The organism is Methyloglobulus sp., from assembly GCF_964779595.1.
The window spans coordinates 1-162,787 of sequence record NZ_CBAROL010000003.1; the positions used below are offsets into that span (position 1 = coordinate 1).

At 44.9% G+C, this 162,787-nt stretch carries 174 protein-coding genes, 1 tRNA gene and 3 riboswitches; of the genes, 57 read left to right on the top strand and 118 right to left on the bottom strand.

The features are described 5' to 3' along the window. Window positions 1-106: 106 nt before the first annotated feature. The gene (locus AC1YY3_RS01915; protein ID WP_482194278.1) at window positions 107-1,222 is read left to right on the top strand and encodes an IS1595 family transposase; all 1,116 of its coding nucleotides are present in this window, start codon (window positions 107-109) and stop codon (window positions 1,220-1,222) included. Here the strand turns inward: AC1YY3_RS01915 and AC1YY3_RS01920 are convergent. Further along, window positions 1,213-1,722, bottom strand: a complete 510-nt coding sequence (locus tag AC1YY3_RS01920; RefSeq protein WP_482194279.1) for a hypothetical protein — start codon at window positions 1,720-1,722, stop codon at window positions 1,213-1,215. The two genes, AC1YY3_RS01915 and AC1YY3_RS01920, sit on opposite strands and share 10 nt — an antisense overlap. A gap of 79 nt (window positions 1,723-1,801) precedes the next feature. On the opposite strand from AC1YY3_RS01920, the gene AC1YY3_RS01925 reads away from it, so the two are divergent. Continuing rightward, the gene (locus AC1YY3_RS01925; RefSeq protein WP_482194296.1) at window positions 1,802-2,149 is read left to right on the top strand and encodes a DUF3597 domain-containing protein; all 348 of its coding nucleotides are present in this window, start codon (window positions 1,802-1,804) and stop codon (window positions 2,147-2,149) included. Between the two features lie 145 nt (window positions 2,150-2,294). Next, window positions 2,295-2,870 (top strand): YigZ family protein, encoded by a 576-nt coding sequence (locus AC1YY3_RS01930; protein WP_481824846.1) that lies wholly within the window; start codon window positions 2,295-2,297, stop codon window positions 2,868-2,870. A gap of 3 nt (window positions 2,871-2,873) precedes the next feature. On the opposite strand, the gene AC1YY3_RS01935 is transcribed toward AC1YY3_RS01930, so the two are convergent. Continuing rightward, on the bottom strand, window positions 2,874-3,593 hold the full coding sequence (locus tag AC1YY3_RS01935) for a hypothetical protein (protein WP_482194280.1): 720 nt from the start codon (window positions 3,591-3,593) through the stop codon (window positions 2,874-2,876). Next, a complete protein-coding gene (locus tag AC1YY3_RS01940; protein WP_481824844.1) occupies window positions 3,590-4,603 on the bottom strand; it encodes a tryptophan--tRNA ligase in 1,014 nt (337 codons plus the stop codon). Before AC1YY3_RS01940 ends, AC1YY3_RS01935 begins: the two co-directional genes overlap by 4 nt. A 548-nt stretch (window positions 4,604-5,151) precedes the next feature. Here AC1YY3_RS01940 and AC1YY3_RS01945 point away from each other — a divergent pair. Both AC1YY3_RS01945 and AC1YY3_RS01950 read left to right on the top strand, forming a co-directional pair. Beyond that, window positions 5,152-6,135 (top strand): ABC transporter permease, encoded by a 984-nt coding sequence (locus AC1YY3_RS01945; protein ID WP_482194281.1) that lies wholly within the window; start codon window positions 5,152-5,154, stop codon window positions 6,133-6,135. Window positions 6,136-6,137: 2 nt separating this feature from the next. Further along, window positions 6,138-7,406 (top strand): ABC transporter ATP-binding protein, encoded by a 1,269-nt coding sequence (locus tag AC1YY3_RS01950; protein WP_482194282.1) that lies wholly within the window; start codon window positions 6,138-6,140, stop codon window positions 7,404-7,406. Window positions 7,407-7,882: 476 nt separating this feature from the next. Then, window positions 7,883-7,963, bottom strand: a riboswitch (cyclic di-GMP riboswitch). 238 nt (window positions 7,964-8,201) lie between these two features. Here AC1YY3_RS01950 and AC1YY3_RS01955 read toward each other — a convergent pair. After that, window positions 8,202-8,759, bottom strand: coding sequence for a hypothetical protein (locus tag AC1YY3_RS01955; RefSeq protein ID WP_481824840.1), 558 nt, complete (start codon window positions 8,757-8,759; stop codon window positions 8,202-8,204). Beyond that, a riboswitch (cyclic di-GMP riboswitch) is annotated at window positions 8,743-8,822 on the bottom strand. (Overlaps the previous gene by 17 nt.) A 765-nt stretch (window positions 8,823-9,587) precedes the next feature. Between AC1YY3_RS01955 and AC1YY3_RS01960 the strand changes: the two genes are divergently transcribed. The 4 genes from AC1YY3_RS01960 to AC1YY3_RS01975 all read left to right on the top strand — a co-directional run bounded on the left by AC1YY3_RS01960 (window position 9,588) and on the right by AC1YY3_RS01975 (window position 15,235). Further along, a complete protein-coding gene (locus AC1YY3_RS01960) occupies window positions 9,588-12,659 on the top strand; it encodes an efflux RND transporter permease subunit (RefSeq protein ID WP_481824839.1) in 3,072 nt (1,023 codons plus the stop codon). 414 nt (window positions 12,660-13,073) lie between these two features. Continuing rightward, on the top strand, window positions 13,074-13,622 hold the full coding sequence (locus AC1YY3_RS01965; RefSeq protein WP_481824838.1) for a DVUA0089 family protein: 549 nt from the start codon (window positions 13,074-13,076) through the stop codon (window positions 13,620-13,622). A gap of 158 nt (window positions 13,623-13,780) precedes the next feature. Then, the gene (locus AC1YY3_RS01970) at window positions 13,781-14,185 is read left to right on the top strand and encodes a PEP-CTERM sorting domain-containing protein (protein ID WP_481824837.1); all 405 of its coding nucleotides are present in this window, start codon (window positions 13,781-13,783) and stop codon (window positions 14,183-14,185) included. 304 nt (window positions 14,186-14,489) lie between these two features. After that, a riboswitch (cyclic di-GMP riboswitch) is annotated at window positions 14,490-14,575 on the top strand. A 30-nt stretch (window positions 14,576-14,605) separates the two neighbouring features. Beyond that, window positions 14,606-15,235: a VPLPA-CTERM sorting domain-containing protein gene (locus tag AC1YY3_RS01975; RefSeq protein ID WP_481822941.1), complete on the top strand. Its 630-nt coding sequence runs from the start codon at window positions 14,606-14,608 to the stop codon at window positions 15,233-15,235. A gap of 106 nt (window positions 15,236-15,341) precedes the next feature. On the opposite strand, the gene AC1YY3_RS01980 is transcribed toward AC1YY3_RS01975, so the two are convergent. The 9 genes from AC1YY3_RS01980 to AC1YY3_RS02020 all read right to left on the bottom strand — a co-directional run bounded on the left by AC1YY3_RS01980 (window position 15,342) and on the right by AC1YY3_RS02020 (window position 23,542). Continuing rightward, window positions 15,342-15,668 carry a HesB/IscA family protein gene (locus AC1YY3_RS01980; protein WP_481822940.1) on the bottom strand — a complete coding sequence of 109 codons (327 nt, stop codon included), beginning with the start codon at window positions 15,666-15,668 and terminating at the stop codon, window positions 15,342-15,344. A 9-nt stretch (window positions 15,669-15,677) separates the two neighbouring features. Next, entirely contained in the window at window positions 15,678-16,787 is a 1,110-nt protein-coding gene (locus tag AC1YY3_RS01985; protein ID WP_481822939.1) for a cysteine desulfurase family protein, read from the bottom strand. Then, the gene (locus AC1YY3_RS01990) at window positions 16,774-17,292 is read right to left on the bottom strand and encodes an Rrf2 family transcriptional regulator (protein ID WP_482194283.1); all 519 of its coding nucleotides are present in this window, start codon (window positions 17,290-17,292) and stop codon (window positions 16,774-16,776) included. The genes AC1YY3_RS01985 and AC1YY3_RS01990 overlap by 14 nt, the downstream gene beginning before the upstream one ends. A gap of 201 nt (window positions 17,293-17,493) precedes the next feature. After that, window positions 17,494-18,027: an REP-associated tyrosine transposase gene (locus AC1YY3_RS01995; RefSeq protein WP_481822937.1), complete on the bottom strand. Its 534-nt coding sequence runs from the start codon at window positions 18,025-18,027 to the stop codon at window positions 17,494-17,496. 186 nt (window positions 18,028-18,213) lie between these two features. Continuing rightward, window positions 18,214-19,005, bottom strand: coding sequence for a hypothetical protein (locus AC1YY3_RS02000; protein WP_481822936.1), 792 nt, complete (start codon window positions 19,003-19,005; stop codon window positions 18,214-18,216). A gap of 220 nt (window positions 19,006-19,225) precedes the next feature. Then, the gene (locus tag AC1YY3_RS02005) at window positions 19,226-19,849 is read right to left on the bottom strand and encodes a DUF2780 domain-containing protein (RefSeq protein ID WP_481822935.1); all 624 of its coding nucleotides are present in this window, start codon (window positions 19,847-19,849) and stop codon (window positions 19,226-19,228) included. 220 nt (window positions 19,850-20,069) lie between these two features. After that, window positions 20,070-20,342, bottom strand: a complete 273-nt coding sequence (locus AC1YY3_RS02010; protein ID WP_481822934.1) for an oxidative damage protection protein — start codon at window positions 20,340-20,342, stop codon at window positions 20,070-20,072. Then, window positions 20,339-21,388, bottom strand: coding sequence for an A/G-specific adenine glycosylase (gene mutY / locus AC1YY3_RS02015; protein WP_481822933.1), 1,050 nt, complete (start codon window positions 21,386-21,388; stop codon window positions 20,339-20,341). Before mutY ends, AC1YY3_RS02010 begins: the two co-directional genes overlap by 4 nt. Before the next feature lie 18 nt (window positions 21,389-21,406). Further along, entirely contained in the window at window positions 21,407-23,542 is a 2,136-nt protein-coding gene (locus tag AC1YY3_RS02020) for an AsmA family protein (protein WP_481822947.1), read from the bottom strand. A 176-nt stretch (window positions 23,543-23,718) separates the two neighbouring features. Here AC1YY3_RS02020 and AC1YY3_RS02025 point away from each other — a divergent pair, with 176 nt between their 5' ends. Next, complete coding sequence (locus AC1YY3_RS02025; RefSeq protein WP_481822932.1) at window positions 23,719-24,003, top strand: hypothetical protein; 285 nt, start codon at window positions 23,719-23,721, stop codon at window positions 24,001-24,003. 52 nt (window positions 24,004-24,055) lie between these two features. Here AC1YY3_RS02025 and AC1YY3_RS02030 read toward each other — a convergent pair whose 3' ends face one another. After that, complete coding sequence (locus tag AC1YY3_RS02030; RefSeq protein WP_481822931.1) at window positions 24,056-24,661, bottom strand: peroxiredoxin; 606 nt, start codon at window positions 24,659-24,661, stop codon at window positions 24,056-24,058. Between the two features lie 276 nt (window positions 24,662-24,937). On the opposite strand from AC1YY3_RS02030, the gene AC1YY3_RS02035 reads away from it, so the two are divergent. Continuing rightward, window positions 24,938-25,447 (top strand): hypothetical protein, encoded by a 510-nt coding sequence (locus AC1YY3_RS02035; protein ID WP_481822930.1) that lies wholly within the window; start codon window positions 24,938-24,940, stop codon window positions 25,445-25,447. 243 nt (window positions 25,448-25,690) lie between these two features. On the opposite strand, the gene nhaD is transcribed toward AC1YY3_RS02035, so the two are convergent. From nhaD to AC1YY3_RS02085, 10 genes are all read right to left on the bottom strand, one after another. After that, window positions 25,691-27,127, bottom strand: a complete 1,437-nt coding sequence (gene nhaD, locus AC1YY3_RS02040) for a sodium:proton antiporter NhaD (protein ID WP_481822929.1) — start codon at window positions 27,125-27,127, stop codon at window positions 25,691-25,693. Between the two features lie 63 nt (window positions 27,128-27,190). Then, entirely contained in the window at window positions 27,191-27,838 is a 648-nt protein-coding gene (locus AC1YY3_RS02045; RefSeq protein WP_481822946.1) for a DedA family protein, read from the bottom strand. 44 nt (window positions 27,839-27,882) lie between these two features. Further along, entirely contained in the window at window positions 27,883-28,293 is a 411-nt protein-coding gene (locus tag AC1YY3_RS02050) for an ExbD/TolR family protein (protein WP_481822928.1), read from the bottom strand. A gap of 2 nt (window positions 28,294-28,295) precedes the next feature. Beyond that, window positions 28,296-28,964: a MotA/TolQ/ExbB proton channel family protein gene (locus tag AC1YY3_RS02055; RefSeq protein ID WP_481822927.1), complete on the bottom strand. Its 669-nt coding sequence runs from the start codon at window positions 28,962-28,964 to the stop codon at window positions 28,296-28,298. An 89-nt stretch (window positions 28,965-29,053) separates the two neighbouring features. Beyond that, window positions 29,054-29,764 (bottom strand): energy transducer TonB, encoded by a 711-nt coding sequence (locus AC1YY3_RS02060; protein WP_481822926.1) that lies wholly within the window; start codon window positions 29,762-29,764, stop codon window positions 29,054-29,056. A 458-nt stretch (window positions 29,765-30,222) separates the two neighbouring features. Beyond that, the gene (locus tag AC1YY3_RS02065) at window positions 30,223-30,618 is read right to left on the bottom strand and encodes a PIN domain-containing protein (RefSeq protein ID WP_481822945.1); all 396 of its coding nucleotides are present in this window, start codon (window positions 30,616-30,618) and stop codon (window positions 30,223-30,225) included. Beyond that, window positions 30,618-30,866 (bottom strand): AbrB/MazE/SpoVT family DNA-binding domain-containing protein, encoded by a 249-nt coding sequence (locus AC1YY3_RS02070; protein ID WP_481822925.1) that lies wholly within the window; start codon window positions 30,864-30,866, stop codon window positions 30,618-30,620. The genes AC1YY3_RS02065 and AC1YY3_RS02070 overlap by 1 nt, the downstream gene beginning before the upstream one ends. Window positions 30,867-31,059: 193 nt before the next feature. Further along, complete coding sequence (locus AC1YY3_RS02075; protein WP_481822924.1) at window positions 31,060-32,274, bottom strand: sialidase family protein; 1,215 nt, start codon at window positions 32,272-32,274, stop codon at window positions 31,060-31,062. A gap of 238 nt (window positions 32,275-32,512) precedes the next feature. Continuing rightward, window positions 32,513-33,004 (bottom strand): N-acetyltransferase family protein, encoded by a 492-nt coding sequence (locus AC1YY3_RS02080; protein ID WP_481822944.1) that lies wholly within the window; start codon window positions 33,002-33,004, stop codon window positions 32,513-32,515. A 103-nt stretch (window positions 33,005-33,107) separates the two neighbouring features. Beyond that, window positions 33,108-35,390, bottom strand: a complete 2,283-nt coding sequence (locus tag AC1YY3_RS02085) for a TonB-dependent siderophore receptor (RefSeq protein WP_481822923.1) — start codon at window positions 35,388-35,390, stop codon at window positions 33,108-33,110. A 923-nt stretch (window positions 35,391-36,313) separates the two neighbouring features. Here AC1YY3_RS02085 and petA point away from each other — a divergent pair. The 5 genes from petA to AC1YY3_RS02110 all read left to right on the top strand — a co-directional run bounded on the left by petA (window position 36,314) and on the right by AC1YY3_RS02110 (window position 40,202). After that, window positions 36,314-36,913 (top strand): ubiquinol-cytochrome c reductase iron-sulfur subunit, encoded by a 600-nt coding sequence (gene petA, locus AC1YY3_RS02090; RefSeq protein ID WP_481822922.1) that lies wholly within the window; start codon window positions 36,314-36,316, stop codon window positions 36,911-36,913. Beyond that, complete coding sequence (locus AC1YY3_RS02095) at window positions 36,910-38,328, top strand: cytochrome b (RefSeq protein ID WP_481822921.1); 1,419 nt, start codon at window positions 36,910-36,912, stop codon at window positions 38,326-38,328. The genes petA and AC1YY3_RS02095 overlap by 4 nt, the downstream gene beginning before the upstream one ends. Before the next feature lies 1 nt (window position 38,329). Continuing rightward, complete coding sequence (locus AC1YY3_RS02100; protein ID WP_481822920.1) at window positions 38,330-39,052, top strand: cytochrome c1; 723 nt, start codon at window positions 38,330-38,332, stop codon at window positions 39,050-39,052. Between the two features lie 173 nt (window positions 39,053-39,225). Beyond that, window positions 39,226-39,831 carry a glutathione S-transferase N-terminal domain-containing protein gene (locus AC1YY3_RS02105; RefSeq protein ID WP_482194297.1) on the top strand — a complete coding sequence of 202 codons (606 nt, stop codon included), beginning with the start codon at window positions 39,226-39,228 and terminating at the stop codon, window positions 39,829-39,831. Continuing rightward, window positions 39,828-40,202 (top strand): ClpXP protease specificity-enhancing factor, encoded by a 375-nt coding sequence (locus AC1YY3_RS02110; RefSeq protein WP_481822918.1) that lies wholly within the window; start codon window positions 39,828-39,830, stop codon window positions 40,200-40,202. Before AC1YY3_RS02105 ends, AC1YY3_RS02110 begins: the two co-directional genes overlap by 4 nt. 180 nt (window positions 40,203-40,382) lie before the next feature. Here the strand turns inward: AC1YY3_RS02110 and xseA are convergent, their stop codons facing one another. The 3 genes from xseA to AC1YY3_RS02125 all read right to left on the bottom strand — a co-directional run bounded on the left by xseA (window position 40,383) and on the right by AC1YY3_RS02125 (window position 43,055). Further along, complete coding sequence (xseA, locus tag AC1YY3_RS02115) at window positions 40,383-41,735, bottom strand: exodeoxyribonuclease VII large subunit (protein WP_481822943.1); 1,353 nt, start codon at window positions 41,733-41,735, stop codon at window positions 40,383-40,385. Window positions 41,736-41,752: 17 nt separating this feature from the next. Continuing rightward, window positions 41,753-42,262: a flavin reductase family protein gene (locus tag AC1YY3_RS02120; RefSeq protein WP_481822917.1), complete on the bottom strand. Its 510-nt coding sequence runs from the start codon at window positions 42,260-42,262 to the stop codon at window positions 41,753-41,755. 169 nt (window positions 42,263-42,431) lie between these two features. Next, window positions 42,432-43,055 (bottom strand): DUF2238 domain-containing protein, encoded by a 624-nt coding sequence (locus AC1YY3_RS02125; protein ID WP_481822916.1) that lies wholly within the window; start codon window positions 43,053-43,055, stop codon window positions 42,432-42,434. Window positions 43,056-43,311: 256 nt separating this feature from the next. On the opposite strand from AC1YY3_RS02125, the gene AC1YY3_RS02130 reads away from it, so the two are divergent. The 3 genes from AC1YY3_RS02130 to AC1YY3_RS02140 all read left to right on the top strand — a co-directional run bounded on the left by AC1YY3_RS02130 (window position 43,312) and on the right by AC1YY3_RS02140 (window position 45,844). Continuing rightward, window positions 43,312-43,974, top strand: coding sequence for a class I SAM-dependent methyltransferase (locus tag AC1YY3_RS02130; protein ID WP_481822915.1), 663 nt, complete (start codon window positions 43,312-43,314; stop codon window positions 43,972-43,974). A 417-nt stretch (window positions 43,975-44,391) separates the two neighbouring features. Further along, window positions 44,392-44,991, top strand: a complete 600-nt coding sequence (locus AC1YY3_RS02135) for a GNAT family N-acetyltransferase (RefSeq protein WP_481822914.1) — start codon at window positions 44,392-44,394, stop codon at window positions 44,989-44,991. Continuing rightward, a complete protein-coding gene (locus tag AC1YY3_RS02140; RefSeq protein WP_481822913.1) occupies window positions 44,981-45,844 on the top strand; it encodes a carbon-nitrogen hydrolase family protein in 864 nt (287 codons plus the stop codon). The genes AC1YY3_RS02135 and AC1YY3_RS02140 overlap by 11 nt, the downstream gene beginning before the upstream one ends. A 94-nt stretch (window positions 45,845-45,938) precedes the next feature. Here AC1YY3_RS02140 and AC1YY3_RS02145 read toward each other — a convergent pair whose 3' ends face one another. The 6 genes from AC1YY3_RS02145 to AC1YY3_RS02170 all read right to left on the bottom strand — a co-directional run bounded on the left by AC1YY3_RS02145 (window position 45,939) and on the right by AC1YY3_RS02170 (window position 52,295). Next, window positions 45,939-47,957: a bifunctional diguanylate cyclase/phosphodiesterase gene (locus AC1YY3_RS02145; protein WP_482194284.1), complete on the bottom strand. Its 2,019-nt coding sequence runs from the start codon at window positions 47,955-47,957 to the stop codon at window positions 45,939-45,941. Continuing rightward, window positions 47,936-48,793, bottom strand: coding sequence for a hypothetical protein (locus AC1YY3_RS02150; protein ID WP_481822911.1), 858 nt, complete (start codon window positions 48,791-48,793; stop codon window positions 47,936-47,938). The genes AC1YY3_RS02145 and AC1YY3_RS02150 overlap by 22 nt, the downstream gene beginning before the upstream one ends. Before the next feature lie 13 nt (window positions 48,794-48,806). Beyond that, window positions 48,807-49,499 carry a prepilin-type N-terminal cleavage/methylation domain-containing protein gene (locus AC1YY3_RS02155; protein ID WP_481822910.1) on the bottom strand — a complete coding sequence of 231 codons (693 nt, stop codon included), beginning with the start codon at window positions 49,497-49,499 and terminating at the stop codon, window positions 48,807-48,809. A 377-nt stretch (window positions 49,500-49,876) separates the two neighbouring features. Continuing rightward, window positions 49,877-50,860, bottom strand: coding sequence for an RNA polymerase sigma factor RpoS (gene rpoS / locus AC1YY3_RS02160; protein WP_481822909.1), 984 nt, complete (start codon window positions 50,858-50,860; stop codon window positions 49,877-49,879). A 38-nt stretch (window positions 50,861-50,898) separates the two neighbouring features. Next, window positions 50,899-51,786, bottom strand: coding sequence for a M23 family metallopeptidase (locus AC1YY3_RS02165; protein WP_481822908.1), 888 nt, complete (start codon window positions 51,784-51,786; stop codon window positions 50,899-50,901). Window positions 51,787-51,794: 8 nt separating this feature from the next. Further along, a complete protein-coding gene (locus AC1YY3_RS02170) occupies window positions 51,795-52,295 on the bottom strand; it encodes a DnaJ domain-containing protein (RefSeq protein WP_481822907.1) in 501 nt (166 codons plus the stop codon). A 112-nt stretch (window positions 52,296-52,407) separates the two neighbouring features. On the opposite strand from AC1YY3_RS02170, the gene mobB reads away from it, so the two are divergent. Together mobB and moeA are read left to right on the top strand one after the other, a co-directional pair. Next, a complete protein-coding gene (mobB, locus tag AC1YY3_RS02175; protein ID WP_481822906.1) occupies window positions 52,408-52,938 on the top strand; it encodes a molybdopterin-guanine dinucleotide biosynthesis protein B in 531 nt (176 codons plus the stop codon). Then, window positions 52,935-54,179, top strand: a complete 1,245-nt coding sequence (gene moeA, locus AC1YY3_RS02180) for a molybdopterin molybdotransferase MoeA (protein ID WP_481822905.1) — start codon at window positions 52,935-52,937, stop codon at window positions 54,177-54,179. The genes mobB and moeA overlap by 4 nt, the downstream gene beginning before the upstream one ends. Window positions 54,180-54,307: 128 nt before the next feature. Here moeA and AC1YY3_RS02185 read toward each other — a convergent pair whose 3' ends face one another. The 3 genes from AC1YY3_RS02185 to AC1YY3_RS02195 form a co-directional block, all read right to left on the bottom strand. Then, window positions 54,308-56,584 (bottom strand): primosomal protein N', encoded by a 2,277-nt coding sequence (locus AC1YY3_RS02185; RefSeq protein WP_482194285.1) that lies wholly within the window; start codon window positions 56,582-56,584, stop codon window positions 54,308-54,310. Window positions 56,585-56,826: 242 nt separating this feature from the next. Then, window positions 56,827-57,747 carry a class I SAM-dependent methyltransferase gene (locus AC1YY3_RS02190; RefSeq protein ID WP_481822903.1) on the bottom strand — a complete coding sequence of 307 codons (921 nt, stop codon included), beginning with the start codon at window positions 57,745-57,747 and terminating at the stop codon, window positions 56,827-56,829. Window positions 57,748-57,798: 51 nt separating this feature from the next. Continuing rightward, window positions 57,799-58,323 carry a disulfide bond formation protein B gene (locus AC1YY3_RS02195; protein WP_481822902.1) on the bottom strand — a complete coding sequence of 175 codons (525 nt, stop codon included), beginning with the start codon at window positions 58,321-58,323 and terminating at the stop codon, window positions 57,799-57,801. A gap of 424 nt (window positions 58,324-58,747) precedes the next feature. Here AC1YY3_RS02195 and proC point away from each other — a divergent pair, with 424 nt between their 5' ends. The 3 genes from proC (at window position 58,748) to AC1YY3_RS02210 (ending at window position 61,314) form a co-directional block, all read left to right on the top strand. After that, the gene (gene proC, locus AC1YY3_RS02200) at window positions 58,748-59,575 is read left to right on the top strand and encodes a pyrroline-5-carboxylate reductase (RefSeq protein WP_481822901.1); all 828 of its coding nucleotides are present in this window, start codon (window positions 58,748-58,750) and stop codon (window positions 59,573-59,575) included. After that, on the top strand, window positions 59,572-60,147 hold the full coding sequence (locus tag AC1YY3_RS02205; RefSeq protein ID WP_481822900.1) for a YggT family protein: 576 nt from the start codon (window positions 59,572-59,574) through the stop codon (window positions 60,145-60,147). Before proC ends, AC1YY3_RS02205 begins: the two co-directional genes overlap by 4 nt. A 168-nt stretch (window positions 60,148-60,315) precedes the next feature. Further along, the gene (locus tag AC1YY3_RS02210; RefSeq protein WP_482194286.1) at window positions 60,316-61,314 is read left to right on the top strand and encodes a DUF4124 domain-containing protein; all 999 of its coding nucleotides are present in this window, start codon (window positions 60,316-60,318) and stop codon (window positions 61,312-61,314) included. Window positions 61,315-61,336: 22 nt separating this feature from the next. On the opposite strand, the gene argB is transcribed toward AC1YY3_RS02210, so the two are convergent. The 5 genes from argB to coaBC form a co-directional block, all read right to left on the bottom strand. Next, on the bottom strand, window positions 61,337-62,230 hold the full coding sequence (gene argB / locus AC1YY3_RS02215; protein WP_481822898.1) for an acetylglutamate kinase: 894 nt from the start codon (window positions 62,228-62,230) through the stop codon (window positions 61,337-61,339). A gap of 28 nt (window positions 62,231-62,258) precedes the next feature. Continuing rightward, on the bottom strand, window positions 62,259-64,790 hold the full coding sequence (locus AC1YY3_RS02220; protein ID WP_481822897.1) for a phosphomannomutase/phosphoglucomutase: 2,532 nt from the start codon (window positions 64,788-64,790) through the stop codon (window positions 62,259-62,261). 146 nt (window positions 64,791-64,936) lie between these two features. Next, on the bottom strand, window positions 64,937-65,881 hold the full coding sequence (locus tag AC1YY3_RS02225; protein WP_481822896.1) for a hypothetical protein: 945 nt from the start codon (window positions 65,879-65,881) through the stop codon (window positions 64,937-64,939). A gap of 26 nt (window positions 65,882-65,907) precedes the next feature. Then, window positions 65,908-66,363, bottom strand: coding sequence for a dUTP diphosphatase (dut, locus tag AC1YY3_RS02230; protein WP_481822895.1), 456 nt, complete (start codon window positions 66,361-66,363; stop codon window positions 65,908-65,910). Further along, window positions 66,344-67,567 carry a bifunctional phosphopantothenoylcysteine decarboxylase/phosphopantothenate--cysteine ligase CoaBC gene (coaBC, locus tag AC1YY3_RS02235; RefSeq protein ID WP_481822894.1) on the bottom strand — a complete coding sequence of 408 codons (1,224 nt, stop codon included), beginning with the start codon at window positions 67,565-67,567 and terminating at the stop codon, window positions 66,344-66,346. The genes dut and coaBC overlap by 20 nt, the downstream gene beginning before the upstream one ends. A gap of 60 nt (window positions 67,568-67,627) precedes the next feature. Here coaBC and radC point away from each other — a divergent pair, with 60 nt between their 5' ends. Further along, window positions 67,628-68,302, top strand: coding sequence for a RadC family protein (gene radC, locus AC1YY3_RS02240; RefSeq protein WP_481822893.1), 675 nt, complete (start codon window positions 67,628-67,630; stop codon window positions 68,300-68,302). Between the two features lie 14 nt (window positions 68,303-68,316). On the opposite strand, the gene AC1YY3_RS02245 is transcribed toward radC, so the two are convergent. Continuing rightward, window positions 68,317-69,210: a phosphoribosylaminoimidazolesuccinocarboxamide synthase gene (locus AC1YY3_RS02245; RefSeq protein ID WP_481822892.1), complete on the bottom strand. Its 894-nt coding sequence runs from the start codon at window positions 69,208-69,210 to the stop codon at window positions 68,317-68,319. 112 nt (window positions 69,211-69,322) lie between these two features. Here AC1YY3_RS02245 and djlA point away from each other — a divergent pair, with 112 nt between their 5' ends. After that, window positions 69,323-70,168 carry a co-chaperone DjlA gene (gene djlA / locus AC1YY3_RS02250; protein WP_481822891.1) on the top strand — a complete coding sequence of 282 codons (846 nt, stop codon included), beginning with the start codon at window positions 69,323-69,325 and terminating at the stop codon, window positions 70,166-70,168. Between the two features lie 15 nt (window positions 70,169-70,183). Here the strand turns inward: djlA and crp are convergent, their stop codons facing one another. After that, entirely contained in the window at window positions 70,184-70,846 is a 663-nt protein-coding gene (gene crp / locus AC1YY3_RS02255; protein WP_481822890.1) for a cAMP-activated global transcriptional regulator CRP, read from the bottom strand. A 137-nt stretch (window positions 70,847-70,983) separates the two neighbouring features. On the opposite strand from crp, the gene AC1YY3_RS02260 reads away from it, so the two are divergent. Both AC1YY3_RS02260 and speD read left to right on the top strand, forming a co-directional pair. Further along, entirely contained in the window at window positions 70,984-71,400 is a 417-nt protein-coding gene (locus AC1YY3_RS02260; protein ID WP_481822889.1) for an OsmC family protein, read from the top strand. A 4-nt stretch (window positions 71,401-71,404) separates the two neighbouring features. After that, window positions 71,405-72,220: an adenosylmethionine decarboxylase gene (gene speD, locus AC1YY3_RS02265; RefSeq protein WP_481822888.1), complete on the top strand. Its 816-nt coding sequence runs from the start codon at window positions 71,405-71,407 to the stop codon at window positions 72,218-72,220. Window positions 72,221-72,263: 43 nt separating this feature from the next. On the opposite strand, the gene AC1YY3_RS02270 is transcribed toward speD, so the two are convergent. Further along, window positions 72,264-72,719 carry a hypothetical protein gene (locus AC1YY3_RS02270; RefSeq protein ID WP_481822887.1) on the bottom strand — a complete coding sequence of 152 codons (456 nt, stop codon included), beginning with the start codon at window positions 72,717-72,719 and terminating at the stop codon, window positions 72,264-72,266. A 451-nt stretch (window positions 72,720-73,170) separates the two neighbouring features. Between AC1YY3_RS02270 and AC1YY3_RS02275 the strand changes: the two genes are divergently transcribed. The 12 genes from AC1YY3_RS02275 (at window position 73,171) to AC1YY3_RS02330 (ending at window position 82,919) form a co-directional block, all read left to right on the top strand. Next, on the top strand, window positions 73,171-73,413 hold the full coding sequence (locus AC1YY3_RS02275; RefSeq protein WP_481822886.1) for a type II toxin-antitoxin system Phd/YefM family antitoxin: 243 nt from the start codon (window positions 73,171-73,173) through the stop codon (window positions 73,411-73,413). 4 nt (window positions 73,414-73,417) lie between these two features. Continuing rightward, the gene (locus AC1YY3_RS02280; RefSeq protein ID WP_481822885.1) at window positions 73,418-73,684 is read left to right on the top strand and encodes a Txe/YoeB family addiction module toxin; all 267 of its coding nucleotides are present in this window, start codon (window positions 73,418-73,420) and stop codon (window positions 73,682-73,684) included. A gap of 55 nt (window positions 73,685-73,739) precedes the next feature. Continuing rightward, the gene (edd, locus tag AC1YY3_RS02285) at window positions 73,740-75,560 is read left to right on the top strand and encodes a phosphogluconate dehydratase (protein WP_481822884.1); all 1,821 of its coding nucleotides are present in this window, start codon (window positions 73,740-73,742) and stop codon (window positions 75,558-75,560) included. 100 nt (window positions 75,561-75,660) lie between these two features. Then, on the top strand, window positions 75,661-76,311 hold the full coding sequence (locus tag AC1YY3_RS02290) for a bifunctional 4-hydroxy-2-oxoglutarate aldolase/2-dehydro-3-deoxy-phosphogluconate aldolase (protein ID WP_481822883.1): 651 nt from the start codon (window positions 75,661-75,663) through the stop codon (window positions 76,309-76,311). Between the two features lie 54 nt (window positions 76,312-76,365). Beyond that, window positions 76,366-77,658 carry a citrate synthase gene (gene gltA, locus AC1YY3_RS02295; RefSeq protein WP_481822882.1) on the top strand — a complete coding sequence of 431 codons (1,293 nt, stop codon included), beginning with the start codon at window positions 76,366-76,368 and terminating at the stop codon, window positions 77,656-77,658. A gap of 204 nt (window positions 77,659-77,862) precedes the next feature. After that, window positions 77,863-78,252, top strand: a complete 390-nt coding sequence (locus AC1YY3_RS02300; protein WP_481822881.1) for a copper resistance CopC family protein — start codon at window positions 77,863-77,865, stop codon at window positions 78,250-78,252. A 48-nt stretch (window positions 78,253-78,300) separates the two neighbouring features. Beyond that, window positions 78,301-78,951, top strand: coding sequence for a hypothetical protein (locus AC1YY3_RS02305; protein WP_481822880.1), 651 nt, complete (start codon window positions 78,301-78,303; stop codon window positions 78,949-78,951). A gap of 45 nt (window positions 78,952-78,996) precedes the next feature. After that, window positions 78,997-80,094, top strand: coding sequence for a HupE/UreJ family protein (locus AC1YY3_RS02310; protein ID WP_481822879.1), 1,098 nt, complete (start codon window positions 78,997-78,999; stop codon window positions 80,092-80,094). Between the two features lie 58 nt (window positions 80,095-80,152). Next, window positions 80,153-80,380, top strand: coding sequence for a hypothetical protein (locus tag AC1YY3_RS02315; RefSeq protein ID WP_482194287.1), 228 nt, complete (start codon window positions 80,153-80,155; stop codon window positions 80,378-80,380). A gap of 241 nt (window positions 80,381-80,621) precedes the next feature. After that, the gene (locus AC1YY3_RS02320) at window positions 80,622-81,467 is read left to right on the top strand and encodes a restriction endonuclease (protein ID WP_481822877.1); all 846 of its coding nucleotides are present in this window, start codon (window positions 80,622-80,624) and stop codon (window positions 81,465-81,467) included. 336 nt (window positions 81,468-81,803) lie between these two features. Continuing rightward, entirely contained in the window at window positions 81,804-82,061 is a 258-nt protein-coding gene (locus AC1YY3_RS02325; RefSeq protein ID WP_481822876.1) for a hypothetical protein, read from the top strand. A gap of 324 nt (window positions 82,062-82,385) precedes the next feature. Further along, complete coding sequence (locus AC1YY3_RS02330) at window positions 82,386-82,919, top strand: copper resistance protein NlpE (RefSeq protein WP_481822875.1); 534 nt, start codon at window positions 82,386-82,388, stop codon at window positions 82,917-82,919. A gap of 65 nt (window positions 82,920-82,984) precedes the next feature. Here the strand turns inward: AC1YY3_RS02330 and AC1YY3_RS02335 are convergent, their stop codons facing one another. From AC1YY3_RS02335 to AC1YY3_RS02345, 3 genes are all read right to left on the bottom strand, one after another. Continuing rightward, complete coding sequence (locus AC1YY3_RS02335) at window positions 82,985-84,112, bottom strand: sodium ion-translocating decarboxylase subunit beta (RefSeq protein WP_481822874.1); 1,128 nt, start codon at window positions 84,110-84,112, stop codon at window positions 82,985-82,987. A gap of 201 nt (window positions 84,113-84,313) precedes the next feature. Further along, complete coding sequence (gene oadA / locus AC1YY3_RS02340; RefSeq protein ID WP_482194288.1) at window positions 84,314-86,104, bottom strand: sodium-extruding oxaloacetate decarboxylase subunit alpha; 1,791 nt, start codon at window positions 86,102-86,104, stop codon at window positions 84,314-84,316. A 65-nt stretch (window positions 86,105-86,169) separates the two neighbouring features. Further along, window positions 86,170-86,397 carry an OadG family protein gene (locus AC1YY3_RS02345; protein ID WP_481822872.1) on the bottom strand — a complete coding sequence of 76 codons (228 nt, stop codon included), beginning with the start codon at window positions 86,395-86,397 and terminating at the stop codon, window positions 86,170-86,172. Window positions 86,398-86,572: 175 nt separating this feature from the next. On the opposite strand from AC1YY3_RS02345, the gene AC1YY3_RS02350 reads away from it, so the two are divergent. Then, on the top strand, window positions 86,573-87,457 hold the full coding sequence (locus AC1YY3_RS02350) for a carbon-nitrogen hydrolase (RefSeq protein WP_481822871.1): 885 nt from the start codon (window positions 86,573-86,575) through the stop codon (window positions 87,455-87,457). Between the two features lie 36 nt (window positions 87,458-87,493). On the opposite strand, the gene AC1YY3_RS02355 is transcribed toward AC1YY3_RS02350, so the two are convergent. Then, complete coding sequence (locus tag AC1YY3_RS02355) at window positions 87,494-87,808, bottom strand: H-NS histone family protein (RefSeq protein WP_481822870.1); 315 nt, start codon at window positions 87,806-87,808, stop codon at window positions 87,494-87,496. A 110-nt stretch (window positions 87,809-87,918) separates the two neighbouring features. Further along, complete coding sequence (locus AC1YY3_RS02360) at window positions 87,919-88,542, bottom strand: DUF2914 domain-containing protein (protein WP_481822869.1); 624 nt, start codon at window positions 88,540-88,542, stop codon at window positions 87,919-87,921. Between the two features lie 332 nt (window positions 88,543-88,874). On the opposite strand from AC1YY3_RS02360, the gene AC1YY3_RS02365 reads away from it, so the two are divergent. Genes AC1YY3_RS02365 through AC1YY3_RS02375 form a run of 3 tightly spaced genes read left to right on the top strand, consistent with a single transcriptional unit; the run spans window position 88,875 to window position 94,338 of the window. Further along, a complete protein-coding gene (locus AC1YY3_RS02365; RefSeq protein WP_481822868.1) occupies window positions 88,875-91,697 on the top strand; it encodes a 2-oxoglutarate dehydrogenase E1 component in 2,823 nt (940 codons plus the stop codon). Window position 91,698: 1 nt separating this feature from the next. Beyond that, window positions 91,699-92,913, top strand: a complete 1,215-nt coding sequence (gene odhB, locus AC1YY3_RS02370; protein WP_481822867.1) for a 2-oxoglutarate dehydrogenase complex dihydrolipoyllysine-residue succinyltransferase — start codon at window positions 91,699-91,701, stop codon at window positions 92,911-92,913. 3 nt (window positions 92,914-92,916) lie between these two features. Beyond that, the gene (locus tag AC1YY3_RS02375; RefSeq protein ID WP_481822866.1) at window positions 92,917-94,338 is read left to right on the top strand and encodes an FAD-dependent oxidoreductase; all 1,422 of its coding nucleotides are present in this window, start codon (window positions 92,917-92,919) and stop codon (window positions 94,336-94,338) included. A 287-nt stretch (window positions 94,339-94,625) separates the two neighbouring features. Here the strand turns inward: AC1YY3_RS02375 and amoB are convergent, their stop codons facing one another. The 3 genes from amoB to amoC form a co-directional block, all read right to left on the bottom strand. Continuing rightward, window positions 94,626-95,870, bottom strand: coding sequence for a bacterial ammonia monooxygenase, subunit AmoB (gene amoB / locus AC1YY3_RS02380; protein ID WP_481822865.1), 1,245 nt, complete (start codon window positions 95,868-95,870; stop codon window positions 94,626-94,628). A 110-nt stretch (window positions 95,871-95,980) separates the two neighbouring features. After that, a complete protein-coding gene (gene amoA, locus AC1YY3_RS02385) occupies window positions 95,981-96,724 on the bottom strand; it encodes a bacterial ammonia monooxygenase, subunit AmoA (protein WP_482194289.1) in 744 nt (247 codons plus the stop codon). Window positions 96,725-96,842: 118 nt separating this feature from the next. After that, on the bottom strand, window positions 96,843-97,595 hold the full coding sequence (gene amoC / locus AC1YY3_RS02390) for a bacterial ammonia monooxygenase, subunit AmoC (protein WP_481822863.1): 753 nt from the start codon (window positions 97,593-97,595) through the stop codon (window positions 96,843-96,845). A gap of 307 nt (window positions 97,596-97,902) precedes the next feature. Between amoC and AC1YY3_RS02395 the strand changes: the two genes are divergently transcribed. Further along, the gene (locus tag AC1YY3_RS02395; protein ID WP_482194290.1) at window positions 97,903-98,337 is read left to right on the top strand and encodes a hypothetical protein; all 435 of its coding nucleotides are present in this window, start codon (window positions 97,903-97,905) and stop codon (window positions 98,335-98,337) included. Between the two features lie 239 nt (window positions 98,338-98,576). Here the strand turns inward: AC1YY3_RS02395 and lspA are convergent, their stop codons facing one another. Genes lspA through murJ form a run of 4 tightly spaced genes read right to left on the bottom strand, consistent with a single transcriptional unit; the run spans window position 98,577 to window position 104,403 of the window. After that, the gene (gene lspA / locus AC1YY3_RS02400) at window positions 98,577-99,053 is read right to left on the bottom strand and encodes a signal peptidase II (RefSeq protein WP_481822942.1); all 477 of its coding nucleotides are present in this window, start codon (window positions 99,051-99,053) and stop codon (window positions 98,577-98,579) included. Window positions 99,054-99,060: 7 nt separating this feature from the next. Continuing rightward, window positions 99,061-101,892 (bottom strand): isoleucine--tRNA ligase, encoded by a 2,832-nt coding sequence (gene ileS / locus AC1YY3_RS02405; protein ID WP_481822861.1) that lies wholly within the window; start codon window positions 101,890-101,892, stop codon window positions 99,061-99,063. Beyond that, entirely contained in the window at window positions 101,889-102,842 is a 954-nt protein-coding gene (gene ribF, locus AC1YY3_RS02410; protein ID WP_481822860.1) for a bifunctional riboflavin kinase/FAD synthetase, read from the bottom strand. The genes ileS and ribF overlap by 4 nt, the downstream gene beginning before the upstream one ends. Before the next feature lie 16 nt (window positions 102,843-102,858). Then, a complete protein-coding gene (gene murJ / locus AC1YY3_RS02415; protein ID WP_481822859.1) occupies window positions 102,859-104,403 on the bottom strand; it encodes a murein biosynthesis integral membrane protein MurJ in 1,545 nt (514 codons plus the stop codon). 98 nt (window positions 104,404-104,501) lie between these two features. Between murJ and rpsT the strand changes: the two genes are divergently transcribed. Continuing rightward, on the top strand, window positions 104,502-104,765 hold the full coding sequence (gene rpsT, locus AC1YY3_RS02420; protein WP_481822858.1) for a 30S ribosomal protein S20: 264 nt from the start codon (window positions 104,502-104,504) through the stop codon (window positions 104,763-104,765). A gap of 134 nt (window positions 104,766-104,899) precedes the next feature. On the opposite strand, the gene AC1YY3_RS02425 is transcribed toward rpsT, so the two are convergent. The 5 genes from AC1YY3_RS02425 to rplU all read right to left on the bottom strand — a co-directional run bounded on the left by AC1YY3_RS02425 (window position 104,900) and on the right by rplU (window position 108,879). Beyond that, on the bottom strand, window positions 104,900-105,916 hold the full coding sequence (locus tag AC1YY3_RS02425) for an alpha/beta hydrolase (protein ID WP_481822857.1): 1,017 nt from the start codon (window positions 105,914-105,916) through the stop codon (window positions 104,900-104,902). A gap of 125 nt (window positions 105,917-106,041) precedes the next feature. Continuing rightward, on the bottom strand, window positions 106,042-107,163 hold the full coding sequence (proB, locus tag AC1YY3_RS02430) for a glutamate 5-kinase (RefSeq protein ID WP_481822856.1): 1,122 nt from the start codon (window positions 107,161-107,163) through the stop codon (window positions 106,042-106,044). Continuing rightward, the gene (gene cgtA, locus AC1YY3_RS02435; RefSeq protein WP_481822855.1) at window positions 107,150-108,184 is read right to left on the bottom strand and encodes an Obg family GTPase CgtA; all 1,035 of its coding nucleotides are present in this window, start codon (window positions 108,182-108,184) and stop codon (window positions 107,150-107,152) included. Before cgtA ends, proB begins: the two co-directional genes overlap by 14 nt. 110 nt (window positions 108,185-108,294) lie before the next feature. Beyond that, a complete protein-coding gene (rpmA, locus tag AC1YY3_RS02440) occupies window positions 108,295-108,552 on the bottom strand; it encodes a 50S ribosomal protein L27 (protein ID WP_481822854.1) in 258 nt (85 codons plus the stop codon). 15 nt (window positions 108,553-108,567) lie between these two features. Beyond that, the gene (gene rplU, locus AC1YY3_RS02445) at window positions 108,568-108,879 is read right to left on the bottom strand and encodes a 50S ribosomal protein L21 (RefSeq protein WP_349027020.1); all 312 of its coding nucleotides are present in this window, start codon (window positions 108,877-108,879) and stop codon (window positions 108,568-108,570) included. Window positions 108,880-109,128: 249 nt separating this feature from the next. Here rplU and ispB point away from each other — a divergent pair, with 249 nt between their 5' ends. Then, window positions 109,129-110,133 (top strand): octaprenyl diphosphate synthase, encoded by a 1,005-nt coding sequence (ispB, locus tag AC1YY3_RS02450; protein ID WP_481822853.1) that lies wholly within the window; start codon window positions 109,129-109,131, stop codon window positions 110,131-110,133. A gap of 311 nt (window positions 110,134-110,444) precedes the next feature. On the opposite strand, the gene AC1YY3_RS02455 is transcribed toward ispB, so the two are convergent. Both AC1YY3_RS02455 and cysC read right to left on the bottom strand, forming a co-directional pair. Then, window positions 110,445-111,410 (bottom strand): DHH family phosphoesterase, encoded by a 966-nt coding sequence (locus tag AC1YY3_RS02455; RefSeq protein ID WP_481822852.1) that lies wholly within the window; start codon window positions 111,408-111,410, stop codon window positions 110,445-110,447. 7 nt (window positions 111,411-111,417) lie between these two features. After that, on the bottom strand, window positions 111,418-112,038 hold the full coding sequence (gene cysC / locus AC1YY3_RS02460) for an adenylyl-sulfate kinase (protein ID WP_481822851.1): 621 nt from the start codon (window positions 112,036-112,038) through the stop codon (window positions 111,418-111,420). 332 nt (window positions 112,039-112,370) lie between these two features. Here cysC and AC1YY3_RS02465 point away from each other — a divergent pair, with 332 nt between their 5' ends. Continuing rightward, window positions 112,371-114,599 carry an AMP-binding protein gene (locus tag AC1YY3_RS02465; protein WP_481822850.1) on the top strand — a complete coding sequence of 743 codons (2,229 nt, stop codon included), beginning with the start codon at window positions 112,371-112,373 and terminating at the stop codon, window positions 114,597-114,599. Window positions 114,600-115,502: 903 nt separating this feature from the next. Here AC1YY3_RS02465 and kdsB read toward each other — a convergent pair. The 12 genes from kdsB to ubiA form a co-directional block, all read right to left on the bottom strand. Beyond that, entirely contained in the window at window positions 115,503-116,267 is a 765-nt protein-coding gene (kdsB, locus tag AC1YY3_RS02470) for a 3-deoxy-manno-octulosonate cytidylyltransferase (RefSeq protein WP_481822849.1), read from the bottom strand. Continuing rightward, a complete protein-coding gene (locus tag AC1YY3_RS02475) occupies window positions 116,264-116,458 on the bottom strand; it encodes a Trm112 family protein (RefSeq protein WP_481822848.1) in 195 nt (64 codons plus the stop codon). Before AC1YY3_RS02475 ends, kdsB begins: the two co-directional genes overlap by 4 nt. Then, window positions 116,455-117,462, bottom strand: a complete 1,008-nt coding sequence (lpxK, locus tag AC1YY3_RS02480) for a tetraacyldisaccharide 4'-kinase (protein WP_481822847.1) — start codon at window positions 117,460-117,462, stop codon at window positions 116,455-116,457. Before lpxK ends, AC1YY3_RS02475 begins: the two co-directional genes overlap by 4 nt. Beyond that, window positions 117,459-117,911 (bottom strand): ExbD/TolR family protein, encoded by a 453-nt coding sequence (locus tag AC1YY3_RS02485; RefSeq protein WP_481822846.1) that lies wholly within the window; start codon window positions 117,909-117,911, stop codon window positions 117,459-117,461. The genes lpxK and AC1YY3_RS02485 overlap by 4 nt, the downstream gene beginning before the upstream one ends. Further along, window positions 117,911-118,528 (bottom strand): MotA/TolQ/ExbB proton channel family protein, encoded by a 618-nt coding sequence (locus tag AC1YY3_RS02490; protein WP_481822845.1) that lies wholly within the window; start codon window positions 118,526-118,528, stop codon window positions 117,911-117,913. Before AC1YY3_RS02490 ends, AC1YY3_RS02485 begins: the two co-directional genes overlap by 1 nt. 84 nt (window positions 118,529-118,612) lie before the next feature. Further along, complete coding sequence (locus tag AC1YY3_RS02495; protein ID WP_481822844.1) at window positions 118,613-119,764, bottom strand: MFS transporter; 1,152 nt, start codon at window positions 119,762-119,764, stop codon at window positions 118,613-118,615. 123 nt (window positions 119,765-119,887) lie between these two features. After that, window positions 119,888-120,436 (bottom strand): REP-associated tyrosine transposase, encoded by a 549-nt coding sequence (locus tag AC1YY3_RS02500; protein ID WP_481822843.1) that lies wholly within the window; start codon window positions 120,434-120,436, stop codon window positions 119,888-119,890. Window positions 120,437-120,561: 125 nt separating this feature from the next. Beyond that, window positions 120,562-121,650 (bottom strand): chorismate synthase, encoded by a 1,089-nt coding sequence (aroC, locus tag AC1YY3_RS02505; protein WP_481822842.1) that lies wholly within the window; start codon window positions 121,648-121,650, stop codon window positions 120,562-120,564. Window positions 121,651-121,664: 14 nt separating this feature from the next. Continuing rightward, complete coding sequence (prmB, locus tag AC1YY3_RS02510) at window positions 121,665-122,597, bottom strand: 50S ribosomal protein L3 N(5)-glutamine methyltransferase (RefSeq protein ID WP_481822841.1); 933 nt, start codon at window positions 122,595-122,597, stop codon at window positions 121,665-121,667. Window positions 122,598-122,642: 45 nt separating this feature from the next. Continuing rightward, the gene (locus tag AC1YY3_RS02515) at window positions 122,643-122,849 is read right to left on the bottom strand and encodes a hypothetical protein (RefSeq protein ID WP_481822840.1); all 207 of its coding nucleotides are present in this window, start codon (window positions 122,847-122,849) and stop codon (window positions 122,643-122,645) included. Beyond that, complete coding sequence (locus tag AC1YY3_RS02520) at window positions 122,846-123,106, bottom strand: hypothetical protein (RefSeq protein WP_481822839.1); 261 nt, start codon at window positions 123,104-123,106, stop codon at window positions 122,846-122,848. The genes AC1YY3_RS02515 and AC1YY3_RS02520 overlap by 4 nt, the downstream gene beginning before the upstream one ends. Before the next feature lie 137 nt (window positions 123,107-123,243). Further along, window positions 123,244-124,128, bottom strand: a complete 885-nt coding sequence (ubiA, locus tag AC1YY3_RS02525) for a 4-hydroxybenzoate octaprenyltransferase (RefSeq protein ID WP_481822838.1) — start codon at window positions 124,126-124,128, stop codon at window positions 123,244-123,246. An 86-nt stretch (window positions 124,129-124,214) separates the two neighbouring features. Here ubiA and arsC point away from each other — a divergent pair, with 86 nt between their 5' ends. The 4 genes from arsC to hda all read left to right on the top strand — a co-directional run bounded on the left by arsC (window position 124,215) and on the right by hda (window position 126,283). Further along, complete coding sequence (arsC, locus tag AC1YY3_RS02530) at window positions 124,215-124,562, top strand: arsenate reductase (glutaredoxin) (RefSeq protein ID WP_481822837.1); 348 nt, start codon at window positions 124,215-124,217, stop codon at window positions 124,560-124,562. A gap of 78 nt (window positions 124,563-124,640) precedes the next feature. Further along, on the top strand, window positions 124,641-125,234 hold the full coding sequence (gene wrbA, locus AC1YY3_RS02535) for an NAD(P)H:quinone oxidoreductase (RefSeq protein ID WP_481822836.1): 594 nt from the start codon (window positions 124,641-124,643) through the stop codon (window positions 125,232-125,234). Continuing rightward, window positions 125,231-125,584, top strand: a complete 354-nt coding sequence (locus AC1YY3_RS02540; RefSeq protein ID WP_481822835.1) for a DUF2069 domain-containing protein — start codon at window positions 125,231-125,233, stop codon at window positions 125,582-125,584. Before wrbA ends, AC1YY3_RS02540 begins: the two co-directional genes overlap by 4 nt. Next, the gene (gene hda, locus AC1YY3_RS02545; RefSeq protein WP_481822834.1) at window positions 125,585-126,283 is read left to right on the top strand and encodes a DnaA regulatory inactivator Hda; all 699 of its coding nucleotides are present in this window, start codon (window positions 125,585-125,587) and stop codon (window positions 126,281-126,283) included. It abuts the gene before it with no gap. Between the two features lie 5 nt (window positions 126,284-126,288). Here the strand turns inward: hda and AC1YY3_RS02550 are convergent, their stop codons facing one another. Next, window positions 126,289-126,807, bottom strand: a complete 519-nt coding sequence (locus AC1YY3_RS02550; RefSeq protein WP_481822833.1) for a DUF3455 domain-containing protein — start codon at window positions 126,805-126,807, stop codon at window positions 126,289-126,291. Window positions 126,808-126,813: 6 nt separating this feature from the next. Continuing rightward, entirely contained in the window at window positions 126,814-127,509 is a 696-nt protein-coding gene (locus AC1YY3_RS02555; RefSeq protein ID WP_481822832.1) for an SDR family oxidoreductase, read from the bottom strand. A gap of 215 nt (window positions 127,510-127,724) precedes the next feature. On the opposite strand from AC1YY3_RS02555, the gene AC1YY3_RS02560 reads away from it, so the two are divergent. From AC1YY3_RS02560 to fdxA, 4 genes are all read left to right on the top strand, one after another. Next, window positions 127,725-127,958: a CDGSH iron-sulfur domain-containing protein gene (locus tag AC1YY3_RS02560; protein ID WP_481822831.1), complete on the top strand. Its 234-nt coding sequence runs from the start codon at window positions 127,725-127,727 to the stop codon at window positions 127,956-127,958. A 12-nt stretch (window positions 127,959-127,970) separates the two neighbouring features. After that, complete coding sequence (locus tag AC1YY3_RS02565; protein ID WP_481822830.1) at window positions 127,971-128,444, top strand: CYTH domain-containing protein; 474 nt, start codon at window positions 127,971-127,973, stop codon at window positions 128,442-128,444. Between the two features lie 72 nt (window positions 128,445-128,516). Then, window positions 128,517-129,203, top strand: a complete 687-nt coding sequence (locus tag AC1YY3_RS02570) for a tetratricopeptide repeat protein (protein WP_481822829.1) — start codon at window positions 128,517-128,519, stop codon at window positions 129,201-129,203. A 141-nt stretch (window positions 129,204-129,344) separates the two neighbouring features. Then, complete coding sequence (gene fdxA / locus AC1YY3_RS02575) at window positions 129,345-129,668, top strand: ferredoxin FdxA (protein ID WP_481822828.1); 324 nt, start codon at window positions 129,345-129,347, stop codon at window positions 129,666-129,668. Window positions 129,669-129,753: 85 nt separating this feature from the next. Here the strand turns inward: fdxA and rplQ are convergent, their stop codons facing one another. The 41 genes from rplQ to AC1YY3_RS02780 all read right to left on the bottom strand — a co-directional run bounded on the left by rplQ (window position 129,754) and on the right by AC1YY3_RS02780 (window position 159,409). Further along, window positions 129,754-130,122 (bottom strand): 50S ribosomal protein L17, encoded by a 369-nt coding sequence (gene rplQ, locus AC1YY3_RS02580; protein WP_349025158.1) that lies wholly within the window; start codon window positions 130,120-130,122, stop codon window positions 129,754-129,756. 15 nt (window positions 130,123-130,137) lie between these two features. Further along, window positions 130,138-131,151 (bottom strand): DNA-directed RNA polymerase subunit alpha, encoded by a 1,014-nt coding sequence (locus AC1YY3_RS02585; protein ID WP_481822827.1) that lies wholly within the window; start codon window positions 131,149-131,151, stop codon window positions 130,138-130,140. Between the two features lie 21 nt (window positions 131,152-131,172). Then, window positions 131,173-131,793 (bottom strand): 30S ribosomal protein S4, encoded by a 621-nt coding sequence (rpsD, locus tag AC1YY3_RS02590; protein WP_481822826.1) that lies wholly within the window; start codon window positions 131,791-131,793, stop codon window positions 131,173-131,175. Window positions 131,794-131,809: 16 nt separating this feature from the next. Continuing rightward, a complete protein-coding gene (gene rpsK, locus AC1YY3_RS02595) occupies window positions 131,810-132,196 on the bottom strand; it encodes a 30S ribosomal protein S11 (RefSeq protein ID WP_349025155.1) in 387 nt (128 codons plus the stop codon). 22 nt (window positions 132,197-132,218) lie between these two features. Further along, the gene (gene rpsM / locus AC1YY3_RS02600; RefSeq protein ID WP_349025154.1) at window positions 132,219-132,575 is read right to left on the bottom strand and encodes a 30S ribosomal protein S13; all 357 of its coding nucleotides are present in this window, start codon (window positions 132,573-132,575) and stop codon (window positions 132,219-132,221) included. 76 nt (window positions 132,576-132,651) lie between these two features. Further along, window positions 132,652-132,765: a 50S ribosomal protein L36 gene (gene rpmJ / locus AC1YY3_RS02605; RefSeq protein ID WP_349025153.1), complete on the bottom strand. Its 114-nt coding sequence runs from the start codon at window positions 132,763-132,765 to the stop codon at window positions 132,652-132,654. A 30-nt stretch (window positions 132,766-132,795) separates the two neighbouring features. Further along, window positions 132,796-134,121, bottom strand: coding sequence for a preprotein translocase subunit SecY (gene secY, locus AC1YY3_RS02610; RefSeq protein ID WP_481822825.1), 1,326 nt, complete (start codon window positions 134,119-134,121; stop codon window positions 132,796-132,798). Beyond that, the gene (gene rplO / locus AC1YY3_RS02615) at window positions 134,122-134,556 is read right to left on the bottom strand and encodes a 50S ribosomal protein L15 (protein ID WP_481822824.1); all 435 of its coding nucleotides are present in this window, start codon (window positions 134,554-134,556) and stop codon (window positions 134,122-134,124) included. Then, window positions 134,556-134,741 (bottom strand): 50S ribosomal protein L30, encoded by a 186-nt coding sequence (gene rpmD, locus AC1YY3_RS02620; protein WP_481822823.1) that lies wholly within the window; start codon window positions 134,739-134,741, stop codon window positions 134,556-134,558. The genes rplO and rpmD overlap by 1 nt, the downstream gene beginning before the upstream one ends. 4 nt (window positions 134,742-134,745) lie before the next feature. Beyond that, window positions 134,746-135,252, bottom strand: a complete 507-nt coding sequence (gene rpsE / locus AC1YY3_RS02625) for a 30S ribosomal protein S5 (protein WP_349025149.1) — start codon at window positions 135,250-135,252, stop codon at window positions 134,746-134,748. Window positions 135,253-135,261: 9 nt separating this feature from the next. Then, entirely contained in the window at window positions 135,262-135,615 is a 354-nt protein-coding gene (gene rplR / locus AC1YY3_RS02630) for a 50S ribosomal protein L18 (protein WP_481822822.1), read from the bottom strand. Between the two features lie 7 nt (window positions 135,616-135,622). Beyond that, window positions 135,623-136,156, bottom strand: a complete 534-nt coding sequence (rplF, locus tag AC1YY3_RS02635; protein ID WP_481822821.1) for a 50S ribosomal protein L6 — start codon at window positions 136,154-136,156, stop codon at window positions 135,623-135,625. A 12-nt stretch (window positions 136,157-136,168) separates the two neighbouring features. Further along, window positions 136,169-136,564 (bottom strand): 30S ribosomal protein S8, encoded by a 396-nt coding sequence (rpsH, locus tag AC1YY3_RS02640; RefSeq protein ID WP_481822820.1) that lies wholly within the window; start codon window positions 136,562-136,564, stop codon window positions 136,169-136,171. Between the two features lie 30 nt (window positions 136,565-136,594). Further along, entirely contained in the window at window positions 136,595-136,900 is a 306-nt protein-coding gene (rpsN, locus tag AC1YY3_RS02645) for a 30S ribosomal protein S14 (RefSeq protein WP_481822819.1), read from the bottom strand. 9 nt (window positions 136,901-136,909) lie between these two features. Beyond that, complete coding sequence (rplE, locus tag AC1YY3_RS02650) at window positions 136,910-137,449, bottom strand: 50S ribosomal protein L5 (RefSeq protein ID WP_481822818.1); 540 nt, start codon at window positions 137,447-137,449, stop codon at window positions 136,910-136,912. A gap of 13 nt (window positions 137,450-137,462) precedes the next feature. Further along, window positions 137,463-137,780, bottom strand: coding sequence for a 50S ribosomal protein L24 (gene rplX / locus AC1YY3_RS02655; RefSeq protein ID WP_481822817.1), 318 nt, complete (start codon window positions 137,778-137,780; stop codon window positions 137,463-137,465). Window positions 137,781-137,791: 11 nt separating this feature from the next. Beyond that, window positions 137,792-138,160, bottom strand: coding sequence for a 50S ribosomal protein L14 (gene rplN / locus AC1YY3_RS02660; protein WP_481822816.1), 369 nt, complete (start codon window positions 138,158-138,160; stop codon window positions 137,792-137,794). A gap of 36 nt (window positions 138,161-138,196) precedes the next feature. Further along, the gene (gene rpsQ, locus AC1YY3_RS02665) at window positions 138,197-138,460 is read right to left on the bottom strand and encodes a 30S ribosomal protein S17 (protein ID WP_481822815.1); all 264 of its coding nucleotides are present in this window, start codon (window positions 138,458-138,460) and stop codon (window positions 138,197-138,199) included. A gap of 1 nt (window position 138,461) precedes the next feature. Further along, window positions 138,462-138,653 carry a 50S ribosomal protein L29 gene (rpmC, locus tag AC1YY3_RS02670; RefSeq protein WP_481822814.1) on the bottom strand — a complete coding sequence of 64 codons (192 nt, stop codon included), beginning with the start codon at window positions 138,651-138,653 and terminating at the stop codon, window positions 138,462-138,464. Next, window positions 138,653-139,066 (bottom strand): 50S ribosomal protein L16, encoded by a 414-nt coding sequence (gene rplP, locus AC1YY3_RS02675; RefSeq protein ID WP_349025139.1) that lies wholly within the window; start codon window positions 139,064-139,066, stop codon window positions 138,653-138,655. The genes rpmC and rplP overlap by 1 nt, the downstream gene beginning before the upstream one ends. A 16-nt stretch (window positions 139,067-139,082) precedes the next feature. Then, a complete protein-coding gene (gene rpsC, locus AC1YY3_RS02680; protein ID WP_481822813.1) occupies window positions 139,083-139,754 on the bottom strand; it encodes a 30S ribosomal protein S3 in 672 nt (223 codons plus the stop codon). Between the two features lie 9 nt (window positions 139,755-139,763). Beyond that, window positions 139,764-140,099, bottom strand: coding sequence for a 50S ribosomal protein L22 (gene rplV, locus AC1YY3_RS02685; RefSeq protein WP_481822812.1), 336 nt, complete (start codon window positions 140,097-140,099; stop codon window positions 139,764-139,766). Window positions 140,100-140,107: 8 nt separating this feature from the next. Further along, window positions 140,108-140,380, bottom strand: a complete 273-nt coding sequence (gene rpsS, locus AC1YY3_RS02690; protein ID WP_349025136.1) for a 30S ribosomal protein S19 — start codon at window positions 140,378-140,380, stop codon at window positions 140,108-140,110. A gap of 18 nt (window positions 140,381-140,398) precedes the next feature. Next, on the bottom strand, window positions 140,399-141,220 hold the full coding sequence (gene rplB / locus AC1YY3_RS02695; protein WP_481822811.1) for a 50S ribosomal protein L2: 822 nt from the start codon (window positions 141,218-141,220) through the stop codon (window positions 140,399-140,401). A gap of 40 nt (window positions 141,221-141,260) precedes the next feature. Next, window positions 141,261-141,551 (bottom strand): 50S ribosomal protein L23, encoded by a 291-nt coding sequence (gene rplW / locus AC1YY3_RS02700; protein WP_481822810.1) that lies wholly within the window; start codon window positions 141,549-141,551, stop codon window positions 141,261-141,263. Further along, window positions 141,548-142,165 (bottom strand): 50S ribosomal protein L4, encoded by a 618-nt coding sequence (gene rplD / locus AC1YY3_RS02705; protein WP_349025133.1) that lies wholly within the window; start codon window positions 142,163-142,165, stop codon window positions 141,548-141,550. The genes rplW and rplD overlap by 4 nt, the downstream gene beginning before the upstream one ends. A 3-nt stretch (window positions 142,166-142,168) precedes the next feature. Continuing rightward, window positions 142,169-142,819: a 50S ribosomal protein L3 gene (gene rplC, locus AC1YY3_RS02710; RefSeq protein ID WP_481822809.1), complete on the bottom strand. Its 651-nt coding sequence runs from the start codon at window positions 142,817-142,819 to the stop codon at window positions 142,169-142,171. A gap of 18 nt (window positions 142,820-142,837) precedes the next feature. Further along, window positions 142,838-143,149, bottom strand: a complete 312-nt coding sequence (rpsJ, locus tag AC1YY3_RS02715; RefSeq protein WP_349025131.1) for a 30S ribosomal protein S10 — start codon at window positions 143,147-143,149, stop codon at window positions 142,838-142,840. 5 nt (window positions 143,150-143,154) lie between these two features. Next, window positions 143,155-144,345, bottom strand: coding sequence for an elongation factor Tu (tuf, locus tag AC1YY3_RS02720; RefSeq protein ID WP_349025130.1), 1,191 nt, complete (start codon window positions 144,343-144,345; stop codon window positions 143,155-143,157). 28 nt (window positions 144,346-144,373) lie between these two features. Then, a complete protein-coding gene (gene fusA, locus AC1YY3_RS02725) occupies window positions 144,374-146,470 on the bottom strand; it encodes an elongation factor G (protein ID WP_482194292.1) in 2,097 nt (698 codons plus the stop codon). Between the two features lie 29 nt (window positions 146,471-146,499). Next, window positions 146,500-146,970, bottom strand: a complete 471-nt coding sequence (gene rpsG / locus AC1YY3_RS02730; protein ID WP_349027985.1) for a 30S ribosomal protein S7 — start codon at window positions 146,968-146,970, stop codon at window positions 146,500-146,502. Window positions 146,971-146,984: 14 nt separating this feature from the next. Beyond that, complete coding sequence (rpsL, locus tag AC1YY3_RS02735; RefSeq protein ID WP_023494753.1) at window positions 146,985-147,362, bottom strand: 30S ribosomal protein S12; 378 nt, start codon at window positions 147,360-147,362, stop codon at window positions 146,985-146,987. A 175-nt stretch (window positions 147,363-147,537) separates the two neighbouring features. Then, window positions 147,538-151,743 (bottom strand): DNA-directed RNA polymerase subunit beta', encoded by a 4,206-nt coding sequence (gene rpoC / locus AC1YY3_RS02740; RefSeq protein WP_482194293.1) that lies wholly within the window; start codon window positions 151,741-151,743, stop codon window positions 147,538-147,540. Window positions 151,744-151,815: 72 nt separating this feature from the next. Next, window positions 151,816-155,892, bottom strand: coding sequence for a DNA-directed RNA polymerase subunit beta (rpoB, locus tag AC1YY3_RS02745; RefSeq protein ID WP_482194294.1), 4,077 nt, complete (start codon window positions 155,890-155,892; stop codon window positions 151,816-151,818). A 130-nt stretch (window positions 155,893-156,022) separates the two neighbouring features. Beyond that, a complete protein-coding gene (rplL, locus tag AC1YY3_RS02750; RefSeq protein ID WP_481822805.1) occupies window positions 156,023-156,391 on the bottom strand; it encodes a 50S ribosomal protein L7/L12 in 369 nt (122 codons plus the stop codon). 45 nt (window positions 156,392-156,436) lie between these two features. Further along, a complete protein-coding gene (gene rplJ / locus AC1YY3_RS02755; RefSeq protein ID WP_349027981.1) occupies window positions 156,437-156,931 on the bottom strand; it encodes a 50S ribosomal protein L10 in 495 nt (164 codons plus the stop codon). 174 nt (window positions 156,932-157,105) lie between these two features. Beyond that, window positions 157,106-157,801: a 50S ribosomal protein L1 gene (rplA, locus tag AC1YY3_RS02760; protein ID WP_481822804.1), complete on the bottom strand. Its 696-nt coding sequence runs from the start codon at window positions 157,799-157,801 to the stop codon at window positions 157,106-157,108. Further along, window positions 157,801-158,232, bottom strand: coding sequence for a 50S ribosomal protein L11 (gene rplK / locus AC1YY3_RS02765; protein WP_349027979.1), 432 nt, complete (start codon window positions 158,230-158,232; stop codon window positions 157,801-157,803). Before rplK ends, rplA begins: the two co-directional genes overlap by 1 nt. 130 nt (window positions 158,233-158,362) lie before the next feature. After that, a complete protein-coding gene (nusG, locus tag AC1YY3_RS02770) occupies window positions 158,363-158,896 on the bottom strand; it encodes a transcription termination/antitermination protein NusG (protein WP_481822803.1) in 534 nt (177 codons plus the stop codon). Window positions 158,897-158,900: 4 nt separating this feature from the next. Then, window positions 158,901-159,281 carry a preprotein translocase subunit SecE gene (secE, locus tag AC1YY3_RS02775; RefSeq protein WP_481822802.1) on the bottom strand — a complete coding sequence of 127 codons (381 nt, stop codon included), beginning with the start codon at window positions 159,279-159,281 and terminating at the stop codon, window positions 158,901-158,903. Between the two features lie 52 nt (window positions 159,282-159,333). Further along, window positions 159,334-159,409 (bottom strand) — tRNA-Trp (locus AC1YY3_RS02780). Window positions 159,410-159,633: 224 nt separating this feature from the next. On the opposite strand from AC1YY3_RS02780, the gene AC1YY3_RS02785 reads away from it, so the two are divergent. After that, window positions 159,634-162,787, top strand: a 3,154-nt coding sequence (locus AC1YY3_RS02785; protein ID WP_482194295.1) for a restriction endonuclease, incomplete at its 3' end; no start/stop codon positions are given.

Sequence of the window (162,787 nt, forward strand, 5' to 3'; positions counted from 1 at the left end):
CATCTGAACATGCGTATGTTGTTGATTTTAAAAGTATTTATATTAGATTAGGCTGCGGATTTAGGGTAAAATAACTACCCCCTAAAAGCTTTGGTTAACCGTATCCATGCCTGCAAATTATTGGTCAAAACCAGAAGCCATTCCTCTTACTTTGGAAGCTATCGCGTCACTAAGCGAGGAAGAATCCCGCTTACTATTAGCCAAGATTAGATGGGGCAGTGCTGACACGCAGGTCTGCCCTGATTGCGCTGTCGTAGATAAGCACCACAACATCCGGACACGTAGGCAATGGCGCTGCAAGCATTGCTATCACACTTTCTCCGTTACTTCAGGCACACCCTTCGCCGACCATAAGATTAGCTACCGTAAGCTACTCATTGCATTCTTTTGTTTCATCATTAACCATAAGGGCCAGGCCGCACTGGCACTACGTAGAATTATTGGGGGACAGTATCGGACTTCATTTACGCTATTACACAAGATACGTGAGTCGCTTATTCTGAATATGTATACCGCGCAACTTAGTGGTGTCGTAGAAATCGATGGCGGACACTTCTCAGGTAAGAAGCGTAAAGGTCGCACACTCACTAAACCGGAAGTGCTGGCTAAAGATAAGACACAGGTGCCAGCCAAATATAGAGCGCAACATCGCGATAAGATTAAATCGTACGAAAACCCGTACCATCCGAATAGGCGAATCATTATTACACTTAGAGAAGTTTCTTCACAAAAATCAGGTAACTTCAATCCACATACCGGTAAAGAAAAAGGTATAGGTGCCATTAAAACAATAGTGGCGGTATGCCGATCAGAAAACGGAGCGGATATCGAGGCCTTGGTGCATAAGTACGTAGCAAAGAATTCGATGATCAGAAGTGATGAACTACCTGCTTACGGTAATCTAAAGTATCAAGGGTATGGCCATGAGACGGTTAATCACTCTAAGGAGTTTTCAACAGATAAGGGTGTTAATCAGAACCAGGCGGAGTCCTATTTCTCAAGGTTACGTCGCGCTTGTATCGGCGTATTCCATCGCATGACACCTAAACACATGTTAGCGTATGCTGTAGAAATGGGTTGGCGTGAGGATGTGCGTAGGCTAAGCACAAGCGAGCAATTACAGATGTTGCTTAGGTGTGTGTTCAGGTCTGGCGTTTCACCTGACTGGTCTAATTATTGTCGGGGCAATAATCGCAAAGTTGAATTACTGTTTCAGGGTTGATTGTCAGTAGTATGGTGAACCCATTGCCAGAGACCTTGTTTAGAGCCTTCTATGGATGGAAGCCGAATTACAGCACCATGTTTTTTGAATATATTTAGGGGCCCTCGAACCATTTCTCTGGCACGGGTCCGGTCACTAACTGAGATTAATGGATACCCGAACTTTTCAGCCATATATTGAACAAGTTCTCCTGAGGACATGGGCTGGTCTGAATTTTTCAAAACCCTAACTAACTCTCGTCTAACGCTTCCGTGCTCGCCATTCATTGTACGGGGCTTGGCTCTGATGTGCCGTATGTCGTCAAGATCGATGGCAGACAACTCCTCAATCTTAACTCCCAGTTCAGCCAACTGATCGGCAGCTTCGTTAACGGCAGCTATTGCAGCCGTATACTCGTACCTCAGTTCTTCAGCTATCTGTTGAAGTTTGGGTAGGGCGCCACCTAAATACGCATGTTTTTTGATGAGTTTATTTAACTTAATACCGAGTAAAGTAGCCATCTGCACATGACAGCATATATTTAGTTAGTTGTCATGTGCGTCAGAGACATAATAGCGTTCCATTCTATCAAAATTAGGTATCGGTAGCGCAGAAGCTGCTGAAACAGAAGCCCCAGCAGCAACCCAAACCCCAACGGGTTTTGCTCCTGCGGCTGCGGCGATTAGTGAAGTCGATGTCGTCGCCAAGCTGGAGGGCATGGCAGCCTCCCATCCAGAAAAACTCAACTGGAAAACGTCGATAGTCGATATGTTAAAGCTGTTAGGGCTGGATAGCAGCTTGTCCTCCCGTAAAGAACTGGCTGCTGAACTGGGCTGCCCAGCAGACAAAATGGGTGACTCCGCCCAAATGAATATGTGGCTGCACAAAACCGTCCTCCAAAAACTCGCCCAAAACGGCGGTAATATTCCGAAAGAGTTGCTGGACTGATAAAAAATCGCTTGGGTGTCGCCAACCCCTTGCATTCGTTGATAATTGTTATTCTGTTGGGGTGCATTCGTCACCCCAACGAAATGTACTGAGGGTGGGAGATTCTAAAACGGCATCACTACCCATCGCCGGTTAGCAATTATCTATGCAATGCATCAAATCAAAGTATTCCATAGAAGACTCGATAAAAAAATCACGCTTTATCGGCTTGATCGCGCCTTGTTTGAATGAAGCTGAGGTCGGCGATAGTCTCAAGCAATGCCATCTCGACCATCCTAATGCCAGTCATATCGTTTTTGCTTATCGCATCAAAACCGCTAACGGCTTTATCAGTCGTTTTAACGATGCAGGTGAACCCAGCGGAACTGCCGGAAAACCGATTTTCCAACATTTGGAAGGCAAAGAGTTAATCAATGTCTTGCTGGTCGTGATCCGCTACTTTGGCGGCATCAAACTGGGTGCAGGCGGATTAACTCGCGCCTACAGCAATACCGCTAAACGAGTTATCGAAAGTGCTGAGTTACATCGCTTTATCGAATTGGTGGAACGGCGATTGACACTGGATTACAAACAACTACCCGCGTTTGAGCATCAATTGAACAAAATGGACGGCGAAATTATCAATCAAAATTTCGCTGAACAGATTCACCTCACCATTCAGTTGCCGAAAGATAATCTAATTGCTTTATCAGAACAGTTTAGCGGATTGCTTTTGCTATAACCTTCATGTCCTTTCAAAAATATTCTTGTATGACACAAACATAAACGTCGATGTCAGCACATACAAAACCGGTGTCAGCCACGGTGTTATTTCCGTACACAATAGCGCCTCAAATACGAGAAATGCCAGGGTTTTGTAGTACGCTTGCTTTTGTTTTGCGGACTCTTGTCTGCCCACTTCCTTAGCTTGGCTCCAGCTATAATCCTTAAACAACATCAAGGGATAACTGTACCAACTGGCAAAAGTGGCGAGCATCAATAAGGTGAAGATCAGGGAGATATTGGCATAGCCATATAGCCAAATAGCCAGTTCACGACTGTCTCTGCCTCTTAGGTTTTGGGATGTGTACTGCCAATCGAAGAAAAAGTAGCTAATCATTTCTGCTTGACCATTGAGAATATTGGCTAGCGCAGAGAATATAAACCAGCACAGGACAATCATAAGCCCCATGATAATAGCTAAGGGCAAACTTTTCTTAATAGCCCATACAAACCCGACTGAACCGGTGTCCGAATGTTTCATATCGATATATTTTGCTACGCCGACACCCACAAACAGGGAAACGACGGCAGAAAAAATCCCCAACGCATAAGAAACCCTACCGACACATAAAATTATCGCCACAAACAGGATATAAACCACCCAAATCCAAGGGTCACGGCGAATAAACAATAGGCATTTCCTTAACCAATCGCTAAATTTTGTTTTGTTATATATGCTCACAATGTAATCCTGCTAATTCCTACGGCTTTACGTAATTTCTGGATAAAGGGGCTGCTAATTGCTCGTGCTTTTCTCGCGCCTTCCAGTAATTGTTCTTCAATATGGTCGGGTTTTTCCATCAAGGCATCGTATTGTTCCCGTGCTGGCGCAATCTGCTCGTTAACATGCTCAAACAGCACCTGCTTCATTTCACCCCAGCCTATACCTTCTGCATAGCGTTGACGGATTTGTTCGACTTCATCCGTCGTAGCAAAGGACTGATAAATACTAAACAAAGTGCAACCGTCGGTTTGTTTAGGTTCACCTGGTTCCAAGGAATTCGTTTTGATCTTGTTAATCAGTTTCTTCAGCTTCTTCTCAGGCTCGAATAAGGGGATTGTGTTGTTGTAACTTTTGCTCATTTTGCGACCATCAAGCCCTGATAAGGTCGCGCCCTTCTCATCTAGCACGGCTTCGGGTAGCGTGAAATGTTCGCCGTAAATATGATTGAATCTCCCTGCAATATCCCTTGCCATTTCAATATGTTGCACTTGATCTCTGCCGACAGGCACCTTATTGGCGTTAAACATTAATATATCCGCCGCCATCAACACGGGATAGCTGAACAAACCCATCGTAATGCCTTTATCGGGATCGCTCTCGCCGCCTTGTTCGTTATCGGCAACGGCGGCCTTATAAGCATGAGATCGGTTCATCAAGCCCTTGGCAGTCACGCAAGTCAACATCCAAGTCAATTCCAGAATTTCAGGAACGTCTGACTGGCGATAAAAAACCGCATTATTGGTATCTAAACCCAATGCCAACCAAGTTGCCGCAATTTCCAGGCTAGATCGCCGCACTCGCTCCGGTTCTTGGCATTTAATTAAGGCGTGGTAATCAGCCAGAAAATAAAAAGGCTGTGCGTTTTGATCCTTACTGGCTGCGATGGCAGGTCTTATTGCGCCGACATAATTGCCCAAATGCGGGGTTCCAGTGGTGGTAATGCCTGTTAATATGATTGCTTTGTTCATGTGTTTTTCTTTTATTGCTTTATTATTTTTCTACCAGAAAATTTAGACTTTATCAAAACTTTGCCTGTATTTCAGTTTAACAGCTCTTACATTCAACTCAAGTGCAATTCATTTTTTAAACCATCATCAAGAGACCAAGATACCAGATTGAGCCATTAAAGAAAGCCAGTCACCCACAAAATAGGATAGCGAGGATAATCTGCGTGTGCCAACCTTGAAATGATATTGAATTTTTAGAGCTCCTTACATTTAAACCTAAATTAGCCTACAATTTAAACGTTGCGCGTTCAATCGAGTTGGTTTTTTACCTACCCATCCATGTTCTGCGTAAACCACCCATTTAATTGGTATCTAGTTAAAGAAATATTGCCTAATTGTGGGTTTCAGTTTAGCATTCTGGGATGGTCTAACCCTTGGTTTTTGTCGATTGCCTACCCCATAAGCGACTCATAACTTGCCATGACCTAACTCAAGCAGGTTAGTCACTGGGCATTCTAGCTCCATATTTAACGCACTAAATCGATTTACAAAGTAATTAGGATAACGTAGTGAACTTAGAAACACTCCTTGGAATAAATTTTTTTGCTACCGAAAACCTGCCTTTGCTAATCGCATTTTTAAGCATCCTTGTGCTTATCTTATTAGCCAGGATAATGACTAAAAAATCGGCAGGCAAAACTGAACTCGGCGATTATGAAAGCAATTCCACAGCCAAACCCAAGCTTATTATTGAAGCCGGAAGAGCCGACCGCCAATACTGGAAAGACCTCTGGCGATACCGCGAATTATTTTATTTTCTAGCGTGGCGCGATATTCTGGTGCGTTACAAACAAACCGTGATTGGTATCCTCTGGGCACTCATTAGACCGCTATTAACGATGGTCGTATTCACCATAATTTTTGGCAAACTGGCTAAACTGCCCTCCAACGATGTGCCTTATCCCATCCTCGTATTTGCCGCCATGTTGCCCTGGCAGTTTTTTGCCAATGCCTTGTCAGAATGCAGTAACAGCTTGATTAGCAATTCTAATCTGGTCTCTAAGGTCTATTTTCCGCGTTTAATCGTACCTGCCAGTGCCGTAGTTGTCAGTTTTATCGATTTTTTGATTTCTTCTACTATTCTGATCGCATTGATGATCTGGTATAAATTTGTACCCACATGGGGCATGCTGATGCTGCCATTCTTAATCATGCTGGCGTTTGCCGCCGCACTGGGTGGTGGGCTGTGGTTTTCCGCACTTAACATCAAATACCGCGATTTTCGTTTTATTGTTCCCTTTGTCGTGCAATTCGGCTTATATGTATCGCCAGTTGGCTTTAGCAGCGCTATTGTCCCTGAACAATGGCGGTTATTGTATTCGCTAAACCCTATGGTAGGCGTGATAGACGGTTTCCGTTGGGCTATTTTAGGACAAAACACGGCAATGTACTGGCCAGGATTTATGCTCTCTATTGGAATTGTATTGTTACTGCTGATTAGTGGGATTTGGCATTTTCGTAATACAGAACGCACTTTCGCGGATATTATTTAACCATGTCTAACCCTATCATTAAGGTCGAGAACCTCAGCAAAAAATACGTCATTAGTCATCAAACCAGTGGTCGAAACAGACATGGCACATTACGTGATGCTATTACTGATGGCTTTAAGTCAGTCGGCAAACGTTTTACAAAACAATCAAACACTGCTGACCCAGAACACGAAGATTTTTGGGCACTTAACGACGTGTCCTTTGAAATAAATCAAGGCGACCGAGTTGGCATCATAGGGCGTAACGGCGCAGGCAAATCGACCTTACTTAAAATCTTGAGCCGCATAACCGAACCAACCCGTGGCAGAATTACTATTGAAGGTCGTGTAGCCAGCCTGCTGGAAGTTGGCACCGGCTTTCATGCCGAACTTTCCGGTAGAGAAAATATCTTTCTCAACGGCGCAATCCTGGGTATGAGCAAAGTCGAAATCAAACGCAAGTTTGATGAAATTGTTGCTTTTTCAGAAGTGGAAAAATTCCTCTATACCCCCGTAAAACGCTACTCGTCGGGCATGTATGTAAGATTGGCATTTGCTGTAGCTGCACATTTAGAACCTGAGATTTTAATTGTGGATGAAGTGTTGGCAGTTGGTGATGCACAATTCCAAAAAAAATGCCTGGGTAAAATGGAAGATGTAAGCAAGGAAGGGCGTACCATTTTATTTGTCAGCCACAATATGGCGGTGGTGCAGGCATTGTGTGATCGAGGCATATTTCTCACACAAGGCAGTGTATCCAATAATGATTCTATTAGTAATACTGTGAATGCGTATTTAACATCGTTAGAACAAGCTAAAGATGATAATTTACTGCATCGAACTGACCGCCGTGGTGGTGGCAAAGTGCGTGTTTCACGAGTAACTTTACATAGAGCTAAAGAGGGCAGTGGCAATACAGAGAGTCTATTTCAAGTGGGAGACCCCGTAAAAATTAAAATTGATTTTGAAGGCGATTGTCTTGGTCTTGAATGCCGTTTCACTATTTATGAGCAACAAGGACAAGCAATTGCAACATTTAGCAGCGCAGATCGTAGTGAACTGGACAGCCCCTCCAAACAATCAAGCGGTTTTTTTGTTTGTGATTTGGAAGAGCTGCTGTTAATGCCGGGTCGATATAGAATTAATGTGGCGTTATCAGGTAATCATGCGTTACAGGATCATCTTGAAGGAGCGGCTTTTTTTGATGTAGAACAGGGTACTGTGCGAGGGCGTCCCGTGCTTCCCAATTCCTATGGCTACGTCCACTTTCCGCACCGCTGGTCAGAAATATAGAACGAAAACACGGATCTCGTACGCCATTTAGCGCATTCTTGGCTCTTCTTTTCGTTTTAATTTACCTTGTTTAGGAAAAGATAACGATGTTTCAACGACTTAAAGTGATTTTAAAGGACCTGTTTCAATCTGAAGTGCCAAGCTCACTATCGCGGTTGGATCATAAGGAAATTGAATTAATATCCCGTATTCGATCAAATAATTTAACCTATTTGACTGAAAAGAAACTCGCCAGCATTGCTGACACCTGCAAAGCAATTGTTCAAAGCGGTTTACCAGGCACTTTTATCGAAGCTGGATGCGCTCTAGGAGGGTCAGCGATAAATGACATCATCTTGATCAGAAATAATATCCACCCAAGCCAAGGTAGCAGCACTTGCTTGAAACGAAAATGCCGCCATTGCCAAACTTAAAACAACTAATAATTTTTTCATGATATATCTCTCCAAAAATAGATAACAAGTTCTAAAATATTGATTTGCAACTCAGCCATCTTTTATTGGTAAAGACCTGTAGCTTTCCGACCCTACTTCGCAGTAAGTGTAGCCCTGTGGAACGATGAATCGTTGTTCAACTTCACTCTAAGCTCCTTGAAATCCATCTTGTCCTTTTTTGTTCTGGTTAAGTTTTTTAATCTTGGGGATAGCATAAAGGTTTATAACTGTATTTCATATACGTACGATTACCTAGTCACACCAGTTTTTGGATTACAAACCTGTCCCAGAGCTAGTGGGCAAATAGCCACAAAAAAAGGGAGGCAAGCCTCCCTTTCTTAAAAACCGTTAGCGTTTAAGCTTAGGCTTTCTTGCGGCGTGAAAGTCCTGTCAAGCCCATCAAAGCAGAACCGAATAACCAGACTGCAGCAGGGATTGGGGTTTCAACACTTAATGCATAACTGGGTTGACCCAAAGGTGCTGTTCCGAACAAATGTAATGTATATTCACCTGCTCCCAAAACATCACGCCATATCGCTCCATTAACACCAATCGATGCCACAAGAGCATTGGTACTGTCAAGTAATTCCGCAGTCAACCATGATGCTAATCCAGGCAAAGACGAAACACCAACTTGAACTTGGCTAAAAGCAGACAACATAAAAGTCCAATTGTCATCAACTAAACTTCCTGGTAGCACTGGATTCCCAGCAGGATTCCTAGCACCATAAAGACTACCAGGATTTACCTGTATAGCTGTAGCACCTACAGGAGTTGAAACCCAATTCAATGTAGCAGCACTTGCTTGAAACGAGAACGCTGCCATTGCCAAACTTAAAACAACTAATAATTTTTTCATATAAGTCTCTCCAAAAAATAATAACAAGTTATAAAAAATAAAAATTTGCAACTCAGCCATCTTTAATTGTAAAGACCTGTAGCTTTCCGACCCCACCTCGCAGTGAGTGTAGCTATGCGGCATAGAGGGGGATCCACGATGCCACTTCCTTAAAGCTCCCTAAAAATATACTTGTCCTTTTTGTTGCTGGTTAAGTTCTTAACCTTGGGGATAGATTAAAGCTTTGTAAATGTGTTTCATATACGTACGATTACCTAGTCACCCCACTAAAACTCCTTAATGCTGCTTGTCCTTGCTCTTCCTTGGTTAAGTATTTAACTTGGATATAGGTTAAAGGTTTGCAGACCCATTGAATATACGTACGATTACCTAGTTACCCCAGTTTTTTACGGTGATATCCAAAACTAACATCCCGCTATTTTTCTCTAATCTTGAATTCCAAAATCACAGAATCTAACTACTTTTCATCTTTTTTAGTCTTGTACCTACCGCTAAACTCCTTAACTTTGGTTCTAGTTTATTAAATCCGTCTAATAAGAATATCCATATACTTCTCTAGCCCCATCCTAAAATCTAAGAACCCTGTTCCACTCCATTTATCAGGCAAATCCATTGTTTTCCTTAATCTTGCCTGTATCTTGTCAATAACAAGATATCCTTGAATCCTTAACTTATTTACTGCCTTGCATCCGTGCTGCCTTGCGGCTGGTTCTTTAGATTCGGGGCTACTATATCGCCTAGTCATTTGTAAAAATATCCGTATAAACACCTAGTCTCAGTGTGTTGGCTTTTTTCGCAACTCAAACAGCCCTAATACTTTTAGTCCTAGGTAGGTATTACAAGATAAAATATTGCTTTATCTACCTCTATAACCCAGCAAAACCATCCATGCTTGCCAGCCTGATCCGATTTTCCATACGCTATTACGGCGTTGTGATTGCCATTGCCACGTTAATATTGCTGGTTGGCGGTTACCGTTTTGCGACGGCGGGGCTGGATATTTTTCCTGAATTCTCGCCCAAGCAGGTCATTATCCAGACGGAATCGCCAGGGCTTTCTTCCGAGCAAGTTGAGCTGTTAGTGACCCAGCAGGTTGAACTGGCGGTCAGCGGAGTGATTGGACTGCAATCCGTGCGTTCGGAGTCGATTCAGGGTTTGTCGATCATTACCGCTACCTTCCCAGAAAACAGCGACATTTACCGCAATCGGCAGCTTATCAATGAACGGCTGGCGAATTTATCGACACACGTACCAAACGGTATTGCGCCCATCGTCTTGCCCTTATCCTCTTCTTCCTCCACGGTATTGACCTTGGGACTAAGCTCGGAACGCGTTGATCTGATGGCATTACGCAGCCTGGTTGATTGGACGATTGTCCCCCGCCTTCTCGCTGTTCCGGGCATTGCCGATGTCAATGTGTTTGGTGGCGACATCAAGCAACTGCAAATACAGGTCGATCCTGTGCAACTGCAACGCTTTGGCCTTTCCTTGGATGAAATTATCCAAGCGGCTACATTAGCGGCAAACATCCAAGGCAGCGGTTTTATCGAGAACCTTAACCAGCGTTTTACTGTACAGGTGACAGGATTACCGACCACGCCCGAACAATTTTCGAAAGTCATCGTCAAGCGCGATAAAGGTGCCAACATCACGCTAGGTGAAGTGGCGACCATCATCTATGCGCCTAAACCAGCGATTGGTGCGGCACAGATCATGGACAAGCCGGGCATTGTCATCATGGTGATCGCCCAGTATGGGGCCAATACCTTATCGGTTTCCAAATCGCTGGAAAACGTGTTAGAGGAGATTACCCCTACCCTTAGCAAGCAAGCCATCAACTTTTACCCGCATTTATTTCGCCCTGCCGACTATATCGAACGGTCAATAAGCAACCTGTCCAGGCATCTGTTGATCGGTGGCTTGTTTGTGTTGATTATCCTGTACTTGTTCCTATTTAACGTCCGCGCCGCCATTATTTCTGCATTGGCGATCCCTGTTTCCTTATTAGGTGCAGTGATAGTGCTGCTGGAGGCGGGTGTCAACCTCAATATCATGGTATTGGGCGGCTTGGCGATTGCATTGGGTGAAGTCGTCGATGATGCGATTATCGATACCGAAAACATTTTCCGAAGGCTGCGGGAAAATCGCTTATTGCCCCAACCTTTGCCCATAGACGACGTGATTAACGCCGCATCGCTGGAAGTGCGCGGCTCTGTCGTCTATGCCAGCTTTATCGTGGCGTTGGTGTTTGTGCCGTTATTGACCTTGGATGGCGTAGCGGGACGGTTGTTTGCACCGCTCGGTTATTCTTATATATTGGCTATCTTACTGTCTTTGCTGGTTGCGTTGACTTTAACCCCCGCACTTTGCCATGCCCTATTAGGCCGTTATGATCTGGATACGACAGAACCGCCGTTGATAAAAGTCCTCAAAAATTTCTACGGGAAATGGCTGCTAGCGGCAAATAGACATTTCAAGCCGATCTTAATAATAAGCATCGTCACTTGCTTAACAGGCTTATTGGCTTTCTTTACGCTCGACCACAAATTCCTGCCCGAATTGCGCGAAGGCCATTATATCGTCCACACCGCCAGCATTCCTGGCACTTCATTGGCGGAATCCATCCGCATTGGCAGCCAACTTACCCAACAATTCATGGCGATTCCGGGTGTGGAATCGGTATCACAATGGGCGGGACGAGCAGAACGCGGAGCCGATACCTACGGTAGCCATTACAGCGAATACGAAATTCGGCTGAAACCGAATTCAGGGGCAGGACAACAAGCGATATTAGACGGGCTTAGAAGCATCTTGGGCAAATTTCCAGGCATTGGCTTTGAAGCCAATACTTTTTTGATCGAGCGCGTGGATGAAACTATCTCCGGTTACACATCGCCTGTGGTCGTCAATATTTTCGGCAACGATTTGAATACACTTGATGGAAAAGCGCAGGCTGTTGCCGAAATCATCAAAGCTATTCCAGGTGCGAGTAATGTCCAGGTACGTTCGCCGCCAGGCACACCGTTTGTGCAGGTGCATTTGAATATGAATCAACTTACTACTTGGGGAGTAACGCCGGAACAAGTCATGCTTTGTTTGCAAAGCGCGTATGAAACGACCGTGGTGGGCAAGCTGTTTGAGGGGAATAAGGTATTTGATATTGCCGTCACCTTGTTGCCACAACAAAAGACGAATATCTTACCCATCAGTGACTTACCCATCAAAACCCTGGATGGAACTATCATACGATTGGCGCAAGTCGCTGACATCAAGCCTAACACCGGACGTTACAATATCCTGCGCCAGAATTCACAGCGCAAACAAACCATCACCGCCAATATCGTTGATGGCGATATGGACAATTTTATGCAAACACTGAAATCCCGTGTATTCAAGGAAATCGCTTTTACGGCGGATACCTATCCTGAGTTTACCGGCACAGCCGTCGAGCAAGCAAAGGCGCGTACCAAACTCATCCTGCACTCCTTGTTGGCTGGTGCTGGTGTGTTGATACTAATAACTATAGCCATCGGCAATCTTCGGCAGGTATTGCTCACCCTCGCCAACCTGCCTTTTGCGCTTATCGGAGGCATCGCGGCGGTTATCCTGACCGGAGCGCCTTTATCAGTGGGTTCTATTGTGGGTTTTATTACCTTATTCGGCATCACTGTACGTAACAGCATCATGCTATTGTCGCACTGCCAGTATTTGGTCGATCACGAAGGCAAAACCTGGCATCTTGAAACCATCACCTTGGCCGCGCAAGAACGCTTGCCGTCCATTTTAATGACCGCCCTGGTCACCGCCTTAGCCATGTTCCCGATTGCCTTCAGCAGTGACAATCCGGGCTCAGAAATCATGGGGCCAATGGCGGCAATTATCATCGGTGGCTTATTTTCTTCTACCTTGCTGAATTTGTTGCTGTTGCCGTGTATGCTGCTGCACTATGGAAAACGCTGAATTTTCACATTAAGATTTACATCGAACCAAACTTATCTATACCCATCCCAATAAGCACTCATCGTTACCTTCTCCAAAGGGAGAGTAATCCAAAATCCCGTTCGCCCTTCACTCTTACTTTCCAGCTAACAACATAAATTTCTGCCATATAGGTATTCGTACTTAGGTATTCGTACTTAGGTATTCGTACGAATATTTTTTAATTTTCTAACTCCGTAAAATTTACCCATGCTTAATGAAAAAGCTTACGCGGAAATTAAATGCGATCAACATCGCACTTAAAGATCCAGCATCGTAAGCAGACCTCAAAGAGTAAATGACATAGCCGCAATTTAATGCCAAGAAGGCAGTTTTTTGAGGCTGATATTTGGCTTAGGTAGATTTTATGCCTATTCATTCAACTCGGAGTTAAAAATGAAACACCTATTATTTATTGCAATATTGTTAAGTTCTTTTGGGGTTAATGCGGCAAATTTTTCGTTTACTGGCAATTTAGATCATGATGACGATTTTAGAACATTTAGTTTTACTGTTGATTCAACCAGTGATGTAACTATTCGTACATCATCATATGCAGCCGGTGGGTTTGATCCTTTACTTGTGCTTTTCGATAGTACTGGAACTTGGATAAGCATGAACGATGATATCAGTACTGATGATGGACTGTATGACTCGCTGATAACCTGGAATCTTGATGCCGGCAATTACATTGTCGCTTTAGCACAATTTGGTACTGATTTAACCCAAAGCCCAACCCTAAAGGAAATTGTGTGGTCTACCTTTTATGAAGGTTTTGATGATCTCACCAGCTTTTATGCATTAGACATCAACAATGTATCGTCTGCATCTATATTAAACAATAATGTCTCATCCGTCCCCGTCCCAGCCGCCGTATGGTTATTTGGTTCTGCTTTAATGGGGTTACTGGGCATGAGAAAAAAATCTCATACAGCAACTGTTTAGTCCCTTCGGTTACATAGCTTTATCGTACAGATCCAGTCATATTTACCGATATAACTGGATACCTTACTGATAAAGCCTGCAAACCGTTAGATTTAGAACTCAGCCATTACACACTCACATTTGTATCATTTAATGGTATTTATTTTTTGGAGAACGCCATGAAAATACGATTATTTTTAATCACTACACTGCTACTGGCTTGTTTTACCACAGCAACGTTTGCGTCAAACTTTAAGCATCAGGCTTTTGGTCAAAATCATAACTCTGGACACAACCAAAGTTGGAGTCAGCCAGTATCGACTCAGTTTGGACAGCACCATAACCCTGTCGACCATGAGGTTAAATATACTAACTATGATGTCAAAAACCTCAGCGAAATTAAAGATCGCTACGATACCATTCCTAAATTGTGCAAAAAGAAGGATGGTGGTGAGGATGAAGAAAACGACGACGATGAAGAGGAAGAGGAAAACGACGAAGTCAGTAATGTTCCTGTCCCTGCTGCGCTTTGGTTATTTGGCTCCGGTTTGCTCGGATTACTTGGCGTTAAGCGTAAATCTTAATAAGCTGATTTTAATAATGAGCTAATGATCTCTATTACCTTACGGAAACCGGTATACCCCCTCCCCTAACGATATAACTAGGGCGAGGGGCTTCATATAACAACTTTAATGTAATGAATGTTATCTATTAGGGTTGCCAAGAACTGTACAAAAAACCTAGTTTTAAAAAACAGCTTGATATAGGTATTCGTACGTATTTTCTTACATTTTAAATTCATTAAAATAGAGCCATCAATAATTAATAAAGCTTTTAAGAAGACTTTACGCACTAAAACAATGCCGTTGTGCGCCACAATGATTATTGATGTAACAAAGCCACACTTGTTGAAAAACAAGGTCGGAAAACTTCAGGTCTTAGGGATGATTATCGAAGATAGCTGGGTTGCATAGTGTTTTTAACTGATGTTTTAAGGAGTTTTTATGAAAAGGCAATACTATTTCCTCGCAACTATTATACTGGGGCTTTTTTCTTCAGTAAGTTCAGCAGCAACACAAAGTTTTTGGGCAACAACCAGCCAAAGTGATACCGCTTGGGCACCAAAATTTTTAAATGAAGGTGGTTCAAAAACATTTAATATCAATTACAGCAGCTTATACAATTTGGGAAATAATCTGACAATTAATTCTGCTAAATTGTGGCTTTTGGCTGTGGATGATTATTATGGAAATCATTGCTCAGAACAGGGGGGAACAAGCTCTCATTGTAACGATGATACCAATAGACGTACGCAACAAGATCCCCTAGAACAAGCAAAAATCGTTAACATTGAAGGTATACCAGGCATCTACGGCAGCCCAATTGAAATTAATGAGTTCAAATGGTATGACCTAAACATTAACGTAGCAAACTACTTATCAATTGTTGATGGTCAATTTAGTGCTACTGTTAAAGCTGCTTGTGGCGATTTTTGGTACAAAAATGCGAAACTTGTAGTTGATTATGATCTTAAGCCTGTGCCAGTTCCTGCAGCAATCTGGTTATTTGGTTCAGCTTTGATGGGTTTAACAGGTATGAAACGTAAGTCTATTCGGCGTAACGTAGCAGCATAAACTTTTCAAATTATTCAAGCAGAATTACTTTTATTCGTTTGCTAAAACACACCCAGCTTGGTTATTATGACCAAGCTGGGTTTTTTTATGTGAACAGCCTTAACAATTAGTTAACCGTAAAACTCTCACCGCAACCACACTCACCCGTGACATTCGGGTTATTAAACTGAAACGCTTCATTAATGCCTTCCCTGCGATAATCGAGTTGTATGCCGTCAATAAACGGCAGGTCATTTTGTTGCACGATGACCTTCACCCCGAAATCTTCAAAAACTGCGTCATCGTCCGCTACGGCATCAGAATAATCCAAGATATAGGCATAACCGGAACAACCGGATTTTCTGACACCCAGTTTTAAACCCACACCCTTGCCGCGTTTTTCCAACTGTCTTGTAATCTGACGAGCCGCGCTTTCTGTTAATGATACTGCCATAAACCACCTCTAGCCTGGGATTACCAGGGCTTGTAATAAATTAGTAAATTCGATAATTTCCGCTTCCGTATTCGTTTTTCCTAAACTGATACGGATTGCACTTTTAGCAAGTTCTGATGCTACGCCCATTGCTGCCAACACTGGACTTGGCTTACCGCCACCACTGGCACAGGCGGAACCGCTGGATACCGCTATGCCTTTCTGGTCGAGCTTCATGAGCAACATTTCACCATCCATTCCCTCAATTCCAAATTGCACAGTATTCGGCAATCTTTGTGCTTCTTTTGCAAAAATGGAAATGCCAGGAATAGCCGTTAAGCGATCTTCCAATAGATTTCTTAGCTTTAGCAAATGTGCCGCACGTTGGGCAAGTTCTGCACCCGCAAGTTCCGCCGCTTTACCAAAGCCTATTATGGCGGGACTATTTTCCGTCCCTGCCCTAAATCCTTGCTCTTGTCCACCGCCCAAAAACAGTGCTTTTAAGCTAACTTCTTTGTCAAAAATTAATGCGCCACAACCTTTAGGCCCATAAATTTTATGGCTGGATATGGTCATCATGTTCACACCCAACTCATTATAGAGTACCGTAATTTTACCCAAAGCTTGCACGGCATCAGTGTGAACGAGAATGCCCTTATCTCTTAGCTGTTGTGCATAACGGGCAATATCCTGAATAACGCCTGTCTCGTTATTTGCTAGCATAATGGAAACCAGATAAGGATGGTATTGTAGGGTTTCATCAATCGCATCTTGGCTAACAAGCCCATTACGATCAACGCCAATTAACTTCAATTCGTGACCTAACCTAGCCAGATTGTCGGCTGGTTCGCTAATGGAAGTGTGTTCAATAGCAGAAATTGCTAATTTGGCTTGAGGTTTTATAGCTGTCAAAGCAAGATTGTTAGCTTCCGTACCACCACTGGTAAAGATAAGCTGCGTGGGCTGCGCCCCAACTAACGCGGCTATTTGCTCCCTGGCTGAATCAATCGCGCTCCTAACCAGCCTTCCGTGCCGATATAAACTGGAAGGATTACCATAAAACGTCGTCAAGAACGGCAGCATGGCTTCAAGCACCCGATCATCAATTGGGGTGGTGGCATTATGATCAAAATAGATCATTTTCCCGTATCGTCCCTGCCTTGTTCCTTTGTATTTGGATTATTTGTTGGACATTTTGGTGCTGGCGTTTGGCTACTTCCTGTACATGTTGCTTTTCCAGCAATTCTGCGAGACTAATGTCTTTTAAATAATCCCTGATTTGTGTGCTTAAACCTGTCCACAAATCGTGCGTCAAACACGCCTGATCGCCTTGGCAATTGGATTTTCCTCCGCAACGTGTGGCATCAATTTGTTCGTCAACGGCGGCAATTATATCCGCAACGCTAATTTCACTCTCCTTAAGGCATAGCTGATAACCCCCACCCGGCCCACGCACCCCTTGCACCATACCCGCACGGCGTAAACAGGCAAAAAGTTGCTCCAAGTACGATAACGAAATAGTTTGCCGTGCTGCGATTTCATTCAAGGTAACCGCCCTATCCCTGCCATGAAATGCCAAGTCAAGCACGCTGTTACCGCATATCTGCCTCTTGTGGTTAAACGCACACACATCCCCAACAGTCACTCAATAATCCCAGCACTATACTTAAGCCTTTGTAATAGTCAACCCTTATGCTTTTAGCTACGGGGATGAGCAGTGTGTTTACAATCTGAAGTGAGATTTTCTCGCTCCCAAGCCCATCGCTATGCTTGTTCCCAAGCTGGGGCTTGGGAACGAGCATAGAACGGAACTTAGGAATCAGGATTAACCTAACATCGCCGTCCTTCACCATGCCCGCACTATCTCGATCAACCCTTCCTGCCCAGCATAATTCCGTGCGCTTGAATAACGCCAATGCTCCGGCAAATCGACATAGCCGCGTTTTACTGGATTTTGATGGATATAATCCAGCTTTTGCCGCATTACCTCTTCGGATTCAATTAATTGCGGATGATTGCCTTCTTCCCAGACCTGGTAAGTGCTTTCCGTTTTGTGCGTGCGTTTAAACAATGCCAGCAGCTCCAGTATATTCGCAGCCTGGCGCTGCTCCAGAAAAGCGATGATCTGCTTGGCGCTGTAGGCTTTAAACCGCTGCATATCCCGGCTTAAATCCGTCGATGCGGCAATAAGATGCAAGTGGTTTTCCAGGATGACGTAGCCGTAGATCTGGAACTCAGCCTCCCGCTGCAAAAACCGCCAGGAATCCAGCACGATATCCACTACCTCCGTGCGCGTGAACAGCGGTTGCCAACGGTTAACCGTTGCCGTCATGAAATGCGGATAGTCCTTGTTTAAAATGCGGTAACGGCTTCTTGGCATGTGATTATCTTACGCTAGTTTAATGCTCGTTCACAATCTCCAGATTACGCTCGTTCCCAAGCTCCGGCTTGGGAATGCTATTTTTGGAAGCTCTGGCTTCCTTTATTAATGCTTGAAGCTAGAGCTTCCAAGGTGTGTGTTCCCAAGCTGGAGCTTGGGAACAAGCATTCTATATTTAAGCATAAATCAAGCCCGCAAAAAGCCTAACTCAAACACTTGCGGTTGCAGTTTGTCGCTCAAAGTTTTGTATGCCGTTTCAAACGGCTTAAAATCAATGGCTACGTTATCGCCGCTGGCATTACGCGCTTTGAGCGCATTGCGAATTTGATACCAGCCCACATCGGCGCGGTTCAACTTCAATTCATCACGGACGCTACGCACGTCGGTTTCGGCGAAATACGCTTGCCATAACACTCGTCCGGCATCCAAGACCGCCTGTGCTTCTAGGGAAATGCTGGAGTGCGGCGACATGTCGCCGCGTGCAGCGTGCGTAGACGCTGCTTGCGTAGACGTGTCTACGCACTCCACCTGCTTGGCTTGCAACGCCGCCAGGTATTGCACCATAAAGTCAGATTCAAAACGGTCTGGCGCGTTGACTTCCGTCTCGGTATAAGGGATGAAGTGGTTGACGATGTTCCATTTCTTGCCGTTCCATTCAAGGTCGTTGGCGCTGGCTGTTAAGTTGCTGCCATTAAACAACATCCAAATTAAGCAGTCGGTTTTGAATTCATCGGATAATGGCTTAGTAGGCTGTAAAAACTGGTCGCGGTCGTTGAGCCAAGTTTGCCTTATGACGCGGCGAACTGTAAAGACAATCGCAACTTGCCAAAGAGTTTCAGGCGTGACGTAAAAACCACATCCATTGCTATAAACTGAAGACAACAATCCTGTTTGATTCGCATTTTGTACGTCGCCACCTTTGCACAAAAAATAACCAATTGAATTTTCACACCATGCGGTCACTTTTGCTTTAGCCATTTGTGGATGAATTGCATTTTTTAACGTCTAAATGAAGACAAATGCTATGTTTTTAATGACAATAAAGAAATACTGAATGCAGACAACGCAGGAACAGTGCCACCGCCCTGTATTGACTACCTACATCTTTGTAGGCAGTCCCAGTGATTTTTTGGGGATTTTAGATGTTACCTTATGCAAACGCGCTTAACTTAATGGCATCAAACACGATTTATTTCGATCAAGGCATCAAAGCACCCTGCAACAAGCTCATGGTAGTAGAACCACCCTGACCTTGTACGTATTGCAAGATGACGGGGATGAACTGGCTCATCATGCCGGAATCCATGCCCAAGCTCTGAAATGAACTTGCCAATGCGGCCATATTACCCAGACTGCTACCGCCACCTAGAGCACTAGCTGCACTGCCAATAAGGCTACCAGATCCACCCAAGGCAGGTGCTGCTGAGAGTAATTGCGACATCCCTGGTACAGCTTGGCTGACTTGACCGAAACTGGATGGACTCATGCTTTGTTGAGCCATGGAAAAGATAGAACCTGCACCGCCAGTTGCCTGTTGCTGCGTAATTCCTAGCTGCTGAACCAGAATGCCTACCAAACTAGGTGCTTGGGCAGTCGCAGGTGTTGCACCAGCAATACTACCGACCGTGCTTGCAGCAGTTCCAACTGACGGTAATTGTCCTGCTACCGTACCCATAGAGGGTGTTACAACCGCAGGGAGTTGGCTGGACATCGTACTTGCTGGCAAGCTTGCACCGCCTGTTTGTACCGCGTTCTGTGGCATAGAAGCACATCCTGTGAGTGTTGCCAACACAATAGTTGCCATAGTTGCAAATGTTTTCATTAATAGAACTCCTTGAAGTTGATATTGAGTTTGAGTTAGAAAAACTGAATTGCAACGACATTAATCATTGCTCTTTACTATTTATCGAACAGGTAATACTTCTTAGAACCTGTTCAAGATCTACCGCACCATCACAGTCGAGTAAAATACACAGGAAATATTAACCGTGTAAGTCGGGAATGAACGTTAGCACATCAGTTTAGATGTAGCAAACTTTGCCTTAGGCTTTCGGCGGCACATAGCCCTGTGGCATGTCGTCGTTGCCTTCAAACAAAAATTTATTCCTTTCCTCTGCTAAATAAGCCCTAGCATGAGGATCATAACTCGCCAATTTATTTTCATTGATTAACATGGTCTGCCTACTTAGCCAATCTTTCCAGACTTGCTTGGATATTTTCTCAAATATTTCCTGACCTTTCGCGCCAGGAAAAGGTGGCTCGTCCAAACCTTCGGCTTCTTTGCCTAATTTCACGCAGTTAATTAATCGGGTCATTTTTGTTCTCCTTTGAAGTGTTGTTGCAATAGCAGTTTAATAGGTGCAGAAAGCCCTAGTTGCTTGATTTGTTGGTTGTTATACCAGTTAACTCGATCATTTTCCTGGATAAAGTCCATTGTGCTATTCGTTTCGATAACTAATGGGGTGTAATCCAAGTGGTAATGCGAAAAGGTATGTCGTTGCTGATTACCGGATTTTCGATGGTCTATAGCAATGTTATTGAGGTTACACCAATTCTCAGCATCATCCTCACTGGCAAACTCCGGCAAACTCCATAGCCCACCCCAGATACCGGTAGGTGGTCTTTTTTCCAGCATAACCTGTTGATTATTGTGTAATAGCAAAAATATCAATTGCTTGACGGGCAATTTTTTTGTCATTCTTCGCGTTGGTAAATCAGCTACCGTTTCAGTTTTCCATGCTAAACAAGCCGTCGCAAGCGGGCATTCTTCACAAGACGGTTTACTTCGTGTACAGACAGTCGCGCCTAAATCCATCATGGCTTGGGTGTAATCAGCCACTCGCTCATCAGGTGTAAACCTAGCGCTGATTTCCCAAAGCTGCTTAATGACCTGGCTGTTGCCCGTCAAACCTGAGATTGCCTTATATCGCGCTAATACTCGTTTTACATTACCATCAAGGATAGGGTGGCTTTTGTTGAAAGCAATGCTTAAAACAGCTCCGGCTGTCGATAGACCTATGCCCGGCAACGCCATGAGACCATCCAAAGTATCGGGGAACTGACCTTGCTCACCGATAATCCGCGCCGCTTTGTGCAAGTTTCGCGCACGGGCATAATAACCCAAACCCGACCACATCTGTAACACCTCATCAATCGGAGCTTGCGCCAGACTTTCAACATCGGGAAACTTGGCAATGAATGTCCGGAAATACGGGATGACCGTGGCAACTTGAGTTTGTTGGAGCATAATCTCAGAAAGCCAAACCCGATAAGGGCTAATATTTTGTTGCCAAGGTAAATCTTTGCGACCATGTTGGTCAAACCATGCCAACACGTTTTGCTGAAATGTTGCGGGATTCATGACTGGTACTTATTCCTGCTAGAAAATCTTTTTCAGCAGATCACCGACTCCACCAGGACCAAGTTTCTTATCCAGCTTATCCATTAATTTATCAATTTTTACTTTGTTTTTATCCAGAAAGTGTTCGATTTTTGCCTTGTTTTTATCGGTTAATAATGCGGCCACATCCAGTGTGTAGGTCGGCTTGCTAAATGTCCCGCTTATATGAATGCCGATAGGCGTGTCGTGAACTTGTTCAGGCGTGGTGGCGGTGGCTTCCGCTTTAAGCAGTTTGGTCAATATATTGTAATCCACACCCTCGGTATTAAGGTTGACACTGCCTTTACCCGTGCTGCGTAATTTTGCGGTATTGGCAATAAGGTCATGATTTTGCAGCAAGCCTTTGCTGATGGTCGCCGTGCCTTTGATTTCGGAAAAATTGGTTTGGTCGTGCTGTGAATCTACGCGTAACGCGCCACCTTTGACCAGTTGTTTACCGTTTTCAAGCATTTTTTGCAGATTGAAGCCCTTTATAAAACCGTCTTTTAAAAAAAAATTGACCTTACCTGTAAGGTTTGAGCTGATTTCTTTTAGCTGACTGCCTTGTCCGTGCAATTGGGTTGATAAAGTAACAATACCGCCCAACTTCGCTTCCCCTTTGATGGCTTTTAGCAAAGGTTCAAGGTGAATATTGGTTAATTTTTCATCCAACGCTAAAGTCGATTTTTCTGTACGTGCATCAATATTAAGATTCCCTGAATAACTACCCTGATAAAACTGCTTCGCTGTTTGCTCGACTTTAACGATGCCTTTTTTTGAACTGAGGGTTAAGTGCAGGTCTTGTAAGGTCATCTTATTGAATGTCATTTTACCCAACGCCAGCTTACCTTCTGCATCGAGCTTTCTAAGCCAGTCCAGCGGCAAGCTAAAAGTCCCCGCCGCAATAGCCATACCAGGGCTTACTATGGGTTTGCTTGCTTTTTCTAACGGCGCTAAATAACGGTCAACATCAATCGCGTCCACAACAGCATCAAACAAAATCGCAGGGTTGGTAAAATCTTTAATCGTCACAGAACCCGTGCCGTGGCTGTTATCCAAGGTGACATCCAGATTCGTCAATTCAACTTGGTCAGGATTCGCCTGAAAAAGAAAGCTTGCGCCTAGATTGGTCAGGGATTTGGGATCGCTCATGGGGGGAGGAGCAATATCCCATTGTTTCATAACTACGCTAGGATTGAATGGAGCTGCAACGACTGATCCCTGAAAAGTTGGTTTATCTAAGAACTGCTCGCCAGTGATATCGGCGGCAAGCTTAAGATCACCAGATTGCAGTTGCAAACCCGAAAACTTAAGCGTTTGTTGGGTAACATTGACGGCTGCATTGGGTGCGGTAATCGTGACGGCTAATGACTGACCAGACTTTAATTTAACAGCATCTAGCCATTCCAAATGGCTATCGATAAACACAAAATTATCCAGTTTTTCATCAACACGCAAAGCAGTGGTTAATTTTACGTCTCCAGCAAACTTTACCGCCTCACCGGAAACAGCCATCGCCAAATCGATTTTTACTGGCTCGTCAAAGGTAAACTTATCGGCTGTGAATTGGATGTTTTTTAGTTCTAACCGTCCCCCAGTTTGTTGATTATCCCAATTCACCTGGGCGTTATTTATAGCAATGCCACCGACAGTCAGTGCGGCCAGCGCGGATTGGGGTTGGATATTTTGGTTATCGGGCTTAGCTGCGGTTGTAGGAGTATCAGACGATGCTGATGAGTTGAGTGCAACTAAATCAGCCCAATTACTTACACCTTGCTTATCCTTAACCAAATTTAACGTCAAACCTTCTAAAGTGATGGTGTTTACTTCGATTTTCTGCGACAACAGAGGCAACAACTTAACGTTGATGTCGCTTTTAGCAACGGTAATAAATGGCAGCTCTTGAAATCCCAGCTTGTTGCTAATCACCATTTTTTCAGTCTTCAAGCCTACCCAAGGGAATACGGACACCGTAATATCACCCTCAAACTCGACATCACGTCCGACCTTATTTTTAATCAAAGCTGCAATGTCGGTTTTATAGTCATTGGGATCAACAAGAAAAGGTATAAGACAAACAGCGATGGCGAGGACAAGTAGCAATACCGAGAAGCCAGCTAACAAATATTTGGTCATTTTTCTCACAAGTTATTTCCGGTTTTGACTGGTAAAGTTGAGGTAATATAAATAATCTTATGAAGATAAGGAAATAGGATAACAAGCAAGTGAATAAATTCATTAATGGTTGTAAAATTCAGGCTGTCCACAGAACTTTAATAAATTTGTCATATTACTTTTAAAGAGGAGAGAACATGTTACTTTTAGCAAAACTGGCCGCACTCGGCATCGGTATATGGTTTTATATGACGGCAGATAAGGTGGGCGAGCCACCAGCAAAATGGGTGATAATTGGGCTAATCGGCTACTTGATTACTTGGTTTCTGGTGGATTTGACGTTGGTTAAAGCATTAACAGCGGCAGTAGCTAAAAAAAGCACGGCAATAATTGTTGTTACCCAAATACCTGCCTTGTTCGGTCTAGTTGCCGCTTATTTTATTAGAAAGAAATTACTGAGTAATCTCAACACCAACAACTGAATTATCAAAACGCATTGCTTTAAAGCAATGCGTCATTTGATTTTCTGATTGTTTACAGCTTATCTGCGTTTTTATCTAAATATTCAGCAACGCCGGCAGGGCTGGCATTCATGCCGGCATCACCTTTATTCCAGCCCGCTGGGCAGACTTCACCGTGTTCTTCATGGAATTGCAAGGCATCAATCATACGTAGCAACTCATCCATGTTACGGCCTAGCGGCAAGTCATTGACGACTTGATGGCGAACAACGCCGTTTTTGTCGATCAGAAAAGTGCCACGATAAGCAACGCCGGGTGGTACTGCCTCAACGTCATAGCCTTTGCAAATGCTATGGGTCATATCGGCTGCCATTGTGTAGCGGACAGGACCAATACCGCCTTTATTGACTGGAGTATTGCGCCAGGCATTATGGGTAAAATGGGAATCTATAGACACTGCAATCACCTCAACACCACGGCTAGTAAATTCAGCCATGCGGTGATCCAGAGCAATCAGTTCGCTAGGGCAGACAAAAGTAAAGTCCAGCGGATAGAAGAACACAACAGCATATTTGCCGCTGGTCGCTGAAGAAAAACTAAATGAATCAACGATTTCTCCACTTCCCAAAACGGCTGGAACGGTGAAATCAGGGGCTTGTTTACCGACTAGAACGCTCATCAAATATCTCCAGGTTATATAAAAAAACAAAGGGGTAAAACTGTGCCGACCACCTTTCAGCGCATATCGCTAAAGGGATATGTCGGTCATTTTACACCAGATTGGTCATCAATTGTCTTGACATACAAAATTCGCTTGCATTTCTTTACACTTAAGCGATAATTTGTAATCGTAAGCTTACAAATTTAGCGATTGCCTTTCTTTCCCCAAAAAAGAACTCCGGCATAGCAACATAACTTTAATGTTACTTGGTTTATTTATTTTTGAGATTGTAGTATGACAAAAGTTAAGCATGTCACAGAACCCGATGTGTTCGGTTATCAGGTTCGGATCGTTAGGCGCGGCAAAGAAAGTAGCCGTTATTTTTCCCATAAGCTATGGGGGAACAAAGCCAAATCCTTAAAAGCTGCCGTCACTTGGCGTGACCAAATGTTAATTGCACTTAAGGGTAGCAAAACACGTTTTCTCAAACCGCCAAAAAATAAAACCACCACGGGTGTTACCGGGGTTTCTAGGACGATTAAATTCGATCATCGGAAAAACAAAAGCTACCTTTGCTATACCGTGTTTTGGGTAGATAACGGAAAATCCAGAAACAAAACTTTCCAGGTAGGTAACGTAGAAATTGTTACCGCCGACGATGAATTACATGCCTTCCGTACCGCCCGTTTGTTTAGAAGCTGCTACGAACATGCCATAGACAATGACCTTCCCTTCCATGACGAAACCTTTGCTGGCTGGAAAAAAGTACGTATCTACGAAAATGAGAATCTAAAGGCGGTATAAGCTGTTGTAGCTAGAACCTAAAGACCTCCCGTTAGGCAATTGCCGCTTATTTATTTAGTTTGAAGCTGAATTTTGGGTTTCTTTGCGTTCAACGGCAACACCGTCAGATACTTCAGGTTTAAAAAGCTATTGACTGTGTGATGATTTTTTTTGGATTATTGATTGAAATCATTTGCGATCCAACAATACGAGTCCATCGGTTACATGAGGGCTTTGTTTAAGCGACACCAGTATCCATATAAATCAAAAATAACTGGCATTGATCCAAAAATGCACGGCAATGCTGGCAATATAACCCAGCAAGATGACTGGCATCCAGCGCAAGTGGTAGCCGAAGGTATAGCCTTCTTTGATCTGGCCCAACAAGCCGACTCCTGGTGCCGAACCAATCGCCAACAAACTACCCCCAACGCCAAGCGTTAAGGTAAGCAGTAACCACTGGCCATGTTGCAAGTCAGGATGCATATTCAACACCGCAAACATCAGCGTACCGTTATCGATAAATGCCGATGACAAACCGATGATGATATTGGCATTTGTCGGGTGGTTTTGCCCGTATAAAAACTGTGCAATCGCATCAAGGTAGCCGATAAAACTCAAAGCTCCGATAATCATCATCGCGCCATAAAAAAATAACAGCGTATCCCATTCCACATTGCCTATATTCTTATAAATATCAAAGTCTTGTTTTTCATTCTCGACGGGAACGTCCACACCAAAAAATTTGTAGGCATACGCAAATGGGCTTTCTTGATTTTTTACCGTCTGGGTCAGATAAAAACTGAAAAACTGTAACAGCGCCAAGCCCGCCATCATGCCGGCGGCGGGCGGAAGCTCAAGATACACATTAGCCCAAACTGTAATAATAAGCGTCACCGCGAAAAGCAATAAAATCCGTTTACTTCCGCGCCTAAGGTTTATTGCCCGGCTTGATGCGGCTGGGGTATCTTTAGGGACAAAGAAGTGCATGATGATTGCAGGGACTAAAAAATTGACCAGGCAAGGAAGTGCCAAAGCAAAGAACTCTGCGAATTTCAGGATTTTATTCTGCCAGACAAACAATGTTGAGATACCGCCCAAGGGGCTGAATGTTCCCCCAGCATTGACCGCCACAACGATATTGACACAAGCAATGCCGATGAACTGCTGCTTATTTTTGCCAACTGCCGTCGCCACCGCACCCATTAACAAACCCACCGCAAGACCGCTGACCACGGTGGAAAGTACGAACGCCAGAAAACCGGTGATCCAAAACAACTGCCGGTAACTGAATTGCTTGTTCAGCAGCCAAATCCGCAATCCGTCGAAAATACCGCGCTCTTCCATAGCGTTCAGGTAAGTCATTGAGACCAGGATGAACAACAGCAATTCGATATAAGCGAGCAAATTGCTTTCAAAGGCTACCGCAGCCACCTTGGCTTGTCCGTTCAGGGCATAGTAAATACAGATTGCAAACCAGATGATAGCTGCCCCTAAAACCATCGGTTTGGACTTACGTAATTCAATGACTTCTTCCGACATGGCAGCCACGTATGCCAAGACCGTAAACAGGACAGAAAGATAACCGACAATATGATGGGTTAGATCAAAATGGGCAGTTGCACCCGTTCCTGAAACTTCGCCCGCAAATACGGCGCTTGGTAAAAACAATAACGCGATAATTAACAGGATGCAGTTCACAGGATTCCCCAAATTAAGATGAATGATAAAAACGCAATCTGCATTTAGAGTCCATGATTTTGATTATTTGGAATTTGCCCGAATATTACACCAAAACTGATAGGCCAAAGGCAACAGCGAGATCACAACGATACTTAAAATGACGAGTTCAAAATTCCGCTTCACGATGTCGAGATTACCGAATTGATAGCCCAGCGTGATAAGTCCACCCACCCATAAACATGCGCCCGCGATACAAAAAAGCAGGTAACGTGGATAGTGCATATTACCTGCCCCCGCCACAAAAGGGGCAATCGTCCTGATTATCGGTATGAAGCGGGCAATAATGACAGTCTTACCGCCATGTTTATCATAATAAGCTTCTGTGTGGTCGATATATTCACGCTTGAAAAAACCTATTTTTTCCCGTGCTTTGATTTTAGTCCCGAAAAATCTGCCGATAACGTAATTGAGGTTATCACCCATTAAAGCCGCGCTGATTAAAAGCGCAATCAAAAGATACACATCCAACTGTCCGGTGCTTGCTCCCAGTGCGCCAACGGCGAATAGCAGGGAATCGCCCGGCAATAAGGGCATAACCACCAGGCCGGTTTCACAAAAAATAATCAGGAATAGTATGGCGTAAGTTAGCGTACCGTAATGTGCCAGAATAGCGGCGAGATGGGTGTTGAGGTGGATAAAAAAATCAAGGAATTGTGCCAATAAGTCCATAATCGCCAAGTTTTAAACCTTAAATATGATGATAAGAGGATACACTATTCTTCTACCGTCACGAACGCAATTTTAGCGATTCCTGCATGTTGCACGGTAGCCATAAGCTCCGCGATTTTTTTGTAAATCACGGCTTGGTCGGCATATAAATGCACAGCAACTTCCTTGTTTTTGACTAGCTCATTCTTCAAGACAGTTTCCAATGCAGGTAGATTTTCGATAGCTAGTTTATTGAGCGTTATCAACCCTTGTGCGTCGATGGCAAGCTGCAACGGTTGCTCGTTTATATTCGCCGTAGTCTCGGCAGTTTTCGGTAACGTCACGTGTACGGATTGCGTTAGCAATGGCGCAGTTATCAGGAGGATAATGACCAACACCAGCATGACATCAACGAGCGGCGTGACGTTAATCTCGCTCATTGCACTATCGTTTTCAGATTGCGGTTTAAAAGCCATGTTTACTCCTTCTTGCCTTGGGTGTCCGCACTTAAGGCAACGTGTATAAAACTGACCACGAAATTTTCTAATCCGGCGCGATGTACTTTCATTCGGCGCAAGAAAAAATTGTACGCCAGTACGGCTGGCACGGCGACCGCTATGCCGATGGCGGTGGCGACCAGCGCATCGCCAATCGGGCCTGCAACCACATCCAGGCTCGTCGATCCGCTTGCAGTAATCTCGTGCATGGCGTGCATAATGCCCAAGACCGTCCCGAACAAGCCGACAAATGGCGCGGTGCTGCCGATGCTCGCCAGTACCGTCAGACCGCTTTCCATAAAGTGCAGTTCTTCCTGCAATTGCACGGACAAGGCGTGTTCCAGCAAATCACTCGGCGCACCGCGAAACTTAAGGCTCTTGGCTGCGGATTGCCGACTTTCCGACAACCACGCCAAACCTTGCTGGGCAATTCGTGCCAATGGCCCCCGGAATTTGTTTGTGGGCATAGCCTCTGCTTCAGCCAGTGATTCGGTTTCCCAAAATGCGCTGTCAAAACGTCGGTTCAAATAGCTGTTTCTTGAGAACTGCCAAGATTTAAAAACAATGAGTGTCCAGGTCACTACCGAAAAAGCCAGTAATACATATAAAGTCCCGTCTACAACGGCGGCGGGGGAACTATGATAGAGCATTAGGATTTCCTTCTTTGGTTATTCAACATAATAATTACAGCGGTTACGACAGTAACGGCCTGTATTGATTCAAGACGCTTAAACTGCCATTAATTTGCTATCTTAAATCTGGACACTTTTAACCCTTTTTGGGTAACGGCTGTACCGTTAACTATTTTGGGTTTGAATTTACAGTTCTTGGTAGCATCCAAAGCCGCATCGTCAAAAATACCGGGAGGTTGTGCGCCGACAACTTTCGCATTTGCCACGACTCCCGCTACGCTGATGGTCACTTCGATCTTAACCCAGCCTTCAATATGACGGCTCATGGCTCGCATAGGATATTTCGGCTTGGGGCATCCCAATTCGACAATCCCCGAACTGGCTGCTTTGCCGTTGCCACTTTTTGTTGCCTTATTCGGTGATCCTGACACTGGGGTTTCCGATTTTGGGACGGAATTGGAAGGTGACGGTTGCGCTGAAGCCGGTTCATCGGTTACAAGCTGCGGTTTTGGTATCTCTCCCTGTTTATGGATAACCGGCTCTTTCTTCTTGACGGGTGGCTTGACGACCTTCTTTTTCGGGGGAATTTTTTTGGGCGGCGCAGGTGGTGCAGCTTCAGCTTTTGGGCTAGACTCAGAAAGCAACGCCACTTCCATAACTTTTAGCGGCTCCGTCACGTTCTCATTTTCGGTGGGTTGTAACAACAAAACAACCACCCATAAATGCACCAATAGCACCAGAACAGCCAATAAGCCAACGATAGGGCGATGATGTATTTCGCCAGTCAGCGCTTCAAAGAGAGGGGATTTTATTTGCACTATCGTTATCTTAACGTAAGTCCATATTATCGTTAATCATGGAATCTTTATAATGGGCTTAAGCCAAGCAGAACCGCAACCAGGTATTTATTGTGTCGGTTAAACATAGCGAATACCAGTAATCATAATATTTTTGGAGACCACCTTGTTGTGGACTTGTATAAAAATTGTTTGTTGAATCATGATTCAGGGGCTTCCAATTCGCCATTTTACACTAAAGGGAAATTGGGTGAATTTAAGATTTTAGTTAACTATTCAGCGAGAGGTTAGTGGGTTAAACCTGTATTTTTTTGATGCACTTGTCGGCTTCATGCTTGTGAGTCGCGTGTATTTTGGAGTGGCAAACCTAGGTTTGCCACTCCGCTCTATCAATCAAGTTACAGATTTAACCCACTACCCAGTAAGAGAATCAGCCCCTTCTCCCCCTGGAAAGGCTTTTTTAGGCAAACATATTAGCCTTATTCCAGCAACTGAAAATACTTAAACGTAGCTGCTTTTTTATTAAAAGTGAACACCTGTTGGCAATTTAAAACCTTTGCAGAATGTGCAATCAATAAGTCGGCAAGCCCTAGTTTTACATCGTGAGCCGAGCCGATAAAACCCTGGATCGCCGTTTGCCCTTCAAACTTCAACACAGGCATGAGCAAAAGCTGGTTAATGGCCGAGACAATATCTTCATCCGCTATGTCGTAAATGGACTGCAAAACCCATACCGTTTCCAGCACGACCAGTAACGGCACAAACAACGCCTCTTGCTTTTCTTCCGCTTGCTTAAAAAGCCGGTAAACCACAGATGCCTGATGGTCATCGTCCTTTACCAGAAAGCGCACCAATACGTTGGTGTCCAAGGCCATCACTGGAAACTGTCCCGTAGTTTTTGCCTGATGGCGGCATCCATGTCCTCAACGCTAACCGCAACCTTGCCCGGCTTATGCAACACGCCAAAAACGTCATCCACCTTTTTAGTAATCGGCTTAAGTAATACTTCATTTTTATCGGTAATAACAAACTCAATTTTATCACTAGCATGTAATCCCATAAAATCCCTTATGTTTTTAGGAATTGTGACTTGGCCTTTGCTGGTTAATGTCGTTTGTTGCATCCTAACTCCTTACTATTTTGTATAAGCATTACTTTATAGTAAGAATTAATTTAGTCTCAGTCAAGCCCTCATCTATGCCCAGTTCCTCTGCGGACGTGGCAACCCGTAAGATGCGCCAAATGTAGGATGTGCCGAGGCACGAGGCGCATCAATCGAGAACACGAACGATGCGCTTCCCTTCGTTCAGCACATCCTACAACCCTACAACCGCCAGCCTAACTTTCTTTTTGATCGGGTCTGTCCAGGCAATAAAAACTTCGTTACCTATTTTTTCCAGGCCCAGGTAATTACTAGGCCATCGCGCAAAACTACCGCGAAAAACCGTTTTTCGCTCAGTTATATCGCCGCCAGGAGTCACCCGCGCCACCAGCAATTCTTCTTCAGAGCCAGCATTGCTGCGCCACGTCACCATTGCTGAACCATCATCCAGCAATAACGCTTTCCCGAAACCAATGGCATGGTCATCTACGACAATGGGTGATTTGAAGGCGTTGCCGTCAGATGCAAAACTAAGCCGAAGCGTACCTTTGCCGTCTCCGGCGCTGAACCAGGCGACAACAGCCTGCCCGTCGGACAGATCCACGGATGGGCCATTGCTGGGGCAGCCATTGATTACCCAATGATCGTCATGTACCGGAGCCGCATGTGTTACGCCGTCATTGTTCCAGCGCACCGCGCCAATATCACGGACTTCCCCTTTAAGATGATCCCGATAAACTGTCAAAAGCTCATCGTTTGCAACATCGGTATTAACGCTACAGCAGGAACAGATATCATTGTCCAAGGTAATTTCTTTGCCCACTTGCCTAGCTTTATCCAGCACAGCAGCCATTAATTGGTAGCGACTGGTTTTATTGGGGCTGGTTTCATCTTCATCATGGTTGACGTGCCTACTATCTGTCCACACCAGCGCTAAACCCGCATCTGGTAGTGGCGTAAGCGACATTTGGGCATCGTAAATGCGGGCTTGCTCGCCGTAGGGTTTTAAGGGTGCAGTCCACGTTTGCCCACCATCCTTTGAATGTGCCAAATAAATATCGGCGGCATAAGGGTCTTTCTCGTTTTTTACCGACTTCATCCATGCCGCAGTCAACGAGCCATCGCTCATTCCCAGTACGACTGGTGAGGCGGCAAGTTTGCTGTCCGTAATGATTACGGTCTGCGTTGGCAACCAGGCAGCGTTGTCGTAAACGGCAAAGCGCACGGTATTTTTTTGTCCCTTGGTTTCCACCCAGCTTACAATCAACTTATCGTCGGACGTATGAGCCAAATGATGATGTTGATTAATGCCCACCGCCGGAATCGTTAACTCCCGCACCTGAAGTTTTTCTGCAACACGGGCAGTCTGGCAGCCCTGGCAAAGCAGAAGGCTGGCTACCGCCATTATTTTAATTATAAGTAACTTCATATCTCGTCCTCTCTGTGTATATGCATAAACTCTTCACCGAATCAGTCAGCGTTTCATTCTTATTGTAATGTTCCCACAGTTAAGAGAAAAAACGTCATCTCGGCAATCCCTGCCGGAATGACGGCTTAACTTAATGGCAGCAAGTAGCCCGTATGAAGTGCAACGTAATACGGGAAATCGAAGCCACGAAATCCCAGATTCCGTAAGCATCATCCAGGCTACTCACTAATCGCCTACGCTAAATTAGTTTCGACATATAGAATTCATTTGCGAATTTCCCGCCAACAAACATAGAATCCCGTTTGATTCCTTCCCCCTCAAAACCAAATTTTTCGTAAAGCGCAATGGCTCGCTGATTGTGCGCCATTACTGTTAATTCCAATCGATGCATTTTATTATCTTTAGCCCATGATTCGAGATTAGACAGCAATTGCTGGGCTGTGCCTTTTCCCCAATACTCCTTTAACACACCGATGATGATATAACAGCAATGGCGGTTACGGTTTGCAATACCTCCGATACCGACTACAAAGCCGATAAACTTATGTTCATATTCCGCCACAAACATCGCTTTTGAAGGTGAATGTTCAATTTCCTTCAAAAAACTTTCCTGCTGTTCAACTGTTTGATTTCTCTCTTTAGGTTCAAACAACATAAGTTCTGTTTCCTCATCGATTTGCGCGATCAAATCCACCAGACTTTTGGCATCTGTCAATTTTGCTTTCCTCACAAGGAAAGACTGTTTGTTATTTAACAATATTTGTCTCTCATACTTAAATAAGAAAGCCAAAAAATGTTTGGTTGGCAAACATCAGGCAGTCCAACCTACAATGCTAATACTCAACCCGAATAGACCCAATCGCCGTCAGCGGCGCACCGGGGGCAATGCCTAACCGAGAGGTTACATTGGAATCCGGGTCGGTCGATTCGTAGTAGTCCTTATCTAACAGGTTACGGATATTGAACTGGGTGGTGATCTTGGTTGCCCCCACCTTCATTTTATAAGCTGCAAAGGCATCCATACGGACATAACCGGGCAATTGGAAACTGTTGGCAAAATCGCCTTGCCGCGCCCCAGCAGCAACGCCACCCACGCCGAAACTAAAGCCATTTTGTGACTCATAACCATTGACATCATACTTGACCCACAAGCTGCCTGAGTGTTCAGGAACGTTCGGCATCCTGTTTCCGGCGGTATCGCCACCGTGATCTACAAGTACCCTTGCATCAGTGAAGGCATAGCTACCGATCAGGCTCACTTGATCCGTAATCTGCCCAGTTACATCCAATTCAATACCTTGGCTGCGTTGCTTATTGGCGATCTTGTCAAAAAGGAAAGCTGTAGAATTATCAGGTACAAGGATATTATCCTTGGTCAAATGATAATACGCCAATGTTGCAAGCAGCCGATCATCAAATAGCTGGGTTTTTAAGCCCGCTTCAAACTGCTCGCCCCTTTGTGGATCAAAAGTTGATCCGTCATCAGCCGGGGCATTATTGGCATTGAACGAGGTCGTCCAATTACCATAAACCCCTAGCTCTTTAATGGGTTGGTAAAGTATGCCCACCCGTGGGCTAAAGCCCTCATCTTTATTTGATGGCAAGGTGGCTTCAGCAATGTCAAAAGACCCCTTATAAGATGTTCCTGTGTCTGCCCAATCATAACGCCCACCCCCCATTATATGGAGTTTGTCCCAAAGCGTGATGTGGTCTTGAAAATAAGCGCCGTACCATTCGTTATTAGCAAAAAGAAAATCGGACCCAGCACAGGTAGAGCATGGATGAGATAATGTGTCACTAATAAGTGTCGGATTGATCCCATAGCTTGGCGATGGATTAAAAATATTAATATCAAGAGCTGGATTTGGGATTTCGTATTCACCAAAGTAATGATATTTCTGAGTAGACTTAAAATAGTCAAAGCCCACTAGGACTTCATGTTTGGAAAACCCTAACTTGAACTTTCCGGTCAAATCAAGGTTCGTAGCATAGTTTTCACTATCGGTTTCCTGACCAAAAATATTACGTCTGAGAGTTCCATCCGGTAGTAAGGCTGCTTCACTGGGGCCGAAAGTGGGAGCCGGGTTGACGAAACTGGAAAACTCATTGTTAAAGCCTGCAAGAAAACGGTTATGTATCGCCCAATCGTCGTTAAAGCGATGGTTAATTTCTGTGCTGACCATCGTGTGAGAAACATGATCTGTAAGGCTGTTCGGGTCATCAAGCGACCGACTGATGGGTATCGGTGCAGGGCGATTACCCACTGCCGGGATGCCAAGATCCGCCTGAAAATCTTGGTCTGAACCTTCGACACTCAACGTCAGGTCGGTACTGTCGGTTGGCCTCCATGTGACACTGGGATTGACCATAACCCGATCGTTAAAAACAAAATCCCTGAATGAACTATTGTTTTGGTAAGTACCGGTAAAACGGTACGCTAACGATTTATCATCTGTCACAGCCCCCGTGGCATCCCATTGGGTACGGTAATAATCATAAGAGCCAAACTGTTGCTCTAGCGAATAATAAGGGGTGTCGAGCGGTTTCTTGGTGGTGATGTTAACTAAGCCGCCGGGTTCAATACGACCAAACAGGACAGCCGCAGGGCCTTTGAGTACGTCGATGCTTTGCAAATTGCCAGCATCAAATTCAGTTGGGAAGCCATCGGCGTTAGCCAATAATCCATTCCGGTACACCCTGTTATTGCGGAAACCACGAATAATAAAGCCATTGCCATACCCCAATGTTGGTTGCGCCCTTACACCGCTGACGTTTTCCAAGGCATCCTTAACCCGTGTCGTTTTCTGGTCGTCCATCACTGCCCTTGGCACAACTTGCACAGAAACTGGGGTATCGAAAATAGGCGTGTCGGTCTTGGTCGCTGTCGAACTATTCAATGTCGTGTAGGTTTTGTTTTTTTCGTCGGTTTTTCCGGTGATGGTGATTTCCGACAATTCAACCGCGCCAGATGAAGATTGCGCTTGCTGCTTGCCGTCTGCTTTTTCTGCCGTTTGGATTACGTTGCTGTCCTCTGCCTCCAAGGCAGCTGCCTGGGTTACGCCTGCCAGGGCAAGCGTAATCGCCAAACTGAGATGTTTTATTTTTACTGTCTTCACATTGAAACCCCTGTTATGAATTATTGTTATAAATACAAAAAATGGCTGAAATGTGTGTCATAAATTTCAAGCTCAATCGATTACTAAAGCAATAACCATGCCATAACTATTTATAATATTGATTTATAACATTATTATTTTATTTAATGGATTTAAAGTCAGCAAAGGCTGACAAATAGCCAAAAACTGTGTCATATCACCCACTTTTCGTGAAAACTGCGTGATATGACACAGTTTAATTATTATTTATATTAAAAACATGAGGTTATACTTTAATAAACAACCAAAAACCGGCAAAAAAGGGCGTTTTCCCAAATATTGGGTAAAAAGTGTGTGATATGCCACATTTCTAAATTTTACTTGTAAAAATCTGGGCAATTTTGGCGGGTATTATTGATTTAACACCTGCCGGGCAAGGCATGTTACCAATGCTGTAAAGTTAAGAGATAGCGTTCCTTCCCTCTTGGGGATACCTGTTGAGGATGCAGGGTAAGTAAGGCAACGTAGGACGACAAACTGCTCCTGCGTTTGCTGCATTCAGAAAATCCTGTACTTCAGCGGTTGCCGAGAAGTCGGGGATGAAGGGGGATATAAGCCTTTTCCCTGTGTTAATTCTCCTCACCCCAACCCTCTCCAACAGGAGAGCGCGTTTACTTCCTTAACTTGACGGCATTGTGCGCAAACTCTGTAACTTAGTTATTAGAAGTGCTGGCCCCGTTCGAGGCCTGAAACCGTCGGAAGACCACAATACTCAGGCAAGTTCAGCCCGAATGGTTTCAAACTTTATCGAGCCAAATCAATAATGATGCCTGGCAAGTTTCCTCGCGCATTTATTAATTCAACCCAGTACTTCAAATCCACTAGCTTCTAGTGGTATATTGCAACCATGAACAAGCGCAGTAATAATAATCGGGAGTTACACAATGAATACTGAAGGCGTCGATGAGTCTAAACGCCAGTTTTTAACGTCGGCCTTAACCGTCGTTGGCGCTGTCGGCACAGGCTATTTAGCCGTCCCTTTTCTTGCCCAAATGCAACCCAGTGTTAAAGCGATGGCGGCTGGCGCACCGGTGGAGGTTGATCTGAGCAAAATGGAACCTGGGCAATTAATTAGGGTCGCTTGGAGAGGCAAACCGGTTTGGATTCTCAATAGAACCAAAGCCGTACTTGAAACTTTAAAGACATTGGAAGACCAGCTTAGTGATCCTCATTCCCGCGACTCCATTCAGCCAACTACCAGTAAGAACTCCTTACGCGCCATCAAACCTGAGATTTTTGTTGCCGTCGGCTTATGTACGCATTTTGGTTGTTCGCCAACATTTCGTCCAGAAATAGCCCCAAATGATCTCGGCGCGGAATGGAAAGGTGGTTTTTTCTGCCCTTGTCATGGCTCCCGATTTGATTTGGCTGGTCGTGTGTATCGTGGAGTACCCGCTCCAACCAATCTTGAAATACCGCCACATCACTATGTAAAAGACACGCTGCTCGTCATCGGTGAAACTACAGAAGGAAAAGCCGCATGAAAACCAATCGTATCACTGAGTGCAGTAACTGGGTTTTAGCACGCTTTCCGCTATCCAAGCTCTGGAATGAACACATGGCGCATTACTACGCGCCTAAAAACTTTAATTTCTGGTATTTCTTTGGCTCTTTGGCTTTGCTGGTTTTGGTTAATCAGTTTGTGACTGGCATTTTGCTAACCATGAATTATAAACCGGACGCAAAGCTGGCTTTCGATTCGGTCGAGTACATCATGCGCGATGTCAATTGGGGCTGGCTCGTTCGCTATATGCACTCAACGGGTGCATCGGCGTTCTTTATTGTCGTTTACCTGCACATGTTTCGAGGATTGATTTACGGCTCTTACAAACAGCCCAGGGAGTTGATCTGGATTTTCGGTATGCTACTGTTCCTGGCGCTAATGGCCGAAGCGTTCATGGGCTATTTGTTACCTTGGGGGCAGATGTCCTACTGGGGAGCACAAGTTATCATTTCATTATTCAGCGCTATACCGTTCGTTGGTGATGATTTATCACTGTGGATACGTGGCGATTATGTGGTTTCAGACGCAACGTTGAATCGATTTTTCGCTTTCCATGTCATTGCCGTGCCGTTGGTTTTGGTGATGCTGGTTTTTCTTCATATAGTTGCGCTACATGAAGTTGGCTCCAATAATCCGGATGGTATAGAAATCAAAAAGACCAAAGATGCGAATGGGATTCCGCTGGACGGCATTCCTTTCCACCCTTACTACACCGTCAAAGACCTTGTAGGCGTGGGGGTGTTTTTGATTTTCTTCGCAACCATTATTTTTTACCTGCCTGAAGTGGGCGGTTTTTTCCTTGAGTCCGACAATTTTATTCCAGCCGACCCACTAAGAACACCTGAACATATTGCCCCGCTTTGGTATTTCACCCCGTTTTATGCGATTCTTAGGGCGATACCGGATAAATTTGCCGGTGTAATTGCCATGTTTGGCTCCATCGCAGTGCTGTTTATATTGCCTTGGTTAGATCGTAGCCCTATCAAATCGGTACGCTATCGTGGTGGCATCTTTAAAAAAGCGCTATTCGTCCTTGTGGTCAGCTTTGTCGCTTTGGGATATCTGGGAACGCAACCGGTAACTCCGACTGGAACCATTTTTTCACGCATATTTACTTTGGGCTACTTTGGTTTCTTCCTATTGATGCCGATTTATAGCCGTTGGGAAAAAGCTAAACCTTTGCCGACACGGTTAACAGAACAACCCACAATAGAAGATCACATACCGGCTCTAAAGGAAGTGTTTGACGAAATGACTGTGCTAAAACCCGTCACCAATCCAGACGATATGAAGTCTTTTTATGGTTCTACCGTGTTAAGAAGACGGCCTAATCCAAAGGGAATTCTCAGGGTTGTGAGCCGAGTGGCAAAAAAAATAAAAGCGAGCCTCGATTAATATGAAAAATATTTTTATCACGATCTTATTATTGGCATTGTCTTTTGGTGTGCTTGCCGAAGAAAACGCCCATCTCCAACACGCAAAGATCAATCCTACCGACAGTGAATCGTTACAACGTGGTGCTAAACATTTTGTGACGTATTGTCTGGGTTGTCATTCCATAAAGCACATACGCTACCAGCGGATGTCTTTGGACTTCGGTATTGACGATAAAAAAGTGTTGTCCGATATTGCGCCTCAAGGCGCGACTATCTATCAACAGATGAACACCGCGATGAATGCTCATGATTCAGAAAAATGGTTTGGTATTCAACCACCCGATTTATCGCTGGCTGCCCGTTCCCGTAGTGCAGACTGGATCTATAGCTACTTAAAAAGCTTTTACGCTGACCCAAAAAAACCATTAGGAACCAATAACTTAATATTTAAGGATGTCGGTATGCCCAATGTCTTTTGGCAGCTACAAGGCGAACAAAAAGCCACATTCAAAACCGTCGATGGCAAACAAGAAATAGAAAGCCTAGCCGTTAATGTCCCTGGTGCGTTATCAGAACAAGAATTTGATGCGATGGTCAACGATCTCGTGAACTTCCTGGTTTATGTCGGCGAACCCATTAAGCTGGAAAGGGAACGTATGGGTAAGTATGTGCTATTTTTCCTGAGCATGTTCTTACTCCTCGCCTATTTGCTCAAAAAAGAATACTGGAAAGACGTACACTAACTAACGCCTTCTTAAGGAACAAGGATGTTTCTATTGCCAGCATCATAATCACCATATCAACAAGGAAACGGTAGCAAACTTGTCTTCCATGCTATAATGCCGCCATTTTAACCGCCCCGCTCGCTTACAAGAGGTTGTTATTTGTGGCAAATATTTTTTCCCGTAGATCCGTCATGACGCTTTTCTCCACACCCACTTGCCCAATGAGCCATTCTGCCCGTTTCGTCTTGCACGAGAAGGCTATTGTTGCTGAAATTGAATATTACGATCCGAACGATCCGCCAGAAGAATTGCTTGAACTCAATCCCACAGGTGTATCGCCAACCTTAGTTGAACGCGATCTGGTGCTTTACGACTCGCGTATCATCATGGAATATCTGGATGAACGCTTTCCGCACCCACCGCTACATCAAATGGATCCGGTCTCACGCGCCAATGCCAGGATGATAATCAAGCGCATCGACCAAGATTGGTATCCTTTACTGGATGAAATATTAGTGTCTGGCGACAAAAAATCTGGACGTGCAAAAAAGCAGCTTAGGGAAAGTTTAATCGCAGCAGCACCTATTTTTGCCGACAGACCCTTTTTTATGAGTGAAGAATTCTCCCTGATAGACTGCGTTCTTGCACCTTTGCTTTGGCGTTTACCTTCAGTCGGGATTGATGTCATCACACCCAATGATGCTATCACCAACTATACCAAACGCATTTTTGGCAGGTCTGCTTTCAAAAGCAGCCTCAGCGAAGATGAAAAAGAGATGGCCGAACTACCTAAATGACTTCGCTCAAACCGTATTTGATTCGTTCCGTCTACGAATGGATTGTTGATAATGACTTAACACCCCATCTTCTGGTCAATGCGGAAATCAACAAAGGCAACTTGCCGACAAATTACATCGAAGACGGCAAGATTATCCTGAATATGCGTCCTCAAGCCATAGCCGCGCTTTCCCTTGGCAACGAATTCATCGAGTTTAATGCCAAATTTAGCGGCAAACCCATGCAAATTGCCGCATCTGTGAATGCGGTCATGGCTATTTACGCCAAGGAAAACGGCAAGGGCTTAGTTTTCGACCAAGAAAACAACGACAACGAACCGCCACCTGTGCAAACACCACCTAACAAACCGAGTTTGAGGGTAGTTAAGTGAGAGCTTAGGTGTTGGGCTGCCTACAGGGATGTGGGGTTCAGCAAGAGTGGAGCTTATTTATTAACGCAACAGCATTGGTTCGTAATATAGAGTGAAAACCTAAGTGTTCATCAATGATACTGGGCTTTGTACTTCGACAACTTATAATTAGCCTTGCTCACTTGACTGCCTTAGATAATATTATTTTCTCTCATCATCAAACAATTCATTAACTTGACTGGTGAAATGTCCTTTTGCCAGGCGGGTCAATAGCTTATCGCCTATTTTTATTTGCTTAGTCGATCTAATGATTTGCCCAGAAGCCTGCTCCGTAACCAGCGCATAACCACGATTTAAAGTAGCTAACGGACTTACTGCATGTAAGGTTTGACTGGTGTTGAGTAAGTGTTGTTTGCTGTGTTTCAGGCAAGCGTTTGTTGCCGAAACCAAACGTTCGCTAAGATAAGCTTGCTGCTGTTGTTTGCGCCGAATAGCTGATATTGGCGTTTGTTGCCATAACCGAGCGGTTTGAGTTTCGACGATTCTCCGGTTATGTGCCAATCTTAACTGCACCGCTTTTTTTAGATTTAATTCCAGTTCAGCCAAGCGTTGTTGGTTGCGGCTTAGTTTTTGCTGGGGATGTTGTTGTTGCAAGCGTCCGACTAGCCAGTCTACTTTTTGCTGCTGCTGTCTAAGTAGACGCTGTAAGTGTTGTTGTAGCTGTGTTTCTAATTCATTGAATTTATATAACCATTGTTGTTGATCTGGCGTAGCGTGTTCGGCTGCGGCTGATGGTGTTGCGGCACGTAGATCGGCAACAAAATCCGCGATTGTGACATCGGTTTCATGCCCAACACCGGAAATAACCGGAATCTGGCTGGCGTAAATTGCCCTGGCAACTATTTCCTCATTGAACGCCCACAAGTCTTCCAGCGAGCCGCCACCTCTGGCAAGTATCAACACATCGCATTGTTTAAGGCTGTTAGCCGTGGCAATCGCCTTGGCGATTTCAACCTTAGCATTCTCGCCTTGAACGGCAACGGGATAAATGATGACGGGGACGGCGGCAAACCGTCGCCGCAAGACCGTCAAAATATCGCGGATGGCGGCACCCGATGGCGAAGTGATAACACCAATCGCTTTAGGCAGAAGGGGTAAGTCTTTTTTGTTTATCGTCGAAAACAACCCTTCTTCGGACAATTTGAGTTTGAGCGCATCAAATGCCCGTCGTAATACGCCATCACCCGCTTCTTCTAGGTATTCTACGATTAGCTGGTAATCGCCACGGGGTTCGTACAGGCTAACTTGCGCTTTGACGACCACCTGTTTGCCATTTTCTGGTTTGAATGACTGCCTGCGTTGACCACGGAACATCGCGCAACGTACCTGAGCGTTGGCATCCTTTAACGTAAAATAACAATGCCCGGATGAGGGGATGCTGAGGTTGGAGATTTCGCCTTCGACAAAAATCGAGAAAAAATGCTCCCCAAGCAAAGCCCCGGTTTCGCGGTTGAGCTGGCTGACAGTGTAGATTATTTGCGGCACGAGAGGTATGGCTTAAGGATATGGTGTTAATCGTAACTTGTCCTGCTATTTTGCTTATCTGCAAGCTCCCGATAATGGCTACGAAAATACAGTAAAGGCTCACCAGAGCGGCAATTCGCTTCCTGTACCTCGCCGATGACAACCCAATGCGTTCCCGCTCGGACTTTTTCTACAACCTTACATTCCATCGACATAATACTGTCATCTAAGATAGGTACACCAGTGCTGCCGATATGCCAAGCAGCATTGGCAAAGCGTTCTTCCTGGCTACTACCACCGGAAAAATTATTGGAAACATCCTGCTGATTAACATTCAAAATATTCACCGCAAAACGCTGGTTTTGGTCGATATTCTCCCCAGTATCGGCGGATTGGTTAACGCAAACTAAAATTTGTGGTGGCTCGGCGGAAACGCTGGAAAAAGCCGTCACTGTCATGCCGCGCATACCGTATTTTTCTGAGTGCGAAGTGACCACAGCAACGCCGCTCGCCCACAATTGTAAGGCTTTTTTAAAATCTTCCGAACCTACCACCATTCATTGCTCCAGTTTTTGCTGATGCTTGGTATTCCGTTGCCTTAATAGAGAAGCCCCGAAATCCAATATTTTATTTAATTAAGGGCAATATGGTACAACACCCGCGAAATGCAGGTTAATTATTCAACGCAAAAATGCACAGCTTATGTAAGGCGAATTGTTAGGCAGATTATTCTTCCGATTGTAAGCGTTGGATCTGGCGGTCATGGACACGCGAAAACAGCACTAAGGCCGTGGTCGCACCGATGAGCGCAAACAACATATCGGATTGCGTATCCCACGAATCGCCCTGTGTACCCAGGAATTCATCAGCGCCTTGACCTAGGATAAGCGCAGAAACCCACTCGATCAATTCGTAACTGGCGCTGATAGCAAGGATGATGCAAATGATGATAAACCTGAGCATCTTCCTTCCATGTACGTATTCACCACGAATAAGGATTTCACGGGCAACAAGCGCAGGGACAAAACCTTGAAAGAAATGACCAATCTTATCGTAGGGATTACGGCTAAGGTCGAGCCAATCGGCAATCTCAAAACCAAGTGGAACCCGCGCATACGTATACGCCCCTCCAACCATCAGCACACAGGCATGGATGAAGATGAAGCCGTAGACCAAGGTGGTCAGCGGGAAACGACGATAAGTCGCCCACAGGACGGGCAACGCAACGATTATAGGGAATACTTCTAATGCCCATGTTGTGTGGTCATAGGGATCAGCACCGGACAACCCCAACAACGGCACTACGACGAATGAAGATAATAAGAGTGGTTTTGGGCGTTGAATTGACATATTTGAGATGGATTATTTGTTTGCGATTTTATCAAGTTGCTTATGGGAAGGAAATCCTTTTACAGATTTCAAGACAGAACCCGTAAGATTGCGCTAAGTGTAGGGTGTGCCGAGGCACGAGGCGCATCAATCCACTAATGATTTAATCTGTTATATTGGTTTTAAAACATCAACGACAAATTGAGTGCAAAATATCTTGAAGCTTGCCCCGTCCCCCAGAACACGTAGTATTCTTCGAGAAACCTACTATAAATCAGTGCCGTCACTAATCCGCAGCTTTTTTCGGGGCAAGCGTCGTGATGCCGTTTTCCAGCAAGCCATGCAGCAGTTCCTGCAAGACCCTGGTGCTTGTGCATCCCCTGGGAATCCGATTCTCACTGACTTGATCTACGGTTGGGGAAATGAAGCCTGGAGCGCCATGGATGAATACCTTGCCAGTTGCATAGATTATGCGCTTAAGTCAAACGGGCCGATATTGGAATGCGGCTCTGGGTTGTCCACCATCCTGCTAGGAGCCATCGCCAAAAGGCAAGGTCAACGTCATTGGGTACTTGAACATAAACCTGCATGGGCGACAAAAGTGCAACATCATTTAAATAATTACCAGCTAGATTCCGTCGTCTGTACAAAACCTCTCAAGGATTATGGTGATTTTTGTTGGTACGATGTCCCGTTAGATAGGATGCCAGACAATTTTTTCTTGGTCGTGTGTGATGGCCCTCCCAGAAGAACCAAGGGAGGAAGGTATGGGTTGGTCCCAACCATGAGAGAACGATTGAAATCAGGCTGCGTCATCTTATTGGACGACGCTTATAGGGAAGCAGAGCTTAAAATCGCAAAAAGATGGGGGGCAGAACTAGATACGTCATTTGCTATCCAAGGTATTTCAAAGCCTTACATTAAAATGGTCGTGACTTAACAGCTAAAGCCCAGGTCACGCCAACTACTTCCGCGTCTCCTGTCATGCTAATCACATGTAGTCGAGTATAGGCTAATAATTTAGGGGGCATTGATTGGGTAGTGGGTTAAACGTGTATTTTTTAATGAACTTGTCGGCTTCATGCCTGTGAGTCGCGTGTATTTTGGAGTGACAAACCTAGGTTTGTCACTCCGCCCTATATCAAGTTACAGGTTTAACCTACTACCATTGATTGGATTCGGATAAAATAAAGGAAACTCTGAACTTGTGATTCCATTCATGGTTCGACGAACGCAATCAACCAGTTACCGTTCGTCCTGAGCTTGTCGAAGGAAGCTCGCACCACGGGCACTTCCGTTGGTCGTCGAAAGGCTTAATCAGAGCTTCCTGAACCTATTTACCTGATGTGATAAAAACATGACTAAAACCATCCGTGTCGAACGAAAAAGCGGCGAGGCGCTGATTGATTATATTCCCGAATTGGCACGATTAAGAATCGAAGTGTTCCGGGATTTTCCTTATTTGTACGATGGTACGCTGGATTATGAGAAAAAATACCTACAGACTTACATTGACCACCCTGAAAGCGTGATTGTGCTGGCTTTTGACGGCGATAAGATTGTCGGCGCGTCTACCGCCATCCCGATGAAGTATGAAACGGACGAACTGAAAAAGCCGTTTCTTGATAATGGATATGATTTAAGTGAAGTGTTTTATTGCAGTGAATCCGTGCTGAATAAGGCTTACCGTGGTTTGGGTTTAGGTGTCCGGTTCTTCGAGGAACGGGAAGCCCATGCGGAGGAGTTAGGCGGCTTTAAGCATATTACTTTTTGTTGCGTCGAGCGTCCGGTCGATCACCCAAGACGACCTGTAGATTACATTCCATTGGACAAATTCTGGAATAAGCGGGGTTATGTCAAGCATCCTGAACTGAAAACCACTTATCTCTGGAAAGATTTGGATGATGAAGATGAGACCGCAAAACCAATGACATTCTGGCTGAAACATGAAAGTTAAAGTCGCATCAGCCCAATACGACATCAGCTTTCTGGAAAGTTGGCAGGATTACCGGAACAAAACCGAACGTTGGGTTGCTGAGGCGGCACAGCAAGATGCACGGATATTGCTGTTTCCAGAATACGCCAGCATGGAGCTGGCTTCCTTATTCGGCAAAGCGGTTTATTCATCTTTAAGTAAGCAGCTCGCCTCTATGCAGTCAGTGCATGAGGATTATCTTGGCTTGTTCAAGACTTTGGCGCAGCAGCATGGGTGCATTATCCAGTCAGGTAGCTTTCCGGTAGAAATCGAGACTGGCATTTATCATAATCGTGCGTATCTTTTTATGCCGGATGGCAAAGTTGATTACCAGGATAAGCTGATGATGACACGCTTTGAAAACGAGCAATGGTTTATTAAAGGCGGCTCGGAACTAAAATGCTTTGACACCGAGTACGGCAAAATCGCGATTAACATTTGTTATGACAGCGAATTCCCCCTGCTGGCGAGAAAGCAGGTGGAAATGGGTGCAAACCTGATCCTGGTACCCAGTTGCACCGATACCTTGGCTGGGTATCATCGCGTCAAAATCGGTTGTCAAGCCAGGGCGTTGGAAAACCAGTGTTACGTCGTGCAATCTTGCCTGGTCGGCAATGCGCCTTGGTCAGAAGCGGTTGATGTCAATATCGGTGCGGCGGGAATTTATACTCCCGTTGATCGCGGTTTCCCTGATAACGGAGTGCTGGTTGCTGGCGAATTGAATGCGGTGCAATGGGTGTACGGTGAGATCTCGCTAGATTCGTGCGAGGTGGTGCGAGAGCAAGGTCAAGTTTTTAATTACCGAGATTGGTCTTTGCAAAACACCTTGGTTTAATTCAAGGCTGGGTTCAGGTACGAAACTCAGCGTTTTCATATGGGTAGCTGGGTTTATCGAAGAACGCAGGATAATCGGCAAGCTATTGATTCTGCTAATGCTTCGACAGGGACTCCTTGACTGAATCCACTTCCAACAATTTTAAAAAATCCTCAGCGGGTATCGGGCGGCTGAATAAAAATCCCTGGAATAGGTGGCATTGATGCTGTTCCAGAAATTCAAATTGGGCATCGTTTTCAATGCCTTCGGCGACTGTCTCCATGCCCAGGCCATTGGCGAGGGCAAGAATAGACTTAACGATAGCCCGGCTGCTCTCCTCCGATTCAAGATGGCGAACGAACGATTGGTCGATCTTAAGGACATCGAGCGGCAGTTCTTTAAGATAGGATAGGGACGAAAAACCAGTCCCGAAATCGTCCATAGACAGACTAAGCCCAAGGCTTTTAAGGTCGTGCATTCGCTCAATGCAGGTCTTGGGATCTCCGATAGCCACGGATTCTGTTAGTTCCAGCTCAATAAAGTGAGGGTTCACCCCCGTTTTGGAGAGTATTTCCGCAACCTTATCTACCAGTTCAGGACGCTTAAACTCAATGCCCGAAAGGTTGACAGAAACGCGCACAGGCCCCAAGCCTCGGTCGTGGCACGCTTTGACCCACAAGCACGTCTGCTCAAGAACCCATTGCCCAATCTCGACGATCAGGCCAGTTTGCTCCGCCAGAGGGATGAATTTCGCCGGCGATATTATTCCCATTTCGGCATGTTGCCAGCGGACTAATGCCTCCGCCCCAACGATTCGTCGATTCAAATCAACCTTGGGCTGGTAGTAGACCCGAAGCTCTTCCCTGGCAATCGCACCACGCAGTTCCTGTTCCAGTTTGATGTTTTCCAGTGCAGCCGCATTCAGTTCGGGAGAATAAAATCGAAAATTGGCGCGACCTTCGTCCTTGGCGTGGTACATGGCGGCATCCGCATTCTTGAGCAAATCCTGGGCGTTGTCGGCATCACTGGGGAATACGGCGATCCCTAGGCTTGCCGAGAAAGTCATGGGATGGCCTGCAACCACCAAGGTTTGGTTAAGGGAGGCCAGAATTTTTTCGGCGATGCTGCTCACCAGCGACATCGGGTTATGGTGGTTATGGAGATCGGTAATGACGATGACGAATTCGTCCCCGCCAATCCTGACGACCAAGTCGGTTTCCCTGACGCAATTGACAAAAATCCGCGAAACCAGTGTCAGGAGTTCGTCGCCTGCCGTGTGTCCTAAAGAGTCATTGACAGTCTTGAAGCGATCCAAGTCGATAAAAAACACGGCAAGCTGGGTGCCGTCGCGCTTGGCGCGAGCCAACTCCTGTGCCAAGCGATCATTGAGGACTAACCGATTGGGTAGCCCTGTCAGGGAGTCATAGTGCGCTTGCTGGTAAAGTTTCTCTTCCCATGCGGCATTGGAGAGGGCAACGGCGATGCGGTCACCAAAATTTCTCGCCGCACTGCGTGACTCCGGTGGGATAGGGTTGGGTGCTTGATAGCCAAGGCAAATCATCGACGATAATGTTCCGTTCACAACAATCGGAATAATCAAGAACCGCCAACTGTCCATATCCCCGAAGATTTGAAGGTAAGCCGACAACTTCCCATCAGTGCTGGTCTCGATCACATCATTTTGCAATGCAAGCAAGTCCAGGACATCTTGCATGTTCAGTTTAATTGGCCCGGTCTTGATTTCGGTGTCCTGTCCGGTTCGCCGGGTATGGATGTCGCTCACATGGTAAGTCTCGGGGTCAATCTTGGCGATGGAAATCAAGTCGCAAAACAGGATGCTGGGCAGGCGGCTCAAGGCGGTTTCGATTATGTCATCGGCGTTTAACGATGACAGGATATGGCGGTCGATTTCCGCCATAGTGGACAGGATATCGAATTGGCTACGCAGGCGACGGGTCATTTCGTTAAACGAGTCGGCCAACGCTTCAAATTCATCTCGGCTGTCGATGTTCACGCGGCTGCTAAAATCGCCGTCTGCAATCCTGATGGTCGCAGCCTTCAAGCGTTCGAGCGGGGTTAAATACTTTGTTATCAACTTAGTGCTTAAATAGGCTACGATAAGAACAGTAAGCAAGATAACTGGCGGATAAAAGCGCTAAATTGCTGGATGGCTGCGAAAGCCAATGTTTCTGGTTGCGCTAAAATGATGGTCAGGTCGGAAGCGGAAAAATGATCCTTGACAGGGACGGTTCTAAAATTGCCCACATAGATTGTGTCCGCATGTAACCAGGAGAAATGCCCACTGTTGGTTTGCGGGAACTTAACGATGACCTCGGACGGGAACTTGAAACTTGGATCCGAAGCAAACATCAATCGGGCAGATTCATCTATTACCCATAGTTGATTTGGTTCGATATTTTCTACATCCCAGATGAGTTCAGGTTTCAGGCTACCCACCAATAGCCCATTTTCTGGATGGTTTTCGACGAGATTGACGACCATCCATAGCCGCTCATTTCTTGTCCCCTCTTCTATTATCGGCCTTATGAGCGTCTTGCTTGAGCCGATCTCTTGGGCTTCCTGTTGCGTTAGGTTGGGGAAAAACTCGGCCTTTCCAAGCAACGATTTTTTTTCACCATCAATGGTAATGACCGCTACATTGTCGAATTGCCCCAGAAGACTTTGTTGATGATCTAACGTAATCTGGTTTCCGCCTTTGCCCGATTTCTTAATGGTTATCGCCACCAGGCGTAGGGAACTTTCTGCTAGGTTTAGGCGCTCGATAAGCCCCATACCATAGCTTTTACAACTTTTATGTAAGGACTTGACGGTTTGTGCGCGGAGTTGTTCGCCAACCTGCTGGTATGAGAGCAGCCCAAGTACCCCAATGGGAATCAACGCCGCCAGAATGAACGAAACCAAGATACGGCGTGCCACCTTATTGTCGAACAAAGATAGTTTCCGCACCATTGGTTAAGTTTATTCAGAAATCAGAGGCGAGTCCGACAAAAGCACCATCATGGGCTAGGACGATATCATCCACACTTTCCTTATTATCAAGTTGTGACTTTGAAAGGCCATCCTTACCCTTGCTGTACAAGTCGTATAACGTGTTGATTGGGTTTTCTTTATGGTCTCTCCGTTTTTTGTCATCGCCTTTGTCTTCACCTTTGGGTTTATCTTTGCCTTTGAGCTTATCTTCCTCGATAAGGTTAAGATATACATACGCTTTCCCCCAGGGGTCTATGCCGCTGTTCGGCAGGCAGGAAGCAATCTCAGTTATTGTTGGCGGATAACTGAAATTCACCGTGTAAAACCGTTCAATACAGGCTTGAATGGCATAGATTTCGGAAATGGCGGTCGTATTCTTAGCTTTGTCTATATATCCGTTGTAGATAGGCACGGCAATTGCTGTCAACACTGCAATAATTGCTATGGCGAACAGGAGTTCCAATAGCGTAAATCCGTAGCCGCCAGAGTTTTTTCTATGTACTTGCTGAGAGACCTTATTGTTCACCCTCGTAGCGGCTTGTGTCCTGCCTTTCAGGAGCAGGGTTTGTCCACAATCTTGGGGTTTGTATACCCAAAAAACGCACTCACGCACATCAAGAAACCACTTTAATATCAAGCGAGCCTGATTACCACATTGAGAGAAAATAGGGCTAGTCCCAGACATACTGCTTACAAAACGTGTAAAATTCAAAAATAATGAACAGTTCATATTTCATTTAGACAATCCCCTTTACTAATATTGCTGTGTCGATTAAAACCGTTAAACTCTATTCATAGACTTAATGGTCTAAGGAAGATAAATTCAGTCCCAATGGTAGTATAGCGTGTTGTAGCCAAGTATTCTGTGGACTGTATCTCAAAACTTAACGAAATAGGTTAACCAATGGGTCAACACCTTTTGGGACAAATTTTCGGTTCAATATGACAATAGCTGATTAACAAAACACCTTTATTTTCATGGCAATTTACAAACGATTGGCTGATAAGCAAGTAGATATTTTCAGGAGAGCCTTGTCGTACCATGAATGACATCAACTTGTTTTAATTGAAGATTGCCTCAAACGAATAACCATTTACCTCCAGAATTTCTTTTAACCGTTTTAAGCCATCCATTTGGATTTGTCTAACGCGTTCTCTGGTTACGTTCAATTCCTGAGCGACTTCTTCCAGGGTTGAATCTTCATATCCGCACAGACCGTAGCGGCGACAGATGACTTCGCGCTGCTTTTCCGGTAATTGAAATACCCAGGTAGCCACATTTTGCTTCATTCCGTCTTCTTGTAGTTGCTCCGCTGGTGATGCACTTTCCCTATCAGATAAGGAATCAACTAGTGGCTGGTCAAAATCCTTACCACCGGGAATGTCGATAGAGGTCACCCGCTCGTTCAGCTTGAGCATTTTTTCGACTTTGCTGACGGGCTTGTCCAAATGCCGCGCAACATCTTCGGCGCTGGGTTCGTAATCCAGCACTTGTGCCAATTGACGCTGGACTTTGAGGTAAGTGTTCATTTCTTTGACGATATGAATTGGCAGACGTATCGTTCGCGTCTGGTTCATGATGGCTCGTTCTATAGTCTGGCGTATCCACCAGGTCGCGTACGTTGAAAAACGAAAGCCACGCTCTGGGTCAAATTTCTCGACCGCGCGGATCAAGCCCAGGTTGCCTTCTTCAATCAAGTCTAATAGCGGCAATCCTCTGTTGAGATAGCGTCTGGAAATTTTTACGACTAAGCGTAAATTGCTTTCAATCATGATTTTACGGGCTTCGCGGTCACCTTTAAGAACGCGTTTACCGTAAAATTTTTCTTGATCGGCGGTGAGTAATTGTGAGCGGCTCAGTTCGTTTAAATAAACCCGTGTGGCATCAAAGCCGCTGTCACTTCTTGCTTGTAGTAGGGTTGCATCAACAGCAGTCGGCTTATCAATAACAAAATCTTCTACATCAAGATCTTCCTCAATAGGCAGATCATCCTCAAAGAGGATGCAAATATCTTCATCGGTGGGTTCAAATATTTCTTCGTTCATATTAATTCCCAGATTAGTCTGTCTAATCGAAAGCGGTGCTAGTGTTTCGGCATTAATGTTAGTGGGTTGATTGGTATACCATTTTTTCTAATTTCAAAATGTAATGCTGCTTTCTTTAATCCTGTTGAACCAACTTGTCCAATTGTTTGACCTTTTTCTACGCGTTGCCCTTCCTTGACGTAAAGCTTACTGTTATTGGCATAAGCACTTAAATAGGTTTCGTTATGTTTAATAATCACCAAATTTCCGAAACCTGCTAGTCCCTGTCCACAATAAACCGCTTTTCCTGCCTCAGCGGCTTTAACCGCTTGTCCAGCCTTTCCGGTAATATCAATCCCTTTATTATCGGTTTGAGAAAAATTTCTGGAAATTCTACCCTTTATTGGCAATTGAAAGTTTAACTTTAACACCTTTTTATTATCAATTGAAATAATTGATGTTTTTTCTTTATTATTTTTCGATATTAATAGATTTTTGTCAACAGGTGGCGCATTTTTCTTGGTATTTTTTGATAAAGGAATTTTGTCAGCGTTTGAAAGAATGGACTGCTTTTTGGATTGATCGCTTGCTTGTTGGTCGATTTTCGGGGTTTTCTGTTGCTTTGGCGGTAACTTTTTATCAACATCAGAATTTTTGGTACTTAACAGCGGTTGGGTTTTTTGTTTTATGGCTGGCACTGTCGTATGGTTCTGAGCAAGCTTGTGTTGTTGACCATCCAAACCACCTTTTGCTGTTTTTTGCGATTTATCGGTATTATTTAGTGGATTACTGGACACTCTTTTGCGGAGATAATAACCATTATTCGGCTCAATAGCTTGGTTAACGGTTTTTACTGGGGCGTAATTGGGTGGTTGGGAGCAGGCCGTTAGCAACATAAGTACTAACCCTATCGTTAACGTGATAGGTTTTGAAGTTTGAAAAATCATGGCAGGTGTTATTTATTCAGTAAAATTTTCTTTGCCAAATTTATTTTGGCAGCCAGATAATCTGAGCCACCACGATCAGGATGAATTTTTTGCATGAGTTTACGGTGTGCGGCAACAATTTCCTGCTCTGGTGCTCCCGGTTTTAGCCCTAATACTTCATAAGCTTCTTCTTTTGCCATCGTCCCTTTAGGATTGACCCTACCACCTTGCTGACCTGATGATTGCTGCTGCTTGGCTGCGGTAAATTCCAGCCATAAGCGGTGTAAATAAGGCGCATAACGTAGCAGGGTTGGCAACATTCGCACGGCAAAAGCGACGGCGATACCAAGCAATGCAAACACCCCGTTTAAGTGACCGGTTGCACCCAGAAAAATGAACGCACCGCCAATTAAGGAAAATCCCAAAATTCTGACAATACGCGCCACAAACGCTGGCGATGCTTTTTTAAAAGACCGTAAAGCGTAAAATGCAATAATGATCAACAACAAAACCAGGTAAATTCGAATCACACTATTCTCCGGCACTGAGCCGTTTGAGGCTGTTATTTCTTAGCTGCAGCTTAAATAATACCTTAGAATACCGTTACTAACGAAACTTGCACCTTTTTATTTAATGGCTCTGATGACATTAAAAAACGCTACGATTCCCATTTTAGGCTTTGCCGCTTTTAGTGGAACAGGAAAAACCACATTGTTGACGCAGCTCATCCCGATTTTAAAGCAGGAAGGTTTGCGTATTGGCTTAATCAAACACAGCCACCATAATTTTCAAATAGACCAACCCGGTAAGGACAGTTTCCGTTTGCGCGAGGCAGGTGCCTCTCCCGTCATGCTGGTATCTACGCATAGACGGGCAATCATCACGGAATTTCAAGCTGTAACTGAACCCGTGCTGGACGAGCAGTTATTGGCATTCGACCAGTCAGGGCTGGATTTGATCTTGGTTGAAGGTTTCAAGGCAACACAGTTCCCTAAGATCGAACTGCACAGGCCGTCGCTTAACAACCCATTGCTTTACCTTAACGACCCCAGCATTATTGCGGTTGCCAGCGATACTCCGTTAGAAATGCCCTCAACATTGGTGCAACTAGACCTCAACCATCTTGAGATGATTGCAAAATTTATTACTCGACGATTTATGGGACTAACATGATTGATCCGTGCAGCCTTGAACCGTCACCGTTATTAAGCATTGATGACGCACTGGAAAGAATCAAGTCCGCGATACAGCTGGTCATGGCTTCGGAACGGGTGGTGTTAAAAAACTCCCTGGGGCGCGTTTTGGCAGAAGATATTTTTTCACCTATCAATATTCCTTACGACAGGAATTCTGCAATGGATGGTTATGCCTTATCCAGCAAGGATATTGATGCCAACCAACCGTTTACGCTCACTTTGGTGGGTATTTCGTGGGCAGGCAAGCCATTTCAAGGATCGTTGCAAGCAGGGCAATGTGTGCGGATTTTTACGGGGGCTGTGTTGCCGGATGAAACCGATTCCGTGGTTATTCAAGAACAGGTTAGCGCGGATGGGGGAAACATCACATTTCCGGCAACTATTGCGGCATATCAGAACATCAGGGCAGCGGGTGAAGATATTGCTCAAGGTGGCTTACTCTGCCCGGGTCAAAAAAAACTATCGCCTGCCGACATAGGCTTACTGGCTGCCGCCGGAATCTATGATGTTCCTGTGAGGCGCAAACTGAACATTGCCGTCTTTTCTACGGGCGACGAATTGATGGGAATTGGTCAACAGCCCCAAATAGGAAAAATCTACGACAGCAACCGTTATGCGTTGGCTGCACTACTGGCTGACCCTTGCCACAACGCAGTGGATATGGGCGCAATACCCGATGACAGGCAGTTGCTTGAGGATACACTTAAGCAAGCGGCTGAATGCAATGACGTGATTATCACCACGGGCGGTGCTTCAGTCGGGGATGCTGATTATGTCAAAGATATTTTGGAAAATTGCGGCAAGGTCAATTTCTGGAAAATTGCCATCAAGCCCGGCAAGCCGCTGGCTTTCGGTAAAATCGGGTCGTGTTATTTTTTTGGTCTGCCCGGTAATCCGGTTTCGGTGATGGTCACTTATCAACAAATTGTTGCTCCAGCACTTAAACAACTTTCTGGCGCGTTGGCAAACAAGCCGTTACGATTATTGGCAACCTGCACTACAACCCTGAAAAAAGCCCCAGGCCGCCAGGAATTTCAGCGCGGCATCCTCACCCAAAATACTGACGGCAATTTTTTTGTGGCTTCAACCGGACAACAAGGCTCACATATCCTCAGCTCCATGAGCCGGAGCAATTGCTATATTATCCTGTCCGCCGAGTGTAAGGGCGCATCTAGTGGTGAACAAGTGTTGGTTGAGCCGTTTAGTGTGCATATTTAAGGAAGCCATAGGATTCACCGTGAACGGAATCGACAAGACCCCTGCTGAGAGTGTCGCAGGACTCACTACGAGTGGAATTAACACAAGCCGTTCGTCCTTATATCTTGATTCTGGAACTTAAAACACCATCAAAACAAATCCACCGGGTCTACGTCCAAACTCCAGCGGATTTTTTTGACGTGAGTGATGCTGTCGATGTTGGCGATGAGTTCGTTCAAGCATTTTTGCAGGTCGCTGCGTTTGTTGCTTTGGAATAGGAGTTGGTAGCGGAACAGTCCGGCGCGTTTTTCCATGGGCGCGGAAACAGGTCCCAGTATTTGGGTGTGGTCTGTTTTGTAGGTTTTGGCTATTGTGGCGGCGGCTTGCAAGAAAGCCAACGGCAGGTTTGGATTGCCTGCTTGCGCCCTGAGTAGGGCGTGGTAACTAAATGGCGGTAATGCTGCTTCTTTGCGTTCTGCCAAGGCGATTTGGGCAAAATGGCTATAACCTTCTCTGATAAGGGTATTGAGTAGGGTGTGGTCGGGATGGCGGGTTTGCAGGATGACTTTGCCGGGTTTTTCGGCACGTCCGGCACGGCCTGAGACCTGAATTATCATTTGCGCCAGCCGTTCCGTCGCGTGGTAGTCGATACTGAACAGGCCGCTATCGACATCGACAATCGCCACCAAGGTGACATTTGGGAAATGATGGCCTTTGGCGAGCATTTGGGTGCCGAGGATGATGTTGGCTTCACCGTTATTGATTTGGGTAAGGTAGCGTTCCAGTGAGCCTTTGCGTTGGGTGGTGTCGCGGTCGAGTCGAACCAGTGCTTTGTCGGGAAATAAGTCGCGTAGCGCGTCTTCAATTCGTTCTGTTCCCAAGCCCAAAGGGGTCAATTCGCCCGTTTTGCAAGCAGGGCAGGTGGGCAGTAATCGTTGTTCCCTTCCGCAGTGGTGGCAGCGCAGCAAGTTCTCATAGTTGTGGATAACCATATTGGCATCGCAATGGCGGCATCGTGCTACCCAGCCACAACCATGACAAATCAGGGTGGGTGCAAAGCCACGGCGATTCAGAAAGATTAAAACTTGCTCGCCGATTTCAAGAATCTTTCGGATTTCGCTAACTAAGGTCTCAGAAAGTCCGTGATGCAACTTTTTGTTTCGGATGTCCAACAAGTGCAGCGTTGGCTCTACCGCATTACCAGCGCGTTGTGACAGGATAAGGTGCTGGTAGCGCTGTTGATTGGCATTATGTGAGCTTTCCAGCGATGGCGTGGCGGAACCAAGCAGCACCGGAATATTCAGCAATTTGCCGCGCATGATGGCAACATCACGGGCAGAAAACCGGAAGCCTTCTTGTTGCTTGAATGAAGCATCATGCTCTTCATCCAGGATAATCAAGCCCGGTTTTTTCAATGGTGTAAACAAAGCAGAACGTGTACCCAAAAGGATCGCGCTGCTGCCCTGCTGCATGTTAAGCCATGCCGTGTGCCGTTGCTTATCGGTCAGGTTTGAGTGCGATAAGGTCATTGCCACCGAAAATCGTTGCCGGAAGCGTTGTTCTAATTGCGGAGTCAGGTTGATTTCCGGTACTAAAACCAGCACTTGCTGCCCACGTTCCAGCACGGTTTGGATAACCTGCATGTAGACTTCGGTTTTACCGCTGCCGGTGATGCCTTCCAGTAAAAATACCGCAAACTTTCCCAAGCTATTAATGACAGCGGTTATGGCTGCTTGCTGTTCTGTGTTGAGTTGCAGATTGCTTGCGTTGTCGTGGATGGTTTCGTCGGGTGTTTTTATAGCTCGTACATTTCCGGCTGTGTGTTGCGAAATATAGAATTTTTCGGAAAGTGTTTGTGTGAGCAGGCTTTTTGCTAATAGGGCTTTTACCGCAGGTCGCCAGTTTTTGTCCCAGTCGGTAAGTTCGGTTTCGGTCAAGTTGGCTGGGTAATGGCTTTGAAAATATCCCAATACCGCTTGTTGCTTGGCAGATCGCTTGAGTTGCTCACTGGTCGCCGCCTTGCCCAGTTCAGTCAAGGCATAGCATTGTTGTGGTTGTATTCTAGCCACCTTACCTTGGCGCAAGCTGACGGGAAATGCTGCATTGAACACTTCACCCAATGGATGATGGTAATAATCGCTTGCCCAATGCAATAAATGGATGTCTTTTGCAGACAACAAAGGCTTATCATCCAGAATGCGTACGATGGGTTTTAGCTTTTCAAGCGCAATCTCACTATGTTGGCTAACTTCAATCAGGAAAGCGATTTTTTTGCCAGTGCCAAACGGCACTTCAAGCCGCATCCCGGAAGCAAGACTGTGTACATCAACATCGGTAGGCGCGAGATAATCAAACAGTCGGTAGAGCGGAACGGCTATCGCCACTCTTAGAATTAGGCGGGATGTTGCATCCGGCAACTTAGGCATTGTGCTTTAATAGAAAGTTACGTTGTTGAGCTAAGTTATTCTAAGCCTTAAGGTAATTTAAGTTACCCACAAAAACTGTGGATAACTTTGTTGATAAACTCTTTTGATAGCCCCTTAGTAACGGTTTTTATTACAGTTTTGTTACATTGCACAGTTATTGTTCGCAATATATTGCTATTAACTATCAATCGCTTACAAAAAATAAATGCACTTTAACGGTGCGGGTTTATTTTTTTATTAATTTACTTGCTATTGTGGATTACAGCAGGTATCTCGGACAAATCAGCACGATCTATGCTTCCTAATAATTGGCTGGGCAGAAAGCTGGCTAAGGATTTCGGCTGGGGTTTGATGAACTTGATGGTCATCCGGTCACTTTCGCCGATAGCCAGGTATTTATCCCTATCTTTGTCTTTAAGTTTCAACGTGGGCGGTAGTGTCCAGACTCCTTCGGGGTAGTTTTTGGTGTCTTTGGGATTGGCATTGATTTCTGACTTTGCCAGGAACTCAAAACCAGCATTTCTAGCGAGGGCGATAACATAATCTTCGCTCACATACCCCGACAATGCTTTGGGATCTTGCTGCTTAATTGATGCGCCTCTGTGTTCAACAACACCAAGAATGCCGCCCGGTTTTAAGGCTTTAAACATTGCACTGAAAACCGCAGTCGCCTGGTCGTTTTTCATCCAGTTATGGACGTTACGAAAAGTTAATACCCTATCCGCAGAACCATCAGGCGCAATTTGCACTTCTTTAGGTGGCTGTAATACGGTGATTTCAAGCTTATCGTACAATTTGGGTTGTTTATGGACTTTGTCGAGAAAAACGCTCAGGCTTTTTTTAAAGTAAGCTTCTGGATTATCAGGTGAAAAATGCGCGGCATACAACTTGCCTTTGTCCCTAAGATAGGAAGCCAAGATTTCGGTATACCAACCTTCACCGGGCGATATTTCCACCACCGTCATGTCTTCTTTGACATCAAAAAACGCCAGTGTTTGTTCTGGGTGGCGATACTGATCCCTGTGTTTGTGTTCTGCTGATCGGTGTTTGCCGTTGATAGCTTGCTGCAATGCGGTCGGTTTCGGTTTATCGGCTGCTGTTGATAAGAAAGATGTGGATAAGAAGGGAATTGCTACCAGTAACGCCAACAGAGGTTTGTTCATAATTATGTTGTCTCGATTAAGGCTGGATTGTAAAAATAATGGAAAGGAAATTTATTTCTTAATCAACTCTATTTTCTCTTGATAATTCCAGTATTGCAAAATACTTACCGTTGCCAATATTAAAAAAGCAAATAATGTCCACGTGGGCATACTTAAGTCCATGAAAGTCCAATTCACTTTCGCGCAATCGCCCGTTCCGCTTAGTAATAGCTTGAGGGTTTCTGTGAAGGGAAAGTTATTTAACACATAATCTAGCCCTGGACCACATTCGGGCACTTGGTCGGGCGGTAGGTGTTGTATCCATATATGACGTATAGAAACCGCTCCGCCACACAGCGCAAGTACCGCACCCAAAATGGCATAACGCCGTGTGCCGGTTTGCCCTGGATTATGCAAGGCCGCGCATAGAAAGCACAAGCCCGTCAAAAAGATAGCAATGCGTTGAGAAATACATAATGGGCAAGGTTCCAGCTTCATAATTAGCTGGAAATAATAGCCCGCAGCCAGCAACCCCACACATGCCCAAAAACCTAAAAAAAACCAGGATTGCGAATTTAACTTTAACAGCCTTAACATGCCTAACATTCCTTGAAAAACTTAACTTTGATGACTCGCACTGAAAACAATAAGGTCATTTTAATTCTGAGATCTGCTAGCAACCTCATATAACTGGACAGATTGTATAACGTCCCAGAATAGTTTGTCTCTTTACCTGCTTGATTGTTTCCATACATTACGTCAGCCCATCAATCATTGAAGAGTACATACCGTGTGCAAAAAGCCGTATGGCAGTCGTTCAAGCAATGCAGCAGATGAGAAAACCTGCCAAAATTTCTTTGACTGCGCGGGTGTTGCTGCACAATATAAATTGTATCAATCATCGACAGATTGGATTTTTGACGTACTTTAGCACAGTGAGTCGTGAAGAATGTGCTTGAGATTTTCAGGTCTGACCCTATATTGGGTAGAATACACTTACTTTCCCAATAATTGATACAACATGAAAACAACAAAAATAGGTTTTATTGGTGGCGGCAATATGGCAGCAAGTCTAGTAAATGGTCTCGTCGCCAGCGGTCATGAGCCTAAGCAGCTTTGGGTATCGGATATTAATCCAGACACTTTGACTAGCTTATCCGCACATTTGGGCGTTAATGTGACGCACCTCAATCAGGAAGTCATTGCTGCCGTCGATGTCGTGGTGTTAGCGGTTAAGCCGCAAATTTTGGCGCAAGTTGCCAAGGAAATCTGCCCTTGTCTGCACCCCAATCAAATGGTCGTGTCGATTGCTGCGGGGATTACCATCACCAGTTTGACCAAATGGCTGTGCCCTGAAACGCCTATCGTACGCTGTATGCCCAACACTCCCGCTCTGGTGTTGACGGGGGCAACCGCTTTATATGCCAACGATAAGGTCAGCCCTGAGCAGCGCGATTTGGCGGAAACCATCTTACGTGCTGTAGGCATTGCACTCTGGGTTGATGATGAAAGTGAACTGGATGCGGTAACGGCAGTTTCCGGTAGCGGCCCTGCGTATTATTTTCTGCTGATGGAAGCAATGGAAAAAGTCGCCGTCGAATTGGGCTTAAGCGAGGCGACCGCCCGCTTACTGATTCAACAAACTGCGTTGGGCGCAGCTAAAATAGCGTTGGAATCGTCAGAATCGCCAGGCGAGTTACGCAAACGTGTCACTTCCCCAGGTGGCACGACTCAGCAAGCAATAGAAACTCTTGAACGCGGTGGTTTTACCGAACTCGTCGCACAAGCCCTACATGCGGCAAGAGACCGCTCAATTGAAATGTCCAAACAAATGGAAGCTAACACATGAATGCAAACTATATGACCGATCCGGCCATTTTTATCATCGACTCGGTATTTTCGCTGTATATCTTAGCGGTCATGCTGCGCTTCCTGTTGCAATGGAGTCGCGCCGAGTTTTATAACCCGATCTCCCAGTTCCTGGTCAAGATCACCCACCCGATCTTGAAAATTTTGCGACGCTATATCCCGCCAGTGGGCAAAATAGACACATCTTCTATCGTTTTAGCACTCAGTTTGCAGATGTTGGCGGATTATTTGATATTAATGCTAAAAGGTTTTGGCATCGGTATTGGCGCATTAGCCCTGTTATCTTTTGGCAATTTGGTTTCCTTGTTGATTAACGTGTTTATTTACGCGGTCTTTGCTAGAGCAATCTTAAGCTGGTTAAATCCAGGCAGTTTTAATGCAACGGCATCCATCTTGCATAGCCTGACAGAACCTTTGTTGGACACTTGCCGCAAATTCATCCCTGATTTTGGCGGTATAGACCTGTCACCTTTAGCCGCATTGCTGCTATTGCAGCTTGCCAAGATGGTAATTTTACCGCCAATACATCAATTAGCTAGTCTAATCAGTTGATTTTAAAGCGCAAAAATACCTATTTGCAATAAGGCATTGAAGCAATCTCTAGCCATAGTAGAAGATGTTGAAAATTACCCTAGTTAAGGCACTAATTTGATATAAAATTAGCCATACCTGACATATAATCGTTTGACTTTATTGGATTTGAATCTGCCTTTTATGACCATGAGCATTAGATTAACAACTGTTATTATGGCTTGTTTCCTCGGCTTGTTTTCCGGTCAGCTTGTACATGCTAATAAGATGTATAAATGGGTGGATGAAAAAGGTAACACCTATTTTTCTGACCAAGTACCGCCAAAACATTCACAACTTCGTCGAGAAACTCTAAGCAAGCAGGGACGGGTAGTTGAAATCACTGATAAGGCGAAAACCAGGTCTGAAGAAGCTCTTGATCATTTGCTGGCAGCTCTGAAACAGGCGCAGGAAAAGGTCATTAACCAACAGATGTACCATGATAAAGCGCTACGAGTGACTTACAACAAACTAGAGGACTTGCAAAACAGCTACAATGCCAAGCTGCAAGAGCTGGAAACGGAACAAAAGCTAACCATCAGCAATTTAAAACGCTTGGATAACCAGTTGGAAACCCAACATCGGCAAGCGGCTACCCATGAGAGAAATGGTGAAAAAATTCCGCAACAGTTGCTGAACGAAATTAAGGTAACTGAAAAAGAAAGCCAGCTCACTTACGTTAAAATCAGCCAACACATCGAAAAAAAGAATAAGGTGGTCGAACAATTCAATTCCGATATTGCCCGTTATAAGCAATTAACCCAGTCGGCTGAACAGCAAAGAATGGCGAAACAGAAGGAAGAAATCCGAGCAGCCAATGAGTTAGGCGTTTACGTGTGTGAGAATGATGCAGATTGTGAAAAAGCCTGGAAAATTGCGGGTGACTTTATTAGCAAACATTCCACATCGTCCAATAGCACCCAGCCTGAAATTGATTCTTCCAAGTTGATTATGGGGCGAACACCCGACACGGATAATGATTTGAGTTTGGCCATTTCCAAAATTGATCTGGGTGATAGGAAACAGAAGCTTTTCCTGGACATCCGCTGCCGTGACTCATCTATTGGCGTTGAATTATGCGCGAGCAAGAAAGTTCAGGATATAAGAGTTGCTTTCAAACGCTATTTGGAAACCAGTTTAGCTGATTAGTTGGCTTACAAACTGTTCAAGACTATCGACTCAGCAACAACGTACCAACACCCTGGTTGGTGAACAACTCCAGCAATACCGCGTGTTCCACCCTGCCATCAATAATATGTACTCGACTTACACCGCCCTTGATGGCATCAGTAGCACAGCGGGTTTTGGGGATCATACCACCTGAAATAGTGCCATCAGCAATCAAATTATCGACATCTTTCAGGGTTAACCCAGTCAATAACTCGCCTTGCTTATCAAGAATACCGGGGGTGTTAGTCAACAGAATCAGCTTCTCGGCCTTCAATATTTCGGCGACTTTTCCCGCGACCAGATCGGCATTGATATTGTAAGATTGCCCGTCTTCACCTACACCTATCGGTGCAATAACGGGAATAAAGTCGCTACCACCCAGCATATTGACAACCGCAGGGTCGATGCTGGCGACTTCTCCAACATGCCCTAAGTCAATGATTTCCGGTTGTTCAATATCCGGCGTATTTCGTGATTCAATAAGAAGTTTTTTGGCGCGGATAAAATCGCCGTCTTTGCCAGTCAGACCGACCGCCTTACCGCCATTTTTGTTGATAAGGCTGACGATTTCTTTATTAACCAGACCACCTAACACCATTTCTACCACATCCATTGTCTCGCTGTCGGTCACTCTCATACCATCGACAAAATCTGAGGTTTTACCGAGTTTTGTTAGCAATTGACCGATTTGAGGTCCACCACCATGAACAACAATCGGATTCAATCCAACCGACTTCATCAACACAATATCCCTTGCAAAGCTGTTTTTAAGGGCTTCGTCAACCATAGCATTGCCGCCGAATTTGACGACTACTGTCTTGCCCTTAAAGCGTTGGATGTAGGGTAATGCTTCAATTAATACTTCAGCAGTCAGTTGCGGTGTTCTTTGTTCCATTGTGCTAATTGGTGTGGTCTTGAGAATGCTAAAAAGGTAATTTGATGCCCGGTTTTACCTCACGCATGAGATCTCGAAATTGCGCTTGAATATTTTCCAAATCGACTTTAGTATCAGCTTCAAAGCGGATAACCAGCGAGGGTGTTGTGTTAGATGCTCGCACCAATCCCCACCCATTTTCAAAATCAATCCGCATACCGTCAATATCGGTAATTTTTCCACCCGTGAATTTCGCGGTAGCGAACAGGCTTTCGATGAACTTGACATTTTCACCTTCAGCTAACTCAACGTTTAGCTCCGGTGTATTGATGCTATCGGGGAATTCGGCAAACACATCCGAGCTCGTTCGGTGATCTTCAGACAGTATTTGCAACAGTCGTGCCGCCGAATATAAAGCATCATCAAAACCATACCAGCGGTCGTTAAAGAAAATATGTCCGCTCATTTCACCCGCTAATTTTGCGCCAGTTTCTTTAAGTTTGGCTTTCATAAAAGAATGCCCGGTTTTCCACATCAGGGGCTTGCCGCCGTATTTGACAATCTGATCCGGCAAATGTCGGCTGCACTTTACATCATAAATAATTTCCGATCCTGGTTTGCCAGCCAGCACATCTTTGGCAAACAACATCATTTGTCGATCCGGCCAGATAATTTTGCCTTTTGAATCGACTACACCTAATCTGTCGCCATCGCCATCGAATGCTAATCCCAAGTCGGCTTTATAGTGGGTGACTGCGGCGATTAATTCAGCCAAGTTTTCAGGCTTGCTGGGATCTGGATGGTGGTTGGGGAATGTGCCATCTATATCGCAGAACAGTTCAATGACCTCACACCCCAATGCTCTCATGAGTAAAGGTCCGAGCTCACCAGCGACACCATTACCGCAATCCAGGACGATTTTCAGGGCGCGTGTGACCTGAATATCCTCGCAGACAGTGCCTATATACTCATTCACAAACATGCCGTTGTGTTCTATCGAGCCTTCACCTGATGCAAACGCTTTATTATCAATGCGTTGCTTAAGTTGCTGTATTCTTTCTCCAGCCAAGGTCTCGCCCTTGATCATCATCTTTAAGCCGTTATAATCAGCTGGATTATGACTGCCGGTAATCATAACGCCTGTACGACCATCAGTGTGATGCGCTACAAAATACAATACCGGTGTAGGTACCATACCTACATCCAGGACATTGCAGCCCGTTGCGATAATGCCTTGAGACAACGCATTTGCGAATTCAGGACTTGATATTCTGCCATCTCGACCAACAACCACGGTTTTACAACCTAATTCTTTGGATTCCGACCCCAAAGCTCTACCTATGTCGTAGACGATTTCTTTAGTTAGGGTTTTGCCAACGATGCCGCGAATGTCGTAAGCCCTGAAAATTACCGAATTCTGGTCGGACTTTTTGGAGGACTCTGGTTTGTTTTCGATGATCTCTGGTGTAGATACTACCGGAATTTCGGGAATAGCCTCTTGTTCTATAACTTCGATGCCTGAGCTTGTTATAGTTTGTGTCGAAGGTGCATGACCCAGATTTTTTTGTGCTGTTGGCTCAGGATGACCAAGTTCATGAAAATAACCTTCCAATTCAAAATCATCATCAACCCCAGAAATAGCACTAAGCCCCTGATGTTCAACTTCTTTTTTAAGCCTGGCCATTGATGAAATAACAACATCCACACCCGTCAAACTGACTGGATAACTACCTTGCGGTTTGTCCCCCAATATATCTTTGAATGCTTTTACAATCCAATCCAGATCTTGCGCCAAGCGTACAGAAAATTGTCGATTAGCAATAAAAAAAGCCGCCAACGCGAACAAAGCTGGAATGATGATAAACCCGAAAGTGACGATAGATTGCCCAAAACTGCCACTATGGGGATCTCTATAATGCAGATCCCAACTAGTCCCTGCAACATTGATTTTATTGAGGTTTTCGTCGTCAGATTGGCTCTTTTCGCCAATACTATATAATGACAGCTTATCTTGCCGAAGCTCCATATAGCCATTTTTAATCGCCGCATCCTGTAAAGTTTGATTAATAAAATCAAAGCTTAAGCTCGCCAAAATAACGCCCACGGTTTGGTCGCCCTGCATAATTCGTCGGGTTATGGCGAGATGCCTATCTGGACCAACATCGCCCTGAATAGCAGGTAGCGGATTATCCTGAAATGTTGCTTTAACCATATCGAGATCACCGTAACCCATGCGGGGCACGTTGACTTCGTCTAATTCGATTACGCCAACGGGTAATAATCTGATTTTCCTGGCAGCGGGAAAATATTTTTCAATCTGTGCTGCCATCGCGCTTAAAGAGCCAGGGTTGCTACTGGTAGCTGCCGCGATGACATCGGGATCTTGTGCCATTTTGTCTAATGCGCCGTCGAGCAGTTTTATTTGGTCACTAAGTGATTGCACGACCCCTTTAGCAGCAGCAAGTGCTGCGTCTTCTTTTGCTTGCGTCACTACCATTTTAGATGACAGATAAACGCCAGTTCCCGCTATCAAAATCATAAGGATGGCAATAAATGTCAATATCGAGAACAGTCGTTCCATTTTTACCTCTATCAAAGTGTCTGGCTAGTGAGGACTTGCTTGTTTTAGCCGCTCAGGCAGATTTTCAAAGCCTTTGGACTGCTCAAATATAATACTGTGTCCTTAGAAACAACAGCTTATCATGTTCCAAGGTCTCTCTGTGGTTTTCACATTTCAAACCACTTGTCGTTTACGACCCGTTTAAATTGTGCCAATGTTGAGATAAGGCTACGCGTTTCACCTAGTTTAACCGGATAATCGCCTAATGGCTTTTCTGTCAAAATATCTTTAAATGCCTTAGTAAGCCAGGACATGTCTTGCACAAATAAATCAGACAGCTTCCGGTAGCCCATGACAAAACCTAATGTCACCACCAAAGCCGGTATTAAAACCACAGCAAACATCAGTGAAAATTCAATTACGCCAGATGAACTGCTGTTGTCGTAATAAAGTTCCCATTCGGTATTTGGCACTTTAACTGGATCATTATCAAGGTCTTCTGCATCGACTTTTTCACCTGTGGATGCCAACACCAGCTTATCTTGCCTTAACTCGATATAGCCTTTTTCTATTGGAGTTGCGGACAGTATTCTACCAATAAAATCAAAACTCACACCTGCCAAAACCACGCCTACGACCGCGTTATTTTGCATGATTTTGCGGGCAATAGCCAGATGTCTATCTGCACCCATATCGCCCTGAACGGCAGTTGGTTGGTTTTTTTCAAAGGTTTTTCTGACAATATCAAGATCGGCAAAACTCATCCCTGTGGTGGTCGATTTGCTGGGGTCTCTAGCTTCTGGCAATACGAATTTTATGGACAAGATGCCTGGGAAATGTTCGCTGAGTCTTTTTTCAGCATTTGCCAACAATTTAGGATTATTTTGGGCAACTGCATTGATAATTTCAGGATCTTGCGCCATTTTATCTAAAATGCTGTCAAGCAGACTTACCTGTTCAGACAGCGTAATAGCTACGCCCTTGGTGGTCGCAGAAACCGCGTCCACTTTTGATTGCGAGATAAATATATTGGATAAGATAAAAGCCCCAGAACCCGCAAATATAACCATTAAGACACAAATCAATGCTAATGTGGCAACTAACCGTTCCATTAATAACCCTCTACCAAAAAAATCATTTAAAGCCGACCCGTATGACCGAAACCACCCTCTGCACGGGTGCTTTCATCAAAATCTTTCACTTGCTCCAGCTCGACTTGCACGACTGGCACAAACACCATTTGGGCAATCCGCTCGCCGATGTTGATGGTGAACGCGGTATTACCGCGATTCCAGCAGGACACAAAAAGCTGACCTTGGTAATCGGAGTCGATCAAACCCACCAAATTACCTAGGACGATGCCGTGTTTATGACCTAAACCTGATCTTGGCAAGATGATGGCGGCAACATGAGGATCGCCTATATGGATAGCAAGACCCGTCGGAATTAGCAGAGTTTCTCCTGGTTTCAATTCCGTTGCTTCCGTCAAGCAAGCCCTCAAATCCAATCCGGCGGAACCGGATGTGGCATATTCCGGTAAGGGAATTTCGTTACCGATGCGGCTGTCCAGAATTTTAAATTCTATTTTTTTCATTAAATCTTGTTGCAATTAGGTTGATAAGCAGTTTAGCCAATGGGTTTTTATCCATCATCGCAAAGGATGCGTGGCCGTTATCCCAGAATACTTCCAAGGCATTTTGTTCGCTATCGAAACCGCCTTGTTCCTGACCTACCCAGTTGGCGGCGATCATATCGACATTCTTTTTACGCAGTTTTTCTTGTGCATAAGCATGAAGATCATTGGTTTCCGCCGCAAAACCGACGGTAAACGGTGCATTAGGTAATCGCGCGACCTCGGCTAATATATCTTTCGTTTGATGCAAAATTAGGCTGGTTTGCTCGGTATGTTTCTTGATTTTGGCTGTTTCCATCGCGACTGGACTGTAATCGGCAACAGCGGCTGCGCCTATGTAAATATCGTTGTTACCCGCATGGGAAAGCACCGCAGTATACATTTGCGCGGCAGTTTCTATCTGCACAAGTTCAAGATTAGTCGGTGCAGCTAAATTAACTGACCCACTTACCAAAGTTACATTTGCCCCAGCCTGCAATGCGGCACGGGCAAGTGCGTAGCCCATTTTTCCAGAACTTCGATTGGTGATGTAACGCACGGGATCAATGTATTCCCGCGTTGGACCTGCGCTGATTAACACCTTAACACCCTGTAGAACGCCCGTTTTTGACTCCGCCAATAAGTGTCGACATATTTCAGCAGGTTCTGCCATGCGCCCATAACCCGTCTCGCCACAAGCTTGATCGCCAGCATTCGGGCCAATAAAGCTGATTCCATAACTTTCCAGTTTTCGGATATTGTCTTGGGTTATCGTCTTATTCCACATCGCTTGATTCATGGCAGGAGTCATAAAAATAGGGCAAGTGGCAGCCAGGAATAAGGTAGATACTAAATCATCCGCCAAACCGTGTGCGCATTTCGCAATCGTGTTTGCGGTAGCGGGAGCAATAATTACAACATCTGCCCAACGCGCCAGATTGATATGCCCCATCGCATTTTCTTCATCAATATCAAGCAATTCCGTATGCACCGGATTACCCGATAAGGCTTGGAAAGTCAAAGGACTGACAAATTCCCGTGCGGAATGGGTCATCACTACCCGCACGTCACAGCCTTGTTTGCGTAATAATCTGACTAATTCAGCAGACTTATAGGCAGCGATTCCGCCGCAAATAGCCAATAAAACGTGTTTTTTAATGGGAGTTTCCAAATTTTTTACGGTCACAACGTAATGGCAAGTATAGACAAATTCTTCTATGCTTAAGTTTTATTTGCTGGAATTGTGATGGCTATCAAAGATTGGCCTGCGGATGACAGGCCACGGGAAAAACTGTTAAGGCGTGGACCCAGTGCGTTGACGGATGCTGAACTGCTCGCCATATTTTTACGAACCGGCACAACGGGGAAGTCGGCGGTCGATTTGGCTCGTGAGTTACTCGATCATTTCGGCTCGTTGAAAGCCTTGCTCAGTGCTGATCAACACCAGTTTTGCCTAGGTCACGGCCTAGGAGAAGCCAAATATACCCAGTTACAGGCCGTATTGGAAATGGCAAAACGCCATTTTAAAGAGTCATTGCAACGCGGCGATGTCTTAAGCAGCCCAGACATTACCCGCGCTTACCTCAGTGCTCAATTGCGCGGCTATAATTATGAAGTGTTTGCTTGTTTGTTTCTCGACAACCAAAACCGCGTCATCGAATTGAACGAACTATTCCGTGGCACAATAGACGCTGCTAGCGTTTATCCCAGGGAAGTTGCCAAACTGGCGTTGCACCACAATGCCGCTGCCGTCATTTTTGCCCATAACCACCCTTCCGGCATTGCTGAACCCAGCCCAGCCGACAAGTACATCACCGATAAACTCAGACAAGGCTTGGCGTTGTTTGATATTAGGGTATTGGATCATTTCATTATTGGTGATGGAGAACCGTATTCGTTTGCCGAGCATGGTTTGATTTGATTGCTTTGATTGACTCAGCTTCCCGTCAAAACAGCTTCTGCTTCTCGATATTTAGCGGCACAATGCGCCAGCACTTCCGGCGGCAAATGCGGCCCAGGCGCGGTTTTGTCCCAATCCAGGGTTTCCAGGTAATCGCGGACATACTGTTTGTCGAAGCTGGGTGGGCTGATGCCAACCTGGTACTGGTCTGCCGGCCAGAACCGCGATGAATCCGGCGTTAATACTTCATCGATCACATGTAGCACGCCTTCCTCATCGACACCGAACTCAAATTTGGTATCAGCAATGATAATGCCGCGTTCTCTGGCGTATTCAGCGGCTTCTTTGTAGAGCTTTAAACTGGTGTCGCGCACTTGTTCTGCCAGATTTTGCCCCAATAATACGACTGTTTGTTCAAAAGAAACATTTTCATCATGCTGGTCTGCCGCAGCTTTGGTGGAGGGCGTGTAGATAGCTTCCGGCAATTGCTGTGCTTGCTGCAAGCCTTTAGCCAAGGCAATACCGCACACAGCACCGGAGTTAAGGTAATCTTTCCAGCCAGAACCGATAAGATAACCGCGTACTATGGCCTCAACGGGCAAGGGTTTCAGCAATTTCACTACGGTGGCACGACCTTCAATTTGTGCGCGTTCGGCGGCATCAGGCACAATGTCGGATAAGGGAATCGTAGCCAAATGATTAGGTATGATATGGCTTAGCTTGTCAAACCAGAAGTTAGAAATACGGGTTAACATCAGCCCTTTACCAGGGATTGGGTCTGGCAAGATAACGTCAAACGCGGACAGCCTGTCTGTTGCTACGATCAGCATGTGGTGGTCGTCAACATGGTAAATATCCCGTACTTTACCCCGCGCACGCAGTGTTAATGATGGTAAGTTTGATTGAAACAGCGCTTCTGGAGCGTTCATGAAACCTCAATTAATTAGTAGTGTTGTGAACTTTAAGCAAGATAGAATGATTAGGGCAGATACCTTAGGTGTGATTTTAGCATTATTTACGGCGTAAGCAGGACAGGTGTTGATGAGTTGGTTGGGCAAATTTATAGGCGGTGCGTTTGGTTTTATGCTGGGTGGGCCATTAGGCGCAATTTTGGGTGCATCCTTGGGCCATCAATTCGATATTGGCATGATACGCATGGAAAATATCGAATCGCTTAGACCAGGCGACCAGCACCGTGTGCAAATGGCGTTTTTTACCGCCACCTTTTCGGTGATGGGGCATATTGCTAAAGCAGATGGGCGGATTTCACCGGAAGAAATATCGTTGGCGAATCGGATTATGGATCAAATGTCCATTTCTGGTGAAATGCGAACCACGGCAATTAACCTTTTTGAACAAGGGAAAAATGCGAACTTTCCCTTGGATGACGTGTTAGCCCAGTTTTACCAGGAATGTCATCGTCGTACCGACCTTATTCGCATGTTTCTGGAAATTCAAATCCAGGAAGCCTTGGCAGATGGGGCTATGGATAGCAAAGAAGAAAAGCTGTTGCTACATATATGCAGTCAACTTCGAGTCTCCCATTTTGACTACGAACGCTTGAAAATGCGGGTGCTTGCCCAGCAACGCTTTCAAAATCGTGATTATCAATACCAAGATCAGGGTCAATACCAACGGCAACGTCAACACCAACAACCCTACCGCCGAGAACAATCCAGCTTGCAAGATGCTTACGAAGTGCTGGGCTTGACCTCATCAGCCAGTGATGAGGAAGTCAAAAAAGCCTATCGCCGCTTAATGAGCCAAAACCATCCTGACAAGCTGGTGGCAAAAGGTTTGCCGGAGGAAATGATGAAACTTGCCAAGGAAAAAACCCAAAAAATCACCAAGGCTTATGAAACCGTCCAGCAATCCAGGAAAAAATGAATACAATCAAAGACCTCAACGCGTACCGAACACCACAATCGTCTTGCCATGTGCGGAAATTAGGCCCTTATCTTCCATTTCTTTCATAACCCGTCCGGCCATTTCCCTTGAGCAACCCACAATACGGCCAATTTCCTGACGGGTGATGTACAGTTGCATACCCTTGGGATGGGTCATGGCATCGGGTTCTTGGCATAAGTCCAACAAGGCACGGGCAATGCGTCCTTCGACATCCATAAAAGCCAAATCACTGAATTTCCTGCTGGTTTTTAACAGTCGTCCAGCCAGTTGTTCTCCCATCATAAGGAGTATATCGGGGGCGTACTCCAACAGTTCTTTCCTGAGTACCTGTTGGAAACGCAAGTAACTTATTTCCGCCAATTGGCATTGGGTACGGGTCATTATCGTCACATTACGGGTTTCGGAACCTTTGAAAACGCCAATCGTGCCAATAAAATCATGCTTATTGAGATAGGCCAGCACCAGTTCCTGGTCATTATCCGCATCTTCATTTTCCACGCTAATACTGACAGAGCCATCGACAATATAGTGCAATCGGTCACCCAAATCGCCTGGCCTGAATACGATGGTTTTCGGGGGATAAGTCTTTACGTGGCAATAATGCAGCAACAGTTCCATCACTTTCTTATAAGGTTCTTCGTGCGGCGTAACGGTCATAATGATTACCATCCAAAATAAGTAAGGTTATAAATTTGCATAACCGTATACAGTCTAGCAAAAAAAACCACATCGATGCTCTATCATGCAGTAATTCTATGCTACCCTATGCGTCATTTTTTCATACAGGCTAGACCATGCAGGCAACAATAAAGTGGGTGGATGGCATGATGTTTGTTGGCGAGACCGGTAGTGGCCACGCCATCGTCATGGATGGCCCACCCGACCACGGTGGTCGAAATATGGGTATCCGTCCTCTGGAATTGCTGTTACTCGGCGTAGGTTCGTGTTCATCAATTGATGTTGTGCAGATTTTGCAGAAAGGTAGGAACAATGTAACTGACTGCGTGACCGAAGTTACCGCAGAACGAGTCGATGCCATTCCCAGTGTGTTCAGCAAGATACACCTGCATTTTATTGTTAGTGGCAAGGATTTAAAAGCGGCTGCGGTCGAGCGAGCGGTTAAATTGTCTGCGGAAAAGTATTGCTCTGCCTCAATCATGCTGGGTAAGGCAGTGGACATCACCCATGATTTTGAAGTAATCGAGGTTTAATGCGTTGAATAAATTGCAGTTGCACGGCTTTAATAACCTGACCAAGTCATTAAGTTTCAATATTTATGATATTTGCTACGCCCCTGCGGAGCAACAGCAAGCCTATATCGAATACATTGATGAGGCTTATAACGCCGATAGATTGACACAAATTCTCAAGGATGTTGCCGATATTATTGGCGCACAAATCCTGAATATTGCTCTTCAAGATTATGATCCGCAGGGTGCTAGCGTCACCATGCTGATTTCCGAAGGCGATGTTGCACCACCGGCCAATATGAACAGCCAGACCCCAGGGCCATTGCCTGAAACCGTCCTCGCGCATCTGGATAAGAGCCATATCACCGTCCACACTTATCCTGAAAGCCATCCCGACAGCGGTATCAGCACCTTTCGTGCAGATATTGACGTGTCTACCTGTGGTCGGATTTCGCCATTAAAAGCCCTGAATTACCTGATCCACCGTTTTGAGTCTGATGTTGTGATTATGGATTACCGAGTACGTGGTTTTACCCGCGATATAACCGGAAAAAAACACTTTATAGATCACAATATTACCTCAATACAAAACTATATTGCCAAAGACACACAAGAAGATTATCAGATGATTGATGTCAATGTGTACCAGGAAAACATTTTTCACACCAAAATGATGCTCAAAGAGACCGAACTTGAGAATTATTTATTCGAAAAAGAAAGCAATTTATCGGAAGAACAAAAGGTCGAAATCGAAAAAAAGTTGCACAGAGAAGTAACCGAAATTTTTTACGGGCATAATTACCGCCGCCAAAAAATTAAAGTGGCGGATTCAGCACCGTAAAGGTTTCAATGTTGACAATTGTAAATGGGATGATCTGGTTAAATTACGCCTTCCAATCCGCTAACGCATTAACAATCCGTTCATATTCATCCTGCTTAGGTCTGTAAAGGTATAGGCCTAAAGCCGAAAGCCCCAAAAATATGTATAGGGTATTAAAATCATCGCCCAACATAAACATCACGAAACCCAGCAACCCAACGCTTTCAACTAACAGCATCGAGACAATAACGGTCAGCAAATACCGGCTTTTTGCCGATTTATTGCCTGGCATGGTTTGGTTTAAGCGAAGTTGGATATGGCGGATTAAATTGGTTATCGGAAAAGCGACAATGGCAATGATATAAAAGCTTGTCCTGAATACTACTCGCCGTTCTTCTGGCAAAGGTTCTTGCAACTCATGACCAAATTGGTAACAGATGAACAGGTAAATCATCAACGTCAGCAACATCATACCGACAACAATCCAATGCGGTAAAAGCGCGTTTTTTTCAATTTTCAAACTGACACTCCCTTGATTTTGGACTGCTGATTATAACCGCATAATGCTTGAAATTAGTCTTAATGCCCCAAGCTATAAAATATTGGATAGTGCAATTAACCTAACTTGGTGAGCGTCCACAAAGGTGTCAAAGCCGTCACATTGGTTGTTTTCCGGTGGATGCGGTGAGGTACGAACCCATCGTTCGCGTCATTCCCTTGCCGTAATGTCCGGCAATTCGATTTCATTGCCCCAACTTTCTGGATAGATCCCTTGTGCTACATAGCTATGAAAGCTGGAATGCGGTCAGCCCGTGGGTTGGTAAACCCAGCTATCATTGACTGTGCTGGGTTTCGTACCTCAACCTAGCCTACGGAAATAACATATAACATTCCGCACAAAATAAACTTGATTAAACGTACGATATAACGTACTTTAGCCTAACTATATTGCTAAACCTTAGGTAAAAATCATGCAAACATTATCTGCCAGTGCCGCCCGCACTAATCTTTATCGCTTAATAGACGAGGCTAGCAGTTCGCATCAGCCTGTGGTAATTACTGGCAAGCGCGGCAATGCGGTGTTAATTTCGCAAGAAGATTGGTCTGCCATTCAAGAAACGTTGTTTTTGGTGTCGATTCCTAATATGCGTGAATCGATTCGTGAAGGCATGAATACGTCTGCAAGCGAGCTTTCAAGTCAGTTAGATTGGTAAGGCAATGCCGCAATACCAACTGCTTTACACCAAAGCAGCGCAAAAAGATGCCAAAAATTTAAACGCGGTTGGGCTTAAAGATAAGGCTTTGCAGTTGTTAGGAATCGTCGCAGAATATCCATTTCAAAATCCACCGCCTTATGAAAAGCTAATAGGCGATTTAGCTGGCGCGTATTCTCGGCGAATTAACATTCAACATAAATTAGTGTACCAAGTGTTAGAAGATGAAAAAATCGTGAAAGTGCTAAGATTGTGGACGCAGTATGAGTGAGTATTTTGCCTAACACGTGCCGTAGATATTGATTATCAAAATAGAGAACGAAGCCATGCACCCGATCATAGAAAAAGTCACCCAAGAAGTCATTGAACGCAGCCATCCAACTCGCTCTGCTTATCTTAAGTACATAGATGGCATCGCCAAAAACGGCCCGATCCGGTCTGGTATGGGCTGTGGCAATTTAGCCCACGGCTTTGCGGCGTGTAGCCCCGGCGAAAAAACCGACTTAAGGGGTAGTCAAAAAGCGAATATCGCCATTATCACCTCCTACAACGATATGTTGTCGGCACACCAACCTTACAAGGATGCGCCCGATTTAATTAAGGCGGCGATCAAGGAAGCAGGTGGTGTTGCACAGGTCGCAGGAGGTGTACCTGCGATGTGCGACGGGATTACCCAAGGCCAACCGGGCATGGAATTGTCGCTGTTCAGCCGGGATTTGATCGCCATGACCACAGCAATCGGCATGAGTCACAATATGTTCGATGGTGCTTTGTATCTGGGCGTATGCGACAAGATCGTACCGGGTTTGCTGATTGGTGCGTTGAGTTTCGGTCATTTACCCGCCGTGTTCGTACCTGCCGGCCCCATGCCCAGCGGCATCACCAACAAAGAAAAAGCCCGTGCACGGCAAGATTACGCTGTTGGTAAAATTGGTCGGGAACAACTGCTGGCAGCCGAATCCGCTTCTTACCACAGCCCCGGCACCTGCACATTTTACGGCACAGCCAACAGTAACCAAATGATGATGGAAATCATGGGCTTGCATTTGCCCGGTAGTTCTTTCGTCAATCCTTACACGCCGTTGCGGGATGAGTTGACCAAAGCGGCGGCTAAACAAGTTTTGAAATTTACTGCCTTAGGTAACGATTACCGTCCTATCGCACACATGGTAAGCGAAAAAGCCATTATCAATGCCGTCATCGGCTTGTTGGCGACGGGTGGCTCAACCAATCACACCATGCACTTGATCGCAATTGCCCGTGCATCGGGTATCGTCCTCAATTGGGACGATTTTGACAGGCTATCCAAGGCCGTTCCATTGATTGCCAAAATCTACCCCAACGGCCCTGCCGATGTTAACCACTTCCACGCGGCTGGCGGTATGGGCGTATTGATTGCTGAGTTATTGAAAAACGGCTTGTTACATGAAGATACCATCACCGTCGCAGATAAACGTGGTTTAAACAGTTATACACAAGAACCCAAAATAATTGACGATAAGCTGGTTTGGCAACCTGTGCCTTCCGCTTCCTTAGATAAGGAAGTGTTAAGCACGGTTCAACAACCGTTTGCTACTGGTGGTGGCTTGCATGTGATGCACGGTAATTTAGGGCGCGGTATCTCCAAACTGTCGGCGGTTTCCGAAGACCACCAAATCGTCGAAGCACCCGCTGTGGTGTTCGATGACCAGGAAGATTTTCTGGCAGCTTTTAAACGTGGCGAGCTGGAAAAAGATTTTGTTGCCGTACTCCGGTTTCAGGGCCCTCGATCTAACGGGATGCCAGAACTGCACAAACTAACACCGCCTTTAGGAGTTTTACAGGACAGGGGTTTTAAGGTGGCGCTAGTCACAGACGGACGTATGTCCGGCGCATCAGGGAAAGTGCCTTCTGTCATCCATCTTTGTCCTGAATGTGAAGTCGGTGGGTCATTAGCCAAAGTGCGTAATGGCGATATCATAACTATGAATTTGCAAACGGGCGATATCAACGCGTTGGTAGACGAAGCTGAGTTTAACGCTCGTATTCCTTGGCCCAATTCAGCCAAAAACCACCACTATGGCATGGGGCGGGAGATGTTTGGCGGTTTCCGGCTGGGAGCTTCGTCTGCCGAGACGGGGGCTTCTAACCTATTTCTCGTTGATTAAAATACACAGGTACAAGTCGAAAGGCGAAACAAAACCAAGCAGATGCTGTTTTGAGCCTTTCGCCTTGTGCCTTTAGCCTCCTACTTATAACCTTGAGCTTATGAACAAAAACAACTGGAAAATCCAACCCAAAGACGTACTAAATGCTTGCCCTGTGATGCCTGTAATGGTTATCCAAAATCTCGACGATGCCGTACCTTTAGCCAGGGCATTGGTGGCGGGGGGCATTAAAGTCTTGGAGATCACCTTACGTACGCCAATCGCATTGGAAGCAATAAGGCTAATTAGCCAAGAGGTTAACGATGCCATCGTGGGTGTCGGCACTATCGCTAACCCTCAGCAATTACAAGCCGCAGAAGATGCAGGGGCAGTATTTGCTATCAGCCCAGGTATAACAGCTACCTTATTAAGTGCTGCAAACAAAGGCAATATTGCACTAATACCGGGCATTGCGACCTTATCTGAACTGATGCTGGGTATGGAATACGGGCTTGACCATTTCAAATTCTTCCCAGCCGAAGCGGCAGGTGGAATCCCTCTGTTAAAAGCCATTTCAGGACCTTTCCCGCAGATTACATTCTGTCCCACGGGTGGTATTTCTCCTGGAAACTATAATGACTATCTGCAATTACCGAATGTGGCTTGCGTCGGTGGTTCTTGGTTAGCACCGCAAGCTGTCGTCAATGAAAAAAATTGGGCTAAAGTGACCGAACTGGCACAAAAAGCCATCTCAGATGTCATTCGGGTTTAGCATTTTACGGGCATTATGGTAATCTAAAACTAATCCCAGACTGAGAGTGACTCCATGACCGATCCCCGCAGCCTTACATTGACTGACGACAATAAACCCTTGTGCGAATTACCGGTATTATCTGGCAGCACTGGGCCTGATGTATTGGATGTGCAAAGCCTGTATAAACAAACAGGTATGTTTACTTTTGACCCTGGCTTTACCTCCACCGCCAGTTGCCGCTCGGCTATCACTTTTATCGATGGTGAAGCTGGTGTGCTGCTGTATCGTGGCTATCCTATCGAACAGCTTGCGGAACGCTGCACTTTTTTGGAAGTCTGCTACCTGTTGTTACGCGGAGAATTGCCCGATAAAACCGAATTAACTGAGTTTGAACATCAAGTTACCATGCATACGATGGTGCATGACCAAGTAAACCTGTTTTTTAGAGGCTTTCGCCGTGATGCCCATCCAATGGCGATTATGGTGGGTGTGGTCGGTGCGTTATCTGCGTTTTATCACGATGCGATGGACATTCGCTCCAAGGTAGACCGTAATATATGCGCTATTCGCCTGATTGCCAAAGTGCCGACGATTGTTGCCATGTGCCACAAATACAGCACGGGATCGCCCTTCATCTATCCAAAAAACAAGCTGAATTATGTCGAAAACTTCATGCGAATGATGTTGGCTACGCCGTGTGATGAATTCGTACCAAACCCCGTGCTGGTTAAGGCATTGGACAGGATCTTGATACTCCATGCCGACCACGAGCAGAATGCTTCGACTTCCACCGTACGCTTGGCAGGATCCAGTGGAGCCAATCCATTTGCTTGCATCACTGCTGGAATCGCCTGTTTATGGGGTGCAGCGCACGGCGGTGCGAATGAAGCCGTACTGAATATGTTGATTGAAATTGATAATGTATCGCGGATTGGGCAATATATCGACAAAGCAAAAGACAAAAATGACCCGTTCCGCTTGATGGGTTTTGGGCATCGCGTTTATAAAAACCACGATCCTCGCGCCAAATTAATGCGCGAAACCTGCCATGAAGTCCTGACTGAACTGGGCTTGCACGATGATAAACTGTTCAAACTGGCGTTGGAATTGGAGCGGATTGCCCTGGAAGACGACTACTTTATCGCCAAAAAACTCTACCCTAACGTCGATTATTATTCCGGCATCGTCCTCCATGCCCTCGGCATCCCCAGCAAAATGTTCACCGCCATTTTTGCGATGGGACGTACCGTAGGCTGGGTAGCGCACTGGGATGAGATGATTGCCGATCCCGACCAAAAAATCGGACGGCCTAGGCAGTTGTATACGGGGCAAACACGCAGAGATGTGCCAGTACAAGGCAATTGAGCAACATCTAAAAAACAGAAGCTGTCCTCCTAAGTGGTAGGCATTGCGCCTACCCCAATAACACCCGTCAGACTGCCTGGTCAATCGCAAGTGATTTCCGCTACATAGCACGGAAATACCAAGTTTTACTGCCCATCCCCGCTATCAGTTATATAATGTGCGTTGTTCTATTACTCAATCACACACTTTTTCTGGTACAGACTAATGACACTACGCGACATCATTTTTACGGATAAACCATTGTTAGGTCTGGTGCTGTTGGCAAGCTTGATCTTACCCATACCCGTGTTTGCCCACGCCATTATGGTGAAATCGCAACCTGTCGTAGATAGCACGATTGCCGAGTCCCCCAAACAAGTGGATGTGTGGTTTAACGATAAGGTAGGTAGCGAATATAAAGCACTCGCTGTTATTGATAATACTGGCAAACGCGTCGATAACAAAGATGCTGCACAGGAGACCTTCGATCAATCGCATCTGTACGTCACCATTCCGCAACTACCGCCAGGTACGTACAACGTGCGTTACCGAGTTGTCTCTTTAGACACCCATATCGTCACGGGCAAATTCAAATTCACTATAAAAACGCCCTGATATATTGTCAACAGCAACAGACCGTCTACTAATGAGGCTCACCACGACATGAAATCACTTTTACCCAGCTTATTGCTTATCAGCACCCTGCTATTAACAGCCTGCGAAAGTCCTGGCTACAACGACAATCCTTCTCAAGTGATGACCAAAGCAACAGTCGGTTGCCTAGTTGCAACTGACTTCTACGCCGTCTATTTTAGTGCCTACGTCAAACCACCTGTTGATGACGTAAAAATGTCCGCAAATGACAAAAAAGCCCTGTTCCGGTCATTCTGCAAAGACATACCGACCACCGGTATGGGTTATTTTACCGCCGATGTGGTTGGTGAAGAGTTAAGACAAACACCAATTGGCATTCGGGTTGTGGAACAAGAATTTTTAGGTGGCTATGAAAGTAAGGCTGAAAACTTCAAAGATATCCGCACGATTGCCGAAATTCCCGCCAAACTCTATCCGCGCGGCGCAGTAGAAGCCCAAGCACAACTGGACAAAAAAGGCTATTACGCGATTTACCTGATGGTAGGTGGCGAAGAAGCCATATCAGATGAAGACAAGCTCAGAATTCCGCTGCATGTTGGTGTTGATCCTGATGCAAAACCGATAGGCACTTATATGACCATTGGCATTGCTAGCATACTCGGTTTAGCATTGATTAGTTTCGTGGCATTTCGCTTTATGCGTAGACGCAACAACCCCTAATTTTGCAAAAGCGACAATAGATGAACACTAAAAATAGGAGGTGGCATGGTTATTAGAATAATCAGTATTATTTTTCTGCTCATCCAATTGCAAATCAGCTTTGCACATCCGCCCGGCCTTAGCTCGGCGGATTTGACTATCAAACCCAATGGCCTGGACGCTAAAATAACCTTTGCCGTTCAAGACATCGAAGCCTTTGTGCCAATGGACAGCGATGGCGATGCCGAAGTAACAGATGACGAACTAGGTAAGGCAACTCACCGTATTGTTAGATTTGTCAACAGTGAACTAACAATACTGATTGATGGCAAAGAAACCCAAGCTACGTTAGCGAGCAAAGTAAATTTCGATAACCAAAACAATACTACAGTCGAATTACAATATCTGGGCAAACCGTTAACATCAATTGGCATTCAGTCTAAATTACTGAGCAAACTCCCGACAGACCACAAGCAATACGTCACAATCAGAGACGCAGCGGGTCGCGAATTAGGCAAAAAGTTGCTAACCCAAAAATCCAACACCCTTGACATAAATTTAAAAAATAACGCCGCATCACCAACAGAAAACCATCCCACCTCAACTTTTATTGATTTTCTCAAGCTGGGCGTGGAGCATATCCTCACCGGCTACGATCACCTGTTGTTCTTGTTTTCCTTGCTCGTCGTCACCCGCAGTTTTTGGCCGGCAATTAAAATCATCACCTTCTTCACCATCGCCCATTCCATTACCCTGGCCTTGGCGGGGATGAATATCGTCAATATTCCCAGCACCATCGTCGAGCCGCTGATTGCCGCCACTATCGTCTATGTCGGCCTGGAAAACATCGTCAGGAAAGACAAAGTAACCACCAAGCAACGCTGCATCCTCACCTTTTTCTTCGGTCTAATCCACGGCTTCGGCTTTGCGGGCGTTCTCCGGGAAATGGGTATTTCGTCCATCGAAACGGGCATTTTAGTGCCGTTGTTTTCCTTCAACCTGGGCGTGGAACTGGGGCAGATTACCGTCGCATCGGTTGTTTTACCGTTGATTTGGTGGTTGCATGGTAAGGAAAAGATAAGCAAGTATTTGGTGCCGGTGGGTTCTGTATTGACTTGTTTGGCGGGGGGGTATTGGCTGTTGGAGCGGACTATATTGAGTTAACAGTCATTTTTGTTCCCTCTCCCCTTGAGGGAGAGGGTTAGGGTGAGGGGTTAATAAGGTGTCGCGCTACCGCGACGGTTATTTTAATGTGGGTTCTCGTACCCACGGACTTGTAGAGACGCAATGCTTTGCGTCTCTACTTCGCCAAAAGAAAGTATCCAAAGAAAAGGCGACCCCGATGCTGCTTGCTTCCTGCGTTCTGACGGTTTTATCGGGGTTTGCCAGAAAGGACATCCATGTCCTTCTGGCAAAGTGCGGCATCCTTGCCGCACCCCTAACGGGCTAGTCCCGATAAATGCTCCGATGCTCGGCGCGGCATACGGGATAGGGATATTGCCATAACCCACGTAGCTCCGATTAGCGATAGCGTAATCGGAGGAATGTAATAAACAAAACTCATGCGTACGATTAAGCTATCGCTAATCGTACCTACGGCCCTGATGCTCGGCGCGCGGCATTACGGGAGTCGGGGGATTTTTAAATGTAGGGTGCGTTTACGCACCCTACGCGACAAAAAAAACGACATCATGAAAGGGCCAGAATTTTTAAAATACATAAATCCAGTTTTGACAACTCTTCAAGCAAATGGTGGTGCAGGCAATTCATCAAATGTAATAGAGCAGGTCGTAGAATCACTCGGAATTTCTGATGACGAATTAGAGGAATCTACTTCCAACGGACAATCCAGGGTCAGAAACCAAATCAATTGGGCAAGGTTTTATTTGTTTAAAGCTGGCTTAATCGATAATTCTGAAAGAGGGATTTGGAGGTTGACTAATGATGCATTAGAAAAAAAACTTACTGATGATGACATTTACTCTTTATTTAAAGGTGTACAAGAAAGTGTAAAAAAATCCCCCACAGTTTCACCAAAAAAATCAGACTTGAAGTTTGAAGATACATCAACTGAAGATGAAGTGCATACAATTAGTTTATTAAACTTAATTCAGGGTCTACCTGCGGTTGGATTTGAAAAATTATGTAAAAGGCTTTTAACAGAAATAGGCATAAATGATATAACCATTACTGGAGGTTCAGGCGATCAAGGCATTGACGGAAAAGGCATAGTCAAATTAAATGATGTTGTTAGTCTGAATATTGTATTTCAATGCAAAAGATATAAAGAAACTGTTTCACCCCATCATGTTCGAGATTTTCGAGGCGCTATGCAAGGGAGAGGAGAAAAAGGTCTAATAATTACAACGGGGAGATTTACAAAAGAAGCCAAAAATGAAGCGAGTCGCGACGGCGTTACCCCGATTGAATTAATAGATGGTGATAGATTGGTTGAATTATTTGAAAAGCATCATTTAGGACTAAAACCTGTAATTGTATTCGAGATCGACTATGAATTTTTTAAAGGCTTCAATTGATATTCTTCACCGTAAAAGCCTGGTAGCCTGGTGGGGTGAAGAACGAACCCCAACATGGCACCGATATTTATATTTGTTGCACCCACAGGGCATAAAGGTTTCACAAGTTAACCCGCAACCTACGGCTTCCTCCCATTATCCCGTTATGCCGCGCCGAGTACCGGAAGTTTTGGCGGGAATAGCCCGTTTAGGGGTGCGGCACCTCGTACGGTGGGTTGATTGTACCTCGTACGGCGGGTTAGTTGTAGGGCGCGGTTAGCCGCGCAAATGCACTATGTTTAAACAACCGCTTTCGTTTATGCGCGGCGTAACCCGCCGAGTGTGGTGGACTTCGACATGGTGGATTACGACGCGCGGAAAGTCTTTGCTTATCTGAAAGCTACGGGATTTTGCGCGTCTAATCCACCCTACAATGCTAAGGAAATCACCCATTCCCGTATGCCGCGCCGAGCACTGGCGGTTTTATCGGGAATAGCCCGTAGGGGCACGGCAGGGACGACTGCATGGATGCAGGAGGTAGGGCAATGCAGGAGCAATTGCCGATGCCGTGCTTTGCTGGAGGGACAGGAAGTCCCTTCCAGCAAACCCCGATAAAACCGTCAGAGCGCAGGAAGCAAGCGGCATCGGGTCGCCTTTTCTTTGGATACTTTCTTTTGGCGAAGCAAAAGAAAGTATCCCGCCCGCCAGTGCGGGAACTGGCATTTAAACAATCCGTCGCGCTAGCGACACATTATTGTGTTCATCCTTCGACAAGCTCAGGACGAACGGGTTTTTATAAGTCGTCCAGGATGCATTCCATGCACCAAACAATCATATTAATTTTGGTGCGTAAAACGCACCCTACCAATATTAACCTTTCGAGAATACAATGAACTCACTTAACCGATTACTAACCAACCCAATAATAGAAGTGTTTATATGAAACCACTAAAACACCAAATAACACCTTATCTGACTTTAATCTTGGTTAACATAATACTTTCTGCTGTTAACCCTGCTGTGGCGGAGTCAGATAAGCAAATGCAAGACAAGCTGCTTAGGCAACGCGAGGCCTTGCAACAGGGAGAACATGCAGGTCATGCCAATATGGCGGATAAGGGGCCTGATTTTCGGGGTATTTATTACGGGTATTTTCCCTGCAAGGAAGAAGATTGCAGCGGCATCAAAATCACTTTGTCCTTAAAGCGCAATAATAATTACCTGTTGGTGACCCAGCCCGCAAAACCATCGTCACGGGAGTTTTTTGAAAAAGGCAAATTTACCTGGAATGACGACACGCGTACCGTCGTGTTAACGCCCAAAGACAAGCCAGCGTCTGGGCAGTACCGCATTGTTGATGAAGGTACTCTTATCCAGCTTAACGCGGATGGCTCAGAGCTGGCTGGCGATCAAGATGACTATATTTTACGCCGTGGCGATACGGTAAAGTCGCGTGAGGTTCATATACATTAAATTCAATAGCTTAGGTTGTTTTCTATGTTCGTCTTACGCACCAACATATTAAGCATCCTGCCCAATTATTTGACAAGGCTTAACAAAACACCCGCCGCCACCGCAGATCCAATTACCCCGGCAACATTAGGCCCCATAGCGTGCATTAATAGGAAGTTATGGGGATTGCTTTCTAAACCAAGTTTGTTGGCAACCCGTGCTGCCATCGGTACAGCGGAAACACCCGCCGCGCCGATTAATGGATTAATCAAGGTGCTGCTGAATCGGTTCATGATTTTCGCCATGATGACACCGGCTGCTGTGCCGATGGCGAAGGCACATGCGCCTAGCCCCAAGATTCCTAAAGTTTTGACTTGTAAAAACGCCTCGGCACTGAGTTTTGAGCCGACCGACAAGCCTAAAAAGATGGTAACGATGTTGATAAGCTCATTTTGTGCGGTATTGCTTAGGCGTTCCACCACGCCGCTTTCACGCATTAAATTGCCCAAGGCAAACATACCGATTAACGGTGTCGCAGATGGTAATAACAAGATGGATAAGAATAATAACATTAACGGAAACACGATTTTCTCGGCTTTACTGACATCACGCAGTTGCTGCATTTCAATCTTGCGTTCGTCTTCGGTCGTCAAAGCTCGCATGATCGGTGGCTGGATTAGCGGCACCAAAGCCATATAAGAATAAGCCGCCACCGCAATCGCACCCAATAAATCAGGGGCCAGTTTTGATGCGACATAAATCGCCGTTGGCCCATCTGCACCACCGATAATGCCGATAGCTGCGGCATCTTTTAAGCTGAACTCCAAACCTGGGATGATGTTGAGCGCTAACGCACCTAACAAGGATGCGAAAATACCAAACTGTGCGGCTGCACCTAAAAGTAAGGTCTTAGGGTTGGCTATCATGGGGCCGAAATCAGTCATTGCGCCCACACCCATAAAAATCAACAAGGGAAAAATCCCCATTTTTATGCCGAAATACAGGTAATACAAAAGCCCGCCTTCTTCGGCGATACCGGCGACTGGGATATTGCTGAGGATTGCGCCAAATCCAATCGGCAATAACAATAGCGGCTCAAAGCCTTTGCTGATGGCGAGGTACAGCAACACAAAACCGACCAGCATCATAAACGCCTGACCGCCAGTGAAGTTATAAAGTCCAGTGCTATGCCACAGTGAAAGTAGGTTTTCCATTTGTGTCTTTTAAAGTTTAATCCGTTATGGTTTCAAATGACCACCCTTTCTCCCTTGAGGGGGAAGGCTGGGATGGGGAATATAATCAGTTAAGGGTCTATGAACTTGTGATTCCGTTCGTCCTGAGCCTGTCGAAGGACTTAATAGGATTCCTTAATTTATTCTCCTCACCCCAGCCCTCTCCAGCAGGAGAGGGAGTTCTTACAAAGAAACCAATACATCACCACTGGCAACCGTACCACCTTCTTTTACGTTGACAGCGCTGACTATCCCGGCAACTTTGGTACGGATTTCAGTTTCCATTTTCATGGCTTCCATGATGACGACCACTTCGCCCTTAGCAACGCTGGCACCCACTTCAACCAGTATTTTCAAAATTGTTCCCGCCATCGGTGCGACAACTACCTCACCACTGCTGGATGCGGGAGTTGCATAAGCTGCGCTGACTTCTGGTTTGATAGTTAAGTCTGAGCCACTTGGTCCTACAGCGACCTTAAAGTTTCTTCCATCAACATTAACAGAATAGGTTTCAACCACCGAATCCGATTTGTTGGTCTGCGCTGTTGCTAGGGAAGCTGCATAAGCCTTGGAATCGGGTGCGGCTTCAAATGCCTTCGGATTGCCGCGATTAAGCAGGAATTTCCAACCTACCTGGCTGAACATGCCATTGATTAAGGCATCTTCCTCAACACATTCTGCCAGCCTTATGCCTTCTTTCTCGGCCTTTTCCAGCACATCGGCAACGAGCTTGTTCATTTCCGATTCGAGCAAATCGGCTGGACGACAGGTAATAGCCGTTGCCCCATTCAGCACGCGTTTTTGCAATTCCTTGTTGACGGGCGCAGGTGTCGCACCGTATTCGCCTTTCAGTACGCCAGCGGTTTCCTTTGTAATGGTTTTATAACGCTCACCACTCATCACATTGATGACAGCTTGGGTGCCGACGATTTGTGAGGTCGGCGTGACCAATGGAATAAAACCTAAATCTTCGCGCACACGCGGGATTTCCTTGATGACTTCATCAAATTTGTCCGCCGCGCCCTGCTCTTTCAACTGGCTTTCCATATTGGTCAACATGCCGCCTGGTACTTGTGCAATCAAGATTCGGCTATCAACCCCTTTCAAGCTGCCTTCAAACTGGGCGTATTTCTTGCGGACTTCACGAAAGTAAGTCGCAATTTCTTCAAGCTTGACCAAATTCAGCCCAGTATCGCGGTCAGTGCCTTCAAAACTGGCGACTATGGTCTCGGTAGGGCTATGTCCGTAAGTCATGCTCAACGAGGAAATGGCTGTATCGACATTATCAATGCCCGCTTCTGCGGCTTTGATGATGCTAGGAACGCTCAAGCCCGTGGTCGCATGGCATTGCATATGGATAGGGATGTTGGTGCTTTTTTTCAGACGGCTGACCAGCTCAAACGCATCATAAGGTTTAAGCAATCCAGCCATATCCTTAATGCAGATGGAATGTGCGCCCATATCTTCAATCTGCTTACCCAGAGCCACCCACACATCCATGGTATGCACTGGGCTAGTGGTATAGGAAATAGTGCCTTGGGCGTGGGCATCGGTATTCAACACCGCTTTGACGGCGCGTTCAATGTTACGCATATCGTTCATGGCATCAAATATGCGGAACACGTCAATGCCGTTAACGGCACATCGTTCGACAAATTTATCGACCACATCATCGGCATAGTGGCGATAACCCAACAGGTTTTGGCCGCGTAACAGCATCTGTTGGCGGGTTTTGGGCATGGCTTTCTTGAGCAAGCGCAAGCGTTCCCACGGATCTTCACCCAGATAGCGGATACACGCATCAAAGGTCGCGCCACCCCAGGATTCCATCGACCAGTAGCCGATTTCATCGAGCTTGCCGCAAATTGGCAGCATATCCTCAATCCGCAAGCGGGTTGCGAGAATTGATTGATGTGCGTCGCGCAATACGACTTCAGTGATAGCCAGAGGCTTTTTTTTGCTTTTCGTTACCATTGCCTTGTTGTTATTTCTTAAGCTGCTGCTCGTGTTTTAATGCGGTCATTAGTACCATAAAACGATCAATGGTGCTTGCTTCGATAATGATGAACTGCTGCTGAAATAGCGGCAACCGTACTCTTATCTAAGCCACTGGATTCACTTCGGAATTTTGGCGTTGCCGCAGGAAAATAGCGCTGTACTAACGAAGACATAAGGTTGATAGCACCGACCAGCATGATAAGGAACACGAAAACGATGCCCATGCCCGCAAACATAAGTTCAATACCACTGTTGATCTGCTCTGTCATGTTATCGCTCTTTCTATATAAGTAGTCAACACAACTCCATTATCCCTAAAACCATTCAGCTAAACAAACTAAACATAGTGGGTAAGCCTGGTTTTATGCCAAGTTATTAAATTACCTGTCATGAATGTTTTCAATTCGCTAAAATGACTGCGTTATCGTTCCTGACAGACCTAATATGAAAACGACAATCACCGTATGCGCCGTACAACAGCCTTGTAATCAAGATAGACAGACCAATTTTGATTTGTCTGTCGCTAAAATTCATGAAGCCGCCGCCAACAAAGCTGACCTGGTAGTGTTGTCTGAACTGCATCTTGATCCTTACTTTTGTCAGAATGAAGATTACGGACATTTTGATCTCGCCCAGTCTATACCTGGTCCGAGTACCGAGATTCTATCCACATTAGCAAAAAAACTGGGTATTGTAATTGTCTCGACCCTGTTCGAGAAACGCGCAGCAGGGCTTTACCACAATACAGCGGTGGTCTTTGAAAAGGACGGCAGTATCGCAGGAAAATACCGGAAAATGCACATTCCAGATGATCCTGGATTTTACGAGAAATATTATTTCACGCCAGGTGACCTCGGTTTTAAACCGATTGAAACCTCCATTGGCAAACTTGGTGTATTAATCTGCTGGGATCAATGGTTTCCTGAGGCGGCGCGGTTAATGGCGTTGGCAGGTGCTGAAATACTGATATACCCTACGGCTATTGGTTGGGATTCAGGCGATACAACCGATGAGCAACAACGTCAGTTAAATGCCTGGATTACTATTCAGCGGTCTCATGCGGTTGCGAATGGTATTCCAGTTGTCGCTTGTAATCGCATCGGTTTTGAAAAAGCGCCTGATTCAGATGCTGGTATTAATTTTTGGGGTAATAGTTTTATTGCTGGACCACAAGGCGACATATTAGTAAGCGCCAATGCTACCGACCCAAAATTGTTAATCTATACTATCGACAAAACCAGAACTGAAAGGGTTAGACAAATATGGCCTTTTCTTCGTGATCGGAGAATCGATGAGTATGGGAATTTAATCAAACGATATATTGATTAATATAACCCAACCATATTAGCCAATAATAGTGGAAAACTACACCTTAAACTCAGAGCGATCATGCCCTTTATCGAGTAAGGCTTGCATCCATTTAGGTGTCATTCCCCGTCCTGTCCAGGTCTTTTCAGCATCTTGGGGGTGACGGTATTTGATAGAGACTTTAGAAACAGTGCGAGGAGATTTTTTCCCATTTTCATGTATTTCTACAGTAGAATCTATGGATGCCGCCAGTTCTTTAATCTTGGCAATAACTTCTTTTCGCTTACTAAATTGCTTGTTTTTTAAGGCATTTTCTGCCTTTTCGATAACTGCCTTCAGTTCTTTTTCCGAAAGATTTTGATAATCTGACATTGCGCCTATTCCTAGAGATATACTTAGAGTTTATATTAAAATTTCAGTTTATAAGGTAATAATTATTTACCAGCCTAATAGATTACATTAATTAGTTATTTAACTAAAACTTATTTTAACTCCAAATTGAAACTTTGCTCGGCTAATTTATCTCTTGATTCATCCACCAACCTGACTATCCAATCATTATTTGTTGTATAGGTAATCACTTGTTTGCTTGCGGTACGCCAAGGATCGGCAGATATATTCACCTTTTTTCGAGATACAAGTTCGCCATTTAACCACCACTCATGGAAAACAGCCTTACCTTTCATACCTTTTAATTCAACAAAATAATGAATCCATAAGGTTTCTTTTTTACCTATTTTTAGTGGTAAGGCTATCGTATCAACCGGTTCGCTTTTTTTGATTTCACGGGTTAATTGTGCCCTAACGACTAGGTTACTATTATCTATTTTGGGTTTTGCTACTGTGTTAATAACTGCATCGGGCTGGCTTTTAATTTCAGCCGCTTGCTTTGGCAAAGCTAACTGTGTGCTGGTATCAACTTTTTTCTCGTTGCTGTCAGTAAAATAAAATAAGGTCATAAGTATCAACAAAGCACTACCTAACGCCAATCCTATTCGCTTAAGATTCCATTCCGTTGTCATGCCTGAAGCCGAAACGGGCTTTCCTGAGGTTTTCCCAGGTGTAGAGTATTTAACTTTGATGACGATATTTTTATTTTCTGGCATAAATGTACCAACCCTGTCAGGTGAACCAAAACGATAATGCTTTAAAATCAAACTATAGCATAGTTTTTGTCGAATAAAATGTTATACCTTGTTAATATACCTACATAGATTTTAGCTAAAGAAAGTTCATTAGAAATAACCTTTATCTGCTTAGTTAACAAGACTTTTTCTGCTATTCTCTTAATCGTAAGGAAGGATTTAGGTCTATTTAGAACAATGTGGACTGTTAGCTGTGTCTTTCCTTATGTTACAAGCATTAAAAAGAACTTTTTTGGTTTTTTGAAGTTCTTTTTATAAGTAGCTTTCGCAGGATTTTGTGGATATCTCTCTAAATGTCACTACTTAAATTTTTTCAAGATTCTTCCTCTCTCAACGGCGGTAACGCCACTTTTATTGAAAACCTCTATGAGCGATTTCTGGAAGACCCCGAATCGGTTGAACCAGGCTGGCGTACACAATTCCGTGAAATCCATAACGGAGCCACTTATGAGATCGCACATAGCCCCATCGTAGAACGTTTTGGGCAACTGGCATTAAAACCACAAAGTCGAATTGCACAACTGCAAGGCTTTACTGAAGAAAGTGTTAAAAAACAATCTGCTGTGGCACGGTTGATTAATCATTACCGTGTTCGTGGACATCAGATCGCTAGCAATAATCCACTTGGTGCTGATATTCCCTATCCTACTGACATGGATCCTGCTTACTACGGCTTGTCCGAACTGGATATGGACACTTTGTTTGACACTGGCGCTCTCTACGGAGCTGACCGACTGCCGCTACGGGAAATTATCAGCCGTCTCCAGGAAATCTATTGCGGCAGTATTGGCTCTGAGTATATGCACATTGTCGATACGCATATCAGACGTTGGGTGATTACTCGCATCGAAAGCTACACGGCTGATTTAAATATAGAATCCGAAAAAAAACTGTGGCTTTTACAATTACTGACCGCTGCGGAAGGTATCGAACATTATCTACAGAATAAATTTGTGGGCCAAAAACGTTTCTCCCTTGAGGGAGCAGAATCGCTGATTCCAATCTTAGACGAATTAATCCAAAATTCCGGTGCGAAAGGGGTAAAGGAAATCGTCATTGGTATGGCGCATCGCGGACGGCTTAACGTTTTGACCAATATCTTAGGCAAAAGCCCTTCCAGCTTGTTCAACGAATTCGCCGGAACAACTTCACCCTCACCCGGTGTCAGTTCAGGTGATGTGAAATACCACATGGGCTTTTCATCTGATATAGATACGCCAGGGGGCGCTGTTCATTTAACCTTGGCATTTAATCCATCACACTTGGAAATTATCAATCCGGTTGTAGAAGGTTCGGTAAAAGCCCGCCAGGATCGCGCTGGAAGCGACGGCAAAAACACGGTGATCCCCGTGCTAATTCATGGCGATGCTGCATTTTCTGGGCAAGGCATCATCATGGAAACCTTGAATATGTCGCAAACCCGTGCGTTTAACACGGGCGGCACTGTCCATATTGTCATCAATAACCAGATCGGTTTTACCACTAGCAATCCACTGGACGCACGCTCGACCCTTTATTGCACCGACGTAGCCAGTATGATCCAAGCACCAGTTTTCCATGTCAACGGCGATGATCCAGAAGCGGTCATGTTTGTGACCAAACTGGCACTTGATTTCAGGATGACTTTTAACAAGGATGTGGTTATAGATCTTATTTGCTATCGCCGCTTAGGCCATAATGAGGCTGACGAACCAGCTACTACCCAGCCGTTAATGTACAAAAAAATCCGCAACCATAAAACCACGCGTAGGATTTATGCTGAAAAGCTAGTCAAGGAAAATACGATTACGGATAAACAATCAACATCTATGGAAATGGCATATCAACAACAGCTTGAGGCTGGAGTTATTGTTTCGAGACCGGTTCTGGATAGTAATATCTATTCCTATAGCGCCCAATGGAATAACTTCCTGAATCAAGACTGGGATGCACCAGCACGTACGGCGGTTTCTATTGACCATTTACGTTTTTGTAATGACCGGATGCTGCGCTTACCGACGGGCTTTGAATTGCACCCAAGGGTTGCCAAGGTGATGGATAATCGCCGCAAGATGGCGGCGGGTGGAATGCCATTAGACTGGGGTTTTGCTGAAAATATGGCGTATGCTACCTTGCTTATGGACAAATTTCATATTCGGCTGACCGGACAGGATGTTGGACGAGGAACTTTTGTTCACCGTCATGCTGTACTGCACAACCAAATAAATAATAGAACCTATAAGCCACTTAAACATCTTGATAAAGATCAGGGTCGCGCACAAATTTATGACTCTTTGCTGTCTGAAGCAGGTGTCTTGGGTTTTGAATACGGTTACAGCACAACCATGCCTAACACCTTGGTGGTCTGGGAAGCTCAATTCGGTGATTTTGCCAATGGTGCTCAGGTCGTTATCGATCAGTTTATTAGCTCTGGTGAAACCAAATGGGGACGTTTATGCGGACTTGTGATGCTACTGCCCCACGGCTTTGAAGGCCAAGGCCCAGAACATTCTTCGGCTCGGCTGGAACGTTATTTGCAGCTCTGCGCTGAACATAACATCCAGGTGTGTAGTCCGACAACGCCCGCGCAAATTTTTCACTTATTGCGCCGTCAACTCATTCGCGTATACAGAAAGCCGCTTATTGTGATGAGTCCGAAAAGCTTATTAAGGCATAAGCTTGCCATCTCAACGCTTGAGGATCTGACTACCGGAGAATTTCTCCCTATTATCGGTGAGCAGGACGCTATTGATCCCAAACAGGTCACGCGCTTAGTATTTTGTGCTGGCAAGGTTTACTACGATTTACTCGAAGCACGTCGGCTAGATAACCTGAAAAACGTCGCTATTGCGCGTATCGAGCAACTGTACCCTTTTCCGGCAGAGCTTTTTAAGGCAGAAATTGCAAGGTATGCAAACTTAAAAGATTTTGTCTGGTGTCAGGAGGAGCCACAAAATCAAGGTGCTTGGTATCAATCAAAGCATCATTTTACTGATAATCTGGAAGCCCATATCAGTGTAACTTATGTGGGACGGGAAGCATCAGCATCACCCGCTGTCGGGCATTTTCATGTCCACATAGAACAACAAAAAACTGTCGTACAAACTGCCTTATACGGAAAACATTCAGGAAAATAACATGAGCATTTCAGTCATAACCCCTAACTTACCGGAGTCTGTTTCCGACGCAACTGTGGTTGTGTGGCATAAACAGCCTGGAGATAGCGTCCAGAAAAATGAAAACCTTGTCGATTTGGAAACGGATAAAGTTGTCCTGGAAGTGCCTGCACCTGAATCTGGTGTCCTATCAGCCATTCTCAAGGAAAGTGGTGCAATTGTTAACGGCGGCGAACTCTTAGCTACAATAGAACCGCAAGTAAGCCAGGCTATTACTGCTGAGAAGACAATACCCACTGCTCAAAACGCGGCAATCCCGTTAAGCCCTTCCGTACGCCGGATAGTTCATGAAAACACACTCGATCCGACTTTAATCAAAGGCAGTGGAAAAGATGGTCGCCTCACTAAAGGGGATGTTTTAGATCATCTCAACAAACAACAACCCTCAGAAACAAAAGCAGCTGATGTAATAACGCCCGAAGTCAAACAAAAGCCTATAGAAGTCATTGAACCAATAATTACAATTTCTGCAGGGCATCGCCCTGAACAACGCGTTGCAATGACCCGCTTAAGGGCAAAAATTGCCGAACGTCTACTTCAGGCGCAACAAAATGCAGCGATGTTGACGACATTCAATGAAGTCAATATGCAAAATATTATTGATCTCCGCAACCAATATAAATTGAGATTTGAACAAAAACATAATGCCAAATTAGGCTTTATGTCATTTTTTGTCAAAGCTTCAATCGAAGCTTTAAAACGCTTCCCTGCTATCAATGCTTCGATTGATAACACTGACATTATTTATCACGGTTACTACGATATTGGCATTGCAATCAGTACACCTCGTGGTTTGATTGTTCCTGTATTACGTGATGCAGACCAACTTGATTTCGCAGGCATTGAAAAAGGCATTGTTGATTTTGGCGAAAAAGCCCGCTCGGGTGCGTTAAGTTTTGATGACTTGAAAGGAGGAACTTTCACAATCACTAACGGCGGGGTTTTTGGCTCTATGCTTTCAACTCCAATACTTAATCCACCTCAGTGTGCAATTTTAGGTATGCATGCCATTAAAGATCGAGCAGTTGTAGAAAACGGCCAAATTATCATTAGGCCAATCATGTACTTAGCTTTATCTTATGATCACCGCCTTGTTGATGGTCGCGAAGCCGTGCAATTTTTGGTCACCATAAAAGAGTGTCTTGAAGCACCAGCCCATTTGCTCTTAAATATATAACGTATGTCTAAAGTTAAAGCCAAATACGATGTCATCGTTATAGGATCAGGCCCTTCTGCTTATACCTGTGCCATTAGATGCGCCCAACTTGGTTTAAAAGTCCTTTGTGTTGATAACACAGACATTAACTCTACCAGCGGTGCATTTTGCAATGCTGGAAATGTGGGTATGATAACTTTATTAGAATCTGCAAAACTTTATGATACATTGTTAAGCGACATCGATTCACACGGAGTTTTTGCTGAAAACGTGTCGCTTAATTTGCCTAAAATGATACTTCACAAAGACAAAATACTCGATGGAATCAGCCAACAGATTACAAAAACATTTACAGAACACAAAATAGATTTCATTAATTCAAATGCAAAGTTAATTGCACCTAAAATAATAGAATTGTCTTCGCTTCATTCCCCAAGCCAACAAATTCATGCAAAATTTATTATATTAGCAACGGAATCTATACCAATATCCATACCTTGCACGCCTATAGACAATGAATTCATTCTTGATTCTACGGCTGCTTTAAGCCTTAATAAATTACCTAAAAGACTTGCCATACTTGGAGCGGGCGTGATTGGGCTTGAATTAGCTGCAATCTGGAACAGGCTTGGTGCAGAAACAACATTGTTAGAAGCACAGGAGACATTTTTAGGCTTATCAGATAATCAAATATCACGTCAGGCTTATCAAATTTTTACCGAACAAGGCTTAGAGCTACGCCTGGGAGCGCGTGTGATTTCAACAAAAATTCTTAATAAAAAAGTATTTATTGAGTATCAGGATGCTGATGGAACACATGCACTTCGCGTTGATAAGCTTATAGTCGCTTCTGGTCGCAAGCCAAACTCAGAAAGGCTTTCTGCACCCGAAGCAAATTTATTGCTTGATGAAAACGGCTATGTCCACGTCAATGAAAATTGCCGGACTAATTTACCGGGAGTCTACGCCATTGGTGATTTGACCCTACATGGACCAATGTTATCTCATAAAGGCATGGCAGAAGGAGTTTTTGTTGCTGAACAAATTGCTGGTGTTATTGGCTCATCAGTAAACTATAACATTATTCCAAATGTTATTTACACTGAACCTGAGATTGCTTGGATTGGTCAAACTGAACAGGCACTTAAAGCAATAGGCGATCCAATTAACATTGGAACTTTTCCGTTAAGTATTAACCACCAACCTAAATCTGCGGTCAAATCAAATGGGATGATTAAAGTAATTGCTTGCGCTAATACGGACAAAATACTTGGTGTACATATTATCGGGTGTCACGCGTCTGAATTGATTGCTCAAGCAGTGCTTGCTATGGAATTTTCAGCGAGTAGTGAAGATCTCGCAAGAACTATTCATTCACACCCCAGCTCTGCTGAAGCCCTCCGTGAGGCTGCTTTAGCTATTAAAAACAAAGGCTTGAATTCTTAACTAGGATAACGTTTAACAATCAGCTTTTCATCGTCTTTTACTCTGCAAAACAAAGATTTTTTTATTATCCATTAATAGCTGGTTGTTTCAGTATCACCTTTACCAGCTTTAATTTCATCAAATATTGTGAAAACTCAATATCTACAGTGCCTTGATACTTAGTTTGTAGATGGATTTTATCAGTTACTAAAACATCAGATATTAAAAAACCCTCATCACCTTGCGATGATGAGGGCTTTAATTTAACCCCGATATATAACAGGTTTAACCCTGCTACATATTATTTATTAGATAAATGATGGGATTAATGGAGCGTCGATAGTAACCATTTGACGGTTGCCAGCTTCATCAGTGAAGAACAGTAAGCCAGCAAAACGGCTATCTGGATCATAGATTAAGTCAGCTAAACGGTATACTTCCCATGCTGCATCAGAAGCAGTTACTTCCATAGTTCTTGTTTGACCTGGAGCAAGTGGGCTGTTATCGCTAACAGTCAAACCTTCTTCAGCCAACAAGTCATCTGGGTAACCTGTATCATCTTCATGTACTGCTGGATCCAAGAAACGAACAGAAGCTGTCATAAATTCGCCTAAACGAACTGATGAATCACCGTTGTTAGTAACAGTCAGTGTCATTTGCATAGCACGACCTGGTACACGATATGTTGCGCTATCTACTTTAACAGCAACTGTTCTTGCTGGCATTTCAATAGGTTTCATACCACGCAACAAACCAGCTTGCAGAGGAGTTGTGATTGGATACTGAGCGTTTGTGCTTTCCATAGTGACAGCAACAATTGCCAAAGTAGCAACCATAAATCCGATACCAACTTTTTTGTCCATTGCAGAGATCAGTGTGTCATGTTTACCTGCTTCACAAGCAATCAAACGTGGAACAAACACTGGTTTACGTGCCCAATAAGCAATGTAAGCAATACCAAAAGCGTACCAGAAGGCATGCCAGAAGTAGATATTGCCCAGATTCCAATTTTCAAGATCGATAGTTTGACCTGTCAAAGTGGTGATTGGGTTGGTGAATTGGCTCATAGAACCAGTAATGGTTACCCATTTACCTGGGCCGATGATTGGACCACCGTCTTTTACGTTCATCATGGAATGGACGTGCCAGTCACCAGGACGACGAGCTTTCAACAATACTTTAAATTCGTATGTTTCGCCCAATTCCAGTGTTACAGAACGTGGTACCAATTGACCGCCAATCCAAGAACCAGCACGAATAAATACTGGACCAGGAATACCGATGTTTAAGAACGAAATTTCTGGTTTGGCAACAGTTTCTGGCCAGCCAGCGAAAACGTGGAATTTACCGGTTACAGTCATTGTGTCGTTTACAGGCACAATATCTTTTGACCAGTTAAGGTCATACCAGTGAATTGTACGCATACGCATGAACGCAGCCTGAGACTTCTCACCATGTGCAGAAGCAGTTGGAGCATAAAACATCGCCGCTGTTACAGTAACCAGCAGTGCGACAAAGGATAATTTAGCTATCCCGTCTTTTATTAATTTCATATATCCTCCTCTATAATAGAGAATCTATAGTTTTTGAGTATCTAGCTACAACAAATTATATTATTGTTGTAACAAGCTTTTTTTTATTATTTATTCTAAAACAATTCTTCTTAAGAACCTTTTGTGAAAGCAGTGCTTCCAAACCATCTACCGAAGAAATGCCACAAGAAATAAACGATGATACTCACGAAACCAGAGAAGAACGCTGATACTGGAGCAACGTCTTTACCGAAAGTTCTCAGTGTACCTTTTTCAACCATACGGATGTATTCTGGCATACCGGTTCTAACATAGTGGTAACCTGATAAGTCAGCCAAAGTCATCATCATACCGTTGTATTCAACAGGTAAATGCAATGGAGCCATAACTGGCCAGTTGCCTGGGTAGAATAACAGACCAAAACCCAAACCGCCGATTACCGCTGTCAACTGCATACTGCCAGAAACCAACAGTACAACGTCTAATACGATAGCGCCTGGTACGAGTTGTGATGGGAATACGAAATTAATAGGGAAGTATGTCCAGCCCCAGAAATTGAAGTATCTGTTTACCCATTCACCGAATAACAAGCCCAGTACAGAAAGAGTTGCACCGAACGGTATACGATAACGCCACCAAAGAATTGCTTGAACTGCCGCTGGGAAAGTGATACCCATGATAGGTAAAACAGTTACCCAAAGACGTCTATCTTTCCAATCAGACCAGAAATCCCAGTCACCTGCTACAAGCATAAAGTGAACGTGATAACCGCCTAAAATAACAAAAAACAATGTGAACATAATTAGCCAATCGAACGTACGAGAAACTTTTACGGCCTCTGCGCGTGAACGTACAGCTGATTGAGATGCGCTCATTAGCTTACCTCCTAAAGGATTTAAATTATTTTTATTTAACTACTATCTATTCTCGGTTGCTTTGCCCTAAAAGAACAAAGCAACCAGGGGAGATAGTAATTACAACCAAAGATTTAGCTTATGCCAAGTCTTTTTTCAGCAACTTAGCAAGTGCTGCAATTTCGATGTTCAATACACCTAATACACCCAAAGCTGACCATCCGAAGAATACGAAGCCGTAGTGTAAAGGAGCAACAAACAGTTCTTCCATAAACCAGAAAGTATGACCCCATTCGTTCAAGCCAACGTTTGGCAAGATCATGAATGGACCAACTGTAGCAACCATATATTGAATAGAGTTACCTTGTTGGTAAGTTGGAAGTCTGGTTTTAGCATACAAGAAAGCAGCACCACCAGTGATGATGTATACTGGATAGCTCAAATAGAACTCGATTACGTGACTTGGTGTAAAGTCAGTATCGCGAACGATTGTTTGATGCCATGTACCATCTTGTTCTGTGAAGTAGCTAGCACCGAAATAGATCGCTGTACCGTAGCATACCAACCATGTCCAATGTGTGAAGTGTCTTCTCAACTCTTCTCTTGGTGTGATTGACATAACTTTACGGTCACGAGTTTTCCAGAGATAACCCCACAGGATACCTGCAGTACTTACTTCTAATACGAACTCGATGTAAAGAAAGTTCATCCAATATGTTTCGAATTCAGGTGCGAATGAGTCCATACCGGCTGACCAGCCATAGACACCTTCATACCAACGAACCCATGCATAAAACACGCAATACAACGCAACACCGAGAAACAAGTTTCTTTTGTTTAATAACGGTGCTTCCGCAGCATCAGCTTTTACTGATTCAGTTGTAGCTGCCATTTCTACCTCCTAAAAATTATCAAATCCCCAGATCATAAAGAACTGGGAGTCAATTTAATCCTCCCTTTAACCGCCGCTAACTTGAAACACTCTCACGCTAACAGTGTCACCAAATCCATTCAGTGAGCTGTAAGTCTACCAGTTCGACTAAACGTGTCAAGTCTAAATTATCGCGAATTAGGTTAGTTTTTAAAGTCAACATTCCACAGCCGCAAACGCCCTAGCTAAAAACTTTGAAAAACTTATATTTCTGATACACTGCGAGGTGTATTAAATTAATCAACATAACCCAATAAACGCTATTATTATGAAGAAGTTCTCCATCCTATACTTGATTATCGGCATTGCCGTTCTAGTTTTACTTACCCAGAAAGTGATACTCCCTTTAGTCAACGATGTCATCAAATCTGACGCATTTCTTGTAGATAGCAAAGATCAAGGCAGTCAATTCCCCATCTCCAATTCTATGACTGATCTTGCATTCATGCACTGTAACAACTATATAAAATCAGAACTTGGATCAGATGTCTCCATAACTTTCTCAGAAAAGCCTACTAATGTATGGAGTCTTGGCAACCACCAGTATGTAGTGAACGCTGAATTCAATATGACCAATGCGACTAATACAGCCACCAAAAAATACGCCTGTCGAATCACCTACGATAACAGCGATGACACATCTGGCTCTGCTGATTTTGATAACTGGTCAATAATTGGTATAGATGGCGTAGACGGGGTTTAATCTTGGTGGAGGAGCTAAAGCAATCCTTGCATTTTTAATAGCAAGGATTATTTTAACCTTGAAATTAGTTCACATGAACTTTTCATAATTGCGCTAGCTAGCACCACAAAGAACAGTTTTATTAGCCCCCAAAAGAGCCTTTAGCTTGACTTAATTAGCTTTGAACAAGGCAGCTTGCAAAGAGGTAATTCAGCAATAATTCAAACAATTTTTGAAGCAAAATAAGTTTTTTCTAAAAACTACCTACAATCAAGCTTACTGTTGCCCATCCCAAAAGACTCCGCCAACATCAGCATCACGCCCAAAGTAATCGCCGAATCCGCAATGTTGAAGGCGGGCCAGTGCCAATCGTTGTAGTAAACATCGAGGAAGTCGATGACGTAACCGTAGGCCAAGCGGTCGATGAGGTTGCCGACTGCCCCGCCTAATACTAAGGACAGAGCCACGGCGAGCAAGGTTTCATGCTTTTGCAGGCGTGTTAACCATATCGATAATACGATACTGATAATCAGAGCTAAGGCGGCAAAAAACCAGCGTTGCCAGCCGCCCGCTTCGCTCAGGAAACTGAATGCAGCACCGGTATTATGCACGTAAGTGAGGTTAAAATACGGCATCAGCGGGATGGATTCGTAAAGCTGCATTGAGTTATCAACCAGCAGCTTGCCGGCTTGGTCTAGGACGATTGCCAGTAAGGAAAGCCATAGCCATTTCAACATGCCCACCTCACGCATAGCGGCGGTGTTCGCCCGCACCGTCAACATTTTCTATGCACCTGCCGCATAATTCGGTATGCTCCTTATGTTCGCCGACATCATAATGCTGATGCCAGCAGCGGACACATTTGGGATGTTCTGAAACCAGCACTTTTAGCTTAACTCCTTCGAGTTCGGTTTGGATGGCATCAGCAGGACTGAATTGTTCAGCAATGACGGAAGCGTTAGAGGTGATAAAAACGAAATGTAGCTCGTTTTCCAGTTTATTTAACAACTTAAAATAGCCATCACTACAGTACAGTTCAACTTCTGCGTTTAATGATGATCCGATGTCGCCTTTTGCTCGACTTTTTTCGAGTTCCTTGCTGACCACCGACCTTATCTCCATTATTTTTTGCCAAAACTCACGGCTCATCGCCGGCTGGGCATCCAATTCAACCAAGCCTTGATACCACGTTTCCAGGAACACCGATTCACCCCGTTTGCCCGGCATATACGACCAGATTTCATCGGCGGTGTAGCTGATAATCGGTGCCAACCAACGCACCAAGGCTTCCAAGACATGGAACAATGCTGTTTGCGTGGAACGCCGCGCCAAACCGCTAGTTTTTGCAGTGTATTGTCGGTCTTTGGTGACATCAAGGTAGAAACTGCTCAAGTCGATGGCGCAAAAATTGTGTACTTTCTGGTAAATTTGCTGGAACTGGTAGGCTCCGTAATGGGCGATGACTTCTTCCTGTAACAGATAAGCCCTGTCCATGATCCAGCGATCCAACGCCAATAAGTCTTTAGTAGCCACCAAATCTTGAGTGGGATCAAAATCATTCAAGTTAGATAATAAAAACCGCGCCGTATTACGCAAACGGCGATAACCGTCGGAAGTTCGGCTAAGGATTTCATTAGATACCGACATCTCGCCACGATAATCCGTGGAAGCTACCCATAAGCGCAACACATCCGCACCCAAATCCTTCATAACCGATTGCGGCGCAACCACATTGCCTTTGGATTTGGACATTTTTTTGCCTTCGGCATCGACGGTAAAGCCATGCGTCAACACCGCCTTATACGGCGCAACGCCATTTTTGGCTACTGATGTTAATAATGAAGATTGAAACCAACCACGATGTTGGTCTGAGCCTTCCAAATACAAATCCGCAGGAAAAACCAGTTGGTCGTGCTTATCGAGGACGCAGGCGTGAGTGACACCGGAATCAAACCAAACATCCAGGGTATCGGTCATTTTCTGGTATTGCTCGGCTTCTGTCCCTAGTAAGTCAGCAGCATCCAGTTCAAACCAGGCATCTATGCCCTTTTGCTCGATGCGTTTGGCGACTTGTTCGATTAACTCCCCTGTTCGCGGATGCAATTCGCCCGTTTCCTTATCGACAAAAAACGCAATGGGTACGCCCCAGGTGCGTTGCCTGGAAATGCACCAATCTGGGCGGCCTTCCAGCATACTTTCAATCCGCGCTTGCCCCCAATCCGGGATCCATTCGACACGCTTGATTTCGCTCAACGCCTGATCGCGCAGGCCGTTTTGTTCCATCGAGATAAACCATTGCGGCGTGGCCCTAAAGATAATCGGGGTTTTATGCCGCCAGCAATGCGGATAACTGTGCAGGATGGCATGGTTATGGAGCAAGTTGCCTTTGGATTCCAAAACCTCCAATACATGCTTATTGGCACTGAACACATGTTCGCCAGCAAACAACTCGGTGCTAGGCAAGAACACGCCATCGCCGCCCACGGGGTTTTCAACGGGCAGGTTATATTTCAGGCCAACACTATAATCATCCTGACCGTGACCGGGTGCCGTATGCACCGCACCCGTACCTGCCTCGGTCGTCACATGGTCACCGAGAATGACCGGCACTTGCCTATCGTAAAAGGGGTGTTGCAGCAACTGGTGTTCCAATGCCGCGCCCTTGCAATAAGCGATAACGCGATAATCTGTGATCTCATAGCGCGACATGGCATCTTTAAGCAAAGCCTCAGCTAACACCAAGCGCTCCTTATGACCGTCTCTTTCACACTGCACCACAGCGTATTCAAGGTCGGCATTCAGGGCAACCGCTTGGTTGGCGGGTAATGTCCACGACGTGGTCGTCCAGATGACAACTGATAACGCGCCTACGCCTTCGTGTTCCGGCACATGATGGCAGGCCGTCATGAAGCTGGCTTCATCAACCACCGGGAAGCGCACATCAATGGCGGGCGAATGTTTGTCTTCGTATTCAACTTCGGCTTCAGCTAGGGCAGAACCGCAATCGGTGCACCAATGCACTGGCTTTGCGCCTTTGGTAATATGGCCTTTCTGGGCGATGCTGCCCAGGGTGCGGACGATGTCAGCTTCAAAGGCAAAGTCCATGGTGAGATAAGGTTTGTCCCAATCGCCCAAGATGCCCAGCCGGATGAAGGCTTCCTTTTGGATGGCAACTTGTTTTCCAGCATATTCACGACAAGCTTTACGGAACACGTCGGGCGCAACTTTTGCACCCGCTTTGCCGATTTTCTTTTCCACTTGTAATTCGATAGGCAAGCCGTGGCAATCCCAGCCCGGCACATAAGGCGCATCGAAACCGCTTAAGGTTTTGGATTTGACGATGAAATCTTTCAGTACCTTATTGACTGCATGACCGATATGGATTTCGCCATTGGCATAAGGCGGACCATCATGCAGGATAAATTTGGGACGGCCTTGGGTTGCTGCCCTAATGGCTTGATATAATTCGCCTTCCTGCCAATGTTTTAACCGCTCCGGCTCACGCTGTGCCAGATTGCCCTTCATGGGGAACGCGGTATTGGGTAAATTGAGAGTGCTTTTATAATCCAAAGTCATAATCCATCGTCTTCTATTGTTTGTGCGGCAAAAATCTTTTTGGCCTCGGCCACATCATCTACTATCTGTTCTTTGAGTTCGTCCACGGTCTGAAACCGCCGCTCTGCCCTAATTTTTTGTTTAAAATGCACTGTCACCTTATAGCCGTAGATGTCCCCATTAAAGTCGAACAAGTGAGTTTCCAATACGACCTTATTGCTGCCGTCAACGGTTGGACGAACTCCGATATTGGCTACACCTTCGATTCTCAAATCATCTATACCCGTCATGGTGACGGCAAAGACTCCGCTGAAAGGAAGATTATTTCTAGCTATCCTGATATTGGCAGTTGGGTAACCTATCGTCCTGCCGCGCTTATCACCGTGGATAACTCGCCCACAAATTGAATAGCAATAACCCAGCATGGATTCAGCCTTTTCCAAATCGCCTATAGCTAGAGCATTTCTAATCAAGGTGCTGCTGACCCGCAGGCCATCAACTTGTAAGGAGCCGGTATCTTGCACCCTAAAACCGTGTACATCACTTTTCGCTTTAAGCATGGCAAAATCGCCTTGCCTAGCTTTACCAAAACGAAAATCATCACCAATCACCAGATGTTTGACATTCAGGCGTTTAACCAACACCTCATCAATAAACTGTCCGGCATCATAGTTAGCCAGTCGTTTATTAAATCGCACTATGACTAAATCATCAACGGGCAGTTTCGCAAACTGCGCGACTTTCTCCCGTAAGCGCGTCAATCTTGGCGGAGCTTTATCCCCTAAAAAGTATTCCAGGGGTTGTGGCTCAAAAATCAGGATGACGACGGGTAAGTTTAGTGATTTACCACGTTCAGCCAACTTATCTATCACCGCTTTGTGACCTAAATGAACGCCGTCAAAATTCCCTATGGTTAGAACGCAGCCATTTTTGAAAGCTTGCGTACGCGGTATTCCTCTAATTAAGCGCATGAATGGGCTGATAGAATCAAAAGCTGGCGATTTTATCACTTGTGCCCGTCAAATGCCTTAGTCTCAGGCCAGAAAGTGTTAATGTCAGCACATACAAGAAACAACCAATGCTAATCCACTTAAACAAATTGATTATTCTGTCTGTAGTACCCCACTGACTCCACCAACCATTCTCAACAAAGTAACACAAGCAAACCGCCATGACCGTGCTTGCCAACGTAACGCGACCCAAAAACAGTAACCAACCGAGTCCAGGTTGGTAGGCATTTTCTTGCAATAATTTGTTCAACAGCAATGCTGCATTAAGCAATGCGCCCAGTGATGTTGCCAGTGCTAGTCCAGCATGTGCCAGCGGAATAACCAATACATTCAAAGCCAGACTGGTTATCATCGCAACCATGCCATAGCGAACGGGCGTATTCAAGTCATGACGTGAAGTAAAACCCGGCATCAGAATCTTGATAAAAAGGTAACCCAGCAAACCGACAGAATAGGCCTTTAAACTCTGCCCTGCTTTATGCACATCATTGATGGTGAATTCGTTATATTGGAACAAGGTTGACAGCATCGGTTCTGCTAGCACGAACAAGCCTATAGTGGCAGGCATCCCCACCAGAAACACCAAACGCAATCCCCAATCCAGCGTCGCCGAAAAAGCTATTGGATCGTTTGCAGCATGATTATTGCTAAGATTAGGCAGGATTACCGTTGCCAACCCTAGCCCCAAAATCCCTAATGGAAATTCCACCAAACGGTCTGAATAATACAGCCAGGACACGCTGCCGCTGACTAGAAACGAAGCGACCAAGGCATCCAAAAGCAAATTGATCTGCGTGACCGACGCACTGAATATCGCTGGCAGCAGCCGTTTTATCACAAGACTGACATCGGGATCTTTAAACTTAACCGTTAACCTGGGCAGCAAACCCAATTGCACAAGGCTGGGGACTTGAAACAGTAGCTGCAAAATCCCGGCCACAAACACGCCCCATGCCAACGCCGTAATCGGCACATCCATCAGCGGTGCAAGCCATAACGCTGCGGCAATCATACAGATGTTAAGAAAAATTGGTGTTAACGCTGGAATGGCATAGTGTTCATGTGCATTCAGTACTGCACCCGCAAACGCCACCAACACAATACATAAGCCGAATGGTAAGGTGATCCGCAATAAAGTCACCGCTAGCTCATACTGTGTCCATTGCCAAGCGAAACCCGGTGCCAATACCAGGACGAGCAAGGGAGCTAGAACCATTGCCACCAGCGTAACCAACATAGCCCATGCCGCTAGCGTCCCTGCCGTCTTGCCAATGAATTGCCTTAAGGTGAGCTTGTCACCTTGGTGGTTAGCCATGACTGGCACAAGGGCATGGGCAAATGCCCCTTCGGTGAACAACCTACGCAAAAGGTTCGGAATTTTGAACGCCACAAAAAAAGCGTCGGTCGCCACATCCACTCCAAAAAGTCGGGCAATCAACATATCCCGAACAAATCCCAACAGCCGGGAAGTCAATGTCATGCTGCTGACGACAACGGTCGCTTTAAAAAGCCGCTTGCCCACTACTTAATCCTGTTTGCGTAGCACGTAAATGTTGACAATGATAGCATTTATAATGATAATGCGCAGTCTGATAACTCACTTTGTAGAAACGACGCACTATGGCTAATACAGCACAAGCTAAAAAACGCGCGAAACAAGCCGAAAAGAGCCGTGTTCGCAACGCAGGACAACGCAGCAATCTGCGTACTTTTATTAAGAAAGTACTTGCCGCCGTTAAAGCAGGCGACAAAGAGAAAGCCCAAGCCGCTTTCAATATTGCCCAACCGATTATCGATTCCGCCGTCAACAAAGGCATTATCCATAAAAACAAGGCAGCTCGTGGCAAGAGCCGTTTGAGCGCGAAAGTTAAAGCTGTAGCTTAGTTGCATCTAATTCAATAAAAAAGGCCGCTACCCATTTGGGTAGCGGCCTTTTTTATTGATCGGAATAAATAATCCGGTTTGTTTTGATACGATTTTAATCCGTCAAGATTTTAGCCTTATCCAGATCAACATCCTTACTTGCCACCCTCACGCTGCCAAGCCAGTAGTGGCATTAGCAACTGTTTTTTGGCCTTTTCGTCTGCACCGGAAGGTAATTTCCCAGCACCGTGTGCATTAATCCAAGCAGCAATATCGTGCCATATTATGTTGGCTTGCAGATCGCGTAACAGCAAGTGATAGCCTTGTTGATAAAAACCAACGGTCTTCCCTTTCGTTCCTCTTAAGTAAAACCGCTTTAAAAAGGCAAAAATTGCCTCCTTGGGAATGATGTCGTCCCGATCACCGTACAATACTAAGATATTCCCGTTCAATAAATCTGCATTTTCAAATGCCGAATCCATTAAATTTGTTAACCCATACAAGGACTCTACACGGGTTTTTCTGAGTACCAGCGGATCACTATCCAACTCCCGCATCATCTCACGATTATCCGACAACTTGGCTTCCACGCCCTCGCCACTCAAGGTCATCCAAGGCATCGTGTGAGACAGCGCCCAGAGCAAGGCTGTTTGATACCAAGGCATAATCTCCCTAGGCCAAACTGCAGGCGCAGCCAGAATAATGCCATCTACGGACGGCATACGCGCATCCCGAATAGCCGCCATTACGACAGCACCACCCATGCTTTCACCGAGCAAATAGACCGGAATGCCAGGGTAATGTTGCCTTATCTGTCTGACAAAATTTTGCAAATCGGTGGTATAGGCTTCACGCCCAGCCCAAAAGCCACGCTGCGGGGCAGCACCGAATCCGCGCTGGTCGTAAGTAAAACAGGCGATGCCTTGGGTGCTGAAATATTCTGCTGGTTGTCGCAGAAAATAGCCATAATCATTAAAGCCATGTACACCGACAATCACTGCTCGTGTTATACCCGTTTTTGGCAACCAACGGTGTAGCGGAAGCTGCAAACCATCATCGGTGAGGAAGTGTTGCTCGTGTAATTGCGGATTGTTCGTTTTGATACCAAGCGGATGCGCTTGCGGTTTACAACCGACCAACAATAAAAACAGCATAATGAAAAGCGTTCTCATGTTGCAAGCCCCGTTTAATAGCGCGAGTTAAGCTTGAAAAGCGTTTGATGGAGGTAAAACCAGAATTGAAACCCTATGACTAGATTGACCTTAACCACATACGCTAAGTTTAACCTAAAAGTGAATTACATCAATACCATATTGTCTCTGTGGATCAGCTCTGAGTCGTCGGCATAACCCAGAATTTTCTCAAAATCTGCACTGCTTTTACCTGCGATTAGATCAGCATCGGTCTTGCCGTAATTGATAAGTCCTCTGGCTATCTCCAGACCATTTTCATCGACACAAGATACCAATTCACCCCGCTCAAACTTTCCTGATACGGATTTGACACCCACGGCTAACAAGCTTTTACCATTACTTTTCAAAACCTTAACTGCGCCAGCATCCAGTATTAGCTGACCTTTTACCTGTAATTGCCCTGCTAACCAACGTTTTCTGGCGACCAAAGGTTCTATATCGGGCAGGAAATGTGTGCCGATTTGTTCTCCTGAGATCACTTGGGTAATCACATTATCAAGCACTCCGTGGGCAATCACGGTTGCAGCACCTGATCTTGAAGCCAGTCGCGCCGCCTTTACTTTGGTGTACATGCCGCCACGACCCAGGCCGCTACGGCTCTCGCCCGCCATCTTTTCAAGACGGCTGTCATTCACACTAATTTGTGGAATCAATTCGGCATCAGGATATACGCCAGGGTCACCAGTATATAAGCCTTTTTGGTCTGTCAAGATAATGAGCAAATCTGCTTCAATCAGGTTTGCCACCAACGCTGCCAAGGTGTCATTATCACCAAAACGAATTTCCTCTGTAGCAACCGTATCATTTTCGTTAATCACCGGCACCACGCCAAATTTCAGCAAGGTCAATAAGGTGCTACGGGCATTGAGATAACGCTGCCTATCGGTCAGGTCGTCATGGGTCAGCAAGACTTGAGCAGCATGATGACCGTGCTGTTGGAAATTATCATCAAACACCCGCACCAGCCCCATTTGACCCACAGCGGCGGCGGCTTGTAATTCGTGCAGGGTTTTTGGCCTGACCTTCAAACCTAAGCGGCTCATACCTTCAGCAACTGAACCTGAGGAAACCAACACGACATCAACGGCTCGCTGTTTTAAGCCAACCATCTGGCTAACCCAAGCGGCAATTGCTACTTTATCAAGCCCTTGCCCACCCTTAGTAAGCAAAGAGCTACCTATTTTGATGACAACCCGTTTGACGTTTTTAAATTCAGCCCTGCTCACTGTCTTTCCGCCGTTGTTCCTCCAAAAAATTCATGATGGCGAACATTAATTCTTTTGTACCATTGCCATTAATGGCTGAAATTTTAAATACTGGCTCTTTCCACTTTAAGCCCTTAGTAATTGATTTACAAACCGATTCAATTTCATCATCTTGCAATTGGTCTATTTTATTAAGCACTATCCAGCGAGGCTTTCCCACCAATTCGTCGCTCCATTTTTCTAGCTCATGAATGATTTTTTTTGCTGATTGGATGGGCGTATCTAGGCTCTCATAAGGCTTCACGTCTATCACATGCAGCAATAAGCCCGTACGCGACAAGTGCTTGAGAAATTGTAACCCTAAGCCTGCGCCTTCCGCTGCACCCTCGATCACGCCAGGAATGTCGGCGATGACAAAGCTGCGTTGTTCGTCTATCCTGACCACACCTAAATTGGGATGCAAGGTAGTGAAAGGATAATCAGCCACCTTGGGTGTTGCAGAAGAAACCGCCCGTATCAAGCTGGATTTTCCGGCATTAGGCATACCCAGCAAACCTACGTCCGCAATGACAGTAAGTTCCAAATTGAGCATACGATGCTCACCTTCAGACCCTTTGCTGGCTTTCTGTGGCGCTCGATTGATGCTGCTTTTGAAGCGGGTATTCCCTAAACCATGAAATCCGCCTTTGGCAACCAGCAAAGTTTCCCCAACTGTAGTCAAATCGCCGATTAATTCTCCGGTATCCGCATCGGATACCAACGTTCCAAGAGGTACAGGCACATAACAGTCTTCACCTTTTTTGCCAGTACAGTTGCGACCCATGCCATTTTGACCGCGCTCGGCTCTATGCACGGTATGAAAGCGAAAATCCGCTAAAGTATTGACGTTCTCAACTGAGACCAGATAGACACAACCGCCATCGCCGCCATCGCCGCCATCAGGCCCACCCATAGGGATATATTTTTCGCGGCGAAAGCCTATGGCACCATTACCACCATCACCAGCTTCTACACGAACGACTACTTCATCAACAAACTTCATAATTCACAGTGTGGTATTTCAACCCGCTAAAACAAAAAAAGCCCCGTCATTTATATGAGCGGAGCTTTTTGCAAACAGAGCCTGTTGCCAACAACGCAACAGAGGATGTCCTATGCAGCCACAATACTAACAAATTGACGGCTTTTTGAACCTTTTACTTCAAACACAACTTTGCCATCAGCGGTTGCGAACAGGGTATGGTCTTTGCCACAACCCATATTTACACCCGGATGAAAACGGGTGCCACGTTGACGGACGATGATATTACCCGCTATGACGCTTTCACCACCGAAACGCTTTACACCTAATCTTTTTGCATTGGAGTCGCGACCATTACGGGTACTACCTCCAGCTTTCTTATGAGCCATCTTTAACTCCTGCTTTTAAGCGGAAATGCCAGAAATCTGGATTTCTGTATAGTACTGACGATGCCCCATCTGTTTCATATGGTGCTTCCGCCTTCTGAATTTAATGATCTTGATTTTGTCGTGTCGCCCTTGAGATAACACAGTAGCCGTAACTTTAGCGCCCTCTATATAAGGTAGGCCGACTTTGACAGCATCATCTGACTGAAACATTAGCACCTTATCGAACTCAATACTGTCACCGATGCCAAGCTCAAGCTTTTCTACCTTTAAGTACGTGCCTTCCTCAACACGGTACTGTTTACCACCTGTTTGAATTACCGCATACATCGGTCACAACTCCATAAAGCATTAACTTACTAAGATTAACCTGTAATTGTATTTTTAAAACCGTCCCACGTCAAATCAATATTCTGTTAATTTAGCTGTTGGTAATAAAACAATCTTCAAAACCTCCCCTCGTTATCGTTAAACATTACAATTATTTAGGTTGAGTTATTCATCGTGTATTCAGTTATAATGCCGTGTTTTATTTTTTGCAGTAGTTGTTGAACTTCGACTTGCTCACTTTACTAAATAATGTCATCTATTTTACATACCAGCGCAACAGATACTATTGACTTTGATTCCATCAAACGGTTGACTGCTGACGAAGCCAAGGCCGTCGATTCGCTGATTATCAATCAGCTTAGTTCCGATGTGCTGCTCATCAACCAAATGGGGCATTATATCGTCAACAATGGCGGCAAACGCTTACGCCCGATGCTATTACTGCTTGCCGCTAAAGCCTTAGGCCAGATTAATCATAATCATCTGGTGTTGGCCGCGGTAATTGAGTTTATCCACACAGCTACGCTGCTACACGACGACGTGGTGGACGAATCAGACCTGCGTCGCGGCCAACAATCTGCGAATGCGGTCTGGGGCAATGCTGCCAGTGTGCTTGTTGGTGACTATCTGTATTCGAGCGCATTTGAGATGATGGTGCGTACCAACATTATGCGCGTCATGGAAATCCTTTCCAAGACCACCACCGCCATTGCCGAAGGCGAAGTACTACAACTACTTAACTGCAACAATCCCGAAACGACAGAAGAAAAATATTTGGAAGTCATCTCCAGAAAAACGGCTATCTTGTTCAGCGCGGCGACCAGATTAGCTGCGGTGGTATCCAATGCTAATGCCGAAGTTGAAGAAAAACTCTCTCAATATGGACAACATCTTGGCATTGCCTTCCAATTAATCGACGATGCCCTAGACTACAAAGCCACCAAAGAAGAGCTAGGCAAAAACCTTGGTGACGACCTCGCCGAAGGCAAGCCCACTTTACCCTTGATTTACGCCATCAAAAACAGCAGTCTATCAGAAGCCAATGTGATTATTGATGCCATAAAAAATGGTAATCGTGACGCATTCAATGAAGTCTACGCCATCGTAAAAAGCAGCAAAGCCATTGAGTACACTGAACAACGCGCTAACGAGGAAGCCCAAAAAGCGATGGCCGCGTTAGATGTTTTACCGAACAGCGAGTACAAACAAGCTTTGTTAGCTTTGGCAAGTTTTTCTGTGCAACGTAGTTATTGAGAGAATTACCATATCAATTAATCAATGGGCGTTCCTCAAAAAAGCGGATTCCCTAAAATGAAGGTTGATATTCCAAGTTTAACAAATACATGATAAAAGCAGACATATTGACAAATGAATTTTTAGTTCAGTTTGATTTGGATACTGATTGCCTTTTAATTTTCACTATTCATCAAGGAAATGTGATCATCTGGCGCATCTAAATGGGTGGGAGAAACAATATTACTGCTAATTCCTGAAATGAGAGAAAAATTATTTCACATTGACGATGATCTTACGTTGGATTAATTTCCGAAACAAACCGTTCCCCTCTATATCTTCGCAGAATAAAAAGCATCAAACTTATCAATAAACAGTCCCAGTTGGTCTAATGGCAAATGGTTAATACCCGCCGCAGGCTTCCGCCCCCCGCCGGTCGCAAACCCTGAACAAAAATCATCCGCTCCTACCATATTGCTTAAAGGTGCCCTCACACTGACAAGAAAACCACCGTCCTTGTTATAAGAAAGCACTGCATGGGCTTTCCCAGGATTTTGATTAGCTAAATGATTGCCGAAAACACCACTTACTCGCCGCGCCCAAGCTACATCAGGCAGTATAAATACAGCTACTGCATCGTTTTGGTATTCCGGTTTGATGCTTTCGGCACTGGTCATGTCTTGCTGATAGCCATTTTCCAGCTTATCAAATGCGGTATGATTTTCTGAGATGAAATCGAACGGTGACGCATAACGCACCATTTCCCAATACAACACATCCGGTGCAAAATGCAGGTCAGCTACACTGCTGCCGTAACCGTTATAATTGATATACATCCCCAACTTTTTCAGCTTGTCCAACTCCCAATCTTGTACGCTCAAGGTGGCTGCGAGTTTTTCCGCACTGGTATCGAGATTGTCCCCAAAAGCTGCCGTCACTGCCCACAGGGGGTATTTGCCTTCCAAATACTGATTAACCAACAAACTGGTACATACCGCGTTGTCGGTATCGATTATTGTTTGTAAATTGGGATGATTGGGGACTTCGCCAGTGCGATGGTGATCGACATAAAATATAGCGGCACCAGCAGCTAAAAACTCAACAACACGGCGGCCGTTCTTTTCAAAGGAAATATCCAATACCGTCAAGCTGTCACCTTGGTTGATGGTAACCTTATCTAATAATTGAATATCGCGTTTTATGCCTGTAATCAGAGTAGATTCAATGGGTTGGGCAAGACGAAGCTGGATAAGCGCACAAATACCATCGGCATCGCCATTAAAAACATCATAGTGCATTGCTAATTTAAGCTGTAGGAAGAATATTTCGTAATCGCAACAACGCAATAACTTGCTGCACACTTTCCGCTAGGGTAAAGGCACTGGTATCAATACGTAACTCTGGCTTTTCCGGCTCTTCATAGGGCGAAGAAATGCCAGTAAAATTTTTTATTTCGCCATCACGCGCTTTTTTATAAAGCCCTTTAACATCGCGCTGCTCACAAACATTTAACGGACAATAACAATGAATTTCAATAAAATCCCCATGCGGCATAAGGTTTCTAGCCATTGCCCGTTCAGCACGAAAGGGCGAGATAAAAGCGGTCAGCGTGATTACCCCAGCCTCTAACATAAGCTTTGCGGTCTCGCTGATACGGCGGATATTTTCCTTGCGACCATCATCACTAAAACCTAAATCGCCGCACAGCCCGTGACGAACATTGTCGCCATCCAACACGAAAGTATTGAAACCATTTTGAAACAACTGTTCCTCAACTGCATGTGCCAAGGTTGATTTCCCCGCCCCAGACAAGCCCGTAAACCAAAGCACAACCGACTTGTGTTGGTTTTTTTCTTCTCGCCGTTTTCTCGTAACCGTTGCATGATGCCAAACGGTGTTCGTACTTTTATCTAGTTGTGTTGTCATAATACGTAATGCAAAACCATTTGATGGATTACACCAAAAAGCACTGTTCTAGGTTGATTTTACTGAATAATAGCAGGTTCAATAGATTATAGTAAGGCTTGAATTGGGCGAACATGAAGGATTAGGGAAGGCGAAAGTTCTATTCCGTGCCGCAAAAGAATCTAGCATACACCGTTGGTTGAGAGCATACCACATCCGCCGGAAATAGCACTCCTATGCGTAAGCGGTTGCATCATTGAGGAGAAGATATTTTTAGAGATTGCCTTAATTTCAATAAACTTTTATCGTTCCCAGATTTTTAACGTCTGCTAAGATATTGGCAGGAGGAAATTATGCTGAAAAAAGTGTTACGCAAAGTGGTGGGGGCAATCCTGACCTTGGTTTACCGGATTGAGATCACGGGTACAGAAAATTACGCAAAGGCCGGTAAGCGGGTGTTGATTATTGCTAATCACACGTCTTTTCTCGACCCCTTGTTGTTGTGGGTTTTCCTGCCGGATGACATCACCTTTGCGATAAATACGCACATTTCGCAGCGTTGGTGGTTGCAACCGTTCTTGGGTTTGTCGCAGATTTTCCCCATGAACCCTACCCATCCCATGTCCTTAAAGGATTTAATCCACCATTTGCGTAACGATACCCGCACCGTAATTTTCCCCGAAGGCCGTATCACGCTGACTGGCGGCTTGATGAAAGTCTACGATGGCACGGGTATGGTTGCGGATAAATCCCAAGCTACCATGCTACCTATTCGTATTTCGGGCGGACAATATACCCATTTTTCACGATTGCATAATGTCGTGCGCTTGCGCTTATTTCCTAAAATAACCATCCATATCCTGCCGCCTACGCAGCTTTCTGCGCCCGAACATCTGCGCGGTAAGGCGCGGCGCAAGTTTAGTGGGCATATGCTGGCTGACATTATGACCGAAATGATGTTTACCACCAGCGTATTTCGGCAAACCATTTTCCAAAGCCTATTAGATGCGCGTGTGGTGCATGGCGGCAAACATGAGCTTGCCGAAGATTTGGAACGTAAGCCGCTGACTTATGACACCCTGATTACCCGCACGATTGCCCTCGGCAATGCGTTAGCAAAACTGACCGAAGAAGGCGACAATGTCGGCGTATTTTTGCCTAATTCCACGAAAACCTTAGTGACCATCTTGGCGTTGCAAGCACAAGGGCGTGTGCCAGCAATGCTAAATTATTCTACGGGTTCGGCGGCAATGCTTTCCGCTTGTCGAATCGCCGAAGTCAAAACGGTATTAACGTCGCGACAATTTATCGAAAAAGGTAAGTTTTCCGATGAAGCCGCAGTCTTAAGTAAACAAGTGCAACTGGTTTATCTGGAAGACATCGCCCAAACCATCACCAGCCAAGATAAACTCAAGGCGTGGCGGCAAAGCAAAACCGCTGATTGCTGGTATCCTAAAACTCCACGCAATCCCGACAGCCCTGCAGTGGTTTTGTTTACTTCCGGCTCAGAAGGCACACCGAAAGGCGTGGTGCTGTCCCATGCCAATCTCTTGGCTAATCTTAAACAACTGGAAGCACGGATCAGCTTTACGCCGCAGGATGTCGTACTGAATTTCCTGCCCATGTTCCATTCTTTTGGTTTTACCGTTGGCTCTATGCTGCCAATTTTGAGCGGGATGCGGGTATTCTTCTACCCTACACCGTTGCATTACAGCGTCATCCCCGAAATGGCTTATGAACTCAAAGGGACGATCATGTTCGGTACAAATACTTTCTTGGCGGCGTATGCCAAAAAAGCCCATCCGTACGATTTCTTCAATATGCGTTATGTGGTCGCTGGTGCGGAAAAGCTGCAAGAAAGCACCCGTGAAACCTGGATGGACAAATTTGGAGTCCGCATCTTAGAAGGCTACGGCGCAACCGAAACTACGCCGATAACTTCCGTGAACACACCGATGTACTACAAAGCTGGCACGGTAGGCCGCTTTATGCCAAGCATGGAATACGAGCTGGAACCGATCCCTGGCATTCAAGATGCAGGGCAACTGCATGTGAAAGGCCCCAATATAATGTTGGGTTATTTACTGAACGATAAGCCCGGCAAACTCGTACCACCAGAATCCATTTACGGCAAAGGCTGGTATAACACCGGCGATATCGTCCATGTGGATGAAGAAGGCTATATCAACATTAGGGGTCGCAGCAAACGCTTTGCCAAAGTCAGCGGGGAGATGGTGTCCTTGACCGCCGTAGAACAACTCGCCACCAAAGCCTGGCCTAGCGCACTGCACGCTGCAACCAGCATACCCGATGCCCGCAAAGGTGAACTGGTGGTCTTGCTTACTACCCAGAAAGACGCAACAACGCAATTTCTTGCCGCAGCATCACCTGGGGTTGCAGCCATCAGCTTGCCCAAGAAAATCCTAGTTGTAGATAGCATTCCCATGTTAGCAACAGGCAAAATCAACTATCCTGCCGTGACCGAATTGGTTATTGATAAGATTTTTGAGTCGAATGATTCTGAGTTAGAGGATGGAAAATTGGATAAGGAGAGCGGTATTTATGAAGATGAGGATGATTAGGGGTGATTGGTTCTAGGTAATGGCTACAGAACATACCGCTTGTATAAGCAGTATCAGGTTATTTACCTCATAAAAACAGATGAAGTGTATGTTCAAGTTGAGCAAGTCACACCACACGATTATCGGAGAAAATAATTAGGCATAGAACGTGCGAAAATTTTAGCCAAAGCCCTTAAATGCTATCCGGCAGTATTAGTTTCTCCTGGATGGAATGTGGAAATTGCAGCCTAAGATTTTGCCGTTTTTGTACAGTCTTAGCTCCACTGATGTGACTCGTTCCTCGGTACATCATACGCACTAATTAGTGCATAATAATGAAGAATATACAACAATACGAATAGCAAGCAGCCTGGGTGGAGCTTGCGGAATCTAGGATTTCGTGGCTTCGATTTCCCGTATTTCGTTACACTCGATACGGACTACTAATGCCGCGCCCTTAGCTTTACGTTCGCGTTTTCTCAATTGATGCAACTCGTGCCTCGGCGCGTTCTTGTACTGAAACTGCTTGTTATGGGAAGTAAAATAACTAAATCTCGCGTTCTATCGATGTTTTACGTACTTTTATCATTGTGCGTGAGTGTCTTCCTTTGGCATTTTTGGACACCGAGATGCAATGAATCCTGCCAGGAGTGGATTGCACTTTCAATGTACGGGACTATTCTGGGTATTCCGATTCTCGCAGTTGGCATTGCTGCGATCACTTTATTGGGCAAGGTAAGCCATAATCTCAGCATTCGGATCTTTGGAGTCTGTGTTGTTGCATCAACGCTATGGGTCAGCTTTCTTACATACAGTACAGGTTCATAGCGGTTTACATCGCAAACTCAATTATTCTTGCACTTAGGGAAGCTGGCGCAGGACACGACGATAAAACGTAATACGTATCTACTGCATCCTACTAAACTACAATCTTATTAACGCCTCAACCCTTGCCAAATCCTCCGCCGTATCAACCCCAGCGGCTGGCGTTTTATCGACGACTTTAACTCTGATAGCTTCACCTTGCCAAAGAATACGAAGCTGTTCCAAGGATTCAACGGTTTCCAAGACTGACGATTCCCATCTACAATAGCGTTTGAGAAAAGCTACAGTGTAAGCATACATGCCGATGTGTCGGTAATAGGGCATCTTTTCTGACGATTGTTTGCTGTGCTGCGCGAAACCATCTCGATCCCAGGGAATCGGCGCACGGCTGAAATACAGGGCATAACCGTCCTTGTTTAACACGACTTTTACGGCATTAGGATTGAATATTTCTTCAATATCGACAATTTTTGCTGCCAGCGTGGCAATTCCGGCATGTTGTTGTTCTGCCAAAATAGCAGCAAGTTGTTGGATGATTTCAGGTGGTATCAGCGGTTCGTCGCCTTGAAGATTGACGATAATTTCTTCGTCTGCCCAAGCGCAGATTTCAGCAACTTCGGCAATACGTTCCGTGCCACTTTGATGCTCTGGTCGGGTCATGATAGCTCGTATGCCCAGATCGGTGACGATTTTCACAATACGCTCATCGTCTGTTGCAACCACGACTTCTTCCGCACCTGCAAGCTGCGCTTTCTCGCAGACGTGGGCAATCATGGGCTTTCCCGCAATATCAAGTAGCGGCTTGCCCGGCAAACGCGTGGACGCGTAACGGGCAGGAATGACGACTTTAAAGCGCAGCGTCATTTGTATAAGGCATCGGCTTCTTCGGTCGTCAATTCGCGGGCTTCGTCTTCCAACATGACGGGAATGTCGTCTTGGATGGGGAAAGCCAAACGGTCAGCCCTACAGATAAGCTCTTGATTGGCTTTGTTATAAATTAAACGGCTTTTGCACAGAGGGCAAGCCAGGATGTCGAGCAGTTTTTTATCTATCATATTGTTTGTGTTTGGATTTTAAGGAGTAAGTCTAATATTTGTTGCCCAAAAACAGGTTCAGGAACGGCTTGCACTGGCACATACCAATGATTTTCTCCGGCAAAGTTAGTGCAGCATTTTACCGCATCCTTTTCGGTCATTAGAACGGGTTTGTTGTCGCCAAATTCAATATCGTCACGTCCAAACTGATAATGATCGGGAAAACTATGCGTGGTACACGACAAGCCAGCAGATTCGAGCAGCTTAAAAAACCGCTCTGGATTCCCTATACCTGCTAATGCGTGGCAGGCTATCCCTCGAAATGCTTGCAACGGTTTAAGCTCACCAGTACTCAGATTTATGACCGTATCGCCAACTAACTGCATGGAAAACTCGTTGTCTTCATACTTATTGCCATTAACAACAATGAAGTCAACGCTATTTAATCGTTCTATCGGCTCACGTAAAGGTCCGGCGGGTAAGCAGTAACCGTTGCCGAATCGCCGCTCACCATCTATAACCGCAATTTCAATATCTCGATTCAGCTTATAGTGTTGTAAGCCATCGTCCGATAACACTACATTGCAATCGAATTTATCCAGTAACTTTTTTGCGGCAGCTACCCGTGATGGGCCAACAACCACGGGCAATTGGGTTTGTTTGGCTATCAATAAGGCTTCATCGCCTACTTTGCTGACATCACTATTCTCAGTAACAATTTGCGGCCAAGTTTCGGATTGTCCGCCGTAGCCTCGGCTGATAATGCCTGGTTTGTAACCTGCATTTTTAAGCAATTCCGCTAACCAGATGATTAAAGGGGTTTTCCCTGTACCACCCACGGTAATATTGCCGATGACGATTACCGGAACTGGCAAGGTTTGGCTTTTTAATATGCCATGGCGGTATAAGAATCGCCTAAACCTGACAACGTCAGAAAAAATATACGCAAACGGCAACAACAAAATGCCCAGAAACGCATCTTTATACCAAACATCCACCGCCCAACGGGCAAGTGTTTTTTTCATTCGCCGGTATCTTCTGAACCTTCCGATTCTTGAGTCGCAAACGTAATATGATTAAAGCCAACTTGCCCCGCCACATCCAGAACGGTCATCACGAATTGATGTGGCGATTTTGCATCGGCACTGATGATGAAAGGCAAATCTTTTTCTTCAGGCGATAATCGAGATAATTCACGCGTTAGCGTTTCCCGATTTTGGTCAGGTAATCGACGGCTTTGGCCTTCATTTCCAGCCAACAAAAAGTACACGCCTTTTGCATCAATGGTTACATTAACGCTTTTCGCATTTTTCTCGACTTCTTCGCCGTTTGCTTCTGGCAGTTTGATTTTGACTTCAGTATGGCGGTTAAAAGTGGTTGAAACCATAAAGAAAAGTAACAATACAAACAATACATCAATCATCGAAATCAATGTAATATCAACACGTTCCCTTCTTTTACGTTGAAATCTCATCAGGATACCTCTTCACGATCACCGTGTAACACATCGATCAATTTTAAGGCTTCCTCTTCCATGCTGACCACGAATTCATCCACCAAGCGTTCGAAATAACGATGAAAAATCAAACTGGGAATGGCGACCGTCAATCCGGCTGCTGTCGTAATCAATGCCACCGAAATCCCTCCCGCTAAAGAACTGGGATCGCCTGAACCGTGCTTCATCATGGACGAAAATATTTCTATCATGCCGAATACGGTACCTAATAAACCCAGTAATGGACCAACCGCCGCAATCGTACCCAACGCATTGAGAAAGCGTTCCAAATCATGTGCAACTTTGCGACCGGCTTCTTCCATGCAATCCTTCATCACTCTTCTGCCGTGGCTGCTATTAGCAAGACCAGCCGCTAAGACATATCCCAAAGGTGAACTGGTTTTTAAACGGCGCAGCGTAGGCTCATCCATTTTATTTTCAACGTACAGCCTCCTTACCTGAGGAAGTAAGTCCGGCGGCAAAATTTTCTTCTTTTGTAACGACCAAAAGCGTTCGCCGACGATAGCCATCGCAATAATCGAACTCAAAATGATGGGAAACATCATCCAACCGCCACTTTTTATGATTTCAAACACATTAACCCCGAATAATAGAACCGTACATAAGGTACAAGGTGAAAGGATGAAGGTGCAAGTTTTTTTGACCTTGCATTCTTTACCTCAAGTGTAGCAACTATCTTCCCGACCCACCCAAATATAAGCGATCACAATAGCAACACCACAGCTTAATGCGGCGGCTGAATAGATAATATGGGAACCTAAAGGCTCCCAATAATAACCGCTAAATAGACTACCTAACATGCCGCCCAAACCAAAGCTCAAACTGTGATACAAAGCTTGTCCCTTAGCTTGATGATGCTGGTCGAAATAGCGATGCACGAAATGGATAGCAGCAATATGTGTGCCTCCAAATGTGGCGGCATGGAGCAATTGGGCAAATAATAGCAAATAGATATTATCCACATAACCGCCAATCAACACCCAGCGCAATATGGCAAATATTAAACTGGTAAGCAAAATGCCGCGTAAGGAATAGCGCTTCAATAGTGCCTTCATAAACAGGAACAAGACAATTTCGGCGATCACGCCCAACGACCAGAGCAGCCCGGTTGTTGTCGTCGAATACAGATGCTGTTTCAGGTAAATCGAATAAAACACATAATACGGTGCATGGGCAAATTGGATCAGCACGTAGACAAACAGGAATGCGATAACTTCCGGTTTTTTGATGATGCTGACTATGCGAGCTGGGCTGTGGTCATGGCTGATGATACGGCTTTTGGGGGTTACTAACGCCGTTAACCAAGTCAAAGCCAATAATTCCGTAATCAAGACGGGCAACAGAACTATGGGCTGGCTATCGAGCAATTTGCCGACTGCCGCCACTGTCAGTATAAATCCGACCGAACCCCATAAGCGGATACGACTGTAACCATGCGAGTCTTCCTGCAAGTGCGCTAAGGTTATCGCTTCATACAGCGGCAATGGCGCATTCCAGAAAAAGCTAAAGGCAATGGTCAGCCAAGCGAATTCCATATAATCATGGACTGCCAAAAATCCGGCAAACAAGAGTGCCGCAAAAAACGAGGTCCAGCGGATGATACGCAGGTTTTTCCGGCTATGGTCGGCAATCCAGCCCCAAAGATTAGGCGCAATAATTTTGGTGCCAACTAAAAGCGCGGATAACTGACCTATTTCGGCGGGATTAAAGCCGTTTTCTTTTAGATAAAGACTCCAATAGGGAATGAAAGCACCCAGGGCGGCGAAATAGCAGAGGTAGAAGCTGGAGAGTCGCCAATAAGGAACTGCCATTTAGAAACCACAATGTAGGGTGCATTTTATGCACCATAAAAAAGTGTTATTCATTAAGTAAGTGCAAAGTTTTATCATCAAATAGCAAATTGACATGGTTTTTGGTGCATGGAATGCACCCTACTATTCACCAAAACCTGTTAATTCTTCATCACCAGACACACCCGCCCAATCCACGCCATAAACACCTTGTCCAACATAACGATGAAATGTCGAATACGGCCAATCCGATACCTTTTTAACCAACTCATGTTTCACCGGATTGTAATGGATGTAATCGACATGTTTATGAAAATCACTTTCGTCCCGGATTTGATGCTCCCAAAACCGCCGTTGCCAAAAAGTTGATTCCTTTCTTTTAAGTTTTGATGGATTCAGCCATTCATCGCGCTTTAATTCCGAGTTACATTGTTTGGTAACAAATCGTTTGATTAACGCCCAACGGATACCAAAATCGGCATCATCAGGCGGCAATGTCCAAATGGCGTGAAGATGATCGGGCAATAAAACCCAGGCATCGATGACAAATGGGTGTGTTATTTGCGCTGCCTTAATCCCTTCACGCAATGCGGTACGAACCCGTTCGTCACATAAAAACGGTTGTCGGCGATAAGTCACGACCGTAAAAAAATAAGTTCCGCCTTTGGTATTCGCCCGTCGATATTCAGACATCAATCGTAGGGTGCATTTTATGCACCATAAGGCGTTGTTATTATGTGTAAGCGCAAAATTTATCATCAAAGGCAAATATTAGCGTGATTTTGGTGCATGAAATGCACCCTACTTGACTATTAACCTTAGCTCAAAACCGGCAACCCCGAATCCACCCCAAAATTCTGCGCTCGATGTCGTAAAAAATGATCCATGAGGATAATCGCCATCATCGCTTCTGCAATCGGGGTTGCCCGTATGCCGACACAAGGATCATGACGGCCTTCGGTAATGACCTCGACGGCCTCACCGCGCGTATTGATACTGCGCCCAGGCAAGCGAAGGCTGGAAGTTGGTTTTAGAGCGATGCTGGCGGTAATAGGCTGGCCGCTGGATATGCCGCCCAAAATACCGCCCGCATGATTGCTTAAAAAACCATCGGGCGTAATCTCATCCCGAAACTGGGTGCCTTTGGTGTTAACGCAGTCAAACCCACCGCCAATTTCTACGCCCTTGACCGCATTGATGCTCATCAGGGCGTGTGCCAAATCCGCATCCAAACGGTCGAAGATCGGCTCGCCCAAACCCGGCGGTACGTTGGTGGCGACGACTTCGATCCGTGCGCCGATGGATTCGCCTTCTTTACGTAAGGCATCCATGTATTTTTCCATTTCCGGCACTTTGCTGGCATCTGGGCAAAAAAACGGGTTGCTGTCGATAATATTCCAGTCAACCGTTTCTATTTTGATCGGCCCTAACTGGGATAAGTAACCGCGAATTTCAATTCCGGCGATTTCACGCAGATATTTCTTGGCTATGCCTCCTGCCGCCACGCGCATGGCGGTTTCCCGTGCCGATGAACGCCCACCGCCGCGATAATCCCTAAAACCATATTTATGTTGATAGGTGTAATCGGCATGACCGGGACGGAAGGTTTCAGCAATTTTGGAATAATCTTTTGAGCGTTGGTCGGTATTTTCGATAAGCAAACCGATAGGTGTTCCCGTGGTTTTGCCTTCAAATACGCCGGACAGGATTTTAACCGCATCGTCTTCCCGTCTTTGCGTGGTATGCCTGGAAGTGCCTGGCTTACGTCGATCCAGGTCGTTTTGCAGGTCGGCTTCCGATAACGCCATTCCAGGAGGACAGCCATCGACGATACAACCAATCGCAGGGCCGTGGCTTTCGCCAAACGAGGTGACGGCAAACAGTTTTCCTATGGTATTTCCAGACATTTCAATACGTTGTGTTAATTGATGGCGTTTGCAAATTGTTCATGATAATCATTAAGCTGTTCTGCGGTCAGCAAAAAAACACCGTCACCGCCGCGTTCAAAAGCTAACCAGTAAAAAGGTACTGTGGGGAATGCTTGTTGTAATGTCTCGGCACTGCTGCCAACTTCGACGACCAATATCCCTTGCGGCGTTAGGTAATCTTTGGCTTCTGCCAGTATGCGGATGACAATATCCAAACCGGAATCACCCGCAACAAATCCGATTTCCGGCTCGGCATGGAATTCTGGCGAGAGTTGCTGCCACTCTGCAATCGCCACATACGGCGGATTGCTGACAATAATATCGTACAACTCATCAGGTAACTGATCGAACAAGTCCGATTGATACAGCATGACTTCATCTGTAAGCTGATGTTTTATAACATTAATTTCGGCAACTGCCAGCGCATCAGTTGATAAATCAACTGCATCAACTTCGGCATCAGGGAAGGCATAAGCACAGGCAATAGCAATACAGCCGCTGCCTGTACACAAATCTAAAATACGTTCGACTTGATCTTCTTCTATCCACGGTGCAAAGCGTTGTTCGATGAGCTCGGCAATCGGAGACCGTGGTACTAACACCCGCTCGTCAACGTAAAACGATAAGCCAGCAAAAATAGCTTCGTGCGTGAGGTAGGCGGCGGGTTTGCGTTCGCTTATGCGCCTTTCGATAATCGCTATAATAGCTTGCCGTTCTTCTACAGTAAGTGCCGACTGCAAATAGAATTCACTTAAGTTATACGGTAGATGCAAAGTGTGCAAGACCAATGCAGCGGCTTCATCTAACGCAGTTGCTGTACCATGACCGAACTCAAGTTTAGCTTCAGCAAATCGGCTTGCGCCCCAGCGGATATAATCCCTGAGTGTGGTTAAAGACGATCTTACATCAGGTGATAGGGCATTCATTCAGTGGCAGAAAACAGGAAATTGGAGCTGACAAAGTGGGTAATTTTAAACTAAAGCGGCTGACGTTGCTGAATTACCTGGGTAATCTTTGAGCAAGTTGCTTGGTTCTTGCCCTTCGACATCGCTCAGGAGAGCATTTGACCAGCTCACCCGAACAGAATCAATAAATTTACCAAGCGGGGAATTCTGTTCTGAACTCTTTTGTACACGCGTGCTTTTTGTCAAAGGTCTTGCTATGACTGTTTCTGTCAATCAATTTCCTCAACAAACGTATTCATGATTGGTACTTGGACATAATGTTTTTTGTCATCCCAAAAGTAGTAATAGCCTTTATCGCTAGATGTGACTTTACCGTTATCTATTCGCCAGGTTTTGGTAGTTGTGCCATTGGCATAGGTGACCAAATAATCTCCGTCCAAAATCTCTACTACTTTCCTAGATAGCTGGTTTTGCTGATCTTGGGTACACCCCGCCAAAAGTATCAAACTTAATGATAAAAATATTTTCATTCTGCAATCCTCGCAATCTGTTTGTGTTAAAAGTGATCTTTTAAATAGGAACAATTTCAATATCTGACTTGAAATCACCATTCGGAAATTCCTGTATTGAAAGCAAATAATACGTTACGTTAAGCATTTTCTAAGGATTATCTCACCCAAAAATCTAAAAAAATTCCCATAAAAACCGCTAAACCGAACCAGTTATTGTTCAAAAACGCCTGAAAACACTGCTTTTTGTCACGATGAAAAATCAATTTCTGCTGATATATCGACAATCCGGCAGCAACCGACAAGCCCAAGTAATAAGCCCAACCGAGCTGCTGCATAATGCCTACCGTTACCAATAAGCCGAGAATTATCAATTGCAAAACTGCCATGATGTGGCGGTCATAATCGCCAAACAGGATGGCAGTGGATTTAACGCCAATCTTTAAGTCATCATCTTTATCGACCATTGCGTACATAGTGTCGTATACCAGTGCCCATAGCATCACCGCCAGATATAGAATCCAGGTCACGGCAGGGAGTTGGTTTTGCTGGGCAGCAAATGCCATAGGCACTGCCCAACCAAAGGCGATACCCAGATAAGCCTGGGGCAATTGCGTGTAACGCTTGGTAAACGGATAACTCGCGGCTAAAAATGCTGCGACGAATGACAATAATATCGTGTAGATATTCAATAGCAATACCAGACCAAAAGCACACAAGCATAGCACCACAAACACGACCAAAGCCTCTTTGGGAGCGACCTTACCCGCCGCGATAGGGCGTAGCTTGGTGCGTTCGACATGGGGGTCAAAATCTCGGTCAGCATAATCATTAATGATGCAGCCTGCTGATCGCATAAATACCACACCTAAGCAAAAAACCGTTAATATCAAGGCATCTGGCTTGCCGTCACTTGCCACCCACAATGCCCATAATGCAGGCCATAGCAGGATGAGAATACCGATGGGGCGATCTAATCGTGCCAACAGGCTGTACTGTTTGGCTCGATCTAGCAGCCGATGTTTGATAAGTGATAGTGCCATTTATAAATCGGAATTTAATCAGGATGCTATTATAATCGCTTAAGATTCAAGATTGTTTGATATTGGTTTTAAATAGGCGAATCATCATGGCTGTAAAAATTTACCACAACCCACGCTGCACTAAATCTCGGCAAACCTTACAACTGCTGAAAGACCGTGGCATTGAACCGGAAGTGATTGAGTACCTGAAAACACCGCCCAATGCCGATGAGTTGGCTGATATTCTGGATAAACTAGGCATCGAACCACGCGCTTTAATGCGTAAGCAAGAAGCCGAATATAAGGCTAATGGTCTGGACAATAGTGCATTGGATAAACAATCGCTAATCAACGGCATGGTAAACCATCCTATCTTGATCGAACGTCCGATTGTGCTTGCCAATGGCAAGGCGGCGATAGGCCGTCCACCGGAAAATGTGCTTGGTATTCTATAAAACAGGTTGATTCTGTTCATCCTGAGCTTGTCGAAGGACTTATTCAGAACTTACTTAATAACCGCACCCTAATTAATCATGGCAAAAATCCTGATACTTTATTACTCACGTGATGGCTCTACTGCCGAGATGGCTAACTTAATTGCACGGGGCGTTGAATCGGTCAAAGGCGCAGAAGCCGTACTTAGAACAGTCCCTGATGTTTCCACCGTCTGCGAAAAAACTGCCAGCACCATTCCAGCCGAAGGCGCAATTTACGCCACCTTGGACGATTTGAAAAGCTGTGATGGCCTGGCGCTAGGCAGCCCTACCCGCTTCGGCAATATGGCTTCCCCGTTGAAACACTTTCTCGATAGCACGACAGAACTCTGGTTTTCTGGCGCACTTTCAGGCAAACCCGCCGGAGTATTTACCTCCACAGGCAGTATGCACGGCGGACAGGAAACCACCTTATTGTCTATGATGTTGCCACTACTGCACCACGGCATGATGATATTAGGCTTACCGTATTCAGAAAATGCCTTGCGTGAAACAACATCTGGAGGCACGCCTTACGGTTCCAGCCGCGTAACAACTGATGATATGCCTATAACCGAACATGAAAAAATGCTGTGCATTGCACTAGGTTCACGCCTAGCGAAAACCGCACTGTTGCTAAAACCAAGCGCATGAAAATTGCGCCCCATTTCCTTTATTGGATCGCCGTAGTGGGCTTTTTCGGATTATTCGCTTTACTGATGCTGTGGAATACCGTTCTTACGCCGCCATCTAAGTTTCCTGTTGCATTGATGATTTTAATTACGGTCACACCCTTGTTATTACCTATGCGAGGATTTTTGGATACAAATCTGAAAAGCTGTGCGTGGTTAGCTTATATCAGCCTGATTTACTTTATACACGGCTGCGTTGAAGCTTACGTTAATGCCAGCACAAGACCCTACGCCTTGCTAGAAATCCTACTTAGCCTGATGATTTTTTTTGGCGCATCATTTTATATACGTTTGACGGGAACCCGCACCTGAATGGCAGAACAGCTACCCGTCAAATTTGAATTTAGGGCAAATCAGACATTCGACGACTTCTATCCGGGCTGCAACCAGGAAATTATCGAGCAGTTAAAAAAGACTGCCGCAGGAACAGGCGAACAACTTATTTTCCTCTGGGGCGATAAAGGTCATGGGAAAAGCCATTTATTGCAGGCTTGCTGCCATGAAGCATTCAAGCGAAATATTAGTGCCTTCTACCTGGATTTATCGAATTCTACTTCAATCAAGCCCGAGCTCTTTGCCGGACTTGAAGATTTTGAACTTGTTTGCTTTGACAACATAGACTCTCTTGCAGGACGAGCAGATTGGGAATTGGCTTTTTTTAATTTATTTAACCAGCATCGTGACCGAAACCACAGGCTGATCCTATCAGCATCCTGTGCGCCTTGCGCCATTGCCTTTAGCTTACCTGATTTGCAAACCCGAATTAACTGGGGGCTGTCCTTAAAAATCCAGCCTTTGGAGGATGACGACAAAATCGCCGCGCTAACGCATAAGGCACAACAAATGGGATTTGAGATTACGCCGCCAGTCGCACGTTTCTTACTTACCCATTACGACAGGAACCTATCGTCGTTATGGGTAATGCTGGACAAGCTGGACTGGGCATCGTTGGCAGCCAAACGTAAGCTGACTATCCCTTTCTTGAAGCAGATTTTGGAACAACAGGATTAAAACAGTCATTTGCTATAGAAAACGTAATCCGCACTATACCGCACCCGACTCTCTCCGCCGAGATGGTTGTTATCACAACCAGATAATGGCGCAACACCACCTTTGGTATTGATGCGCTGTATATAATTGGCTTTAGCCAACACGCCATCGCGCTGATGTTCAGTAACCTCAAGCAATAACCAAGCCGCAGAAGCCTTATCCGGTGCATCGATTTTTTGGATAGCCTTGGCTTTCACCCTGCTACCATCTTTGTGCGTCCAGCTAGGTCCTGCACCGTGAGTTCCAACCAAGGCTTGATTTTGCGTATCGTATAATTTGGCTTCGGGCGAATGCCATTGCCAAGCATATTCGCCAGCTTTTAACATGCAGTGGAAAATCTGGTCGCCTTTGGCATGGACGGTCAAATACGCACTATTCCCTTCTGGTATCTTGATGGCATCCGGTATCGCCACATCAACTGCCCTAGCAGCACCGAAACAAAGTTGCAACAAGAAAACGATAGAACAAACAATCTTATTGGGCATATCTTCCTACCAAGGCATGGGTTTGCCATCATATTTAAAAAAAGCGCCGGATTGCGCCAAGGTAAAACCATTTATCACGGCACACATTCCGCTTACACTGGTTTTGCTGTCAATCAAGGCATTTGCTCCGCCCATATCAGTTTGTACCCAACCTGGATGCAGTATAAGTACGCCGATATTTTGATTCCTTAACTCAATCGACAGGCTTTTCATCGCTGCATTTAACGCCGCCTTGCTTGATCGGTAAAGGATACTGCCACCACTGTCATTATCGGAAACGCTACCCATTAAGCTGCTGACATTGACAATCAACTTTTTGTCGCCGCGTATGATTTGCGGTAAAAAAGTTTCTGCCATCTTCATCGGTGCTAAGGTATTGATTAGCATGGAGTGCTGCCAAGCCTGATAGTCCAGTTGCCCAAAACCGTTACTGCTATTATCGTCATAAACACCGGCATTATTGATTAATACATCAATGCTGGCAGCTGATAATTTTTTAGACAACTTATCGATTTGATCGAGATAAGTTACATCTAACGCTTCTATTTGTATGGAAGCGTAATGTTGGCACAATGCGCTTAGCCCATCGGCCTGCGCCGGATTGCGGCAACAGGCAATCACATTCCAGCCCGCATCGGCATATAGTCGGCAAAACTCCAAGCCCAAGCCGCGATTGGCTCCGGTAATTAAAACGGTAGTCATGGCATACTCCTTAGTTTTCAATCTGAAAATATCACGTCACTATTAGACTGTTAAATAGTCTTTCCCTATGAGGTCACATGATAGTCTCTTTTACTATCCTCATAAAGCTGGTTATCTGTCGGGTTTATTTTTGTATGCTTACTTTCTAGGTAACATCACCCCATCACGGAAATATCTTATAATCGTCCACATCATCCCTTGCCTAATTCAATAATATGACAACAAAAACCAATAACCCCTTGCCCGTTGACGTACAAATGGGGCAACGCTATTCCTGGTGTAGCTGCGGTTACAGCCAAACCATGCCGCTATGCGATCATTCACACCGCGAAAAATCAACTAAGAAATCGGTAAAATGTTACTCAGGGACAACAGGAACGATAGCTTTATGCGGTTGCTCCGAGACCCGAACGCCACCTTTTTGCGATCAACAACAATGCAAAAAATGAAACGCAACTATCATGGCTATAGAAATTGAACATAAGTTTTTGCTTGCTAACGAGGATTGGCGCAGGTCTATCCAAAAATCCGTAAAGTACAAACAGGGCTACTTAAGTTCTCAACCCACAAGCTCAATACGGATTCGCATTTCCGACAATCAAGCCTGGCTGAATATCAAAAGCGCAACCATTGGTACGCAACGGCTAGAATTTGAATACGAAATTCCATTGCCCGATGCTGAGGAAATCATTAATAAGCTCTGCGGTAAACTGATAGAAAAAATCCGCCATTTTATAACGCATGACCGCAATATCTGGGAAATTGATGAGTTTGAAGGTGACAACCAAGGTCTGATTGTTGCGGAGATTGAACTCGCCGAAGTGGGGCAAGAATTTATCAAACCAGACTGGTTAGGCGCAGAAGTCACTCAGGATTTGCGTTTTTACAACAACAATTTGGCTATAAATCCCTACAAAAACTGGCTCATTAAATAAATATTTCGACTTAATAGACAAATAATTCATAGACCTATTGAATAATATTGAATATTGTTCTATAGTGAATGTATGAAAAAAACAACTTTTGTTGCATTACTACTACTTTCCATTCAATGCTTCGCAGAAGACATAACATCTTCTGCTCAAGCAATCGAATCCGAGTGGGCATCGATATATTACAAACTGCCTAAAACCAAGCAGGAAGCCGCTTATGACGCGCTACTTACCAAGGCAGAACAGCTTGCAGTGCAATTTCCTAACACGGCTGAACCGCTATTCTGGCAAGCACTGGTCATAGCGACCCATGCGGAACTGCAAGATGGCTTTACTGCACTCAAAGCGATTCACAAATCACGGGATTTGCTGCTAGCAGCCATTAAAATCAACCCACAAACGGCAAATGGCTCGGCTTATGTCACGTTAGGTACGCTTTACTACATGGTTCCCAGTTGGCCGATAGCTTTTGGTGATGCCGAAAAAGCGGAAAAAATGTTTCAAGCCGCATTAAAAATCAATCCAAATGGCATTGATGCCAATTATTTTTATGGTGACTTCTTATTAGCCAACAACAAAGCCAAAGAAGCACAAAGCTATTTTGAGAAGGCATTATTAGCACCTACCCGAAAAGAACAGTCATTTGCAGACAGCGAACTCAAGGATGAAGTGAAACTTGCGCTTGCCAACACAAAAAACCGTAAAATCAATGGCGTAAAAAATACATTCTTTTCATTATTCAATTCGGCAAGTTTAAAATAGCTAAATATTTATCTGTCAGTATTTTAAGCTGTCCAGTAAATACTACTTATTAGCCAGTCTTCTGTTCTATAGGTGGTCAGATTCTGTTAAAATGCCCCGTCAAAAAACAACCTTTGTTTAAACTATCCTGGTAGAAAATGTATGGCTTTTGTAGTCACCGAAAACTGTATTAAATGTAAATTTACCGACTGTGTCGATGTATGTCCGGTCGATTGCTTCCATCAAGGTCCAAATTTTTTGGTAATTGATCCTGACGAGTGTATTGATTGCACCTTATGTGAACCTGAATGCCCTGCGAATGCCATATTTGCTGAAGATGAAGTCCCTGAAGGACAAGAAAACTTTATCGCTTTAAATGCCGAATTATCCAAACTGTGGCCGGTTATTACCGAAGTAACCAAACCTTTAGCAGAAGCTGATGAATGGAATGGTAAAGAAGGAAAATTAGAATTATTAGAAAGATAGCTTTATCTTTAGGTAAATTTAAAGCATAAAAAAACCGGCATTGCCGGTTTTTTTATGCTTCATTGATTATTCATCAATCCAATAATCAAGATTCAGTAGGTCTATCAACCAACTCAACATACGCCATCGGAGCATCGTCCCCTGGTCTGAAACCACATTTCATAATGCGGAGGTAGCCTCCTGGACGATTTTTGTAACGTGGTCCCAATTCATTAAACAGTTTGGTTACCATGTCACGATCACGTAGCCTTGCGAAAGCAAGCCGTCTTTTTGCTACGCTATCATCTTTTGATAAGGTAATCAAAGGTTCAGCAAAGCCGCGTAATTCTTTCGCTTTGGGCAATGTTGTTTTGATCAACTCATGCTTGAACAATGAATTAGCCATGTTACTGAATAGTGCCTTTCTATGGCTGCTATTCATATTAAGTTGTCTACCGCTTTTACGATGTCTCATTACTACAGACCTATGTTAGTGTGTTATAGCGTGTGATTGGTCAGCAAGACTGTCAGGCGGCCAATTATCTAAACGCATACCCAAGGACAACCCTTTCAAAGCCAAGATGTCTTTTATTTCAGTCAACGACTTTTTACCAAGGTTGGGTGTTTTTAACAATTCGACCTCAGTACGCTGAATCAAATCGCCAATATAAAATATATTCTCTGCTTTTAAGCAATTCGCCGAACGAACCGTCAACTCAAGATCATCAACCGGACGCAACAAAATCGGATCAATATCATCTTCAACAACGGTAACATCCTCAATTTGAGGATGAACTACCCGCTCAAAATCAACAAATACCGACAATTGATCGTGAAGAATAGTTGCTGCCAATTTAATTGTTTGTTCTGGATCAACAGTTCCGTTGGTTTCCAGCTCAATAATCAATTTATCTAAATTGGTTCGTTGTTCAACACGAGTGCTTTCAACATGGTAAGCCACTTTAACAATTGGCGTATACGATGCATCTAAATGCAAGGCACCAACAACTGGAACGTAATCTGATTGAGTCTTACGAACACTAAGCGGCTCATAACCCCTACCACGACGAATCCGTATTTTCATGTTTAACACACCTGCTTGAGTCAGATTGGCAATGACTAAGTCAGGATTAATAATTTCTACGTCGTGGGGCAATGTAATATCAGCAGCTGTTACGCTACCCTCACCATTTTTAGTGAGCGTTAGCTCAACTTCATCCCTAGAGTGGAGTACGACTGCCAATTTTTTTAGGTTCAACAAAATGTCGATGACATCTTCCTGAACACCTTCTATAGTTGTGTACTCATGTTGCACACCCTCAATCTCGACATCTGTTACCGCACACCCTGGAATGGTGGACAGCAACACTCTTCTCAGAGCATTTCCCAGTGAATGTCCGAAACCTCTTTCTAAAGGCTCTATGACAATCCTAGAATGATTAGGTGTTTTACTTACAACCTCAACTAACCGAGGCTTTAACAATCCAGCAAAAGAATTTTGCATGTATCTTCCTCAGAACCGCAATTATTTTGAGTATAATTCTACGACCAACTGTTCGTTGATGTCGCTACCCAGATCAACACGATCCGGTAAAGAATTAAATGATCCCGTCATAGCTTTTGTATTAACTTCAAGCCACGCAGGGAAACCATATTGTTCAGCGACAACTAGCGCATCAACAATCCGTTGTTGCTTTTTTGCTTTTTCTCTAACTGACAATGTATCGCCAACTGAAAGCTGGTACGACGGTATATTTATTAAAGTACCATTTACTTGCACTGATTTATGACTAACTAGCTGCCTTGCTTCAGCACGAGTGGATGCAAAGCCCATACGATAAACAACATTATCTAATCTTGATTCAAGAAGGTTCAACAGATTCTCGCCTGTTGCACCTTTTTTCATATCAGCCGATTTATAGTAATTTCTGAATTGTTTCTCCAAAATACCATAAATTCTACGCAGTCGCTGCTTGGCTCTCAACTGGAGCGCATAATCTGAGCTTCTTGCACGTTTTGTACCGTGTTGACCAGGTCTTTGGTCTAACTTACATTTACCCTCTAAAGACTTACCTCTGCTCTTTAGAAAAAGGTCAGTTCCTTCTCTTCTACTTAATTTACAAGTGGGTCCAAGATATCTTGCCATTTATACAGCTCCTTAATTACACGCGGCGTTTTTTAGGTGGACGGCAACCATTGTGTGGAATGGGAGTCACATCAACAATGGTATTAATTTTGAACCCTAAATTATTCAGGGAACGCACAGCCGACTCACGTCCTGGGCCTGGACCTTTAATCTGCACATCAAGATTTTTCATACCAAACTCTAAAGCAACGGTGCCTGCTTTTTCAGCAGCTACCTGTGCAGCAAACGGCGTGCTTTTTCTTGAGCCACGAAAGCCTGAGCCTCCTGATGTCGCCCACGACAAAGCATTACCTTTTCTATCGGTAATCGTAATGATGGTATTATTGAATGAAGCATGGACATGAACAATGCCATCTGCTACTTCTCTTTTTATGCGTTTTCTGGTACGAGCTGGACTTGCCATTAATTTAGACCCTATTTATTTCTTACTTTTTAATCGGTTTGCGTGGCCCTTTACGAGTACGTGCATTGGTTTTAGTTCGCTGCCCTCTTAAGGGCAAACCACGACGATGCCTAATACCACGATAACATCCAAGATCCATCAACCTCTTGATATTCATAGATACTTCGCGACGCAAATCGCCCTCAACGGTCATTTTAGACACAACAGTACGAATAGACTCTAACTGATCTTCCGTTAGGTCTTTAATCTTTACAGATGTCAAAATACCGACTTTCTCACAAATATCACTTGCAGTTTGGCGACCAACTCCGTAAATAGAAGTTAATGCAATCCAAGCATGTTTATGCTCTGGTATGTTTATCCCGGCAATACGTGCCATCTAGTACTCCCCTGATAGGATTCTAAAGTTAACTCAAAATTTTAGCACTGCTGCAATTTTGCAGCAACAACTAATTCTATCCTTGACGTTGTTTATGTCTTCCATCTACACAGATAACCCTGACAACACCGCTTCTTTTCACAACCTTGCAGTTTCTACAAATTCTTTTAACCGAGGCTCTTACTTTCATTACCAACTCCTATAATTCATGCGTTATGGCTTATTTCTTCAAATTAGCTTTTTTCATCAAGCCTTCGTATTGCTGAGACATTAAATGCGTTTGCATCTGCGAAATAAAATCCATCACAACCACTACGATAATCAGCAAGGAAGTTCCGCCAAAGTAAAAAGGAACATTCCAGTAGACAATTAAAAATTCAGGCAACAGGCAGACTAAAGTAATATAAAAAGCCCCTATTAAAGTCAGCCGCGTCATGACTTTATCTATGTAGGCACTTGTTTGAATACCTGGCCTTATTCCTGGCAAAAATGCGCCGGACTTTTTCAAGTTTTCGGCAGTTTCTTTTGAGTTAAACACCAAAGCGGTATAAAAAAAGCAAAAGAAAATGATTGCCGTTGCATAAAACATAACATAAACAGGCTGACCTGGAGACAACATGGTTGCGATGTCTTGAAGCCAAGTGAAACCTTCAGTATTACCGAACCAACCAGCAATAGTTGCAGGAAATAAGATAATACTCGAAGCAAAAATAGGGGGAATAACACCAGCCATATTCAACTTAAGCGGCAAAAAACTGGTCTGTCCAGCATAGACTTTCCTACCTTGCTGCCGTTTGGGATAGTTAATGAGAATGCGTCTTTGACCTCTTTCAACAAAAACTACCAGCGCAGTAACGAATATTGACAATAAAAACAGTAGGATTATAAACCCACCATTCATTTCACCTGTTCTTGCTAGCTCTAGAGTACCACCAATCGCTTTTGGTAGACCGGATACAATACCTGCAAAAATTATCAAAGAGATACCATTACCGATACCACGCTCGGTTACTTGCTCACCTAGCCACATCAGGAACACCGTACCTGTCACCAAGGTTATGGTCGTAATAACGATAAAACTTAATCCCGGTGTCAAAACTACCGACAAACCGCCAGCCGTCTGATTTTGTAATGCTAGAGATATACCGATAGCTTGGAATGTTGCTAATACGACCGTACCGTACCGTGTATATTGAGAAATCTTTTTTCTTCCAGATTCGCCTTCTTTTTTAAGCTGTTCCATGGCTGGAATGACAACCGTCATTAACTGCATGATAATAGAAGCCGAAATATAAGGCATAATACCGAGTGCAAAGAGACTTAACCGCATCAATGCACCACCGGAGAACATATTAAACATATCCAGAATGGAGCCGCTTTGCTGCTCAAACATAACCTGGAGTGCTTTTGGATCTATTCCTGGCACAGGAATGTGAGCACCAATTCTATAAACGACAAACGCACCAAATACAAAAAGCAACCTGGAGTTTAACTCGGAAAAACCACCTGGCTTGTAGGAGGGTAACGCAGATTTTGGCGTACTCACTTAAACCTCGACCTTGCCACCAGCCGCTTCTATTGCGAGCTTTGCCCCGCCAGTTACGCTAATACCTTTAAGTGTGACTGCTCTTTTTATTTCGCCAGACAATATAACTTTCGCTTTTTTTGTAAAAGCAGGAACGATATTATTTTCGATCAAAATAGCAAGATCAACGGCATCTAAGTTCAGACCTTCTAATTCACCCAATCTAACTTCAGCAGAATACTTAGCCGTCCTAGAGCGGAAACCTATCTTAGGCAAACGACGCTGCAAGGGCATTTGACCACCCTCGAAACCAACTTTATGAAAGCCACCGCTGCGAGCCTTTTGACCTTTATGACCCTTACCACATGTCTTACCCATGGTACAGCCTATACCTCGACCAACTCTTCTGGATTTTTTCCTGGATCCTTCACTTGCTTGAATGGTATTCAAAAACATTATATTTCCTCGACTCTCAACATATAGGATACTTTATTTATCATACCCCTATTTTCCGGCGTGTTAAGAACCTCAACTGTCTGGTTGATCTTCCCTAAACCTAAACCTTTTAAACAAGCTCGATGCACGGGTAGCCGTCCGAACTTACTTTTTGTCATCGTAACACTTAACTTACTACTAGCCATTGTACTATCCAATAATCTGTTCGACTGTCAAACCGCGCTTGGCAGCTATTTGGTTTGCGTTATGCATTCCGGTCAAGCCATTGATAGTTGCCCTAACCACGTTGATCGGGTTATTAGTTCCTATGCACTTAGCTAAAACATTATGGACACCAACGACTTCAAATACCGCTCTCATCGCTCCACCGGCAATGATCCCAGTACCTTCTGAAGCAGGCTGCATATAGACTTTAGCTGCACCAGTCGTGTTCATAATCGCGTACTGCAAAGTATCTCCTTTCAAGGCGACTTTACGCATATTCTTACGGGCTTGTTCGAGTGATTTTTGTATGGCAATGGGCACTTCTCGTGCTTTGCTTACCCCGTAACCGACTCGACCCTCACCATCACCGACCACAGTGAGTGCTGCGAAACCGAATACTCGACCACCTTTAACAACCTTAGCAACGCGTCTAACGTTAACTAACTTTTCTTGCAAACCATCTGTACTGCCTTGTGCGGGTGCTGTAGCCATTTTATTCTCCTAGAACTTTAATCCGGCTTCACGAGCAGCATCTGCTAAAGCCTTAACACGACCGTGGTATTTAAAACCAGAGCGGTCGAATGCAACCTCTGTAATACCCGCAGCAATGGCTTTCTGGGCGATAAATTTTCCAACTTCGGCAGCAGCAGTGATATTGCCTGTGTTTTTTAAGCCACTTTTAATTTCAGCCTGATTTGTCGAAGCACTTGCTAAAGTCTTTGTTCCATCGCCACTAATGACTTGTGCATAGATATGCTGAGGTGTTTTATGAATAGATAAGCGATTGGTGTTCAACTGCCTAATCTTGCAGCGCAATTTTATTGCACGTTTTAATCGAGACTTTTTCTTATCCATAACTGACCTATTTCTTCTTAGCTTCTTTTTTAACTACATTCTCATCGGCGTACCTGACACCTTTGCCCTTATATGGCTCTGGTGGCCTATAAGCTCTTATTTTTGCAGCAACCTGACCAACTTGTTGCTTATCACTGCCCCTAATGACGATTTCCGTCTGAGTTGGCGTTTCAACGGTAATACCTATTGGAACTTCAAATTCAACTGGATGGGAAAAGCCAAGTGCTAAACTAAGGACATTGCCTTTAGTCTGAGCCCTGTAACCTACACCAACGAGGGTCATTTTCTTTTCAAAGCCTTCAGAAACGCCGATGACCATACTATTGACGATAGACCTTGCAGTTCCTGCTTGGGCAATAGCACCCTTGCTATCCTTGTCCCATTGCATCTGAATAACATTATCAGTGACAGTCATTCCAACTGCGGGATTAAAATCAAATGACAACTGACCTTTACTGCCTTTAACGGTCATATTATTGCCAGTCAATTTGACATCAACACCTTTTGGGATGGTAACTGGCGCTTTAGCAATTCTTGACATAAACCACCGCCATTAACAAACAGTACAAATAATTTCACCGCCATGACCTTTAGCTCTAGCAGCCCTATCTGTCATAACGCCATTGGATGTTGACACAATTGCAATACCTAAGCCACCCAATACTTTAGGTAACTCATCCTTTGATTTATAGATACGCAATCCAGGTCTACTGATTCTTTTAATTGCCTCAATAACCGGAGTACCTTTGTGGTACTTCAAGTCAACGGTCATCTCAGTATGACTACCGGATGATTCCGCACTAAAATCGGCAATATAACCTTCGTCCTTTAATACTTGAGCAATAGACAGCTTCAGTTTTGAGGAAGGTTGTTTTATAAATTTTTTCCCAGCAGATTGACCATTTCTGATCCGTGTCAACATATCTGCTACTGGGTCTGTCATACTCATTGTTTTGTCTCCAAACCGTTACTGCTCAAGTTACCAACTGGCCTTAACAACACCAGGTACATCACCGCGCATTGTCGCTTCTCTTAATTTGTTTCTGCTAAGACCGAATTTGCGATAGTACCCATGAGGACGACCTGTGATCGCACAGCGGTTACGTATTCTGGTAGCACTTGAATCTCTTGGCAATTTTTGTAGCTGCTTATGAGCCACTTCTTTTTGCTCAAATGTCGCATTAGGGTCTCTAATGATTTCTCTTATTGCTTTACGCTTGGTATCGTATTTAAGAACCAACTTCTTACGCTTATCTTCGCGGGCAATCATAGACTTCTTGGCCATATCTAAATCTCAATTCTTAAATGGGAAATTAAAGAGCTTTAACAACGCCAAGCCTTCTTCATTAGTTTGCGCGGTAGTTGTAATCGTAATATCCATCCCACGAATCGCGTCGATTTTGTCATAATCAATTTCTGGAAAAATGATTTGCTCCTTAACGCCCATCGAGTAATTACCATAGCCATCAAAACTTTTAGGACTTAATCCCCTAAAATCACGGATTCTGGGAATTGATATACTGATAAGCCTATCAAGGAATTCGTACATTCTTTGACTACGCAGAGTGACTTTGCAACCTATTGGCATATCATCGCGTATCTTAAAACCAGCTATCGATTTTCTTGCCAATGTAATCACTGGCTTTTGTCCAGATATTTTTTCCATATCGCTGACAGCCGATAGCAATATTTTTTTATCTGCAACAGCTTCCCCAACACCCATATTAAGGGTTATTTTAGTAATCCGTGGCGCTTGCATAACGGATTTGTAGGAAAACTGCTTTACCAATTCTGGAAGAATGGTTTCTTTGTAAACGGACTCTAGTCTAGCCATGATTTAATATACCTTACACATCAACGTTTTCATTTGTTGACTTAAAATACCGAACTTTCTTGCCATCTTCCAAGAATCTGAAACCTATTCGATCAGCCTTTTTTGTCGTTGGATTGTAGAGACCAACATTAGAAATATTAATTGGCATATCTTTTACAACAATACCACCTGTTATCCCTGCGTTAGGATTTGGCTTTTGGTTTTTTTTAGCTTGATTAAGTCCTTCAACCAAAACTTTGTTATCTTTCAAAACCTGCGTGACTCTACCGCTTTTGCCTTTATCTTTACCGGTGCGAATAACGACATCATCACCTTTTCTAATCTTATTCATGTAGCAATCTCCTATAATACTTCGGGAGCCAAGGAGATAATTTTCATGAATCTCTCACCCCTTAATTCACGCGTTACCGGCCCAAAAATACGGGTACCTAAAGGCTGTAAATTATTGTTAAGGATTACCGCTGCATTACCATCGAAACGTATAATTGAGCCATCCGCTCTGCGGACACCTTTAGCCGTTCTAACGACAAGTGCATTATAAACTTCACCCTTCTTTACCCGTCCACGAGGAATGGCATCTTTTATGCTGACCTTGATGATGTCACCAATCCCTGCATAACGCCTGTGCGAACCACCCAATACTTTGATACACATGACTCTTTTTGCGCCGCTATTATCGGCAACATCAAGGTTAGTTTGCATCTGAATCATGATTTTTTCCTAATTAACTGTAATTGATTGCAGCATTTATCGCTTAGCAACTTCCAAAACCGCAACCAATTTAAAGGTTTTGTTTTTGGACATTGGCCTGCAAGATGTTATTGAGACCACATCGCCTTCCTGACAAACATTCTGTTCGTCATGCGCCATCATTTTTGTTGACCGCTTAATATACTTGCCATAGACCGGATGCTTAACGACACGCTCCACCAACACAGTAACGGTTTTATCCATTTTATTACTAACAACCTTACCGGTTATCGTCCGCAGCTTGACTTCATTTTCAGTCATTTTACGTTCTCGCCATTTCGTTGATGATGGTATTGACACGAGCTATGTCACGTCGTACTTTTTTGACCTGATCTGGCTTAACAAGTTGACCCGTACCTTTTTGCATCTTCAGGTTAAATTTTTCCCGCGAAAGATCAATGAGTACAGTACCCAACTCATCCTTAGTCTTTTTGCGTAATTCTGTTGCATTCATTACATTATCGTCCGAGCAGTAAATAGAGTTTTCAATGGTAACTTAGCCGCCGCCAAGGTAAATGCCTCGCGAGCTAACTCTTCAGAAACTCCTTGTATCTCGTATAGCATCGTTCCGGGCCTAATTTGCGCAACCCAGTATTCTACACTACCTTTGCCTTTTCCCATACGAACTTCTAATGGTTTTTTGGTAATTGGCTTATCTGGGAAGATTCTAATCCAGATTTTACCGCCACGTTTGACGTGACGGGTAATTGTTCTACGGGCGGATTCGATTTGCCTAGCAGTCAGTCTGCCACGGCTAATTGCCTTTAATCCATATTCGCCAAAGCTGACAGACGATCCACGTACGGCAGTTCCGTTATTCCTACCTTTGTGCTGTTTACGGAATTTTGTTCTTTTTGGTTGCAGCATTACTCTGTCCCTTTACTTATTTCTTAGAATCAGAATTATTGGCTGTATTATTCAAACCCGTATCAAATACTTCGCCCTTGAATATCCATACTTTTATACCGATGATTCCGTAAGTCGTATTTGCTTCAGCGGTTGCATAGTCAATATCAGCCCTTAAGGTATGCAAAGGCACTCGACCTTCTCTGTACCATTCGCTTCTCGCAATTTCAGCGCCATTTAACCGACCACCAACATTGATTTTTATGCCTTCAGCTCCGAGACGCATGGTATTGGTAACTGCTCGCTTCATGGCTCTCCGATACATAATCCGCTTTTCTAGCTGTTGCGCCACGCCCTCTGCTACTAACAGGGCATCAAGCTCAGGCTTTCTGATTTCTTCAACATTGAGCTGTACCGGCACACCTATCATTTTTGATATATGCTGCCTCAACAAATCAATATCTTCGCCTTTTTTGCCGATAACAATACCAGGTCTAGCAGTATGAATAGTGATGTGTGCATTGTTTGCAGGACGGTTAATCTGAATATGGCTAACCGATGCATGTGCCAACTTAGCTTTTAGAAACTTCCTAACCGCCAGATCCTGATTTAAAAACAGGGGGTAATCATGACTATTTGCATACCATCTTGAATTCCAATCCTTGACTATTCCAAGACGAATACCAATTGGATGTACTTTTTGTCCCATTTTCTGCCCCTACTCGTTTTCCGAGACTTTAACTGTTATATGGCAGGTTCTTTTAAGGATATGATTGGCACGTCCCTTAGCTCTTGCCTTAAATCTTTTCGTAGTTGGCGCTTCATCAACAAATACTGTTGAGACTCGCAACTCGTCGATGTCCGCGCTTTCGTTGTGTTCTGCATTTGCTATTGCAGATTCAAGAATTTTTTTAACGATTGCTGCTGCTTTTTTTGAACTGAACTTTAGTGTGTTCAGCGCTTGATCTACAGGCATACCACGTATCAAATCCCCAACCAGACGTGCTTTTTGAGCTGATAAAGGCGCATTACTTAATTTCGCTGAAATTTCCATCACACAACCTATCTTGATTTTTTATCAGCCACATGGCCTTTAAAGGTACGAGTAGGCGCAAATTCACCTAACTTGTGTCCGACCATATTCTCAGATATGAGTACGGGAATATGTAAGCGACCATTGTGGATAGCTATGGTTAATCCCAGCATATCAGGAATAATCATTGATCTTCTCGACCATGTTTTAATAGGCTTACGACTATTGGCAGTAACAGCATCTTCTACCTTCTTTTGAAGATGATGATCGATGAATGGACCTTTTTTTATTGACCGTGGCACGGTGATACCTCTCTTAGCTTATTTTCTACGTCTGATAATCATGCTATCAGTCCGTTTGTTTTTTCTGGTCTTATAGCCTTTAGTGGGCATACCCCAAGGGGAAACTGGATGCCTACCGCCTGATGTTCTTCCTTCACCACCACCATGTGGATGGTCAACAGGATTCATTACAACCCCACGAACAGTCGGCCTAACTCCTCTCCACCGAGTTGCCCCAGCTTTTCCTAAAGAAGTTAAATTATGCTCTGAATTTGAAACTTCACCGATTACCGCACGGCAATCAGCCAAAACTTTCCGCATTTCACCTGAGCGCAATCTTATGGTTGCATGAGCACCATCTCTAGCTACTAGCTGCACCGAGGTACCCGCGCTTCGTGCTAGTTGCGCACCTTTGCCTGGCTTTAATTCCACACAATGAACGATGGCACCCATAGGCACATTACGCAACGGCATACAATTACCTGGTTTTACAGGAACGGTTTCAGAAGATATAAGCTCTTGACCAACCTCAATACCTTTAGGCGCGATGATGTATCGACGTTCGCCATCTTTAAACAGGATAAGGGCAATATTGGCCGTCCTGTTTGGATCATACTCAAGACGCTCAACGACCGCCGGTATATCCAATTTATTGCGTTTAAAGTCGATAATGCGGTAGCGCTGCTTATGCCCACCGCCAACATGTCGAGTTGTTATCCGACCTAGGTTATTCCGACCACCACTTTTACTTTTTTTACTCAGTAATGGAGTATAAGGCTTACCTTTATGGAGGCCTTCACTCTTGATCCGCACAACAAAGCGCGAACCAGGTGATGTCGGTTTTGACTTTACAATAGCCATATCTTGTTACCGTTCCCTATTGTCTCTTTAATTAAATAAACTATGGCGTTGCAAAGTTTATGTCATGTCCGGGTTTGAGCTTGACGTAAGCCTTTTTCCAATCAGATCGTTGACCCAATATCTTCCCGAAGCGTTTTTCCTTGCCTTTAACATTCAAAACATGAACTGAATCAACTTCAACACTGAACATGGCTTCAACGGCATTTTTGACTTGTTTTTTTGTTGCCTGTTTTTTTACCTTAAAGACAAATCGATGATCTTTTTCAGCAGCAATAGTGCTTTTCTCTGAAATAATCGGAGCTTCCAGGACATCAGCTAATTGGTAATTCATGCTAAACGCTCCTCTAAACTCTTAATCGCAGCAGATGTTGCAATAATCTTGTCAGCACCAACCAGCAACACTGGACTTAAATTTGCCGCTTCCACAACTTCAACATTTGGAATGTTTCTGGATGCCAAGATCAAATTAACTTCAACTTTATCGACGATGATTAACACTCGTCTTGCATCTATGGTTTTAAGCTTTGCGCTAAATTCTTTAGTCTTTGCGGTAGCAGGCACGATAGTGTCGCTGACAACCAATCTGTTTTGCCTGAGCAATTCAGATAAAATCGACCGGATACCGACTCGGAACATTTTTTTGTTCAGCTTCTGATCGTAATTTCTGGGTCTGGCAGCAAATGTAATACCACCAGTCCGCCATAATGGACTTCTAGTAGTACCAGCGCGCGCCCGACCTGTACCTTTTTGCTTCCACGGCTTTGAACCACCGCCGCTGACATCAGAACGAGTCTTCTGCGCTTTCGTACCCGCTCGCGCGCCAGCTAAGTACCTTGTTACTAATTGATGTATTAACGTTTCGTTATATGTTTGCCCAAAAACAGACTCAAGCACATCGACGTTGTTGGAATTATTTCCACTTAAAGCTGGTATTTGCAAACCCATAACCTAACCTTTATTTTTCATTTTCATTGCGGGTGTAACAATTACATCACCGCCTTTAGCGCCAGGCACTGCACCTTTAACTAAAATTAAATTTCTTTCAGTATCAACTGAGTGTATGGTCAGATTTTGGATGGTTCTTTTTACAGCTCCAAGATGCCCCGCCATTTTCTTCCCTTTAAATACTCTGCCGGGAGTTTGGTTCATACCGATGGAACCCAATACTCTGTGTGAGAGCGAGTTACCATGAGTTGCATCTTGCATGTGAAAATGATGGCGCTTAATCCCGCCAGCAAAACCCTTACCAATCGTTCTTCCCTGCACATCCACAACCTGACCAGCTGAGAAAATACTCACGGGCAATTGGGTGCCTACAACAAAGTCTTGACCTTCATCTTCTGTTAGCCTAAATTCCCACAGACCTCTTCCGGCCGTCATATTGGCTGCGGCATAGTGACCCGCCATCGCCTTATTAACGTGGGATGACTTTTTATCACCTACAGCAACCTGAATCGAACGATACCCATCAACTTCAACGCTTTTTATCTGGGCAATTCTATTGGAGTCAACCTGTAACACAGTAACGGGTACAGAAGTGCCATCTTCAGTAAATACCCTGGTCATACCACATTTTCGACCTACAAGACCTATTGACATCTGCCAATTCCTCAATTTTTAGCTTAACTTTATCTGAACATCAACGCCGGCGGCGAGATCCAATTTCATCAAGGCATCAACTGTTTTCTCAGTCGGCTCAACAATATCCAGCAATCTTTTGTATGTTCTTAATTCATATTGATCTCTCGCATCTTTATTGACATGCGGTGAAATCAAAATCGTATAACGCTCTTTTTTAGTAGGCAAGGGAATAGGACCTTTAACTTGAGCACCTGTTCGCCTTGCTGTTTCTACTATCTCACCAGCCGATTGGTCGATCAATTTATGGTCAAACGATTTCAACCGGATTCTGATAGTTTGGTTTGTCATTTTTCTTACTCGATAATAGATGCAACAACACCAGCACCCACGGTACGACCACCTTCACGAATAGCAAAGCGTAAGCCGTCTTCCATAGCAATCGGCGATATTAATTTCACTTTAACTGAAATATTATCACCAGGCATTACCATTTCAACGCCTTCAGGTAAAGCAACCGCGCCAGTGACATCGGTAGTTCTAAAATAGAACTGTGGACGATAACCATCAAAAAATGGTGTATGACGACCACCCTCATCTTTCGATAAGATGTAAATTTCAGCGTTAAAATGAGCATGTGGTTTGATGGTGCCTTTGTGCGCCAATACTTGCCCACGCTCAACGTCATCACGCTTTGTGCCTCTTAATAGAAGACCTACGTTATCACCTGCTTGACCTTGATCCAGCAGTTTACGGAACATTTCTACACCCGTACAAGTAGTTACTACTGTAGGTCTGATTCCAACAATTTCAACTTCTTGACCAACTTTGACAATGCCGCGTTCGATACGACCTGTCACTACAGTACCACGACCTGAAATTGAGAATACATCTTCAATCGGCATCAAGAACGCACCATCTATTGCTCTTTCTGGCAATGGAATGTAGCTATCCAACGCTTCTACCAATCTAATAACAGAAGGCACACCAATATCACTTTCATCACCTTGCAATGCAAGCAATGCAGAACCCCTGATGATAGGTGTATCGTCGCCTGGAAATTCATACATATCGAGCAATTCTCTAAGCTCCATTTCCACTAACTCGATCAACTCTTCATCGTCAACCATATCAGCTTTATTCAGGAAAACTACCACGTAAGGAACGCCAACCTGTCTTGACAACAGAATGTGTTCTCTGGTCTGTGGCATTGGACCATCAGCAGCGGAACAGACCAGAATCGCGCCATCCATCTGCGCGGCTCCTGTAATCATGTTTTTAACGTAGTCAGCGTGACCTGGACAGTCTACGTGAGCATAATGACGGTTTGTAGATTCATACTCGACATGAGAAGTGGCAATAGTAATACCACGCGCTCGTTCTTCTGGCGCATTGTCAATCTGATCGAACGCCTTAACCGCACCACCGTGCAATTTAGCCATTACTGTTGTCAAAGCAGCGGTCAGTGTTGTCTTACCGTGATCGACATGCCCTATGGTGCCAACATTGACGTGGGGCTTACTACGTGAAAATTTTTCTTTAGCCATGACTCAATACCTTTCTGTTACATTCAAATTATGATGATTTTTTAATAATTGCTTCTGCAATAGCTGCAGGCACTTCATTGTATTTTTCAAACTGCATACTGTAAGTAGCTCGCCCCTGTGTTGCCGAACGCAAATCAGTTGCATAACCGAACATTTCCGCTAGCGGTACTTCGCAACCAATTATTTTCCCCGAGGGGGTATCTTCCATGCCTTGTATCATTCCTCGACGCCTATTAATATCGCCAACTACATCCCCCATATTATCTTCTGGGGTAACAACTTCCACTTTCATAATAGGTTCGAGTAGAACAGGATTTGCTTTCCTTGCACCCTCTCTAAAACACATGGAACCTGCAATCTTAAAAGCTATCTCGCTCGAATCAACATCGTGATACGAACCATCGAATAAGGACACTTTCACATCTAAAACGGGATACCCTGCCAGGACACCACTTTTTAACTGCTCTTGAATCCCCTTATCAACTGCTGGAATATATTCTTTCGGAACAACCCCAGCAACAATTTCATTGACAAACTCGTAGCCAGCACCTCTTTCCTTGGGCTCTAACCGCAACCAGACGTGACCATATTGGCCTTTTCCGCCCGATTGCCTGATAAACTTTCCTTCTTGCTCAACCGTAGCGCAGATAGTCTCTCTGTAAGCTACCTGCGGCGCACCCACACTCGCTGCCACGCTGAATTCCCTTTTCATCCGGTCAACAATAATTTCAAGATGGAGTTCGCCCATCCCCGATATTATTATTTGCCCAGACTCTTCGTCCGTATGAACCCTAAACGAGGGATCTTCCTGAGCTAATTTCCCTAAAGCGATTCCCATTTTATCTTGATCCGCCTTAGTTTTCGGCTCGACCGCAACCGAAATCACTGGCTCTGGAAACTCCATGCGCTCAAGCACTATGATGTGATTCGGGTCGCAAAGCGTGTCCCCAGTTGTCACATCCTTCAACCCTATTGCCGCCGCTATATCGCCAGCACACACAGCTTTTACTTCTTCTCGACTATTGGCATGCATCTGCACAATACGCCCAATCCGTTCCTTCTTCTTTTTTACAGGATTATAAACCGTATCTCCTAAGTTCAATACCCCAGAATACACCCTGAAAAAAGTTAGTGTCCCAACATAAGGATCAGTCGCTATCTTGAAAGCCAACGCAGAAAATGACTCATTATCTGATGCCGGACGAACCGCCCCAGTAACCTCATCATCAAGCACACCTTCAATCGGCTTAATATCTAGCGGTGATGGCAAATACTCAACTACCGCATCCAACATGGCTTGAACACCCTTGTTTCTAAACGCTGACCCGCAATAAGCAGGGACAAGCTGATTAGCTATAGTCAGATGTCGAACACCTTGCTTTATCTCTTCATTGGTTAAAACACCTTCTTCAAGGTATTTACCCATTAATTCTTCATTGGCTTCCGCTGCCGCTTCTATCATATGCTCACGCCACTTCATGCAGTCAGCAAGCATATCACCTGGAACTTCCCTTTCCTCAAAAGTCATGCCCATATTGGCTTCATTCCAATAAATGGCCTTCATCTTAAGCAGATCAACCACCCCTTCAAAATGCTCTTCAGCACCGATAGGTAGTTGCATAGGCACTGCCTTACTTCCCAGTCTCGCCTCAATCTGCTTAATTACACGCAAAAAGTCAGCGCCAGTACGATCCATCTTATTGACAAAAGCCAATCTAGGAACATGATACTTGTTCGCTTGTCGCCACACCGTCTCAGACTGCGGCTCAACCCCACCTACGGCACAAAAAACCGCGCAAGCTCCATCAAGAACCCTTAATGAACGCTCTACTTCTATGGTGAAATCAACGTGTCCCGGCGTATCAATGATATTGATTCGATGTTGCGGGAACTGCTTTTCCATGCCACTCCAAAAACATGTCGTGGCGGCGGAAGTAATAGTGATTCCTCTTTCCTGCTCCTGTTCCATCCAATCCATGGTTGCCGCACCATCATGAACCTCACCAATCTTGTGGGAGACACCGGTATAGTACAGCACTCTTTCCGTCGTAGTGGTCTTGCCTGCATCAATATGAGCCATTATCCCGATATTGCGATAATGCTCTATTGGGGTTTTTCTAACCACCGTTAAAGCCTGGGCTTTATCTTGTTTTTCTACCAGCGATAATGCGAGAACGCTTTATTAGCCTCTGCCATTCTATGCGTGTCTTCACGCTTTTTAGCAGCAGAGCCTCTACTCTCAAACGCGTCCATCAACTCACCCGCTAATTTGGATGACATAGTCCGTTCATTCCGTTTGCGAGAAGCATCTATCAACCAACGCATTGCCAAAGCCATACGCCTGGATGGGCGCACTTCAACAGGAACCTGATAGGTTGCACCACCGACACGACGAGATTTTACTTCAACTCTAGGCTGAACATTTTCTAGCGCTTTTGAGAGAACCTCCAGAGGTTCGCCATGACCTTTCTTCTCAATTACTTCCAAAGCACCGTATATAATCCCTTCTGCAATAGATTTTTTGCCACTTTCCATGATCATATTCATGAACTTGGTCAACATGACACTTCCGTATCGTGGATCAGGAATAATTTCTCTTTTAGTAGCGACTCTTCTTCTAGACATTCTTCACCAACATTTTATTTGCCTTTGGGACGCTTTGTTCCGTATTTGGAACGACCACACTTCCTATTGTTTACACCTGACGCATCCAAGCTACCACGTACTACGTGATACCGAACACCAGGCAAATCTTTTACCCGACCGCCCCTGATTAAGACCACGGAATGCTCTTGAAGATTATGCCCTTCACCACCGATATAGCTACTGACTTCTGCGCCGTTGGTAAGCCTTACCCTGGCAACTTTACGAAGCGCCGAGTTAGGCTTCTTTGGTGTCGTTGTATAAACACGCGTACACACACCTCTGCGCTGCGGACAAGCCTCCAATGCAGGGACGTTGCTTTTTTCTATTCTTTTAGCACGCGGCTTACGAACCAATTGGTTGATCGTGGCCATATTTTTCTTTACTCCGAATTCAGTATAGGTGTCTTAATATTAAATAAACCGCCAATCCCAACAATGCTAACGACTAAATAGTATCCGACTTAGCTCAAGTACTTAAGCCCATGTGAGCAGAGCATGATACTTGTTAACAATATTGAGGTCAAGCTGAATTTATTGGTTTATCTCACTAAATATTTAATGCCTGTTTGAGCGCTTCTTCCACATCATCTGCGTCAACAGTTGATGCCGATTCAGTGTCGACGATTTGACTCTGCGCCAGTCTATTTTTTCTGGCTTCATGATAAGCCAAACCTGTTCCTGCGGGTATCAAGCGACCCACGATCACATTTTCTTTCAGCCCCTGCAAGCTATCACTCAGCCCGCGCACTGCTGCATCGGTCAAGACGCGAGTGGTTTCCTGGAACGATGCAGCCGAGATAAATGATTCCGTAGCCAATGACGCTTTGGTGATACCTAATAGTATCGACTCATAGCTTGCCGGAATTTTTCCTTCCCGCTCAATCTTGTCGTTTTCTTCCCGTAGGGCAGCACGCTCGACTTGATCCCCCTTCATGAACAAGGTGTCTCCAGGAGCGGTAATCTCGACTTTTCTCAGCATTTGACGAATGATCCCTTCAATATGCTTATCGTTGATCTTAACCCCTTGCAGACGGTATACGTCCTGGATTTCTTTGACTAAATAGTTAGCCAGCTCCTCGACGCCCCGCAATCTGAGAATATCATGCGGCGTTAATTCACCTTCAGCAATCGTCTCACCTTTTTCGACATATTCGCCTTCAAATACGGTGATATGCCGCCATTTTGAAATCAGTGTTTCTACTTGCTCGCCCGTAGCATCGGTGATGATAACGCGTTGCTTGCCTTTGGTTTCTTTACCAAATGAAATTGTTCCGCTGGTTTCTGCCAGGATCGCAGGATCCTTGGTCTTACGCGCTTCAAACAAATCGGCTACGCGTGGCAAACCACCGGTGATATCCCTGGTTTTACTGGATTCTTGAGGAATCCTAGCGAGAACGTCACCGACCTTCACTTCGCCACCGTCTTTAATCCCTACGATAGCGCCCGTCGGCAAAAAGTATTGCGCTGGAATTTCAGTGCCAGGCAGATAGATAGTGTTACCACTTGCGTCTATCAATTTAACCATTGGCCTTAATTCCTTACCCGCACTACCTCTTTGCTTGGGATCGGTAACCACCATTGCACTCAATCCCGTTACTTCGTCAGATTGTTTTTGCACGGTCACGCCATCAACAAAATGGAACATTTCGACAAAACCTTCAACTTCGGTAATAACTGGATGCGTGTGCGGATCCCAATTTACTATAATATCGCCGGCATTAACTTTATCGCCTTCCTTAACTGAAAGCACAGCACCGTAAGGGATTTTATAACGTTCCCGCTCCCGTCCGTAATCATCAACCAGACCCACTTCGCCCGATCTTGACACCGCGATGAGATTGCCTTCGCGGTTAATTACCGACTTCAAGTTGTTTAGTCGCAAAGTTCCGGCTGATTTTACTTGTACATTATTAATTGTTGCAGATCGTGAAGCCGCACCACCAATATGGAATGTCCGCATAGTCAACTGCGTACCTGGCTCACCAATTGACTGTGCAGCAATAACACCCACTGCTTCACCAATGTTGACCAAATGCCCACGACCCAAATCACGGCCATAACAGGCAACGCAAACCCCGTGCCTATTTTCACAGGTAATGATTGAACGAACCAAAACCTGATCCACACTGTGTTCATCCAAGACAGCAACCCAATGTTCATCGAGCAAAGTGCCTCTAGGCACAACAAGGTTTTCACCTGTTGCATCCATAACATCAACGGCAACAATCCGACCTAACACACGTTCTGAAAGCGGCTCAACAACATCGCCCCCTTCAATGATAGGGGTCATGATTAAACCATCGGAGGTTCCGCAATCTTGTCCAGTAATCACCAGATCCTGAGCGACATCAACCAGCCTGCGGGTCAAATAACCAGAGTTTGCAGTTTTCAATGCAGTATCGGCCAAGCCTTTTCGAGCTCCGTGAGTCGAGATGAAGTACTGTAGTACGTCAAGACCTTCCCTAAAATTTGCGGTAATAGGCGTTTCAATAATTGAGCCATCCGGTTTCGCCATCAGTCCACGCATACCAGCCAACTGCCTAATTTGCGCCGCTGAACCACGCGCACCAGATTCAGCCATCATGAATATGGAATTGAATGATTTCTGCTTAACAGTTTTGCCATCCGCATCGACGACAGATTCTTCACCCAAACCGTCCATCATCACTTTGGCGACTTGATCATTCGCATGAGACCAAATGTCTACAACTTTGTTATAGCGTTCGCCGTCGGTTACCAAGCCAGAAGCATATTGGGATTGAATCTCGCCCACTTCTGATTCCGCCGATTTAATAATGTCGGCTTTTTTAGCAGGTATCTCCATGTCTTCAATACCAAAAGATACACCCGAAATAGTCGCATAACGGAAGCCCAAGTACATGATCTGGTCAGCAAGGACAACTGTGTCTTTGTTACCCAAATGGCGGTAACTGTAATTGACCATACGCGAAATGTTCTTTTTGGTCATATCGCAGTTGACTATATCAAACGGCATACGATCAGGCACAACCTCCCAAATCAAGGCACGACCAACAGTAGTGGACACCCGATGCGTCTTGCTCTCAGTCTCGCCCTGTTCGTTAACTGTTTTTTCAGTAATGCGTAGCTGAATTTTTGATTGTAATTCAACAGATTTGGCAAGCAAAGCCTTATGAACTTCACCAATACTACCAAAAATACTGCCATCACCTTTGGCATTTATTTTTTCTCGACTGATGTAATACAGCCCTAATACCACGTCTTGCGACGGGTTAATGACAGGCTCACCATTCGCTGGCGACAAAATATTATTCGTCGCCATCATTAAAGTCCGTGCTTCTAATTGGGCTTCGATGGACAATGGTATATGCACCGCCATCTGATCGCCGTCAAAGTCAGCGTTAAATGCGCTACATACCAAAGGATGAAGCTGGATGGCTTTGCCTTCGATCAAGATCGGTTCGAACGCCTGTATCCCTAGCCTATGTAAAGTTGGTGCGCGGTTTAATAGAATCGGGTGTTCACGGATGACTTCTTCGAGAATATCCCAGACTTCATGCCCTTCCCTTTCGACCATTTTCTTTGCTGCTTTAATGGTCGTAGCCAAGCCACGGAATTGCAATTTGCTAAAAATAAACGGTTTGAACAGCTCCAACGCCATTTTTTTAGGCAAGCCGCACTGATGAAGCCTTAATGTTGGCCCCACCACAATAACCGAGCGCCCTGAATAATCGACTCGCTTACCCAGCAAGTTTTGTCTGAATCGACCTTGTTTGCCTTTAATCATATCGGCAAGAGATTTCAGCGGTCTTCTGTTGGTACCGGTAATGGCTCGTCCACGACGACCATTATCTAGTAACGCATCAACCGACTCTTGCAACATACGCTTTTCATTACGAACAATGATGTCTGGGGCACTCAAATCCAACAGACGGTTCAAACGATTGTTTCGGTTAATGACTCGACGATACAAATCGTTCAAATCAGAAGTCGCAAAACGACCGCCGTCCAAAGGAACTAAGGGGCGCAATTCGGGCGGCAATACTGGCAATACTTTCAGAATCATCCACTCTGGACGATTTTTGGAAGCAATCAGCGCGTCCATGACTCGCAAACGTTTTGATAGTTTTTTGATTTTGGTTTCCGAATTGGTGGCTCCAATATCTTCTTTCAAAATGCCAACAACTTCTTTTAAATCAATTGACTTTAACAGATCATAAATAGCTTCTGCACCCATTTTTGCAGTGAAATCATCACCGTATTGTTCTACCGCATCCAGATATTCATCATCCGTCAGCAATTGACCTTTATTCAATGGGGTTGTACCTGAATCCAGGATAACGAAAGATTCAAAATACAGGACGCGCTCAATCTCGCGTAACGTCATGTCCAATAACAGGGCGATACGGGAAGGTAGTGATTTTAAAAACCAGATGTGAGCCACGGGACTAGCCAGATCAATATGACCCATCCGCTCACGGCGAACTTTGGAAAGCGTGACTTCAACGCCGCACTTTTCACAGATTACGCCGCGATGCTTTAGACGCTTATATTTGCCACATAAGCATTCATAATCACTGACTGGGCCAAAAATCTTCGCACAAAATAAACCGTCCCGTTCAGGCTTGAAGGTACGGTAATTAATGGTTTCCGGTTTTTTTACTTCGCCATACGACCACGAACGAATCATATCAGGCGAAGCCAAGCCGATACGAATACCGTCGAAATCATCCGAACGCCCTTGGCGCTTTAAGAAATTCATTAAATCTTTCAAGAATTTATCCTCTTTAAGTATTTTCTGGTAGGTTCCAGAACAAGCTGTCAGTTAGTTTGCTCACTAGGGTAATTATTCCCGCTGCAACTCTATATTGACAGCCAACGAACGGATTTCTTTAATCAGAACATTAAACGATTCCGGCATTCCGGCTTCCATTTTGTGATCGCCATCGACAATGTTTTTATACATACGCGTTCTACCTGTGACATCGTCAGATTTAACGGTAAGCATTTCCTGCAAGGTATAGGCTGCACCATAAGCTTCCAGTGCCCAGACTTCCATTTCACCAAAACGTTGCCCACCAAACTGGGCTTTACCACCCAATGGTTGCTGCGTAACAAGGCTGTAAGGCCCTGTTGAACGGGCGTGCATCTTGTCGTCTACCAAATGGTTCAACTTCAGCATGTACATATAACCGACTGTAACCTGACGCTCGAAAGGCTCACCAGTCAAGCCATCATATAAAGTTACTTGACCACACTCAGGAAGATCAGCCAATCTAAGCATCGTGCGAATTTCATCTTCACTCGCACCGTCAAACACGGGTGTTGCCATCGGCACACCATCGATCAAGTTGGTAGCCATTTCGATGATCTCTTGATCCGAGAATGAATCCAGATCCTCTTTACGTCCACTACCGTTGTAAATCTTGTCTAGGAATTCTCTGATTTCAACGACTTTGGCTCTTGCTTCCAACATTTTACCAATTTTGATACCCAAACCCTTAGCCGCCCAGCCTAGATGCGTTTCCAACACCTGACCAACGTTCATGCGAGACGGTACGCCTAGTGGATTCAAGACGATATCGACAGGATTACCATCAGCCGTATATGGCATATCTTCAATTGGGCGGATCATGGAGATAACACCTTTATTTCCGTGTCGTCCAGCCATCTTATCACCTGGCTGAATACGTCTTTTGACTGCCAGATAAACCTTGACCATCTTGAGTACACCCGGCGGCAAATCATCACCCATAGTGATTTTTTTACGTTTTATCTCAAACCTTTCATCAAACGCTTTACGTTGCTGCTCAACTTGCAAAACAACCAACTCAAGCTGAACATTCAAGTCTTCGTCTTTCATTCTAATCTTCAACCATTCTGAATGCTTTAGGCTATCCAGATAGGTTTGCGTAATCTCAGCGCCTGCTTTCAACTGTCCTGGGCCTGATTTTACATCTTTGCCTAACAATAGCTTGGCTACACGGGCAAAAATATCGCCTTCCAGAATTTTTAGTTGATCGTCCAAGTCCTTTCTATAACGCTTGATTTCTTGCTCTTCAATGTCGAGCGCACGCTTATCTTTCTTAACGCCATCACGGGTGAACACTTGCACGTCGATAACAGTACCTTCAATACTGCCGGGTACGCGTAAGGAGGTATCTTTTACATCAGCGGCTTTCTCACCAAAAATAGCGCGCAGCAGTTTTTCTTCAGGCGTTAACTGGGTCTCGCCCTTGGGCGTGACTTTACCGACCAGAATATCGCCACCTTTGACTTCAGCACCAACGTAAACAATGCCAGACTCATCCAACTTGGATAAGGCTTCTTCACTGACATTAGGAATGTCGGCGGTTATTTCTTCTGGGCTGTGCTTGGTATCCCGTGCGACACAGGTTTTTTCTTCAATATGAATAGTCGTAAAACGGTCTTCTTTGACTACCCGCTCTGACACTAAGATCGAATCCTCGAAGTTATAGCCATTCCACGGCATAAACGCGACCAGCATATTTTGCCCTAATGCCAGCTCACCCATATCGGTGGACGGACCATCGGCCATAATATCGCCCGCATTAACGATGTCGCCTTTTTTAACTAGCGGCTTCTGATTAATACAGGTATTTTGGTTCGACCTTGTATATTTGGTCAGGTTGTAAATATCAACACCAGGAGTGCCGGTTTCCGTTTCCGTGTCATTGACACGAACAACGATTCTCGCAGCATCAACCGCTTCAATACTTCCACCTCGCGCAGCAACAACCGTTACGCCGGAATCTTTAGCGACTGTCCGTTCCATACCGGTACCGACCAAAGGCTTCTCAGCTCTCAAAGTAGGCACAGCTTGGCGCTGCATGTTAGAACCCATAAGTGCACGGTTAGCATCGTCATGTTCCAGAAATGGAATGATGGATGCAGCTACCGATACAATCTGCTTCGAGGACACGTCCATATACTGAACGGTATCAGACATCGCCAAGGTAAATTCATCTTTATGACGGCATGAAACCAGCCCATCGACCAGCGTTCCTTTCTTGTCAACGGCAACACTGGCCTGAGCAATGACGAATTCGCCTTCTTCAATAGCCGACAAATAATCAACTTGATCGGTTACTTTGCCATCAATTACTTTCCGATAAGGCGTTTCCAAAAAGCCATAGCTGTTAGTTCTGGCATAGACCGACAAGGAATTTATCAAGCCGATGTTTGGACCTTCTGGCGTTTCAATAGGACATACTCGACCATAATGGGTGGCATGTACGTCCCGCACTTCAAAGCCTGCACGTTCCCGCGCCAAGCCGCCTGGTCCTAATGCCGAAACACGGCGTTTGTGCGTCACTTGTGATAAAGGATTATTTTGATCCATGAACTGCGAAAGCTGACTGGAACCAAAAAATTCTTTTACCGCAGCAGAAACCGGCTTCGCATTGATAATTTCTTGCGGCACCAAACCTTCTGAATCAGCTAGTGTTAACCTTTCTTTGACAGCTCTTTCTACTCTGACCAGACCCACGCGGAATTGGTTTTCAATCATTTCGCCAACAGAACGTACGCGTCTGTTACCCAAATGGTCGATGTCGTCTACGTTGCCGTCACCATTACGGATGTTGATTAGCTCTTTAAGTACATCAATAATGTCTTCATTAGTTAACGTCCCTGGCCCAGTAATCTCCTGACGACCCAAACGTCGATTAAACTTCATTCGACCGACATTCGATAAATCATACCGTTCGTCAGTAAAAAATAGGTTTTTGAACAGGTTTTCAGCAGAATCTTTGGTCGGTGGCTCACCAGGGCGCATCATGCGATAAATTTCAACCAATGCCTCAAGGGTATTTGTGGTTGAATCCAAGCGCATTGCGTTGGACATATAAGGACCGTTGTCCAAGTCATTGACAAACAGGGTATTTATTTCAGTAATGCCGTTTGCAATACAACGATCCAGCACTGCTATGGTCAATTCATCATTGACTTTAGCCACCAGCTCGCCGGTATTTGGATCGACAAGATTATGTCCAATGGTTTTACCAACCAGATATTCTCTCGGCACTTCAACTTCAGCAAGACCCGCTTTAACCATTTCACGGATGTGTTTGGCGGTGATCCTGCGACCTTCTTCTACCAAAATTTTATCATCATGCTTGATGTCGAATGCTGCGATTTCTCCGCGCATCCGATCTGGAATGATGTGAAACAAACATTTTTCAGAACTTAAGGTGAAATGGTTAGTATCGAAGAATATGTTTATCAATTCTTCGTTGTTGTAACCCAAAGCCCTTAACAAAATAGTTGCAGGTATTTTCCTGCGGCGATCTATACGGACGTATACACAGTCTTTGTGATCGAATTCAAAATCTAGCCATGAACCGCGATAAGGAATGACACGGGCATTAAACAGCAACTTACCTGATGAGTGAGTTTTGCCTTTGTCATGATCGAAGAACACGCCAGGTGAACGGTGCAACTGAGAAACGACTACGCGCTCAGTTCCGTTAATAACGAACGTGCCGTTATCGGTCATCAGCGGCAATTCGCCCATAAAGACTTCTTGCTCGCGGATGTCTTTAACGACCTTCGCGCTGACAGCAGATTCTTTATCGTAGATTACCAGGCGCACCAACACGCGCAACGGCGCGGCGTAAGTCGCCCCACGTTGCTGGCACTCTCTTATGTCAAAAGTGGGCTCGCCTAATCGATAACTGATGTACTCCAGAACTGCATAGCCGGAATGACTTTCTATAGGAAAAACACTGGAAAATGCTGCATGTAAGCCATTGTCTATGCGTTTTAAAGGCGGCAAATCAGCCTGTAAAAAATCAGCATAAGAATTGATTTGAGTTGCCAGGAGATAGGGAACCTCAAGTACTTCTGTACTTTTCCCAAAGTTATTTCGGATACGCTTTTTTTCTGTAAAAGAGTAGGACATATTGCTTCCAGACCTTTTTCGCTGTGAATTATTTTTTGCTGTATGCTTGACGCAAACAGAAAAAGGTCGGTGACAACATTGCCACCGACCGGATTTTTATCAGGCCGAAGCCTGGTCTTGCATTAAGTTGTTACTTAATATCAACAGTCGCGCCTGCTTCAACAAGCAGCTTCTTAACATCTTCAGCTTCTGCTTTAGGCACACCTTCTTTGATGGTTGTCGGTACGCCTTCAACCGCATCTTTCGCTTCTTTTAAACCCAGACCGGTGATGGTACGGACTGTTTTAATGACTGCGACCTTGTTTTCACCAAAGCTGGTCATGATGACATCAAACTCTGTTTGTTCCTCGACCACGGCGGCAGCAGCAGTAGGTGCAGCAGCAACAGCGGTTGCTGCTGAAACGCCAAATTTTTCTTCCATTGCTGAAATTAAATCAACAATTTCCATCACAGTCATTTTTGAAACTGCTTCCAGGATGTCTTCTTGTCCAATTGCCATTGTATTTCCTCTTAATTCTTAAATATTTAACTGGTTTAGTAAAGTTTACGCGGCTTGTTTTTCATCTCTGACTGCAGCCAGAGTACGAGCCAACTTCTCAACAGGTGCTTTCATAACTGACATCAACATGCTAATGCCTTGATCACGCGTTGGTAGACGCGCTAACCGTGCCAACTCAGACGCACCATAAGACTGTCCGCCAATCGCCACTATTTTAGTGACTAGTTTGTCATGACCTTTTGAAAAATTGCTAATCAAGCGTGCCGCAGAACCTGGATCTTCCATAGAAAATGCAATCAGTAGCGGACCCACTAGCGCATCTCCCATACATTCAAACTCGGTTCCTGCTACCGCTCTTTTTGCCAGCGTGTTCTTTACTACGCGTACATAAACACCGGTTTCCCTGGCAGTTTTACGAAGCTCTGTAAATTCCGAAACTGTCAAACCACGGTATTCTGCTGCCACGGCAGAGTGGGCTTTGGCGGCGTATTTGGAAACTTCTTCCACAACCGCTTTTTTACCCTCTAAATTTAATGCCACAGGTGACCCCCATTATTATTTGACACCTCAGTGTCTTAAACATATCCAGATGGATACCCCTACGGTTCCATTCCCTAATGAGGTTCAGGTTTCCGTCTACGCAGGAAATATTAAGTTTTTCAACTCCTGCGGTCTTTGACGGTTGTCGATTACCGACAACCCAAAGTTCTTTTCTTAACTGGTGATACTGCTAGGATCCAACCAAAGCCCAGGACCCATGGTTGAAGAAAGCGTAATTTTTTTGATATAAATGCCTTTTGCAGCAGTTGGTTTAGCCTTTTTCAAGTCTGTAAGCAATGCTTCCAGGTTTCCTTGAATGGAAGCCGCATCAAAGCTAACCTTACCGAGCGTACAGTGAATAATGCCACCTTTATCAGTACGATAGCGTACCTGACCGGACTTGGCATTTTTTACCGCAGTGGCAACGTCAGTCGTCACTGTACCTACTTTTGGATTAGGCATCAGACCTCTTGGGCCTAATATCTGGCCTAATTGACCGACAACCCGCATCGCATCTGGAGAAGCAATAACTACGTCAAAATTCATTTCGCCTTTTTTGACTAAGTCGCCTAAATCATCCATACCGACTATATCAGCACCAGCAGCTTTAGCTGCTTCGGCATTTGCACCTTGGGTGAAAACTGCCACTCTGACGGTTTTGCCAGTTCCGTTAGGTAGTACGGTTGCGCCACGAACGTTTTGGTCAGATTTGCGAGGATCAACACCTAAATTGACGCTGACATCAATTGCTTCGCCAAACTTTGCTGTGCTGAGTTCTTTCAATAACTGAACTGCCTCGGCAATTGAATATTGCTTGGTCTTATCGACTTTTGCCTTGACTATCTTCGCTTTTTTGGTCAACTTAGCCATTATAAGCCCTCCACATTCAGGCCCATGCTACGCGCACTGCCAGCTATCGTTTTAACGGCCGCTTCCAAAGTTGCGGCATTCAGGTCTTCCATTTTGGTTTTCGCAATTTCTTCTAACTGAGCGACTGTTACAGTCCCTACTTTTTTGGTGTTTGGATTGCTACTACCACTTTTTAGGCCGAGTGCCTTTTTGAGAAGAATTGTTGCTGGTGGTGTTTTGGTAATGAAGGTGAAGCTACGGTCACTGTATACAGTGATAACTACCGGCAAAGGCAATCCTTTTTCGACATCTGAAGTCTTTGCGTTAAACGCTTTACAGAATTCCATGATGTTTACGCCGCGCTGACCCAGTGCTGGACCGACTGGCGGACTTGGATTTGCTTCACCTGCTTTGACCTGCAACTTGATGTATGCAGTTATTTTTTTTGCCATTTTTCTCTCCGATGTGGGTACAAACGCATTTCAGCTCCCCTTAGACACAAAAATCCCGACCTTACAAAAGGCAGGGATTCAACAAAATTTATGTGCGAATAACACAGATAACGGTGATTTTCAGCTTAACTTAGATTTTTTCTACCTGACCGAAAGCTAACTCAACTGAGGTTGAGCGACCAAAAATGAGTACCGATATTTTTAGCTTATTTTTTTCGTAATTAACTTCTTCAACAGCACCATTAAAGTCCTTGAATGGCCCATCAATAACTCGAACAACTTCACCCGACTCAAACAAAGTCTTTGGTCTCGGCTTATTGACACCCTCTTCCACTCTGTTAAGAATAGTCATTGCCTCTTTTTCAGAAATAGGCGCAGGCCTATCTGAAGTACCACCGATAAACCCCAATACTTTGGGTACATCTTTTACTAAATGCCAAGTCTCATCAGTCAATTCCATTTGCACCAACACGTAGCCTGGGAAAAACTTTCTGTCACTTTTGCGCTGCTGACCCAATCGCATTTCAACAACTTCTTCGGTCGGTATCAGGATTTTTCCAAAAAACTGTTCCAATCCTTCACGTGCAATTCTTTCTTCCAAGGCTTGCTTAACTTTGCCCTCAAAGTTTGAATACGCGTGAACAACATACCAACGTAGTGCCATACCGTTATCCACCTTGCCCAGTCAAGAGCTGCACAGCCTTGAATAAAGCCATATCCAGCACCCACAAAATCAGACCTACAGTGAAAACCATAGCAAACACGAGCAGCGTGGTGCGACTGGTTTCTTCGCGGGTAGGCCAAACGACCTTTCTGACTTCTTGCTTGGATTCCAGGAAAAAGTTCCAAGTATTACGCCCAAGATTAGTGGTGAACATCAGACCCAAAACAACCAGAGCGACAACCAATAACCCAATAACACGGTATAAAACGGAAACTTCAGCGAAATAATAAAATGCAGCAATACCTGCAACCACAAGAAGAACCGAAAAAACTTGCTTGACTATATCAAAAACCGGCGTTTGCTGCGCTTCCGCTTGAGTATTCATGTAATGTTATTTACGAAAAGGTAATAATATTAAGTGTTTGTTATCGTCTGAGTGGCAGGCCAGGAGGGTCTCGAACCCCCAACCAACGGTTTTGGAGACCGCCATTCTACCAATTGAACTACTGACCTGTTTCAGACAAACCCAAATAACCCATGATTATATACCAAAAAAAGTATTAATCAATAATTTATACAGCAGACAAATTGAAATTTTATTACATGCCCTATTTTACTACAGTGAATAAACCATGCTTTCGTAAATGGCAGGTTTCTTTGTGGCAAAATAGCCGCATTCCTATCAAAACAGAACCGTCCTGACTATTATCGCCTGTTGCCCAACAATCCCAAACACTATGACCGCCTTACAAACCCTACTCAACGCCTACCGCGCAGCGTCCCAAACCCACCGCGAAAAAGGCACGTATTTTGAAGACCTGATTTGCACTTATCTCCGCAATGAAGCCAGTTATAAGGACTTGTACAGCCATGTATGGACTTATGCTGATTGGGCGCATGAACAAGGCATAGATGCGCGGGACACGGGCATAGACTTGGTGGCAAAAACCACCGGCACGGACGAGCACCACGCCATCCAATGCAAATTCTATGCAGAAGATTACCGCGTGCAAAAAAGCGACATTGACAGCTTCTTTACCGCATCCGGTAAAAAGCCGTTCACGCACCGGATTATCATCAGCACCACTAACAACTGGAGCGAACACGCCGAAGACGCGCTACAGGATCAGCAGCCACCCATCAGCAAAATTGACCTTAGCGACCTTGAAAACAGCCAAATTGATTGGGTCAGCTACCAACCGCAGCAACCGCCAGCACTGAAACCCAAAAAACAGCTACGCAAACACCAAACCGCCGCTTTAACTGGCGTAGAACACGGCTTGCAAACTGCGGTACGCGGCAAGCTCATTATGGCGTGTGGCACGGGCAAAACCTTTACCAGCCTTAAGATTGCCGAAAAACTCGCTGGCAATGGCAAACGTGTATTGTTCCTAGTGCCGTCGCTTTCGCTGTTATCGCAGACCTTGACCGAATGGACGCAAGAATCCGCCACGCCTTTACACAGTTTTGCCGTTTGTTCGGATAGCGATGTCGGTAAAAAGCGCAAAAAAGACGATGACATAGTGCAAACCTTTACCCATGAGTTGCGCTACCCAGCCACCACCGATGCCGCCCGTTTAGCGCAAGAGATGTTAAAGCGTCATGATAGCCACCATATCAGTGTGGTGTTTTCCACTTACCATTCCATTGACGTTATCAGCAACGCCCAAAAAAACCATGATTTAGCAGATTTCGACTTGATTATCTGTGACGAAGCCCACCGCACCACCGGAGCAACCTTTGACGATGAGGACGAATCCACCTTTGTTAAAGTCCACGATGCCGACTTTATCAAGGCCAGCAAACGCCTATACATGACCGCAACCCCGCGCATTTACGGCGACATGGCAAAGGCAAGCGCGGAAAAAGATAACGTGGCCTTATGCTCTATGGATGATGAAACCCTGTACGGCAAAGAGCTTTACGTCATCAGCTTTTCCGAAGCCGTCAAACAAGAATTGTTGGTAGATTATAAGGTCATTGTATTGGCAATAGACGAAGTTCACATTAGCCAAAGCCTTCAAAAATTGTTGGCCGATGAAAATAATCAGCTTAAAGTTGACGATGCCGGAAAAATCATTGGCTGTTGGAAAGCCTTATCCAAACAAGGCGCAAGCCAAGATTTGACTGATGACAATAACCCTATGCGCCGTGCCGTGGCATTCTGCCAAGTCATTGAGCCAGCACAAAAAACGAATACCCATAAAGTTAGCTCAAAAAACATAGCTAAAATGTTTCAAGCCGTGGTGGATGCCTACCAGGAACATGAACAAGAAAACGCGCCAGCCGTCGAAATCGCCAGTTATTTACATTGCGAGGCAGAACACATAGACGGCAGCATGAATGCCAGCCAAAAAGAGGAAAAGCTGTTGTGGTTAAAGGCAGAACCCCCCGCTGATACCTGCCGCATCTTAAGCAATGTCCGTTGCTTGTCAGAAGGCGTGGATGTACCCGCCTTGGATGCGGTGTTATTCCTGACTCCGCGTAATTCCCAAGTGGACGTGGTGCAATCCGTGGGGCGGGTCATGCGCTTGGCAGCAGGCAAAAAGCGCGGTTACATCATCTTGCCCGTGGTTATCCCTGCGGGCGTAGAACCCCACAAGGCACTGGACGACAACAAGACCTATAAAGTCGTCTGGCAAGTTTTGCAAGCCTTGCGCTCACATGACGACCGCTTTGATGCCATGATTAACAAGTTGGATTTAATCGGCAAAGATACATCCAAAATGGAAGTCATCGCCATTACCGACAAGTTCAGCAAGAAAGCCAAGAAACCAGACCAGCCAAAACCGACGGGCAAGCGTGAATATGGTATCGGCGAAAAGCCAGCAAAATATACCGCCACACAAGCCGACATCGTAGATACTTTTGAAATCGACGACATCCAACGCGCCATTTACGCCAAAGTCGTCAAAAAATGCGGCAACCGTAGCCATTGGGAAGATTGGGCAAACGACATCGCCAAAATTGCCCGCACCCATATCGCCCGCATCCAAACCATTTTAGACACGCCCAGCAATACCGCAGAAATCGCCGCTTTTAATGCCTTTGCCGCCGAATTGCGCGACGACCTCAACAACGCCATTACCGACTCTGAAATCGTCCAAATGCTGGCACAGCACCTGATTACCAAGCCCGTGTTTGATGCGCTGTTTCAGGATTACAGCTTTGCCCAGCACAACCCGATGTCGCTAGCCATGCAAGACATTTTGGACAAATTGCACGAACACCATATCGACAAAGAAGCCGACACCTTGCAACGTTTTTATGACAGCGTAAAACTTCGTGCCGAAGGCATCGACAACGCCGCTGGCAAACAAAAGATTGTAGTGGAGTTGTACGACAAATTTTTCCGTAATGCCTTTAAGGAAATGACCGAGAAACTTGGCATTGTGTATACGCCCGTGGAAGTGGTGGATTTTATTATCCACAGCGTCAATGACGCATTGCAAAATGAATTCGGGCAAACCCTAGGTGATAAAAACGTCCACATCATTGACCCGTTTTGTGGCACTGGCACGTTTATTACCCGTTTGCTGCAAAGCGGTTTAATCAGCCCCGCGCAACTGCCTTACAAATACCAAAACGAGATTCATGCCAACGAAATTGTATTGCTGGCTTATTACATTGCCGCGATTAATATTGAGGCGGTTTATCACGAATTGGTGGGTGGTGCGTACCAGCCTTTTAATGGCATTTGTTTAACCGACACCTTCCAATTGTATGAAAAAGACGACTTAGTCAGCCAGATTTTGGTGGACAACAGCGCACGGCGCACCAAGCAAAAAGCCCTGGATATTCGCGTCATTATCGGCAACCCGCCATATTCGGCAGGGCAAGAAAGCGCAAACGACAATAATGCCAATGTGGAATATAAGTCCTTGGATGACA

Coding starts and splice junctions, on each gene's coding strand:
- AC1YY3_RS01915 (WP_482194278.1), top strand. CDS start 107: ATGCCTGCAAATTATTGGTCAAAACCAGAAGCCATTCCTCTTACTTTG.
- AC1YY3_RS01920 (WP_482194279.1), bottom strand. CDS start 1,722: ATGGCTACTTTACTCGGTATTAAGTTAAATAAACTCATCAAAAAACAT.
- AC1YY3_RS01930 (WP_481824846.1), top strand. CDS start 2,295: ATGCAATGCATCAAATCAAAGTATTCCATAGAAGACTCGATAAAAAAA.
- AC1YY3_RS01940 (WP_481824844.1), bottom strand. CDS start 4,603: ATGAACAAAGCAATCATATTAACAGGCATTACCACCACTGGAACCCCG.
- AC1YY3_RS01950 (WP_482194282.1), top strand. CDS start 6,138: ATGTCTAACCCTATCATTAAGGTCGAGAACCTCAGCAAAAAATACGTC.
- AC1YY3_RS01955 (WP_481824840.1), bottom strand. CDS start 8,759: ATGGCTGAGTTGCAAATTTTTATTTTTTATAACTTGTTATTATTTTTT.
- AC1YY3_RS01960 (WP_481824839.1), top strand. CDS start 9,588: ATGCTTGCCAGCCTGATCCGATTTTCCATACGCTATTACGGCGTTGTG.
- AC1YY3_RS01965 (WP_481824838.1), top strand. CDS start 13,074: ATGAAACACCTATTATTTATTGCAATATTGTTAAGTTCTTTTGGGGTT.
- AC1YY3_RS01970 (WP_481824837.1), top strand. CDS start 13,781: ATGAAAATACGATTATTTTTAATCACTACACTGCTACTGGCTTGTTTT.
- AC1YY3_RS01975 (WP_481822941.1), top strand. CDS start 14,606: ATGAAAAGGCAATACTATTTCCTCGCAACTATTATACTGGGGCTTTTT.
- AC1YY3_RS01980 (WP_481822940.1), bottom strand. CDS start 15,668: ATGGCAGTATCATTAACAGAAAGCGCGGCTCGTCAGATTACAAGACAG.
- AC1YY3_RS01985 (WP_481822939.1), bottom strand. CDS start 16,787: ATGATCTATTTTGATCATAATGCCACCACCCCAATTGATGATCGGGTG.
- AC1YY3_RS01995 (WP_481822937.1), bottom strand. CDS start 18,027: ATGCCAAGAAGCCGTTACCGCATTTTAAACAAGGACTATCCGCATTTC.
- AC1YY3_RS02000 (WP_481822936.1), bottom strand. CDS start 19,005: ATGGCTAAAGCAAAAGTGACCGCATGGTGTGAAAATTCAATTGGTTAT.
- AC1YY3_RS02005 (WP_481822935.1), bottom strand. CDS start 19,849: ATGAAAACATTTGCAACTATGGCAACTATTGTGTTGGCAACACTCACA.
- AC1YY3_RS02010 (WP_481822934.1), bottom strand. CDS start 20,342: ATGACCCGATTAATTAACTGCGTGAAATTAGGCAAAGAAGCCGAAGGT.
- mutY (WP_481822933.1), bottom strand. CDS start 21,388: ATGAATCCCGCAACATTTCAGCAAAACGTGTTGGCATGGTTTGACCAA.
- AC1YY3_RS02020 (WP_481822947.1), bottom strand. CDS start 23,542: ATGACCAAATATTTGTTAGCTGGCTTCTCGGTATTGCTACTTGTCCTC.
- AC1YY3_RS02025 (WP_481822932.1), top strand. CDS start 23,719: ATGTTACTTTTAGCAAAACTGGCCGCACTCGGCATCGGTATATGGTTT.
- AC1YY3_RS02030 (WP_481822931.1), bottom strand. CDS start 24,661: ATGAGCGTTCTAGTCGGTAAACAAGCCCCTGATTTCACCGTTCCAGCC.
- AC1YY3_RS02035 (WP_481822930.1), top strand. CDS start 24,938: ATGACAAAAGTTAAGCATGTCACAGAACCCGATGTGTTCGGTTATCAG.
- AC1YY3_RS02045 (WP_481822946.1), bottom strand. CDS start 27,838: ATGGACTTATTGGCACAATTCCTTGATTTTTTTATCCACCTCAACACC.
- AC1YY3_RS02050 (WP_481822928.1), bottom strand. CDS start 28,293: ATGGCTTTTAAACCGCAATCTGAAAACGATAGTGCAATGAGCGAGATT.
- AC1YY3_RS02055 (WP_481822927.1), bottom strand. CDS start 28,964: ATGCTCTATCATAGTTCCCCCGCCGCCGTTGTAGACGGGACTTTATAT.
- AC1YY3_RS02065 (WP_481822945.1), bottom strand. CDS start 30,618: ATGGCCTTGGACACCAACGTATTGGTGCGCTTTCTGGTAAAGGACGAT.
- AC1YY3_RS02070 (WP_481822925.1), bottom strand. CDS start 30,866: ATGCAACAAACGACATTAACCAGCAAAGGCCAAGTCACAATTCCTAAA.
- AC1YY3_RS02075 (WP_481822924.1), bottom strand. CDS start 32,274: ATGAAGTTACTTATAATTAAAATAATGGCGGTAGCCAGCCTTCTGCTT.
- petA (WP_481822922.1), top strand. CDS start 36,314: ATGAATACTGAAGGCGTCGATGAGTCTAAACGCCAGTTTTTAACGTCG.
- AC1YY3_RS02095 (WP_481822921.1), top strand. CDS start 36,910: ATGAAAACCAATCGTATCACTGAGTGCAGTAACTGGGTTTTAGCACGC.
- AC1YY3_RS02100 (WP_481822920.1), top strand. CDS start 38,330: ATGAAAAATATTTTTATCACGATCTTATTATTGGCATTGTCTTTTGGT.
- AC1YY3_RS02105 (WP_482194297.1), top strand. CDS start 39,226: ATGACGCTTTTCTCCACACCCACTTGCCCAATGAGCCATTCTGCCCGT.
- AC1YY3_RS02110 (WP_481822918.1), top strand. CDS start 39,828: ATGACTTCGCTCAAACCGTATTTGATTCGTTCCGTCTACGAATGGATT.
- AC1YY3_RS02120 (WP_481822917.1), bottom strand. CDS start 42,262: ATGGTGGTAGGTTCGGAAGATTTTAAAAAAGCCTTACAATTGTGGGCG.
- AC1YY3_RS02125 (WP_481822916.1), bottom strand. CDS start 43,055: ATGTCAATTCAACGCCCAAAACCACTCTTATTATCTTCATTCGTCGTA.
- AC1YY3_RS02135 (WP_481822914.1), top strand. CDS start 44,392: ATGACTAAAACCATCCGTGTCGAACGAAAAAGCGGCGAGGCGCTGATT.
- AC1YY3_RS02140 (WP_481822913.1), top strand. CDS start 44,981: ATGAAAGTTAAAGTCGCATCAGCCCAATACGACATCAGCTTTCTGGAA.
- AC1YY3_RS02150 (WP_481822911.1), bottom strand. CDS start 48,793: ATGGTGCGGAAACTATCTTTGTTCGACAATAAGGTGGCACGCCGTATC.
- AC1YY3_RS02155 (WP_481822910.1), bottom strand. CDS start 49,499: ATGTCTGGGACTAGCCCTATTTTCTCTCAATGTGGTAATCAGGCTCGC.
- rpoS (WP_481822909.1), bottom strand. CDS start 50,860: ATGAACGAAGAAATATTTGAACCCACCGATGAAGATATTTGCATCCTC.
- AC1YY3_RS02165 (WP_481822908.1), bottom strand. CDS start 51,786: ATGATTTTTCAAACTTCAAAACCTATCACGTTAACGATAGGGTTAGTA.
- mobB (WP_481822906.1), top strand. CDS start 52,408: ATGACATTAAAAAACGCTACGATTCCCATTTTAGGCTTTGCCGCTTTT.
- moeA (WP_481822905.1), top strand. CDS start 52,935: ATGATTGATCCGTGCAGCCTTGAACCGTCACCGTTATTAAGCATTGAT.
- AC1YY3_RS02185 (WP_482194285.1), bottom strand. CDS start 56,584: ATGCCTAAGTTGCCGGATGCAACATCCCGCCTAATTCTAAGAGTGGCG.
- AC1YY3_RS02190 (WP_481822903.1), bottom strand. CDS start 57,747: ATGAACAAACCTCTGTTGGCGTTACTGGTAGCAATTCCCTTCTTATCC.
- AC1YY3_RS02195 (WP_481822902.1), bottom strand. CDS start 58,323: ATGTTAAGGCTGTTAAAGTTAAATTCGCAATCCTGGTTTTTTTTAGGT.
- proC (WP_481822901.1), top strand. CDS start 58,748: ATGAAAACAACAAAAATAGGTTTTATTGGTGGCGGCAATATGGCAGCA.
- AC1YY3_RS02205 (WP_481822900.1), top strand. CDS start 59,572: ATGAATGCAAACTATATGACCGATCCGGCCATTTTTATCATCGACTCG.
- AC1YY3_RS02210 (WP_482194286.1), top strand. CDS start 60,316: ATGAGCATTAGATTAACAACTGTTATTATGGCTTGTTTCCTCGGCTTG.
- argB (WP_481822898.1), bottom strand. CDS start 62,230: ATGGAACAAAGAACACCGCAACTGACTGCTGAAGTATTAATTGAAGCA.
- AC1YY3_RS02220 (WP_481822897.1), bottom strand. CDS start 64,790: ATGGAACGACTGTTCTCGATATTGACATTTATTGCCATCCTTATGATT.
- AC1YY3_RS02225 (WP_481822896.1), bottom strand. CDS start 65,881: ATGGAACGGTTAGTTGCCACATTAGCATTGATTTGTGTCTTAATGGTT.
- dut (WP_481822895.1), bottom strand. CDS start 66,363: ATGAAAAAAATAGAATTTAAAATTCTGGACAGCCGCATCGGTAACGAA.
- radC (WP_481822893.1), top strand. CDS start 67,628: ATGGCTATCAAAGATTGGCCTGCGGATGACAGGCCACGGGAAAAACTG.
- AC1YY3_RS02245 (WP_481822892.1), bottom strand. CDS start 69,210: ATGAACGCTCCAGAAGCGCTGTTTCAATCAAACTTACCATCATTAACA.
- djlA (WP_481822891.1), top strand. CDS start 69,323: ATGAGTTGGTTGGGCAAATTTATAGGCGGTGCGTTTGGTTTTATGCTG.
- crp (WP_481822890.1), bottom strand. CDS start 70,846: ATGACCGTTACGCCGCACGAAGAACCTTATAAGAAAGTGATGGAACTG.
- AC1YY3_RS02260 (WP_481822889.1), top strand. CDS start 70,984: ATGCAGGCAACAATAAAGTGGGTGGATGGCATGATGTTTGTTGGCGAG.
- AC1YY3_RS02275 (WP_481822886.1), top strand. CDS start 73,171: ATGCAAACATTATCTGCCAGTGCCGCCCGCACTAATCTTTATCGCTTA.
- AC1YY3_RS02280 (WP_481822885.1), top strand. CDS start 73,418: ATGCCGCAATACCAACTGCTTTACACCAAAGCAGCGCAAAAAGATGCC.
- edd (WP_481822884.1), top strand. CDS start 73,740: ATGCACCCGATCATAGAAAAAGTCACCCAAGAAGTCATTGAACGCAGC.
- AC1YY3_RS02290 (WP_481822883.1), top strand. CDS start 75,661: ATGAACAAAAACAACTGGAAAATCCAACCCAAAGACGTACTAAATGCT.
- gltA (WP_481822882.1), top strand. CDS start 76,366: ATGACCGATCCCCGCAGCCTTACATTGACTGACGACAATAAACCCTTG.
- AC1YY3_RS02300 (WP_481822881.1), top strand. CDS start 77,863: ATGACACTACGCGACATCATTTTTACGGATAAACCATTGTTAGGTCTG.
- AC1YY3_RS02305 (WP_481822880.1), top strand. CDS start 78,301: ATGAAATCACTTTTACCCAGCTTATTGCTTATCAGCACCCTGCTATTA.
- AC1YY3_RS02310 (WP_481822879.1), top strand. CDS start 78,997: ATGGTTATTAGAATAATCAGTATTATTTTTCTGCTCATCCAATTGCAA.
- AC1YY3_RS02320 (WP_481822877.1), top strand. CDS start 80,622: ATGAAAGGGCCAGAATTTTTAAAATACATAAATCCAGTTTTGACAACT.
- AC1YY3_RS02325 (WP_481822876.1), top strand. CDS start 81,804: ATGGTGGATTACGACGCGCGGAAAGTCTTTGCTTATCTGAAAGCTACG.
- AC1YY3_RS02330 (WP_481822875.1), top strand. CDS start 82,386: ATGAAACCACTAAAACACCAAATAACACCTTATCTGACTTTAATCTTG.
- AC1YY3_RS02335 (WP_481822874.1), bottom strand. CDS start 84,112: ATGGAAAACCTACTTTCACTGTGGCATAGCACTGGACTTTATAACTTC.
- oadA (WP_482194288.1), bottom strand. CDS start 86,104: ATGGTAACGAAAAGCAAAAAAAAGCCTCTGGCTATCACTGAAGTCGTA.
- AC1YY3_RS02345 (WP_481822872.1), bottom strand. CDS start 86,397: ATGACAGAGCAGATCAACAGTGGTATTGAACTTATGTTTGCGGGCATG.
- AC1YY3_RS02350 (WP_481822871.1), top strand. CDS start 86,573: ATGAAAACGACAATCACCGTATGCGCCGTACAACAGCCTTGTAATCAA.
- AC1YY3_RS02355 (WP_481822870.1), bottom strand. CDS start 87,808: ATGTCAGATTATCAAAATCTTTCGGAAAAAGAACTGAAGGCAGTTATC.
- AC1YY3_RS02360 (WP_481822869.1), bottom strand. CDS start 88,542: ATGCCAGAAAATAAAAATATCGTCATCAAAGTTAAATACTCTACACCT.
- AC1YY3_RS02365 (WP_481822868.1), top strand. CDS start 88,875: ATGTCACTACTTAAATTTTTTCAAGATTCTTCCTCTCTCAACGGCGGT.
- odhB (WP_481822867.1), top strand. CDS start 91,699: ATGAGCATTTCAGTCATAACCCCTAACTTACCGGAGTCTGTTTCCGAC.
- AC1YY3_RS02375 (WP_481822866.1), top strand. CDS start 92,917: ATGTCTAAAGTTAAAGCCAAATACGATGTCATCGTTATAGGATCAGGC.
- amoB (WP_481822865.1), bottom strand. CDS start 95,870: ATGAAATTAATAAAAGACGGGATAGCTAAATTATCCTTTGTCGCACTG.
- amoA (WP_482194289.1), bottom strand. CDS start 96,724: ATGAGCGCATCTCAATCAGCTGTACGTTCACGCGCAGAGGCCGTAAAA.
- amoC (WP_481822863.1), bottom strand. CDS start 97,595: ATGGCAGCTACAACTGAATCAGTAAAAGCTGATGCTGCGGAAGCACCG.
- AC1YY3_RS02395 (WP_482194290.1), top strand. CDS start 97,903: ATGAAGAAGTTCTCCATCCTATACTTGATTATCGGCATTGCCGTTCTA.
- lspA (WP_481822942.1), bottom strand. CDS start 99,053: ATGTTGAAATGGCTATGGCTTTCCTTACTGGCAATCGTCCTAGACCAA.
- ileS (WP_481822861.1), bottom strand. CDS start 101,892: ATGACTTTGGATTATAAAAGCACTCTCAATTTACCCAATACCGCGTTC.
- ribF (WP_481822860.1), bottom strand. CDS start 102,842: ATGCGCTTAATTAGAGGAATACCGCGTACGCAAGCTTTCAAAAATGGC.
- rpsT (WP_481822858.1), top strand. CDS start 104,502: ATGGCTAATACAGCACAAGCTAAAAAACGCGCGAAACAAGCCGAAAAG.
- AC1YY3_RS02425 (WP_481822857.1), bottom strand. CDS start 105,916: ATGAGAACGCTTTTCATTATGCTGTTTTTATTGTTGGTCGGTTGTAAA.
- cgtA (WP_481822855.1), bottom strand. CDS start 108,184: ATGAAGTTTGTTGATGAAGTAGTCGTTCGTGTAGAAGCTGGTGATGGT.
- rpmA (WP_481822854.1), bottom strand. CDS start 108,552: ATGGCTCATAAGAAAGCTGGAGGTAGTACCCGTAATGGTCGCGACTCC.
- rplU (WP_349027020.1), bottom strand. CDS start 108,879: ATGTATGCGGTAATTCAAACAGGTGGTAAACAGTACCGTGTTGAGGAA.
- ispB (WP_481822853.1), top strand. CDS start 109,129: ATGTCATCTATTTTACATACCAGCGCAACAGATACTATTGACTTTGAT.
- AC1YY3_RS02455 (WP_481822852.1), bottom strand. CDS start 111,410: ATGCACTATGATGTTTTTAATGGCGATGCCGATGGTATTTGTGCGCTT.
- cysC (WP_481822851.1), bottom strand. CDS start 112,038: ATGACAACACAACTAGATAAAAGTACGAACACCGTTTGGCATCATGCA.
- AC1YY3_RS02465 (WP_481822850.1), top strand. CDS start 112,371: ATGCTGAAAAAAGTGTTACGCAAAGTGGTGGGGGCAATCCTGACCTTG.
- kdsB (WP_481822849.1), bottom strand. CDS start 116,267: ATGACGCTGCGCTTTAAAGTCGTCATTCCTGCCCGTTACGCGTCCACG.
- AC1YY3_RS02475 (WP_481822848.1), bottom strand. CDS start 116,458: ATGATAGATAAAAAACTGCTCGACATCCTGGCTTGCCCTCTGTGCAAA.
- lpxK (WP_481822847.1), bottom strand. CDS start 117,462: ATGAAAAAAACACTTGCCCGTTGGGCGGTGGATGTTTGGTATAAAGAT.
- AC1YY3_RS02485 (WP_481822846.1), bottom strand. CDS start 117,911: ATGAGATTTCAACGTAAAAGAAGGGAACGTGTTGATATTACATTGATT.
- AC1YY3_RS02495 (WP_481822844.1), bottom strand. CDS start 119,764: ATGGCAGTTCCTTATTGGCGACTCTCCAGCTTCTACCTCTGCTATTTC.
- AC1YY3_RS02500 (WP_481822843.1), bottom strand. CDS start 120,436: ATGTCTGAATATCGACGGGCGAATACCAAAGGCGGAACTTATTTTTTT.
- aroC (WP_481822842.1), bottom strand. CDS start 121,650: ATGTCTGGAAATACCATAGGAAAACTGTTTGCCGTCACCTCGTTTGGC.
- prmB (WP_481822841.1), bottom strand. CDS start 122,597: ATGAATGCCCTATCACCTGATGTAAGATCGTCTTTAACCACACTCAGG.
- AC1YY3_RS02520 (WP_481822839.1), bottom strand. CDS start 123,106: ATGAAAATATTTTTATCATTAAGTTTGATACTTTTGGCGGGGTGTACC.
- ubiA (WP_481822838.1), bottom strand. CDS start 124,128: ATGGCACTATCACTTATCAAACATCGGCTGCTAGATCGAGCCAAACAG.
- arsC (WP_481822837.1), top strand. CDS start 124,215: ATGGCTGTAAAAATTTACCACAACCCACGCTGCACTAAATCTCGGCAA.
- wrbA (WP_481822836.1), top strand. CDS start 124,641: ATGGCAAAAATCCTGATACTTTATTACTCACGTGATGGCTCTACTGCC.
- AC1YY3_RS02540 (WP_481822835.1), top strand. CDS start 125,231: ATGAAAATTGCGCCCCATTTCCTTTATTGGATCGCCGTAGTGGGCTTT.
- hda (WP_481822834.1), top strand. CDS start 125,585: ATGGCAGAACAGCTACCCGTCAAATTTGAATTTAGGGCAAATCAGACA.
- AC1YY3_RS02550 (WP_481822833.1), bottom strand. CDS start 126,807: ATGCCCAATAAGATTGTTTGTTCTATCGTTTTCTTGTTGCAACTTTGT.
- AC1YY3_RS02555 (WP_481822832.1), bottom strand. CDS start 127,509: ATGACTACCGTTTTAATTACCGGAGCCAATCGCGGCTTGGGCTTGGAG.
- AC1YY3_RS02560 (WP_481822831.1), top strand. CDS start 127,725: ATGACAACAAAAACCAATAACCCCTTGCCCGTTGACGTACAAATGGGG.
- AC1YY3_RS02565 (WP_481822830.1), top strand. CDS start 127,971: ATGGCTATAGAAATTGAACATAAGTTTTTGCTTGCTAACGAGGATTGG.
- AC1YY3_RS02570 (WP_481822829.1), top strand. CDS start 128,517: ATGAAAAAAACAACTTTTGTTGCATTACTACTACTTTCCATTCAATGC.
- fdxA (WP_481822828.1), top strand. CDS start 129,345: ATGGCTTTTGTAGTCACCGAAAACTGTATTAAATGTAAATTTACCGAC.
- rplQ (WP_349025158.1), bottom strand. CDS start 130,122: ATGAGACATCGTAAAAGCGGTAGACAACTTAATATGAATAGCAGCCAT.
- AC1YY3_RS02585 (WP_481822827.1), bottom strand. CDS start 131,151: ATGCAAAATTCTTTTGCTGGATTGTTAAAGCCTCGGTTAGTTGAGGTT.
- rpsD (WP_481822826.1), bottom strand. CDS start 131,793: ATGGCAAGATATCTTGGACCCACTTGTAAATTAAGTAGAAGAGAAGGA.
- rpsK (WP_349025155.1), bottom strand. CDS start 132,196: ATGGCAAGTCCAGCTCGTACCAGAAAACGCATAAAAAGAGAAGTAGCA.
- rpsM (WP_349025154.1), bottom strand. CDS start 132,575: ATGGCACGTATTGCCGGGATAAACATACCAGAGCATAAACATGCTTGG.
- rpmJ (WP_349025153.1), bottom strand. CDS start 132,765: ATGAAAGTAAGAGCCTCGGTTAAAAGAATTTGTAGAAACTGCAAGGTT.
- rplO (WP_481822824.1), bottom strand. CDS start 134,556: ATGTTTTTGAATACCATTCAAGCAAGTGAAGGATCCAGGAAAAAATCC.
- rpmD (WP_481822823.1), bottom strand. CDS start 134,741: ATGGCTAGTAGTAAGTTAAGTGTTACGATGACAAAAAGTAAGTTCGGA.
- rpsE (WP_349025149.1), bottom strand. CDS start 135,252: ATGGCTACAGCACCCGCACAAGGCAGTACAGATGGTTTGCAAGAAAAG.
- rplR (WP_481822822.1), bottom strand. CDS start 135,615: ATGGATAAGAAAAAGTCTCGATTAAAACGTGCAATAAAATTGCGCTGC.
- rplF (WP_481822821.1), bottom strand. CDS start 136,156: ATGTCAAGAATTGCTAAAGCGCCAGTTACCATCCCAAAAGGTGTTGAT.
- rpsH (WP_481822820.1), bottom strand. CDS start 136,564: ATGAGTATGACAGACCCAGTAGCAGATATGTTGACACGGATCAGAAAT.
- rpsN (WP_481822819.1), bottom strand. CDS start 136,900: ATGGCCAAGAAGTCTATGATTGCCCGCGAAGATAAGCGTAAGAAGTTG.
- rplE (WP_481822818.1), bottom strand. CDS start 137,449: ATGGCTAGACTAGAGTCCGTTTACAAAGAAACCATTCTTCCAGAATTG.
- rplX (WP_481822817.1), bottom strand. CDS start 137,780: ATGAATAAGATTAGAAAAGGTGATGATGTCGTTATTCGCACCGGTAAA.
- rplN (WP_481822816.1), bottom strand. CDS start 138,160: ATGATTCAGATGCAAACTAACCTTGATGTTGCCGATAATAGCGGCGCA.
- rpsQ (WP_481822815.1), bottom strand. CDS start 138,460: ATGACTGAAAATGAAGTCAAGCTGCGGACGATAACCGGTAAGGTTGTT.
- rpmC (WP_481822814.1), bottom strand. CDS start 138,653: ATGAATGCAACAGAATTACGCAAAAAGACTAAGGATGAGTTGGGTACT.
- rplP (WP_349025139.1), bottom strand. CDS start 139,066: ATGCTGCAACCAAAAAGAACAAAATTCCGTAAACAGCACAAAGGTAGG.
- rpsC (WP_481822813.1), bottom strand. CDS start 139,754: ATGGGACAAAAAGTACATCCAATTGGTATTCGTCTTGGAATAGTCAAG.
- rplV (WP_481822812.1), bottom strand. CDS start 140,099: ATGGAAATTTCAGCGAAATTAAGTAATGCGCCTTTATCAGCTCAAAAA.
- rplB (WP_481822811.1), bottom strand. CDS start 141,220: ATGGCTATTGTAAAGTCAAAACCGACATCACCTGGTTCGCGCTTTGTT.
- rplW (WP_481822810.1), bottom strand. CDS start 141,551: ATGAATTACCAATTAGCTGATGTCCTGGAAGCTCCGATTATTTCAGAG.
- rplD (WP_349025133.1), bottom strand. CDS start 142,165: ATGGGTTTGCAAATACCAGCTTTAAGTGGAAATAATTCCAACAACGTC.
- rplC (WP_481822809.1), bottom strand. CDS start 142,819: ATGTCAATAGGTCTTGTAGGTCGAAAATGTGGTATGACCAGGGTATTT.
- rpsJ (WP_349025131.1), bottom strand. CDS start 143,149: ATGACAAACCAAACTATCAGAATCCGGTTGAAATCGTTTGACCATAAA.
- tuf (WP_349025130.1), bottom strand. CDS start 144,345: ATGGCTAAAGAAAAATTTTCACGTAGTAAGCCCCACGTCAATGTTGGC.
- rpsG (WP_349027985.1), bottom strand. CDS start 146,970: ATGTCTAGAAGAAGAGTCGCTACTAAAAGAGAAATTATTCCTGATCCA.
- rpsL (WP_023494753.1), bottom strand. CDS start 147,362: ATGGCCACGATCAACCAATTGGTTCGTAAGCCGCGTGCTAAAAGAATA.
- rpoB (WP_482194294.1), bottom strand. CDS start 155,892: ATGTCCTACTCTTTTACAGAAAAAAAGCGTATCCGAAATAACTTTGGG.
- rplL (WP_481822805.1), bottom strand. CDS start 156,391: ATGGCAATTGGACAAGAAGACATCCTGGAAGCAGTTTCAAAAATGACT.
- rplA (WP_481822804.1), bottom strand. CDS start 157,801: ATGGCTAAGTTGACCAAAAAAGCGAAGATAGTCAAGGCAAAAGTCGAT.
- rplK (WP_349027979.1), bottom strand. CDS start 158,232: ATGGCAAAAAAAATAACTGCATACATCAAGTTGCAGGTCAAAGCAGGT.
- nusG (WP_481822803.1), bottom strand. CDS start 158,896: ATGGCACTACGTTGGTATGTTGTTCACGCGTATTCAAACTTTGAGGGC.
- secE (WP_481822802.1), bottom strand. CDS start 159,281: ATGAATACTCAAGCGGAAGCGCAGCAAACGCCGGTTTTTGATATAGTC.